Origin of the sequence: Streptomyces rapamycinicus NRRL 5491 (assembly GCF_024298965.1) — a bacterium.
Classification (GTDB): domain Bacteria; phylum Actinomycetota; class Actinomycetes; order Streptomycetales; family Streptomycetaceae; genus Streptomyces; species Streptomyces rapamycinicus.
The window spans coordinates 3430029-3660714 of record NZ_CP085193.1; the positions used below are offsets into that span (position 1 = coordinate 3430029).

Sequence of the window (230686 nt, forward strand, 5' to 3'; positions counted from 1 at the left end):
TGACCCCGCCGCAGGTCAGGCCGACCGCGAAGGCGTCCTCGTCGGAGTAGCCGAAGGTCTCCCGCACGCTCTCGCCGGTGCTCAGCGCCTCCTGGCACAGCTCGTACACCGCGCCCTCGACACAGCCGCCGGACACACTGCCGACCGCCGTGCCCTCCGCGTCCACGGCGAGGGCGGCGCCGGGCAGGCGGGGTGCGCTGCCGCCCACGGAGACCACGGTGGCGACGGCGAAGTCCCGGCCCTCCGCGCACCAGCGGTGCAGCTCGGCGGCGATGTCCAGCATGGTGATCAGCTCCTCGGACGGCCATGTACAGGCCGCCTATATTCGCGTCAACGCGCCGGGCCCGCGAAATCTGCCCTCAGCCGCCGGTCAGATGTTCCGGGCGGACGGGCACCCGCCTCAGGGGGAGGCCCGTGGCGGCGCGGATGGCGGCGACGACGGCCGGGGTGGAGGAGAGCGTGGGCGCCTCGCCGACGCCGCGCAGCCCGTACGGGGCGTTGTCGTCGGCCAGCTCCAGCACCTCCACCGGCATGGCCGGGGTGTCCAGGATGGTGGGGATCAGATAGTCCGTGAACGACGGGTTGCGCACCCGCGCCCCGTCCCGCGAGACGACGATCTCCTCCATCACGGCGAGCCCGAGCCCCTGCGTCGAACCGCCGTGGATCTGCCCGACCACCGACAGCGGATTGATCGCCTTGCCCACGTCCTGCGCGGCCGCCAGCTCCACCACCTTGACCAGGCCCAGCTCGGTGTCGACCTCGACGACCGCGCGGTGGGCGCAGAAGGAGTACTGCACATGGCCGAAGCCCTGTCCGGTGCGCAGATCGAACGGCTCGGTCGGCCGGTGCCGGAACTCCCGCTCCAGGTCGATCGCCTCCTCGCCGAGGATCCCGGCGAGGTCGCCGATCACCTCGCCGCCGTCGGTGACCACCTTGCCGTCCTCCAGCCGCAGCCGGTCGGGCTCCGCCCACGCGGGGCGGGAGGCGCCGAACCGCTCGCGGCCGCGCCGCAGCACCTCCGCCCGGACCGCCTCGCAGGCGTGCTTGACGGCGCCGCCCGTCATATACGTCTGGCGGGAGGCGGAGGTGGAGCCCGCCGAGCCGACCCGGGTGTCGGCCGGGTGGAGGGTGACCCGGTCGACGCCCAGCTCGGTGCGGGCGATCTGGGCGTGCACGGTGACCCCGCCCTGGCCGACCTCGGCCATCGCGGTGTGCACCAGGGCGACCGGCTCGCCACCGATCACTTCCAGCCGGATCCGGGCCGTGGAGTAGTCGTCGAAGCCCTCGGAGAAGCCGACGTTCTTGATGCCGACCGCATAGCCCACCCCGCGCACCACGGCCTCGCCGTGGGTGGTGTTGGACAGCCCGCCCGGCAGGGCCCGTACGTCCACCGGGCCGCCCGCCGCCTCCCAGGCGCGCCCGGGCGGCATCGGCAGCGCCTTGACGCGGCGCAGCAGCTCGGCGACCGGGGCCGGGGAGTCGACCAGCTGCCCGGTGGGCATGGTGGCGCCCTGCGACATGGCGTTGCGCTGCCGGAACTCCACCGGGTCCAGGCCGAGTTCGGCCGCCACCGCGTCCATCTGCGCCTCGTAGGCGAAGCACGCCTGGACGGCGCCGAAGCCGCGCATCGCACCGCAGGGCGGGTTGTTGGAGTAGAGGGCGATGGCCTCGACGTCCACGTTCTCCACGACGTAGGGGCCGATGGACAGGGAGGCGGCGTTGCCGACCACCGCCGGGGAGGAGGAGGCGTACGCGCCGCCGTCCAGGACGATGCGGCACTGGACGTAGAGCAGCATGCCGTCGCGGGTCGCGCCGTGCTCGTAGGTGAGCTTGGCGGGGTGGCGGTGGACATGGCCGAAGAAGGACTCGTACCGGTTGTAGACGATCTTCACGGGCCGTCCGGTGCGCAGCGCCAGCAGACAGGCGTGGGCCTGCATGGACAGGTCCTCGCGAGCGCCGAACGCCCCGCCGACGCCGGACAGCGTCAGCCGCACCTTGTCGGCGGGCAGCCCGAGGACGGGGGCGAGCTGGTCGCGGTCCACGTGCAGCCACTGGGTGGCGATGTAGAGGTCCACCCCGCCGTCCTCGGCGGGCACCGCGAGCCCCGACTCCGGGCCGAGGAACGCCTGGTCCTGCATGCCCACCTCGTAGTCCCGGCGGACCACCACATCGGCGCGGGCCCGGGCGGCGGCTACATCGCCGCGCCGGACCGGCTGGCGGTGCACGATGTTCGGATGCGGGACGTGGGACGCGTGGTGGTCCCGGCGGCCGGGGTGGAGCAGCGGGGCGTCCGGCGCGGTGGCGGTGGCCTCGTCCACGACCAGCGGCAGCTCCTCGTACTCCACCTTGATCCGGGCGGCGGCGCGGCGGGCGGTCTCGGGGTGGTCGGCGGCGACGATCGCGACGGGCTCGCCGTGGAAGCGGACCCGGTCCTTGGCGAGTACGGGCTGGTCGTGGATCTCCAGGCCGTAGTGGGTCCCGGCGGGCAGGTCGTCATGCGTCATGACGGCGCACACCCCGGGCAGGGCGAGCGCCCCGGCGGTGTCGATGGACCGGATCGCGGCGTGGGCGCAGGGGCTGCGGAGGGTGAAGCCCCACAGCATGTCCTCGTGCCACAGATCCGAGGAGTACGCGAACTCGCCGGTCACCTTGAGGGTGCCGTCCGGGCGCAGGGTGGACTCGCCGACGGTCCCCCGGGTGGCGCCGGTGGCCTGGGTGAGGGTGGCGGGGGCGCGGTCGGCTGCCATGGTCAGACCGCCTCCCCGGTGCGGGCGGCCGCGAGCCGGACCGCGTCGAGGATCTTCTCGTAGCCGGTGCAGCGGCAGAGGTTGCCGGAGAGCGCCTCGCGGATGTCGGCGTCGGAGGGGTCGGGATTGCGCTCCAGCAGCTCATCGGCGGCCACCAGCAGCCCGGGGGTGCAGAAGCCGCACTGGACGGCGCCCGCGTCGATGAACGCCTGCTGGACCGGGGCCAGCGGGGCGACCTGCCCGGGGCGGGTCGGCTCGGGCTGCCGCGGCGTCCCAGGCGTCTCCGGGTGACCCTCCTCGGGCTCACCGGGGCGGACGGTTCCAGCCGCTTCGCCGGACCGCTGCCGGGCGTGGTCCGCGAGCCCCTCGACGGTGACCACCTCGCGGCCCTCGGCCTGCCCCGCCGCCACCAGGCACGCGCATACCGGCACCCCGTCAAGACGGACCGTGCAGGAACCGCATTCGCCCTGCTCACAGGCGTTCTTCGAACCGGGAAGCCCCAGCCGCTCGCGCAGCACGTACAGCAGGGACTCGCCCTCCCAGACGTCATCGGCCTCGTACGGCCGCCCGTTGACCCTCATGTTCACGCGCACTGTGCGGTCCTCCCCTCTCCCTCGCGATACGCCTCCCAGGTCCAGCCGAGCGTGCGGCGCGCCATGACCCCCACCGCGTGGCGGCGGTAGGCGGCGGTGCCGCGTACGTCGTCGATCGGGCGGCAGGCCCCGGCGCACAGCTCGGCGAAGCGCCGGACGGCCGACGGGTCGAGGGGCGCGCCGCTGTCCCAGAAGCCGCCCTCGTCCAGCGCCGCGCCCAGGAACTCCTCGGCCTCCCGGGCCCGTACGGGCGTGGGCGCGGCCGATCCGATGCCGGTGCGCACGGTGCGGGTGCGCGGATGGAGCGCGACGGCGAAGGCGCAGACCGCGATCACCATGGCGTTCCGCGTGCCGACCTTGGAGAACTGCTGCGGACCGTCCGCTCGTCGGATGTGCACCGCCCGGATCAGCTCATCGGGCTCCAGGGCGTGGCGCTTGACCCCGGTGAAGAACTCCTCGACCGGGATCCGCCGGGTGCCGCGCACCGACGCCACCTCCACCTCGGCCCCGGCCGCCAGCAGCGCGGGATGGGCGTCCCCGGCGGGCGAGGCGGCGCCGAGGTTGCCGCCGACGGTGCCGCGGTTGCGGATCTGCGGTGAGCCGACGGTGTGCGCGGCGAGCGCGAGGCCCGGCAGCTCGGTCCGGAGCTCGTCGATGATCCGGCTGTACGGGACGCCCGCGCCCAGCCGGACCGTACGGTCGGTGCTCTCCCATTCGGCCAGTTCGGCGACGCGGGTCAGATCGAGCAGATACTCGGGCCGCCGGTGATCGAAGTTGATCTCGACCATCACATCGGTGCCGCCCGCGATGGGCACGGCGGTGGGGTGCTCGGCCTTCGCGGCGAGCGCCTCCTCCCAGCCGGCGGGGCGCAGGAAGTCCATGGGTCTCTCTTCTCGAATCGTCGGCGTCGTCGGGAGGGGCTCCCCTCCAAGAACTGTGCACACGGCTCAACGCCAGTAGACCGAGGTGTGGGCCACCTGGTGCAGTCACCAAAGACATGAAGCAATTGGCTGGCCAGGGGGCAGGTCTTGTAGATTCGAACGAACGGCGGGGGCCGAAAACCTCGCGGTATTCGACCGGCAACACGGAACAAGATCGGCTGGCATCACATGCGGCTGCGCGCACTGCTGGAGAACGACACCCTGGGGCTGCGTCTGCTCGGCGGCGAGGACGAGCTCGACCGTACCGTGCGCGGCGTGATGACCACCGATCTGCGCGACCCCAGCCGCTATCTCTCGGGGGGCGAGCTGGTGCTGACCGGGCTCGCCTGGTGGCATGAGCCGGAGGACTCCGAGCGGTTCGTCCGCATCCTCGCGGCGGCCGGAGTGGCGGGTCTCGCGGCGGGCGAGGCGGAGCTGGGAGCCGTGCCCGAGGATCTGGTGCTGGCCTGTGGCCGCCATCGGCTGCCGCTGTTCTCCGTGGTCGAGGCCGTCGCGTTCGCCACGATCACCGAGCATGTGGTGCGCCGGGTCTCCGGTGAGCGGGCCGGGGATCTGGCCGCGGTCGTGGACCGGCACCGCCGGATGATGACGTCCGGGCCCGCGGGCGGCGGCCCCGAGGTCGTCCTGGACCTGCTCCGCTCCGACCTGGACCTGACCGCGTGGGTGCTCTCCCCCACCGGCCGCCGGATCGCGGGCCCGACCGCCGCCGGAGCCGCCGCGGAACCGCCCGCCGCGGTCCGCGCCCAGCTGGCGGGCGAGCAACTGGCCGCCCGCCGCGACGGGCGGCGCGGCCCGCACCGGCTGACCGCCGCCGACGGCATGACGTACTCCCTCTTCCCCATCCGCAGCGGTGACCCCGGCGACGACGTGCGCGAGACCGTGCTGTCCGACTGGGTGCTGGTGGTCGGCGCGGACGCCGACGAATGGCCGGAGGGGCGGCTGGATCTGCTCGACGGGGTCACCCAGCTGATCGCGGTCGAGCGCGACCGGCGGAACGCCTCCCGCACGGTGCGGCGCAGGCTCGCCCAGGAGGTGCTGGAGCTGGTCCAGTCGGGCGCGCCGCCCGCCGAGATCGCGGCCCGGCTGCGGGTGGCCGCCCCGGTGCTGCTGCCGGGCCTCGGCACGGCGCCGCACTGGCAGGTGGTGGTGGCCCGGGTGGAGTGGGGCGTCACGGCGGAGCGGGAGTACGGCGCGGACGGCGGGACGCGGCTGGGCGACGCGGGGAAGGGCGCATACGGCGGGGCGCGGGGCGGCGGGGACGCCGGGGCGCAGCTGGGTGGCGCGCGGAAGGGCGCGGACGGCGGGGCGCGGAAGAGCTCCGCTGCCGGGGCGCGGGAGGGCGCCGTGCGAGGCGGCGCCGCATGGGACGGGAGCGCGCGGGACCGGGGCGCGCGGGAAGGCTCCGCGCCGGGCGGCAGGGGCGTCCCCGGCGGCGGCCAGGTGGCCCAGTCGCTGCTGGAGGAGATCCTGGTCGACCCGTACGCGACCGGGCCGGAGCCCTCGGACCGGATCGCCGTGGCGCACACCGGCGACGAGGCGGTGGCGCTCGTCCCCCTCCCGGCGCTCGTAGGCGGCCCGTCGGACGGCGCCACGGACCGCCCGGAGACGGCGGAGGCGCAGGCCGACGAGCTGCTCGCCACCGTCCGGGAGCCGCTCTCCCGGGGCCTGGACGGCGACGGCCGGCTGACCCTCGGCGTCAGCGCCGCCGTGCACTCCGCCGACGGGCTGCGCGGCGCCCTGGAGGAGGCCCGGCACGCCCGGCGCGTGGCCGCCGCGCGCCCCGGGCGGGTGTGCGCGGCCGGGCATCAGGAGCTGGCCTCGCACGTACTGCTGCTCCCCTTCGTCCCGGACGATGTGCGGCGCGCCTTCACCGCCCGGCTGCTGGATCCGCTGCGCGAGTACGACCGGCGCCACCGGGCCGAGCTGATCCCGACCCTGGAGGCGTTCCTGGACTGCGACGGCTCCTGGACGCGCTGCGCCGCCCGGCTCCATCTGCACGTCAACACGCTGCGCTACCGGGTCGGCCGGATCGAGCAGCTGACCGGGCGCGAGCTGTCGCGCCTGGAGGACAAGCTGGACTTCTTCCTCGCGCTGCGCATGAGCTGACGCGGCCCCGGGGGCGCCTGCGAAGGCACTCGCGGAGGACTCTGCGAAGGCGCCCGCGGAAGCGTCTGCGAAGGCGCCCGCGGAAGCGTCTGCGAAGGCGCCCGCGGAAGCGTCTGCGAAGGCGCCCGCGGAGGCGCCCGGAGCGCGCCTCCGTGCCCCACCGCGACATCACCCTTGCCAGGGGTTTGTGAATTCATTCACACCAACCTCTTGGCCGGGCGCGCGCATTCGTGCTGAGATTCGCCCACGGCTTCCGGCTCGATGGCGCGCTTGGGGAGGGCAATGTGGCGGACACCGCCATGTCACCACCTGGATCGTCAGGTTCCCATTCCGAGGTAAGAACGGGGCGCGGGCTCGACCCGCTCGTGGACGACCCACTCGACACGGCGGTATGGCGGCTGCGCTCGCGCGGCTGCTGGAAGGACGCCGCCGAGCTGCTCACCCCACGGGCGGCGGACGACGCCTCGGCCGCGCTCAAGCGCAGCGTCGTCCTCACCGAACGGTGCATGTACACCTCCACCGGCTGGGACGCGGCCGAGGACGCCCTGCGGGCGGCGGAGGCGCTCGCGCTCACCGACACCGAGCGCGGCGCGACCGCGTGCGAGCGCGGCTATCTGGCGTACGCGTCCACGCTGCTCGGGGTGCGGGACCGGGCCGACGAGGCGCGGACCGCGCTCGGCCGCGCCGCCGCGCTGCTCTCACCGGGCTCCCCGATCCGGCCGCTGCTGGACTTCCGGCGCGGGCTGATCTCCCAGCACCTCGCCCACAACCCGACCGGCGCGCTGGCCGCCTTCCAGCGCGCCCACGCGGGCGCGGCGGCCCACGGCGACACCTTGCTGCGCTCGTTCACCTGGCGCCATCTGGCCGCCATGGCGGAGGCGGACGGCGATCTGCCCGACGCACGGCACGGCTTCGCGGAGTCGCTGCGGATCCGTGAGGAGCTGGGCTACCTGGTCGGCATCGCCCCGGCCCTGGCCGCCCTGGCCGACGTGGAACCCGACCCGGACGAGGCCGCCCGCCTGCGCACCGAGGCCGGCCGCCTGGTCCGTCTCCTGGGCGGCGTCCCCGTCTGGCTCGCGGAACAGCTGTCCACGGAGGAGACCGCCGACTGACCCGGCCGGGGGTGTGGGACGTATCGATTTGCGGCTCCGCCGCGTGGCAAGGGCTTCGCCCCTGGACCCCGGGGTCTGGGGCGGAGCCGCCCTGGACCCCGGGGTCTGGGGCGGAGCCCCACCTAACAGCCCCTCCAGGGGGCACCTCCCAGCGGTAGCTGGGGGAGTTTGAGGAGCGGGGTCTGGGGCGGAGCCCCAGTTTCGGGAAGGGGCGGGGCGGGGAAGAGCCCGCCGCAGGCGCCAAGACCCGCCGGACGCCCCCTACCAGCCCCCAGTCCCCGGCCCCCAGCCCTCAGACCGTCGGGGCGAAGTGGGCCCTGGTGAGGGATTCGACGGTGTCGAGGTCGCGGGCGGCCAGGGCGTCGAGGAGGGCCATGTGCTCCTTCGCGTCGGCGACGAGGTCGGCGGTGCGGGTGACGCGGCCGCAGGCCAGGGGCCACTGGGCGCGACGGTGCAGATCGTCGGTGACGATCACGAGCTGCTGGTTTCCGGCCAAGCCGAGCACCGTCTGGTGGAAGGTGCGGTCCGACTCCAGGTAGGCGGCCCGGTCGCCCCTTACGGCGGCCGCCGCCGTCGCCTCGGCGAAGGGCCGCAGCCCGGCCCAGCGCTCGGGCGCGATCGCCTCCGCCAGGCTGAGCATCACCGGGACCTCCAGCAGTGCCCGCACCTCCGCGAGCTCGGCCAGCTCGCGCTCGCTGCGGCGGGCGACCCGGAAGCCCCGGTTGGGCACCACCTCGACGGCGCCCTCGCCCGCGAGCTGCTGCATGGCCTCCCGTACGGGGGTGGGAGAGACGCCGAAGCGCTCGGCGAGCACCGGCGCGGAGTACACCTCGCCCGGGGTCAGCTCGCCGCCGGCCAGCGCGTCCCGCAGGGCGTCCAGGATCTGGCCGCGCACCGAGTGCCGGCGCGGTGACCTGCGTGCCGCGGGCGCGCCACAGGAGGGCAGCGGCTCCATCGCCGCCTGTGCTTCGGACTGCTCCACTCCGGTCCTCCTGACATTCCATCGAAACGATATGCGGAGGCCGCCCCCGGGCAAAGCCCGTAAACATCATTTAAGGTCGCAGTAACGTTGCGCCTCGTACACGGACCGTAGCTCAATCGGCAAGCCGATCGGTCGGATTACCCGCGATCGGGTTCCGTGAATAGAATCAAGCCGCTTGCACAGCGCGAGTGTTCGGATCGCATCGCACCTATTCGCGTGTCCCCCCGCCCACTTGGCGGCCTCTTGTCCCAAAACCGCTCGAGGCCCGGCAGGACTCCGCCAGGATGTCGCGCGCGGTAGGCCGTACTGCGGCCAGAACTTCATGGAAGCCAATCAAGGGGCACCGGATGAGACTGACCGACATATCGCTGGTTCTGCCAGTCGTCGTGGCGCTCGCCGGCGTCGTGGGGGCGGCGGTTGTCCTCGCGCGCGGCCGACGGAAGAAGGACGAGAGCGTCATCACCGACTCCTGGGAGCGCAGCGAGGAACGTCGGCGCCGTAAGGAGGCCATCTACGGGATGGCCGCCTACATTCTGCTGTTCTGCTGCGCCGGGGTGGCCGCCGCGCTCTCCTTCCAGGGCCTGGTGGGCTTCGGGCGGGAGAACCTGGCGCTGACCAACGGCTGGGAGTACCTGGTGCCGTTCGGGCTCGACGGCGCGGCGATGTTCTGCTCGGTGCTGGCGGTGCGGGAGGCCAGCCACGGTGACGCCGCGCTCGGCTCGCGCATGCTGGTGTGGCTGTTCGCGGGCGCCGCGGCCTGGTTCAACTGGGTGCACGCGCCGCGCGGCATGGGCCACGCGGGCGCCCCGCAGTTCTTCGCGGGCATGTCGCTCTCGGCGGCGGTCCTCTTCGACCGGGCCCTGAAGCAGACCCGCCGGGCCGCGCTGCGCGAGCAGGGCCTGGTGCCCCGGCCGCTGCCGCAGATCCGCGTCGTCCGCTGGATACGCGCTCCGCGCGAGACCTTCGCCGCGTGGTCGCTGATGCTGCTCGAGGGCGTGCGGACGCTGGACGAGGCCGTCGAGGAGGTCCGCGAGGACCGGCGCGAGAAGGAGCAGAACCGCTCCCGCCGCCGCGACCAGGAGAAGCTGGACCGGGCCCGGATCCGGGCGATCAACCGGCAGCACCGGATGTGGGGCCGCCGCGGCGGCCGTCAGGTGGAGGTCACCGCCGCCACCCCGCCGCCCGCGCAGCTCAGTTCGGAGCCTGCCATAGGCGAGAAGGTGCTGGAGACCGCCGGGGCCCCGGAGCAGGCCCAGCTGGGCGCCGCCTCCACCCGGCCCGCCCTGCGCTCCGCGGGCGGCGCCGAGTCCGCGACCGGCGACCTGGGCCATGAGCGGGACAAGGACCGCGACCGGGATTTCAGCTTCGGCTTCGGTGAGAAGGACAAGGGCGCCGAGGCCGACCGTTCCCACACCATCGACCTCACGGCCGAGGACGACACCCTCACCCTCCCGCGGCTGGACTCCCTCGAGGAGAAGCTGGCGCAGATCGAGCGCGCCTTCGGCTGAGCGGGGCTGAGGCGGCGGCCGGGGCGGGGGCACGGATCCCCGCCCGCCGCCCGGCGGGTCCGTACCGCGCAGGGCGCCGACGCGCCACGACGTCAGGCACCGGCACATGCCACACGTCAGGCACCGGCACACGCCACACGTCGTGCGCCGACGCGTCACAACGTCCGCGCCACGCGTCGATGGAACGCGGCTACGGAACGCCCTCGGCTTCGAGTTCGAACCACAGGACCTTGCCCACCCCGTGCGCCCGCACGCCCCAGGCGTCCGCGAGCGTATGCACCAGCAGCAGTCCGCGCCCGGATGTGCTGTCCTCGGCGGGCCGGTCGCGCAGCGTCGGGTGCCGGGACACGAAGTCCCGCACCTCCACCCGTAATCGCCCGGTGACGCGCGCGCCCGGCCCGTCCCCCATCGAGGCCGTGACCTGCGCACCACGGTCGGTGTGCACCAGCGCGTTGGTCACCAGCTCGCTGGTGATCAGCTCGGCCAGATCGGCCCGGCCGGGCCCGCCCCAGTGCCGCAGCATCTCGCGCAGCTCCGCGCGGACCCGCGCCACCGCCGCGAGATCGTCGTGCGCCAATCGCTTGGTCAGGACCGGGCCACGTTCCACCGGAACACCCTCCGGAACGGCCTCCGCAGCCTTCGGCCCCGCATTCGGCCGACCGCCCCCTTGCCCCCGGCCCGGCCGTACAGGCTGACGCTTCATCCTCCCCCGCCCCGGCCGCCCCCTGACGGCGGCCAGCGTCGAATGTCGTCGAACACGCTCACGGAAATGCATGCCCGCGTGTTGCCCCCCACACACCGAGGGAACTGTTGGGAGTGATCCGCTGAGTGATCCCCCGAGCTCGAGCCGAGGAGCCGTGATGCACGACGACCGACCACTGGTGGAGGGGCGCCTGGACCGCGCGCTGCGCCAGTTCATCAGGCCCGCCCAGTACCCGGCCCGGGTGCCGCTCACCCTCTCCGCGTGGCGCACCCCCGGTGAGCCGGTGCCGGTCGCGGAGGCGCTGGCGGGCACCTACGAGCCGTTCACCACCGGCACGGACTGGGGCAGTCCGTGGTCCACCTGGTGGTTCCGGCTGGAGGGCGCGGTGCCCGAGGGCTGGGCCGGGCGGCGGGTGGAGGCCGTCATCGACCCGGGCTTCACCGACGACGCCCCGGGGTTCCAGGCCGAGGGGCTGGTGTACGACGCGGAGGGCGTGCCGATCAAGGGCATCCATCCGCGCAACCGCCACATCCCCGTAGCCGCCCCCGCGGCCGGTGGCGAGCCCGTACGGCTGCTGCTGGAGGCCGCCGCCAACCCGTCCGTACTGCGCGACGGCTTCGTTCCGACCCGGCTCGGCGATGTGCTGACCGCCGGGGACGAGCCGCTGTACCGTTTCGCCTCGGCCGAGCTGGCCGTCCTCGACGAAACCGTCTGGCATCTGGTCCTGGACATCGAGGTGCTCTCGGAGCTGATGCACGAGCTGCCGGAGGACCGGCCGCGCCGCCATGAGATCCTGCGCGCCCTGGAGAACGCGCTGGACGCGCTCGACCTCCATGACGTCCCCGGCACCGCGGCCGCCGCCCGCGCCGAGCTGACCGACGCGCTCGGTCGTCCCGCGCACTCCAGCGCGCACCGGGTCTCGGCGGCCGGACACGCCCATATCGACTCGGCGTGGCTGTGGCCGCTGCGCGAGACGGTGCGCAAGGCGTCCCGCACCTTCGCCAATGTCACCGCGCTCGCGGGCGAGTACCCGGAGCTGGTCTTCGCCTGCTCACAGGCGCAGCAGTACGCCTGGGTCAAGGAGCACCAGCCGCATATCTGGGAGCGGATCAAGAAGGCGGTGGCGGACGGCAACTGGGCGCCGGTGGGCTCGATGTGGGTCGAGTCGGACGCCAATATGCCCGGCGGTGAGGCGCTGGCCCGGCAGATCGTGCACGGCAAGCGGTTCTTCCTGGAGGAGCTGGGGGTGGACACCGAGGAGATCTGGCTGCCGGACTCCTTCGGCTACACGGCCGCCTTCCCGCAGCTCGCCAAGTTGGCGGGGGTGCGGTGGTTCCTCACCCAGAAGCTGTCGTGGAACCAGGCCAACAAGATGCCGCACCACACCTTCTGGTGGGAGGGCATCGACGGCACCCGGGTCTTCACCCACTTCCCGCCGGTGGACACCTACAACGCCCGGTTCAGCGCCGCCGAACTCGCCCACGCCGAGAAGAACTTCGCCGACAAGGGGCTGGCCACGCGCTCGCTGGTGCCCTTCGGCTACGGCGACGGCGGTGGCGGCCCGACCCGCGAGATGCTGGAGAAGGCGCGCCGGCTCGGCTCCCTGGAGGGCTCGCCGACCGTCGAGATCCAGCCACCTTCGGCGTTCTTCACCGAGGCCGAGCGGGAGTACGGGGCCAAGGCGCCGGTGTGGTCGGGCGAACTGTATCTGGAGCTGCACCGGGCCACGTACACCACCCAGGCCAAGACCAAGCAGGGCAACCGGCGCGGCGAGCATCTGCTGCGGGAGGCCGAGCTGTGGGCCACGGCCGCCGCGCTGCACACGCCCGGCTACGCCTATCCGTACGACGAGCTGGACCGGATCTGGAAAACGGTGCTGCTGCACCAGTTCCACGACATCCTGCCCGGCTCGTCGATCGCCTGGGTGCACCGCGAGGCGCGGGACACCTACGAGATGGTGTTCGCCGAGCTGGAGGAGATCATCGCGGGGGCGGTGGCCGCGCTGGGCGGCGACGGGCCCGCCGTGCTCAACGCCTCGCCGTACGAGCGCGAGGAGATCGCCGTCCTGGACGCGCGGACGGCGGCCGCCCTGCCGTCCGGGGCCCCGGTCCAGCCGCTGGGCGAGGGCCGTACGGCGGTCGCGGTGCGGGTCGCCGGGCTGGGCGCGGCACCCCTGGGGACCGCCCCGCAGGCACCCGCCGCCGCCAGCGGCGCACCCCATGGGGCACCGCCGGTGACCGCCCTGAGCGACGGCCAGACCATCGTCCTGGACAACGACCGGCTGCGGGTGACCATCGACGCCGAGGGGCTGCTCACCTCGGTGCTGGACCTGGACGCGAGCCGTGAGGTGCTGGCCCCCGGCGCCCGCGGCAACCTCCTCCAGCTCCACCCCGACCACCCCAACCACTGGGACGCCTGGGACATCGACCGGCACTACCTCCGCAGCCACACCGATCTGACCGACGCCGAATCCGTGGAGCTGATCGAGTCCGGTCCGCTGCGCGCCACGGTCCGGGTCATACGGTCCTTCGGCGCCTCCCGCATCACCCAGGAGCTGACGCTGGCCGCGGGCAACCGCCGCCTCGACATCGCCACGGAGGTGGACTGGCAGGAGTCGGAGAAGGTCCTCAAGGCGGCGTTCCCGCTGGACATCCACGCCAAGGTGTCCACCTCGGAGATCCAGTTCGGCCATGTGGACCGCGCCACCCACACCAACACCAGCTGGGACGCTGCCCGGTTCGAGATCTGCGCCCACCGCTGGCTGCGGGTCGCCGAACCGGGGTACGGGGCGGCGGTGCTCAACGACTCCACGTACGGCCACGATGTGACCCGTACGGCGCACGACGGGGGCGCGGGCACGGACCCGGACACGGGCGGGGGCGCGGACACGGGCGGGGACGCGGGCGAGGTGCTGGGCACCACCGTGCGGCTGACCCTGCTGCGCGCCCCGCACAGCCCCGACCCGGAGACCGACCTGGGCGTCCACCGCTTCCGCTACGCCCTGCTGCCGGGCGCGGGCGTCGCCGAGGCGGTCGCGGAGGGGCTCGCCCTCAACCTGCCGCTGCGCACCCTCCCCGCCGGACCGGCCGAGCGGGCGCCGCTGGTGTCGGTGGACAACCCCGCGATCACGGTCGAGTCGGTCAAGCTCGCGGAGGACCGCAGCGGCGATGTGGTGGTGCGGCTGTACGAGTCCCAGGGCGGCCGGGCGGCGGGCACGCTGGTCACCGGCTTCCCGGTGCTCGGGGCCGAGGTGACGGACCTGCTGGAGCGCCCGCTGCACGAGGCGGCCACGGGCCCGGGCGGGCTGACCCTGGCACTGCGCCCGCATCAGATCCTCACGCTGCGGTTGCGGCCGGTGAGGTGAGTGGCTGAGGCCTGACGGCTACACGACGGGCGGTCGTCCGGAGCGAGTCAGCTCGACGACCGTCCGCCAGCTCATGGGTGCCCGCGTGCCGTGGCCGCCGCGCAGCCCTTCGCGTAGCCCGCTCAGGGAAGCGCGGAGGGCCGCGCGGTCGCGGAACCGCCACAGGGTCAGGGCGAGCCAGGTGGTGAGGTTGAGGGGAATGAGAACCCGGGGGAGGTTCCGCCGGGCGAGCCAGACGCGGTTACGGGCGTTGAGTCGGTAAAAGGTGGCATGCCTGGCCGGGTTGGTAGCCGGATGGTGAACGGTCACGGCGGGCAGGTAGCGGCCGGTGTAGCCGCGGTTCCACAGCCGCCAGGCCAGATCGATGCCTTCGTGGAAGAGGAAGAAGTGACCGGGCCATCCCCCGGCTGCCTTGAAGGCGGAGCGGCGGATGAGCACGACACCTTCGGCCATGACGGTCACGGTGCCTGCCCGAGTGGGGTCGGAGGCCCGCAGACGCGGCACCCAGCGGCGCTGCGTGACACCGCTGTCGGGGTCGGTGATACGTGGCTGTACGTAGGCGAGCCGGGCGTCGTTGTCGAGTTCGGCGGCGAGCTTGGCCAGCGCCTCGGTGGACGGGAGGACCGCGTCGTTGTCGAAGAAGAACAGGTAGTCGCACTCGTCGGTGACGGCGGCGGCGCCGACGTTGCGCCCCTCGGGGATACCGACGTTCTCGGGCAGTTCGACGGTGCGCACGTCGGCGGGGACCTGGGCAGGGCGGCAGCCGTTGCCGACGACCACCACGTCGAGATCGACGCCCTGCTGAGCCAGCAGGGAGGCCATGGCCCGAGGGAACTCCTCGGGCCGGTCGTTCATGGTCAGCACCACCGCGCCGACCTTGGGGCGCGGGGCGCCAGCGGTCACAGAAGGGTCCTCACTGCCTATGAGCCACCCCGCGTTCGGGTGGTCGTCATCGAGTCGTCACTGTCTGCTCGCATAGCCTACTGGCCCCGGTGGGGTGCCGTGGACGCAGCGAGCAGGGCACTGAAGGCGGCGGGGAGAGCGGCGCGGAGGGCCCGTTGAGTGGTCTGAGTGTCGTGGGGGCGCCGGTTGACGAGCGTGTCGGCGACGGCGAAGACAGCCGCTGCGTGGACCGCGCGGTACGCGGCGACGGCGAAGACGGCGGCGGCTTCCATGTCGGCGGTAAGCACCCCGGAGGCACCGTATTGGGCGACTTCGGCTTCCGTCTCCCGGTAGGGAGCGTCGGTGGTCCATGTGGGTCCGCTGCGGGCCGGGACCCGGGTGGCGCGGATGGTGCGAACCAGGTGGTCGGTGAGATCCGGCGAGGGCCGGATGGAGGCTGTCGGAGGGAGGTAGTGCCGGGACACGCCCTCGTCGCGGAGGGCTTCCCGGCAGACCACGAGAGTCCCCGGGAGCAGGTCGGGACTGAGCGCGGCAGCGGTCCCGACGGTGATGAAGCGGGTGGCGCCGAGCGTGATGAGTTGTTCGAGGACCAGAGCGGCAGCCGGGGCGCCAACGCCGAAACCGCCACAGAGCCCGAACGCGTGGCCGTGGTGGTCGAACATGCGAAGGTCGCCGCGAATCCACTCGTTGAGCAGGCGTGGGCGGTAGCACCTGTCGGCGTACTCCATGACATGGGCCTGGTAGACGATGACGATGCCGGCAAAGTGTTTGAGCGTGGCGCCGGGGTGCCGGGCCCGCACTCGGGCGGCGTGCTCGGCCGGATCCGGCACGGCCGGAAGCTCGTGCTTACCGGGGTGGAGAGGGAAAGCTGTCGGGCTCACTGGGCTTCCCTGGTCGTGAGGACGTTGGTGAGCAGCTGTTCGGCGTGGCGGTCGACGTGGTCGAGAATGTGCCAGGGGAGCACGGCGTCGTCCATGTGCCGCAGATGCCGGTCGTAGTCGAGGCCGTGGCGGGTCATGGCCTCGGCGAGCTGGGCTTTGGTGAGGGTCTTCAGGTCAGTGCCTGAGTCGTAGAGGTCTTCGAGGACGTGACCGACGCGGCGGTCCCCACGCGAGCAGACGACTTCCAGGCGCATGCGGCTGGTCTCGCCGTACACCACACGGTATTACCGCTCGAAGTCCTCGTTCCCGACCAGACTGCGCAGTCGGTCGCTGATCTGATCGCCGTATGCCTGCACCACGTCAGGGTCAGCCATGCGCAGACGCTGGGTCGGCGTGCCGGGCTTGGGCATGAACTGGTGCAGCTTGATGATCACGCTGCCGTCCGGGCGGCCGAGGAGCCGACGAATGCGATGGGCGTAATCGGCAATAGCGAGCCGGTCGTCTTCGCGTTCGCCAGGAGCCCCGATGATGAAGTACAGCATGACCGTATTGATGTTCCGGTTGGCGCCACACAGCTCGATGGCCTTGTCGACGCGTTCGGGTGTCTGCGTCTTGCCGTAGAGGGCCACAAGGTCGGGGGCGGCCCACTCGGGTGCGATGGTGATGATGCCGCGCGCTTGGGAGAGGTTCAACTCGGTGAACAAGTGTCCGAAGTCGCCGAGTTCGGCCACGGCGTTCAGATAGTCGGAGCTGATCTCATCGGCCCGGATCGAGCCGATGATCGTGGTGACCTTGTCCCCCTCGGCGGCGGCGCGGTCGGCGTAGGCGCGGATGTGCTCCAGCAATTCACGGCGGTGCTTGTACTGGGTAAAGGTCGGCGCGCTGATGATGATGGTTCGGACCTTGAGCTGTTCCAGGTGGTCGATGTAGTCGGTGAGCATGCCGAGCGGGGCCTGCCGGAACGGGGGAATGCCGAGGTTGCAGAACGCGCAGCTGTGTCGGCAGCCGACAACCGGATGTATACCTGCGGCGGTGCCGTCGGTGATCGGGTAGGTGAAGTGCGCATCATGCAGCTCCGCGAGAGTGAGGTACTGGGCTTGCACGTGTCCCGGGATTGCCCGTGTCCTGGAGGTGATGCCGCTGATGCCGCCACCAGGCAGGAATGTGGGCTCGTACAGGGACGGCACATACAGGCCAGGGACGCGGGCGAGCTGCTCCAGCAGATGTGCCCGCTCAGTCGGCTCGCTGTCATGGGCGTGGACGATGCGCAGCAGTTTGGGCAAGGAACGCTCGGCTTCGCCAAGTGCGATGACATCGACGTAGTCGGCCATCGGCTCAGGGTTCGCCAGGCCCATGTTCCCGCCGACGACGAGGGGATGCACACCGGACTTCCGCTCCACAGCACGGCGTGGGATCCCTGCCAGGTCCAGTAGGCGCAGGGCACTGTGGAGATCTCCGGAGTTGACCATGGACAGGCCCACCACATCGGCTTCGCTGACCGGCAGCGGGGATTCGACGCTGCGGTAAGGCTCGCCATCGGATGTGGTGAGCCGGTTCCCGTCATGGACGAGGCAGTCGTACTGGAGGGCGCGCTCGGCCACAGCGGGGATACCCGGGCTGCGGTTGACCAGGTCGTACAGGCCCATCGGTCCGCCGCACATCAGGCTGTAGGCGTGGCTGAAGGGGAAGAGGAACACCATCCGCAACAGCTCGTTCGGGTTCTTGGACGGGTACGGGCCGGAAAGTTGCGTTTCCCGCTCGTGGATGGCGTCGATCTCCTTGCTCAGTAGTGTCATGGAGATCTCCTCTCAGTGGGATGTGCAGTGGGTGCGGGCGGTGTGCACGGTCGCCTGGCGGATGGCGTCGCAGATGGCTGTCTCGTCGGCTTCGCTCATGCGGGGGTGCAAGCAGGGGCACAGCAGCCGGGCCGTGAGCCGTTCCGCACGGGGGCAGCGATGTGCGCCGATGTGGTCACGGATGAGGCGGTGCCCGAGGTAGGTCGGCGGGTCGCTGATGATGCTGCCGACCCCGTATCGGTCGGCCAGGGTATTCATGAACTGGTCGCGGCCCTCACCGGCCCAGGCGACGGGCACGAGCAGGTTGTGCCGGTAGTACAGGTGCATGCGTCCGTTGAAGGTCGGGGGCAGCGTCAGCTCCTCGACGTCGGCCAACTGCCGGGTGCGCTGGTGGGCACGGCGGATACGCGCGTGGTTCATCTCGTCAAGACGGGAGAGCTGGACCAGGCCCACTGCGGCCTGGGCCTTGGTCATCATCTGGTTGGTGCCCCAGTGCTCCCGACCGCCGTAGGTGCGGAGCCAGCGCAGCCGATCTGCCAGCGCGGAGTCGTTGGTGGTGACCATGCCGCCCTGCCCCAAGGTGGTCATCAGCTTCTTCGACTCGAAGCTGAAGACTGTGGCCCAGCCCTCGGCGCCCACGACGGCGCCTAACGGGGTACGGCCGCCACAGGCGCGCGCCGCATCCACGATCACGACCGGCGGCCCATGGACCGGGTGAGGATGCCGGTCGGCGAGATCTAGAAAGGGCCGCAGGTCAGCAACGGCGCCGTTCCAGTGCGTGACCACGATCGCCCGCGTCCGCGATGTGATGACGCGTTCGGTATCGGCCGGGTCCAGGTTGAGAGTGATCGGATCCGGCTCGGCGAGGACCAGGTGCCCGCCCTGGCCAATGACAGCGATGTGCGGGCCGACGAAGTTGATCGCACAGGAGATCACCTCATCCCCAGGCTCGAGGCCAAGGAAGTGCAAGTCCATCTCGAGCGCGGTACCGCCGGAGTTGAACGCCACGGCGTGGTCGGCGCCGGTATGAGCGCTGAAGGCGTCCTCGAAGCGCTGGGTGTACGGGGCGGATTTCCACCCCATGCGCCAGTCGGCGGCATCGTCCAACGCGAACTCGACGGCCGTGCGCTCGGCGGCCGTATACCAACCGCCCATGGCCGGCTCGACTGGCCAGCGTAGGCCGGCAGTGGAACGGGGGACGGTGGTGGGATTGGTGGGCATTCGTTGCGTCTCCCGGTCGTCAGAGCAGATGGCGGCGAGTGCGGTTCTCATACGCGGTGATTGCGTCGACCTTCGCGGCAGTCGTGGAGGTGGCCTCAAACCGGTAGGTCAGCCATTCGGCCGCCAGTCGGCGCGCAGCTGCGAGGCCGATGACGCCCTGGCCGAGAGCGAGGATCTGGGCATTGTTGGACTCCACGGAGGCCCGCACGGAAAGTGAGTCATGGGCGGTGACAGCGCGAATGCCCGTGACCTTGTTTGCGGCGATGGCCATGCCGAGGCCGGTATGGCACACCAGGAGCGCCCGGTCGACAATGCCCTCGACCACCAGGCGCGCCGCCTCGCAGGCGATGACCGGGTAGGCGGCGGCGCCGGGGTGGTCCCCGCTGGTGTTGATGACAGAGGTAACGCGTGCGTTTTGGCGCAAGTCGTCGCGGAGGACGCTCATGTACTGTCGGCCGGCTCTGTCGGCTCCGATCGCCACACGGAGGCCGGGCGGCATGTTCCTATCACTCATGGGTTCTCCTGCGTCCGGGGTGTCGGGTGTAGCCGGTGTGAGCGCGACGCGTCCGGCCGGATGCCCCTGACCTCACTCTCGGGGAAGCCGACTGACGTCCAGAGTCCGTCGGCCGGACGCGGCGCCGTCACATCAGAGTGATCCGCTCGCATTGCCGCAGGTAGTGAGAGGTGTCTGCCCTCCATGGGCGGTGCGGCCGCCTGCAGCGGGCGTCCAGCCCGCCCCCTACGGGGCGGTTTGATCGCGTGCCAAGGCAGGCAGGCAATCGTTGGACAGTACTGACGGCTTATCCGACGTCGCTCTGTGTCTGTGGGGGAGGAAAACGGTGGGATCTGAGGCGAGGCAGAAGTCGAAAGCGGTCCACGACGTCTCTTGCGGGAAGGCACTCCGCGAACGGGCCCTGGGCCGGGCGGGCTCCCCCGACCCCGTGCCGCCGACCCTGATGACGACGATCTCTGCGGAGATCGAGGCCCACTGTGGCCACCGCCTCCTCAAGTGCCGCCGCCTGGCGAAGGGATGGACAGTCGCCCGAGCTGTCGCCGCCGCCCACCAACTCGTCGAAACCAGAGGGCTCGCCAAAGTCGGTTTGTCCGAGCGTTCATGGAAGGACTGGGAGGCGGGTGTCCTGCCCAGCCCCGACTACCAAGACCTGCTGTGCCGTCTCTTCGCCACGAGCCCCGTCCAATTGGGCTTCGCCCGCGACTACTCACCGACCGCAGCGGATGGGACCAGCCCCCTTGGGAGCGGAAACGGCCTGGATGGAACACTGCTCGAAGGTAAAGCGGCGAGCACGAGCGCGGGCTCGCGGACCCTAATGGAGGTGGAGCCAACGAAGCGTCGCGACGCGGTGAAACTTGCCGGACTGGCTATGGCCGCCCCGGTTGCCGCAGCACAGATTCTGGAGCAGGCCGCCACCGAAGCCATGGAGTTCACCCGGCAGGCGGAGGCCACCTCTCTCGGCTCGGGAACCCTGGACCACCTCGACCTCGCGATCACCGAGTTCAACCGCGCCTACTCGATCAAGCCGCCCCGGGCCGTCTTCGACGCGGTGATGGACTACCGGCGAAAGGTCGACCGCCTGATGAAGGCCCCCCACACCCACCGTCAGGAACGCGAACTGCTGACGTTCGCCGGGTGGCTGTCCGAGCTCTTAGCATGGCTCGCCCACGATCTAGGAGACGCCCGCACCGGTCTGGCTTTCGCCACCGACGCGTTGGTCCACGGCCAGGAGGCCGGACACGGTCAGCTGTGCGCATGGGCAATGGATGCCGCCGCCTCCATCAACCTGTACGAGCGCCATCCCCACAAGGCCCGCCTCGCGGTCGCCAAGGGCCTCGCTGAGGCCTCGGCCAGACATCCGCTGACAGTGCGGCTGCATGCCCAAGCCGCTCGCGCCGCCGCAGCCGACGGCGACGCAGAAGGCTTCACCACCGCCTTCCATGCTGCCGAAGACGCCCATCGGTCCCTACCGACCTGCGCACCTCGCCGATTCGGCATGGACGTGATGCCACTGGCGGATTACGCGCTCACCTCGTATCCGGCGACCTCCTTCATCTGGCTCGGCCAAGCCGAGGAGGCCCGCCAACACGCCGAACGCGCACTGGCTACCTACAAGGCGGCCCCGAAGGCGTCCCGGTCTCCAAGTCGGGAGGCCATCGCCCGTATCGACTTGGCCATGGCCCATGCCCTGTCCGGCGCCCCCGAGGACGCCGTCGCCCTCGGGCACCAGGCCCTCGACTCCACCCGCGTGGTCGATTCCGTCCGGCACCGGGCCAGCGACCTCACCTCCTTCCTAACCCGCCGCTTTCCCCGCCGACCCGAGGTCGAGGGCCTGCGCGACCGCCTCGCCGCCCTCGACGCGAACGCTCGCCGAGCTCTGCCAGCAGCAGGCCCAGATGCATGAACACGGAGGAGACCCAGGTGACCGACGACCAGCAGCCCGTCGAGCACTCCCTCACCATCCGCAAGCCCTACTACGACCTGATCGCCAGCGGCAATAAGACCATCGAGGTCCGCGTCGGCTACCCCAAGATCCGCAAGATCACCACAGGGGACACCCTGCGGATCACCTGCGGCGACGACACCCTGATCACCCGCGTCACCGCCGTACGGCAGTACGAGTCGTTCTCCGCGATGCTGGACGCCGAGGACCCCGGCGCGATCGGCGGACCGGACATGGCCCACGACGAACTCATGGCCGCGATCCGCGACATCTATCCCCGCGAGAAGGAAGCACTCGGCGTCTTCGCCCTCCATCTCGCCCTCGTGGAAACCAGCGGCTGAGCCGCGCACCGCTGGGCCCGAGGGCACGGGGCCTCGTCGGACGTCAGGGGCGCGGTACGTTCCGGAGGTTTGAGCGGGCCATCTGGAGCATCTTGCCGACGCCCCCGTCCAGCACCATCCTGCTGGCCGAGAGCGCGAAGCCGGTCACCATCTCCGCCTTGATCTTGGGCGGGATGGACAGCGCGTTGGGGTCCGTGACGATGTCCAGCAGCGCGGGCCCCTTGTGGTGCAGTGCGGCGCGCAGCGCGGACCGCAGGCGCTTGGGCTTCTCCACCCGCTCGCCGTACACCCCGGCGGCGCGGGCGATCTGCGCGAAGTCGGGGTTGTGGTAGCCCGTGCCGTGCGCGGGCAGGCCCGAGACCAGCATCTCCAGCTCGACCATGCCCAGCGCGGAGTTGTTGAACAGGATCACCTTCACCGGCAGGTCGTACTGGACGAGGGTGAGGAAGTCGCCCATCAGCATGGTGAATCCGCCGTCGCCGGACATCGAGATCACCTGGCGGCGGCGGTCCATGAACTGGGCGCCGATCGCCTGCGGCAGCGCGTTCGCCATCGAGCCGTGGGTGAAGGAGCCGATCATCCGGCGGCGGCCGTTGGGGGACAGATAGCGCGCGGCCCATACGTTGCACATCCCGGTGTCCACGGTGAAGATCGCGTCATCGGCGGCCTCCTCGTCCAGCACCGACGCCACGAACTCCGGATGGATCGGAATGTGCTTGTCGACCCGGCGGGTGTACGCCTTGACCACGCCCTCCAGCGCGTCGGCGTGCTTCTTCAGCATGCGGTCGAGGAAGCGGCGGTCCGTCTTGGGGTGCACCTTCGGCGTCAGACAGCTCAGCGTCTCCCGGACGTCGCCCCAGACGGCGAGGTCCAGCTTGGAGCGGCGGCCGAGGTGTTCGGCGCGGACGTCCACCTGCACGGTCCGCACATCGGAGGGCAGGAAGGCGCCGTACGGGAAGTCGGTGCCGAGCAGGATCAGCAGATCGCATTCGTGGGTGGCCTCGTACGCGGCGCCGTAGCCCAGCAGACCGCTCATCCCCACGTCATAGGGATTGTTGTATTGAATCCACTCCTTGCCGCGCAGGGCGTGCCCCACCGGCGCCTTCAGCAGTTCGGCGAAGGCCATCACCTCCTCGTGCGCCCCGGCGCAGCCCCGGCCGCAGAAGAGCGTCACCCGCTCCGCCTCGTTGACCATGCGGGCGAACCGGTCGATCTCCGCGTCGCCCGGGCGCACGGTGGGCCGGGACGTCACCAGGGCGTGCTCCTCGGCGCGCTCGGGCGCCGGGCGGGCGGCGATGTCACCGGGGAGTGCCACCACGCTCACCCCGCTGCGGCCGATCGCGTGCTGCACGGCGGTCTGCAGGACGCGGGGCATCTGCTGGGGGTGGGAGATCAGCTCGCAGTAGTGGCTGCACTCCTGGAACAGCCGCTCGGGATGGGTCTCCTGGAAGTAGCTGGTGCCGATCTCGCTGCTGGGGATGTGCGAGGCGAGCGCGATGACCGGGGCCATGGAGCGGTGGGCGTCGTAGAGCCCGTTGATCAGATGGACGTGCCCGGGGCCGCAGGAGCCCGCGCAGGCGGCGAGGGACCCGGTGAGCTGCGCCTCGGCACCGGCGGCGAAGGCGGCGGTCTCCTCGTGCCGCACCTGGATCCAGTCGATCGCGGCGTTCCGGCGGACCGCGTCCACCACGGGGTTGAGGCTGTCCCCGACCACGCCGTACAGCCGCCGCACACCGGCGCGCACCAGGATGTCCACGTATTGCTCCGCCACGGTCTGCTTGGCCATCGCGCGCCCTCATCCCTTTCATCCCGGGTCGATGGGGTGGGTGACGGTCGTCCGCCACCTTGCACCTTTCGTCCATCAACCCATGGACGGCGCGCCTACGCCTCCCAGACGGCGGCCGCCGTACGGTCGTCGGCGTAGCCCTTCACCCCGGTCTGGGCGTCGGCGAGGAACGCGGCGAGACCCGGCGCCTCCGCGGTGTCCCAGCGTTCGGCCAGGCGATCGGCGAGGGCCGCCTCGCCGCGCATGGGGCCGGCGAGGCCCGCGCTGCACAGCAGCAGGGTGTCGCCCGGCCGGGCGACGGAGGCGCGGAACCGGAAGGGCCCGTGGACGGGCTCGGACTCGGGCGGCGGCGCGGGGTCGGGGCCGGGGTCCTGGCCGGAGCCGGGGTCTTGGCCGGAGCCGGGGTCTTGGCCGGAGCCGGGGTCTTGGCCCGGCCGCCGGACGGGCGGGCGACCACTCCCATAGCCGATGACGGGCCCACCGACGGTGTCCCGCTCGCCCCCGTCCGGTTCCAGGTCCTGCCAGACGCCGTCCCGCAGCCGGAAGAGCCCACCGTCGCCGACGCCGAAGAACACCCGCGTACGGCAGGCCGGATGCGCCGGGAGCAGGAGGCAGCGCACCGACGCGGTGTGGTCGGCGGGGGCGAGGCCGCGTACGGTCGCGCCGGCGCGCAGCCGCCCGTAGGCACGGTCGGTGAGCCGGTGCAGCCCGGAGCTGAGGGCGCCGCGGTTGGCGGTGTGGATGTCCTCCGTCAACCGGGCCTGATTGCCGCCGACCGACCCGGCGATCCACTCGCACAACTCACGCGCCACCCGATGCGCCCCCGGGGCCGCCCGCCGCCCACTCGCCACGGCCACCAGGAGAAGGGCGCTGTCCCCGGTCCCGAACCGCACCGCGAGCAGCGCGTCCCGCCGCGACTCGCCCCGGTAGCGGGCCGCGTCCCCGCGCAACGACGCGGCCCGAAGCGTCAGCGTGCCGTACCGGGCGCCCTCCAAGACGGTGTCGGGCACCACGTCCCGGAGATCCTCCGGATCGGTGACGGGAAGCGTGGTCGGCTCGGTCTCGTACGTGGGCGGCTCGGCCCCGACGTACGAGGCCGCCGCGGCCCGCCAGGGCCGCGCCGGATCGACCCGCAACGCCGCCTCCGGCGGAGGCGGCACCCCGGCCCCACGCGGCCCCGAGGACAGCGAGGGCGGCCCGGCCACCCCGGCACGCCTGGGCGGAGCGGGCGGGGCGGTGCGCCGGGGCGCGCCCGAGGGGCCGGTGCGCCCGGGTGCACCCGCGGGGCCGGGACGTCCCGGCTCGGCACCGGACCCCGCGCGCCCCTGGGAAAGCGGGGCCGCGCCGGGCTCCGCGTTGTCGCCCGCCGAGGGCGATGCGCGGTCCTGGGCGGGCAGTGTGGCACCGGGCTCCGCGTCGGCGGGAGATCGCCACCCCTGCGGGCCACCTCCGGCGTCGGAGCCCGGGGCGGCACCGCCCGGTTCCCCCGTCCGCGGCCCCCAGGGGGCTCCCGCGGCCGGTCCCTGATTTCCGGCGTCCTCGTCGCCGGCCAGCGTTCGGGAGGCCGAATCGAACCGGTCGTCCACGGAGTCGGAGGCCGCCGCGGGCCCCGCGTCGGCACGACGTGGGTCGTACAACTCGCCCCACCAGTCGTCCTCATGACGGCGTCCGTCGCCCTGCTGGCTCATCCCCACATTGTCCACAGGGAGGCTCCACGGGAACACCACGCGATGACCGGCCCGAGGCCCGCCCAAGATCCGCTCAAGCGAACCCGGGAGCGCTCACCCGTTGGGCCCTGGAGCCGGGCCCTGCGAGCGGCCCGCCCCCGGAGCCCGGGGCGGGGCGGGGCGCCGGAGACGAGCCGCTGCTCGCCCCGGCGTCAGCCGTGAACGCGGCCGGAGGGCAAACCCGAGGAGCGGGGGGTGGGACCCGGCGAGCCGAGGCCGGATGGCCGGAGCCGGACGGCCAGGGGCCGGGCGCCCGGGGCCGGAGCCAGGGCCAGGGCCGGGCCCGAGGCCACCAGGCGGCCCCCGCCCGATCAACCCCGCCCGCGCCCTCACCCCCTGTACGCCTCCAGCAGCCGCAGCCAGATCTCACTGATCGTGGGGAACGACGGCACCGCGTGCCAGAGGCGGTCGATGGGGACCTCGCCCGCTACCGCCACCGTCGCCGAGTGGAGCAGTTCGCTGACCCCGGGGCCCACGAAGGTGACGCCGATCAGGTGGCCCCGGTCCAGGTCGACGACCATGCGGGCGCGGCCGCGGTAGCCGTCCGCGTAGAGGACCGCGCCCTCGACCTGGCCCATGTCGTAGTCGACGACGCGGATGCTGCGGCCCTCGGACTCGGCCTGTTCCGCGGTCAGCCCGACCGCGGCGACCTCCGGGTCGGTGAAGACGACCTGCGGTACGGCCGCCTCGTCCGCGGTCGTCGCGTACTCGCCCCAGCGGCTCGTGTCCAGCCGCTCGACGCCCCGCGCGCGTGCCCCGATCGCCGCGCCCGCGATGCGCGCCTGGTACTTGCCCTGGTGGGTGAGGAGCGCCCGGTGGTTGACGTCGCCCGCCGCGTACAGCCAGCCGTCGGGGACGTCCGTCACGCGGCAGGTCTCGTTGACCGTCAGCCAGCCGCCCGGTTCGAGCCCCACCGTCTCGAGGCCCACTTCCGCGGTGTGCGGGGCGCGCCCGGTGGCGAAGAGCACCTCGTCCGCCTCGAGCCGTTCCCCGCTCTCCAGGGTCACCGTGACCGGCCCCTCCGCCCCGCCCGGCCGGGCGAGCCCCTTCACCGACGTACCGGTGCGGATCTCGGCCCCGGCCTCCCTCAGCGTCTCGGCGACCAGCTCGCCCGCGAACGGCTCGATCCGGTTCAGCAGCCCGGAGCCGCGCACCAGCACGGTGACGCGCGAGCCGAGGCCGCACCAGGCGGTGGCCATCTCGGCAGCCACCACACCACCACCCACGATGATCAGCCGGTCCGGCACCGTGCCGGAGCTGGTGGCCTCCCGGCTGGTCCAGGGCCGGGCCTCGGCGATCCCGGGCATGTCGGGCAGCGCGGCCCGGGTGCCGGTGCAGACGGCCACCGCGTGGCGGGCGGTGAGGGTCCGCTCCTCGCCGCCGGATCCGTCCGGCGGCGTCACCGCGACCCGCCGCGGCCCGACCAGCCGCCCATGGCCGCGCACCAGGTCGATCCCGGCCGACTCCAGCCAGGTGAGCGCACCGTCGTCCTTCCAGTTGCCGACCTGCTTGTCGCGGTGGGCGAAGACATCGGCCGCCGCCAGCGGCCCCCCGACCGCCTCCCGCACCCCCGGCACCTGGCGTGCCTCGGCCCGCGCGAGCACCGGGCGCAGCAGCGCCTTACTGGGGACGCAGGCCCAGTACGAACACTCACCACCGACCAGCTCCCGCTCCACGATCACCGTGGAGAGCCCGGCGGCGCGGGTCCGGTCGGCCAGATTCTCACCGACCGGGCCCGCGCCCAGCACGATGACGTCGTACTCGTCCGTGGCCTGGTTCATCGCAACCCGCTCTCTCGCTCGTATCACCGTCGCGGGGCCTCCGGGGGGCCTCGCAGGGTCATCGTGGCGTCGAGTTACCGCGCACAGCCACCCCAATCGGCGTTTCGGCCGAGCGCTCCCGGCATCCCGGGGCCTCGGTCCTGCGTACGGGGCGCGGCCGCGCGACAGTGATCGCATGACTGTTTTCAGCGAACCCGAGGCCGGCTACCTCAGATCGCAGCGGCTCGGCCGGCTGGCCACCGTGGACGCGCACGGCCAGCCGCAGGCGAACCCGGTGGCGTTCTTCCTCAACGAGGACGGCACGGTCGACATCGGCGGCTACGCCATGGGCGGGACGAAGAAGTGGCGCAACACCGGGACGAATCCGAAGGTGGCGCTGGTCGTCGACAGCCTGGTGAGCGAGCAGCCGTGGCTGGTGTGCGGGGTGGAGATCCGGCGAGGCGGAGCGGCGCACGGGGCGGCATGACCTCGGCGCCCAGCTGAGCGACGAGGTCATCCGGATCCATCCGCGCTGGGTGTACAGCTGGGGCCTGGAGGACGTGCCCGGGGCCAAGACCCGGAGCGTGAGCTGACCTGGGCCGGTCCCGGGCGCACCGCTACCGCTTCAGCACCGCTACCGCTGCCGCTTCGGCCCCCGCTTGCGTTCCATCATGTGGCGGCCGAGCGCCTGCCGCTGCTTCCAGTCCCGCCGCAGCTCGGCCCGCAGCCGCGCGTCCGTACGGGCCGCGAGCCGCTCGTTCTCGCGGAGCAGCTTGCGGTAGCTCTCCAGCCGCCGCTCCGGCAGCGAGCCGTCGTCGATCGCGGCGAGCACCGCGCACCCCGGCTCGGCCTGGTGGGCGCAGTCGGGGAAGCGGCACCGCTCGGCGAGCTCCTCGATCTCGGCGAACGCCTGTGCGACACCGCCCTCGGCGTCCCACAGCCCCACCCCGCGCAGCCCCGGGGTGTCGATCAGCACCCCGCCCGAGGGCAGGGGCAGCAGATCGCGGGTGGTCGTGGTGTGCCGCCCCTTGCCGTCGCTGTCGCGGATCGCCCGTACGTCCTGGACGGCCTCGCCCACCAGCGCGTTCGCGAGCGTGGACTTGCCCGCGCCGGACTGGCCGAGCAGCACGGCGGTGCCGGAGGCGAGCAGGGCGCCGAGCTCCTCCAGCCCGTCCCCCGTCGCGGAGCTCACCGCGAGCACCCGTACACCGGGCGCCGCCGTCTCGGTGTCGGACACCAGATGGGCGAGGGTGTCCGGGTCGGGCACCAGATCGGCCTTGGTGAGGACGAGCAGCGGCTGGGCGCCGCTCTCCCAGGCGAGCGCGGTGAACCGCTCCACCCGGCCCAGGTCGAGCTCGGCGGCGAGGGAGACGGCGATGACGGCGTGGTCGACGTTGGCCGCCAGCACCTGACCGTCCGAACGCTTGGAGGAGGTGGACCGTACGAGGGCGGTACGGCGCGGCAGCAGCGTACGCACGTAACGCGGATCGCCCTCGGCGTCCACGGTGGCCCAGTCGCCGGTGCACACGATCCGCAGCGGATCGCGCGGCGTCACCAATTCGGTGTCGGCCCGTGCCAGGCCGCTCGGGGTGACGAGATCGCACTGGCCACGGTCCACCCGGAGCACCCGGCCGGGCACCAGGCCCTGTGCGGCGTACGGGGCGAACGTCTCCGCCCAGCCGTCGTCCCAGCCATAGGCGGCGAGGGAGTACGGAGACGCGGAGCCGGAGGAGCCAGACGAGTGAGAGGAACCAGAAGAGGCAGAAGAGCCGGTGGAAGTGTTGAACACGGAGGAGGAAACCCTTCGAAGGGCGGCCTCCGAAGAGGTGTCAGCCGGAGGCCGCGGGGGTGGAAATGAGGAACTCCTGAACGCGAGCGGCGCTCGCCACCGAGACCGTCATCAATGTCCTCACCTCCTGTTTTCCTCAACGCGCGGCAACACGGACCAACACGGCCCGCACGGAACGGAGAAACCGTAGCCCATCCCCGCACGGGACGCCATCCATTTTTCTTTCGTTGAAAGCGAAGGGCCGCCGTCAACCGCCCTGTGACCAGGGGAACATGACCCCGAACAGCGGCTCCCGAACATGCTTGCGCACCCGCCGGACGCTGAGGTACCTTCGCGGCAGTTGATCTTTGTTTTCACGCGCGATAAACGGGTCAGGTCACCAGGTCACGGGGGAGTGTACCTAGTTGTCCACAGTCGCCGATTTGCCATGGCATCACGATGTCCATGATTCGGTAGCGGTCATCGGTTTCTCTTGTCGTTTACCAGGAGCCCGGACGCCCGAGGAATTCTGGCGTCTGCTCAGCGACGGCGCGGACGCGGTCACTTCCGTACCGGAAGATCGATGGACTCCGCGGCAATCCGACGGCGGGTCCGGGGCCCGACCCGAAGCCGAAGCTGGGATCGAATTCGGCGCCTTCCTCGACGCGGTGGACCACTTCGACGCCGGCTTCTTCGGCATATCGCCGCGCGAGGCCGCCGCCATGGACCCCCAGCAGCGGCTGATGCTCGAACTGGGCTGGGAATCCCTGGAGGACGCGGGCCTCACACCGGCCCGGCTCGCCCAGGGGCGGACCGGGGTGTTCGTCGGCGCCGTCAACGACGACTACGCCACGCTGCTGCGGCGCCACGGCGGCGACTCCGCGGTCACCCATCACACCCTGACCGGCCTGCAGCGCGGCATGATCGCCAACCGGCTCTCCTATCTGCTGGGCACCCGCGGCCCCAGCATGGTGGTGGACTCCGGCCAGTCGTCCTCGCTGGTCGCCGTGCACACCGCCTGCCAGAGCCTGCGCAACGGCGAATGCGACACCGCGCTCGCCGGCGGCGTCCACCTCAACCTCGCGTACGACGGCGCGCTGAGCGCCGCACGGTTCGGCGGGCTCTCCCCCGACGGCACGTGCTACACCTTCGACTCCCGGGCCAACGGCTTCGTCCGCGGCGAGGGCGGCGGTCTGGTGCTGCTCAAACCCCTCGCCCGCGCGCTCGCCGACGGCGACCGGATCCACGGGGTGCTGCGCGGCGGCGCGGTCAACAACGACGGCGGCGGTGACAGTCTCACCACCCCCAGCCGGACCGCCCAGGCGGAGGTGTTGCGCCGCGCGTACGCCGTGGCCGGGGTCGCCCCCGACGAGGTGCAGTACGTCGAACTGCACGGCACCGGCACGCCCGTCGGCGACCCCATCGAGGCGGCGGCGCTGGCCGAGGCGATCGGCGCGGCGCGGACGAAGGACCGGCCGCTGCTGGTGGGGTCCGCCAAGACGAACGTGGGCCATCTGGAAGGGGCCGCGGGGATCACCGGCCTGATCAAGGTCCTGCTCGCCCTGAAGGCGGCGCACCTCCCGCCCAGCCTCAACTTCCGCTCGCCCAACCTCGCGATTCCGCTGGAGGAGTGGAATCTGCGGGTGCAGACCGAGTTGTCGGCGTGGCCGCGCCCGGATGCGCCGCTGATCGCCGGGGTGTCCTCCTTCGGCGTCGGCGGGACCAACGCCCATGTCGTCGTGGAGCGGGCTCCAGCGGTCTCACTCGCCGAGGGTGCGGCCGAAGGCGTCGCGGAGGCCTGGGGTGGTGACGTACTGCCGTGGGTGATCTCGGGCCGGACGCCGGACGGGGTGCGGGCGCAGGCGGCCCGGTTGCGGTCGTTCGCGGCGGGCGGCTCCGCGGACGGATCGGCAGGTGGTTCCGCGGACCATTCGGCGGACGGCGACGTCTCCCCCGCCGACATCGGATGGTCGCTCGCCGAGCACCGGACGGCCCTGGAGCACCGTGCCGTGGTGGTGGCCGCGGACCGCGACGGGTTCCTGGCCGGGCTGGACGCGCTGGCCTCCGGTGAGCCGTCCGCCCATGTGGTCAATGGGGCCGCCGGCGAGTCGGCCGCGGGTCCGGTGTTCGTCTTTCCGGGGCAGGGCTCGCAGTGGGCGGGCATGGCCGCCGAACTGCTCGACGCCTCGCCCGTGTTCGCCGAATCCATCGGCCGCTGCGCCCGGGCCCTGGCCCCGCACACCGACTGGGACCTCCTCGGCGTACTGCGGGACACCGAGGACGGCGCCGCGCTGGACCGCGCGGAGGTGCTGCAGCCCGCGCTCTGGGCCGTGATGGTCTCGCTGGCGCGGGTGTGGCGTTCGCTCGGCGTCGTCCCGTCGGCCGTCGTGGGCCACTCGCAGGGTGAGATCGCGGCCGCGTGCGTGGCCGGAGCGCTGTCGCTGGAGGACGGTGCCCGGCTGATCGCCGTACGCAGCCGGATCGCGGGGGCCCTGATCGGCCGGGGCGGTCTCGCGTCCATCGGCGCGTCGGAGGAGCGGGCGGCCGAGCTGCTCGCGGACCGGGCCGACGTATGGATCGCCGCGGTCAACGGACCGGGCGCGACGGTGGTCGGGGGCAGCCCGGAGGGGCTGGCCGAGGTCACGGCCAGGGCGGCGGCCGCCGGGCTGCGCCACCGCCGGGTGGCCACCGCGTACGCCTCGCACACCCCTCATGTCGAGGCGATCCGCGAGGAGTTCCTGCGGCTCGCGGCGCCGGTCGCCCCGCGCGCCGGGGACGTGCCGATGTACTCGACCGTCACCACCGCCCCCATCGCGGGCGAGGCGCTGGACGCCGAGTACTGGTACCGCAACCTCCGCGAACAGGTCCGCTTCCACGACACCGTCCAGAACCTGATCGCGGACGGCAACTCCCTCTTCCTGGAGAGCAGTTCGCACCCGGTACTCATCACCGCCGTCCAGGACACGGGCGGTCTCGCCGTCGGCACCCTGCGCCGGGGCGAGGGCGGCACGCGGCGGGTGCTGCTCTCGCTGGCCGAGCTGTGGGTGCACGGGGCCGCCCCCGACTGGGGAAAGGTGTTCGCCGGGACCGGCGCCCGCCGGGCCGCGCTGCCCGGCCGTGTCTTCCAGCGGCGGCGCCACTGGTTCGACGCCGTGGCGTCTCCGGCGGCCACGGATATCGCGCCGGGGGCCGCGAGCCCGGATGTGGTTCATCAGGTGCGGGCCCAGGCCGCGGCCGTCCTCGGGCATACGACGGTGGCCGAGCTCGACACCGGACGGACCTTCAAGGATCTCGGCTTCGACTCGATCTCGCTCAGCGATCTGTGCAACCGCGTCAACGCCGCGCTGGGCACCCGCCTCTCCCCCGCCGCGCTCTTCAGCCATCCGACCCCGGCGCGGCTGGCGGAACACCTCGCCGCCGGTGGCCTTTCCCCCACACCCGCGGCGGTGGCCGCCCCCGCCGACGAGCCGATCGCCATCATCGCGATGAGCTGCCGTCTCCCCGGCGGGGTGCACTCCCCCGAGGATCTGTGGCGGCTGGTGGCGGACGGACGGGACGCCATCTCACCGTTCCCGGACGACCGCGGCTGGGACCTGGAGCGGCTGCACGGCACCGAGAGCACCGGCAGCAGCTTCGCCCGGAGCGGCGGATTCATCGACGGGGCCACGGACTTCGACGCCCGCCTCTTCGGCATCTCCCCGCGCGAGGCCCTGGCGATGGACCCCCAGCAGCGGCTGCTGCTGGAGACCTCCTGGGAGCTGCTGGAGCGCGCGGGCATCGCGCCCGACGCGCTGCGCGCCACCCGTACCGGTGTGTTCGTCGGCACCATGGACCAGGAGTACGGGCCACGGCTGCACGAGGCGCCGGAGGCGGTGGACGGCTATCTCCTCACCGGCAAGACCGCCAGTGTGGCCTCCGGCCGTATCGCCTATCAGCTCGGGCTCACCGGGCCCGCCATCACCCTGGACACCGCCTGCTCATCATCGCTGGTGGCCCTGCATCTGGCGGTGCAGTCGCTGCGCCGGGGAGAGTCCTCGCTGGCCCTGGCCGGTGGGGTGACCGTCCTCAACACCCCCGGAATCTTCACCGAGTTCAGCCGTCAGGGCGGGCTGGCCCGCGACGGCCGGTGCAAGGCGTTCGCGGCCGGGGCCGATGGCACCGGAATGGCGGAGGGCGTCGGCATGCTCCTGGTGGAGCGGCTGTCCGACGCCCGCCGCAACGGCCATCGGGTGCTCGGCGTGATCCGGGGCACGGCGGTCAACCAGGACGGCGCCTCCAACGGGCTCACCGCGCCCAACGGCCTCTCCCAGGAGCAGGTGGTCCGGCAGGCGCTGGCGGACGCCGGGCTGTCGGCGTCCGACGTGGATCTGATCGAGGCGCACGGCACGGGAACGGCGCTCGGCGATCCGATCGAGGCGCAGGCGCTGCTCGCCACGTACGGCCGGGACCGGCCCGCCGAACGCCCCGCGCTGCTGGGGTCGGTGAAGTCCAACATCGGCCACACCCAGGCGGCGGCCGGAGTCGCGGGCGTCATCAAGGCGATCATGGCGATGCGCCATGGTGTCGTCCCCGCCACGCTGCATGTGGACGAGCCGACCCCGCACGTGGACTGGGGGTCCGGTGGTGTGGAGCTGGTGACGGAGGAGCGCCCGTGGCCGGAGGCCGGACGGGCGCGGCGGGCCGGAGTCTCGTCGTTCGGCATCAGCGGGACCAACGCCCATGTGGTCCTGGAGCAGGCCCCATCGGCCCCCGTCCCCGTCCCCGTTCCCGTTCCCGCCCCCTCCCGCGTCCCTCGCCCCGCCAATCCGCTCGTCGAGGCGGAGGGTGTGCTGCCGTGGGTGGTGTCGGGCCGTTCGCCCGCCGCGCTGCGGGCGCAGGCCGCCCGGTTGGGTGCGTTCGCCGCCGCTGCCACCTCCTCCGACGCCACGCCATCGGACATCGCGTGGGCGCTGGCGACACAGCGGGCCGCCATGGAACATCGTGCGGTGGTGGTGGCCGCCGACCGGGACACCTTCCTGGCCGGGCTGGACGCGATCGCCACCGGAGAGCCCTCCGCTCATGTGGTGGCTGGGGTGGCCGCCGGGTCGGCCGCCGGTCCAGTGTTCGTCTTTCCGGGACAGGGTTCGCAGTGGGTCGGCATGGCCGCCGAACTGCTCGACACCTCACCCGAGTTCGCCGAATCCATCGACCGCTGCGCCCAAGCTCTCGCTCCGCATATCGACTGGGATCTGCTCGATGTGCTGCGGGCGACCGGGGATGAGGCGGCGCTGGAACGGGTGGACATCGTCCAGCCCGCCCTCTGGGCCGTCATGGTGTCCCTGGCCCAGGTGTGGCGTTCGCTCGGTATCGAGCCCTCCGCCGTCATCGGCCACTCCCAGGGCGAGATCGCAGCCGCGTGCGTAGCCGGAGCGCTGACCTTGGAAGACGGCGCACGGCTCGTGGCGCTGCGCAGCCGCCTCATCGCCCAGGAACTGGCCGGACACGGCGGCATGGCCTCCCTCACCGCCCCCGCCGACCAGGCGCGCGAGCTGCTGACCGGCCGCGACGACGTCTGGATCGCCACTGTCAACGGCCCGACCTCCACCGTCGTCGCCGGGAGCCCCGCCGCGCTCACCGACGTCATGGCGCAAGCGGAAACCACCGGGATCCGGGCCCGTGCGATCGCCGTCGACTACGCGTCCCACACCCCGCACGTCGACCGCATCCGGGAACAGCTCCTTGAGCTCGCCGCGCCCATCACTCCCCAAGCCGGGCATGTGCCCATGTACTCCACCGTCACCGCCGCCCCCATCGACGGCGAGACCCTCGACGCCGAGTACTGGTACCGCAACCTCCGCGAACAGGTCCGCTTCCACGACACGCTGCGGACTTCGCTGGCCAACGGCCACACCCTCTACCTGGAGGCCAGCCCCCACCCCGTCCTCACCACCGCCGTCGAGGAAACCGGCCACGCCGCCGACCAGCGCATCCTCGCCACCGGCACTCTCCGCCGTGACCAGGGTGGCGTCCGGCAGTACCTCGGCGCCCTCGCCACCCTGTGGGCCCATGGTGTGGCCCCCGACTGGGCGGCGGTGTTCGCACCCGGCGGCGACACACCCGTCGATCTGCCCACCTACGCCTTCCAGCGCGAGCGCTACTGGCTCGCGCCCGTCGGCCCCGGCTCCGCCGTACGGGTCGACCTGCCGTCCGCCACCGTGGCGGCCGAAGGACCCGAGGGGCTTGAGGCGCTTGAGGGGCTCGGCGGCTTCGCACGCCGGGTGGCCGACGCGGCCGAGGGCGCGCCCCGGCTACGGGTGGTGCTGGACCAGGTGTGCCGCCACGCGGCGGCCGTGCTGGGGCTGTCGTCGGTGGACGAGGTGGAGACGCGGAAGGTCTTCCGGGACCTCGGCTTCGACTCGCTGACCGCCGTGGAGCTGCGGAACCGGCTGGCCGCGGCGACGGGTGTGGCGCTCGCGCCATCCGTCGTCTTCGACTATCCGACGCCCCTGACACTGGCCCAGCATCTGCTGGACCGGATCACGGGCGGGGACACCGCCGGAGCGGACCCGTACGCGCCGGGCGCCGTCGTACCGGTAGTGCCCGGGGCGACCGCCCTGGACGAGCCGATCGCGATCGTGGCCACGAGCTGCCGTTTCCCCGCGGGCGTACGGTCGCCCGAGGATCTGTGGCGGCTGCTGCTGTCCGACCAGGACACCCTCTCCGCGTTCCCGGCGGACCGCGGCTGGGATCTCGACGCGCTCCGCCACCCCGACCCCGCACGCCCCGGCAGCAGCTATGTCCACCAAGGCGGATTCCTCCTGGACGCCGCCGACTTCGATGCCGACTTCTTCGGCATCTCGCCGCGCGAGGCGATGGCGATGGACCCCCAGCAGCGGCTGCTGCTCGAGACCTCCTGGGAGGCGCTGGAACACGCGGGCATCGACCCGCTGTCGCTGCGCGGCAGCCGAACCGGGGTGTTCATCGGCCTCGTACCGCACGGCTACGGCGGTGAGGGCGCCGACACCGAGGGGTCCGAGGGCTACCTCTTCACCGGGGCGGCGGGAAGCGTGGCATCCGGCCGGATCGCCTACGGCTTCGGGCTGACCGGACCGGCCGTCACGGTGGACACGGCGTGTTCGTCCTCACTGGTGGCACTGCATCTCGCCGTACAGGCACTGCGCAACGGCGACTGCGGGATGGCCCTCGTGGGCGGCGTCTCGGTGATCTCCACACCGGGTGTGTTCACCGAGTTCAGCCATCAGCGCGGGCTCGCCCCCGACGGCCGCTGCAAGCCCTTCGCGGCGGCGGCGGACGGCACCGCGTGGGCGGAGGGCGTGGGTGTGCTGCTGGTCGAACGGCTGTCGGAGGCCCGCCGCAACGGCCACCAGGTGCTCGCCGTCATCCGTGGCACGGCGGTCAACCAGGACGGCGCCTCCAACGGCCTCACCGCGCCCAATGGACCATCCCAACAGGCCGTCATCCGGCAAGCGTTGGCGAACGCACGTCTCACGCCGTCCGATATCGATGTGATCGAGGCGCACGGAACCGGTACGGCGCTGGGCGACCCCATCGAGGCACAGGCGCTGCTCGCCACGTACGGCCAGGGCCGATCCGCCGAACACCCCGCGCTGCTGGGCTCGATGAAGGCCCACGTCGGCCACACCGGCGCGGCGGCCGGGGTCGCGGGCATCGTCAAGATGGTGCTGGCCCTGCGCAACGGCGTCGTTCCCCGCACCCCGCATGTGGACGAGCCGACGCCGCAGGTGGACTGGGGCTCCGGCGCGGTGCGGCTGGTGACGGAGACTATGAGCTGGCCCGACGCGGAACGGGCACGCCGCGCGGCGGTGTCGTCGTTCGGGGTCAGCGGCACCAACGCCCATGTGATTCTGGAAGCGGCCCCGACGGCGGACCCCACGTCCCAGGACACGCCCACGGAGGGCGCGCTGCCGTGGGTGATCTCGGCGCGTTCGGAGGCCGCGCTACGGGCCCAGGCAGCGCAGTTGCGCGCGTTCGTGGCCACGAGCGATCGGCATCTCGCCGACATTGGCTCGACGCTGGCACTGCGCCGGGCCGCGCTGGAGCACCGCGCGGTGGTGGTGGCCGCCGACCGGGACGACTTCCTGGCCGGGCTGGACGCGATCGCCACCGGAGAGCCCTCCGCTCATGTGGTGGCTGGGGTGGCCGCCGGGTCGGCCGCCGGTCCAGTGTTCGTCTTTCCGGGACAGGGTTCGCAGTGGGTCGGCATGGCCGCCGAACTGCTCGACACCTCACCCGAGTTCGCCGAATCCATCGACCGCTGCGCCCAAGCTCTCGCTCCGCATATCGACTGGGATCTGCTCGATGTGCTGCGGGCGACCGGGGATGAGGCGGCGCTGGAACGGGTGGACATCGTCCAGCCCGCCCTCTGGGCCGTCATGGTGTCCCTGGCCCAGGTGTGGCGTTCGCTCGGTATCGAGCCCTCCGCCGTCATCGGCCACTCCCAGGGCGAGATCGCAGCCGCGTGCGTAGCCGGAGCGCTGACCTTGGAAGACGGCGCACGGCTCGTGGCGCTGCGCAGCCGCCTCATCGCCCAGGAACTGGCCGGACACGGCGGCATGGCCTCCCTCACCGCCCCCGCCGACCAGGCGCGCGAGCTGCTGACCGGCCGCGACGACGTCTGGATCGCCACTGTCAACGGCCCGACCTCCACCGTCGTCGCCGGGAGCCCCGCCGCGCTCACCGACGTCATGGCGCAAGCGGAAACCACCGGGATCCGGGCCCGTGCGATCGCCGTCGACTACGCGTCCCACACCCCGCACGTCGACCGCATCCGGGAACAGCTCCTTGAGCTCGCCGCGCCCATCACCCCCCGCGCCGGTGACGTCCCCCTGTACTCCACCGTCACCGCCGCCCCCATCGACGGCGAGACCCTCGACGCCGAGTACTGGTACCGCAACCTCCGCGAACAGGTCCGCTTCCACGACACGCTGCGGACTTCGCTGGCCAACGGCCACACCCTCTACCTGGAGGCCAGCCCCCACCCCGTCCTCACCACCGCCGTCCAAGAGACCAACGCCCACGCCATCCCCACCCTCCGCCGCGACCACGGCGGCATCCAGCAACTCCTCACCACCCTCGCCACCCTCTGGACCCACGGCCTCACCCCCAACTGGCCCGCAGTCCTCACCCCCAACAACCCCACCCCCGCCAGCCTCCCCACCTACCCCTTCCAACGCCACCGCTACTGGCTGGACACCGCGACCCCGGGCCGACACCGCGCCAACGCGACGACGGGCCCGGATCCGCACACCGGTTTCTGGGAAGCCGTGGAGCGCGAGGACCTGGAAGGGCTGGCTCGGACCCTGCGGCTGGGGGAATCCCAGGCGGAGTTGACGACCCTGCTGCCCGCGCTGTCGGCGTGGCATCGACGGCAGAGCGCGGCGTCCACGATGGACGCGTGGCGGTATCGCGAGGGCTGGCGGCCGCTGCCCGACACCGCCTCATCCGCGCTGTCCGGCACCTGGCTCGTCGTCCTGGCACCCGACCAGAAGGGCGATGCGCTGTACGAGGCGATCGCCACGGCCCTGGACCGGCACGGGGCCACGGTGGAAACGGTGGTCGTGGCGCCCGACGATCCGCGCCGCTGGGCAGACACCCTCGCCGCCCTCACCGCACACACCACGGCGCACGCCACCGCGCCCGTCGTCGGCGTGCTCTCGCTGCTCGCCCGCGACGAGGCCGCCGGGCTGCACCGCACGCTGCGGCTGGTCCAAGGACTGGAGGCAGTGGGGCTGTTCGCGCCGCTGTGGTGCGTCACCCAGGGCGCGGTGTCGGTCGGCGACCACGATCCGCTGACCGGCCCGGCGCAGGCGCTGGTGTGGGGTCTGGGCCGAGTGGCGGCGCAGGAACTCGCCACCCGCTGGGGCGGGTTGGTGGATCTGCCCCAGGAGCTGGACGAACGGGCGACGGTCCGGCTGTGTGCCGTACTGGCCGCCGGTGGCCACGAGGACCAGGTCGCGGTCCGCGCCACCGGGATCCTCGGGCGCCGGGTCGTCAGGGCGCCACGCCTCGGCGATGTTCTCGATGACGGCTGGTCCCCCGGCCCTGGCACGGTTCTGATCACCGGTGGCACCGGCGCCCTCGGCAGCCAGGTGGCCCGTCGGCTCGCGGCCCGTGGCGCCGAGCATCTGCTGCTCGTCAGCCGTCGCGGGGACACCGCGCCGGGAGCGGACGAGCTGGTGGCCGAGGTGACCGCCTCGGGAGCCAAGGCGACCGTGGCGGCCTGCGATGTCGGGGACGCGGACGCGCTCCGCGCGCTTCTGGCGTCGATTCCGCCCGCGTACCCCCTGACCTCGGTGTTCCACACGGCGGCCGTCCTGGACGACGCCGCCATCACCTCCCTCACCCCCGAGCAGGTGGACCGTGTGCTGCGGGTGAAGGCGGATGCGGCGTGGCGGCTGCACGAGCTGACCCGGGACCTGGAGCTGTCCGCGTTCGTGCTGTTCTCCTCCCTGGCGGGCACCGTGGGCATGGTCGGTCAGGGCAACTACGCGCCCGCCAACGCCTATATGGATGCCCTTGCTCGCCACCGCCGCTCCCGGGGGCTGGTGGCCACCTCCGTGGCCTGGGGCTCCTGGGCGCAGGGCGGGATGGCCGAACGGGACGCGGTGACCGAGCTGCGGCTGCGCCATGGCGTACCGCTGCTGCCGCCGGAGTCGGCACTCCTCGCGCTGGAGGCCGCGCTGGCGGACGGCGAAACGGCCCTGGTGATCGCCGACATCGACTGGGACCGCTTCGCCCACGCCTACACCGCCGCCCGCCCCAGCCATCTGCTCGATGAGATCTCCGAGGCCCGGCGGGCGCTCGGCGCGGTCGAGGATGCCGGGGGCGGGGCCCCGGGCGGAGGTACGGGCGATACGGCGGCGGCCCTGCGCGACCGGCTCGCCGACGCGAAGCCCGAGGAGCGCGAACGGCGGCTCCTCGAAGCCGTACGCGGCCAGGTGGCCGCGGTCCTCGGCCATGGCTCGGCCGAGGCCGTGGGCACCAGGCGGCCGTTCCTGGAGCTCGGCCTGGACTCGGTCACGGCGGTGGAGCTGCGCAACCGGCTCGGGAGCGTCACGGGCCTCCAACTGCCCGCCACCGTGATCTTCGACTTTCCGACCGTGGCCGAGCTCGTCGACTATCTGTCCGCACAGCTCTTCAGCGGTATCGGCGCCGACCCGGACGGCACCGGTCAAGCCACCACGGGTGACGGCACCGCCGAACTCGACGGCCTGGAACGGCTGTTGGTGTCGCTGCCGAGCGACGCCCCCGCCCGTTCCGAGATCGCCGACCGGCTGCGCCGGCTGCTCCGGTCCGCCATGGACGCCATGGACGTCGTAGGCACCGTGGACACCGCCGAGGAGCCGGTGACGTCCGACGATCTCGAAGCGGCCACCAACGACGAGCTCTTCGACTACATCGAGAAGGAGTTCGGGATCTCCTGATCCCCCTCCGCCCGCCCCGCTGACCAGCCGGTCTGTCCGCCATACCCACCTCCCACCGCCGACTCTTCGCATGGAGCCCCGACATGGACGATGTGCACAAGCTCCGCCACTATCTGACCCGGGTCACCGCGGAGCTCAAGGAGACGCGGGCGCAACTGCGGGTGGCGGAGTCGGCGGCCGCCGAGCCGGTGGCGATCGTCGGGATGAGCTGCCGCTACCCCGGCGGAGTGGCCTCGCCCGAGGCGCTGTGGGAGCTCGTCGAAGGCGGCGGGGACGCCATTTCCGGGCTCCCGGTCGACCGTGGCTGGGATCTGGCGGGGCTGGTCGACCCGGACGGCGAACGGCCGGGCACCTCGTACACCGCCGAGGGCGGATTCCTGCACACCGCAGGCGAGTTCGATGCCGACTTCTTCGGCATCTCCCCACGCGAGGCGCTTGCGATGGACCCCCAGCAGCGACTGCTGCTGGAGACGTCCTGGGAGCTGTTCGAGCGAGCGGGCATCGATCCGGTGTCGCTGCGCTCCAGCCGGACCGGGGTGTTCATCGGCGCCAGCTTCCACGACTACGGCAGCAGGCTGCCCGCGATCCCGGAGGAGGTCGAGGGCCATGCCATGACCGGTGTCGCGGGCAGTGTCGTCTCCGGGCGCATCGCCTACACCTTCGGGCTGACCGGCCCGGCCCTCACCGTGGACACGGCGTGTTCGTCCTCGCTGGTGGCGATGCATCTGGGAGTACGGGCGCTGCGCAACGGCGAATGCGGGATGGCGGTCGTCGGCGGTGTCGCCGTGATGTCCACGCCGGATCTGTTCACCGAGTTCAGCAGGCAGCGGGGGCTGGCCCGGGACGGCCGGTGCAAGGCGTTCTCCGCCGCCGCGGACGGCATGGGCGCGGCCGAGGGCGTGGGGCTGCTGCTGGTGGAACGGCTGTCCGACGCCCGCCGCAACGGCCACCAGGTGCTCGGCGTGATCCGTGGCACCGCGGTCAACCAGGACGGCGCCTCCAACGGCCTCACCGCGCCCAACGGCCCCGCCCAGCGGCGAGTGATCCAGGACGCGCTGGCCGACGCGGGCGTGGCCTCGTCCGAGGTCGATGTGATCGAGGCGCACGGGACCGGTACGGCGCTGGGCGACCCCATCGAGGCGCAGGCGCTGCTCGCCACGTACGGCCGGGACCGGCCCGCCGAACGCCCCGCGCTGCTGGGGTCGGTGAAGTCCAACATCGGCCACACCCAGGCCGCGGCGGGCGTGGCCGGTGTGATCAAGATGGTCATGGCGATGCGCCATGACGTCGTACCGCGCACCCTGCATGTGAACGAGCCGACGCCGCATGTGGACTGGGCCTCCGGTGCGGTGGAGCTGGTGACGGAGAACGCGCCCTGGCCCGAGGCGGAACGGGCACGCCGCGCGGCGGTGTCGTCGTTCGGGGTCAGCGGCACCAACGCTCACGTGATCCTCGAAGCGGCCCCGACGGCCGACACCACACCCGAATCCGCACCCACGGAGGGTCTGCTGCCGTGGGTGATCTCGGCACGCTCCGAGACCGCGCTACGAGCGCAGGCAGCGCAGTTGCTGACGTTCGCGGCCACGAGTGACCGGCACCTCGCCGACATCGGCTGGACGCTCGCACACCACCGGGCCGCGCTCGAACACCGCGCGGTGGTCGTGGCCGCCGACCGGGACACCTTCCTCGCCGGGCTGGACACGGTTGCCACCGGCGAGCCCGCCGCCCATGTGGTCAGCGGTGTCGCCCCGGAAGAACCGCCGTCCGGCGCGGTCTTCGTCTTTCCGGGGCAGGGGTCGCAATGGGTCGGTATGGCCGCCGAACTGCTCGATTCCTCAGCGGTGTTCGCCGAATCCATCGACCGGTGTGCCCAGGTCCTCGCCCCGCACATCGAGTGGGATCTCCTCGACGTCCTGCGCGAGACCTCGGACGAAAGCGCACTGGAACGGGTGGATGTCGTCCAGCCCGCCCTCTGGGCCGTGATGGTGTCCCTGGCCGAGGCGTGGCGTTCGTTCGGCATCGAGCCCTCCGCCGTCATCGGCCACTCACAAGGTGAGATCGCCGCCGCATGCGTCGCCGGTGTGCTCTCCCTCGAAGACGGCGCACGGCTCGTGGCGCTGCGCAGCCGCCTCATCGCCCAGGAGCTGGCCGGACACGGCGGCATGGTCTCCCTCGCCACCTCCGCCGACCGGGCGCGCGAGCTGCTGACCGGCCGCGACGACGTCTGGATCGCCGCCGTCAACGGGCCCACCTCCACCGTCGTCGCCGGAACCCCCACCGGACTCGCCGAGGTGACCGCCGCAGCCGGGAACGCCGGACTGCGCACCCGCACCATCCCGGTCGACTACGCGTCCCACACACCCCACGTCGACCGCATCCGGGAACCGCTCCTCCAACTCGCCGCGCCCATCACTCCCCGCCCCGGCGACATCCCCCTGTACTCCACCGTTACCGCCACCCGCATCGACGGCGAGACCCTCGACGCCGAGTACTGGTACCGCAACCTCCGCGAACCCGTCCGCTTCCACGACACCGTCCACACCCTCCACGCCGACGGCCACACCCTCTGCCTCGAAACCAGCCCCCACCCCGTCCTCACCACCGCCATCCAAGAGACCAACGCCCACGCCATCCCCACCCTCCGCCGCGACCACGGCGGCATCCAGCAACTCCTCATCTCCCTCGCCACCCTCTGGACCCACGGCCTCACCCCCAACTGGCCCGCGATCCTCACCCCCAACAACCCCACCCCCACCAACCTCCCCACCTACCCCTTCCAACGCCACCACTACTGGCTCTCGGCGGCCGAACGGGTCGGGGATCTTGCGGGCGCGGGGCTGTCCGTGGTGGGGCATCCGCTGGTGGCGGCCGGGGTGAGCATGGCCGAGGGCGGCGGGTACGTGTTCACGGGCCGGATCTCCACCCGTACGCAGCCATGGCTGGCCGACCACATGGTGCTGGACCGGGCCCTGGTGCCGGGCGCGGCCCTGCTGGAGCTCGTGCTGGGGGCCGGGCAGCACGTGGGCGCAGAACAGCTGGACGAGCTCGTTCTGCACACCCCGCTGACCGTGCCGTCCGACGACACCGCCCTCGACATCCAGCTGGGCGTCGACGCGGCTGACGAGCGGGGCGCGTACGCCGTACGGCTGCACTCCCGGCCGCACCGCCCGGAGCAGGACGACGATCCGGCGGACTGGGTGTGTCATGCCACGGGGACGCTGACGGCGTCCAGGTCGTCGCCCGGCGACGCGGACATGGACGCGGACATGGACACGGACATGGACGCGGACGGGGGGCCGGGGGCCGAGGCCCAGTGGCCGCCCGCCGGCGCGGAGCCGGTGGACATCGACGCGTTCTACGAGCGGCTGGCGGAGCACGGCTATGGCTACGGCCCGGTGTTCCAGGGTGTGCGTGCCGTATGGCGCCGGGGCGAGGAGATGTTCGCCGAGGTGCGGCTGCCGGAGTCGGCCGCCGGTGACGCCGACCGGTTCGGTGTGCATCCGGCGCTGGTGGACGCGGCGTCGCAGACGCGTCTTGTGGGGCTCCTGGAGGGCGAGGCGGAGCGGCTGATGCCGCTGTCGTTCTCCGGGGCGCGGTTGCACGCCACGGGCGCGACCGTCGCCCGGGTGCGGACAGCGCCCACGGGGCCGGGCGGGATCTCGGTGCGCATGACGGACCTCGCCGGGCTGCCGATCCTCACCGTCGACGAGGTGGTCTCGCGGCCCCTGACGGCCGACGCGCTGACGGCCGCCAGCGGGACGGCCCCGGACGCGCTCTTCGAGGTCACGTGGACGCCGCTGCCCCTCCGGCCGTCCGAGGCCACGGAGCCCATCGCGGTGCTCGGCACCGCCCTGCCCGACGTCCCCGGCGCCCCCGTCCACGCGGATGTGGCCGCGCTCCTCGCCGCCGTACGCACCGGCACACAGCTGCCCCCGCTGGTGGTGCTCCCCGCTCTCCCGGCACAAGCCCCGGACGGTGTCGCCGACGTGCCCGCCACCAGCCGCAAGCGCCTGGCGGTCGTACTGGCGACCGTACGCGAATGGCTGAGCCATCCCGAACTCGACGGCGCCCGGCTCGCGTTGGTGACCCGCGGCGCGGTGGCGGCTTTCCCGGGTGAGCGGGCCGGCCTGGCGCTGGCCGGGGTGCGGGGGCTGTGGCGTTCGGTGTGCTCGGAGCACCCGGGCCGGTTCGCACAGGTGGATCTGGATGGTGCTCCCGAGTCCGCCGCGGCGCTGGCCGCCGCCCTCGCCACCGGTGAGCCCGAGCTCGTGGTGCGCGCCGGAGCGGTGTCCGTGCCACGGCTGGGCCGGGTCTCGCCGTCGGACGCCGGAATACTGGCGGTCCCCGAGGGGGCCTGGAGCCTGGACCTGGACACCGGGGGCACCGTGGAGGGGCTGCGGCTGGTGCCCGCTCCGGGTGCCGAGGAGCCCCTGGCCCCGGGTCAGGTGCGGATCGCGGTACGCGCCACGGGCGTCAACTTCCGTGATGTCCTCGCCTCGTTGGGCGTCGTACCCAGCTCCGGGCCCAGCGGTGAGGCGCTCTTCGCGGCCGAGGGCGCCGGTGTGGTGCTGGAGGTCGGCCCCGGTGTCGACGGCCTCGCGGTGGGCGACCGGGTGATGGGGCTGGTGTCGGGCGCGTATGCGGGCCCCGTGGCGGTGGCCGACGCCCGGATGGTCGTGCGGATGCCCCCCGGCTGGACGTTTCCGCAGGCGGCATCCGTGCCCGCCGCGTTCCTGACCGCCTACTACGCCCTGGTCGAGCTGGCCCGGGTGCGGGCGGGCGAGTCGGTTCTGGTGCACGCCGCCGCGGGTGGCGTGGGGATGGCGGCGGTACGGCTGGCGCGCCATCTCGGGGCCGAGGTGTACACCACCGCGAGCGAGCCGAAGTGGCCCGTGGTGCGGGGCATGGGCGTTCCGGCCGAGCGGGTGGCGTCGTCGCGCACCCTGGAGTTCGCGGACCGCTTCCGGGCCGCGACCGATGGCCGGGGCGTCGATGTCGTACTGAACTGCCTGGCCGGGGAGTTCATCGACGCCTCGCTGACGCTGCTGCCGCGCGGCGGCCGGTTCATCGAGATGGGCAAGACGGACGTCCGGGACGCCGATGAGGTGGCCGCGCGCCGACCGGGCGTCGGCTACCGGGCGTTCGACCTCGCCGAGGCCGGGGCGGAGCGGCTGGGCGCGATGCTGGGCCATCTCGCCGAGCTGTTCGAGGCGGGTGTGCTGGCGTCACTGCCGGTGACGGCGTGGGACACCCGCCGGGCGCGGGAGGCGTTCCGCCATGTCAGCCAGGCGCGCCACACCGGAAAGGTGGTGCTCACCCCTCCCCGGGACGCGATCGACGGCACCGTGCTGATCACCGGTGGCACGGGGGTCATCGGTTCGGCGGTGGCCCGGCATCTGGTCACCCGCCATGGCGTCACGGACCTCGTCCTCGTCGGCCGCCGGGGCCCGGACGCCTCCGGAGCACGCGAACTCGCCGCCGATCTGGTCGAGTTGGGCGCCAGGGCCCGGGTGGTGGCGTGTGATGTCTCCGACCGGACGGCGCTGAGCGCGCTGCTGGACGGCCTGCCGGGGCTGCGCGGTGTGGTGCACGCGGCCGGGGCGCTGGACGACGGTGTGGTCTCCGCGCTGACCCCCGAGCGGCTGGACACCGTACTGCGCCCCAAGGCGGACGCGGCCTGGTATCTGCACGAGCTGACCCGGGACCGGGATCTGGCGCTGTTCGCGCTCTTCTCCTCCGCCGCCGGGGTGCTGGGCTCGGCGGGCCAGGGCAACTACGCGGCCGCCAACGCGTTTCTGGACGCCCTCGCCCGGCACCGCCGCGACCAGGGCCTGCCCGCACACGCACTCGCCTGGGGCCTGTGGGGCGAACGCGGCACGATGACCGGTGGCCTGGGCGCCACCGCCCTCGACCGGATGCGCCGCCAGGGCGTCCGGCCGCTCTCCACCGGCCAGGGGCTGGCGCTCTTCGACGCGGCCATACGGGCGCCCCGCGCGCTCAGCGTTCCGGTACGGCTGGACGTGGCCGCCCTGCGCCGCCACGGCGAGCCCGCGCCGCTGCTGCGCGGACTGGTCCGTACGACGACGGTCCGGCGCGGCGCGGCCAACACGGCCACGGGCGGCGGCGGGCTGCGGCACCGCCTGGCCGCGCTGCCCCCGGCGGACCGCGAGCGCACACTGGGCGACCTCGTACGGGCCCAGGCCGCCGTGGTGCTCGGGCATGCGGGCGGTGACGCGGTGGCCGGGGACCGTTCCTTCAGGGACCTGGGTTTCGACTCGCTGACCGCCGTGGAGCTGCGCAACCGGCTCGGCACGGCCACCGGGCTGCGGCTTCCGGTGACCACCGTCTTCGACCATCCGACCCCGGCCGCGCTGGTGGCCGAGCTGCTGCGGCTCCTGGCACCGGACGGCGAAGCCACCGCCGCCCGGCCCGCCGTCCCCGTATCGGCCCATGCGGCCACGACAGCCGATGACGACGACCCGATCGCGATCGTCGGGATGAGCTGCCGCTTCCCCGGCGGGCTGCGTTCGCCCGAGGAGCTGTGGCGGCTGCTCGCCGAAGGGCGGGACGCCATCGGACCCTTCCCCGACGACCGCGGCTGGCACGCCGAGCTGGGCCGCCCCGGCGCGCCCGGGACCCATGTGCCGGCCGGTGGCTTCCTCTACGACGCGGCCGACTTCGACGCCGAGTTCTTCGGCGTCTCGCCCCGTGAGGCGCTGGCCACGGACCCCCAGCAGCGGCTGCTGCTGGAGACCACCTGGGAGGCGTTCGAACACGCGGGCATCGACCCCACCGCGCTGCGCGCCACCCCGACCGGGATCTTCGCGGGGCTGATCTACAACGACTACGCCACGCGCTTCCCCGAGCAGCTGGCCGACGGCTTCGAGGGCTATCTCGGCAACGGCAGCGCGGGCAGCGTGGCCACCGGCCGGGTGGCCTACACCCTCGGGCTCGAGGGCCCGGCCATCACCGTGGACACCGCGTGCTCCTCGTCCCTGGTGGCGCTGCACCTGGCCGCGCAGGCGGTACGGCAGGGCGAATGCGGCCTCGCGGTGGCCGGTGGGGTGACGGTCATGTCGACCCCGCGGCCGATCGTCGAGTTCAGCAGGGTCGGCGGGCTCGCCCCCGACGGGCGCTCCAAGGCGTTCGCCGCCGAGGCCGACGGGATGGGCTTCGCCGAGGGCGTCGGCATGCTGGTCGTCGAGCGGCTGTCCGACGCCCGCCGCCACGGCCACCGGGTGCTGGCGCTCCTCCGGGGCTCCGCGCTCAACCAGGACGGCGCCTCCAACGGCCTCACCGCGCCCAGCGGTCCGGCCCAACAGCGCGTCATCCGGCAGGCGTTGGCGAACGCGGGCCTCACGGCGGCCGATGTGGACGTGGTCGAGGCGCATGGCACGGGGACGTCGCTCGGCGACCCGATCGAGGCGCGGGCCCTGCTCGCCACGTACGGCCGGGACCGGCCCGCCGACCGGCCGGTGGTGCTGGGCTCGGTGAAGTCCAACCTCGGCCACACCCAGGCCGCGGCCGGGGTCGCGGGGGTCATCAAGATGGTGCTGGCCCTGCGTCACGGCGTCGTACCCCGCACCCTGCACGCCGAACACCCCACCGATCGGGTGGAGTGGACGGCCGGTGCGCTGCGGCTGGCCACGGAGAACCGGGACTGGCCGTCGGCCGATGCGCCTCGGCGCGGCGCGGTGTCGTCGTTCGGGATCAGCGGCACCAATGCCCATGTGATCCTGGAGGAGGCGCCGGACACCGCCACTCCCGCTGAGCCGACGCCGGTGGCGGTGCCGTGGGTGCTCTCGGCGAAGAGCGCCGACAGCCTGCGCGACCAGGCCCGCAGGCTGCGGGAGCGGCTGGCCGCCGAACCGGATCTGGCGCCCGTCGACGTGGCCCGCTCACTGCTGTCCCGGGCCGTCTTCGACCGGCGCGCCGTGGTGATCGGCCGCACCCGGGAGGACTTCCTGGACCGGCTGGCGGCGCTCGGCCGCGATGAACCGGCCACCGGTGTGGTGCGGGGGGGGTCCGCCGACGAATCCCTCTCCGCCGACCGGTCGGGACCGGTCTTCGTGTTCCCCGGGCAGGGCTCGCAGTGGACCGGGATGGCGGCCGAACTCCTCGACGCGTCAACGGAGTTCGCCGAGTCCTTCGACGCCTGCGCCCGAGCGCTGGCCCCGTATGTCCAGTGGTCGCCGCTCGATGTGGTGCGCGGACTCCCCGGCGCGCCGTCGCTGGACCGCGTCGATGTGGTGCAGCCGGTGCTCTGGGCCGTCATGGTGTCCCTGGCGCGGGTGTGGCGGTCCCATGGGGTCGAGCCCGCCGCGGTGGTGGGGCATTCCCAGGGCGAGTTGGCGGCGGCGTGTGTCGCGGGGGTGCTCTCGCTGGACGACGCCGCCCGTGTCGTCGCGCTGCGCGGCGAGCTGATCGGAAGCGAACTGGCGGGCCGTGGCGGCATGGTCTCGCTGCCCGCGCCGGTGGACGAGGCCGGGAAGCTGGTGGCGCCCTGGGGCGAGCGGATCTGCGTGGCCACCGTGAACGGGCCCGGCTCGACCGTGGTCGCCGGGGACGCGGCGGCGCTGGACGAGCTGATGGCGGCGTGTGAACGGGACGGGGTGCGGGCGCGCCGCATCCCGGTGGACTACGCCTCGCACACCCCACAGGTCGAACGGATCCGGGAGCGGCTGCTGGAACTGGCCGCGCCCATCACGCCCCGCCCCGGCGAGGTGCCCATGTACTCGACGGTGACCGGCGCCCTCCTCGACGGCGCGAGCGCCGGCGCGGAGTACTGGTACCGGAACCTCCGCGAGACCGTGCGGTTCGATCACGCGACCCGCGCCCTGGCCGGCGCCGGGCACACGGTGTTCATCGAGGTGAGCCCGCACCCGGTACTGATCCCCGGGATCGAACAGACGGTCGAATGGATGCCGCGGGGCACCTCGACAGCCGTGGTGGTGGGTACGCTGCGGCGGGACGAGGGCGGCCGGGAGCGGCTGCTCACGGCGCTCGCGGAATTGTTCGTGGCCGGTGGCGCGGTGGCGTGGGCGACCGCGTTCGCAGGCGGGCGGCCGGTGGATCTGCCGACGTACGCGTTCCGCGCGCGGCGGTACTGGCTGGACGCGCCCGAGCACACCGGGGACGTGGGCGGCGCCGGGCTCACGGCGGTGGGCCATCCGCTGCTGGCGGGGGCGGTGGCCCCGGCCGGGAGCGACACGGTGCTGTTCACCGCGCGCCTGTCGCAGACCACTCACCGCTGGCTCGCCGACCACGCGGTGCTGGGCGGCGTGGTGCTGCCCGGCAGTGTGTTCCTCGACTGGGCGCTGTACGCGGGACGTACGGTCGGCTGCCCACAGCTGCCCGAACTCACCCTCCAAGAGCCGTTGTTCCTGCCCGCCACCGAGGCGGCCCACGTCCAGATCCAGGTGGGCGAGCCCGATGACGAGGGCCGTCGGGAACTCACCGTGCACTCCCGCCGCGAGTCGGCGGCCGAGGACACGGCGGCGGGGTGGACCTGCCATGTGCGGGCCGTCGTGGCACCGGACCCGGCGGGCCCGGACGACGGTCGGGAAGCCGGTGGCACGGCCGCGTTCGCCGAGATGGCGGCCGTCTGGCCGCCGCCCGGCGCCCGCGCCGTCGATCTGACGGGCTTCTACGACCGGCTGGCGTCCGACGGCTTCGACTACGGCCCGGCCTTCCGCGGTCTGCGGTCGGCCTGGCGGCGCGGCCGGGAGGTCTTCGCGGAGGTGGCCCTCACCGAGGGGGAGGGCGGCGGACCCGTGGACGGCTTCGCGCTGCACCCCGCGCTGCTCGACACCGCCCTGCACGCCATCGGCCTCGGCGGGTTCTTCGACGAGACGGAGTCGGCGGGCACACCGATCCGGATGCCGTTCTCCTGGACCGGTGTCCGGCCGCACTCCGCCCCGGACACCGCCCCGCCCGCCACCGTACGGGTGCGGCTGGCCGCCGTCGGCCCGGATGCCATCGGCGTCCATCTCACGGGCGGCGACGGCCAACCACTCGCACACATCGCCGAGTTGACGCTGCGGCCGGTGTCCGCGGACCGGTTGCGGGCGACCGCGGAGGAGCGTGCGGCCCGCCCCGTACGGCGCGAACGGCCGGGTCCCCGGCCACAGGACACCGCCGCCGCCCAGCGCGTCCTGGCCGCCGCGCCCGAGGACCGGGAGCGGCTGCTGGCGGACCTCGTCCGGGAACAGCTGCGCGCGGTGCTCCACCACGAGGCGGGCGCCGGGATCGGCCCGGACACCGAGTTCCTGGCGCTCGGCATGGACTCGGTGCGCGGGATCGATCTGCGCGACCGGCTCGCCACACTGCTCGGGCTCCGGCTGTCGGCCACGGCGACGTTCGAGCACTCGACCGTGGACCGGCTCGCCGGGCACCTGGCCACGCTGGTGGGCAGCCGGGCGAGCGTGCCCGTGGCGGAGGAGTCCCAGGAGCGGACCGCACCCGAAACAGCGCCCGGGACCGCGACGGACGCCTCCGTGACGGACGCCTCCGCGACGGACGCCTCCGCGACGGACGCCTCCGCGACGGACGGCTCCGCGACGGACGCCGCCGCGCCGCCGCCGTCCGCCATCGAGCTGGAGCTGGCGAAGGCCACCGCGGCCCCGGAGTCGGACCCCTACGACAGCCTCACCACCCTCTACCACCAGGCGTACGCCAGCGGCCGGGCCCAGTCGGTGGGCATGGCGCTCATCCAGGCCGCGGGCCGGCTCCGGCCGTCCTTCACCGCCGAGGACGCCGCCGACCACATCCTCCCGCCGGTGAAGATGGCGAGTGGCGACGGCACCCGGGCCACGCTGGTGTGTCTGCCCGCCATCACCGCCACCGCCGGGCCGATCCAGTACGGGATGATGGCACAGATGTTCGAGAGCAGGCGGGATGTCCTGTCGCTGGTCAACCCCGGTTATCTCGAAGGCGAGTTGGTGGCCGACAGCTTCGACGCCCTGATCGAACTGCACCTCCATCAGCTGCGCGCGGCCCTCGGCACCGAGCGCTACGTCCTGGTCGGCCACTCCATGGGCGGGCTGCTCGCCTACGCCCTGGCGGAGCGGGCCGAGCGGGCGGGGCTGCCGCCCGGCGCGGTCGTGCTGCTCGACACCTTCGAGGCCACCCACCAGTTCTCCGAGAAGACCCACATCGCGCTGAACGAGGGCCTGGACTCCCGGGAGCAACTGCTCGGCGACTTCGCGCTGACCGGCGCGAAGCTGTCGGCGAGCGGGCGCTACAACGCGCTGCTGATGGAGGAGTGCGCCCTGCGGCCCGCCCAGAGCCCGACGTTCTTCCTGAGCGCGGCCGAGCCCATGCCCCACCAGGACGAGGGGTTCGAGGGCGACGCGTGGCGCGCGGCCTGGCCCTTCCCGCACACCGCCCGGGCCACCCCGGGAGACCACTTCACGATCATGGAGCACCACCTCCCCGAGACCACCGAGGCCATCGAGAACTGGCTCACCGAACGCGGTCTGTGACCGCCTGAGGGTTGTCCGACAGATCGTGACGCCTGTGGCGGGCCGCGCGGCGGACACCCCGTAAACCTGCCTCCTGAACCCGCCCCGCCGTCGAAAGGACTTACGCCACCATGACCCTGCCCGCCTTCGAAAGGCTCGTCCCGCCCGGTACGGACATCGTCTCCGACCCGTACCAGCTCTACGCCATGCTGCGGGAGCAGGGGCCCGTCCACCGGGTGCCCAGCCACGGCACGGACGACGTCTGGCTGATCGTGGGCCATGAGGAGGCCCGCGCCGCCCTCACGGACCCCCGGATGAGCAATGACATCCGCCACTCCTCCTCGTGGCAGGACGACGGGGGCAACGCCATCGGCCTGAACATGCTCCAGACCGATCCGCCGGACCACACCCGGCTGCGGAAGCTGGTGGCGCGGGAGTTCACCGCCCGCCGGATCGAGGCGCTGCGGCCGCGCATCCGGCAGATCGCCGATGAGCTGCTGGACGCCATGCTGCCGCTCGGCCGGGCCGATCTCGTGGAGTCGTTCGCCATGCCGCTGCCGATGGCGGTGATCTGCGAACTGCTCGGCGTACCGGCGGCCGACCGGGCCGACTTCCGCGGCTGGTCCAGCGAGATCGTCTTCCCCAGTGGCCCGGAGGCCGCGGGCGCCGCCGTGGCCGCCATGACCGGCTATCTGGCCCGGCTCATCGAGACCAAGCGGGAGGCGGAGAGCGACGATCTGCTGTCCGCCCTGGTCCGCACGATGGACGAGGACGGCGACCGGCTCTCGTCCGAGGAAATGCTCGGCATGGCCTTCCTGCTGCTGGTCGCCGGGCATGAGACAACCGTCAACCTGCTCTCCAACGGCACCTGTGCGCTGCTGCGCGCCCCCGAGCAATTGGCCGCCCTCCGGGCCGACCACACGCTGCTGGACGCCGCCGTCGAGGAGATGCTGCGCTTCGACGGCCCGTCGCAGTCCACGGCGCACCGCTTCACCACCGAACCCGTGGAGATCGCGGACACCAAGATCCCCGCGGGTGAGCCGGTCCTGGTGCTGCTCGGTTCGGCCAACCGCGACCCGCGGCGCTTCGCCGACCCCGACCGCTTCGACATCCACCGGGACGCCCGGGGCCATCTGGGCTTCAGCCACGGCGTCCACCACTGTCTGGGCGCGCCGCTGGCCCGGCTGGAGGCCACGATCGCGCTACGGGCGCTGCTGGAGCGGTGCCCGGACCTGGCCCTGGACACCGACCCGGACACCCTCGCCTGGCGCCCCAGCATGATGCGCGGCCTCCTGCGGCTGCCGGTGCGGTTCACCCCTGCGGGGTAGGCGGGGCAGGGCGGGTAGCCCGCGGCGCGCTCAGCGCACCGGATGGTCGTCGTCCGCCGCGGTGTCGTCCCTGGCCGCGGCGTCGTCCTGGGCGGCGGTGTCCCCGGCGGCGGCGCTGTCCGTGGCGCCGCCGTCCGCGCCGTCCGCCGCGGACCGTACCTCCGGACGCCTCGGCCCCTGCCGGGGCGTCCGGGGCTCCCCGGCCGCCTTCCCCGAGGGCGGTGTCCCCGTGGGCGGTGTCCCCGTGGGCGGTGTCCCCGTGGGCCGCGCCTCCCCCGAAGGCTGTGCCGTCCCCGGGGGCTGATCGGCGGGCCGATCGGCGGGCTTCCCGGCCTTCCCGGCGGCCTTCTCCCCCGGCTTCTCCCCCGCCTCGCGCTTCGTGTGCAGCCGGGAGCGTATGTCGCCGTGCGGCAGGAACTGGGCCCAGCGCTCGGGGAACTCCGACGGCGGGGTGATCTCCGCCGCGCCGTCGTCCGCCGTGCGCTGCTCCTTCGCCCGCAGCCGGGCCGTCTCCTCCCGGGCGCGGGCGGCGCGCTCGGCGCGCCCGGCGGCCGTGGCCACCGAGGGCCAGACCCGGTCGATCGCGGCGTTGACCGCCGCCCCGACCAGCACCGCGAAGGCGGACACCCCGATCCACAGCAGCACCGCGACGGGGGCGGCCAGCGAGCCGTAGATCGTCGGGCCCTCGACCGTATGCACCAGGTAGATCCGTAGCAGGAAGCTGCCCAGCACCCATATCGCGAGGGCCACCAGTGCCCCGGGAATGTCCTCCGGCCAGGGCGAGCGCACCGGTACGGACACGTGGTAGAGCGTGGTGAGGAAGGCGATGGAGAGCACGATCACCACCGGCCAGTACAGGACCGGTACGAGGTCCCCGCTGGACGGCAGCAGGTCCACCACCGCCTCCGGCCCGATCACCATCAGCGGCAGCGCCACCGCCCCGACCACGAGCGCCACCAGGTAGAGCAGGAAGGACAGCAGACGGGTCCTGACGATCCCGCGCTTCCCCTCCAGCCCGTACATGATCGTGATGGTGTCCACGAACACGTTCACCGCGCGGGAGCCGGACCACAGAGCGATGGCGAAGCCCAGCGAGATCACATCGGGGCGCCCGCCCTTGATCACATCGTCCAGCAGCGGCCGGGCGATCTCCTTGACGCCCCGGTCGGACAGCACGGTCGCGGAGGCGTCGAGGATGTTCTGCCGGATGGTGGCCACCGTGTCGGTGCTGGTCCAGGCGTCGAAGTAGCCGAGCAGTCCGATCAGGGCGAGCAGCAGGGGCGGCAGCGACAGCAGGGTGAAGAAGGCCGCTTCGGCGGCGAGCCCGGTGACCCGGTACTCCATACAGGAATTGATGGTGTCCTTCAGCAGCAGCCAGGCCATCCTGCGCTTGGACACATTGCGGTACAGGGCGCGGGCCTTGCGGAGCCGGCCGGACGGCTTCGATGTTTCTTCTGCTGGCTGCACCTTCTCACCGTATCGGGGGCTCTCACCGCCGCTCATCCGGTGACCAGGCTGAATCCGCGCAAAAGGTCGCCGCACGGGCATTGGCGGAGGGGATGCCGCGCCGACTCGGCACCACCCTCCGCCCGCCGGGCCCACTGTCCGTGCCGGGTACAGCCATGCGCAAAGGTTGCGCCGCGTTGCAGTCGCCCGGACGGGCGTGGACCGTCGAGGACGGCGGCAGCACGATCCCAGCCCTCCGTGCCGGGCGAGCGGCTCACCGGGGGCCGATGGGCCGCGCGGATGTTCCAGTCCGGGTCCAGCGCCTGCTCCCGGGTGCCGCCCAGCCTGCGCAGCGTGCCGTCGTACAGCTGGCAGACGCCCCAGTTCCGGGTGGCGTTGGAGTTGGGCAGCGCATAGAGGGGATCGAGGTACGAGGCGACGGGGGTGCGGGGGTGGGGTTGGGTTGGCCGGCTCGGTCGGGTGCGGGTTTCGTCTCGCGCCTTCGGCGCATTTGAGCAGCGGCGGCGGGGGTGGGGGCGCGGCGCCGTCGCCGGGTGCCGGGCCGGTGGGCGCCGGCGCCGGTGGCGGCATCCGCGCCTGGAAGCTGGGCCGATGCCGGACTGACGGCCCCTCCGGGTACCCGTCGAAAGAACGCTTGATCTGAAGCAACTAATTTGTCAAACGTTTTCGGAAGGAGTACCCCAACCCCTCTCGCTGTCCGGCGCTGCCCCCAGCCCCCGGGCGCGGGTGCCGCCACCGGCGGCCACACCCACCGGCCCGGCGCCCGGCGACGCGGCGCGCGCCCCACCCGGCTGCCCCGCTGCTCAAGTGCGCCGAAGGCGCGAGACGAAACCCGCACCCGACCGAGCCGAGAAGCCCATCCCGCCTGAACCCAGACCCGATAAAACACGTCCGGGTCCTGGTCCTGGTCCTGGTTTTGGTCCTGGTCCTGAGCAGTGCGCAGGGGCTCCGGCTCGGCTTCCGGCTCCGGTTCCGCGGCCACGCCGGGCCCCGCTCCGCCCCCGTCTCGGCATCCGGCCCACCCGCCGTCCCAACCCGTGAGACATCCTCCGCGGCGGACCCGGCGGCCCCGGCCCGGCCCACCGATACCGCGGCCGGCGCCCGCGGAACGGCCCGCTTGTGCTCCGCATCGGCCAGAACCCACCGCCGATGCAGCTCCAGCAGTTCCTCGCCGTCGGCCCCGCACACCTTGCCGAACCGCGCGAGCACCTCGTAGTCGCCGGGCACGCTCGCCCCCGAGCAGTAGCGGTGCAGCGCCGACGCGCTCACCCCGCCGCACGCCGCCAGCGCCGCGTACCTGCGGTTCGTCCTTCCCCTGAGCTCGCGCAGCAGCTCCGCGAACTCCTCCACGTCCCCCTTCCCGGACACCCCGACCCCGCCCTCCCCGCTTGAGCGATACCCGTCAAGGCGAGTCAACGGCGTCCATGGTTATCTGTCCACCATGACCATCACCGTGACCACCTGGCACCTGGAGCAGACCGCTCCTTCCGATCTCAGCCCGGCGCAGGAGCCGCCCGCCACGGCCGGGGTCCGGATCGCCCGGGCCGAGGTGCCGAGCCCCGAGTTCAGCCACTTCCTCTTCACGGCGGTGGGCTCGGATGTGTCGTGGACCGACCGGCTGGTGTGGTCACGGGAGGCCTGGGAGGAGCATCTGCACCGGCCCGGAGTGGAGACCTGGGTGGCGTACGAGCGCGGGACCCCGGCCGGGTACATCGAGCTGGAGGGCCAGGACGAGGGCGTGGTGGAGATCGTGTACTTCGGTCTGCTGCCCGCATTCCGGGGCCGCCGCATCGGCGGGCATCTGCTGACCTGGGGGACCTCCCGCGCCTGGGACATGGCCGACCGCTGGCCGGACCGGGTGCCGACCAAGCGGGTGTGGCTGCACACCTGCAGCAAGGACGGGCCGTACGCGCTGGACAACTACCGTCGCCGGGGCTTCCGGGTGTTCGACGTCAAGACGGCGGACGAGGAGTGACCAACACCACAGCGTCTTGCATTTCGAGACAGATTCGTCCGCATAATGGATAAAGGTGGACTCGTCAGAGACCACCATGCGACGCTTCCATCATGTCTCGAGCTGGAATTGCCTTGGTGAGTCGACGCCACGTCGACCTCGGCCGCATGTCCAGCGCGATCTGTCCGGCGGGCTGACCCGCACTTCGACTGGGCCGTCAGCAAGGCCCCGGGCAGCACCACCGCATCTTCCGCACGCCCCCGACGACGTGGGCGGGCGCGCACTCCTCGACACTCCCCGTCGCATTCGCACCGGTCACCGCCGTACACCCCTGCCCGCCTGCGCATGCGCAGGTCAGACGGTGCGCGCTGACGTACTACTCGCCGCACCAGAGTCGCATCGAAGGACATACACCGCCATGGCTGCCACCCCGGAACGCGCAAGCGCTACGCCCCGCCGCAAGGCCGGACGCCACCGCGGCGAAGGCCAGTGGGCCGCGGGGCACTTCACCCCCCTCAACGGCAACGAGCAGACCAAGAAGGACGATGACGGTCTCAATGTGCGGACACGCATTGAGACGATCTACGCCCACCGCGGCTTCGACTCCATCGACGGCGCCGATCTGCGCGGCCGGATGCGCTGGTGGGGTCTGTACACCCAGCGCAAGCCCGGGATCGACGGCGGCAAGACCGCGATCCTGGAGCCGGAGGAGCTGGACGACGAGTACTTCATGATGCGGGTCCGGGTGGACGGCGGCCGGCTGACCACCGAGCAGCTGCGGGTCGTCGGCGAGATCTCGGAGGAATTCGCGCGCGGCACCGCGGACATCACCGACCGGCAGAACATCCAGTACCACTGGATCCGGATCGAGGACGTGCCCGAGATCTGGAAGCGGCTGGAGGCCGTCGGGCTGTCCACCACCGAGGCGTGCGGGGACACCCCGCGTGTGATCATCGGCTCGCCGGTGGCGGGGATCGCCGAGGACGAGATCATCGACGGCACCTCCGCCATCGAGGAGATCCACCAGCGCTACATCGGCAGCAAGGAGTTCTCCAACCTGCCGCGGAAGTTCAAGACCGCGGTCTCCGGCTCGCCGGTGCTCGACGTGGTGCACGAGATCAACGACGTCGCGTTCGTCGGCGTCCGCCACCCCGAGCACGGCCCCGGCTTCGACCTGTGGGTCGGCGGCGGTCTTTCCACCAACCCCAAGATCGGCGTCCGGCTCGGCGCCTGGGTCCCGCTGGAGGAGGTCCCGGAGGTCTGGGCCGGGGTCGTCTCCATCTTCCGCGACTACGGCTACCGGCGGCTGCGCACCCGCGCCCGGCTGAAGTTCCTGGTCGCCGACTGGGGCACGGAGAAGTTCCGCCAGGTGCTGGAGGACGAGTACCTGAAGCGTCCGCTGTCCGACGGCCCGGCGCCCGAGCAGCCCGTCCAGCAGTGGCGTGACCACATCGGCGTCCACCGCCAGCAGGACGGCCGCTACTACGTGGGCTTCGCGCCGCGCGTCGGGCGGGTGGACGGCGCCACCCTCACCAAGATCGCCGACCTGGCCGAGGCACATGGCTCCGGGCGGCTGACCACCACCGTCGAGCAGAAGATGATCGTGCTCGATGTGACCGAGGACCAGGTGGAGTCGCTGGTCGCCGGGCTGGAGGCGCTGGACCTCCGGGTCAAGCCGTCCACGTTCCGGCGCGGCACGATGGCCTGCACCGGTATCGAGTTCTGCAAGCTGGCGATCGTCGAGACCAAGGCGCGCGGCTCCTGGCTCATCGATGAGCTGGAGCGCCGGCTGCCCGAGTTCAACGAGCCGATCACCATCAACCTCAACGGCTGCCCCAACGCCTGCGCCCGGATCCAGGTGGCGGACATCGGTCTCAAGGGGCAGCTGGTCATGGACGACAACGGCCAGCAGGTCGAGGGCTACCAGGTGCACCTGGGCGGCGCCCTGGGCCTGGAGCCGGGCTTCGGCCGCAAGGTGCGTGGGCTGAAGGTCACCGCCGCCGAGCTCCCCGACTACGTGGAGCGGCTGCTGCGCCGCTTCCAGGAGGAGCGCGAGGACGGCGAGCGCTTCGCCACCTGGGCGGCCAGGGCCAAGGAGGAGGCCCTCACATGACCGAGCGCTTCGGGACTGAGCGGGAGGCCCTCACATGACCGAGCGTGCCGCGCCGTTCTACTGCCCTTACTGCGGGGACGAGGATCTGCGTCCCTCGGAGGAGGGCCATGGCGCGTGGGAATGCGCGTCCTGCAACCGCGCGTTCCGCCTGTCGTTCCTCGGGCTGCTGGCCAAGGGCCTGCGGCGCGACCCGATCGATGAAGGGGGCACGGCGATATGACGACCCGGCTTGAGGACACCGATCTCGAAGGGCTCGCCGAGAAGGCGGGCCACGAGCTCGAGGACGCCCCGGCGCTGGACATCCTGCGCTGGGCGGCGGACACCTTCGGATCGCGTTTCTGCGTCACCTCCTCGATGGAGGACGCGGTGGTGGCGCACCTCGCCTCCCGCGCCTTCCCCGGTGTCGACGTGGTCTTCCTCGACACCGGCTACCACTTCCCCGAGACCATCGGCACCCGGGACGCGGTGGCGGCCGTGATGGACGTCAACGTCATCACCCTGACCCCGCGCCAGACGGTGGCCGAGCAGGACGCCGAGTACGGCCCCCGGCTGCACGACCGCGACCCCGACCTGTGCTGCGCCCTGCGGAAGGTCCAGCCGCTCGAGGAGGGGCTGCGGGAGTACGACGCCTGGGCCACGGGCCTGCGCCGGGACGAATCGCCAACTCGCGCCGGTACCCCGGTCGTTGGCTGGGACGCCCGGCGCCGTAAGGTGAAGATCTCGCCGATCGCCCGCTGGACGCAAGCGGATGTCGAGGCCTATGTCGCCGAGCACGGCGTGCTGACCAACCCCCTGCTGATGGACGGCTATCCGTCGATAGGCTGCGCGCCCTGCACCCGTCGGGTTCTGGAGGGCGAGGACAACCGGTCCGGCCGCTGGGCGGGGAGCAACAAGACCGAATGCGGGCTGCACGGCTGATGGCTGTCGACCAGGAGAACGAGATGAGCGCCCCCACGACCACCGGTGCCACGGTGTGGCTGACCGGTCTGCCGAGCGCGGGAAAGACCACGATCGCATATGCGCTGGCCGAGCGGCTGCGCGGCGAGGGCCGCCGGGTGGAGGTGCTCGACGGGGACGAGATCCGCGAGTTCCTCTCCTCGGGTCTTGGGTTCTCCCGCGAGGACCGGCACACCAACGTCCAGCGGATCGGCTTCGTGGCCGAGCTGCTGGCCTCCCACGGGGTCACGGTGCTGGTGCCGGTCATCGCGCCGTACGGGGACAGCCGCGAGGCGGTGCGCAAGCGCCACCAGCGCGAGGGCACCCCGTATCTGGAGATCCACGTGGCCACGCCCGTGGAGGTGTGCTCCGAGCGGGACGTCAAGGGGCTGTACGCGAAGCAGGCGGCCGGCGAGCTTTCGGGTCTGACCGGTGTGGATGACCCCTACGAGGCCCCTGCCGACCCGGATCTGCGCATCGAAACCCACAGGAACAGCGTGCAGGAGTCGGCGGCCGAGGTGCGGTTGCTGTTGAGTGAAAGGGGACTGCTGTGAGCCACGCACGCGCGGCCACCGCGTCACGGGCCATGGCGCTCCCCGCATCCGGGTGCCGATCCATGGCGATCCCCGCCGATATGACGGGAAGCTACTACCGCAGCCGAGCGAACGAAAGGGGCGCGGCATGACGACCGTGACGGCGATCAACGCGGGCGAGGGCGCGGGCCTGTACGCGCTCGCGCACCTGGACGCGTTGGAGTCCGAGGCGGTGCACATCTTCCGCGAGGTGGCGGGCGAGTTCGAGCGGCCGGTGATCCTGTTCTCCGGCGGCAAGGACTCCATCGTCATGCTGCACCTCGCGCTCAAGGCGTTCGCCCCGGCGACGGTCCCGTTCTCGCTGCTCCACGTGGACACCGGGCACAACTTCCCCGAGGTCATCGCCTATCGGGACGCCACCGTCGCCCGGCACGGGCTGCGGCTGCACGTGGCCTCGGTCCAGGAGTTCATCGACGACGGCCGGCTGCGCGAGCGCCCGGACGGCACCCGCAATCCGCTGCAGACCGTGCCGCTGCTGGACGCCATCGAGAAGAACCGCTTCGACGCGGTCTTCGGCGGTGGCCGCCGGGACGAGGAGAAGGCCCGCGCCAAGGAGCGGGTGTTCTCCCTCCGGGACGAGTTCGGCGGCTGGGACCCGCGGCGGCAGCGCCCCGAGCTGTGGCAGCTCTACAACGGCCGCCACTCCCCCGGTGAGCACGTCCGGGTCTTCCCGCTGTCCAACTGGACCGAGCTGGACGTGTGGCAGTACATCGCCCGGGAGAAGATCGACCTGCCGCAGATCTACTACGCGCACGAGCGCGAGGTCTTCCGGCGCGGTGGCATGTGGCTGGCGCCGGGTGACTGGGGCGGTGCGAAGGACGGCGAGACCGTGGAGCGGCGCATGGTGCGCTACCGCACCGTGGGCGACATGTCCTGCACCGGTGCCGTGGAGTCGGACTCGGTGAGCATCGAGCAGGTCATCGATGAGATAGCCGCCTCCCGGCTGACCGAGCGGGGGGCGACCCGCGCCGACGACAAGCTGTCGGAGGCCGCGATGGAGGACCGCAAGCGCGAGGGGTACTTCTAACCATGACGAGCGATCTGACGTCCGGGGAGCAGGCCGCGGCGGCCGCCGTGGAGCGGTCCGCGGCCACCTCACAGCTGCGGTTCGCCACCGCGGGCTCGGTGGACGACGGCAAGTCCACGCTGGTCGGGCGGCTGCTGCACGACTCCAAGTCGGTGCTGGCCGATCAGCTGGAGGCCGTGGAGCACGCCTCGCGCAGCCGTGGCCAGGAGGCGCCGGACCTGGCACTGCTGACGGACGGGCTGCGGGCGGAGCGGGAGCAGGGCATCACCATCGATGTCGCCTACCGCTACTTCGCCACGCCGAAGCGGCGGTTCATCCTCGCCGACACCCCCGGCCATGTGCAGTACACCCGCAACATGGTCACCGGCGCCTCCACCGCCGAGCTCGCGGTCGTCCTGGTGGACGCGCGCAACGGCGTGGTGGAGCAGACCCGGCGGCACGCCGCGGTCGCCGCCCTGCTGCGGGTCCCGCATGTGGTCCTCGCCGTCAACAAGATGGACCTGGTGGACTACGCGGAGCCGGTCTTCGCGGCCATCGCCGAGGAGTTCACGACCTACGCGGCCTCGCTGGGCGTCCCGGAGATCACGGCCATCCCGATCTCGGCGCTGGCCGGGGACAACGTGGTGACCGCGTCGGCGAACATGGACTGGTACGGCGGCCCGACCGTGCTGGAGCACCTGGAGACCGTGCCGGTGGGCACCGACCCGTCCCAGGATCCGGCGCGTTTCCCGGTGCAGTACGTGATCCGTCCGCAGACCGCCGAGCACCCCGACTACCGCGGCTACGCGGGCCAGATCGCCTCCGGTGTGCTGCGGGTCGGCGACGCCGTCACCGTGCTGCCGTCCGGCCGGACGTCCGCCATCACCGGGATCGACGCGCTGGGCACGATGGTGGACGTGGCGTGGGCGCCGCAGTCGGTGACCCTCACCCTCGCCGACGACCTGGACATCTCGCGCGGGGATCTGCTCGCGCCGAGCGACCACGCGCCCGAGACCACCAGGGACGTCGAGGCCACCGTCTGCCATCTGCACGACCGTCCGCTGCGCGTGGGCGACCGGGTGCTGCTCAAGCACACCACCCGCACGGTGAAGGCGATCATCAAGGACATCCCGTCGCGGCTGACGCTGGCCGATCTCTCGCACCACCCGGCACCGGGTGAGCTGGCCGCCAATGACATCGGCCGGGTAGTGCTGCGCACGTCCGAGCCGCTGGCGCTGGACGCGTACGACGCCTCCCGCCGCACCGGCTCCTTCCTGCTGCTCGACCCGGCCGACGGCAGCACGCTCACCGCCGGAATGGCGGGCGACTCCTTCGCGGCACCGGCCAAGGGCGCCGAGGCCGCGCGGGACGACGAGGGATGGGACTTCTGACGATGGCCGGTGAGGTGTTCTCGACATTCGCCAAGGAGGGCGGCCGCGTGGGCAGCGGGGCGCTCGGCAGCGGGCAGGGCGGGGTCGGACGATGTGTGCGCTGATGCCGCAGTCCGCACCCGTCCACCAGCACCGTCGCCGAAAGCCGTCTGAACTGCCGGGCGTCCTCTGACGCCGCCCCGGCCCGTCGAGAGGAACACCCCCGTGTCGTCTGCCGTCCGCCTCATAGCTCCGCGACCAGCCACGCATCCCCGCCGCCGCACCCGGATCCTGGCGGCGGCGGCCGTCCTCCCCCTGCTGATGGGCACGCTGGGCGCCTGCGGCTACGGCTCGGAGAAGAAGAACGACGACACGGGATCCTCAGCGGTCCCCGCGGCCGGCGGTGCGAAGGTCGACGGTCTGGACAAGGTGAAGGTCGGCTACTTCGCCAACCTCACCCATGCCACCGCCCTGGTGGGGCTGCGCAAGGGCGGCCCGATCCAGCAGGAGCTCAAGGGCACGAAGGTCTCGCCGTACGTCTTCAACGCCGGACCGTCGGAGATCGAGGCGCTCAACGCGGGCTCCATCGACATGGGCTGGATCGGCCCGTCGCCGTCCATCAACGGCTATGTGAAGTCCCACGGCTCCAACCTCAAGATCATCTCTGGTTCGGTCTCGGGCGGTGTCAAGCTCGTGGTCAACCCGAAGAAGATCAAGACGCTCGACGACGTCAAGGGCAAGAAGATCGCCACCCCGCAGCTGGGCAACACCCAGGACGTGGCGTTCCTCAACTGGGTCAAGAGCAAGGGCTGGAAGGTCGACGCCCAGAGCGGCAAGGGCGATGTGTCGGTGGTCCGCAGCGACAACAAGGTCACCCCGGACGCGTACAAGTCCGGTGCCATCGACGGCGCGTGGGTGCCCGAGCCGACCGCGTCCAAGCTGGTCGCCGACGGTGGCAAGGTGCTGCTGGACGAGTCCTCGCTGTGGCCGGACAAGAAGTTCGTGATCACCAACCTGATCGTGAAGCAGTCGTTCCTCGCGGAGCATCCGAAGGTCGTCGAGGCCGTGCTGCGCGGCTCGGTGAAGACCAACGCCTTCATCAAGGCCAACCCCGAGCAGGCGAAGAACGCGGCCAACGCGGCGCTCGAGGAAGAGACCGGCAAGCCGCTGCCCGCCGATGTGATCGACCCGGCGTGGAAGTCCATCCAGGTCACCGACGACCCCCTGGCCTCGACGCTGAACACCGAGGCCGACCACGCGGTCCAGGCGGGGCTTCTGGAGAAGCCCGATCTCAAGGGGATCTACGACCTGGGCCCGCTGAACAAGGTCCTCAAGGCCGAGGGCAAGCCGGCGGTCTCCGCCGCGGGCCTCGGCAGCCAGTAGCCGCCCGTCCGTCCCGTACGCACCGTACGCATGTACACGCATGTACGCATCCATCAGGAGGTGACCGGATGTCCCCGGCGCTGACCACCGAGAAGGACGACCGGGCGAGCACCGCGACGGCGGGCTCCCCCGGCCCCGCCGACGCCACCGGATCCGTCTCGATCGCCCATGTCCACAAGGCCTTCGGCCGTCCCGGGGCGGCCCAGCCCGTGCTCGAGGACATCAACCTCCAGGTGCGGCCCGGCGAGTTCGTCTGCATCCTGGGGGCCTCCGGCTGCGGTAAGTCCACGCTGCTCAATCTGATCGCCGACCTGGACAAGCCGACCTCGGGTGCCATCGAGGTCCCCGGCGGCCGGCCGGCCCTGATGTTCCAGGAGCACGCCCTGTTCCCGTGGCTGACCGCGGGGAAGAACATCGAGCTGGCGCTGCGGCTGCGCGGTGTGCCGCGCGCCGACCGCAGGCCGCGGGCCGAGCGGCTGCTGGAACTGGTGCGGCTCAGCGGCGCCTACGGCAAGCGGGTGCACGAGCTCTCCGGCGGGATGCGGCAGCGCGTGGCGCTGGCCCGCGCGCTGGCGCAGGACTCCAGCGTGCTGCTGATGGACGAGCCGTTCGCCGCGCTCGACGCCATCACCCGCGATGTGCTGCACGAGGAGCTGACCCGGATCTGGAGCGAGACCGGCGTCTCGGTGCTGTTCGTGACCCACAACGTCCGCGAGGCCGTCCGGCTGGCCGAGCGCGTGGTGCTGCTGTCCTCCCGGCCGGGGCGGGTCGTCCGCGAGTGGACGGTGGACATTCCGCAGCCGCGCCGCATCGAGGACGCGGCCGTCGCCGACCTGTCCGTTGAGATCACCGAAGAACTGCGTGGGGAGATCCGCCGCCATGGCCAGCAGTAAGACCACCCGCGGCACCGCGGCCGAGGAAGCCGACGGCGGGAAGCAGCCCGTCGAGAAGTCCACGGCCAAGTCGGGTCCGGGGCAGGACCTGGCGGGCCTGGAGGCCGGTCTGGACGCCCTGGACGCGGTGCAGACCAAGCGGGTCTCACCGGCCGAGGTGCTGGTCCAGAAGGTGCTGCCGCCCATCGTGGCCGTCGCCTTCGTACTGGCCCTGTGGAAGGTGCTCGTCGTCGCGAAGGTCACCCCCGACTACAAGCTCCCCGACCCGGGGCTGGTCTGGGACTCGCTGCGCCAGCTGTGGCTCCAGGGCGAACTGCTCGACATCATCTGGACCAGCGTCTCGCGCGGTCTGTTCGGCTTCCTCATCGCGCTGGCGATCGCGACCCCGCTGGGTCTGGTCGTCGCCCGGGTGAAGTTCATCCGGGCCGGTCTCGGCCCGATCCTGTCCGGGCTGCAATCGCTGCCGTCGGTCGCCTGGGTGCCGCCCGCGGTGATCTGGCTGGGCCTGAACGACCAGATGATGTACACCGTCATCCTGCTGGGCGCGGTCCCCTCCATCGCCAACGGGCTGGTGGCCGGGATCGACCAGGTGCCCCCGCTGTTCCTCCGCGCCGGACGCACCCTCGGCGCCCGCGGCCTGGTCAGCGCCCGGCACATCCTGCTGCCCGCCGCGCTGCCCGGTTACGTCGCCGGGCTCAAGCAGGGCTGGGCCTTCTCCTGGCGCTCGCTGATGGCCGCGGAGATCATCGCCAAGTCCCCGGACCTGGGCCTGGGGCTTGGCCAGTACCTGGAGAACCAGCGCAACAACTCCGATATGGCCGGGGTGCTCCTCGGCATCCTCCTGATCCTCGTCGTCGGCATCGCCATCGAACTGCTGATCTTCGCCCCGATCGAGCGCCGGGTGCTGCGCAGCCGCGGCCTGCTGGCGAGCACCCACTGAACGAAGAGCGCTGAACGAAGAGCGCTGAACGAAGACCACTGAGCGGAAAGCCACCGAACGGAAGGCCACGGAAAGCCATCACCATGTCTGCCCCGACCCTGCTGATCATCGCCCACGGCAGCCGCGACCCCCGCCATGCGGCGACCGTCGACGCGCTGCGCGCGCGGGTGCGGTCGCTGCGGCCGGGGCTGCGGGTGGAGGCGGCGTTCCTGGAGTTCAACGCGCCGCGCGTACCGCAGGTGCTGGCCCGGCTCGCCGCGGCGGACGCCACCGAGGTGATCGCCCTCCCGCTGCTGCTGACCCGCGCCTTCCACGCGAAGACCGACATCCCGGCGGTGCTGCGCGAGGCCACGGCCCGCCACCCCCGCCTCGCCGTCCGCCAGGCCGATGTCCTGGGCCCGTCCCCGCTGCTCGTGGACGCCCTGGAACGCCGCCTGTACGAGGCGGGGCTGCGCCCCGCCCACCGCTCCTCGACCGGGGTCGTCCTGGCCTCGGCGGGGTCCACCGACCCGGAGGCGATCGCGGTGATCGCTGAAATCGCGCGGGAGTGGCGGCACACCGGATGGTGCGCCGTGCGACCCGCGTTCGCCTCCGCCTCTCTTCCCCGTACCGAGGACGCCGTCCGCGCCCTGCGCGCGGAGGGCGTCCCCCGGGTGGCCGTGGCCCCCTACGTCATCGCCCCCGGCCGCCTCCCCGACCGCATCGCCCACGGTGCCGAAACCGCGGGCGCCGACCTCCTGGCCCCCGTCCTGGGCCCCGCCCCGGAACTGGCCCGCCTCCTGCTGACCCGCTACGACGAGGCCCGCACGGCGCCCCCGGCCCTGCTGACGGCCTGACACGGACGACTCACCGCCGGGACGAACGCGCGCATCGCCGACGATGAGCACACGCCGGATCCGCGCGACCGCTCAGCTTCCCAGCGCGGAGGACTCCTCCTCGCGGGCCTTCGTGTAGCGGTTTTCCGGTACCGGGAGGCCCAGGTTGCCGCGGAGGGTGGAGGCCTCGTACTCGGTGCGGACGATGCCGCGTTCCTGGAGGATCGGAACGACCTCCTCGCGGAAGCGCCGCCACTGGTCGGGGTGGCCGATGGGGTAGTTGAAGCCATCGAGGGCGCGGCCCTCGAACCACTCCTGAAGCCGGTTGGCCACCGTTTCCGGCGATCCCGCGAACGGGGTCGGGCGCGGGCTCGAGATGAACTCCACGGTCTGGCGGAGCGTCCAGCCCTTTTCCTTCGCCTTGCCGGCGATCTTCTCGGCGTTGGTACGGAAGCCGCGCTCCGCGTGGTCGAGGGCCTGTTGCGGGAACGGGGCGTCCAGGTCGTACTGGCGGAAGTCGTGCCAGCCGAACGGGCGGCCGAGTCCCGCCAGGGATCGGTCGAAGTCCCGGTCCCTGGTATGGGTCTCGTGCTCGATCTCCCTGGCCTGGTCGTCCGTGTCGCCGACGAATACCGAGGTACCGGGCATGACGACGATGTGCCGCGGATCGCGGCCCTTCTTCGCCGCCCGGGTCTTGATGTCGTTGTAGAACGCCTGGCCCGCCTCGATGGACGAGGCGTTGGTGAAGATGGCCTCGCCGATCGTGGCGCCGAGGTCACGGCCCTGCTCGGAGTCGCCTGCCTGGAAGATGACCGGCTGGCCCTGCGGGGAACGGGAGACGTTCAGCGGGCCGGCGACCTGGAAGTGCTCGCCCTTGTGGTTCAGGGCGTGCTGCCTGGCCGGGTCGAGGAAGGTGCGCGTGGCACGGTCGCGCGGGAACGCGTCCTGCTCGTAGGAGTCCCACAGTCCCTGGGCGACCTGGACGAACTCCAGGCCCCTGGCGTAGCGGGTGTCGTAGTCGTAGTGCTCGTCGCGGGAGAAATTGCCCGCGGCGCCCGCGTCGCCGGTGGTGACCACGTTCCAGCCGGACCGGCCGCCGGAGATGAGCTCCAGGGAGGCGAGGCGGCGGGCGGTGTTGAACGGGTCGTTGTAGGAGGTGGTCACGGTGGCGACCAGACCCAGGTGGCTGGTGCTCACCGCCAGGGCCGACAGCAGCGTCAGCGGTTCAAGGCGGTTGAGGTAGTGCGGCGCCGAGTCCGCGGTGATGAACAGACCGTCGACGAGGAAGATCAGGTCGAACTTGGCCTCCTCGGCCTGGCGGGCCTGCTCGACGTACCAGTTGACGCTGACGCTGGCATCGACCGGAATGTCCTCGTCGAGCCAGAGGTGGGGCTGGCCGGGGCCGCCGGCGCCCATCGTGATCGCGCCCAGCCTGAGCTGCCGCTTCTCGCCCATGCCGCCACTCCCGCGTCTTCTTGTGACTGCTGCTTGCCTGGCCTGTCGTGAGGCGCTCAGCTTAGCGGTTACGCAAATTGGAGTGTGCTCATGGCCGGAGATGCGAACGTGCGTCCCGCCGGCAGTCGTTCAGGCGGTCCGGGGTGGCGGCGAACAGTGGGGAGCCGGGCCGGTCGGCCCCGGCCAGGACGAGGCCGGCACCGAGGTCGAGCGGTAACACAGCCCCATCCTGAAGAGTGTTCAGACGGGCGGCGTCACAATTGGGTGCCGCCACCGTCCACCGCGAGTTCGGCGCCGGTCGTGTAGGTCGCGTCGAAGGCGAAGAAAATGGCAGCGCGCGCGACCTCCTCCGGATTCCCCATACGCCCCATCGGAATCCGGGCGGCGAAATCCGCCGCCATCTCATCCGCCACCTCTACGGGCAGTTTCCTGTACAGAATTCCTGTGTCGATCGGCCCCGGGCTCACCGCGTTGACACGTACGCCACGCGGCAGCAGTTCGCGAGCCCAGGTTCGCGCCATCGACCGGAGGGCCGCTTTGCTCGCCGCGTAGGCACCATGGTCCGGATAACCCAGCACGTTCAGGACCGAGGTGGTCAGCACCACGCCGCTGCCCTCGGCAAGCAGCGGAAGCAGCCGCTGCAAGGTGAAGTAGGGCCCCTTGGTGTTGGCCGCGAAGACGGCGTCGTACGTCTGCTCGGTCGTCGCCTCGAGCGACTCCGAGTCGGCGATGCCCGCATTCAGGAACACCGCGTCCAGTTGACCGAACGCCTCCTCGACCTTCCCCGCCAAGTCATCGATGTCGGCCATTGAGGCGGCGTCGCTGCCAACCGCGACCAGCCCCTCTTCCCTCGCCGCTTCGAGCGCGGCTTCCTTGCGCCCCGTGACCATCACCTGAGCACCCTCGGCCGCCAGCAGACGTGCGATCGACAGACCGATTCCGCTGCTGCCACCGGTGATGAGGGCGCGCTTTCCGTTGTACTTTTCCATGCCCCGATTCAAATCCCGGACCGGCGACGGCGTCCAAGACCTGATCCGCAACCCGTCATGCGCACATTGCATATTGGTACGCTCGGAGCGTGCGCGTTCCCGGATCGGACCTCGACCTGCGGCTTGTCGGCTACTTCACGGTCGTCGCGGAGCACGCCAACTTCAGCCGCGCCGCCGCGGTGCTGCACGTCGCGCAGCCGTCCCTGAGCCGCCAGATCCAGCGCCTCGAGGAACATCTGGGCGTGCGCCTCTTCGACCGCACCCCACAGGGCAGCCGGCTCACGGAAGCCGGTCGCGCCTTTCTGCCGCAGGCCCAGGCGCTGCTCCAAGCGGCCCACCAAGCCGAGCTCACCGCCCGCGAAGGCGTCACCCCGCGCGAGTTCACCATCGGGTACGTCGAGGACCTGGTCATCACTCACGCCGTACGCCGGCTGCGGCATCGGCACCCCACGGCCCGCATCCGCACCCGCCACCTGGAGTGGAACGACGCCCACGCCCTCACCGACCGCCGCGTGGACGCCCTTGTCGCCCGCGCCCCGCTGCCCTTCGCCACCGACCGCTTGCGCCTCACCGATCTGTGGACCGAGCCACGGGTTCTGGTCGTCTCCACGGACCACCGGCTGGCCGGAAAGGAATCGGTGACCGTCGGCGACCTCAGCGAGGAAGTTCTGCCGCAATGCCCGAGCGCGGTCCCGCAATGGAGCGATTTCGCCCGCCTGGAGCCGCGCCCGGACGGCGTTCCGGCCCGCAGCGCGCCGATCGACTACGAATCGTTCGAGGACAAGCTCGACCTTGTGGCCGAGGAGCGGACGGTATTGATTCTGGCCGCCGGCGACCGGCGGCCCCAACTACGCCCCGGCCTGACCACCGTGCCCATCGAGGGCATCGACCCGGTCCGTGTCGTCCTGGCGACCCGCTCGGCCGAGGCCAACCCCCTGATCGACGATTTCCTGAACGCCTGGTCATCCGGCACACCCGCGCCTCGGGGCCGTTGAGCGGGGCGTCGAGGGCACGGTGCCCGGCCGGTCTCGCTCAAAGCCGCGCCTACCAGGGCACTTCCCCGTTTTCGTCCTGGAAGGTTCCCGTCGGGCCGTCCGCGTCGAGAGTCGCCAACCGCACGACGACCCCGGCACTCACCTCAGGCGCCCTTCCGATTCCGAATGCCGCGGTCAGGTCGGTCGCGGTGGTGCCGGGCTCGACCGCGTTGAACTTGATGCCCGGCTGGGACTTGGCGTACTGGACCGTGAGCATCGTGGCCGCGGACTTGGAGGCGGAGTAGAGCGCCAACGGCAAGCCGAACTCCGGCCGGTCCGGATTGGTCACCGCCCAGAACGACCCGGCGCTGCTCGAAACGGTGACCACGGTCGGGTTCGAGGACTTGCGCAGCAGCGGAAGTGCCGCCTCCGTGACGCGCACGATTCCCACCGCGTTGGTGTCGAAGGCCCGGAGAGCCGTGGGGCCGTCGGTGGCTCCGTCCCCCAGGATGCCCGCGTTGTTCACCAGGACGTCGAGCCGGCCCTCGGCCGAGTCGATCGTCGCCAGCGCGTTGTTCACCGACGCGTCGTCGACCACGTCGAGCTGCACGAATCGCGCGCCGAGCGCTGCCGCCGCCTTCTCGCCCCGCTCGGCATCGCGTGCGCCGAGGTAGACGACGTGGCCCAGCGCCAGAAGCTGTTTGGCCGTCTCGAAGCCGATTCCCTTGTTGGCCCCGGTGATCAGTGTGATGGTCATGCGCGTCCAATCGAATGTGGCCCGAGTGGGCCGTTGGTGGTGTTCGGGCACCGTGCGGCCACCGCTCACGGGAGGAGCAGCAGTTTCCCGGTGCTCCTGCGCGACTCGATGTCCGCGTGGGCCCTTGCCGCCTCCGCCAGCGGGTACCGACCGCCGATCCGGACGACCAGTTCGCCTCGCTCGACGAGCCCGAACAGCTCCGCCGTGTGCGCCTTGAGCTCCTCGGGTGTGCGGATGTGGTCCTCGGTCACGGGGTAGGTGAGGCGGGTACTGCGGGGGATGTCGTTCATCGCGATGGTCGGCACGTCCCCGATCAGCGGCCCGTAGAACACCAGCGTGCCGTGCGTGCGCAGTACCCGCAGCGATGCGGCGAACGTGGTCGCGCCCGCACCGTCGAACACCACATGCACACCCTCGCCGCCGGTCAGCTCGCGCACCGGCTCGACGAACGCGTCACCGGTGGAGACCAGGACGTGGTCGGCGCCCGCGTCGGTGGCGGTCCCGGCCTTCTCCGGCCGCGACACCAGACCGATCACGGTGCCGCCGCGGGCCTTGATGATCTGGGTGAGCATCATCCCGACCCCGCCGGCGGCCGCGTGCACGAGCGCGACGTCACCCGGCCGCACCGGGTGGGACACGGTGGCGAAGTGGTGCGCGGACAGACCGTGCACGATCAGCCCCGCGGCCGTCTCGTCGTCGATGGCATCGGGCACCGGGACGACACCGCTCGCCGGGAGCACGATCTGCTCGGCGTAGCTGCCGTGGCTATTGGTCAGCCACGCGACACGATCACCTGCGGTGAACCCGTGCACGCCTTCGCCCGTCTCCGCCACCTCACCCGCGCCTTCCAATCCCGGCACCTCGGCCATGGCCTGTCCGCGGATGGCGGTGTCGATGAAGTTCACACCCGCCACGCGGATGTCCACCAGAACTTCTCCCGGGCCCGGACGAGGTGCCGGCCGCTCCCGCAGCCGCAGCACCTCCGGTCCCCCTGCTTCGTTGATGACTATCGCTTTCATGCGGCCGAAGGTAGGCTCCAAAAAATGTACCCACAAGTACACTTTGGCCGGTGACGACCATGAGGAAAGGCGCCGCGACCCGCCTGCGCATTGTCGAAGCCGCCGCGGACGAGATCCGGGAACGCGGCACGAACGCCACCACGCTCGATGACGTGTGCCGGCGCAGCGGCACCGGCAAGGGGCAGATGTTCTACTACTTCCCGGGAGGCCGGGAACAGCTTCTTCTCGCGGTCGCCGAACTCGAAGCCGAGCGAGTCTTCGAGGACCAGCAGCCGTACCTGAACGAACTCACCTCGCGCGCGGCTTGGGAGGCGTGGCGCGACCTGATCGTCGAGCGCTACCGCGACCAGGGGCTGTACTGCCCGCTCGGGGTGCTGATCGCCGACGTGGGCCGGTACAGCCCGGCCGCGCAGGCCGTGTCGGCGCAACTGGTGCGGCGGTGGCAGGAGTGCGTCCGAGCCGGTATCGAGGCCACGCAAGCGGCCGGCGAGGCCAACCCGTCACTCGACGCCGACCGCACGGCCGCGGCTGTGATCGCCACCGTCCAAGGCGGTGTCACGGTCCTGCTCTCCACCGGCTCCGCGGATCATCTGGAGGCCGGGCTGAACCTCTGCCTGGACCACCTGCTGTCGTAGACCATTGCGCTCAAGCAGCCTCGGCGTGGTCGAAAGTGGCGCCTCCCGACCGGCTGAGCCACACCAGCCTCGCCGTCACGCCGTCCTCACCGCCGCCTCGCGTGAACCATCGAAGCGCCCGCTCCGGCGAGTTGAGGACCATCTGTCCGGTGCCGTCGGCCGTGGTCACGTGGACGGGCCCCTCGTGGAAGGCCCCCCCACGCCGCGACGCACCCGTCTTTCAGCCCGGGCCGCACCTCGCATTCCTGCACGACGGCGAAGATTCTGGGCGCGAGGGCGAGGACGAGTTCGCAGAGTTCCTTGTCGAAGAGTTCTGGGGAGTGCGGTGTCTCCATCTGGGCCTCCACGGGCGCAGTAGGCTTCGGCTGCCGCTCACCGCTGCGTGATGAGCGCATCACGTAAAGTACGCCACAAAGTTGTGGTCGCCACAACTTTGTGGCGCGCATTGGGGGCCGACAGAGCTACAGAACGAACGCCTGTCGGATTATCGAGAAGCCGGAGGCGACGGGCATGGCGGTGAGAAGTCAACCCACGGCACGCCAGGTGCGTTTGGGGATCGAACTGCGCAAGATGCGTGAAGCGGCGGGCTTGACCGGCCGAGAGGCAGCCGAGCGGGTCGGAACAACCTCGGCCCAGATGAGCCATGTGGAAGCGGGACGGACGGGCGTCAGCGAGGAACGGCTGCGCGGAATGGCAACGCATTACGCATGCCTCGACGACGCACTGATCGACGAGTTGGTCACCATGGCCGCGGAGCGCGACAAGGGGTGGTGGGAGGAGTACCGGGGAACCCTCGCGCACGCGGCCCTGGATCTCGCCGAACTAGAGCATCGATCTCGTCGTTTGCGCACGTTCCAGGGTGTCTACATCCCCGGGCTTCTCCAGGTGGAGAACTACACGCGTGCTCTCATGGCCTACGGGGTTCCCCAGCCGTCGCCACGCCAATTGGACGCGCTGGTCGCGTTCCGTATGCGACGGCGGGAAGTCCTCGACAGCGGAGCGTCTCCCGCGTATGAGGCAGTCGTTCATGAAGCCGCGCTGCGGACACTCGTCGCCGACCGGGACGTCGCACGACAACAACTTGCCTTCATGCTTGAACAAGGCGAGCGCCCCGGGGTCGCCGTACGGGTTGTCCCGTTCGACGCGGAAGGATTCGGCGGCGCCGGGACGCCCGTGCTCTACGCATACGGCTCTGTACCGAGGCTGGACACCGTACACATCGATGTGCCGCACGGCCCTATCCTGCTGGACGCGGAGTCGCAGCTCGCGCGGTATCGCGTATTTCTCGACAAGGCCCTGGCGTTCTCCTTGTCGCCGGACAAATCTCAGGACTTCATCCACACCATCATGCGGCAATTGTGAAGGGCAGGATCATGGAAAAGCCGATGACCTGGCGGAAGTCGTCGTTCTCAGGGCCCGGCGAGACCAACGACTGCGTTGAACTCGCGGCCGCGGGCGGTGAGATACGGATTCGGGAAAGCGACATCCCCGCCGACATCCTCACCACCACACCGGGCCGGCTCAGAACCTTCATACGCGCCGTCAAGGCGGGGGCGCTGGACCACCTCGGGCGGTAGCCACGAGACCGGCGCGGCATCGTCACATGCGTCGGGTGAAGTCCATATGCCAGTTGGTGATCCAGGTCCGCCCGTCGTCGACGGAAAACGCCTGCTCCCAGTGGGCGCGGTCGGCGGTGACGCCGGACCAGATGAAACGCGCCCGGACCTTGCGGCCGTCGTGCTCGTCGTCGCCGTGGAAGACGCCGGTGCCGTCCGCACCGAAACTGCCGGTGACGGGTGGGAAGAGGGTGCCGGTGCGCTTGCTGGCCCAGTACAGCGACCACTGCGCGGTCGCCGGGTTGAACAGCCGCAGCGTCAGCCCGGAAAAACCCTTCGTCGGGAACTCGATCTCGTCGAAGCTGGCGGCGCCGTCGAAATGAGCGGAGGCGCGGGTGATACCGGGGAACTCCTCCCAGCGGTCGTCGCCCTCGATGGGGTCCAGGAAGTCCTTGCGCCAGCGGTTGGCGACGTCGTAGGTGCCGGTGAAGAACGCGAAGTCGTTGTTCGTCATGCCGCAGACGCTAAGACCGCTTCCCTGACATCCTTTGTCAGGGGACCGACGTAGGTTTGCGGCCGTGCGTGCCAGCCGACTCCCCTCGCTTCTGCTCCTGCTGAAAAACCGTGGCCGGATGACCGCTGTCGAGCTGGCGGCGGAGCTTGAGGTGTCCGTGCGCACGGTGTACCGGGATGTGCAGGCTCTGATCGCGGCGGGCGTGCCGCTCTATGGCGAGGCGGGCCACGCGGGCGGCTATGCCCTGTTGGACGGCTACCGCACGCGGTTGACCGGGCTGACCGCGGACGACTCGGAAGGCACGCCAAGATACTCACACCGCAAAGCGCCCTACACCCACAGAACTAATGAAAACCTCAGTAGGGCGTGTATCGAAAGTGGTCATGGCTACTTGACGATCCCCCGACTCTGGCTGGTGGGCCTCTGCTCCCGCTTTCCGCCCGCCCGCCCGCCCTCCGTCTCTGCGTGACATCTCGACGGGCTTGGTCTCGTTCCTAGGGGGGTCAGGCGTCCACTGCGGACGTTGCCATAGTGGCGTCATGGCGATATTTGAGAAAGCTCGGGTAGAGGTCTACGACGAGCTGTGGGGTGTGGATCGCGGTGAGTACACAGAGTTCGGACGCACCCTTGCAGTGTGGGGGCGTACCGCCTCTGGCGCATGGCTCACTCGGGGTGACGCGCGATGTTCGTTCACTGAAGACCACGTCGACGTCCTGGTGGAGAGCGATGGCTCCGTGTTCGTCAGTGACGAGGGGCGGCAACAGGTGTGCGATCGGCTCGCCGAAGCGTTCCCGGACGCCGACATCCATTACTACTCCGCTGACGATGGGGAGGACGATGGAGAACTCGACGTGGCAGGGACAGCCCCAATCTTTGAGGTGGAGTTCGCCGTGGGAAGGCTCCAGACGGACTGAAGCGTTTTCGAATGTGCTGGTCACAGCCACTCGTTGATGGCTGCTACGAGGGCGGTAGCCTCGTAGCGGACCGAGAGCCTGTCGTATCTCGTGGCCACGGCCCGGTGCCTATTGAGGCGATTGATGCCGCACTCGACCGCGTGCCGAGCCTTGTAGTCCTCTGGGTCGAATTTCGGGGGACGGCCGCCGCGCGAGCGCCCAAGGCTGTGGTCGTCGGGTTCGGTGGCGACACCGCCGGGTGGCTCCTTCTGCAGTTCCCCCTTTCCCTCGCTCCGGCGGCGTGCTGGTGGGCCCGGCAGATGGTGGAGTCGATGTTGAGGTCCCAAGTGATGAGGCCCTCGTGAAGTTCACACCGAGGTTCCGCGCCGCGCTGCCCACCGGGCCCGGGACCCAGGTGGTGCTCGACGCCGACGGCCGCGTGGTCTCCACCGGCCCGCGCGGCGGCACGGTCCCGGCCGGGGGCGCCGTGCTCCAGGGCATCGGCGCCGCGTCCGTCTGGCTGACGGCCCACGCCCGGCGGGGCGAGCGGATCGCGGTGGAGGAGGCCGTCCGGGACACCGCCGGCCGCCGGGTCCGGCTCGACGCCGACGACAGCATCGTCAGCGCCGCCCCCACCCTGGTGAAGGACGGCCGCATCGCCATCGACGCCGCCGCCGAGGGCACCCTCGACCCGGAGCACCTCTCCTTCGGCTACGCCTGGTCGAACGTCCGGCAGCCCCGCACGATGGCCGGGCTCGACAAGCGGGGCCGGCTCATCCTGGCCACGGTGGACGGCCGGCAGCCCGGCGTGAGCGAGGGCTTCACCCTGGAGGAGGCCGCCCGCTCCATGCGCCCCCTGGGCGCCGTCCAGGCCCTCAACCTGGACGGCGGCGGCTCCACCGCCATGGCCGTGAATGGCCGTCTCGCCAACGTCACCTCCGACGCGACGGGCGAACGCGCGGTGGGCGACACGGTCCAGGTGGTGCCGTAGCGGGACGCGCCCCCGTCATCGCTCAGTGTTCGCCTCACTCCTGTGCGTGATATTCGCATCTTATGGCCGCCGCCTCACGACTCGGGCTGGAAGTGTCGGCGGGTGTCAGAGCTGCGTGCCATGCTGGAGCCAAGGAACACACGAGGAGGCGGTGGTGACGATCATGAGCGTCGCTGAGACGCGAATCGATGATCACGAAGGCCCCTGGACGGTCGAGGACGTCCTTGCACTCCCGGAGCATCCGGCACGCGCCCGCTTCGAAGTCGTGGACGGTGTCCTCATGATGTCTCCCGCCCCCAGCCTGGCCCATCAAACCGTGGCCTACGAGCTGCACAAACAGCTCGAGGACTCCTTGGAGAGGTCTGGCGCGCCGTTCGTGGCAGCCGAGACGGTGAATGTGAGGACCGAATCCAGGTTGTTCATCCCGGATATCGCGGTCATGGACCACTCCGCCGTCGAATGGGACACGCTGATCGTGCCACTGGAGGCGATGGTCCTGCTGGTGGAGATCGTGTCCCCGCGCAATCAGTCGATGGACCGCATCCTTAAGCCCGCACTCTACGCTCAGGCGAAGGTGCCCGCCTACTGGCGGGTCGAGCTCCAACCCGACCTGCATGTAGTGGCGCATGAGCTGGCGACGGACACCTACCGCGAGGTCGCCACCATCACGGGCAAGCAGGCCGTGGAGGTCGCTGGAGAGTTCACCGTCGACCTCGATGTTCCCGCGCTGCGCGGCAGGTTGGCCCGCGGGGGTCGGCCCTAGCCCTCCGGGTAGAAGACGAAGAGTGTGCAGCCCGTGGTGGTCTGGGGGATGTGGGAGGAGCCCGCGGGGGCGTGGATGAAGGTGCCGGCGGGGTAGTCGTGGGCGCCGTCGTTGAAGGTGCCGGAGACCACGAAGACCTCCTCGGGGCCCGGTTCATGGACGTCCACGCCCTCCCACGAGGTGCCGGGGTCCATCTCCAAGACGTGCGCCTTCGCGCCGTTGTCACCGGTCCACAGGGGGCGCAGGCGGATGCCCGGGAAGAGCTCCTTCACCGGGGCGTTCTCGACCGCCGCGGCCACATATCCGTCCGTGAGGTTCATGTCGTTCAGCGTGGCACGGGGGGTGTGAGCGCCCAAGGGCGCAGCCGGTTGGTCTCGCCACCCGGCTGCGCCCCTTGGGTCGATATGTCGATATCGCTTCAGCCGTTGGGACTTACTCGACGACCTTCAGCAGCTTGTTCGGCGTGCCCTCGCCCGGGTTGGAGATCTTGTCGGCGGTGGCGCCGTCCGTCAGCCCCTTCGCCACGTCGGCCGGCTTGGCGTCCTGGTGGCCGCTGAGGTAGACGGCGGCGGCGCCCACGACGTGCGGGGTGGCCATCGACGTGCCGGAGATGGTGTTGGTGGCGTCGTCGCCGGTGTTCCAGTCGGAGGTGATGTCCGAGCCGGGGGCGTAGATGTCCACCACGTCACCGTAGTTGGAGAAGTCGGACTGCTCGTCCTGGTCGGTGCTGGAGGCGACCGTGATCGCGTCCTTCACCCGGGCGGGAGAGCTCTGGCTGGCGTCGGCGGACTCGTTGCCCGCCGCCACGCCGAAGGTGACACCGGAGTCGATGGCCTTCTGCACGGCCGCGTCGAGGGCCTCGTCGGGGGTGCCGCCCAGGCTCATGTTGGCGACGGACGGGCCCTCGTGGTTCTCGGTGACCCAGTCGATGCCCGCGACGACCTGCTCGGTGGTGCCGGAGCCCTGGTCGTCCAGCACGCGCACCGCGACGATCTTGGCCTTCTTGGCGACGCCGTGCTCGGCACCGGCGATGGTGCCGGCCACGTGGGTGCCGTGGCCGTTGCCGTCGTCGGCGCTGTCGTCGTTGTCGACCGCGTCGAAGCCGGACGTGGCGCGGTCCTCGAAGTCCTTGTGGCTGGTGCGGACACCGGTGTCGATGACGTACGCGGTGACACCCTCACCCGCGCTGTCGGGGTAGGTGTACTTCTTGTCGCCCTGGGTGTCTTCCTGGTCGATCCGGTCCAGGCCCCACGACGGCGGGTTCTCCTGGGTGCCCTTGATGGTGTAGCGGTGGTTCTGGACCACCTTGGCGACCGACGGGTCGGCGGCCAGCCGCTTGGCCTCGGTGTCGGACAGCCCGTTGGCCGAGAAGCCGTTGATGGCGGAGTCGTAGCTGCGGCGCAGCTTGCCACCGTACTGCTCGGCGAGGTCCTTGCCCTCCGAGGCGGCCTTGATGCTCTTGCCGCCCTTGAGCATGACGATGTAGCTGCCGTCGACGGCGTTCTTCGCCTGGGTGCCGTAGACGGTGCCCTCGGCGGGCTGGGCGGTGGTGGCGCCGGCCGGAACGGCCACGAAGACACCGGCGGTGACGGCGGTCGCGGCGGCTATGGCCAGACCGAGTCGACGCGCGTTGCGCTGCTTGTGAACTGCCATGACGAGGGTTCCTCCTCGTGCGGTTGTGGGGGGAATCCGCACCCCGGATCGCGTCCGATCCCTCAAGTGCGGCAGATCCGGAGTGGGTTGGGGCCACTCCGGTTCTGACAAAACCCTGACTGATGAGTACGGGTCAATTCAAGATCCCCACCGATGTGTGACATAGGCAACGTTCTACGCATCGACCCCGCGCCGACCTTGGCGTCAACGCCCTTTGTGTGTAAGGGGCCCGCATCAGGGAGGGTAGGGCTGTCCCCCCTTCTTCGGTTGGAGGGAACCACCGGACGGTTCACCGGTCAGCAGGATGGGTCGCCCCGGCGCCACGGCCTAGCGTCGTCAACGAGTGGCGGGGACAGTCCGCCACCAGGGCAAAAGGGGATGTCGTGGCGGACACAGGCCGCTTGGAGAGGCCGCGCGGGATAGCGGCACGCGCGGGCAGTTGGAGCGCCCGTCACCGGTGGGCGGCGGTCGGGAGCTGGGTGCTGCTGGTCATCCTCGCCCTGGCCGTCGGCTCGATGACGGGCCGGGTCGATGTGACGGACAGCGAGCAGGTTCCCGGCGAGTCCGGGCGCGTCTCGAAGATTCTCGACGAGGCGGGCATTGACGATGCGGCCGGGGAAACCGTACTGATCCAGGCGAAGGGCGGCGGGCTCACCGCGGACGACCCGGCCTTCCGCAAGGCGGTCGACGCGGTGATGGCCGGCGTACGCGACACCGGCCAGGTGACCGCCCCGCGCTCCCCGTACGAGACGAAGACCATCTCCGCCGACCGGCGCTCCGCCCTGGTGCAGTTCGAGATGCGCGGCGACGCGGAGAAGGCTGCCGACCACATCCAGCCGGTGCTGGACGCGGTGGACAAGGCGCAGAACAGCCACCAGGACCTGCGGATCGAGGAGTTCGGCGACGCCAGCGGCCAGAAGGCGTTCGACGAAGCGTTCGGCGACGACTTCACCCAGGCCGAGTACTCCGCGCTGCCGGTGGCGCTCGGGATCCTGCTGATCGTCTTCGGTGCGCTGGTGGCCGCGCTGCTGCCGGTGCTGCTCGCGATGACCGCGTTCCTGGCCACCACCGGTCTGGTGGCGGTGGTCAGCCACTGGGTGCACATGAGCGACACCGCCAACTCCGTGATGCTGCTGGTGGGCCTGGCCGTCGGCGTCGACTACTGCCTGTTCTACCTGCGCCGGGAGCGCGAGGAGCGCGCCGCGGGACGGGACGCGCAGACCGCGCTGCGGGTGGCGGCGGCCACCTCCGGCCGCGCCATCCTGGTCTCCGGCGTCACGGTGATCGTGGCGATGGCGGGCATGCTCTTCACCGGTATCGCGGAGTTCAAGGCGATGGGGCTCGCCACGCTGATGGTGGTGGCGGTGGCGATGGTCGGCTCGGTGACGGTGCTGCCCGCGCTGCTCTCGCTGCTCGGTGAGCGGGTGGAGAAGGGCCGGTTGCCGTTCCTGGGCCGCGCCAAGCGGCGCGGCGGCACCGAGAGCCGCATCTGGCGCGCCGTCCTCCGCCCGGTGCTGCGCCGCCCCAAGCTGTCGCTGGCCCTCGCCGGTGGCGCGCTGATCGCGCTGGCCGTCCCCGCCGTGGGGATGAACACCGCGAACCTCACCATGGACCAGGAGTTCGGTGACCGGCTGCCGGTCGTGAACGCGTACAACCACATCGACGAGGCGTTCCCGGGCGGCTCCGACCCGGCCAGGGTCGTGGTGAAGGCGGACGACATCGACGCGGCGCCGGTGCGCGACGCCCTCGCCCGCTTCCGTACCGAGGCCGTGGCGAAGGGCGCATCCAAGGGCCCGGTCGAGGTGACGGTCCACCACGAGCAGAACCTGGCCGTGATGGAGGTCCCGCTGATCGGTGGCTCGGACGAGGGCAAGGCCGAGAAGAGCCTGGACGTGCTGCGGAACGAGGTGCGCCCGGCAACCCTCGGCGCGGTGGCCGGGGTGGACGCCCCCATCGGCGGTTCGACCGCCTCCTCCAAGGACTTCAACGACAAGCTCGGCTCGGCCGTCGCCCCGGTCTTCGCCTTCGTGGTGGTCTTCGCCTTCCTGCTGATGCTGATGTCCTTCCGGTCGCTCACCATCGCCGTGACCTCCATCGTGCTCAACCTGCTGTCGGTGGGCGCCGCGTACGGCATCCTCACCGCGGTCTTCCAGCACGGCTGGGGCGCGGGGCTGGTCGGTGCGGAGGGCGTGGGCGCGATCGTGTCCTGGCTGCCGCTGTTCCTCTTCGTAATCCTGTTCGGGCTGAGCATGGACTACCACGTCTTCGTGGTCTCCCGGATCCGCGAGGCGCGCCTGGCGGGCCGCACCACCAAGGACGCGGTGGTGCACGGCGTGGTGACGACGGCGGGCGTGGTCACCAGCGCCGCCGTCATCATGGTCGCGGTCTTCTCCATCTTCGGCACGCTGTCGATGCAGTCCATGAAGCAGATGGGCGTGGGCCTCGCGGCCGCGGTCCTCATCGACGCCACCGTCATCCGCGGGGTGCTCCTCCCGGCCGCGATGTCGCTGCTGGGCGAGCGCAACTGGTACCTGCCGAAGTGGCTGGGCTGGCTCCCGGACCTCGCCCACGACGAGCCCGTCCCGGTCCAGCGGCCCGGCACCCTGGTGGGCGCTTCCCCGGTGCCGGAAACGGACGGACGGCCCCGGCACGCGAAGGTCTGACGGCCACGTCCGGCACACCCTGACACCCCTCAACCGGTCACACGGCCCTCGGGCCGTGTGACCGGTTCGGTGTTCCGGGGTGGGGGCGTCGGGTGCGGTGGAGGGGGCGGAAAAGGCGTTGCGGGGTGTCCCCGCAGTTCCCTACGGTGCGGGGATACGGCGGAGATCCGCATACGCGTCCTTTCGCGTACGCGCGCACGGGAGGAGTACACCGATGGGCGGAAGTCCCGGCATCGGCGTGTTCACCCGCATCACCCGCGGCTGTGCCGGGGTGGCGTGTGCGTGCGCCTTTCCTATGCCTGCCCGCCGCCCGCGGCGCGGCCCCGGTGCCCTGGCCGGCCCGGACGCGCCCGGTGTCTCTTCGAGTCTGTGAACGGTTCGCGCTCGAGGTGGTTCCTCTCCACCTGAGCGGCTGACCCGCCAGACCTCCCATCGGTCTCTCACCGTGAGCTGATCTCACCCATCCACGCGCCCTCGGCCAGGGCCCCCGCCAGTCCAGGAATCACTCGTTCCGGGACGGGCGGCAGGGCCCGTTCCGCGCTGCTGCCGCCCGCCCGGCTCCGAAAGGACCGTGGCCGTGGCCCGCAATCGACGCCATCCCCATGCCCCACGCGGTGGCGAACCGCGCCGCAACACCGAAGCGCCCCGCACCGAAGCGCCCCGCGCGGACCCGCGCCGTTCCGAACGCGACCGCGCGAGGCGTGCGTACGGGCAGAACTTCCTCATCGACCCGGGCGCCGTCGCCCGCGTCGTACGCGCCGCCCGCCCCGGGCCCGGCGATCTCCTGGTGGAGGTCGGCGCGGGCAAGGGGGCGCTCACCGAGGCGCTGGCCCCGTGCTGCCGTGAGCTGATCAGCTATGAGATCGACCGGCATCTGATCCCGGGGCTGCGGGAGCGGCTCGCCCGCTGTCCGCGGGTCCGCATCGTGCACCAGGACTTCCTCGAGGCGGCGCCGCCACCCGAGCCGTTCGCCCTCGTCGGCAACGTGCCCTACGCCCGTACCGCCGAGATCGTCGCCTGGGCGCTGCGGGCGGTGCCCAGACTGACCTCGGCGACGCTGCTCACCCAGGCGGAGTACGCCCGTAAGCGCACCGGGGACTACGGGCGCTGGTCCCTGCTGACCGTACGGTCGTGGCCGGAGGTCGAGTGGCGGCTGTGCGGGCGGGTGGCGCGGGCCGCCTTCCGGCCGGTGCCCGCGGTGGACGGCGGGATCCTGCGGCTGACCCGGCGGCCGCGGCCGCTGCTCACCGACCCGGTGGCCCGGTCCGTCTACGCGGACCTGGTCGAGCTGGGCTTCACCGGGGTCGGCGGCTCGCTCCACGCGTCACTGCGCCGGGTCTGCCCCGCCCGCGCGCTCGACCGGGCGTTCCGGGCGGCCGGGCTGGGGCGGGACGTCGTGGTGGCGTATGTGACGCCGGAGCAGTGGCTGGTCCTCGCTCAGGAGCTGACCGAGGTGGCGGCCGGAATGCGCTCTTCGGCTGCTTCGAAGGAGTTGATGGTGCGGGTGAAGTCCCGGGTGGACAGCAGGAACTTGTAGATGATGGCCAGCTCGAAGACGAGCAGCAGCACACCCGATACGACGGTCGTCGCCACCACCGCGTCGATGGCCGGGCCGATGATGAACACGCCCATCTGGAACTCGATACCGCTGATGAGATGAGCGCGGATGCGGTGGCGCTGCAGGAAGTTCCGGCACCGGACCCACCACGGGAAGCGGCGCCGGAACTCCTGGTGCAGATCGACGACGGCGGGGCGGCGCGGGGCCGGTACCGGGGCCGAAACCGGGGTGGCCGTGGATTCCAGGGTCGCCGTGGCCTCCAGGGTCGCCGTGGCCTCCAGGGCCGCCGTGGCCTCCAGGGCCGCCACCGGCTCCAGAGGAGCAACGGGCTCCAAGGGAGCCACCGTGTCGTGGTCCGTCTCCAGATCGGCCTTGGGGTTCTCCCGCAGCAGGTCCTCCATGAAGGCCAGTTCGGCCTGGTTCTCGGCCTTGCGGGCCGCCCGCATCCGGGCCTTGATCTGCTTGCGCATCCCATGCCGGATCTTGAAGATCTCCAGCGAGTCGATGTAGCGCAGCGCGTCCAGGAAGGTGACGGCCAGCGCCAGCCACAGATACAGGACGTCATCCGTGCGCGTGTACTGACCTGCCATCAGGGCGACCGAGCACACCAGCACCCGGATCCGGTCGAAGACGAAGTCCAGCCAGGCCCCGAAGACCGAGCCGGTGCCGGTCAGCCGGGCCAGCTTGCCGTCCATGCAGTCGAAGATGAAGCTCACGTGGTAGAGCACGGCCCCGAGCAGCAGCCATCTCCAGTCGCCCTGAGCGAAGCACGCGGCGGAGCCGAGGCCCACCAGGAACGCACCCCAGGTGAGCTGGTTGGGGGTGGCCCGGGTGTACTTGGCGATCCAGCGGACCAGCGGTGTGGCCACCGGGTCCACGAGCATGACGGTCCACCACGCGTCTCGCTTCTTCTCGGTGATCCGGCGGACCTCGGCGAGCGGCGGTATGTCTCGGGGCATGGTCAATCTTTCTGGCGTTAGACATGAGTTCACCTGAAGGTAAGAAGCCGTTAAGGGAAAGGACAAGGTCGAGCAAGGGCAACCTTTGCCAGGGGGTAATGGTCTGCTTGGAGGACCGGGTCCATGGCAGGACCAGGTGCGTCGGCGGCGCAGCGGGTCCTACCGCTGGTAGCGGGCGAGCACCAGGTTCCCGTCGTCGACGAGCCGCTCGCGCAGCTCCCCCATTCCGATTGCCCCGCTGTAGTACTCCTGCAGCGCCGGAGTGGCCACTTTGTCCTTCCACTCCGGGTAGCCGCGCACCGTCTGCGCGGGCGCCGGGCGCAGCTGTCCGGCCAGGGCGGTGCCGGTGGCCCAGCCGTGGCGGCGGGTGCGCAGGGCGGGGTCCCGGAGCGCGGTCCGGCCCGTGGGGAGCATCCAGTCGCCCCGGGCGAGCCGCACCATATGCGGCGGGCGCAGGAAGAAGTCGATGAAGCGGGCGGCCTCCCGCTGGTACGGGCTGTCGGCGGCGATGGACAGCGTCTGCGGGCTGACCCCCTGCCGCTGGTCGACGCCGGGCCCGGCCGGGGACGGCAGTACGGTCCAGGCGAACCCCTTGGGCGCCTGCTGCACGATCTGCTGGCGGTAGGAGAAGCCGAGCGGGACCATCGCGTACTTCCCGCCGAAGAAGCCGGGGAGCGTGTCGGAGCCGCCCATGCCGAGGGTGGTCCGCGCGGCGGTGCGGTCGCCGCCCAACTGGTCGTGGATGACGCGGGGCACCCGCTGGTCGGCGGCGCCGAACCGGACCGTGACCTTGCCGTCCGTGCCCCGGTGGAAGACCTTGCCGCCGGTGGAGAGCGAGAGGTTGAGGGTCGCGGAGACCGGCTCCTTGAGCGGCCAGGCCACGCCGTACGCCCCGTCCCGGGTCAGGTCTTCGGCCGCGTCCTCGAACTCGGCCCAGCTCCAGGGCCGTTCGGCGGTGGGGATCCGCACCCGGGCCCGCTCCAGCAGCGCGCGGTTGGCGATCAGCACGCGCGGCTCCTGGAGGAACGGCACACCGTGGACGCCGCCGCCGAAGGTGGCGGTCTGCCAAGTCCGGGGCGGGATATCGTCCTTGAGCCGCCGGGGCAGCAGATCGGTGAGATCGGCGAGATAGCCTCCGTAGGCGAAGTCGGCGAGGTCGTCGGTGGCGTCATGGATGATGTCTGGCGCCTCGCCGCCCTCGAAGGAGGTGAGCAGCTGGTCGTGGACGCCGTCCCAGCTGCCCTGGACATATTCGACCCGGATGTCGGGATGGGCCGCGTTCCACTCCCCCACCAGCTGCTTGTTGGCCGCCACCGATTCCCGCTGCCAGGCCAGGGACTGGAAGCGCAGGGTGATCCGGCCGCCGGTCGCCCGCCGCCGCTCGGGCGCGCAGCCGGACAGCAGCGCCCCGGTGGCGGACGCGGCCAGCAGCGTTCGGCGGCGCATCAGTGCTTCACCGCCCCGGCCAGGGTGCCGCTGGTGATCCGGCGCTGGATGAGCGCGAACAGCACGAGCGAGGGCAGCGTCGCCAGCAGTGAGGCGGCGGCGAGCGGACCGAGGTCGGCGACGCCCTCGGTTCCGATGAAGTGGGTGAGGATGATCGGCATCGTCTGTTTCCGCGGGGATTTGAGCAGGACGAGCGCGAAGAAGAACTCGTTCCAGGCGGTGATGAACGCGAAGAGGGCGGTGGCCACGATGCCGGGGGTCAGCAGCGGCATGGTGACGGAGATCAGCACCCGCAGTCTGCCCGCGCCGTCCACGGCCGCGGCCTCCTCCAGCTCGCGCGGTACGGCCCGTGCGTACCCGGCCAGCATCCACAGGGCGAACGGCAGGGACCACACTACGTACACCATGATCAACCCGGAGCGGGAGTCGATCAGGCGGACCTCCTTGAGCACCAGGAACAGCGGAATGATCACCAGGACGAAGGGGAACGCCTGGCTGACCACGATCCAGCCGGTGGCCGCCCGGGACAGCGCGGAGCGGTGGTGGCGGGCCATCACATAGGCCATCGGGGTGGCGATGACGACGGTGATGACCGCGGCGGCGAGGGAGGCGATCAGGCTGTTGCCCGCGGACCGCAGCAGCGGCTGCTCCTCGAACGCCTGACGGAAGTTGTCGAGGGTGGGGTGGTCGGGGATCCAGCCGGGGTGGAGGCTCGCCAGCTCGCGCGGCGGTTTGAACGCGGTGGAGACCAGCCACAGCAGGGGAAAGGCGAGGAAGACCAGATAGCCGAGCAGGGCGAGGTACTGGCCGGTGCGGGCGGCGCGGCGCCTGGCGGTGGGGCCTCGACGCACGGGCCTGGGGCTGGGACTGGGACTCGGGCCGGGGCTGGGGTGGGGGCGGGGGTTGGAGCTGCGCATGGTGCTGGGGCGGGGGCTCATGCCTCGTCGTCTCCCTTCAGCCGGGCCACGAGATGGACGGCCAGCAGGATGGAGACCACCGCCACCAGCACACAGCCCATCGCCGCCGCATAGCCGAACTGGCCGTAGCGGAAGGCCTCTTCATAGGCGAAGAGCATCGGCAGCCGGGTGCGGCCACCCGGCCCGCCGCCCGTCAGGACGTAGACCAGCGCGAACGAGTTGACGTTCCAGATGAAGCTGAGCGCGCTGATGGCGAGGGCGATGGGCCTGATGGCGGGCCAGGTGACGGTGCGGAAGCGGCGCCAGGCACCGGCGCCGTCCATGGCCGCGGCCTCGTGCAGTTCGCGCGGCACATTCGAGAGCCCGGCCAGCAGGGTGACCGTGACCTGCGGAAGCCGTGCCCAGATGCCGACCACGACGACGGCGGGCAGGGCGGTGGACAAGCTGCCGAGCCAGTCGCGGTGGGTGCCCAGCGTCTCGTTGAGCACCCCCGCGTCGGGGTGGTAGACCAGCCGCCACATGATGCCGACCACGACCTCCGGCATCGCCCAGGGGACGATCGCGAGCGCCCGTGACAGCCAGCGGAACCGCAGGTCCTGGTGGAGCAGCAGCGCGAGGCCGAGCGCGAGCAGGAACTGCGGTACGGAGACGGCCACCGCCCACACCAGGCCGATCCGGAACGACTCCCAGAAGAGGGTGTCGCGCAGCAGGTCCTGGAAGTTGAGCAGCCCGATCCACTGGGTGGGGTCGGTACGGCCCGCCTGTGAGTCGGTGAAGGCCAGCGCGATCCCGTAGAGGAGCGGGCCGACGCTGAGGAGGAGGATCGGGATCAGCGCGGGCAGGACCAGGAACCACGCCCCCTGGGCAGTGCCCTGACGGCGCGTCATGCGACCACCCGGGCCCTTGGCCGAACCCCGGCCCTTGGCGGAGCCCGGGTCCGAGCGCGCCGGGTCGGCGGTCACGGGTATCACGGCAGGGCCCCCTTCAGACGCGGTGGGAGGGCGGTCCGGGAGGGAGAGCCCACGTCATCGTGCGGAGGGCGGACGGTGCAGTCAAGCGGTTCTACCTGCGACAGTCGATGCGGCAGCCGGTACGGCGGTCGGTACGGCGCACGGACGTCGATGCGGACGGCGATGGGGCTGTCGATGCGGCCGTCTGTACGACGGGGGCGCGCGGCTCGATGCGAGAGACTTGGCCGTCGGCAGGGAGAAGTCGGCGACGAGGACTCGGCGAGGAGGAGGGGCACCCGGTGGCGGAGGTCGCGTTCACGGAGGAGCGGGCGCGGGCGGTGCTCTCGGCCGCGCTGCCGCCCTACCGGGCCGGTACGGCGGAGGCCCGGCTGCTGGCCCTCGGTGAGAACGCCGTCTTCGCCGTCGACAGCCTCTCGCTGGTGGTCCGGATCAGCCGCGACCTGGAAGTGTGGGACCGGGCCGCCCGGGAGCTGAGGATCGCCGACTGGCTGGCCCGGGAGGGGCTGCCCGCGGTCCGCCCCGACCGGCGCTTCGGCCCCGAGCAGCCGCTTCCGTTCGCCGACCATCTCGTCACGTACTGGCAGCGGCTTCCCGACCCGGTACGCCCCGCCGGGGCGCGCGATCTCGCGGAGCTGCTGCGGATGGTGCACGCCCTGCCCGACCCGCCCGGCGACCCGGCGCCGCTTCCGCTGCCGCGCCGCGATCTGCTGGGCGGGGTCGAGCGCTGGCTGCGGCTGGCCGGGGACGCGATCGACCCGGCGGACGCGGCGTATCTGCGCGCCCGCCGGGACGACTTCGCGGCCGCCGTCGAGGAGCTGACCCCGCGCCTCGCCCCCGGCCCGATCCACGGCGACGCGCTGCCGCGCAATGTGCACATCGGCCCGGACGGCCCGGTGCTGGTGGACCTGGAGACCTTCTCGCACGATCTGCGCGAGCACGATCTGGTGGTGATGGCCCTGTCCCGGGACCGCTATGGGCTCGGCGCGGCGGAGTACGACGCGTTCGTGGCGGAGTACGGCTGGGACGTACGCGAGTGGCCCGGCTGCGCGGTGCTGCGGGGCGCACGCGAGACCGCCAGCTGCGCCTGGGTCTCCCAGCACGCCCCGGGCAACCCGGCGGCCCGCGCCGAGTTCGCCCGCCGCATCGCCTCCCTGCGGGAGGGCGACACGGCGGTGCGCTGGCACACGTTCTGAACGAAACGCGGCGCCAACGCGCATGGGCGGGAGACCGTCCGCGCGGAGGACGGGCACCGCGCGCGGACGGGCGGGCCGACCGGCGCGCCGTGCGGTATTCGCTCAGGCGCGCCATCCCGGGTCGCGGCCGCTCAAGGCGATCGCGCGGTCCAGCGGCGGCGCGTCGGCCGGGACGGGGATCATGGGGCCGAACAGCTCCTTCGGGCGCTCCTCGTCCGGGACCGCCGCCAGCCATTCGATGATGGTCTCGACGCTGCGGGGATCGCAGTCGTAGGGCTGGCCGGTGGCGCGGGCGAGATCCCAGCCGTGGATCACCAGCTCGTCCAGCGCCACGATGCCCATCATCTGGGCCGGCATGGTGACGCCACCGGCCTCCGTGGTGCCCAGCCAGGCGGACGGCTCGCGCCAGGCCACGGCCAGCGCGTCCAGGCGGCGCGGCAGCTCCTGCCGCCAGTCGGGGTCCAGCCGGTCGGCCGACCCCTGACCGGGGGCGGGGCCCGCCTCGGCCGTGGTCTTCTCGGCGGCCTGGCGCATGGCGAGGGCGAGCCCCATGAAGTGGTCGAGCAGATCCGCGACGGAGTAGGCGCCACACGGTGTGGGCGCGCTGAGCTGCTCGTCCGTGACGCCGCCGAGCAGCGCCGTCACCCGCCGCGCTGTGGGTCCGAAATCGATCATGGTGGTCTGTTCGTCGGTCACGGTCGTCTTCTCCTCGCTCGAGTCCGTGGTCCGTCCCCCTTACCCGTACGGACCGGCCGGCCGCCGGAAACTCATCGGTGCGGCACGCCCCGATATCCGCCCGGCGGCCCGGCGGGCCGCTACCCCACCACGGCCCCCGCCTCCCGCAGCGGCCAGCCGCCGTCCACGACCGCGTCCGGGGTGCCCTTGCGGCGCAGCCAGGACTGGAAGTCGGCCGCCCAGTGCGCGTACCACCCCACCTGCTTGCGGTGGAGGTCCCACAGCTCGAGCCCGGCGACCTCGCCGTACCGCTCGGCGAGGGCGCAGGCGACCCGCACCGCCGCCAGCGCGTCCGCACCGGCGTCATGGGCGCGGTCGTGCACCACCCCGTACTCCCCGCAGACCGCCTCCAGCGTGCGCTTGCCCTTGCGATAGCGGTCGACGGCGCGATCTATCGTGTACGGATCCACGACGGGGCCGGTCTCCGCGCCCTCCAGCCGCTCGCTCAGCGGGCGCAGCCCGTGCCGCCCCAACTCGGCGGCGAGCAGGCTGAGATCGAACGCCTTATCCACGCACGACCGTGTCTCACGGTCTCCCTCGTCGTTGATCAGCCAGGGGGTGCGATCAGATGGAGATCTTCTTCACCGACCCGGGAGCGCTGGAAGCGGCCGGGGTCACCGACGCGCAGAGGGCACTGGAAAGGTACGGCTTGCATGCCAGTGCGCCGTTCATCCTCAGTGATGACGGCAGCTACGACGTGCATCTGAACCGCTTCCTGTGGTCCTTGCCGACCCTCGGGGTGAGGTCGGCGAACTCCTGGCGGGCGTACGCGCTCGATCTACTGACCTGGGGACGGTTCCTCCACGAACATCGCGACAAGACCGTCTGGCAAGCCGACCGTGACGACATCACGGCTTTCCACCGGGCACGGCGTGTGGCGCCCGACCCCACACAAGTCGTCTCGGCAGCCACCTGGAACCGGGGCATCGCGGCCTTGGACAAGTTCTACAGCTGGGCTGCGGACGAAGGCTTGGTCACGCGGACGCCGTTCAGGTACTACGAGAGTTCACGGCGCGCAGACTTCGGCGGACAAGTACTCGTCCGCAACAACCGCGCGGTGGAGAAGGCTGCCAGACGCGGCAACGTCAAGTTCCTCTCTGTGCCCCGATATACGGCCTTCCGCGATGTCGGGCTGCGTGGTCTACGGCCGTCGGGGGTATCCGATCCTTCCTTTCGGGGCCGGAACGCGGAACGCAACGTCGTCCTGGCGGAGCTACTGGTCACCACCGGCCTACGCATTGAGGAGGCCGCCTCGCTGTGCTGGCCGGAGCTTCCCGCCCCGGATCCCCAGGGCGGAAGGAAGAGCGTGCCGTTCGACCTGGCGCCGCCGACCGCCAAGCGGGACAAGGGTCGGAGGATCCTGCTGCCGAATCGGATCGTCTCAGCCGTGGCCGACTACATGGAGATCGAGCGCTCCTTGGTGCTGGACCGTTGGCGCGCCCGAGGCTGCCCTCTGCCTGCCGGTGCGGTGCTGGGAAGCCACGCCGACCACCGGGGCGTACGAATGCCCACGAAGGACGGCCGACTGCGCAGGGTACCCTGGTCACGCGTTCCCCCATCGATCCGGTCACGGCTATTCCTCGTGGACGAGCAGGACCGTCCTCTTGGGCCCGCTTGTGTGTGGCTCGGCCAAGAAGCACGTCCGGTATCTCTGTCCGCCTGGGAGTCCGTCTTCGTACGCGCCTCGGAGAGGTGCCGAACCAACGGGATCGATGTCGCTGCCACGCCTCATGTGCTGAGGCACACCTTCGCCGTTCATCTGCTCTCGGCTCTGATCCATGAGCAGATCGGCTCGGTGGACAGGCGTGAAATGGCCGACGGCGTGTACCGCCGGATCGTCGGGGATCCACTCGACCACCTGCGCCGGCTACTGGGGCACTCCTCGATCACGACGACGTACATCTATCTCGACTGCACGGACCAGGCGCAGTCCTTGATCGACAGTGCGGTGCATGCGTGGACCTCCGAGGTCGCGGCAACAGCGGCTCAGGTCTCTGAAGAGGTGCAACGTCCCCTGGCCCAGGTACGGGAGGTGAACTCGTGGTAGGGCGAAGGCGGCGTCGGGCCCGGGTGCACGTGCCTGTACTGGAGATTGCTGATCCGGCCGCCACAACGCTGGGGCCGCTGAAGATCGAGGTCACCTTCCCGGACAACCGAGCGGCCGTCGTGGACTGGACCCGGGAGCCTCAGCAGCGGCTGTTGCGGGCACTGGCCGCGGAACTGGCGGCGTCGTGTGCCGTGGGCCAGGGCACAGGATCGCCGTACACCCTGCGGAATCGCGCTCGCTCGTGCCGGGAATGGGCACGCTGGATCGCTTCGACGGAGGACGTGGACCTACGCGTGAGTGACCTCCTTCCCAGCCATCTCGACAGGTTTGAGGACCATCTGCGCGAAAGGCATCCGGAGTCGTCGAGAACTCCGTACGCGCGTATCGCCGACATCGTCTGGATCTTGCGGCGTCTCAGCGACACCCACGGCGGCTTCTCGCCCGCCCTGGTCCGGCGGCTCGCCTACATCTCCGCAGGCCCGGTCGGCTCCTACACGCCTCGCGATGCCTATTCGCCCCATGTAGTGGAGCAGTTGAAGGCTGCCGCGCGCTCCGATGTCGATCGTGCCATCCGGCGATTGACGGTGGAGGGGCCGTCGCTCCTTTCACGGGGACAAGACCCTCGGGTAGCAGGATGGGCCTCCGATGCCAATGTGGTGTGGGAGATCCATCAGAAGCGGGGGCAGTTCACGCGCCAAGAACTGGCCGACCAGGTCGGTCAGACCGTGGCTGACGAGCATTCTCCTGGTCGCCTCGCGCCTCTGCTCTACCCGACCACTCGTGACCTGTTCGCTCTGCTCCTTCTGTTCTGCCTGGAAAGCGGCATGGAAGTGGAGGCAGCCAGGGAGCTGACGGCTGGGTGCCTCAAGAACCCGAACCGTGGCTACGTTCAGGTTGAGTACCTCAAACGTCGTCGTCATGGGCAGGAGTGGAACACGATCCGGGTCAGGGACGGTTCGTCCCACTCACCCGGTGGGCTGTTGCGACTGGCTCTTCGGCTCACGGCCTCAGTCAGGGAGATCACCGGCTCGCCCGCCCTGTGGCAGTTCCGGACGAAGGAAGGCAGCCTGACCACCGGTCTCAGTGCAAGTGCGGTGACGTACCTGGCAAAAGCCTTTGTCTACAGGCATGGCATCAGTGACGCGGGGCAACCCGTCGAACTGCGCATGTCCCGACTGCGGAAGACCTACAAAGCCGCCGTGTACAAGGTCACCGGAGGGAGGATGTCGGCCTTCGTTCAGGGACACTCACCCGACATCGCCGCCGCGCACTACGCGGACATCCCCTCGCTGCGCGATCTCCATGAACAGGCTGTGGCAGACGGCTTGCACGACGCGCTGAACGAGGCGCGTTCTCCCTCGGTCCTGACGCCGGAGGCGGAAGAACGTCTCCTGCAACGCCCCGCAGAAGCACCGGAGTTACTCGGAGTCTCGCCGACAGAAGCAGGGTCACTGCTGTCGGGTGAGTCCGATCTGTGGCTGTCGTCCTGCCGTGACTTCTTCGACTCACCGTTCGGTGTCAAGGGCAAGGCGTGCCCCGTATCGTTCTTCGGCTGTCTCGGCTGCGGAAACGCTGTCATCACCCGGAGGAAGCTGCCCGCCATCCTGGCATTCCTCAACCACATCGAGGGCGAGCGAGCCAAGATGCCGGAAGCCGAGTGGGCAGAGCGGTTCGGCGGGGCCCGCCAGCAGATCCTGCGACTGGTCCTGCCGAAGTTCAGCGAAAGCGACGTCCTCAGTGCCCAGGCCGTAGCCGAGTCCGCCGATCCCCTCCTCTTCCTTCCCTCCATCCTGTTCGGAGGTCATTGATGCCCGCACAGCCACTTCCGCTCGGGCCCGGCACCGCCGCACGCCCCTCCGACACCACACCCGTAATGTCCGGACGCCCTCTGGTCGGCGCCCCTTCCGTCATGCCGCGGTTCGCGGATGACGTCTGGAACCTCGGCGTAGCCGGTTTTGCCGGAAACAGGTACCCCAGCGAGTTCCTGATCGACTTCAAGTCCCTCCGCCTCTCCGTGCGACGCGAAGCCGCACGCGAGTTCCTCTTCTGGAGGCTCAACACCCGTCCGGTCCGTGGACCCCTACCGTCCATCTCGACCGTGGCCTCCGAGTGGTGGAATCTGCGGTGCTTCTTCCGGTTCCTCGACACCGAACACGGAGGCCTACGCCTGGACGCGGTCACGCAACCGGTTCTCGACGCCTACCTCGCCCACTGCCGGGGCGAGGGCCTGCTGACGAGCGGTCTGCGCCAGCGACTCCAGGTACTTCCCCGTCTGCACCTCGCCGCACCGGCCCTCACCACCGATGCGTTGATCGTCAGCCCGTGGAACGGGCGCCCCCTCACCCGAGTCATCGGTACCGATCCAAGGCGCGAGCGCGAAAACACGACCCCCCGCATCCCACCGAAGGTGATCGGCCCACTGGTGCAGGCAGCGCTGTTCTACGTCCGCACGGTGGCAGAGGACATCATCAACGCACGTGTTGAGCTCGCGGAACTGGAAACTGCTGTCGAAGACATCCACGGCCTTTCCATCCATCGGCTTGAGCGCTATCTCGACGGCCTCGCCCATGAGGGACGAGGGGTCCCCGCAGTGGACGAGTTCGGGCGGCAAGCGCGCCTGGCCGGTTCGCCCGCCTACACGTACGTCATGCGGAAATCCGGAGCCGGGCCGGCAGTCGCAGGAGGCCTCTACGACAAGCGCATCGATCAAGCACTGGAGCGGCTGGGACCCGAGCCCGGCGGCATGGACACACCCATCACGCCACACCCGCAGACCGGCCTTCCCTGGCGCGCCAGGTTCAGCCCCGCCGCGGTGCCCTACGAGGAACGGCTCCTGAGAACCGCGTGTTACATCCTCGTCGCCTACCTGTCCGGCATGCGCGACTCGGAGGTGAAGGAGCTCCGAGACGGCTGCCACTACACCGAGCGGAGCGCGGACGGCGTCGTCGTCCGGCACAAGGTCCGTTCGCGTCTCGTCAAGGGCGGGCGTGGTGTGGCGGAGAACTGGGTGGTCATCGAGCCTGTCGCCGAAGCCATCGCTGTCCTTGAACGTCTGCCCCACCGTGAGGCGCTGTTCTGCCGTCCTGTAAGCCGTGACCGGTATTCAACGGTCACGGCCAACCGAATGAACGAGAACCTCAACGCGTTCAGAGCACACTGCACGCACATCGGTTTCCCTGTGCCCGACGTGGACGGGGAGCCGTGGAACCTCACCACCCGCCAGTTCCGCAGAACCGTGGCTTGGCACATCGCCCACCGCCCCTACGGCACGGTCGCGGGAATGATCCAGTACAAGCATCTCTCCGTGGCTATGTTCGAGGGATACGCCGGGACCTCAGCCTCGGGTTTCCGCGCAGAGGTCGCCGCCGAGGAGGCTCTGGCACGGCTGGCCGACGTCGTGGAGCGCTACGAGGACTTCAAAGCTGGTGTTCGCTCCTCCTCGCCTGGCGGCGCGCGAACCGACAACGAGTTCGGGCGCGTGCAGGAAGAACTCCAGGACTTCCCGGGCCGAGTGGTCGACGAGCGTCGCCTTCACGCCATGCTCAAGACGTCGGCCCGCACCCTGCACGTCGGGACGCTGAACGACTGCTACTACCAGCCCGAGACCGCCCTCTGCCGAACTGCCGGCGGCCCGGACCAGCCCATGCTCAACAACTGCCGTCCCGATCGTTGCGGGAATTCGACCATCACGACCCGCCACCGCCCAGGGTGGGAAGCCGCGCGTGGGGACACCGAGCGAGCCCTCGCCTTCGTCGGGCTCTCCGACCTCCAGCGCACGGCTCTGCGGCAGCACCTGCACGACATCAACAAGGTGATCGAAGGCGTCGACCATGCCAACAACTGAACGCATCGAGACTGCCCTCCGTGCAGCCGGTGAGCGCCTGCTCAGAGGAGAACCCATGCGTAGTGACGGTTCGCTCACCGTCGCCTCCCTGGCAGCCGAAGCCGGCGTCAGCAGGGCCAGCGCGTACCGCTGCCCCGAGGTCGTGGACAAGTTCCGAAACCTCGTAGCCGAACGAGAATATGCAGCCGCACTCCCGGCATCCCTCCGGCAGGAGGTCCAGTCTCTGAAGGCGGCCGAACGTGAGCTTCGCCAGGAGCACGCGCGCGAGGTGCGGGAGCTCCGGTCCTCAATCAACGTCCTCGCACAGCAGGTCCAATTCCTCACAGTTGAGAACCAACGCCTCTCTCAAGCCCCAAGCCACCATGACCGGGTGACCCGCATCGACCGACGTTAGTCCGGCTCTCGCAGACCGCCGGACACTCTTCTCGCAGCGCCAACGACAGGCCACAGCAGACCCCAGTGCCGAGCGAGGGTGGCGCAGAGTGGCCGTTGTAAAGGAACCTTTCTAAAGGTACCTTTACAACGTGTCGAACAGTCAGAAGGACGAGCCAACCCGGGCCCGCACGACCCGGCTCACCGACCCCCGCGCCCTGCGCGCCTACGCCCATCCCACCCGCATGCGCCTGGTCGGCCTGCTCCGCACCGAAGGCCCCTTCACCGCGACCCGCGCGGCCGAGCTCATCGGCGAATCCGTCGCCAGTTGCTCGTACCACCTGCGGATGCTCGCCAAGTACGGGCTGGTCGAGGTCGCACCGGGTGGTCAGGGCCGCGAGAAACCCTGGCGGGCCACAACGCGCTTCACCCAGTGGCCCAACTACTCCGAAGATCCTGCCGTCGCGGAGGCCAGCAGGGCACTGGAAACGGCGGTCGCCGAGCGCTACTTCGAGCTGATGACCCGCGCCATCGAAGAGCGCCACGATCTGCCACGCGAGTGGCAGGAGGCCGAGCACATCGGCGACCAGGTTCTCTACCTGACGGCGGGAGAACTCGCCGACCTCGCCGAAAAACTCGACGGTCTGCTGCGCCCGTACGAGGACCGGCAGGGCGACCCGGCCGCCCGCCCCCAAGGCGTGCGGCTTGTCCAGATCATCCGGGCCGCCTTTCCCTTGCCGCAACGGCTCGCAGGCAACGAGGAGACTTCCACCCCGCCGGACAGCGCGGGCGGCCCGCGATGACGACCTCGGGCCGCTTATCCGCGGCCGTCCCCGACCTACTGCGCAAGCGCTCCTTTCGCCGTTACTGGACCGGCCAGAGCATCTCCCTGGTCGGCGACCAGATATCCCAGATCGCCCTCCCTCTCGTCGCCGTCCTCGCCCTCCACGCCGACGCCGCCCAGATGGGCTGGCTCGCCACGGCCCAGCTGATGCCAGCCCTGCTGCTCTCTCTGCCCGCAGGCGCCTGGGCCGACAGCAGAGCGCATCGCCGTCGCGTAATGATCGTCACGGACCTCGCGCGGGCCCTGCTCATCGCGTCGGTTCCCATCGCGTACGCCCTGGACGCACTCACCTTCACGCAGCTCTACGCGGTCGCCTTGGGGATCGGCGCGCTGACCGTCCTCTTCGACGTCTGCAACACCATCCTGTTCGTCTCGCTCATCCCCGCCGAGCGCTATATCGAGGGCAACTCCCTCGTCAACGGAAGCCGGGCCATGTCGTTCGTTGCGGGTCCCAGTGTCGGCGGTCTCCTCGTCCAGTTGTTCACCGCGCCGCTCGCGCTCCTCGCTGACGCGGTGACCTATCTGGCCTCCGCCTGCTGTCTGGCCCGCATAACCCCCGCCGAACCGTCGGCCGCGCCTCCCTCGAAAGGGCACTTCACCGCAGGCCTGCGGTGGATCCTCCGCTCGCGCGTCATGCGCGCCACGTTCGCCGGATCCGCCACGGTTCAGTTCTTCAATTTCATTTTTCACACGCTCTTCGTGCTCTACGCCACTACCGAACTCGGCCTGAGCGCAGGCGTGCTGGGATCGGTCCTCGGAGTCGGCGCGATCGGCGGGCTGATCGGTGCCGCCCTCACCGGCCGTCTCGTGCGCCACGTCGGCGTCGGGCCCACCGTCATCGTCGGCTTCGCAGCCTTCCCGGTCCCGCTACTGCTCGTACCCCTCGCAGACGGCCCGGAGCCCCTCGTCCTCAGCCTCCTCTTCCTCGCCGAATTCGGCTCGTGCGTGGGCGCGATGATTGTCGACATCTCGCTGGGCTCACTCCAGACAGCCCTGATCCCCCACTCCCTGCGTGCCCGCGTCAATGGGGCCTACCGCACCCTCACCCACGGCATGCGCCCGCTGGGCGCGCTCGCGGGAGGAGCACTCGGCACGGCTATCGGGCTACGTCCGACCCTGTGGATCGCAACGGCCGGGGCCGTGATGTGCCTGGTCTGGGTACTGCCTTCGCCGGTACCACGTATCCGCGAGTTGCCCGATACTCCGCTGGAGCCAGCACACGGCGCACCATCGCCATCCGCCTCCTCGCCCTCGTCCGGCTAGCCTCGCGTCAGAGGACCTATTTCCTCGCGGCTGAACGGGACGATCGGCCATGCCGGCTCGACGTAGGCAGTCACATCCGAGGTACGACGCAGATACCTCTGGAGAGAGACAGCCTGCTCGGCCGCCGCACGAACCTGTAGATCGTGCAGCTCCGCAGGCCCCAGCGTTCCTATGACCGAATGCTTGATGCCCATGGATCGCGCCGCACGCGCTGCGGCCACCGCATCCGCAACAGCGTTGTGCGCGTCGTTGAGCGGCACACCGTAGTGCTCGCAGAGCGCCTGGAGATTCCGTGACCCCTTCCTGTATTGGTCCACGTGCTTGTCCAGGACCAAAGGGTCGATGACAGGCGATGTCCCTCCACGCAACCGCTTGACCAACGGCTCTATGCCATGGCGTCGGCACTCACGGTCGAGGAGCGAGAGGTCGTACCGCGCGTTCATCACCACCAGCGGAGTCCCCGAGTTCAGCACTTCAGCGACAGCCGATGTGATTTCGTCGATCGCGGGAGCCGCCGCAACCCCGTGCCTGCGGGCGTGTTCCGTGGAGATGCCATGGATGGCCGAAGCCTGCCGCGGGATGGTCACCCCCGGGTCGAGCAGCCATGTCCGAGCCTCCGGTGGTCGTTCATCCGCGTCCACAGCCACGACGGCAGCGGTGACGATCCGGTCGGTCTCGATGTCGGTTCCCGTGGTCTCCAAGTCGAAGGCCACCAACGTCCCGCTGGTCCAGCTCATCACAGGACACCACCCACCAGACCACCCTGAAACACCTGAGACGTACTCGAAGTGCGTGGATAAAACGCCGCGTTGTACGCCACCACCGGGGCGCCGGCCCGCCAGTGGGTCACCAGCACCTCGGCGACCTCCTCGACCACCTCGCGCCCGGGCCTGCCGTCCGCCGCCGCCCGCTCACCGGTGATCCCGTGCACCGCCACGGCGTCCTCGGGGATGGGCACTTGGGGGTCGGCCAGCCATTCGCGGCGCCCGACCGGCTCCCCGCCCCTCACCTCGACCACGGCCGCCGTCACGATCCGTGCCGTGCGCGGATCGGTGCCCGTCGTCTCCAGGTCGAATCCGATCAGCAGCCCCCTGTGCCAGCCCATGGCCGCCCCTCCCTTTGTCGTACTTCCCCCATGTGTGCACCACCTTCCCATGCACCACTGACAACGGCCGGTGCGCCGGACCGAGTCCTCAGACGTCTGAGGACTCTGTGTTAGAGTCCCCGCCGTCCTCGGATGATCGATCAGGGAGAGGCGGCGCGGTGGCGGCGCGGACGGCACTCTTGCGGCACGGACCCGTGGTGCCACGGGTCGAGAGCGCCCTGCGCGCGATGCTCACCGAGGGCCGCTGGCTCCCCGGTGAGCGGTTGCCCAACGAGGTGGCGCTCGCCGCCGAACTGGGCGTCGGCCGCTCCTCGGTGCGGGAGGCCGTACGCCTGCTGGCCCATGACGGGCTGGTCGAGGTGCGCCACGGCTCGGGCACCTACGCCGCGCGGCCCCCGGCTCCCGGCGGGGAGGGCGATATGCGGCGGCTGCTGCGCCGGGCCCGGCTGCGCGAGGTGTACGAGGTGCGCCGCGCCCTCGAGGTCGAGGCCGCCCGGCTGGCCGCCGGGCGCATCCGCCCCGAGGACATCGGGCGGCTGCGGGACCATCTCGCACTGCGCGAGGAGCGGGCCGGAGGCGATCCGGCCACCTTCGTGGACGCCGATCTGGCCTTCCACCGGACCGTGGTGGAAATGTCCGGGAACGCCGTGCTGCTCGGCCTGTTCACCTCCGTCCTGCCGGTGCTGCGCGAGGCACTGGTGGAGATGGTCGGCCACGAGCCCGCCCTGCCCGATGTGTCGTGCGCCCACGCCGAACTGCTGGACGGGCTGGCGCGCGGGGACGCCGACACCGCGATCGCGGCCACGGTCTCCCACCTCGAGGCCGTCATGGAACTCTTCGACGGCGACGGCGACGGCGACGGCGACGGCGACGGCGACGGCGACACAAGCGAACTCGGAAGCGACAACAGCGAAAAGGAGGTGGCGGCCCCGTGACCGCCCCGGCCGTCCCCGTACTCAGGCTGCGCGAGGTGGATGTGGTGCGCGACGGCACCCCGCTGCTGCGCTCGATCTCGCTCACCGTCCACCAGGGCGAGCACTGGGCGCTGCTCGGCTCCAACGGCGCGGGCAAGTCCACCCTGCTCAGCCTGGCGGGCGCGCTGGTGCACCCCACACGCGGCACGGTGGAGGTCCTCGGCCGCACGCTGGGGCGGGTGGATCTGCGGGAGCTGCGGTCGTTCGTGGGGCATGTGGATCCCCGGCATCCGCTGCGCTCCCCGCTGCGGGTGCGGGACGTGGTGCTCACCGGGCTGACCAACACCGTGGAGCCGGTCCCCCGCCACCGCCCCAGCCCCGATCAGCGCGACCGGGCCGACCGGCTGCTGACCACCCTGGGCATGGGCGGGAAGCTGGACGCGCGCTGGCCGACCCTGTCGCAGGGCCAGCGCGGCCGGGTGCTGATCGCCCGGGCGCTGATGCCCCTCCCCCGGCTGCTGCTGCTCGACGAACCGGCCACCGGTCTGGATCTGGCCGCCCGTGAGCAGCTGCTGGAGAGCCTGGACACCCTGCGCCGGGACCACCCCGGACTGGCCACGGTCCTGGTCACCCACCACCTGGAGGAGCTGCCCGCCAGCACCACCCACGCCATGCTGCTGCGCACCGGGGAGTGCCTGGCGTCCGGCGCGGTGGACGAGGTGGTGACCACGGACCACATCACCAAGTGCTTCGACTACCCGGTGCACATCAGCCGCACCGACGGCCGATGGGCCGCCCGGGCCCTGCGCCCGCCGTACCAGGGCAGCGGCTCCTAAGGGTCAGGACACCGGCCGGGAGTCCGCCCAGACGCTCTCGAACTCCTCGCGGTAGGTGCCGAAGAGCCCGCCCTCACCCTCCTCGGCCGCCCCCTCGCGGACGACCTCGCGGCCCCGTCCGCCGCCGCGCAGCACCAGGACCGGGGCCTCCATGCCCCGGGCCTTGCGCAGATACGACTGGACGACGGCGAGGCCGTCCGCGCCGTCGCCGTTGACCAGGTAGGCGGTGAAGCGGGGTGTCTCGTCGAAGACATGGATCTCGAACGCGTCCGGGTCCCGCAGCCGGGCCCGCACCCGCCGCATATGGAGGATGTTCATCTCCACCGAGCGGCTCATCTCGCCCTTCTTCAGGCCGAGCTCGCGCTCCCGCCGCCGCACCGCGCTGCTCGCCGGGTTGAGGAAGAGCAGCCGGGCCCGGCAGCCGGATTCGGCCAGCCGGACCAGCCGGCGGCCCGAGTAGTTCTGGACCAGGAGGTTGAGCCCGATGCCGACGGCGTCGAGGCGGCGGGCGCTGCCGAAGAGGTCCTCGGCGGGCAGCTGGCGCTGGAGCCGCACCCGGTCGGAATGGACGCCCACGACGTCGGCGTAGCGGTCGCCTACGAGGTCCTCGACGGCGTCGATGGGCAGCCGGTCGGCGGAGGGGGAGCCGGTACCGCTGCCGAGGATCTCCAGCAGCCGGGCGGAGGCCCGCTCGGCCTGGGCGAGGACCGTCTCGGACAGGGCGCGGTTGCGGGAGACCACATTGCGGGAGACCTCCAGCTCGTCCAGGGCCAGCTCCACCTCACGGCGGTCGTCGAGGTACGGCTCGAAGCACGGCCAGTGCTGGACGAGGAGCTCCCGCAGCTGCGGCAGGGTCAGGAAGCTGACGACATTGTCGTCGGCCGGGTCGAGCAGATAGCCCTTGCGCCGGCTGACCTCCCGTACGGCGACCGCGCGCTGCACCCACTCCTGCCCGGCGGGGCCGGCGGCGGCGATGACCCAGTCCTCGCCGTGGACCGGTTCGTAGATGGGCCGCAGCACGGCGCTGACGACGGCGCGCAGCCGCTGTTCCACGAGGTTGAGCCAGATATAGGCCCGCCCGGCCCGGCGTGCGCGTGTGCGCACCTCGCTCCAGGCTTCGGCGCCCCAGTCCAGTTCCGCTCCGATCTCCATCGGCCGCACCACGGACACCGCGCCGGGAGGTGCGTCGGTGGAGCCGTCACCCCCGGGACCTCCGTCACCGGGGGGCAGCTCCAGCCCGCCCGAGCTCACCTGTGCACCGCCTTCCGCCCCCGTCCAACGATCACCGCAGACTACTGCGCTGGCGGGGGCGGTGCGACACTCAGGTCCTGCCTATCAGGTCAACGTTCCTCTTCTGTATGGCCGTTGTGTCCGGACAGTGCAGGCGGCGTGAGGGGATTCATAGCGGTGACGTCCCGCGGGGACAGCTGGAAGCCCTGCCAGTGCAGCGGCATCGGCTCCTGGTCCTCATCCCGGGCGATGTGATGGAACCCGATGTTGACCCACACGATGGGGTGCTTGAGGGTCTGCCCGTTGACCCACTTGTCGACGCTCTTACCGGCACCGGCGCCGCAATTGCGCAGATTGTTGCTGGCGAACTGCTCACACTTGTTGTACTCGGTGAAGTAGACGTCGTGTTTGGTGAAACTACGCCCCTGGTACTTGGTGGTGTGGCCGGGAACGATCTCGTAGCTGCGCGGATGGCCGTCCTTGTTCTTGCCCGCCGCGCTGACCACGCGCCACCACCGCGCCGCCGCCGCGTCGCCCGCCAGCTCCTTGGTGACCTTGGTGCGGGTGGTCTTGGTCTTCGGGATCCGCCCGGAGGCCGCGGTGGTCTTGGAGTCGTACTGCTCGACCTTGCTCTTGGGCGAGCCGTCCAGCCCGAAGTTCAGCCGCCAGAAGACGTTGTGCGCGTGGCTGGTGGCGTAGTCCTTGGCGCCCTTGCCGATGGGCCAGCCGCGGCCGTCGCCCGCGTCGTAGTCCATCGGGGAGAGCGTGCCGGTGGCGCCGACCTGCATGGTCATGGTGCCGTCACCGGCGAACCGCCACTCGGTGATGTACTCGTACCAGCCGACCTGGTTGACGGTGTAGAGCAGCAGGTCCTTGCCCTGGAGCTGGTAGACCTTGTTCTCGCTGCCCGCCCCGAAGCCGCCCTCGCCCATGCGGTAGGCGTGGCCGCGGGCCCGGGTGGTGGCGCACAGGCCCTTCACATTCGGGTGGTCGGGGTCCCAGGCGTCGGGCACCCGCACGGTCTTGATGGTGCCGCCGGGGCACTCGGCCGGATCCAGCTGCTGCAGCCCCTGGGCGAAGTCCTGCCCGGTGAGGTCGTCGTACTCATTGCTGCCGTCGTCGTAGGGCACATGGATCTGGCCCAGCTTCGCCGAGGTCAGCACCTTGATCGGGGCGCTTTCGCCCTTGGGCTGGTACGAGACGTCGTCGAGCACGAGACCGGCCTTGCTCTCGTAGTGCCAGCACATCCGCCAGACGGTGCCGCCGTCGAGCTTCTGCTCGATTCTGTACGGGGCGCTGCAATCCGCCGCGGCAGCGGTCCGCGGGGCCGCCTGGGCGCTGCCGACCGGCCCGGCGGCGATCGCCACGGTGCCGAGCAGCGCCGAGGCGCCGATGGCCGCCGCGACCCGGGCACGGGCGCGGCGGAGCCTGCTGTCAGGCATGGGGAGACTCCTGTAATGAAGCGTCGAGGGGTTGCGAAGCGCCGGTATGCCGGGCGCTTCGGCCGTCACCCGCCGGCCGTCAGGCGAGCTTGGAGACCTTGTGGGCGCTCAGGTCGACCACCATCTGCCGGGCGTCGATCCAGGGACCGTTCACCACCCGGGTGAACAGCCGTACGCAGCGGTGCTTGCCGCAGTCCTGGACCGAGGCCGGACCGGGGTTGCTGCCCTCGCCCGCGCGGTAGACGAAGCCGGTGACGGTCAGCTGGTCCGGTCGGGTCAGCGCCTTGCCGGTGGCGTCCTTGAAGTCCTTCTTCAGCCCCTCGCCCAGCTGGTCGGCCATCAGCAGCCGCGCGGCCTCCATCACCTCGTCGCGGTTGGGCGGCGGCTGCACCCCGCGCTGGGTGTCGGTGCCGGTGACCTTGCCGTTGCCGAGGTCGACCGTCTTGGTGACGTAGGTGTCGTCCTTGTAGTCGTAGTACGTCACCTCGGCGCGGCGCGGCGGGTCGGCGGCCCCCACCTCTTCGGGGCTCAGCTCCGCGAGGTCGGTGGAGAGCCGCTCGGGGCCCTTGGCGCCCTTGACGTCCTCGCTGCTCATACGGAAGTCGCGCCCGGCCGCGAGGCTCTGGGCGCGCTTCATCTCGTCGTCGGTCAGCGGATCGCGGCCGCTGCCGGTCTTGCCCTGCTCGGGCGCCTCTTCCACCACTCCGGGCTGCTGCCGGGCCGCCTGGCCCTGCTCCGCCGAGGAGCTCTGCGGTCCCCCACCCGAGCCCTCCTCGCCGGACGCGCTCCCCGGGAGCGTCACCCCGACCATGACCGCCGTGGCGGTGATCGCCACGGCCGCGCCGGCCACCACCTTGCCCAGGTGGCGGTGCATCATCTTGCGCACATCCTCCCCCATTCCCCCCTGTCGTCTTATCGGAGTGCATAGCGGGATACGCGTATGCCTCCGGGTCACCCGGTAGGACGAACCGATATGGCCGTAGGTTGCCTCACTTTTGAGGAAGTTCCGCCGAAAGAGCGGATGCCTCCGGCCAGTTGGGAAAGGATGCAGGGTCGGTCATGTTCCGTCCGGTGCCTGGGGTACTCGCGGCCCCCGGAGAAGAAGTGGAAGAGTCGACGTATGCAGGTCTGGCCGGGACAGGCTTATCCCCTTGGCGCCACCTACGACGGCGCCGGAACCAACTTCGCGGTGTTCTCCGAGGCCGCTGTCCGCATCGAGCTGTGCCTCCTGCACGACGACGGCTCGGAGACGGCGGTCGAGCTGCGGGAGTCCGACGCGTTCGTGCGCCACGCCTATCTGCCGGGGATCATGCCGGGGCAGCGCTACGGCTTCCGGGCCCATGGCCCGTACGAACCGGAACTCGGCCACCGCTGCAATTCCGCCAAGCTCCTGCTGGATCCGTACGCCAAGGCGATCAGCGGGCGGATCGACTGGGGCGAGGAGGTCTACGGCTACCACTTCGGGCGGCCCGACAAGCGCAATGACCTCGACTCCGCCCCGCACACCATGGCGTCGGTCGTGGTCAATCCGTACTTCGACTGGGGCGACGACCGTCCGCCGCGCACCGACTACCACCGCATGGTCATCTACGAGGCGCATGTCAAGGGGCTGACCATGCGCCATCCCCGGCTGCCGGAGGAGCTGCGCGGGACCTACGCGGCGCTCGCCCATCCGGCGATCATCGAACACCTGACCGAGCTGGGCGTGACCACGCTGGAACTGATGCCCGTACACCAGTTCGTCCACGACCACCGGCTGACCGACGAGGGGCTGACCAACTACTGGGGCTACAACACCATCGGCTTCTTCGCCCCGCACAACGCCTACGCCTCCTGGGGCGACCGGGGCCAGCAGGTGCTGGAGTTCAAATCGGCCGTCCGGGCGCTGCACCAGGCGGGCATCGAGGTCATCCTGGACGTGGTCTACAACCACACGGCCGAGGGCAACCACCTGGGCCCCACGCTCTCCTTCCGGGGCCTGGACAACGCCTCGTACTACCGGCTGACCGAGGACCGCCGGTACTACATGGACACCACCGGCACCGGGAACTCCCTGCTGATGCGGTCCCCGCACGTGCTCCAGCTGATCATGGACTCGCTGCGCTACTGGGTGACCGAGATGCATGTGGACGGCTTCCGCTTCGATCTGGCGGCGACGCTGGCCCGGCAGTTCCACGAGGTGGACCGGCTGTCGTCGTTCTTCGACCTGGTCCAGCAGGATCCGGTGGTGAGCCAGGTGAAGCTGATCGCCGAGCCCTGGGACGTCGGCGAGGGCGGCTATCAGGTCGGCAACTTCCCGCCCCTGTGGACCGAATGGAACGGCAAGTTCCGGGATACCGTGCGGGACCTGTGGCGCGGTGAGCCGAGGACGCTGGCCGAGTTCGCCTCCCGGCTGACCGGCTCCTCCGACCTCTACCAGGGCGACGGGCGGCGCCCGCTGGCCTCGGTCAACTTCGTCACCTGCCATGACGGCTTCACCCTGCGCGACCTGGTGAGCTACGACGAGAAGCACAACGAGGCCAACGGCGAGTCCAACCAGGACGGCGAGAGCTACAACCGGTCCTGGAACTGCGGCGTCGAGGGCGAGACCGACGACCCGGCGGTGCGGACGCTGCGCCAGCGCCAGATGCGCAACTTCATCGCCACCCTGATGCTCTCCCAGGGCGTGCCGATGCTCAGCCACGGCGATGAGTTCGGCCGCACCCAGGGCGGCAACAACAACGCGTACTGCCAGGACAACGAGGTGTCCTGGGTGCGCTGGCCGGATCACGCCAAGGGGCAGGACGGCGAGGGGGAGGACCGCTCGGCGCTGGAACTGCTGCGCTTCGCCCGCTCACTGGTGTGGCTGCGCCGCGACCACCCCGTCTTCCGGCGCCGCCGCTTTTTCCACGGACGGCCGGTGGAGGGCACCCATGACGAGCTGTCGGACATCGCCTGGTTCACCCATGAGGGAGAGGAGATGACCCCGCGCGACTGGCAGGCGGCGCACGCCAAGTCCCTCGCGGTCTTCCTCAACGGCAGCGCGATCTCCGAACCGGGGGCGCGCGGTGAACGGATCACCGACGACTCGTTCCTGCTGCTGTTCAACGCCCACCACGAGCCACTGGACTTCGTCGTGCCCATCGACCACGGCAAGCAGTGGCAGCTCATCGTGGACACGGCGGTACCGGAGGGCGTGGAGCCGGGCAGCGGCTCGAAAGTGGCGGCGGGCGACCGCCTGACCCTGGTGGACCGCAGCCTGATGGTGCTGCAACGGCCGGCCTAGGGGCTGGTGTCCGCTTATAGGTCCGGGGCCCGCCTGGGCCGAGGGGCGCGGCCGGCGGTCTGCGCGAGCCGCGAGGGCAGTATCACCGCGGCGTACCAGACCAGGGCCACGCACACGAACCCCGTCGCCCCGGAGGTCAGTGACCGTGTGAGGGAGTCGTCCCGTGCGCCGCAGACGAGGGCGAGGGCCGCCGACAGAGCCAGGACGACGGCGGGCAGCGCACGGGGGATCGGCATGACATCTGGTGCGGCGGCGCGCGGCAGCAGCGGCACCAGCCAGGTCGCGAGGGCGGAGCAGGTGCAGGCGATCAGGGTGGCCCCGAGCACGTCGCTGGGCCGGTGGCCGCCCATGGTGGCGGAGACGGAGGCGGTGCAGGCGAGCCACAGCACACCGATCGCGGCGACGTAGGGGCGGATGCGGGGAGCGACGACGAGGACGGCGGCGAGGGTCAGCGCGGCGGGGACGGTCGCGTGCCCGCTGGGGAAGCCCTGGAATACGAGATTCTCGGGGGCGTTCACCAGGTCGGGGCGGGGCAGGACCTTGTGAAGCACCTCGCCGCCCCCGGCGGTGAGAACGACGATCGCGAGCGCCGCGCACCCCCGCCACCAGTACCGTCCCACCAGGGCGAGGACCACGAGGACGGCCAGACCCACCATCAGAGTGGGCTCGGCGCTCTGTCCCATCGGCGGCATAGGCGTCGAGTCCAACTCCGATCCCGACAAGGGGTAGAACCACGCATCCAGCGAGCCGGCCTCCGAACTGTTGAAGATCCCGTTCTCGGCCCGCTGTCCGACCGGGGTGTAGACGGCGAACAGGTACATCGCCAGGAGTCCAAGGGCGTACAGCAGAGGCGGCATCCACGGCCGTTTTGTACTCGAAGGGCCGGATACGTTTGTACTCGAAGGGCCGGATACGGCGCGGACTTCCGGGGTCTGGCCGGAGGTGTCCGGGCGGTGTGCGGGCAGGGTCGAGCCGTCGTGTTGAGTCATCGCTTTCCTTCTTCGTGTGCCTCGTGCCCGGTGCTGGTCCGCTATCCGGCGAGCGAATGGTCCTGCCTGCGCTGAGCGGCGATCGCCAGAGCCGGAAGAGGTGCGATCAGGAGGACGAGGACCACCAGCGTCGGCAGGGAATTCATGAACCCGTCCGGCCGGGCGACGATCGCCTGCGTACGGATGAACGCGACGGCCGCGACGGGAATCAGCCACCGGCGGTCGCCGGTGGCGGCCGTCGCCGCCCACGCGGCGATCAACGCGGCGACTTCGAGGGTGAACAGGCCGCGCTGGAAGGCCGGACTGACAGCGGTCAGCTGGAGGCTCCCGGCCACGAACATGGCGAGCACCACGGGCACCAGCCAGCGGAACGAATGACGCCGCAGCCGGCCAGTACGACAGACCGCCAGCACGGCGCACGCGATGCACAGCGTCACCGACAGCGCCAGGTCATGGGCCGTGATCGGGGAGCCCAGCCCGTAATAGCCCAGCCCGTACTTGCCTTCGTGGCCGAAGAGGGTGGAGCTGCGGAAAGTGGCACCGGCGTAGACCATCGCCGCCGCGGCCGGCAGCGCGATCCACGCCTTGCCGCGCCCCAGGGCGACCAGGCAGACCAGCGGCAGCAGCCCGTAGGGCAGCAGCCGCGTCTTCGTACCGGGCCCTTCCGCCCACGGGTACCAGCCGGAGAAGTGGAACGCGATGGCCTGCTGGCCGGGATCGATGTGCAGGGTCCAGTGCCATACGTCCTGGAGGTACGGCACGAGTGCCAACACGGCGAGGGCGAGGGCCGCCAGATGAACGCCGTCCAGCCACCACGGCCGTGCCGTGTCGTCCACGACGGCACGGGCGCGGGCCCCCAACCCGCCGCGCACCAACGGCACGATCTCCCGTGGCGGAGGCCAGGCGCGGCCGGGATACGCCTCGGCCAGACAGGCCAGCAACTCGTCTCCCTGCCGGGAACGGTAGGACGCGGGGTAGGCCGCGAGCAGGAGACGGTTCATGCCTCCGCCACCCCACGATTCCGTGAGCGTCCGATGACGAAAGCCGCCGCCTGCTGCATCCGCAGCGCCTCCTGGCCGAGCAACTCGGTGCCGTCCTCGGTCAGCCGGTAGTACCGCCGCGCCCGCCCGTCCACCATCTCCTCGTGGTCGGCGGCCACCAGACCGGCCCGTTCCATCCGCTCCAGCGCGCCGTAGAGCGTGCCGACGGCGATCCGGAGCCGCCCGTCAGTGGCCGTCTCTGCGGCCTTGATGATGCCGTAGCCGTGCAACGGCCCGTCCATGAGCGCGGCGAGGATGAAGAACTGCGGCTCTGTCAGAGACGGATTCTTTCGCGTCATGCATCGAGAATATATCGAGGCTCGATATATATCCGCAAGAGGTGCCGGGCGGCCCGGGCGTCGCCCGCACTCGAGCAGCCGCTTCCCACTCCTCCAACGACCCCATCGTCCCGTTGACGCCTTCACCCCGAAGGGTCATCGAAACCCTCAGGTAGATGTCCTTTTTGTGGTGGGGCGCGTCGGGTGGGTACGTACGTTCATATGACGGCTGACCCCGGCACACCCACCGCCACCTATCGCCTCCAGCTCCAGCCCGCCTTCCCCTTCGCGGCGGCGGAGCGAGCGGTGCCGTATCTGGCCTCGCTCGGCGTCTCCCATCTGCATCTGTCCCCCGTGCTGGAGGCGGTGCCCGGCTCCACCCACGGCTATGACGTGGTGGACCACTCCGCCGTCCGGGCCGAACTGGGCGGCGAGGAGGGGCTGCGCACACTCGCCCGGACGGCGCGGGCGCACGGCCTCGGGCTGATCGTCGACATCGTGCCGAACCATATGGCCGCCCCCGCCCCCGAGCGGCTCAACGCCCCGCTGTGGGAGGTGCTGCGGGAGGGCCCGGAGTCGCCGTACGCGCGGTGGTTCGACATCGACTGGCGGGCCCACGGCGGCAAGGTGCTGCTGCCGGTGCTCGGCGGTCCGCTCGGCGAGGAGTGGAACCGGCTGCGGGTCGAGAACGGGACGCTGCGCTACTACGACCACGCCTTCCCGCTGCGTCCCGGCACCGAGGGGCTGCCGCTCGCCGAGCTGCTGGACGCCCAGTGGTACCGGCTCGGCTGGTGGCGGCTGGCCCGCACCGAGCTCAACTACCGGCGGTTCTTCACCATCTCCGAGCTGATCGCGGTGCGGGTGGAGGACCCGGAGGTGTTCGCGGCGACCCATGCCACGCTGCTGGAGCTGGTGCGGGACGGGGTCGTGGAGGGGCTGCGGATCGACCATCCGGACGGGCTCGCCGACCCGGAGGGGTATCTGCGGCGGCTGGACGGGGCGGTGCGGGCGGCGACGGGAGAGGGGGAAGGCGGAGGCGGGCGGCGAGCCGTGCCGGAGGGCGGGGGCGGCCTGGGGAACACGCCAGAAGGCGGGGGCGGGCGGCGCATCGCGCCAGAAGGCAGTGGCGAGCGGCGCATCGCGCCAGAAGGCAGTGGCGAGCGGCGCATCGCGCCAGAAGGCAGTGGCGAGCGGCGCATCGCGCCAGAAGGCAGTGGCGAGCGGCGCATCGCGCCAGAAGGCAGTGGCGAGCGGCGGATCGCGCCAGAAGGCGGCGGCCGTTGGGGCGCACCAGACGGCGACATCGGCCGGTGGACAGCGTCCGAAGGCGGCGGCGCCCGCTGGACCGTCGTCGAGAAGATCCTCGCCCGGGACGAGCGGCTGCCCGCCACCTGGCCGGTCGCCGGGACCACCGGCTATGACGCGCTGCACCACCTCGACGGGCTCTTCGTCGACCCGGACGGTCTGGAGAAGCTGACCGCCCTCTACCGCGCCTTCGCCGCTCCCCCGGCCGACCTGGGCGGCGACTGGGCCGCCACGGTCCGCCGCGCCGCCCATGAGGTGGTCACGCATGAGCTGGCCGCCGAGGTGGAACGGCTGACCCGCACCGCATCCCGCATCTGCGCGGCCGACCCCCGGCTGCGCGACCACGCGCCCTGGGCGCTGCGCACGGCGATCCGGGAGCTGCTGGTGCGGCTGCCGGTCTACCGTCCGTACGCCGCCGGGGGCGGCCCGCCCGCGACGGACGCCGACGCGGTGATGCTGCGCTCGGCGGCGGCGGGCGCCCGGGAGGCGTTCACGGTGGCGCAGGAGGCCCAGGCGGTGCGGGTGGTGCGGGACGCGGCGCTGGGCGGGCTCGGGGACGGTCCGGACGTACGCGACTTCTGCGCCCGCTTCGCCCAGACGGCGGCCGCGCTGCGTGCCAAGTCGGTCGAGGACACCGCCTTCTACCGCTACGCCCCGCTGCTGTCGGCCGCCGAGGTGGGCGGCGATCCGGGGCGGCCGGCCGTGGCCCCGGAGGAGTTCCACGCCTTCGCGGCCCGGCTGCTGCGCGACTGGCCCGCCACCGGCACGGTGCTCTCCACGCATGACACCAAGCGCAGTGCCGACGCCCGGGCCCGGCTCGCGGCGCTCACCGAATGCCCTGGCTGGTGGGGGCGGACGGTGGAGGAGCTGGCACGCTCGGCCCCCGCTCCCGATCCCCATCTGGCCTGGACGGCCTGGCAGACCGCGCTCGCGCTGGGCCACGGGGACGCCGAACGGCTGGTCCCGGCCGTGCTCAAGGCGGTGCGCGAGGCGGGGCTGCGGACGACGTGGACGGAGCGGAACGCGGCATACGAGGCGAAGGTGACCGCCTTCCTGGAGGCCGGGCCCTGCGCGGCGGACCCGTCGGCGTGGGCCGCGATCGGCGCCGAACTCGACGGTCCGGCGCGGGCCAACGCGCTCGGCGCCGCCCTGCTCCAGCTCACCATGCCGGGCGTTCCCGACCTCTATATGGGCACCGAACACGTCTATAAGGCCCTGGTCGACCCGGACAACCGCCGCCCGCCCGAGCTGGGCGGCGAACCGGCGGACGGCCCGTCGGCCGAAAAGCTGCTGCTCACCCGGGCGGCACTGAACCTGCGCCGAGAGCATCCGGAGTGGTTCGGCCCCGGGAGTACGTATACGCCGCTGCTCGCCTCCGGTACTTCCGCCGAGCACTGCGTGGCCTTCTTAAGGACGAACAACGACACGGACGGCACGCACGGCGGCGCCGTCACCGTGGTCACCCGGCTGTCGCGGCGGCTGGCGGAGGCGGGCGGCTGGGGCACCACCCGGCTGCCGCTGCCACCGGGCCGCTGGCGGGACCTGCTGACCGGGCGGACCGCCGAGGGCCCGGCGGCGCTGGACGAGCTGCTGTCCCGGCTTCCGGTGGCGCTGCTGGTCCGGATCTGACGGGCCACCGGAGCGGCCCGTCCGGGCCCACCGGAACGGTCCGTCCACCACTCTGCCTGACGGCTCGCCAGAAAGCCTGCGGCCTTCACGTCCTGAAGCATTTACAGCTGCCCCGGGGCGCGCTACGTTCACCAAGAAATTGGGAGCGCTCCCACGCCGACGGTTCCTGACCCGTTCACGTCGAAGGGAAAGCACGCGCAATGCCTCGACGATCACTGGCACTCGCCTCATCCGCACGCCCTCCGGGCGGCTCCCGCGCGCGCAGGTCCGTACTCCTGGTCCTGCTCGCGGTCCTGCCCGCCCTGGGCCTTGTCTTCTTCTCCGGCGGCAGCGCCTCCGCACACGGCGCACCGATGGCGCCGGGCAGCCGCACCTATCTCTGCTGGAAGTACAGCCTGTCCTCGACCGGTGAGGTCAAGCCGACCAACCCGGCGTGCAAGGCCGCGTACGACAAGAGCGGTGCGACGCCGTTCTACAACTGGTTCGCGGTGCTCCGCTCGGACGGCGCGGGCCGCACCAAGGGGTTCATCCCGGACGGCAAGCTGTGCAGCGGCGCGGCCACCGTCTATGACTTCTCCGGCTTCGACCTGGGCAGCAAGGACTGGCCGGTGACCCATCTGACGTCCGGCAAGTCGATGCAGTTCTCGTACAACGCCTGGGCCGCGCACCCGGGGTCGTTCCGCAGCTATGTCACCAAGAGCCCGATCGACCCGACCAAGCCGCTCACCTGGAACGACCTGGAGGACCAGCCGTTCAACACGGTGACGGACCCGCCGCTGTCCGGTCAGGTCGGCACGGTGGACGGCAAGTACACCTGGACGGCCAATCTGCCCTCCGGCAAGAGCGGACGCCACATCATCTACACCGTGTGGACCCGCTCGGACAGCCAGGAGACCTTCTACAGCTGCTCCGACGTGGTCTTCGACGGCGGCAACGGCGAGGTGACGGTCCCGGGCGCAAGCAGCGGTGGCGGTGGCAGCGATCCCACGGACCCGCCGGGCAACCCGCCGACGGCCTCCTGTGCCGCCACCCAGAAGGTGACCAGCACCTGGAACGGCGGCTACCAGGCCGAGGTGACGGTCTCCAACTCCGGTGCCACGCCCATCTCCTCGTGGATGGTCGACTGGACGGTGCCGTCCGGGCAGCGGATCGACAGCGTCTGGAACGGCAAGCTGAGCACCACCGGTTCCTCGGCATCGGTCACCAACTCCGACTGGAACGGTTCACTGGCCACCGGGGCGTCGACGACCTTCGGCTATACCGCTGGTGGCGGCTCTCCGGACACAACGGCCGCGCCGATCTGCATGGTGCACTAGTCTGCGTCTCACACCGGTCCACGCAGGTGCTCCGACCCGCTCATTGATCTGTCAGGTGCACCTCATCCCGCGCGCCGGTCTGCCGCTCCTTCCCCCTCGCGGGCGGCAGACCGGCCCCGCCCGGGAAATATCGCGTGGACACGGAGACATCGGGGCCCCTAGAGTGCGAGCACGCCCTTGATCAAGGAAGGAGGCGAGAGCAATGGACATCACGACGTTTCCGCGCTCCCGCCCCCTGTCCACCGGGCGTACCCGCGTCTGATCACACATCGTTCGATCAGGCATCCGACCGGGAGCGCAGCACTCTCCTGGAAGGAATTCCATGACCGATCTGGTCATCCGTCCCCTCACCGAGGGCGACGCCCATCTGTTCCATGACCTACAGGTCCCCTCGCTCGTCGGCCGGGGCACCCTCGGCCACACCTATGCCACCGTCGGCCAGGGCGGCGAGTACCGCCCCGACTGGACCTGGGTGGCACTGCGCGAGGGGCGGGTAGTGGCCCGCGCCGCGTGGTGGGCCGGGCCGGAGGACTCCGCGCCCGTCGCGCTGGACTGGTTCGACTTCGCCGAGGGCGAGGCCGACGCCGCCGCCGAACTGCTGCGCACCGCACCGCTGCGCACCGAGTACACCCTGCTGGCCCCGCCCGGCTGGCGCGATCAGCCCAAGGTGCGGGCCGCCGCCCAGGCCCGTATCGACGCCGCCGTGGCGGGCGGGCTCACCCCGCTGGTCGAGCGCTACCGCTATGAGTGGACGCCGGATTGCGGACTGCCCGAGCGCCCGGGGCGGCTGGAGTTCCGGCCGGAGCCCGATGACGCGGCGATCGAGGACGCGCTGCGCCGCATCATGCCGGACACGCTCGACGCGCACGACCGGCGCGCCATCGCCCGGGGAGGTGTCGATGCCGCGGTGCGGGAGCTCATGGACATCCTCACCTGGTTCCCGTCGCCGCGCGAGTGGTGGCAGCTGGCCTGGACGCCCGGAGGGGAGCTGGTCGGCATCCAGGTGCCCGCGCGCAATCCGGGCGGGCTCTGCGTGGGCTACATAGGGGTCGTCGCCGAGCAGCGCGGCCACGGCTACGCGTACGACCTGCTCGTGGAGTGCACCCACGATCTGGTGGAGCAGGGGGCCACGAAGATCGCGGCGGCGACGGACCAGCCCAACCTCCCCATGGCCGCGCACTTCGCCAGGGCGGGGTATCCCATCACCCAGGAGCGCATCGACCTCGTCTGACCGCTGTCGCCCTGCTGCGCCGTCGGCGCCGCGTCCCGCAGCATGGTCGAGGACCGTAGCCAGGTCGAGGTGAGGAGACGCCAGTGCTGTTCGAGGTGTGGGCGCCGCACGCCGAGCGGGTCGGGCTCCATGTGGACGGGCGGGACCGCCCCATGGAGCCCGACCCGGGCCGCGCCGGGTGGTGGCGGGCCGAGGCCGGGGCCGGGCCCGGCACGCGGTACGGTTTCGCGCTCGACGACGGCCCGCCGCTCCCCGATCCGCGCTCCCGCCGCCAGCCGGACGGCCCGGAGGGGCTGAGCGCGGTGGTCGACCACTCCCGCTTCCGCTGGGAGCGGGAGTGGTTCGGGCGGCCACTGCCGGGCGCGGTCCTCTACGAGCTGCACATCGGCACCTTCACCCATGAGGGCACCTTCGACGCGGCGGCCGAACAGCTGCCGCACCTGGCCGAGTTGGGCATCACCCATGTGCAGCTGATGCCCGTCTGCCCGTTCCCCGGGACCCACGGCTGGGGTTACGACGGGGTGGCGCCCTGGGCGGTGCACGAGCCGTACGGCGGGCCGGAGGGGCTGGCGCGCTTCGTGGACGCCGCACACGGGCACGGCCTCGGCGTGGTCCTCGATGTGGTCCACAACCATCTGGGCCCCTCCGGGAACCACCTCCCGGCCTTCGGCCCGTACTTCACCGAAACCCACCACACCCCCTGGGGCGCGGCGGTCAACCTCGACGCGCCCGGCTCCGACGAGGTGCGCGCGTACTTCCTCGGCAGCGCGCTCGCCTGGCTGCGCGACTTCCGGCTGGACGGGCTGCGGCTGGACGCGGTGCACGCGCTGCGCGACACCCGGGCCCGGCACTTCCTGGCCGAGCTGTCGGCCGCCGTGGACGCGCTGGCCGCCCGCACCGGCCGTCCGCTGTTCCTCATCGGCGAGTCGGACCTCAACGATCCGCGCACCACCCTCCCGCGCGAGGCGGGCGGCCACGGTCTGCACGCACAGTGGAACGACGACTTCCATCACGCCCTGCACACATTCCTCACCGGTGAGCGGCAGGGCTACTACGCCGACTTCGCCGCCGAGGGGCCCGGGGCCCTGGTCAAGACGCTGATGGGCGGCTTCTTCCACGACGGCACCCATTCGGCGTTCCGGGGCCGCCGCCACGGCAGTCCGCTGAACACCCACACCACCCCCGCGCACCGGCTGCTCGGCTACGCCCAGACCCATGACCAGGTGGGCAACCGCGCGGTCGGCGACCGGCTCTCCGCCCGGCTCTCCCCCGGGCTGCTGGCCTGCGCGGCGGCCGTGGTGCTGTGCGCGCCCTTCACCCCGATGCTCTTCATGGGCGAGGAGTGGGGCGCCCGCACGCCCTGGCAGTACTTCACCGACCACCAGGATCCGGAGCTGGCCGAGGCGGTGCGGTCCGGCCGCCGCCGGGAATTCGCCGCCCACGGCTGGGCGGCGGGGGACGTGCCCGACCCCCAGGACCCGGCCACCCGGCTGCGGTCCTGCCTCGACTGGCGGGAACCGGAGCGGGAGCCGCACCGGGCGCTGCTCGACTGGTACCGCCGGTTGATCGCGCTGCGCCGCGCCGAACCGGCCCTGACCGACCCGACCTGGTCGTACACGGGCCTGTCCTCCGGTTCGGACGGCTGCTTCAGCTTTCAGCGCGGCCCGCTGCGGGTCCTGCTCAACCCGGGCGACCGGCCGGTCAAGACCTGGCTCGGGCCCCGGACCGGCGAGGTCACCGAGGTGGTGGCCGCCTGGCGGCGGATCGAGCTGCCGGGCCCGGACGGCATGCTGAGACTGCCGCCCGAGACCGCCGCCGTGCTGCGCTGCGGCTCACGATAGGGAGCGCGAGGCTCAGCTCTCCTCGGGGCTCAGCCGCAGCGAGATGGAGTTGATGCAGTACCGCTGGTCGGTCGGGGTGGGGTAGCCCTCGCCCGAGAAGACATGGCCGAGATGCGAACCACAGCGGGTGCACCGCACCTCGGTGCGGACCATGCCGTGCGAGCGGTCCTCGATCAGTTCGACGGCCGAGCTGTCCGCCGGGTCGTAGAACGACGGCCAGCCACAGTGGCTCTCGAACTTCGTCTCCGAGCGGAACAGCTCCGCCCCGCACGCCCGGCACGAGTAGACGCCGACCGTCTTGGAATCGGTGTACTCACCAGTGAAGGCACGCTCGGTGCCGGCCTCCCGCAGCACGTGGTACTCCTGCGGAGTCAGCTCCGCTCGCCACTGCTCCTCCGGCTTGTCGATCTCGTACGCCATGGGGACGGACCTCCTCAGTTCTCCGGGCTCTGCAGACGGGCGAGGATCTCCGGACCGAGGTCCGTCACATCGCCGGCGCCCATGGTGAGAACAAGGTCACCGGGCTTCGCCATTCCGGCGATCAGCTCGGGCACCGCGTTCCGGTCGTGCTCGGCGGTCACATCCGCCCCGTGGCGGGCCGCGGCGTCGATGATCAGAGCGCTGGTGACGCCGGGTACCGGGTCCTCCCGGGCGGGGTAGATGTCCAGGACCACGGAGGCGTCGGCGAGCGCGAGCGCCTCGCCCATCTCGGTGCCCAGCTCCTGGGTGCGGCTGAACAGATGCGGCTGGAAGACCACCAGCACCCGGCCCTCCCCGGCGCCGCCGCGGATCGCCTCGAGGTCCGCGGCGATCTCGGTGGGGTGGTGGGCGTAGGAGTCGATCACCTGCACCCCGGCCGCGGTGCCCTTGAGCTGGAGCCGCCGCTTGACGCCCGTGTACGAGGCGAGGGCGGGGGCCAGTTCGGCGGCCGGGACGTCGAGGGCGGCGCCCGCGGTGAGGGCGGCCACGGCGTTGAGCGCGTAGTGGCGGCCGGGGACGGAGACGGTGAAGGTGAGCTCCGCACCGCCCAGGGACTCCGCGAGCCGGACGGTGACCTCGCTGGTCAGCCCGTGCGCCTCGATGGCCAGGACTCGCACGTCCGCGCCCGCGTCCGCGCCGTAGGTGAGCACCCGCAGGCCGTCGCGCCCGCCGACCCGGGCGGTCAGCTCACGGGCGCCGGGGTGGTCGGCGGAGACCACCAGGGTGCCGCCGGGCCGGACCCGGCCGACGAAGGTCTGATACGACTCGTAGATCTCGTCCATCGAGGCGTAGTTGGCGTGGTGGTCGAGCTCCACATTGAGGATGATCGCCACCTCGGGCGCGTACTTGTGGAAGCTGCGGTCGCTCTCGTCGGCCTCGGCGACGAAGATCTCGCCCTCGCCGTGGAGGGCGCTGGAGCCGGGGGCGTCCAGATCGCCGCCGATGACGTACGACGGGTCCAGGCCGAGGGTGCGCAGCGAGACGGCCAGCATCGAGGTCGTGGTCGTCTTGCCGTGGGTGCCCGCGACGGCGATCGGCCGGGAGCCGTCCATCAGCGCGGCGAGCGCGTCGGAGCGGTGCACCACCGGGATGCCGCGCTCCCGCGCCGTGACCAGCTCCAGGTTGTCGTCGCGGATGGCGCTGGAGACGACGACGCTGGTGGCGTCGTCTGCGAGGTTCCCGGCGGAGTGGCCGATGTGCACCGTCGCGCCGAGCTCACGCAGCGCCCCGACGATCGGCGAGTCCTTGGTGTCGCTGCCCGAGACCCGCGCCCCGCGCATGGCGAGGACCTTCGCCACGCCCGACATCCCGGCGCCGCCGATGCCGATGAAGTGCGGTCGATCCAGCGTGTCGGAGGCGGTGCCGGCCGGTGCCATGTACGGGTCTCCCCTGGTTCGCGGTGTGTGCTGTCGGCCCGATTCTCGCACCCCCGGCGGCCCGCCCCGCCGATGGCCGGACGGGGCCGAGGTCGGGGTCGGGGCTCGACCGATGGCCACCGGGGCCAGGGCCGGGACCGGGACTGAGCCGATGGCCGCCCGGACCGGGGCCGGGGCCGGGGCTCAGCCGCCGGCCGAGGGCTGGTCCTCGTCCACCGCGTGCGCGAAGAGCTTCAACACCGGAACCCCCACCTTGTGGCGCGCCCGCGAGGCCCAGTCCCGGTGGAAGAACTCCTCCACGAAGTGCGGGGCGGTGAGCACGATCACCTCATCGGCCCGGGTCTCCTCCACCACCCCGCGCAGCACCTCCAGCGGACGGCGCTGGACGACATGGCCCCGGGCCCGGCTCCCGGCCGCCTCGAGCGCCGCCACCGAGTGGGTCAGCGCCTGCTCGGCGGGGGCCAGCGCCTCCTTGCCCTCCGGCTCGTCCCCCTCCTGGGCGGCCTGTTCCAGCTCGCCGAGGGCGATGTCGTCGATCGCGCGCAGCAGCCGGTCCTTGCTGCCCCGGGGCTGCATCAGGACGACGAAGGAGACCGGATCATCGCCGTGCAGGGTGGTGACGAATTCAACGTCGGCGGGGGTCAGGGGCTTCTCAATCATCAATACGCTCGTGAACACGGCGGATGCCCTTCTCCTTCGCGATCCCATTCGCGGGTTTACAGACGTTTTTATGAGTTATTGGTAAATCCGACGGTAGCGGGTGAAAAGAAACCCGGCTTCCTCCAGAACGGAAGCGAGAGTGAAGCGTTCCGGTTCCCCCAGTACGGGGCCGTTCATGATCCGCTTCGCGTCCCCCGCGGTGGCCAGGGGGGCCACCGCCAGACACAGCTCGTCCAGCACCCCGGCCGCCGCGAACTCCGCCAGCAGCGTGGGGCCGCCCTCGGTGAGCAGCCGGGTGTTGCCGAGTTCCGCGAGCGCGGCCACGATCGCCGCCGCGTCCACCCGCCCGGACGGCCCGGCCCCGGCGAAGACCACCTCGGCCCCCGCCGTACGGGCCGCTTCGATCCGCTCCTCCGCGGCCGTCGCGCCCGTGATCACGATCGTCGGGACCAGCGGCTCGGTGAACAGCGGCTGCGCGAAGTCCAGGTCCAGGCTCGCGCTCACGACGGCGATCGCGGGCGCGGGCGGCTGGCCGAGCGCCGCCCGCCGCTCGGCGAACGCCTCCCGGGCGCGTGCCGGGCGGTAGCCCTCGCGGCGCACGGTCTCCGCGCCCACGACGACGGCGTCGGCGAGCCCGCGCAGCACCCCGAAGATCCGCATGTCCGCGTCGGAGGACAGGGCCTTCGACCGGCCGTCGTGATGGGCCGCACCGTCCAGCGAGGACACCATGTTGGCCCGCAGCCAGGCGCCGGAGGGGCCGTGCGGCGGCTCCGGGTACGCATAGGCGTCGGCCAGTTCGCCGAGGGCCCATTCGCGGTCCGCGGCGGGCGTTTCGGCAGGTGCGGGGACAGGCACGGGGAACAGGCGTCGCATAGGCCGCAGTGTGACATGCCTCCCTCTCGGACAGTGGCCGGGTGAAGAGCGACTACCCTGGACATCCGTGTCTGCACCAACCACCGCATCCGGCTCGGCAGGCCGCATAGCCGCCGAAGCCAACGAAGCCCCCGCAGCCCTCACCGCCCGTGCGCCGCAGGTTCCGGCGGAGCGTCTGGTCGCCGAGATGGTGCCGCCGCCCCGCTTCGCCACCGTGAGCTTCGACAACTACATCACCGACCCCGGCCAGCCCAGCCAGGCCGAGGCGGTCGAGGCGCTGAGAGCCTTCGCCGCACGGCTCGGTGACGGCGCGGACGCGAAGGGCGGGCGCCGCAGGCACTGGTTCCGCCGGGCGGCCAAGCCCGCCGCGAGCGGCGGCCCGCGCGGGATGTACCTCGACGGCGGCTACGGCGTCGGCAAAACCCATCTGCTGGCCTCCCTGTGGCACGCCACCCCGGCCGCCCCCGAGCTGAAGGCGTTCGGCACCTTCGTGGAGCTGACGAACCTGGTCGGCGCGCTCGGCTTCCAGCAGACCGTGAAGACCCTGAGCGGGCACCGGCTGCTGTGCATCGACGAGTTCGAGCTGGACGACCCGGGCGACACCGTCCTGGTCTCCACGCTGCTGGGCAAGCTGGTCGAGGCGGGCGTGGCACTCGCCGCGACGTCCAACACGCTGCCCGGCAAGCTGGGCGAGGGCCGGTTCGCCGCGGCCGACTTCCTGCGCGAGATACAGGGGCTGTCCGCCCGCTTCCGTACGCTGCGCATCGACGGCGAGGACTACCGCCACCGCGGTCTGCCCGCGGCCCCGGCCCCGCACTCCGACGAGACGGTCACCCGGGCCGCGCACCACGTCCCCGGCGCCTCCCTGGACGACTTCCCCGCCCTGCTTGACCACCTGTCCCGGGTGCACCCCAGCCGCTACGGCGCGATGTGCGACGGCGTCCAGGCCGTCTGCCTGACCGGGGTCGCCCCGGTGCCCGACCAGTCCACCGCGCTGCGGCTGGTGGTGCTGGCGGACCGGCTCTACGACCGCGAGGTGCCGGTGCTGGCCTCCGGGATGCCGTTCGACCGGCTCTTCAGCGAGGAAATGCTGAGCGGCGGCTACCGGAAGAAGTACTTCCGGGCGATATCCCGGCTCACCGCCCTCGCCCGCGACGCGAAGGGGCTGGCCGACGCGTCGTACGCACGCTGATCGGGATCGGACAGTTCTCGCGCATCGCTGATCGAATGGTTCCCGCGCGCCCGCGCGCGTGATACACACATCCGGTCATCTTCTCTGTCCGCCAGCAGGGAGTTACCGCATGTCAGCGACACGACGTCAGCTTCTCGGCCGCACCGGCGCGCTGGGGGCCGCCATCGCCTTCACCGGCAGCGTCTCCGAGCTCTTCGCCGGAACGGCCGCGGCCGCCGAACCGGATTCCCCACCACTCGGCCGGGGTGGCTACGGCCCCCTGGTCCCCGACCCAGACGGACTGCTCGACCTCCCGGAGGGGTTCCGCTACCGGGTGCTCTCGCGCGAGGGCGACGAACTCCGCTCCGGCGAGGGCAAGGTCCCCAGCCACTGCGACGGCATGGCCGCCTTCCCGGGCCGCGCCGGCGGCCACCGCGGCCGTACGCATCTGGTCCGCAACCATGAGAACCGTCCGGACGCCGCGATCCGCGTCCCGGCCGTGAACGGCCTCACCTACGACCCGATGGGCCTGGGCGGCTGTACCGCGCTGGAGCTCGACTCCGGCAACCGCGTACTGTCCGAGCGGGTGGCCATCGCGGGCACCGCGGTCAACTGCGCGGGCGGCCCCACCCCCTGGCACACCTGGCTGACCTGCGAGGAGACCGAGGACCGGGCCGGTACGAACGGCTACACCAAGGACCACGGCTTCATCTTCGAGGTCGACCCCCACGATCCGCGCCGCACCGGCGCCGTGCCCCTCACCGCCATGGGCCGCTTCCAGCACGAGGCCATCGCGGTCGATCCGCGCAGCGGCGTCGTCTACGAGACCGAGGACGCCTTCGAGAAGCCCTTCGGGCTCTTCTACCGCTTCCGGCCGAAGAAGCCGCTCGGCGGCATCGGCTCGCTGCGCGCGGGCGGGGAGCTACAGGCGCTGCGGGTGCCGGGGGTGCCCGATCTGTCCACCATCCAGGAGCCGGGCACCACCTTCGACCGCGTCGAGTGGGTGGACGTCCCCGACCCGCTCGCCCGCGAAACCCCCATCCGCTTCCAGGACTTCGGCCCCGGAGGCATCACCCACGCCCAGAAGCTGGAGGGGTGCTACTGGGGCGGTACGTCGGTCTACTTCGTCTCCAGCTTCGCCAAGAGCGCGGACGGCTCGGCGGCCGACCACTTCGGCCAGATCTGGCGCTACGACCCCGACCGGAGGCGCCTCACGCTGGTGATCGTCTTCGGCCCCGAGACGGATGTCCAGCTCCCCGGCGAGTCCCCCGACAACATCACGCTCGCGCCCAGCGGCGGCCTGATGGTCTGCGAGGACGGCAACGGCGCACAGCATGTCTTCGGGGTGACCCGGCGCGGCGAGGTCTACGCGATGGCCCGGGGGCAGCAGAACATCGGCACCCCGGAGGAGCCGGAGTGGGGTGAGTTCGCGGGCGTCACCTTCGCGCCGGACCGCCGCACGATGTACGTGAACTGCTACACCCCGGGCACGACGTTCGCCGTGACGGGCCCCTGGCGTCGCTAGCGCCTGTGTCCGGACAGCGCCGCCAAGCAGATCGGCAGACGTTCGGCTGCGCCCCGAAGGGGCGCGGGGCTGTGTCGATATGCGGCTCCGCCGCGTGGGCGCGATCAGCCACGACCGCGCCGCAGACGATCGACGGCAGGTCAGGGCACTTCCAGCGAGCGCTCAGCCGGAGCACGCCGCGCGCTGGGCCTCCTGCCATTCGCAGACGGGGCACAGCGTCGCTCCGGGGCGCGCGGCGGGGTACTCGGTGGGCTCGCCGCACCGCACGCAGTCGGCGTACGGCGGGCCCTCGGGAAGGTCCGTACGGTCGTCCATGACCCGCAACCCTACGACCGGCGGGAGCTCAGCGCGCAGGCCAGCGCGGTCGCCCCGGCGGCGGCCGCGCCGGTCAGGGCCAGGGGCAGCAGGGGCATCGGCACGGTGCCGCTGTGCGAGCCGTCGACCAGCCCCGACACGGCCGCGTTCGCGGGCGAGGCACCGGCCACCGACACCAGCAGCGCGGCGAGCAGCGTGGCCGGGATCGCCCAGCCTGGGCGGCGCAGCAGCGGCCGGTTGCACAGCGCGCCGACGGCCGTGCCGAGCAGGGCGCAGGCGACCGCGGTGAGCAGCCCGGAGACGGTCGCCTCGGGTACGGGGATCGCGTGCAGGTGGTCCGCGGTGTACGGATCGCTGACCGCCGCGACGAACAGCGTCCCGGCGGTGCCGAGCACCAGCGCCGCGCCCAGCGCGGTCAGCACCGAGGCGAGGTGCACCCGGCCGGGCCCCACCGCCGCCGAGGCGCAGTCGCGGGCCGCGGCGGGCTCCTGGGTGACGCACACCCGCACCAGCCAGGCGGCGACGGGCAGCAGCGCGGCGGCGGCGTAGCCGAGCGAGTCGAGGATCGGCTGCCCGGTCTGCACCCCGATCCCCAGGAACGCCCCGTAGAGCAGCAGCGGCGGCAGCCAGCGGTGCGAGCGGGCCAGCAGGGCCGCCTGATAGCGCAGCAGCGCGGTCATGCCTTCTCCTCCGCCCCGTGGGCGGGCTCCTGGGTGTCGTTGTCTTCGAGGGTCGTCACCGCGCGGATGTGCCAGGGCGGGTCGGCGGTCAGGAGGGTGCGGAGCAAGGAATCGGAGTCGGCGGTGCCGACCTCGACCGTCAGCCGTACGCCCCGCCCCGCCGGACCGTCGGCCCCGCTCCCGTCCGCGGGCGCGGGACCGTGCTCACGCACCACCGCGCCCGCCAGCCCGGGCAGCCCGGCCCCCGGCCGTCCCTCGGCCTCCACCCGCACCCGCGGCCCGGCACCGGGCCCGTCCTGCGCCGCCGACGGCCGGACCGTGCCGTCCACCGGCTCCAGCCGGGTCTCGGCGACGCGCAGGACGCGGTCCGGGGCCCCGGCCAGGCGGCGTGGGTCGTGGTCGACGAAGACGACCGCGCCGCCGTCGGCGACGCGCTCGGCGACCGCCGTGTCCAGCACCCGCCGTGCGGCCTGGTCGAGGCCGGTCCACGCCTCGTCCAGGACCAGCAGGCCGGGGGCGGCCAGCAGCGCCTGTGCCACGGCGACCTTCTGGCTGGTGCCCTTGGACAGTTCGGCGAGCGGGGTGCCCGCGTAGCCGTCCGCGCCGAATCGCTCCAGCCACTCCCCCGCCCCGCGCGCCGCCGCGGCCCGGGACAGCCCGTGGATCCGGCCCAGGTGGGTGAGGTAGCCGAGGGCGGAGAAGGGCAGCTCGGCCGGGAACCGCTCGGGGACGTAGGCGGTGGGCGGGCGGCCGGTGATCCGGCCCGCGCTGGGGGCGTCGATCCCGGCGAGCAGCCGCAGCAGCGTGGACTTGCCGCTGCCGTTGCGCCCCTGGACACGGGTCAGCGAACCCGGCGGCACCTCAAGATCGACGCCCCGCAGCACCCAGGGTCCGCCCAGGCCGTAGCGGCGGCCGACTCCTCGCAGTCTCATGCCGGTTGAGCATAGGCGCGCCCCTCGGCACAGGGAGGCCCTCGGCACGCGGAGGCCCCGGGTCCGGTCCGGCGGAATCGTCGCGGTCCCGCGACGCCTGGCACGGCCCCTCCGGGCACAGGCGCGAAGATCCCGGACAGGGTCTGCCGACGGTCCTGGCACACTTGGCGCGTGACCAGCACCGACGCCGACACCGAGACCGGCACCGAGACCGGCGCCCGGACAACCGCTCACCAGGGCACCGGATCCGCCGCCCGCAGCAGCCCCTTCCGGCACGCAGAGATCGACCGGGACGCCGCGCCGCAGTTCGTCCTGCCCCTGGTGGTCCGGATCGAGAAGACCGCGCCCCCGGCCCGTACGGACGCCCTGGAGACGGCGGCGCGCGCGGTGCTGGTGCTGCTGTCGGACGAGCGGGCGACGGCCGACGACGGCGAATGGGCCCAGGCCGTACGGGACTGGCAGGACGCCCGGATCCGCAAGGTCGTACGGCGGGCGCGCGGCGCGGAGTGGCGGCGCGCGGCCGGGCTGCCGGGCATCACGGTCACGGGCCGGGCGCCCGACCACCCATACCCGGCCGAGGGCGTAAACGGGGACGAGCACGAGGACGGGCACGGGGACGGGTCTTTGCCGACGGCCGCCGAGGTGCGGGTGTTCCCGCCGGTGCCGCTGGACGGCTGGCCCAAGGAGCTGGCCAAGCTCCAGGTCTCCGGCACCGACCTGGACGACCCCGAGCCGCCGCCCGCCCCCGACCCCACCGGTCCGGTGCTGTGGCTGAGCCCCCATGTGGAGATGTCGGCGGGCAAGGCGATGGCCCAGGCCGGGCACGGCGCCCAGCTGGCCTGGTGGGAGCTGGACGACGCGGCGCGGGCGGCCTGGCGCGAGGCCGGGTTCCCGCTGGCGGTGCGTACGGCCTCGTCCGAGCGGTGGGACGAGCTCACCGCGAGCGGCCTGCCGGTGGTGCGCGACGCGGGGTTCACCGAGATCGCGCCGGGGTCCTGCACGGTGGTCGCGGACCACCCGGCGCTGCGGCGGCGCTGAGGCCGCCCGCGGCGCCGGGGGCCTGGAAGCCCGGGGACAGGCTCCAGGAGCCCAGGGCCGGACGGGGCCCCCGGGCTCCCCTCCGCACCCGGGGGAGCTATCCCTTGCGGCGACGGATCGCCCGGGTGACGACCGGCGGGAGCACATCGGCGGCGAACCGCCGGACCGCGGTGGGGCGGCGCGCCGCGGGTGCGGACGCCGGTGCGGTGGACGCGGAGCGCGGCTCGGGAGCCGGGTCGCGCGGCTCATGGGCGAAGCGGGAGGTGGGCGGGGCCGGGTTCGCGGGCTTCCCCGAGAACCGCAGCACCCTGCGGCCCGCGATCTCCTGCACGCTGGTGTGCATCCCCTTGCGCCACTCCTCGTCCGCGAGCATCTCGTCCTGGATCGGCTCCGGGTCGCCCCAGGTGCCGTAGAGCTTCTGTGTGGACAGGCAGATGGGCCGCAGGCCGCGGGTGAACACCGCCTCCCAGGTCGCGGCGGCCACGCCGGGGGTGTGCTCGGAGCGGAAGTCGTCGAGGACGACGAGGCCGTCGGGCACCAGCGTGTCGTGCGCGGTGTCGATGTCGCCCGCCACGTGCTCGTATAGGTGCGAGGCGTCCACGTGGATGAAGCGGCAGGTGTCCGCGCCGACGTGGTCGGGGACGACGGAGGTGGGGCCCTGGATGACGTTCGGCAGCTCGTCCCAGAAGGCCAGGTAGTTCTGCTCGAAGGCAGTGCGGGTCAGGGTGGAGTACGACTTGCGCGCCTCCGCCGCGTTCTTCTCGTCCGGCGCCTCGGCGTCGAAGAGATCACAGATCGTGAACCGCTCGTTCGCCCGCAGATAGGTGGCGGTGAAGATGGCGCTCTTGCCCAGGTAGGCACCCATCTCCATCAGGTCCCCGTGCTGGCCGAGGCGCTCCTGGCGGCTCAGAAAGCGGTCGAACAGCACTTGGTCGAGGCTGGGGAACCATCCCTTGACGTCATTGAGGCAGCGGGGACGCTGGGCCGCGGGGGCGGTGGTGACCGTCATGTGGCTCTCTGTTCGTCGATGGCGGCGGTCTTGAGAGACGTGTCCGGTTGAACGTGTCCGTTTGAACGTGTCCGGGAGCCCCAGGAAGACAGGCCTCGGGGAAGCGGGGTCCCAGGGGACGCGAGGGCGCCACGGTCGCAGTGAAAGGCAACGCGGGGCAGTCCCCCTTGTGACCATTCTGTGACCGCACCTCCTCCGGAAGGTCTTACGGAGCGGTGACGGAACGGCGCGGGGGCGGGCCCGGGCGCCCGCTCGGGCCTAGCGTCGCCCCCATGCGCGTACTGGTCACCGGAGGTGCGGGCTTCATCGGCTCGCACATCGTCACCGCCCTCGTCGAGCACGGCCATGAGCCGGTCGTCCTCGACGCCCTACTTCCCGCGGCTCATCCGACGGCCTCCCATCCGGCTCCGCCATCCGTGGACGGGGAGTGGATCCACGCCGATGTGCGGGACCGGGAGGCGGTCCTCGCGGCGCTGCGCGGAGTGGACGCCGTATGCCACCAGGCGGCGATGGTCGGTCTCGGCAAGGACTTCGCGGACGCCCCGGCCTATGTGGGCTGCAACGACCTGGGCACGGCGGTGCTGCTCGCGGCGATGGCCGAGCGCGGGGTGCGCGAACTGGTCCTGGCCGGGTCGATGGTCGTCTACGGCGAGGGGCGCTACGACTGCCGCCGCCACGGCCGGGTCCGCCCCGGCCCGCGCGCCGAGGCGGATCTCGCGGCGGGCCGCTTCGACCCCCTCTGCCCCGAGTGCGGCACCCCGCTGCGGCCCGGTCTGGTGGGGGAGGACGCACCGGCCGATCCCCGCAATGTGTACGCGACGACGAAGCTGGCCCAGGAACACCTGGCGGCGGCGTGGGCCCGGTCGGTGGACGGCCGCGCGGTGTCGCTTCGCTACCACAATGTGTACGGGCCGGGGATGCCGCGCGACACCCCCTACGCGGGCGTCGCCTCATTCTTCCGCTCGGCCCTGGCGCGCGGCGAGGCGCCCACGGTCTTCGAGGACGGGGGCCAGCGCCGGGACTTCGTCCATGTCCGCGACGTGGCCGCCGCCAATGTCGCCGCCCTGGAAGTGGCGCCGGAGGTGGTGGCCCCGGCCGCGCTGACCGCGTACAACACCGGCAGCGACGACCCCCACACGGTGGGCGAGATGGCCACGGCCCTGGCCACGGCGTTCGGCGGCCCCGCGCCCGTGGTGACGGGCGGCTACCGGCTGGGCGACGTCCGGCACATCACCGCGTCATCGCGCCGGATCCGAGAGCAGTTGGGCTGGCGCCCGGCGGTCTCGTTCCACGAGGGCATGACCGAGTTCGCCCGCGCCCCGCAACGCGCGGGGGTGTGAGGGAGGGGTGTGAGGGGAGCGGGGCCGCTCAGGACGTGACGGCGGCGGGGAGGCGGACCTCGAAGCGGCAGCCGCCGTCGACGTTGCGCACCGCCGCCTGGCCGTCGTGGGCCTCGACGATGCCACGGACGATGGCCAGGCCCAGACCGGCGCCCGCCGGGGGTGTGCGGGCGTCGCTGCCGCGCCAGCCGGTGTCGAAGACGCGCGGAAGATCCTCCTCCGGGATCCCTCCGCAGCCGTCGGTGACCGACAGCACGACCGTGTCCGCGTCGCGCTCGGCGGACACCGCGACCGTGCCGTCCGCCGGGGTGCGGCGGACCGCGTTGACGAGGAGGTTCCCGAGCACACGGGTCATCTCCTTGCCGTCGACCTCCACCGGGACCGGGTCCACCCGGTCGCCGATCAACTGGACGCCCAGCTCACGGGCGAGCGGATCGACCCCGGCGAGGGCGTCGCCGACCAGGTCGTAGACGGAGATCCGGGTGGGGGCGAGGGAGAGCGCCCCGGCATGGATGCGGGAGAGCTCGAAAAGGTCGCCGACCATCGTGTTCAGCCGCTCCACCTCGGTACGTATCCGGCGGAGGTAGCGGTCCGGATCCGGGGCCACCCCGTCCTCCAGCGCCTCGGACATCGCGCGCAGCCCCGCCAGCGGGGTGCGCAGATCGTGGGAGATCCAGGCGACCAGCTCCCGGCGGGAGGACTCCAGGGCGCGCTCACGCTCGCGGGAGGCGGCCAGCTTGGCGCTGGTGGCGGCCAGTTCACGGCCGAGCGCGGCGAGTTCGGCGGTGGCCTGGCCGTCGGGGGCGGCGAAGCTCCCGCCGTCCCCGAAGGAGCGGGCGGCGAGGGCCAGCGCGTTGCTGCGCGCCACCACCCAGCGGCCCAGCAGCAACGCGGTGGCCAGGGACACCACGGCGGCCATGGCACAGACGGTCGTGACCACCGTCAGATCGTGCGGGGACAGGAACATCGCCCAGGCGACCGCCAGCGTCCCGGTGAGCATCGCCGTGACCGCGACGGCGGCGACGACGGCGAGCGACACCGCGACCGAACGGCCGCGCACCAGCCGCAGCGCCAACGCGCCCAGCAGACCGGCCGCCGCCGCGCCGAGGAAGGCGAACACCGCCATAAGGACCACATCACGCATCGGAGCCCGGCCCCCGTCCCTCGTCCCGCGGGGCGTCGAAGCGGTAGCCGATGCCCCATACGGTCTGGATGAGCCGGGGCGCGGCGGGATCGTCCTCGACCTTTCCGCGCAACCGCCGCACATGGACGGTGACGGTGGACAGATCGCCGAAGTCCCAGCCCCACACCTCGCGCATCAGCTCCTCGCGGGTGAAGGCCACCCCGGGGTGGCGCAGCAGAAAGGCCAGCAGATCGAACTCGCGCACGGTCAGGGCGAGCTCCCGGCCGTCCCGGGCGGCGCGCCGGGCCAGCGGGTCGAGGGTGATCCCGGCGCGGTGGGTCACCTCGCCCGGGTCGGGGCTCGGTCCGGGTCCGGGGCCGGAGCCGGACGAGCCCGGGGCCCGCGGACCGGCCCGGCCGCGGCGCAGCACCGACTCCACGCGCAGCACCAGCTCCCGGGGGCTGAACGGCTTGGTGACGTAATCGTCCGCGCCGATCTCGAGGCCGAGGATCCGGTCCTCCTCGTCGCCGCGCGCGGTGAGCATGATGACCGGCACCGGGCCCTCGTCCCGGAGCGCGCGGCACACCTCCAGCCCGTCCATGCCGGGCAGCATCAGGTCGAGGACGACCAGGTCCGGCCGGCGGGCGGCGGCGCGGGCGAGCGCCCCGGGGCCGTCGGCGGCCCGGTCCACGGCGAAGCCGGCCCGGCCGAGGTACCCGGCGACGACCTCGGCCACGGTCGGGTCGTCGTCGACGACGAGCACGCGGGTGGGAGAGGGGTTCTGCTGCATGCCCCACAGCGTGACACCGGGGGCGGCACCAGGGGGCGCCGGGAGGCCGCTGCCTGGCCGACGTCCGTGTTTCGTAAGAACCTGAAGCCGGAAATGTCGTTTTCTCCTTCGTAGTGTGGTGCGGGTGACGAACTCGACCACCCCCTGTGCGGACGTCGTCCTGCCGTGTCTGGACGAGGCCGCCGCCCTGCCCTGGGTGCTGGCCCGCATCCCCGACGGCTGGCGCGCCATCGTCGTCGACAACGGCTCCACGGACGGCTCGGCCACCATCGCCCGCGCCCACGGCGCCACCGTCGTCCACGAACCCCGCCGTGGCTTCGGCGCCGCCTGCCACACCGGGCTCCTCGCCGCCGAGGCCGACATCGTGTGCTTCTGCGACTGCGACGCCTCGCTCGACCCCGGGCTGCTGACCGCCTTCGTGCGGACCGTGGCGGCGGGCGACGCCGACCTCGTGCTGGGCCGGCGACGCCCCCAGGAGCGGGGGGCCTGGCCGGTGCACGCCCGGCTCGGCAACCTCGCGCTGACCCGCATGCTGCGCCGGCGCACCGGCCTCACGCTGGGCGACCTGGGCCCGCTGCGGGCCGCCCGGCGCGAACCGCTGCTCGCCCTCGGCCTCACCGACCGCCGCAGCGGCTACCCGCTGCAGATGGTCGTGCGAGCCGCCGACGCCGGATGGCGGATCGAGGAGCGCGCGGTGCCGTATCGGCCGCGCACCGGGAAGTCGAAGGTCACCGGCACCTGGCGGGGCACCTGGCATGCGGTGCGCGATATGCGCGCCGTGCTGCGCCAGCCGCCGGAGGCCCACGGCCTGGCCACCCCCACGAGGGCCGCGCGGTGAACGCCGCGCCACACGAGGGTGCCCACGCGAACGGGACGACACTGCTCATCATCGCCAAGGAGCCGGTGCCCGGACGGGTGAAGACCAGGCTCACTCCCCCGTACACCCCCGCCGAGGCCGCCCTGCTCGCCGAGGCGTCCCTCGCCGACACCCTGCACGCCGCGCTCGCCATGCCCGCCCTGCGCCGGGTGCTGGTGCTCGATGGCCGACCCGGGCCGTGGCTGCCGCCGGGATTCGAGGTGGTGGGGCAGTGTGACGGTGGTCTGGACGAACGACTCGCCGCGGCCTTCGCCGCCTGCCGGGGCGCCACCCTGCTGATCGGCATGGACACCCCGCAGGTCACCCCCGCGCTCCTCGCCCCCGCGCTCAGCCCGGGGAGTTGGCACGACTGCGACGCCTGGTTCGGCCCGGCCGCCGACGGTGGCTTCTGGGCCTTGGGCCTGGCGGAACCGGACCCCGAACTGCTGCGGGGCGTGCCGATGTCCACCGCCACCACCGGTGCCGCCCAGCGGCGCCGGCTGACGGACGCGGGGCTGCGGGTGCGCGACCTGCCGGTGCTGCGCGACGTGGACACGGCCGAGGACGCCGTATCGGTGGCGTCCGACGCCCCGGGCGGGCGGTTCGCCCGGACCCTCGCCCGTCTGTCGTCCCGGACCACCACCCGATGAGCACGGCCGAGACGGTGCGCGACGGATCGGTGCGCGAGGGGTCCGTACACGACGGATCGGTGCGCGAGGGATCCGTACACGATGTGTCTGTGCGCGATGGAGCGGTGCACGATGGAGCGGTGCACGAGCGGACGCCCGCTCGCCGCGCGGCCGCACCCTGGCACGCCGATCCCTATGTCCGAGCGCTCCACGCGGGCCGAGGGCCGCTGTTCCTGCGCCGGGCCGACGGCTGGATGCTGCCCTTGGACGTCGAACGCTGGTGTGCGGACGCCGACGCGGCCGACCGCACCGTGCTGCGGCGCTGCCGGGGCCCGATACTCGACATCGGCTGCGGACCCGGCCGTCTGGTGGCCGCGCTGGCTCTGCACGGCCACCCCTGTCTGGGCATCGACGTCAGCCAGGCCGCGGTCGCCCGTACGGTCCGCGCGGGCGGGCCCGCGCTGTGCCGCTCGGTCTTCGAACCGCTGCCCGGCGAGGGACGCTGGGGCACGGCGCTGCTGATCGACGGCAATATCGGCATCGGCGGCGATCCGCGTGCCCTGCTGGCGCGCGTCGCCCAGCTCATGGCCCCCGACGGGCTGCTGATCGTGGAGGCCGCCGCGGCGGATGTGGACGAGCGGGTGCGGGTGCGGGTGGACGACGGCCGGGGCGATGTGGGAACGGCCTTCCCCTGGGCCCGCGTCGGCGTCCGGGCGCTGCTGCGGCACGCACACGCGGTGGGCTGGAGCCCGGTCGAGCAGTGGACCGCGCGGGACCGAGGCTTCGTATCGCTGCGCCGCACACCGCCCCTGCCCCGGTCCGGCACGGAGCGCTGAGCCGTGCCCGGATCGCCGCGCCGCCTGCTGCGGCCCGGCCGACTCGCCCGGTGGACCGGCCGGGCGCCCGATCAGGCGTCCCGGCCACACTCCGACCCGGGCCACTCCGTCCCCGGCCACTCCGTCCCGGGCCCTCGGCCATCGGCCCGCGATCGCCCCGCACCACCGCCCGACGGCGCGGACGAGCCCCGTCCACCTGAGCGCCCCACCCCGCCCGCGCGGGTACGGACCACGGCGCCCGCGCGCCCCACCCCGCCCGCGCGGGTGCAGACCACGGCGCCCGCGCGGGCCACCCCGCCAACGCGGGGGCGGACCGCCCGCCGCTGGATCACCCCGCTCGCTCTGGCCACGCTGCTCGGCTCGCTCACCGCCGTCCTCACCCTCACCTTCCACAGGGACGACTTCCACACCGCGCCCGGCGCGCTGTCCCGCTGGTACGCCATCGCCTGGGCGCTGTTCGCCGCGGCCGCCTGGACCGTCCGCCGCCTGGGCGCCCGTCAGGCCGCGGTGTTCGTGCTCGTGGGCAGCGCGGCGGTCGCCGCCACGGGTCTGCTCGCCCCGCCGCGCACCAGCACCGACGCCTACCGCTACGCCTGGGACGGACGCGTGCAGGCCGCGGGCATATCTCCCTATGACCACGCGCCCGAGGACCCCGCGCTCGCTTCGCTGCGCGACCGCTGGCTCTTCCCGCAGGGCTCCGCCTGCCATGGCCCCGACCGCGCCCCGGTCCGCCCCGCACCCGAACATCCCACGCCCGAACATCCCACGCCCGAACGCCCCACGCCCGGCGCCGTCCCGCACGCCGATCCGGAGCCCGATCACCCGCCAAGCGCCGCCGCCGAGCCGCAGTGCACGCGCCTGAACCGCCCCTCGGTCCATACGATTTATCCTCCCGCCGCAGAGGGCTATTTCTTGCTTGTACACCGCTCGGCGCCGTCAGGTTCCACCCTCCTCCCCCTCCAGACCGGCGGCGCGCTGCTGTCCGTCGCCACCACCGCCGTGCTGCTCGTCGCGGCACGGCGCCGCCGCGATCCGCGCCTCGCGACCGCCCGCGCCGCGCTCTGGGCCTGGTGCCCGGCCGTACCGGTGGAGGCGGTGAACAACGCGCATGTCGACGCGCTGGGGGTGCTGTTGACCGTCGCGGGCCTCGTCGTCGTCCCCCGCCGCCGCGCCCTCGGCGGGGCGCTGCTCGGCGCGGCGACCGCGGCCAAGCTGCTGCCCGCCGTGGCCCTGCCCGGCGCGCTCTCCGGCGTCCTCGCCACGGGCACCGGCGTCTTCGCCACGAGCACCGGCAGCCCCGCCTCACCGGCCAGGCGGACCCGCCGGGCCGCGGCCGTCGTGCTGCCCGCCACCGCCGCCGTCGCGCTCGGCTACCTCCCGTACGTCCTGCTCTCGCGCTCCTCCGTCCTCGGCTATCTCACCGGCTATGTGGCGGAGGAGGGCTATGAGACGGGCTCCACCGCCGCCGACGACAAGAACCGCTACGCGCTGCTGCGCCTGCTCCACCCCGACCCGGAGGCCTGGGCCCTCCCCGTGATCGCCGCCGTCCTGCTCGTGGTCGTGGTCCGGGTGCTGCTGCGCGGCGATCCCCAACGGCCCTGGGGCGGCGCGCTGGTGGTGACCGGGGCCGCGTTCCTGCTGATGACGCCCGGCTACCCCTGGTACGCACTGCTGGTGGTGGCGCTGGTGGCCCTCGACGGGCGCTGGGAGTGGCTCGGCCTGCCGCTCGCGGGAGTCGCCCAGTATGTGACGGCCCGTGCGGTGGACGACGGCGCGTGGGTCGGGACGCTGGGGTACGCGGTCGCCGCTGCGGCGGTCATGGCCGGCTGGGCCCTGCGGGCCCGACGGGCCGTTTCCGCTCCCCGGCCGAAGCGGCCGAAGCGGCCGAACCCGTCCCCGCGGCCTACGCCTCCCCACCCCGAGCCCCCGGGCGACGCCGCCACCCCCGGATCGCCGCCCGGATCACCAGCCACAGGGCCGAGGCCCCGAAGAGCACAGCGGTGATCAGCAGCCAGCGCGGCCAGAAGACGTCGGCGCTCAGCCCGGTCGCGTTCTCATAGCGGCGCTCCTGCCGCCCGAGGATCAGCGGGAACCACACCAGCAGCAGCACACCGGAGACGAAGGCGGGCACCCGCACATAGTTGGTCCACGCATGGTTGGTCCCCCGCGCCGGGGCCGGGAGCACGGCCGCCACCGCACGGTCGGCGAGCGCGTACAGCGGAAGCAGCACGAGGTCATGGAGGACGGCGGCGCCGACGAACCACAGCGCGATCCCGAACCAGTCGCCGCTCAGCAGCCTGAGCCCGGCGTAGCCGGTCAGCGCGAAGGAGCACAGCAGCAGCACCAGCCGCAGCGGCGACTCCCCGTCCAGCCGCCGCAGCCCAGCACGGCTCCGCCCGAGGAACCTCACACCGTACCCCCGAAGTCCGAGGTACCTCACGCCATCCCCCCGAAGTCCGGGAATCCTCACGCCGTCCCCCCGAACGTCAGCCGCCCGACCCACTTGGTGTTGTGCACACCCGGGGCCCCGGGCACGATCACCCTCGCCGGATAGCCGTGGTCCGGCGACAGATCCGCGCCGTTGACCTTCAGCGCCAGCAGCGAGCGCGGGTCGCGGACCTGGTGCTCGCTCAGCACGACGCTGCGGAAGGAGCCGTGCCGCTGCACCGACTCCACCAGGACCCTGGGCGGCCGGTCGGCATGCCCCACCAGCGCGGCGAGGTCCGCCAGCCGTACCCCCTCCCACCGCTGGTCGGCCGTGGACCACCCCTCCACGCAGGCGATGGGCAGCGCCGCGCCGTGGTTCTCCAGCCGCAGCAGCCGCTCCCGGGTGAGGACGGTCTCGTGGCCCGCCGCGCCGCGCACCACCAGCCGCCAGTCGGGCCCGATGTCGCGGGCGCGGATGCCGACGGCCACGGTGGTCTTGTTGATCTGGAAGCCGTTCGGCCCCCGGCCCGGCTCGCGCCCGTGCGGGGCGAGCAGCGCGCTCGTGCGCAGCGGGCCGCCGATGCTCTGACCGGCCGTCACCACCAGCAGCGCGAAGGAGCCGGTGCCGACCATGGCGAGCGCGCCCCGCCGCGACATGGTCGGCGCGGCGGGCCGCGGGCTGACCAGGCCGGTCTCGTCGGGCGGCTCCGGCCGGGTGTCGGAGGTGCGGGTGCGCAGCTCGGCCCGCAGCTCGCGGCTCCGCAGCGTCCGCACCATGAGCGGGAGCCGCAGCGCCACATGGACCACGAGGGCTCCCATGAAGATCCACGCCCCGTAGAAGTGCAGCGGGTAGAAGGAGCCGGGGAAGATGTAGTCCAGCTGGACGTTGAGCACGCCGGTGGCGAACTCGAACAGTCCCCCGCCGACCAGCAGGAGCAGCGAGAGCCGCTCCAGCGCGTGCCCCAGGGACCGCACCGGCGGCCAGGCGAACAGCTTGGGGATGACCGACCACAGCTTGGCCAGCAGCACGGGGACGAGCACGACCCCGAGCGTGACGTGCACCCCCTGGGTGACGCGGTAGAGCCAGGAGGGGTCGGTCGGCCAGGAGAAGAGGTAGAAGCCCAGCAGCCCCTTGTCCGGTGTCTTGTCGTTGACCGGGGACAGATCGGGGTTGTAGGCGGCGTACGACAGCAGTCCGGTCACGAAGAGCACGGGGATGCCGAAGAGCAGGACCAGGCCGAAGACGGACGTCAGCCAGGGGCCGCGCAGCGGGCTGCGCCACAGGGCGCGGCGATCACGTTCGGTGCGGGGAGGGTGGCTCATGGCATGACCGTAGGACCGCCGCACCGCCTCCAGTCGCCTTGAGCCCATGACGAAACGGTGACGTCACGGGCCCTGGCGGGAAGATCTGACGGTCCGGTGACGGCGCGCGGCGCGGCGGCCCGGTGGCGGGCTCGGCGACGTAGCGTGACGTCGTGAAGCTCCCTCTCCGCAACGGCGTCGACATCCAGCCCGTCCAGGACGACACGCGGACCGGCCGTCGCCGTGACGTGCTCGCCGCCGCTGCCGCCGTCGCGCTCTTCGCCGTCGCCGCCGTCGTCGGCACCCTGATCCAGCGGGCCGATCACTCCCTGTACGTCGACTGGGCGCCGCTGTACGCCGACTGGCTGCCCCATGTGGGCGCCGGTACGCCCCTCGCCCTGGCCGTCGCCGCGGCGGTCGTCCTCCACGGCCACCGGCTCGCGGCGCGGCTGCCGTGGCGGGGGCTGCTGGGGGCCGTCTGGGCGGCGGCCATGGCCTGGATCTGGTCGCTGGCACTGGTCGACGGATGGCGGCGCGGGGTGGCGGAGCGGCTCACGGCGCGCCATGAGTATCTGCGCGGCATCGACCGGTTCCAGGACATCGGCGCGGCCCTGCGCGGCTTCACCGGCCATATCCTGCTCACTCAGCCCGACCACTGGCCCGCCCATATCGCGGGCCATCCGCCGGGCGCCGTGCTCACCTTCGTGGGCCTGGACCGGCTGGGCCTGGGCGGCGGCGGCTGGGCGGGGGCCTTCTGTATCACCGTGGGCGGCTCGGCGGCGGTGGCGGTCCTGGTCACGCTGCGCGCCCTGGGGCAGGAGCGGGCGGCGCGTACGGCCGCCCCGTTCCTGGTCCTGGCGCCCGGGGCGGTCTGGGTGGGCGCCTCGGCCGACGGCTACTTCGCGGCCGTCGCGGCCTGGGGGCTCGCGCTGCTGGCGCTCGCGGCGACGCGTACGGTCCGGGCGCCCGGGGCGGTCGCGCTGGGCGCCGGGCTGCTGCTGGGGCTGACGGCCTATCTCTCGTACGGGCTGACGCTGCTGGCACTGCCCGCCGCCGCCGTACTGCTGCTGGCCCGCACCGCGCGGCCACTGCCCTTCGCGCTGACCGGGGTGGCGGTGGTGGCGGGGGCGTTCACGCTGGCCGGGTTCCGGTGGTGGGAGGGGTACTCCCTGCTGGTCGAGCGCTACTACCAGGGCGTGGCCTCCGATCGCCCGTACGCGTACTGGGTCTGGGCCAATCTGGCCGTCGCGTCGGTGGTCGCCGGTCCCGCCTGTGTCGCGGGCGCGCGGCGGATGGTGTCGGCGGTGCCCGACGCCGCCCGTCGGCTGCGCCCGGGCAGGCCGGTCGGCCCGGACGGGCTCGTCGTGCTGACCTTCGCCGCGCTGCTCGCGCTCGTCGTGGCCGATCTGTCCGGGATGAGCAAGGCCGAGACGGAGCGGATCTGGCTTCCCTTCCTCGTGTGGCTGCTGCCCACCACCGCGCTGCTGCCCGTCTGTGATCGCCGCCGATGGCTCCTGGTCCAGGCCTGCCTCTCACTGCTCGTCAATCACCTGCTTTTGACCGGTTGGTGAGGATGACCGATGTGAAGGGCACGTGATACTTCTGTGATACTGAGGGGGACGTACATCTGTACTGTTGCCAGGGGGCGGGACCCGTGAAGGCGCTGAAGATCGTGAAAGCGTTGAAGGCTTTAAGCGCGAGGAACGCCTATGGCGTGGCCGCGCCCATAGGCGCGCTGACGGCCGTGGCCGTCGTGGTGGCGCTGCTGATAGCCCTGACCTCGCCGGGGGACGCGGGGGGCGCGCAGGACGGGAACCTCCCCGCGGCCGCGGCGTCCCCCAAGTCGGACCGGGTCCCCAAGGAGCCCAAGAAGGAAGACGAGTACGCCCATTGGGACGGCAAGACCAAGGTGCTCGGGGACGGCTCGACGTCCTACACCGGACCGCAGCCGCATCAGCTCAAGCCCGAGAAGCTCAAACCCGGTGAGAAGCCGCCTCAGTTCGTGATCTTCTCCTGGGACGGCGCGCTGGAGAACGACGACCATCTCTTCTCCCGCTTCCGCGAGGTGGCCAAGGAGACCAACGCCACCATGACGTTCTTCCTGAGCGGCATGTATCTGCTGCCCAAGTCGAAGAGCGACCTCTATCGGCCGCCCCAGCACAAGCCGGGCTCGGCCGCCATATCCTTCCCCACCGACGAGCACATCAGGGAGACCCTGGAGCAGTTGCGCGGGGCCTGGCTGGACGGCAATGAGATCGGCTCCCACTTCAACGGCCACTTCTGCGGCGCCAAGGGCGGGGAGGACTGGTCCACCGAGGAGTGGAAGAGCGAAACGGAGCAGGCGTATTCGTTTGTGAAGCAGTGGAAGACGAACACCGGCTTCACCGACATCAAACCGCTGCCGTTCGACTATGACGTGGAGCTGGTGGGCGGGCGCGCGCCGTGCCTGGAGGGCCAGAAGACGCTGATTCCGGCGATCAAATCCCTCGGCTGGCGCTATGACGCGAGCTCCCCGGGCGACTTCCAGCTCTGGCCGTCCAAGATCGATGGCATCTGGAACTTCCCGCTGCAGCTGGTGCCGTACCCGGAGAGCGAGAAGCAGGTCCTCTCGATGGACTTCAACTTCCTCTTCAACCAGTCCGGTGACAGCACCGAGGGCGATCCGGGGAAATACGCGGAGTGGGAGCGGCTGACCCGCCAGGGATATCTGAACGGATTCGAGCGGGTCTACAACGGCAGCCGGGCGCCGCTGTTCATCGGCAATCACTTCGAGACCTGGAACGGCGGCATCTATATGCAGGCCATCGAGGACGTGATGAGGAGCGTCTGCCGCCGCGACGGAGTGCGGTGCGTGTCGTTCAAGCAGCTCGCCGACTGGCTGGACGCCCAGGACCCGAAGGTGCTCTCGAAGCTGCGGATGCTGGACCCGGCGGAATCGCCGGACTGGTCCACGTACACCAAGACCAAGTAAGCGGTCCCGTTGCGGGGCCCATTCCGCCGGTGCGGCTCATGCCGGGGCGGCTCATGCCGCGATAGCTCATTCCGCCGCCCCGTCCGTCATATAGCTCTTCCAGATGTCCATGGGGTAGGTGTCGCCCGAAGTATCGGCGCCTCCCCCGCCCATTCCCTTCAGCGGCATCAGCTCCTGCGACTTGGGGTCCACCCGGGACAGCGAGACCGCCGTCGAAAGCTTCTTGGTGTACCCGACGAACCAGGCGGAGGTGCCGTCCTGCGCCGTGCCGCCCTTACCGGCCACCTCGCCACCACCCACGGCGGCCTCGCGCGCCGAACCGTCCGGGCTCTGGACCGCGCCGCGCAGCGCGTCGTCCACCTGCGCCGCGACCGCCGCGCTGAAGGCGCGCTTGGCGCCGTCCTTGCGCAGCTCGAGCTTTTCCCCGCCGTGGGTGAGCCCGCTCACCGAGTACGGCGCGTAGTGCGTGCCTTCGGCCGCGAACGTCCCGTAGGCGCTGGCCATACGGATCGAGCTGGGGGTCGCGGTGCCGAGCGAGAACGCTGGCACCCGCGCGCCGAAGCTGCTCGGCAGCAGCCCCGCGTCGATGGACGCCTGCCGGACCCGGTCCAGGCCGACGTCCATGCCCAGCTGGATCATCGGGGTGTTGATGGACCGCACGATCGCCTGGCGCAGCGAGACCTGCCCATAGGAGGCGTCGTCGTCATTGGTGGCCCGCACGATCTTGCCGCCGCGGTCCCAGTACGGGCCCTCGGGCGTATGCACCGCGATCTTGTTGTCGCCGTCGTAGAGCGTGGAGGGCGTCACGGGCGTCCGCGCGCCGTTGCGCTCCAGCAGGACGCCGTCGCGCAGCGCCGCGGCGTAGACGAAGGGGGTGAAGGAGGTGCCGGCCGGGACGGTGGAGGCGTTCGCGTCGTTGAATCCCTGCTCCAGATAGCCGGGGCCGCCGTACAGGGCGCGTATGGCGCCTCCCGGGGCCACCGAGGCCGCGCCTATGCGCACATGGCGGTCCTCGGGGCGCTGCTCGGGGTCGAGGTCGTCCCGGGTGTTCTTCACCGCCTTGGCGAGCGCCTGGACCTTCGGCTTCTCGAAGGTGGTGTGGATCTGATAGCCGCCCAGGTCGAAATCGGCGTCGGATATGTCGGTGTGGGAGCTGATATACGCCTTGGCCGTCTCCACCAGATAGCCGACCTGGCCGGTGAGCCCCACCGGCCTGGGCTGTGCCTTGGGCTCGGGGAACGTCGTATAGCGCGCCCGCTCGGACTTGGACAGCTTCCCGATGTCCACCATCCGGTCCAGCACCCACTTCCAGCGGTCGACGGCCCGCTTGTGGTTCTTCGCGCTGAGCGTCGGATCGAAGGTCCCGGCGCCCTTGAGCAGCGAGGCGAGCAACGCGCCCTCGCTCGCGTTGAGTTCCGAGACGTCCTTGCCGTAGTACGCGTACGCCGCCCGCTGAATGCCGTAACTGCCGCGCCCGAACCAGCTGGTGTTCAGATAGCGCTGGAGGATCTCCCGCTTGCTCATCCGGTCGTCCAGCTTGATGGCCATGAACATCTCGGTGAGCTTGCGGGAGAAGGTCTGACGCTGATTCAGATAGGCGTTCTTCACATACTGCTGGGTGATGGTCGAGCCGCCCTGTGTCTCACCGCCCGTCACCATCCGCGTCACCGCGCGCATCAGCCCGCTCGGGGACACTCCGCTGTCGGTGTAGAAACTGGCGTTCTCGGCGGCCAGCACCGCCCACTGGACGTCGTCCGGCACCTTGTCCAGCGGCACTTCCTGCCGGTTGACCGGGCCGGTGCGGGCCATCTCGGTGCCGTCGGCCCAGTAGTAGACGTTGTCCTGCTGGGTGGCGAAGTCGTTGAGGTTCTTCGGGATGTCGGTCTGCAGATACAGAAAGCTCAGCAGACCGGTCAGACTGCCGAGGCAGAACAGGAACAGCAGGGATATCTGACGCCACGACGGCAGCCATCGCGTCACACCGCGCCGCCCCGCCCGGGGATAGTCCAGCCGGATCCGCGCGGCCGCCCAGCGGCGCAGCCGCATCCCCCGGCTCCTCGAGGGCGGCTTACGGCGGTGCTTGCGGTGCTTCCCCATGGCGTTGTCGCTGCTGCCCAGCACGTGTTTCCCCCACGCTCGCTCCGCGCGCGGGCGCGGCACAAAGGTGTGATCTTCCATCCCCCCAGACCAGACCGATCCTATTTTCCCTTCCGAACGTCTGTCGCCACAGGGCCCTAAATTTTTGTAACAGTGACCATATTCAGGGACTCCACCCACCCGGTGACCTTTCGCACCGCCCGGCCCGCCACCCCCGAGGGCGTCCCCGCCGTGACACTCCGAAGCTCAAATGAACCTCTGAACCATGCGGCCGGGGGGTTCGTCCTCCCTGTATGGGGTCATCACCCCGACACGCGAGAACACACCGCGGGGGACGCGGTACGGAACGAGGAGGGGGAGCCATGGTGCGCCTCGGTACCGGAATCGGCTGGCGACCGGAGATCGCCGACGACATCGCGCGGCTGCCCGGCATCGACTGGGTGGAGGTGGTGGCGGAGAACATCTGCCCCGACCATGTGCCGGACGCGCTCCGGCGGCTGCGCGAGCGCGGGACCACGGTGGTCCCGCACGGGGTGTCGCTCGGCCTCGGGGGAGCCGAACGGCCCGACCCCGGCCGCCTCCGGGCGCTGGCCGAGCGGGCCGAGGCGCTGGGCTCGCCGCTGATCACCGAGCACATCGCGTTCGTCAGGGCCGGGGGGCCGCTGACCGCGTCACCGGTCCTCGAGGCCGGGCATCTGCTGCCGGTGCCGCGGACCCGTGACGCGCTGGACGTGCTGTGCGAGAACGTGCGCATCGCGCAGGACGCGCTGCCGGTGCCGCTCGCGGTGGAGAACATCGCGGCGCTGATCTCCTGGCCCGGCGAGGAGATGACCGAGGGCCAGTTCCTGGCCGAGCTCGTGGAGCGCACGGGGGTGCGGCTGCTCATCGACGTGGCCAATCTGCACACCAACCACGTCAACCGGGGCGAGGACCCGGCCAAGGCGCTGGACGAGCTGCCCACGTCGGCGATCGCCTACGTCCATGTGGCGGGCGGGGTGGAACGGGACGGGGTGTGGCACGACAGCCACGCCCATCCGGTGACCCAGCCGGTGCTCGACGTGCTCGCCGAGCTGTGCGCCCGTACGACGCCGCCCGGGGTGCTGCTGGAGCGCGACGAGGACTTCCCGGCGGCCGAGGAGCTCGCGGGCGAGCTGGACGCGATCCGCGCGGTGACGGCGGCGGGGGCCGGAGCGGGAGCCGAGGACGGGGGCGGGGCCGAGGACGGGGGCGGGGCCGTCGAGGCTTCGGCGCGGGCGTCCGCCGCGCCCGGCGCTCCCGTGCCGGACGCCGTCCGGGAGCGGCTGGCGCTCGCCCAGGCCGCGCTGCTGTCCGCGCTGGTCGGCGGCACCCCACCGCCCGAGGGCTTCGACCGGCGGCGGCTGCGGGTGCAGAGCGCGGCGCTGACCGCCAAGCGGGCGTCCGTGATCGCCAAGGTGGCGCCTGAACTGCCCGAGATCCTGGGCACCGGCTACCGTCCGGCGTTCGCCCGGTACGCCGACGGCCGCGCGATGACCGGCGGCTACCGCCGCGACGCGATGTCGTTCGCCGAACATCTGCTGGCGGACGGCCGGCCCGACGACGCGGCCGCCCGGCGCCGGCTGACGCTGTGGTGGCAGGAGCGGTCCGGGCCCGCGCCCCTGCCGTCCCATCCGGCGGCGCGGCTGGCCCGCCGGGTCCGGCTCGCGCTGAGCGGGGGGCGGTGAGCGGCATGGGCGCGATCGTGACCCTGGTCTACCTGGCGGTCGCCGTGTCGTCGGTGATGCTCATCTCCGGAACGGTCCGGGCCCGGCGCAGGGAGGTCTCGGAGCCGGTGTACGCCCGGGCACACGACCTGCTGGAGGTCGCGTTCCTGGCGGGCGGGCCGGGGCGGGTGGCGGACACCGTGATCAGCACGATGTACGCGGACGGGCGGCTGGCGATCGGCGACCCCGGCGTGGTCTCGGTACGGCAGCCGGTCGCGCGCGGCCCGGTCGAGGAGGAGCTGCTGCGGCTGTGCGCCATCTCCCCGCACGGCGGCCTGAAGTGGCTGCGCCGGGAGCTGATGCGCAGTCCGGTGGTGCAGTCGATCGGCGACCAGCTGGCGGGGCGCGGGCTGATGGTACGGCCGGACGCCCTCCGGTTCTGGCGGGGCGTGGCGCGGACGCAGATCGGGCTGTGCGCGACGGGGGTGTTTCTGGCCGCCCTGATCAGCATCGGCTCCGTCGCCGACAGCGGGCCTCCGCTGATCTTGTTGATCGCCCCCGCGCTGTTCACCGGCTTCCTCATCGGCGGAATCTGCGCCGGTGCGGGCAAGCGCAGGCTGACCGCCACCGGGCAGCGGACGCTGGCGACGTACCGGAGGGAGTCGGGGATCGGCGTACGGCGCGCCCGGTCCGTCGGCCATCCGGCGACGGTCCCCCTGGCGGTCGTCGTCGCGCTGACCGGTGCTGCCGCCCTGACGGACGATCCGCTGCTGCGGGCCCAACTGCTGGACGCGCAAAGGGTGCCCGCCGCTTCGGGGTCGTCGACCGACTCGGGGTCGTCGGGGCCCTCGGACTCCGGCGGCGGATCGTGGTGCGGAGGTGGAGGCGGCGGCGGAGGCGGATCCGGCTGCGGAGGCTCCTCGTGCGGCGGCTCGTCCTGCGGCGGAGGCGGCGGCGGTTCGGGCTGCGGCGGGGGCGGCGGCTGCGGTGGTGGTGGTGGGGGCGGCGGCTGCGGGGGCGGCGGCTGAAGCATCGATCTGCGGCTCCGTCGCGTGGCAAGGGCTTCGCCCCAGGACCCCGGCGCTCGACGAGCCGAGTCGCCACCGCGAACACCTGCACCGGCGGGCTGATCACGGTCGGCGCTCCCACGCGGCGGACGGCTGTGTCCAACGCCCCTGGACGGACAGCCGTGGGCGGACGCCCGCACACATCCGGGTCGTCCGGCCGGGGTCCGGGGCGGAGCCCCAGTTGAGCGAAGGGGCGGGAGGGGAGCGGCCCGCCGCGGGCGGCGCGATCCGTCGGACCCCCCTCGCGGGCCCGCACGGAGCGATCCGCATGCGCGCGAGTCGTTCATATCGTGAAAACTGTGGCGCGGTGGTGGCCGGGTCGAGTAGAAACTCGGCCATGTTGTGGGTCCTCTTCCTGCTCGTCGCGTGGGGCGCGGCGGTCGTCAGCTGCACGCGGCTGTGCCTGGCGGCGGTGGCCGCCGCTCAGCCGATGGAGCCCGAGCCGGGGGCGGACGGGAAGGGCCTGAGCCTGTACGAGGCGGCGTTCCTGTCCGGCGGGCCGCAGCGGGTGGGGGATCTGACCCTCGTCACGATGTACCGGGAGCGGCGGCTGCTGCTCGCGCACACCGGCTGGGTCACCGTGGTGGATCCGGACGGGCGGGACGAGCTGGAGCGGGCCGTGATCAGCGCGATAGGGCCGGAGGGGCAGGCCCCGGTGCGACCGGTGCGGGTCGCGCTCGTCACGGCCGCCCCGGTGCGGGCGCTGGGCGACCGGCTGGTGGCGGCGGGGCTCGCGGTGCCCGCCTCGGCCCGTACGAATGTGGCGGTCGCGGTGCGGCATGTGCGGGCGGCCTGCCTGCTGGTGCTGGTGACGGCGGCCGCCGCGCTGCTGCTGGTGCCGCCCGCGGACGGGCGCGGTCCGGTTGCCGCGTGGTTCGTGCTGCCGCTGCTGCTGACGGCGAGCTGTCTGCTGATCGCCCGGGTCGAGGCGCATCCGTACTCACGGTGGGCCTCCCCCGCCGGTCAGCGGCTGCTGGGCCGGATCGACGTGCCGCCGCGACGAAACCTCGCCCAACGCTCCGGCGCCGACGCGGACGGCGCTGACGACGACGGCGACCTGCTCACCGCGCTCGCCGTGCACGGCACCGCCGCCCTTCCCGACCCGGCGCTGCGCGCGGCCCTGAAGACGCATTGGGGTCATTGACCCCGACACCGCGGCCCGGTGCTTTACATGGTCGTCCGGCGCGCCAAATATCCCTTTCATCGCGTTCATCGCGCGATGCACGAAGGGACGGCCAGTGAGAGCAGCAGCGCTGTACGGCATCCTCGGGCCGCTGTCCCTGTCGCTGGCCATGAGCGCGCTGCTCGCGGCGCCCGCCACCGGCCGCCCGCTCGCCGCGCCCACCGCGCCCACCGCCCCCACCGCCACGATCCCCGCAACGCCCACCGCGTCCACCAGGTCCACCGCGGCCCCGGCCGGTGCGGCGGGCGCGCCCTCCGCGACCCGTTCGGCCCCCGCCGCCACCGCCGCCCCCGTCGCCCCCACCTGGACCACCTGGTCCGCCCCACCCGCCTCGGCCGCCCCGGCCGCCGCCCCGCCCGGCGACGCGGCCGCGACCCGTGGCGTGGCGTTCGCCGCCCGGCGCGCGGCACAGCGCGGTACCGCCTTCCACCGCTGCCCCCGCGCCGAGGCGCTGGCCGCCCCCATCACCTGCGGAAAGGTCTCCGTACCGCTCGACTACGCCCATCCCCGCGGCAAGCACATCTCCCTCACCGTCAGCCGGATCCGGGCCACCGGCCCCAAGGCCCGGCGTCAGGGCGCGCTGATCTACAACCCCGGCGGGCCGGGCGCCTCCAGCATGGCGTTTCCCGAGTACGCGGCCGAGGACGCCTTCCGCCGGGTGGCCGCCGCCTACGACTTCGTCGGCTACGCCCCACGGGGTGTGGGCCGCTCCGCCCCGCTGTCCTGCCAGCGGCCGTCGGCCTACGCCAAGGCGCCGACCAGCTCCCCGCCCCACCCCACCGCCGCCTTCAAACGGCGGCTGGTGGCGCGGGCGCGCGCCTACGTACGGGGCTGTGTGCGCCGCTCGGGCCGCGCGCTCGCGCACTACACCACGCTGAACAACGCCCGCGACCTGGAAGTGCTGCGCGCCGCGCTGGGCCAGCGGCGGCTCACCTTCGTCGGCGCCTCGTACGGCACGTACTACGGGGCCGTCTACGCCACGCTCTTCCCGGGGCGGGTGCGCCGGATGGTCTTCGACAGCGTGGTCAACCCAGCCCCCGGGCGGATCTGGTACCGCGACAACCTCGACCAGTCGCTGGCCTTCGAGCGGCGCTGGCGGGACTGGCGCCGCTGGGTCGCCCGGCACCACGCCGTCTACCACCTGGGCGCCACCGCGGACCGGGTGCTCGCCTCGTACCACACGGCGCGGCGCCGGCTGGCGCGGAAGCCGGCGGGCGGGGTCGTCGGCACCGCGCAACTCCAGAGCGCGTTCCTGAGGACCGGCTACAACGACGCCTACTGGGATCCTGCCGCCCGGGCGCTGGCCGCGTATCTGCGCGGCGACCCCGAGCCGCTGGCCGAACTCGCCGCGCCCGATCCGGCGGAGGCAGCCGACGACGAGAACGGCAACGCCGTCTACACCGCCGTGGAGTGCAACGACGCGCCCTGGCCGCGCGCCTGGGCCACCTGGGACCGCGACAACACCGCCCTCGCCCGCCGCGCGCCCTTCGAGACCTGGGACAACGTGGCGATGAACCTGCCGTGCGCCTTCTGGCCGCTGAAGCCCGGCCGCCCCCTCGACGTGGGGAACCTGGAGGCCGTGGGCCCCCGCCCCCGGACCGGGCGCGTCGCGCTGCCGCCGGTGCTGCTGCTGTCAGCGGAGCGGGACGCGGCCACGCCGTACACGGGGGCGAAGGAGCTGTGGCACCGGCTGCCCGGCTCCTCGCTGGTGACCGAGCGGAAGGCGGGGACGCATGGTCTGTGGGGCGGTCCGAACGACTGCGTCAACCGCCATGTGGACACCTATCTGCTGACCGGGAAGACCCCGGGCCGGTCCGCCTTCTGCGCCCCGCGCCCGGAGCCCGCACCGCTGCCGGAACCGGCCCCGCTGCCCGAATCGGGCAAGCAACCGGCCGCGATCCCGGGGACGCCGTAGGAGGGCGCCAGGGCCGGTACGGGACGACGTGAGGCCGTCCTGATCGCCGGATTGTGACGCCTGCGGCGGGCTGTTCCCCACCCCGCCCCTTCCCGAAACTGGGGCTCCGCCCCAGACCCCGGTCCGACGACCCGGATGTGCGCGGTCATCCGCCGCGTCGCAGGCGAGGAAACCGGCGTCCGAGGTCCAGGCGCGGAGCCCCTGGTGATGGGAAGGAGCGGGGAGGAAGACCCGCCGGATGCCCCGTAAGGGGGCGTCAGGCCAGGCCGGCGACGAGTTCGGAGACCGCCCTGCGCCGGCCGGTGTAGAACGGCACTTCCTCGCGTACGTGCCGGCGCGCCTCGGAGCCCCGCAGATGGCGCATCAGGTCGACGATCCGGTGCAGCTCGTCCGCCTCGAAGGCCAGGATCCACTCGTAGTCGCCGAGCGAGAAGGACGCCACCGTGTTGGCGCGCACGTCGGGGTAGCCGCGGGCCATCTTGCCGTGGTCCGCGAGCATCCTGCGGCGGTCCTCGTCGGGCAGCAGGTACCAGTCGTAGGAGCGGACGAACGGGTACACGCTCACGTACTCGCGCGCGTTCTCGTCCGCGAGGAACGCCGGGATGTGGGACTTGTTGAACTCGGCCGGGCGGTGCAGCGCCATGTTGGACCACACCGGCTCCAGGTGCCGTCCCAGCCGGGTGCGGCGGAAGAGGTTGTACGCCTCCTGGAGGGCGTCGGAGGTCTCCGAGTGCCACCAGATCATGACGTCCGCGTCGGCGCGCAGCCCGGACACGTCGTAGGTGCCGCGCACGGTGACGTCCTTGGCGGCGAGCTGGGAGAAGAGCTCCTCGACCTCGTCGGCGTAGCCGGTGCGGTCCTCCGGCAGCACATCGCGCAGCCGGAACACCGACCACAGGGTGTAGCGGATGACCTCGTTGAGGTCCTTGGCCTTCTTACCGGCGTTGGGAGTCTTCTCAGGTGCAGCAGTCATGGCCCTATTCTCGCTCTCCGGCTCCGGCGCCCGGCTCCAGGGGGCCCGCCAGGGCGCCCAGCAGCTCATCGGCCGCCTTACGGGCGCTGCCGACGCACGCGGGGATGCCCACCCCGTCGTAGAGGGCGCCGCACACCGCAAGCCCCGGCACCTTGGCGACCTCGGCGCGGATGCGGGCGACCCGGTCGAGATGGCCCACCGGGTACTGGGGCAGTCCGCCGTCCCAGCGGTCCACGCGGCTCGCGACGGGCTTCGCCGCCAGGCCGACGGCCTCACCGAGATCGCCGAGCGACATCCTTACCAGATCGGCGTCGTCCCGCTTCAGATCCGCCTCGTCGTCAAACCGCCCGATCGAGGTACGCAGCACGAAGAGATCGGGACCGGCGTCGCGCAGCCAGCCCCACTTGCGGCTGGAGAACGTGGCCGCCTTGATCGTCCGGCCGTCGACCGGCGGCACCAGGAAGCCGCTGCCCTCGGCGAGCGAGACCATATCGGTGCGCCGGAAGGCCATGGTGATCAGCGCCATCGAGGCGTAGTCCACGGTGGCCAGCTCGGCGGAGGCGGCCGGGGCCCCGGCGGCCAGCAGCCGCGCGGCGGCGGGCGCGGGCACCGCCAGCACCACGGCGTCGGCCGCCACCACCGGCGGGCCGTCCGCACCGTCCACGCCGTTCGTGCCGTCCGTACCCTTCGCGCCGCCCGTACCGCCCGTACCGCCCGCACCGCCCGCGCCGTCCACCACGACCGTCCAGCCGTCGGCCGTGCGCCGCAGCTCCCGTACCGGCGCCCCGGTGCGGATCTCGCCGCCCGCGGCCCGTACGGCGTCGGCGACCGCGAGCGGCAGCCGCCCGATCCCGCCGTCGATGCCCATGAACACCGGGCCGTCCTGCCGCCGCGCGGAGCGCTCGGCCAGCTCCCGGACGCCTTCGGTCAGCGGGCGGCCGGATTGCGCCACCTCGAAGAGGGTGGGGACCGACGCGCGCATCGAGGTGCGGTACACATCGCCCGCGTACACCCCGCCCAACAGCGGTTCCACCAGCCGGTCCACGACCTCGCGGCCGAGCCGCTCCGCCAGATACCCGCCGAGCGCCACGTCCTCGCCCACCGGTGTGGGCGGCAGCTCGCGGTCGCGGGCGATCCTGGCCAGTCCCTCCTCCGAGATCACGCCGGACGCGGCCAGCGGCTCCAGATCGCCGGGGACGCCCATCACATGTCCCTTGGGCATCGGGCGCAGCCCGCCGCGCGTCCAGAGGGAGGCGGTCGCGGTCGCGGGCGGCTGCAGCCGGTCGCCGAGGCCCACGGCGCGCGCCAGCTCGACCGCCTCCGGGCGGCGGGCGAGCATCGACTCGGCGCCCAGGTCGACCGGTACGCCCTCGATCTCGCCCGAGCACAGCTTGCCGCCGAGCCGCCCCGACGCCTCCAGGACCGTCACCCGCGCCCCGCCGTCCAGCAGCCGGTGGGCCGCCGCGAGGCCCGCGATTCCGCCGCCGATGACCACGACATGGCCGGTGCGCCCCGCCCCCGGAGTGTTCGCCGCTCTCATGCCCCCACTCTCTCACCCGCCCCCAGGGCATGATGCGCCGAGGCCGTGGCCAGGTCGGCCTCGATACGGGCCGCGGTGGCGCGCAGTGCCGGGAGGAGTTCGCCGCGGGCGCTGTCGGCGGTGCCGCGGCCTGCGTGGGTCGCCACGTTGAGCGCGGCCACCACACGTCCGCGCGCGTCCCTCACGGGCACGGCGAGCGACCGCAGCCCCTCCTCCAGCTCCTGGTCGACCAGGGCGTGCCCCTCCGCCGCCGCGCGCTCCACGACGCGCGCCAGTTCGGCCGCGCCGGTCACGGTGTGCCGGGTCAGCGGCTCCGGCCGCACCCCGGCGAGGTGGGCGGCGCGGGCGTCGGCGTCCAGGCCCGCGAGCAGCACCCGGCCCATGGAGGTCGCGTAGGCGGGGAAGCGGGTGCCGATGGTGATGTTGACGCTCATGATGCGGACGGTGGGGACGCGCGCGATGTAGCGGATGTCGCCGCCGTCGAGGACGGCCAGGGACGCCGACTCATGGACGGTGCGGACCAGTTCGCGCATGTGCGGCTGGGCGATGTCGGTGAAGCCGAGCTCCGCCAGGGGGGCGTAGCCGAGCTCCAGCACGCGCGGCAGCGGCCGGAAGGTCCGGCCGTCGGCCTCCGCGTACCCCAGCTCGACCAGGGTGAGCAGCGAGCGCCGGGCGGTGGCCCGCGCCAGCCCGGTGGCCTCCGCGACGGCGCTGAGCGTCATCCCCCCGCCCCGGCCGCCGCCCGGCCCGGCGCCGACGAGGCCGTACGTCATGCTCCCGGTGGCGCCGGACGCGCCGCGCGCCGCGTCCTCCACCGCGCGGGCCTCGCCCTGGCCCGGGCCCAGCGCCCCACCGGGAGCCGCCCCACCGGGAGCCGCCCCACCGGGAGCCGCCCCGCCCAGGGCCCGCAGCACGGCCAGTCCGCGCGCGAGGGACTGCAGGAAGCCCGCTCCCAGCTCCCGCTTGGCCATCCGCGCGGGGTCCTCGCCCAGTGCCGTGCCGGAGTCCCCCGTACCCGAAGCGACCGAAACAGCTGAAACAGCCGAAGCACCTGAAACAGCCGAAGCCCCCGAGACAGCCGAGGCAACCGAGGCAGCCAGCCGTGGCCGACGAGCCGTCAATGCCGCCTCCATCGCCGGGAGTTCCGCACCCAGCGGCCCCAGCACCGCAGCCCGCAGCGAGTCCACGTCATGGCGGCTGGTGTGGCTGACCACGTTGACCGCGCAGACGATACGGCCCGAGGCGTCCCGCACCGGAACTGAAACCGCCACCAGGCCCGGTTCGATCAGCTGGTCGTCGATGGCCCAGCCGTCCCGGGCGGCCTCCTTGACGCGGGCCTCGAAGGCCTCGCCGGACGCGGGCCGGTGGCGGGGCGGGACGGCCGGGAACGCGGTGTCCAGGGGGTCCTCGGCGCGGCGCGCGTGCCAGGCGGCCCAGTCGGCCCCGGACCACTCGGCGGCGAAGAGCGCGCCGGGCGAGCAGCGCTCGGCGGGGAGCAGATCGCCGATCCGGAAGGCGAGGGACATGGTGCGGCGGCGGGTGACCTGGACGACGAAGCGCACCCCGACGCCGTCGGGGACGGCGACCGAGACCGACTCGTCGAGCCCGTCCGCGAGCCGCTCGGCGAACGGGCCGAGCGCGGCGGGCAGTCCGCTCGCGGCCAGATACGCGTTGCCCAGCTCCATCAGCCGGACCGCCAGGCCGATGTCGCGGCCGTCGAGCGTGATGTAACCGAGCTGTTCGAGCGTGCCCACGACGCGGTCGACCACGGACCGGGCGAGCCCCGTGCCGCGCACGAGATCACCGGGCCGGACGGTGGTCCGTCCCTCGTGCGCGGCCAGCCGGGTCAGCTCGCGCAGCACGGCGAGGCCGCGCTCGAGAGGCCCGACGGGGCCATTGACAGGTGGTGGCACCGGGCTGAAACTCATCACCAGCCGATTATGAACGAAGTTTCACTCAGCGAACAAGTGGCGAAGGCGAAACGGGCCGCATGGATCACCACAGCGACACGGACCACCACAGCAAGGGGACGATGTGATGCGCACGACCGTCGGCATCATCGGCGGCGGACCCGCCGGGCTGCTGCTCGCCCGGCTGCTGCACCGCGCCGGGATCGACTGCGTGGTGCTGGAGAGCCGGGACCGGGCGTATGTCGAGCGGCGGCAGCGGGCCGGGATCCTGGAGCAGGGCACCGTGGATGTGCTGCGGGAGTGCGGCGCCGGCGGGCGGCTGGACCGCGAGGGGCTGCCGCACCAGGGCATCGAGCTGCGCTTCGAGGGCCGCGGCCACCGCGTGGACTTCCCCTCCGCCACCGGCGGCAAGTCGGTGATGGTCTACGCCCAGACCGAGATCGTCAAAGATCTGATCGCGCTCCAGCTGGCGGAGCCGGGCGGTCCCCCGCTGCTGTTCGAGGCCGAGGCGCTGGCCATCGAGAAGCCGGACTCCGCCGCGCCCGTCATCCGCTTCCGCCACGAGGGCCGCGAACAGACCCTGAGCTGCGACTACGTGGCGGGCTGCGACGGCTTCCACGGCATCGCCCGGCGCGCGATCCCCGCCGAGCGGGTGCGCGCCTTCGAGCACACCTACCCCTACTCCTGGCTCGGAGTGCTGGCCGACGTGGCGCCGTCCTGCGACGAGCTGATCTACGCCCGCCACCGGCGCGGCTTCGCCCTGCACAGCATGCGCTCCGCCCATGTCTCCCGGCTCTACCTCCAGGTTCCGGGCGGCACCGACCCCGGCGACTGGTCCCATGAGCGGATCTGGGACGAGCTGTCGGCCCGCTTCGCGCTCGACGGGGACTGGACGCTGGAGCGCGGCCCGATCACCGCCACCTCCGTCACCCCGATGCGCAGCTTCGTCCAGGAGCCGATGCGCCACGGCCGGCTCTTCCTGGCGGGCGACGCGGCGCACATCGTGCCGCCCACCGGCGCCAAGGGGCTCAACCTGGCGGTCACCGATGTGATCACGATGGCCCGGGCCCTGATCCACCACCAGGAGACCGGCTCGTCCGAGCTGCTGGACGGCTACTCGCGGACCTGTCTGCGCCGGGTCTGGCAGGCCGAGCGGTTCTCGTACTTCATGACGGACACGCTCCACCGCCGCCCGGACGAGACCCCGTTCGAGGACCGGGAGCGGATCGCGCGGCTGGAGCGGATCGCCTCCTCCCCCACCGCCTCCGCCGAGCTCGCCGAGAACTACGTCGGCCTCCCGCTGTCATGACCGCCTCCGGTCCCCTCATCCCCATCAGCCCGCCGGGCACCCGCGCCAGCGACGGCCGGGACGGCGGCCGCTCGGTCGCGGGCCGGATGCTGGCGGTCCTCGACGCGTTCGACGCCTCGCACCGCTCGCTGTCCCTCACCGCCCTCGCCCGGCGCGCCGGGCTGCCGCTGGCCACCGCGCACCGGCTGGTCGCCTCGCTCACCCGCTGGGGCGCCCTGGAGCGCGACGCCACCGGGGCGTACCACATCGGGCTGCGGCTGTGGGAGGTGGCGACGCTCTCCCCGCGCGGGGTCGGGGTGCGCGAGGCGGCCCTGCCGTTCATGGAGGACCTGTACGAGGCCACCCACGAGAACGTCCAGCTCGCCGTGCGGGACGGCCTGGAGGTGGTCTATGTCGAGCTGATCTCGGGTCACTCGGCGGTCCAGGTGCGCACCCGGGTCGGCAGCCGCTGGCCGCTGCACGCCACCGGCGTCGGTCTCGTGCTGCTCGCGTACGGGCCGCCACGGCTGTACGAGCGGGTGTGCACCCGCCCGCTGCGCCGCTACACCGAGATGACGATCCAGGACCCGCACCGGCTGCGGACCACCCTGGCCGAGGTGCGGCGCACCGGGATCGCGGTCAGCGACCGGCAGATCACCATGGACGGGCTGTCCATCGCCGCCCCGGTGCGCGGGCCGGGCGGGGAGGTGGTGGCCGCGCTGTCGGTGGTGGTGCCGGCCGCGGAGGGGCGGGCCCCGGGGCTGATCCCGGCCGTACGGGTCGCCGCGCACGGCATCTCACGTACCCTCGCCGCCGCCCTGGGGCAAGACCCCGTCGCGGAGGCTTCCGGTCGGTGAAAGACCCGCCAACGCGCCTTGCCGCGCCCGATGTCCGGCCACATTCTGTGTGGCACCGGCCAAGCCGCCGAGCCGATACACGCCCAGGCCCGAGAGGGGACATGGAGACATGCCCGAAGTGACCGCAGAGCCCACCGCGCAGGGCCGGGAGGCGCCCCGCGGCGGCTGGCAGCCTTATCACACTCTGTGGGCCATGCTGCTGGGCGGCTGGCTCTTCTCGTACGCCGACCGCACCATCACCGGCCCGGTCGTCACCTGGCTGATCGAACACGACCACGGCATGCTGGGCTCCGCCAGCCATCCGCATGCGCTCGGCGGTCTGATCGGCAGCCTCTTCTTCGCGGGCTACATGCTCACCCAGTTCCCCGGCGGCTATCTCGGCGACCGCTTCGGGCACCGCACGATGCTCGCGGTCTCGCTGCTGTGGGCGGGGGTCGCGACGCTGGCCAGCGGCATGATGAGCGGGCTGATCGCCTTCGTGGTGCTGCGGGTGCTGACCGGGCTCGGCGAGGGCGTCTTCTACTCCAACGACCGCTCGCTGATCGCCCAGCGGACCCCGCCCGCGAAGGCCGGTCTCGGCATGGGCGTGGCCATCACCGGGCTGTCCATCGGGCTGACGGTCGCGACCATCAGCGCGCCATACCTGATCGACTGGGGCGGGGAGGTGTTCGGCGAGGAGGACGCCTGGCGGATGCCGTTCCTGGTGCTGGGCGCCGCGACGCTCGCGTTCGGCTGGGCCACGGCGGTCTATATGCGCCGCATCGGCGGCCCGCTCAAGGCCACCGGCTCCACGCTGCGGCTGCTGGGGATCTCGGCGGTGCTGTGCGCCGCGGTCATGGCGGTCTATCTGATCGCCGACGGGGCGGGGATGCCGAGCTGGGGCGTGGCCATCCTCGAGTGCGTGCTGGCGTTCGTGCTCATCGGGGCGATCTTCGCCCGGCGCAGCAGCCGACTGGGCGCGGTCTCGCGGAACCGCAATGTGCTGCTGCTCAGCTTCGCCTTCATCGCGGTCATGTGGAATCTGTGGTTCTTCAGCTTCTGGTCGGTGTCGATCGTCGCGGACGCCGCCCACAGCTCGTTCCAGAACGCCGCCCTGGTGGCCACCTTCAACGCGGGCGCGGGCATCCTCGGCTTCCCGGCCGGGGGCATGCTCTCGGACCGGGCGAAGGCCCGGGGGTGGGGGCGGCGGCCGCTGCTGATCGCGTTCACCGTGGTCCAGGGGGTGCTGGTGCTGGTGTTCGCCGCGTATCTGCAGACCCATGAGAAGCCCTCCCTCTGGGTGATGTCCATCCTGCTCTTCGTCTCCAGCCTGTTCTTCAACGCGCTCCAGCCGATGGCACACGCGCTGCTGAACGACGTGGTGGACGCGACCGAACGCGGCGCGGCCTTCGGGCTGTTCAACCTGGTCGGGGAGATCGGCGCGGTGATCAGCCCGGCGCTCAGCGGCAGCCTCTTCGACCACTACGGCAGCTGGACGAACGCGGTCTACATCGACGGCGCGCTGATGCTCGTCAGCGCCGTGCTCTACATGCTGATCCGGGAGCAGACCTCGCGCGCTTAACTTGGTGCCCTATAGCCGGACATCCAGTGGCGGAGGGGCATACATGACGGCGGCACGACGCATGGTGGTCATCGGAGGCGACGCGGCGGGCATGTCCGCCGCGTCGCGGGCGCGCAGGCTCAAGAGCCGGGGCGAGCTGGAGATCCTCGCCTTCGAACGCGGCCAGTTCACCTCGTACTCCGCCTGCGGCATCCCGTACTGGGTCGGCGGGCTGGTGAACGGCCCCGACGAACTGGTCGCCCGGACGCCCGAGACCCACCGGGGCCGCGGGATCGACGTACGGACCCACACCGAGGTCGTCGAGATCGACCTCGCCGGGCAGCGGGTCCTGGCGCGGGACCTCGATCCGCGCGGCGAGGGCGAGCAGTGGTACGGCTTCGACGACCTGGTCATCGCGACCGGCGCCCGGCCGCGCCGCCCCGGGATGCCCGGGATCGACGCCCCCGGCGTCCACGGGGTGCAGACCCTGGACGACGGGCGGGCGCTGCTGGAGTCCCTGGAGGCCACCCCGGCCGAGCGGGCGGTGGTGATCGGCGCCGGGTACATCGGGGTGGAGATGGCCGAGGCGCTCATGCAGCGCGGCTCCCGGGTGACCGTCCTGGAACGCGGTGAGCAGCCGATGTCCACGCTCGACCCCGACATGGGACGGCTGGTGCGCGACGCGATGTCGGGGCTCGGCATCGACACCGTGACCGGCGCGGAGGTCGCCGAGGTGGTCACGGGCGAGGACGGCCGGGTGCGGGCGGTGGCCACCAAGATGAGCGAATACCCCGCCGATCTGGTGGTCCTGGGCCTCGGGGTGGCCCCGGAGACCGGGCTCGCCCAGGAGGCGGGGCTTCCGGTGGGCGAATACGGCGGGCTGCTGACCGATCAGGCCATGCGGGTGCGCGGTTACGACAACATCTGGGCGGGCGGCGACTGTGTCGAGGTCCTCGACCTGGTCTCCGGCCGCACCCGGCACATTCCGCTGGGCACCCACGCCAACAAGCACGGGCAGGTCATCGGCTCCAATGTGGGCGGCGACTACGCGACCTTCCCCGGCGTCGTCGGCACGGCCGTCAGCAAGGTCTGCGATCTGGAGATCGCCCGCACCGGACTGCTGGAAGCCGAAGCGGCCGCCGTGGGCCTCCAGTTCGAGGCGGTCACGATCGAGGCGACCAGCCGCGCCGGGTACTACCCGGAGACCCGGCCGATGACGGTGAAGATGCTCGCCGAACGACGCACGGGACGGCTGCTCGGCACACAGATCGTCGGCCGCGAGGGCGCGGGCAAACGGGTGGACGTCGCGGCGGTCGCGCTGACCGCCGGAATGACGGTGGAACAGATGACCGCCCTGGACCTGGGCTACGCCCCGCCGTTCTCCCCGGTGTGGGACCCGGTACTGGTGGCAGCCCGCAAGGCGGCGGCGACGGTAAGGGCAACGGAACGCCGCTGAGCACGGGGCACACCCTTACGGGTATCCGGCGGACGCCACGTAGCAGGGGCTTCGCCCCGGGCCACCGGGGGTTGGGGCGAAGCCCCGGGCCCCGGTGGGGGGCAGAGCCCCGGCGGGGGTCTGGGGCGGAGTCCCCGTGAGGGCCGAGGGCGGAGCCCCCGTGACGGCCGGGAGCGGAGCCCCCGCGGGGGCCCGGGGCGAAGCCCCAGTGGGGGGTCTGGGGCGAAGCCTCGGCGGGGGCCAGGGACGAAGCCCCGGCGGGGGGTCTGGGGCGAAGCCCCGGCAGGGGTCTGGGGCGAAGCCCCGGCAGGGGTCTGGGGCGAAGCCCCGGCAGGGGTCTGGGGCGAAGCCCCGGCAGGGGTCTGGGGCGAAGCCCCGGCAGGGGTCTGGGGCGGAGCCCCAGTTGTGGGGAGGGGCGGGGAGGGGAGCAGACCGCCGCAGGCGGCGAGTCCCGTGGGCCCCCGCGCCGCCGCTCAGTGCGCGCCGTCGATGATCCGCAACGCCCGCCGGACCCGCTCGGCCACATGGCGGGGGCAGCCCCACGCCTCGGGATCGAAGGGCGGCTCGGGCGTGTCGTACTCCCCGGGTGCGTACAGATGGTTGAGATGGGCGCCGTAAGGGTCCTCGTGGAAGCCGAAGTGACGGCGGCCCGCCAGTTCGGCCAGCACCTCCCAGGGGTGCGCGTCCCCGTGCGGGCAGGACCCGGCCGCCGGGCCGGTCCGCACCGCGCCGAGGATCGCCCGCAGATCCCGGTGGACGGCCTCGGGCGGGGCCTCCTCGCCCGAGGTCACCGACCAGCAGGCCACCAGCAGCAGCGCCAGCCGCTCGCGCGGATCGGCCGGGCCCGCCGCGAACCGCCGCGCGGCCCACAGCCCGGCGTCCTCCGCGGCCTGCCCGTCGCGGCAGCGGAACCGCACGGCGTGGGTGAGCCGTTCGATGTCGAGGCGTCCGTCGGGGCGTAGCAGAACTTCGTCAAGGTGGGCGGTGTCCCGGCGGCCGAAGAGCCGCTCACGGCCGGTGCGCAGATGGTCCAGCGCCTCGCGGGCGATCGCGGCGAGGAAGGCCGGGCACAGCCACGCCTCCAGCGGCGCCGTCTCCAGTTCCTCCCGGTGCCAGTGGCGGTAGACGCCCCGGCCGCCGGGGCTGAGCAGATGGATGCCCACGGTGGCCTGCTCCGCGGTGTCGCGGCCGACCTCGGGGTGCTCGCCCTGACCGTGCGCGCAGGAGGCGTCGCCGAGGCCGGGCAGCACCGCTTCCAGGGCGTCGACCATGGTGTCCAGAACCCGCCGGTCGCGGATCCGGCCGCTGGCGGCGTACCAGCAGGCGGCGTGCAGGACGACCACGAGCCCGGCGCGGTGGTAGCCCAGGGGGTTGGCGACCAGGTTCCTGGCGTAGGCGGACAGCTCCTGGGCGGGGTCCACCGCCGCGCTCGGGTAGTCCCAGACGATCGAGCGCAGATCCTCGGCGCGGCGCGCGTCGCGGACCGGGAGCCGGGGCGGGATGCCGCCCACGCTGCCGGGGGCGATGATGTCGATGGCGACCCGCGCGTACCCGGCGATGTCGCGCGGGCACAGCCACTGCTCCTTGGTGGCGTCGTCCTCCCAGTCGGGGTCCTGGTCCTCGGCCAACCCGTTGGTGAGCAGCGGCAGATCGTCCACGAAGTGGTCGATCCGGTCGTCCAGATCGCTCTCGTACGGATGCGTCCGGTGGGCGCAGGGGGCTTCGCGCAGCCGCCGGTCGGTGGTGTGGAGGGCCTCCAGGGCCGCCGCCGCGACGTCCTTACGGGAGAACCGGCCGATGTGCGCGGCCATCATGACCAGCCCGAGCGTCCAGGCGTACGCCTCCTCGCCCGCGGGATCGGCCGCCAGCCGCCTGGCACAGTCCAGTACGACCCGGTCCGCGTCCCCGCCGTCGGTCTCGTGGAGGATGCCGTGCCAGTCGTCGACGAAGTGGACACACTCCGGCGACTCCTGCGGGGCTGACAGCGCGGTGGCGGGCATGTCGGTCATGCCCCTCACGACGCCACGGGAGGCACGCGGGTTCCCGCTTGGTTCAGACCTTCACAGAAGGTGCGCGTGATGCGCTCTGTGTGTGCACATACTCGACGAGTCGGGTGAGCGCGTCCGGATCGGTGCTGGGCAGCACGCCGTGGCCGAGGTTGAAGATGTGCCCCTCCAGCCCCCGGGCCGCCTCCAGCACCTCGTCCGCCTTGGCCTCGACGGCCGCACGCGGGGCGAAGAGCACGGCGGGGTCGAGATTGCCCTGGAGCGCCTTGCCGGGGCCGACCCGCCGGGCGGCCTCGTCCAGCGGCACCCGCCAGTCGACGCCGACGACGTCCGCGCCCGCCTCGCCGAGCAGCCCGAGCAACTCACCGGTGCCCACGCCGTAGTGGATGCGCGGCACGCCGTATCCGGCGACGGCGGCGAAGACCTTCGAGGACGCGGGCAGCACGCTGCGGCGGTAGTCGGCGGGGGCCAGGGCGCCCGCCCAGGAGTCGAAGAGCTGGACGGCCGACGCGCCCGCCTCGATCTGGACCTTGAGGAAGGCGGTGGCGATGTCGGCGAGCCGGTCCAGCAGCGCGGCCCAGAACGCCGGGTCGCCGTACATGAGCGCCTTGGTGTGCTCGTGGTTGCGCGAGGGGCCGCCCTCGATCAGATAGCTGGCGAGCGTGAAGGGGGCGCCCGCGAAGCCGACGAGCGGGGTCGCGCCGAGTTCGCCGACGAGCGCCCCGATGGCCTCGGTGACGTACTTCACATCGTCCGGATCGAGCGGACGCAGCCGCTCCAGATCGGCGCGGGTGCGGATCGGCCGCTCGACGACCGGTCCGACTCCGGGCTTGATGTCGAGGTCGATGCCGATGGCCATGAGCGGCACGACGATGTCGCTGTAGAAGACGGCCGCGTCCACCCGGTGGCGGCGCACCGGCTGGAGCGTGATCTCGGTGACCAGGTCGGGCCGTGTGCAGGAGTCGAGCATCGCGATGCCCTCGCGCAGCTTGCGGTACTCCGGAAGCGAGCGCCCGGCCTGCCGCATGAACCACACAGGTGTATGGGACACCGGCTCCCGGCGGCAGGCCCGCAGAAAGGCCGAATCGGCTGTGGCACCGGCCGCGGAAAGGCCGGTCTGCTGCTGACCCGGGGGCCGCTCGTTGGCGCTCATGCCCCAGATTTTCGCACGGGCCGAACGAGTGACCCGCCAACCCGGGTGTTCCTCCCCGGTTAGGGCCCTCAGTGCGCCTAGTCTTCCGGGCATGGCAGCGGTTCAAGGACACCTCTCGAACGGTGCTGACGGCCCTGACGGCACGGACGCGGGCGGTGAGGACACTCCTCCCGCCTTCCGGCATGCCGTCACCGCGCTCCGCGGTGTGCGGGTGCGGCCCGAGGTGGAGCTCGATCCGACCCCACCCCCGCGTCGGCTCGCACCCTACTCGTACGCGCTGGAGGCGGTGGTCACCGGCGCGGCCGGCGATGACGAGGAGCTGGCCGAGGGGCGGCTGATCCTGCTGCACGACCCGGCCGGGCACGACGCCTGGCGCGGCACCTTCCGCCTCGTCACGCTGGTCCACGCGGACCTGGAGCCGGAGATCGCGGCGGATCCGCTGCTGCCCGAGGTGTGCTGGTCCTGGCTCACCGGCGCGCTGGAGGCGCGCGGGCTGCCCTACGGGGAGCCCAGCGGCACGGTCACCCGGGCGAGCTCGCACTTCTTCGGCGCGATGGGCGAGCGGGAGCCGTCCACCCGGATCGAGATCCGCGCCTCCTGGACCCCGTCCGACCACCCGTCCCCCGAACCGGCCCACCCCGGCCCACGCCGCCCGGAGCCGACGGGAGAGGGCGCCGCCGAACGGCTGGGCGTGCCGGACACCGCGGGACACCTGGCCGCGTGGTGCGACCTCCTGTGCCAGATCGCGGGCCTGCCTCCGGCGGGGGCCACGGAGGCGGGGGTCGTCTCACTGCCGCAGCGGAGGGGCCCTCAGGCGCGCTGAACTTCAGGATGTTCGGGATGTTCGAAAAAAGGCGCTGAACTTCCGGATGTCCTGAAAAAGATCGAGCACGATCGATCAGTCGTCCTAATTGCCCGAATTGTTACTCACCAAATCGTGATCATTCTCTAAAGCCCGGCCGCATCGGTGCCGAAGGACGTGGTGACCCGTCCCACCACTTCCCCAGGAGGACCTGGTGTCTGTTCTCCTCGAGCAACCGTCCAGCCTGGTCGCCTACCGCCCGAACAAACCGACGGCCATGGTGGTCGTTGCCGACCCCCGCGTTCGTTCCACCGTCACCCGCCACCTCTGGGCCCTCGGGGTGCGCGACGTCATCGAGGCGTCGTCCATCGCGGAGGCCCGTCCCCGCATCGGGAATCCACGCGACATCTGCGTGGCCGATGTCCACCTCCCCGACGGCTCCGGCCTCACGCTGCTGTCCGAGACCCGCGCCGCGGGCTGGCCCAACGGGCTGGCCCTGTCCGCCGCCGATGACATCGGCGCCGTACGGAACGCACTGGCCGGCGGCGTCAAGGGCTATGTCGTCACCGGCACCCGCACCAACCTCGGCATCCCGGGCCGCCCCGGCGCCGCCCCGCTCGGCGCCGCCGCCCGGATGCACCGCCGCCCGCCGGGCACCCCCGGCCACCCGGGTGGCTACCGGGAGCTGTCGGGCCGCGAGGTCGAGGTGCTGAGGCTGGTTGCGGAGGGCCAGTCCAACAAGGCCATCGGCGTCTCGATGGGCCTGTCCGCGCTCACCGTCAAGAGTCACCTCGCCCGGATCGCCCGCAAGCTGGGCACCGGAGACCGGGCGGGAATGGTCGCGGTCGCGCTACGGACCGGAATCATCCACTGACCCGTACCGCCCGCCCGGCCGCCACGCCGCCGCCCACCACCCCCCGCGCCCGTCGACGGAACGTTCCGTCGACGGGCGCCCTGCGTACTCCCCGCACACAGCTACCCTTGACAGGTGACCGACGCCCAAGAGACCGCAGCAGAGACGACACTGCGAACCACCGGGGGCGCTCCTCCGGACGACCTCCCCCCGGCGCCGGTCCCCTTGCTGGAGCCGCGCGAGGGCATCCCGCCCGTCACCGCCGACGCGGACACGCTGGCCGAGGTCATCGCGACCTTCGCCGCGGGCCACGGCCCGGTGGCCGTCGATGCCGAGCGCGCCTCCGGCTACCGCTACGGACAGCGGGCCTATCTGGTCCAGCTGCGCCGGGCCGGAGCGGGGACCGCACTGATCGACCCCGTCGGCTGCCCCGACCTCTCGGGTCTGGGCGCCGCGATCGCCGACGCCGAATGGGTCCTGCACGCCGCGACCCAGGATCTGCCCTGTCTGCGGGACATAGGCATGGTCCCGGCCCGGATCTTCGACACCGAACTCGCGGGCCGGCTGGCCGGGTTCGCCCGGGTGGGGCTCGGCGCCATGGTCGAGAACATCCTCGGATACGCCCTGGAGAAGGGTCACTCCGCCGTGGACTGGTCCACCCGCCCGCTGCCCGAGCCCTGGCTGCACTACGCCGCGCTCGACGTCGAGCTGCTGGTGGACCTGCGCAACGCGCTGGAGGACGAGCTGGAGCGGCAGGAGAAGCTGGAGTGGGCGCACCAGGAGTTCGCGGCCATCGCCGCGGCCCCGCCCGCCCCGCCGCGCAAGGACCCCTGGCGGCGTACGTCGGGGATGCACAAGGTCCGGCGGCGCCGGCAGATGGCCGTGGTGCGCGAGCTGTGGACGGCCCGGGACCGGATCGCCCAGCGCCGCGATGTCTCACCGGGCAAGGTGCTCGGCGACGCGGCCATCGTCGAGGCCGCGCTGGCCCTGCCGGGAGACGTCCGGGCGCTGACCGCGCTGAACGGTTTCGGCCACCGGATGAACCGGCGCCAGCTGGAACAGTGGCAGGCCGCGGTGGACCGGGCGCGGGCGCTGCCGGAGGCCGACCTCCCCCAGCCGGGCCAGCCGGTGGCCGGTCCGCCCCCGCCGCGGGCGTGGGCCGACAAGGACCCGGCGGCCGCGGCGCGGCTCTCCGCGGCGCGTGCGGCCGTCACCCAGCTGGCCGAACAGCTGAATCTTCCGCAGGAGAACCTGATCGCCCCGGACACCGTCCGGCGGCTGTGCTGGGAGCCGCCCGCCGAGCCGACGACGGATGCGATCGCGTCCGTTCTCGCAGGTCACGGTGCCCGCCCCTGGCAGATCGACCAGGTGACCCCGGTGCTGACAGCCGCCTTGCTGACGCCCCCCGCGTGATGTGACGCGCGTGGACCGGCGGCCCCGCCGCCGGTCCACGGCTGTGACCTTCAACCCTCCGGCGGTGGGGACTGGGCAGCTTGGTTACTCATAAGTAGCATGAGGGTGTGACGGCGCGCCCCCGGCGTGCCCGCAGCAGTGCCATCCCGCACCTGGAGGAGAGCCAACGTGCCTCGTACCGCTAGGGACGTCGTCTTCGTCGACGGCGTCCGGACCCCATTCGGCAAGGCGGGCCCGAAGGGCATCTACCACGAGACCCGCGCCGACGACCTGGTCGTCAAGTGCATCCGGGAGCTGCTGCGCCGCAACCCGGATCTGCCGCCGGAGCGCATCGACGAGGTGGCCATCGCCGCGACGACGCAGATCGGCGACCAGGGCCTGACCATCGGCCGCACCGCGGGCATCCTGGCCGGACTGCCCCAGTCCGTCCCCGGCTACGCCATCGACCGGATGTGTGCCGGTGCGATGACGGCCGTGACCACCACCGCGGGATCCATCGCCTTCGGCGCCTACGACGCCGTGGTCGCGGGCGGTGTCGAGCACATGGGCCGCCACCCCATGGGCGAGGCGGTCGACCCCAACCCGCGCTTCGTCTCGGAGAAGCTGGTCGACGAGTCGGCCCTGTTCATGGGCATGACGGCGGAGAACCTCCACGACCGGCTGCCGCACATCTCCAAGCGGCGCGCCGACGAGTTCGCGGTGCGCAGCCAGGAGAAGGCCGCCAAGGCGTACGCCAACGGCAAGATCCAGCAGGACCTGGTGCCGATCTCGGTGCGCCGCACCTCCCCCGAGGGCGGGGAGCTGGGCTGGGGCCTGGCCACCGCCGACGAGCCGATGCGCCCGGGCACCACGCTGGAGAACCTGGCCACGCTGAAGACCCCGTTCCGCCCGCACGGCCGGGTCACCGCCGGTAACTCCGCGGGGCTCAACGACGGCGCCACCGCCTCGCTGATCGCCTCCGAGGACTTCGCCCGGGAGCTCGGCCTGCCGGTCAGGATGCGCCTGGTCTCGTTCGCCTTCGCGGGTGTCGAGCCCGAGGTGATGGGCTACGGCCCGGTCCCGGCCACCAAGAAGGCCCTGGCGAAGGCCGGTCTGTCCATCGAGGACATCGGCCTGTTCGAGATCAACGAGGCGTTCGCCGTCCAGGTCCTGTCGTTCCTGGACCACTACGGCATCGCGGACGACGACGAGCGCGTCAACCAGTACGGTGGCGCGATCGCCTACGGCCATCCGCTGGCCTCCTCCGGTGTCCGCCTGATGACGCAGCTGGCACGGCAGTTCGAGGAGCGCCCCGAGGTCCGCTACGGCATCACCACGATGTGCATCGGCTTCGGCATGGGTGGCACCGTGATCTGGGAGAACCCGCACTTCGAGGGGAACAAGTGACCAACACCGCAGAGCTTCTCAAGGGAGCGGCAGAGCTCTTCCCGGGCGAGGTCGTGACACAGGCGCACGTCCGCCACCTCGATCTCCCCCAGGGCGCGGGCCGCTTCGCGCTCATCACGCTGGACAACGGCCTGGACCACACCAAGCCCACCACCTTCGGCCCGGCCTCGCTCGCCAACCTCAACACGGCGATCGACCAGGTCGAGAAGGAGGCCGCGGACGGCGAGATCACCGGTGTCGGCATCACCGGCAAGCCGTTCATCTTCGCCGTCGGCGCCGACCTCAAGGGCGTGGAGCTGCTGAAGCGCCACGAGGACGCGCTGGCCATCGGCAAGGGCGGCCATGACGTCTTCAAGCGGCTGTCCGCACTCGCCGTGCCCACCTTCGCGTACTACAACGGCGCGGCCATGGGCGGCGGGGTCGAGGTCGGGCTGCACTGCGCCTACCGCACCGTCTCCGCGGCGCTGCCCGCCTTCTCGCTGCCCGAGGTGTTCCTCGGCCTGGTGCCCGGCTGGGGCGGCTGCACCCTGCTGCCGAACCTGATCGGCGCCGACCGCGCGGTCTCCGTCATCATCGAGAACTCGCTCAACCAGAACAAGCAGCTCAAGGGCGAGCAGGTCTACGAGCTCGGGATCGCCGACGCGATCTTCGAAGGCGCGGACTTCCTCGAGCAGTCGCTGATCTGGACCGCCGCCGTCCTCAAGGGCGAGATCGAGGTCGTACGGCCCGAGATCGACCGCGGCGACGCCTGGCACGAGGCCGTGGTGCGCGGCCGCGCCATCGCCGACGGCAAGGTGCACGGGGCGGCCCCGGCCGCCTATCGCGCGCTGGAGATCATCGACGCCGCGCGCAACGGCGACCTCGCCCTGGGCTACGAGGCCGAGGAGAAGGCGCTCGCCGACCTCATCATGGGCAGCGAGCTGCGCAGCGGCATCTACGCCTTCAACCTGGTGCAGAAGCGCGGCAAGCGCCCGGCCGGCGCGCCGGACAAGTCGCTGGCACGCCCGGTCTCCAAGGTGGGCGTCGTGGGCGCGGGCCTGATGGCCTCGCAGCTGGCGCTGCTGTTCGCGCGGCGTCTCGAGGTGCCGGTCGTACTGACCGACATCGACCAGGCGCGGATCGACAAGGGCGTGGAGTACGTCCACGGCGAGATCGACAAGCTGCTGCTCAAGGGCCGGATCAACCAGGACAGGGCCAACCGCCTCAAGGCCGCGGTGACCGGTTCTCTCGACAAGGCCGCCGCCTTCTCCGACGCCGACTTCGTCATCGAGGCCGTCTTCGAGGAGATGGGCGTCAAGCAGCAGGTGTTCGCCGAGGTCGAGGCGGTCGTGCCGGAGCACGCCATCCTCGCCACCAACACCTCCTCGCTGTCGGTGTCCGAGATGGCGTCCCAGCTCAAGCACCCCGAGCGGGTCGTGGGCTTCCACTTCTTCAACCCGGTCGCGATCCTGCCGCTGCTGGAGATCGTCCGCGGTGCGAAGACCGATGACGCGTCGCTGGCCACGGCGTTCGGCGTGGCCAAGAAGCTGAAGAAGACGGCCGTCCTGGTCAAGGACGCCCCGGCGTTCGTGGTCAACCGGATCCTGACCCGCTTCATGGGCGAGATCCAGAACGTGATCGACGAGGGCACCCCGGTGGACGTCGCCGAGCGCGCCATCGAGCCGCTGGGCCTGCCGATGTCCCCGCTGGTGCTGCTGGAGCTGGTCGGCCCGGCGATCGGCCTGCATGTCTCCGAGACCCTGCACGGCGCGTTCCCGGACCGCTTCACGGTCTCGGAGAACCTCAAGCGCGTGGTCGAGGCGGGCAAGCGCGGCTTCTACGTCCACGACTCCGGCAAGCCGGAGCTGGACCCGGAGGTCGCCGCGCTGCTCCAGCAGGGCGACACCGTACTCACCGAGGAGCAGGTGCGCGCCCGGGTGCTGGACGCGGTCGCGCAGGAAATCGGGCTGATGCTCGAAGAGGACGTCGTCGCCGAGGCGCAGGACATCGACCTGTGCCTGATCACCGGCGCGGGCTGGCCCTTCCACCTGGGCGGCATCACGCCGTACCTGGACCGCGAGGGCGTCTCGGACCGGGTGAACGGAAAGACGTTCCTGGCGCGGGGCGTGGCGAGCGTTCCCGCGTAGCGTCGGCGGCGCATGGCGTACCCGGGTGCCGGGCGGGCGAAGGCCCGTCCGGCACTTGGGCGTTCCGGGACCCGCCCCACCGGCGCCGCCGCCCCGCCCCACCGGCGGCGGCGCCCGCGCGCCCCGGCGGAGGGCGCCCCGCCCGCACCACCCGCGCCATACGCCGCGGCCGGAGCACCGCCCGGCGCCGAACACCCGCCACGCCTATCCGGGGCGGATCACGCCCGGTCGGGTCACGCCAGGGGCGGGGCACTCCTGACGGTCGGGTCACTCCCGGGGCGGGGCACTCCCACCGGTCGAATCACGCCAGGGCCGGGCACTCCCGCCGATCGGATCACGCCCAGGGCGGCGGGAAACCGATCGGGTCCGCCTTCTGCGGGTGCCGGGCCGCCGCGTCGAACGGGCCCTCAGCGGCGCTGTGGCGCCGCTCAGCCGCTTCCCACGCGGGTCCAGGCCCGGAGTGCCAGCCCGCGCTCGTCGGTCTTCTGACGGGCCACCAGGAGCTTTCCGTCCAGCGCCAGCGCGGCCAGCACCACCCGGCCCTGGGCGTCCAGCGCCAGCGCCGGGGTGTGGGCGCCCTGCTCGCCCGAGGGCGTCCACCACACCCCCGCCGCCTCGTCCTCGCAAGGGTGGGCGGCGACGGCCAGCCCACCGGCCGCGGGATCCTGGTGGGCCAGGACGGTGCAGTCGTGACCGTCCACCATGGCGCGCACCGCGGCGACCGGGCCGGTGCCCGTGGCCCCGCCCAGCGGCGCGGGGGCCGGGGCGTCCGGCCGCCAGGCCATGACCTCACCACTGCGGGCGTCACGCCAGTAGTGGGTGAGGGTGCCGGGGCTGCTCTCCACCATGGACGCCGAATCCGGCCGGGCGTCGGCGGGGACGTCCTCACCCCGCTTGGGAGCGGCGCCGGGCGTGGGCTGGTACCAGCGCAGCGCGGCGCCCTTCCCGGCCGGTGCGAGCAGTTCGAGACGGCCGTCGGCGGTCGCGGCCGCCGACATGCCGCCCAGTACGTGCGCGCCCTTCCAATCGGTCCAGCGCTCCCACGTGCCCTTGGGGTCCTGCCGCCGCGCGCTCACCCCGCCCCCGGCGTTGCGCACGAAGACGCGGAGGGCGCCGGAGGAGTCCACCGCCGCGGCCGGCGGGCCGGTCCGCTCGGCCTTGCGGGCGTCCCTAGGATGCGGGGTGCCCAGTGAGTGCCACGCCGTCAGCGGGCGGCCGGACTGGAACTGGGTGGCGTGGACGATGTCCACGTGCGCCGGTTCGCCGGCGCCGCCGCCCGGCCGGTGCCGAAGCCCCACCAGATGGGCGTAGCCCTCGGGGCTCTGAACGATGGTCAGCCCGGCCAGGCGGCCGGACACCTCGATCAACCACGGCCCCGACCACTCCGCCCCTCCGGGGCGGTCCTCGGTCCAGCGGGCGACACCGCCCGTCACCGGTGCGTAGGCCGTGAGCCTGCCGTCCTTGCCGCGGAGCAACCGCAACGCCATGGCCCGCTGCCAACCCTTCCCCGAGCCCTTCCACCTGATCGAACGATGTCCATAGTAATTTGCCTGGACTATGGATGGGGTTGTGGTCGTGGACGCCGCCAATGTGGTCGGCTCGGTTCCGGATGGCTGGTGGCGTGACCGGCGCGGCGCCGCCGAACGGCTCCGCGACCGGCTGGCCGCCCTCGCCGGGGCCGGGCTCCCCGGCCGCCCGGGCGTGCCCGGCTGGGCCACCGAACCTCCGGTGGACATCGTGATGGTGGTCGAGGGCGCGGCGCGGGGCGTCGAGCCGGTGGCAGGCGTACGGGTGGAGAGCGCGCCGGGCAGCGGCGACGACCACATCGTGGCCGTCGTGGCGGCCCGTGAGGAGGGCCGCCCCTGCCTGGTGGTGACGGCGGACCAGGGGCTGCGGGCGCGGGTCACGGCGCTGGGCGCGGAAACGACGGGCCCCCGCTCGGTCCGCCCGAACGACTCGGCGTCCTAGGCCCTGGCCCTGTCAGGGCCCAGGAGATATCGGATGGATCGCGCCGCCTGCGGCGGGCCGTTCCCCGCCCCTTCCCTTAACTGGGGCTCCGCCCCAGACCCCGGCCACGTCGCAGGTGCCCCGGTCGGCACCCCGGCCGGTGAACTCACCGCGGCGACGGTCCGCCCCTGTCCCCCGGCCGGACGGCCCGAATGTACGCGGCCATCCGCCCGGTCATCCGCCGCGCCAACCTGCCGACCACGACCAGCCCACCGGTGAAGGCGTTCACGCCCTCGCCGCCACCGCGAACGGCGCGCGCCCTGGCCCCGGCGCAGTGGCCGGCCGCTCGACCACCGCTTCGCAGGCTGCGCGGTCGGGACACTGGCGCGGCGAGAGCCCGCTCCTCGCCCCGGGGTCCAGGGGCGGAGCCCCTGGTGGCGGGAAGGGGCGGGGAGGGGACAGATCCGCGGGCCCCAGATCCGCGGGCCCCCTACCCCGTACGCGTTCCCGCCTCGCTCACCCGGCTGTGGCGGCGCCCGTAGAGGAAGTAGACGAGGAGGCCGATGACCATCCACACCCCGAACCGCACCCAGGTCTCGGCGGGCAGATTGAGCATCAGCCACAGGGACGCGGCCACCGAGAGGATCGGCAGTACCGGGACCCAGGGCGTGCGGAAGGCGCGGGGCAGATCGGGCCGGGTGCGGCGGAGGATGATGACGCCCAGCGCGACCACGACGAAGGCGAAGAGCGTGCCGATGTTCACCAGGGCGGCCAGCTCGGAGATGGAGGTGAACCCGGCGACCACGGCGATGACCACGCCCAGCACGATCGTCGAGCGGTACGGCGTGCCGAAGCGCGGATGCACCCGGGAGAAGACCCGGGGCAGCAGCCCGTCGCGGCTCATCGCGAAGAACACCCGGCTCTGGCCGAGCAGCAGGATCATGGACACGGTGGTGAGTCCGACGGCGGCGCCGAAGCTGATGAGACCCGCGTAGAACGGATGGCCGGTCGCCTTGAAGGCGTCGGCGAGCGGGGCGTCCACCGACAGCTTGGTGTACTTCTGCATGCCGGTGACCACGATGGACACCGCGACGTACAGCACCGTGCAGATGAGCAGCGAGCCCAGGATGCCGCGGGGCATGTCGCGCTGTGGATTCCGGGTCTCCTCCGCCGCGGTCGCCACGATGTCGAAGCCGATGAAGGCGAAGAAGACCACGGCGGCGCCGGTGAAGATGCCCTGGACGCCGAAGGTCGTCGGTTCGTAACCGAACATCAGCTGGATCAGCGGGGCCTTCAGCCCGGAGCCGGAGACCGAGCCCCGGGCCTCGGGGATGAAGGGGTGGTAGTTCTCCGGGTGGATGAAGAAGGCGCCCGCGATGATGACGAGCAGCACCACGACCACCTTGATCGCGACCACCGCGGAGGTGACCCGCGCGGACAGCTTCATGCCGAAGACGAGGATCGCGGTGATCGCCAGGACGAGCAGGAAGGCCAGCAGGTCGAAGGAGAAGCCGTGCGCGGCCTCGGGCCCGGACAGGGCGTCGGGCAGATGCCATCCGGCGTTGTCCAGCAGTGAGCGGATGTACCCCGACCAGCCCACCGAGACCACGGCGCAGGCCAGCGCGAACTCCAGCACCAGGTCCCAGCCGATGATCCAGGCGGGCAGTTCGCCGAGCGAGGCGTACGAGAAGGTGTACGCGGATCCCGCGACCGGGACCGTCGAGGCGAACTCGGCGTAGCACAGCGCGGCCAGGGCGCAGGCGATACCGGCGGCCACGAAGGACAGCGCGGTGGCGGGCCCCGCCTGCTCCTTGGCGACCGAGCCGGTGAGCACGAAGATGCCGGTGCCGATGATGACGCCGACGCCGAAGACCGTGAGGTCCAGGACGGACAGGGACCGGGTGAGGGCGTGGTCGGGCTCCTCGGTGTCCTGGATGGACTGCTCGATGCTCTTCGTCCGCAGGTAACGCGGCCGGACTCTGCCTCCGGTGCCTCCGCCTGGTTCCGATACGTTCACCGGTGCCACCTCCACGCCTGCCGTGCGGTTCATGCTTCTGGTTACCGATCGGCGGAGAGGTATGCACGCTCGGGGCCGGCCCCGATTCACCCGATGGGGGCGGGCGGCGCCACGCACGCTGGGCCGGTCGGAGCAGGAAGCGCTCCGGCCGGCCCAGGCGGAAGGGGGTGGGGTGACTCAGTCGCGCACCGGTTCGGCCGTCGCCGGCCGGGTCATGTCGGCGCCCTGGGAGCCGGCGTCCGCGGACTCGTGTCCGTAGCGGCCGCCGATCCTGGAGACCAGCCCGGTGACCTGCCGGGCGATGTCCGGTGCGGTCAGCCCGATCTCCGCCATGACCTCCTTACGGGAGGCGTGGTCGAGGAAGCGGGGCGGGATGCCGAAGTTGCGCACCGGCATGTCGAAGCCGCCGTCGCGCAGCGCCTGGGCGACAGCCGCGCCGACACCGCCGACCCGGATGTTGTCCTCGACGACGACCACGACGCGGTGGAGGTCGGCGAGCACGGGCAGCTCCTCGTCCACCGGCTTGACCCAGCGGGGGTCGACCACAGTGGTCGAAATGCCCTGCTTGTCCAGGAGGTCGGCAATCTCCAGGCACATCGGGGCGAGCGCGCCGACCGAGACCAGCAGTACGTCGGGGGCGTCCCCCGCGGACTCGGCGGGCTCCCGCAGTACGTCCATGCCGCCGATCCGGCCGACGGCCGCGACCGCCGGGCCCACCGCGCCCTTGGAGTAGCGCACCACGGTCGGCGCGTCCTCCACCGCCACGGCCTCGCGCAGCTGGGCGCGGACCTGGTCGGCGTCGCGCGGGGCGGCGATCCGCAGACCGGGGACCACCTGGAGAAGCGACATGTCCCACATGCCGTTGTGCGAGGCCCCGTCGGTGCCGGTGATACCGGCGCGGTCCAGGACGAAGGTGACCCCGCATTTGTGCAGTGCCACATCCATCAGGACCTGGTCGAAGGCGCGGTTGAGGAAGGTGGCGTAGACCGCGAAGACCGGGTGGACGCCGCCGGTGGCCAGGCCCGCCGCCGAGACGGCCGCGTGCTGCTCGGCGATGCCCACGTCGTAGACCCGGTCCGGGAAGCGCTTGGCGAACTCGGTGAGCCCCACCGGGTGCAGCATGGCCGCGGTGATCGCGACGATGTCCTCGCGCTCCTCGCCGAGCTTGACCATCTCCTCGCCGAAGACCGAGGTCCAGTCGGCGCCGGAGGCCGAGATCGGCAGCCCGGTGTCCGGGTGGATCTTGCCGACGGCGTGGAAGCGGTCCGCCTCGTCCTGGAGGGCGGGCTGGTAGCCGCGGCCCTTCTCGGTGAGGCAGTGCACGATGACCGGGCCGCCGAAACGCTTCGCCCGCTGCAGCGCCGACTCCAGCGCCTCCATGTCATGGCCGTCGATCGGGCCGACGTACTTCAGCCCCAGGTCCTCGAACATGCCCTGCGGGGTGATGAAGTCCTTCAGCCCCTTCTTGGCCCCGTGCAGCGTCTCGTACAGCGGCCTGCCGACGACCGGGGTGCGCTCCAGCAGGTCCTTGCCGCGGGCCAGGAAGCGCTCGTAGCCGTCGGTGGTGCGCAGGGTGGCGAGGTGGTTGGCCAGGCCGCCGATGGTCGGGCCGTAGGAGCGCTCGTTGTCGTTGACGACGATGACCAGCGGGCGGTTCTTGGCGGCGGCGATGTTGTTGAGCGCCTCCCAGGCCATACCGCCGGTCAGCGCCCCGTCGCCGATCACGGCGACCACATGGTCCTGCTTGCCCAGCAGCTCGTTGGCCTTGGCGAGGCCCTCGGCCCAGCCGAGGACGGTCGAGGCGTGGCTGTTCTCGATGACGTCGTGCTCGGACTCGGCGCGCGAGGGATAGCCGGACAAACCGCCCTTGCTCTTGAGCTTGGAGAAGTCCTGGCGGCCGGTGAGCAGCTTGTGCACGTAGGACTGATGGCCGGTGTCCAGCAGCACCTTGTCCCGGGGCGAGTCGAAGACCCGGTGCAGGGCGATGGTCAGCTCCACCACGCCGAGATTGGGGCCGAGATGGCCACCGGTCTTGGAGACGGCGTCGACGAGGAAGGAGCGGATCTCCGCGGCCAGCTGGTCCAGCTCCTCCGGAGTGAGCCGGTCCAGATCGCGCGGTCCCGTGATGCGGGTCAGCAGCACCCGTGCCTCCTTGCTTCGAGCGTCTCCATGGAGCTTGCCGTCCGCCCGAGTCTAATGTTCCGCCCTCCGGCGCAGACCTCCCCCCATGCGATCTCCGTCACGCGTGTTCTTTTCAGACAGCTGCCCGGTGCCTTCCGTGCAGGCACCGGGCAGCCGGGTGAGCGGATGAGGCGTCCGGGGTCAGCCGCGACCCGCGGACCGCTGTGTCCTGCGCGACACCGAGTCGATGACGACGGCGGCCAGCAGCACCCCACCGGTGATCATGTACTGGACGGAGTTCGCGACGCCCAGCAGGTTCATCCCGGACGAGATGGAGCCGATGACCAGCATGCCGAGCAGCGCCGACCAGACCGAGCCCCGGCCACCGAAGAGACTGGTGCCACCGATGACCGCGGCCGCGATGGCCTCCATCAGCAGGTTGCCGGTACCGGCCTGCTGGCTGGCGGAGCCGATCCGGGAGGCGATCATGATGCCGCCGCACGCGGCCATCAGCCCGGCCAGCGAGTAGACCGAGATCCGGATGGCGACGACGTTGATGCCCGCGCGGCGGGCGGCCTCGACGCTGCCGCCCAGGGCGATCACCTTGCGCCCGTAGGAGGTGCGGCGGACCACGAAGTCCAGGATCACCAGGACCGCAACGAAGATCACCAGGGCGAGGGGCAGACCCTTGTACTCGTTGAGCCGCCAGGCCGCGGCGAAGACGATCAACGCGAGCACGCCCGTACGGACCAGGATCTCGCTCAGCGGCCGCGAGGGTACGCCGACCGCCTTACGGCGCCTGCTGTCCAGGAACTGGGCGAGGAAGAAGCCCGCCGTCGCCACCGTGGCCGCCCCGTACGCGGCGATGAGCTGGCTGAAGTAGTGCGCGGTGAGATCGCGCACGAAGCTGTCGTCCGCGATGCTGATGGTGCCGGTGGTGCCGAGCACCTGGAGCATCAGACCGTTCCAGGCCAGCAGACCGGCCAGGGTCACCACGAAGGCCGGTACGCCGATCTTGGCGAAGAAGAAGCCGTGCACCGCGCCGAGGAGCGCGCCGCTGGCGAGCGCCGCGATCACCGCGATCCCCTCGGGCACCCCGTGGTTGACGTTGAGCACCGCCAGGGTCGCCGCGGCCAGACCGCTGACCGAGCCGACGGACAGGTCGATCTCACCGAGCAGCAGCACGAAGACGATCCCGACCGAGATCATGCCGGTGCCGCCGAGCAGGATCGAGAGGTCGGAGAGGTTCTTGGGCGAGAGGAAGGCACTGTCCTTCGCCTGGAAGACCGCCCAGATGATGGCGATGCCGACGATGACCGGGACCACGCCCAGATCACCGCTGCGCATCTTGCGGCCGAACTCCGTCAGATAGCCCTTGAAGCCCTCCTGACGGACCAGCAGCCGGGGGTCGACGACGGTTACCGCGTCCTTGGCGACGGGGTTGGCGTCGGCCGGGCCGCTCGCCTTGTTGGCGCCGTTCGACGGGCCGCCGTTGGTCTTGTCGACGTTCGTGGTCACTTCGCGACCTCCCCGCTGCGCGCCTTGCGGCGGGTCACGGCGTTGTCCGTGGCGCCGGTGATGGCGGAAATGATCTCTTCCTGAGAGGTGGTCTTCACATCGAAGATGCCGTTGTTGCGGCCCAGCCGCAGCACCGCGACCCGGTCCGCGACGGCCTTCACGTCGGCCATGTTGTGGCTGATGAGGATGACGGCGAGGTCGCGGTCGCGCAGCCGCTCGACCAGGTCGAGGACCTGCGCGGTCTGCTCGACGCCGAGGGCGGCGGTCGGCTCGTCCAGGATCACCAGCTTGGGCTCGCCGAGCATCGAACGGGCGATGGCGACGGTCTGCCGCTGGCCGCCCGAGAGCGAGGCGATCGGGATCCGCACACTGGGGATGCGGATCGACAGGGTCTGGAGCAACTCACGGGAGCGCCGCTCCATTTCGACCTCGTCGAGCACTCCGGCGCGCAGGATCTCGCGGCCGAGGAAGAGATTGCCGACGACGTCGATGTTGTCGCAGAGGGCGAGGTCCTGGTAGACGGTCGCGATGCCCAGCTCCTGGGCGTCGTGCGGCCGGCTGACCTGGACGGGCTTGCCCTGCCACTCGACGACGCCTTCGTCGGCGGGGCCGACTCCGGCAATGCTCTTGACGAGGGTCGACTTGCCGGCGCCGTTGTCGCCCACCAGGGCGACGACTTCACCGGCGTGGACCTCCAGATGGATGTCGGTGAGCGCCTGGACGGCGCCGAACCGCTTGGAGATCCCGCGCAACGCCAACACGGGTCCGTTCGGCACGATGGCCATCTCCGTTCCGGGCAGGGTGGTCCCTGCTGCGTGACGGAGGGGAGAGCGCGCTCTCCCCTCGGATGGGGGGGGTGAGTCAGGGGGGCGGGCCGTCCGTGGGTACGGACGGCCCTGCTCCGTCTATGGGCCGGAGACCGGCCGTCAGTTCAGACCGGCCTCTGCGCACGCCGCCTTGAACTTGGCGGTGCAGATCTGGGCGACCGTGTAGTTCCCGTCCTTGACGACGGTGTCCTTGATGTTCTTCTTGGTCAGCGAGATCGGGGTGATCAGGGTCGCCGGGATGTCCTTGGTGGTCGGGCTGTCGACCGTGTTGGACTCGTTGACCTTCTCGCCGCGGCCGAGCGCGATGGCCATCTCCGCGGCGGCCGCGGCCTCGTCCAGGTAGGACTTGTAGACGCTCATGTACTGCTCGCCGGTGACGACCCGGCGCACACCCTCGAGTTCGGCGTCCTGGCCGGTGACCGGGGGCAGCGGGTTGAAGCCGCCGCTCTTGAGCGCGGTGATCGCGCCACCGGCCATGCTGTCGTTGGCCGAGTAGACGCCGACGATGTTCTTCTTGCCGAGCGAGGAGATGGCGCCCGTCATGGCCTCGTTGGCCTTGTCCGCGAGCCAGCGGTCGATGTCGTACGACTTGCCGACGTCCACCTTGCCCTTGAGGACGGACATCGCGCCCTTCTTGAACATGGCGGCGTTGGGGTCGGCCTCCCAGCCGTTGAGCATGACGATCTTGCCGCTCTTGGCCTTGTCCCCCAGCGCCTCGAGCAGCGCCTTGCCCTGGACCTTGCCGACCGTCTCGTTGTCGAACGAGGTGTACGCGGAGACCGGGCCCTCGGCCAGCCGGTCGTAGGCGACGACCGGGATACCGTCCTCGTCGGCCTTCTTGACCGAGCTGGCGATGGACTTGGAGTCCACCGAGTCGAGGATGATCGCGTCGACCTTCTTGGTGATCATCGAGTCGACCTGCTGCTGCTGAACCGAGGGGTCGGACTTGGCGTTGACGTACAGGATGTTGCAGTCCGCGCAGAGCGCCTTGAGCTTCTTGGTGATGTATGGCCGGTCGAAGTTCTCGTATCTGGCCGTCTGGTCCTCGGGCAGCAGCAGCCCGATCGTGAGCGGACCGGTCTTCTTCTTCTCGTCCTTCTTGTCGCTGTCGGCTTCCTTCGCCGAGCCACAGGCGGCGAGGGCTACCGTCATCGACATGACAGAAGCGGCAAGAGCGACGCGACGCATCGTTGCGTTCATTTAGGGCTGACCTCCCTGACGAGGCCGCGTCATTGCGGCCGAGGTGGCTGGAAGTCAACTCGGCCGCCCGCATGGCGTCAAGAAGTAAATCCTTAACGAGATGGCAACGGTGCCATTCGTTATCTGAGTGAACGCAGCCGGACAGGCCGGATAGACGGAGCGTGACCGGACAAAGACTCTCAAGGCAAGCCCCACGGCCCAACAGCCCCCGCCCGGCCGGGGATATGACACAGGCTCTCAGGTGAGGGCCGGCGCCCCCGCCGAGAGCGCGCCGTCCAGCAGCGTCGAATCGCCCATCTCGCTGAGCACCAGCGCGAGCGCGCCCAGCACCTCGGCCCGGCCGCCGAGCGCCCCCGGCATCACCGACAGCTGATGGGCCGCGCTCGGGATCGCGTACCGCGCGACCGACTCCCGGATCGGGCCCAGCACCAGCTCCCCCGCCTCGGCGAGCTGACCGCCGAGCACCATCCGGCTCGGGTTGATCAGATTGCAGAGGTTGGCCACCCCGCTGCCGATGTGCCGGCCGACGTCCCCGATCACCCGCCGGCAGCCCGGGTCGCCCTCGCGGGCGAGCTGCACCATGCGCTCCACGGTGAGGTCCGCCCCATGGCTGGAATGCAGCAGCGGCAGCACATAGCGGGCCGCGGCGAAGGTCTCCAGACAGCCGCGGTTGCCGCAGCGGCACACCGGGCCGGACTCGTCCAGGGTGATGTGGCCGATCTCGCCCGCCGTGCCGCCGGGGCCGCGGTAGATCTTCCCGCTGATCACCAGCCCGGCGCCGACACCGTCGGCCACCTTGATGTACGCGAGGTCGCCGACCCCGCGGCCGGAACCCCAGACCAGCTCGCCGAGCGCGCCGAGGTTGGCGTCGTTGTCCACGTGCACCGGCACCCCGAGCCGCTGGGCCAGGTCGTCGCGCGGATTGGTGCCCGCCCAGCCCGGCAGGATCGCGGTCGAGCCCAGCGTGCCGGTCTCCACGTCGATCGGCGCGGGCACGCCGAGCCCGACGCCGACCACCTTGTCCTGGCTCAGCCCGCTGGCCGTGATCAACCTGCTGACCAGCTGCTCGGCCCGGTCCAGGCCCTGTGCGGAGGAGGCGTCCACATCCAGCGGCTCGGCCTCCTCGGCCAGCACCTGATGGGCGAGGTTGCCGATGGCGACGCGCAGATGCGTATGGCCGAAATCCACCCCTACGACGATGCCCGCGTCGCCGCTGAGCGAGACGCTGCGCGCCCGGCGGCCGCCCGCCGAGGTGGGCGTGACCTCGACCGTTCCGCCGTCCTTGAGCTCGCGCACGATGTTGGAGACGGTGGCGGCGGACAGCCCGGTGGACCGGGCGATCTCCGCCTGGGTCAGCGAGCCCGCCATCCGCACCGCACGGACCACCCGCTCGAGATTGGCCCGGTGCAGCGACGACTGCGATCCCGGAGTCTCCACGCCCATCCACTCCCGCCTTCGCGGGCGGCACGACGGCCGCTCCGCCCGACCGGACCGCAGCAGTGAGGCCCGGCTGTGTCTCCAACATGTGAACTCTAAGCTGAGCCGCCACGGTTGTCCCACGTCAAGCCCCCGACGGCCGCGGGACCGCTCGCGGTACCCTTCGCCGCCCACGGCGGCACGGCCCCGTCCTTTCCGCGGAACGGAAAGGACGGGGCCGTGAAAGGCCCTCTGCGATGTCCCCCTATTTGAGTGCGCCCGCGGTCAGACCCGCCTGGACCTGCCGCTGGAAGAGGATATAGACGCCGAGTACGGGAAGCATCGCGAGCACCAGACCGGCGAAAAGCGCTGACCAGTCGCCCTTGTACTGCTGGCTGGCCGCGAGCTGCACCAGACCCTGGGTGAGCACCCGCTTGTCCTCATCGGTGTTGAGCACCGTGGGCAGCATGTACTGATTCCACTGCCCGAGGAAGTTGAAGATCCCCACGCTGATCAGCCCGGGCTTCGCCATCGGCAGCATGACCTGGAAGAACGTCCTGGTATGGGACGCCCCGTCGATCAAGGCCGCCTCGGCTACCGAGGACGGCAGCGTCTTGAAGAACGAGGTGAGGAAGAAGACCGTGAACGGCAGCGAATAGGCGATATAGACCAGAATGAGCCCATGAAAGGTGTTGAGCAGGCTCATGTTCTTCATCACGAAGAACAGCGGCACCAGCGCCAGGATGATCGGAAAACTCATCCCGCCGACGAACATGAAATAGATGAACCGCTTTCCCGGGAATTCGAAGCGGGCCAGGATGTACGCCGCCATCGAGCCCAGCAGCATCGTCCCGATCAGGGAGCAGCCCACCACCAGGATCGTATTGAGGAAGAAGTCGCCGATGTTCGACTTGCTCCAGGCCCTGCTCCAGTTGTCGAAGTGCAGGGCCGAGGGCAGCCCCCAGGGCGAGGTGAAGATCTGCTTGTCGGTCTTGAGGGAGCTCATCACCGCCCACAGCAGCGGCAGCGTGACCAGGAGCCCCCAGACCACCAGGATGCCGTGCGAGAAGACGTTGAGGATCTTGCCCTCACTGCCGATCCGGCCCTCGGGGGTGAATCCCGGCGGCTGCTTGGCGACGGGCCCGGTGGCCGGTGCCTCGTCCTCCTTGGTGACGCCCGGGAGCTCCGAGGGCGCTGCGTGCGAGGTCACTGTGGTACCCCCAGATCGGCGGTCGGGCGGCGGTGGCCGGGTGCGGTCGGTGTGATCGGCATCAGTACTCCAGCCGTTCGCGCCGGCCGAGCCTGGTCACGATCACCGCGAAGATCAGGGTGACGATGAGCATCGCGACGCCGATCGTGGTGGCCCGTCCGGCCTGCCCGTCGTGGAAGGTCTTGGTGTAGACGTAGTAGCCCATGACCTGGGTGGAGTCGGCGGGGCCGCCCGGCCCCACGGTCATGATCTGCACCACGGCGAACGCGTCGAGCGCGATGATGCCCATATAGATCCAGCCGGTCTGGACCGTGTCCCACAGCAGCGGCAGGGTGATCTTGAAGAAGGTCTTGATCCGGTTGGCCCCGTCGAGCAGCGCCGCCTCGTAGAAGTCCCTCGGGATGGAGCTCATCCCGGCGGAGAAGAGGACGACGTAGAAGCCGACGTTGCTCCAGACCATCACCGCCATCAGGCACCACAGCGCCAGCTTCGGATCGGCCAGCCACTGCTGCTGGAGCGAATCCAGACCGACTCCGTCGAGGAAGGAGTTGATCGCGCCGTTGCGCGGGTTGTAGGTGAACTGGAACAGCAGGGCGACGATCGCGATCGACAGCACCTGCGGGAAGAAATAGATCACCTTGTACAGGCCCGACCCGCGCACCCCGGAGACCGCCGCGTTCTTGCGGCCCCGGCCTCCCACATTGAGCATGAAGGCGAAGAAGAGCCCGAGGCCGAGCGTCACCAGCGGCACCACCAGCAGCAGCACGACGTTGTGCCCGACCGCTTTCCAGAAGAGGTCGTCGTGCAGCAGCCAGTCGTAGTTCTTGAACCCGACCATCTTGAAGTCGGAGCTCAGCCCCGTCCAGTCCGTGAAGGAGTAGTAGACGGCCTGGACGAACGGCGAGATCACGAAGACCGCGTAAAGGATCACCGGCAGGGCCAGGAACCCCGCGATGAACCGGTACTTCCCATGCTGCATTTCTACCGACCTCGGTCTTCCCCTACGGATAATGCCGCCGGCGACGCGTGGAGCCGCATCAGACGTGCTTGTACTTCTTGACGGCGTCGTCCTTGGCCGTGTCATCGGCGAACTTCTGGCACTTCTTGATCGTCTCGGCGGGGGTCATCCGGCCGGCCATCATCTCGCCGAGCGCGCCGACGCCGATCTGCTGCTTCTGCAGCGTCACGTACCAGTCCTGCATCCGCGGGTTGACCACGTTCTTGCCCGCCTTGGTCAGCGCCTCCTGCGCCGACGCCAGGCCCGGCGGCAGGCTGAGCCCTTCGGTGCCGCCGTTGAGGGAGGAGAGCGAGGAGACCTGCTTGATGAAGTTCTTGGTGGACTTCTCACCGAGCATGATCCGCAGCAGCTCCATGCCGCCCTCGGGGTTCTTCGCCGACTTCGGGACGATGAAGGGCTCACCGCCGGAGGCCCACAGGGTGCCGAACGGCAGCTTGTCGCTCTTGTCCAGGCTGGAGGGCGCGGCCACCGCCATCTGGAAGTCCTTCGGGGTGGTCTTCTTCGCCTCGTTCTCCACCCAGGAGCCGTTCGGGATGAACAGCGCCTTGCCCTGGTTCCACGCGGTCTGGGACTCGATGTGGGTGAGGCCCGGGGTGCCCTTGAGGATGTAGCCCTTCTTGTAGAGCTCGTAGTACGCCTCGAAGGCGGCCTTGACGGCCGGGTGCTTCCAGGCGTTCGGCTCCAGGTTGTCGATCGAGTCCAGGACGTCCCGGCCGCCGATCTTGGCGATGAAGGGGTAGAGGCTGAACGGCAGGTAGTAGGGGTACTTGCCGGGGTAGGTCCAGCCCGCGATGCCCTTCTTCTTGGCCTTCTCGCAGACCTTGAGCATGTCGTCCCAGGTCTCGGGGTACTCCACGTCGAGCTTGGCGAGGTTGCTCTTGGAGTACCAGACGCCGTAGACGGTGTAGGCGTAGTAGAGGATCCACACCGGCTTGCCGTCGAACTGGCCCATCTCCACGACACCGGGGCGCAGCGTCTCGCGCACCGTCTTCTTCGGGTCGTCGAGGGAGGGCGCGTCCAGCAGCGGGGTGAGGTCGGTCAGCTGGTTCTTCGCGACCAGCGTGCCCATGTCCATCTGCTCGGCGCCGGAGTTGTCGACGAGGTCCGGCGGGGTGCCGCCGTTGAAGCGCGGCTGGAGCACGGTCTGGATCTTCTGGGTGGCGGCGTGCTTGACCTTGCCCTTGGTCTTCGGGAAGGCCGCGGCGTACTCCGCCTCGGCGTCCTTGGCGTACTGCTGGCCGAAGCCGCCGTCGAAGATGACGACGTCGAGCGCGGCGCTCTCATTGACCGCGAGCGGGTTCTTGGCGCTCTTCTTGCCCTTGTCGACCTTCTTGGAGTCGTCGTCACCGCCACTGGCACAGGCGGACAGCGCGCTCATCGCCGGCACGGTGATCAATCCGAGCGCCGCCGAGCGCTTGATCAGATCGCGACGGCCGACATCTGAGGTGGATCCCATGCTCAAGTCCTCGCCTTCGTCAGGACTCAGGCGGTGTAACGGTCTCCCGTACATACTCGCCTCCGGCGAGGGGCCCGACACCGCGGGTCAGTTGAAGCGTCAAGCGGAGTATTGCTGGGTGTACGCCGGGGAGAGCGGATGACCCGCCGAGGCCCTCCGATATGGGCCGTGGTGCGGCCTTCCCCCTGGGGCGACAGGTATAGTCCACTGGGCCTCATATGGGCAAGATCGAGAGGTCATCGGGTACCAGTCTTTCCCGAGTTGAGACCTGCCCGACATACCGTAAGGGGAGACATGCCGCGCGGCACGCCGCCGTGCGCGCTCCCCGAAAGGCGGTTCCCGTGTCCCGGAAGCAGCTCACCCTCGCCACCAGCATTGTCGTGACCGCGACACTCGCGGCCACCGCGGGGTGTGGCTCCGGCAGAGGGGGCTCGTCCGCCGGGGACAGCAAGGGCGGCGCGGCGATCGGCAAGGGCATGGCCCAGCTGCCGGTGGAGCCCACCCAGGCGCCGACCGAGGAGCCCACCGACGACCCGTATGACGAGCCGTCGGACTCCCCCACCGGCGGCTCCGGCCTGATCACCCCGGACGCCAAGATGGGCACCTGCGGATGGGGTTCGAACGGCAAGCCCTACGCCAATGTGAAGATCAGCAACTCCGGCTCCAGCACGGCCTACTACTCGCTGCTGGTCGGCTTCGTGGACAGCTCCGGTGAGGTCGTGACCACCGGAGTGGAGTCCGACGCGTCCGTGGCGGGCGGCTCCGAGAAGACCATCAAGGTCACCGGGGTCAAGGCGGACAGCTCCCACACCGCGAAGAAGTGCCGGCTGTCGCTGGCCACCAAGTCCGACGACGGGGGCTGACGACACGCCAGGAACAACCCCGAGGGGCGCATGGAATCGCCCCCATGGACGCGGGCCGTACCACCGACAGGGGTACGGCCCGCGGCGTACCACCCGCCGCACGGGCGCCCATTGAGCGCTGTCCGCAACCTTGACACCACCCTCCCCCTGCCTCCCTACTTATCTCTGCCCGACCCAGTGGACAACGTTGTCAGACTCGTTGAGAGGCTGAGTATGCGACAGAGACGACCCCAGAGACGATGGCGTGGGATCGGACGGTCGGCCGCCCTGGTGGCGGCCGTCCTGCTGGCGGTGACGGCCCAGGGCGGTGCGGTCGCCGCCCCCGCCGGCCCGGACTCCGCGCACCACGCCGACCGCACCTTCGCCTCGTCCTTCGAGTCGGGCGATCCCCAGCCCGACTGGCGGAACACGGTCGAGACCGGCCCCGACGGCAAGAAGAAGGCGTCGGGAGTCGACGGCGGCTACTCCTCCGGGATCCCCGGCAATGTCACCGACAAGGTCACCGAGGTCCGCGCGAGCGACGAGAACACCGACGGCGGGGAGATCAAGGAGAACCTCGTCGACGGCGAGGTCACCAGCAAGTGGCTGGCCTTCGACACCACCGCCTGGCTCGAGTTCGACCTGAGCGAGCCGGTGAAGGCCGTCCGCTACGCCCTCACCTCCGCCAACGACGCCCCCGGCCGGGACCCGAAGGACTGGACCCTCAAGGGCTCGGCCAACGGCTCCGACTGGACGACGCTCGACACCCGTAAGGACGAGACGTTCTCCTCGCGCCAGCAGACGCGAGAGTTCTCCTTCGACAGTTCCACGGCTTATCAGCACTTCCGGCTGGAGATCACCCGCAACGCCGGGGACGACATCGTCCAGCTCGCGGAGGTGCAGTTCGCGAACGGCGACACCACTCCGCCCGCGGCCTCCGACATGCAGTCCCAGATCGACCGCGGCCCGACCGGCTCCCCCACCGCCAAGGCCAACGCGGGCTTCACCGGCACCCGCGCCCTGCGCTACGCGGGCACCCACAAGCCGGATGGCCGGGCATACTCGTACAACAAGGTCTTCGACGTCGACACGGCCGTCACCCGGGACACCCAGCTGTCCTACCGGATCTTCCCGTCGATGACCGAGACGGACCTGAACTACCCGGCCACCCATGTCTCCGTCGACCTGGCCTTCACCGACGGCACCTACCTCAGCGAACTGCCCGGCGCGGTCGACCAGCACGGCGCGCGGATGAGCCCGCAGGGCCAGGCCGACTCCAAGACGCTCTACGTCAACCAGTGGAACCACAAGGAGTCGCGGATCGGCGCGGTCGCCGCGGGCAAGACGGTCGACCGGATCCTCGTGGCCTACGACTCCCCCAAGGGCCCCGCGCAGTTCCGCGGCTGGGTGGACGACATCGCGATCGCCCCCAAGGCGCCCGAGAAGCCGCTGGCGCACCTGTCGGACTACGCGCTGACCACCCGCGGCACCAACTCCAGCGGCAGCTTCTCGCGCGGCAACAACTTCCCGGCCACCGCCGTCCCCAATGGCTTCAACTTCTGGACGCCGGTGACCAACGCGGGCTCCACCGACTGGCTCTACCAGTACGCCCGCGCCAACAACGCCGACAACCTCCCCACCATCCAGTCGTTCAGCGCCAGCCATGAGCCCAGCCCCTGGATGGGCGACCGGCAGACCTTCCAGGTCATGCCGTCCGGGGCGAGCGACACCCCCGACGCCGGGCGCACCGCCCGCGCGCTCCCCTTCCGCCATGAGAAGGAGACCGCCCGCCCCTACTACTACGGGGTGACCTTCGAGAACGGCCTCACCGCCGAGATGGCGCCCACCGATCACGCGGCGGCCATGCGCTTCACCTATCCGGGCGAGGACGCGAGCGTCATCTTCGACAACGTCAACAACAACGGCGGGCTGACCCTCGACGCCGAGCACGGCGTCGTCACCGGCTACTCCGACGTCAAGAGCGGACTGTCCACCGGCGCCAGCCGGCTGTTCGTCTACGGCGTCTTCGACACCCCGGTGAGCGCGAGCGGCAAGCTGGAAGGAGGCGGCGGCAAGGATGTCACCGGCTACTTCCGCTTCAAGCCGGGGAAGGACCGCACGGTCACCCTCCGGCTCGCCACCTCGCTGATCGGCGTCGACCAGGCGAAGGCCAACCTCGACCGGGAGCTGCCCGCGTCGCGGTCGTTCGGCCAGGTCAAGCGGGCCGCCCAGGCGGAGTGGGACAAGATCCTGGGCCGGGTCGAGGTCGAGGGCGCGGACCGCGGCCAGCTCACCTCGCTCTACTCCAGCCTCTACCGGCTGTACCTCTATCCCAATTCCGCTTTCGAGAACACCGGGACGGCGGCGAAGCCCCGCGACCAGTACGCGAGCGCCTTTTCGCCGGCCGCCGGGGAGAACACCCCGACCCATACCGGCGCGAAGATCGTCGACGGCAAGGTGTACGTCAACAACGGCTTCTGGGACACCTACCGCACCACCTGGCCCGCCTACTCCCTGCTCACCCCGAAGCGGGCGGGCACGATGGTCGACGGCTTCGTGCAGCAGTACAAGGACGGCGGCTGGATATCCCGCTGGTCCTCACCGGGCTACGCCGATCTGATGACCGGCACCAGCTCGGACGTGGCCTTCGCCGACGCGTATCTGAAGGGTGTGCGGTTCGACGCCGAGGCCGCGTACGAGGCCGCGCTGAAGAACGCCACCGCCGTGCCACCCACGTCGGGCGTCGGCCGGAAGGGCATGGCCAGCTCGCCCTTCCTCGGCTACACCAGCACCGAGACCCATGAGGGGCTGTCCTGGGCGCTGGAGGGCTATCTCAACGACTTCGGCCTGGCCAACATGGGCAAGGCGCTCTACGCGAAGACGAAGAAGATCCGCTACAAGGAGGAGTCCGAGTACTTCCTGCACCGTGCGCAGGGCTATGTCTCGCTCTTCGACGACAAGGCGGGCTTCTTCCAGGGCAAGGACGCCAATGGAAAGTGGCGCGTGCCCTCCGACAAGTACGACCCCCGGATCTGGGGCTACGACTACACCGAGACCAACGGCTGGGGCTACGCCTTCACCGCGCCCCAGGACAGCCGGGGCCTGGCCAACCTCTACGGCGGCCGCGCCGGTCTGGCGAAGAAGCTGGACACCTACTTCTCCACCCCGGAGACCGCCTCGCCGGAGTTCGCCGGTTCCTACGGCGGCGTCATCCACGAGATGACCGAGGCGCGGGACGTCCGCATGGGCATGTACGGCCACAGCAACCAGGTCGCCCACCACGTGGCGTACATGTACGACGCGGCGGGCCAGCCGTGGAAGACCCAGGAGAAGGTGCGCGAGGTGCTCTCCCGCCTCTACACCGGCAGCGAGATCGGCCAGGGCTACCACGGCGACGAGGACAACGGCGAGCAGTCCGCCTGGTACCTCTTCAGCTCGCTGGGCTTCTATCCGCTGGTGATGGGCGGCTCGGAGTACGCGGTCGGATCGCCGCAGTTCACCAAGGCCACGGTGCATCTGGAGAACGGCCGCGACCTCGTCGTCAAGGCCCCGCGCAACAGCGCGCGGAACGTGTACGTCCAGAGTCTGAAGGTCAACGGCAAGGCGTGGAACTCCACCGCGCTGCCGCATGACCTGATCGCCCGCGGCGGCACGCTGGAGTTCGCCATGGGCGCCAAGCCGTCCTCCTGGGGCACCGGCGCGAACGCCGCGCCGTCCTCCATCACCAAGGACGACAAGGTGCCCACCCCGCGCCACGACCTGACGGTGCCGAGCGGCGGTACGGCGCTGCTGGACAACACCTCGGGCACCGAGGCGGCCTTCGAGTCGGTGGACCTGCCGGTCACGAAGCCGGGCCGCGCGGTGCAGTACACCCTGACCTCGTCGGACCGCGGCAAGGCCCCGACGGGATGGGTGCTCCAGGGCTCTCCGGACGGCGAGAAGTGGCGGGACCTGGACCGCAGGTCGGGCGAGTCCTTCAGCTGGGACAAACAGACCCGCGTCTTCTCGGTCAAGAACCCCGGCGTCTATGAGCACTACCGCCTGGTGCCGGACGGCAAGGCGACCCTGGCGGAGGTGGAACTGCTGAGCTGAAGTGAGCTGAGCTGCGCGATGCGATGAGACATGCGGGCCGTGGCCACGCCTTCGGGCGGCCACGGCCCGCGTGCTGACATGGTGCGGCGGCGTGGCCGTCGACCGCGCGCCGCCGGGCGCGCCGGGCGCGAGGCGGCCCGGCCATCTACCCCGCCGTCTCGCGCCTTCGGCGCATTTGAGCATGGGCGGCGGGGGGGGGGGGGGCGCGGGCCTCGCCGCCGGGCGCCGGGCCGGGTGGGGTGGGCACCGGTGGCGGCAACGGTGCTCTGAGGCTGGGCCCGGTGCCGGAGTGGGGGCATGATCCCGTTTGGTGCGACGCCGGACCGTGTGTGGGGGCCTTGGGGCGGTCTGACGTCGCGCTCGCGTCTCCGGGTACCCCCTCCGAAAACGCTTGATCTGAAGCAACTACTACATCAAGCATTTCCAGAAGGCATCCCCAACCCTCGCAGTCCGGCACCGGGCCCGGCCGCCGGGCACAAATGCCGCCACGGCCCCCGCACCTCACCGGCCCCTCGGCCGGCGACGCGCGCCGTGGCCCGCGCCCAGCTTCAACACCTCATCGAGATGAGTGAGCGCGACAACGTCGCGATCGTGGTGGTCCCGTTCGGCGTGGGGCCGCTCCATGGTTCCGGTCACCCCATCGACTACTTCGGCGGCTCGGTCCCCCAACTCGACACTGTGGAGCTCGACACGGATCACGCCACGGTGCTACTCGACTCGGAAGCCCACCTCGTGAAGTATCGAAGCGTGCTGGATCGTCTTGAGAGCTACGCACTCAAGCCAGCAGCTTCCCGGGACCTCGTTTACCACATCGCGCAGCACATCTGAGAGGAAACCAACGTGGCCACCCGTGACTGGCAAAAGTCCTCGTACAGCCAGGAGGGATCAGCCTGCCTCTACGTCGCCGTCCCCGCTCCCCACACCGTCAGACTCCGGGAGAGCGACGAGCCGGACGTCATCCTCACCACCACCCCCGCCACTCTCGGCACCTTCATACACGCGGCGAAGGCAGGCACGCTCGACCGCCTCATCGAGAGCCAGTAGTGGGCCAGGTCATCGCGGTGAGGGCGTGGTGGAGGGGTGGCGTCGCTCAGTGGGCGGCCACGCCAGCGGGCGCCGATGCGTTGACCCCGACCATCGCCGCCGTGGCGAAGTCGCGGTCGTGCAGGGTGTCACGGAAGCGGATGCGGCCATACTCCGGTGTGAACGCGTTGCCCGTGATCTTGGCGGCGAGTCCGAGCTGACGATAGATCTCCATCGAGCGCATGTTGACCAGCCGGGGCTGCTCACCTCGGATCCATCGGGGCACTCGGTCCCTCAATCTGCCGCACCCGGTGACCGGGGGCAACGCCAGCGCGTCGGCGTACACCCGAACGCGCTGCTTGTCGCGGTGAGCACCAGTCTCGAGAGCGCACGCGCTCGGGCGTCCCCCTCCCGGCCCGCGCGACGCTAACCGTCGACGAACAGGTCCTCCACTCGGGAAGCGGTCACGGCTCGGTCCAGCCAGGCATCGAGGAGGTCCAGATCCTTGCATGCCTCGATGCGCTCACGCGTCTCGGGAGTGGCCTCAAGCCCCCGAAGGCTGAGCACGCGCAGAACATTTTTCGCACCTTTCGCAGCCTGGCCCTCAGCCTGGCCCTCTGCCCGAGCCTCGGCGAAGGCGCGCTGGGCGTGTTCGGAGCGGAAGAAGTTCAGCAGCGCAGACATCAGGTCTCTCCAGATTTCCCGTGCCGGGGTGTCTCCGAGACCTCGGTGAGGTCCGGGCTGACGACAAACGCCCTGTCCGGCTCAGGAAAGGGGACCCCAAGCAGTTTCCGGAGCGCTCGGACGACGGCCCCGGTGTCCTCCTGGAAAATGCGGTGGAGGGCCTCGTGTGAAGAACTGACCATGCGTCGAAATCTAGTGAGGTGAGGGCAAGTGCCGGTGGCACTTGCCCTCGCTTCACTCGATCGGGTGTGGCGGGCTCAGCCGCGGGCGACCGCGAAGACGTGGAGATCCGCGTTGTCGGGCAGGGTGACGCTCTTGACCGTCTTGCCCTCGGGGGCCCGGAACGCCTTCGTGGCGAAGATGTAGGCGTCGACCACGTCCTTGTCGCCGCCGCTGATGTTTCGGTACGGGGTCCTGGCGAGGGTCACGTTGCCGTACTGGACCGTTCCGCCGCCGCCTCCCACCGTCCAGTCGGTGAAGGCCAGCTCCGTGGTGTCCGAGCTCCCGTCGGTATAGGTGACCTTGGCGGTGGCCTTCTGGTTGCCGTTGACGGCGCTGCCGATGAAGGACAGGCCGGTGGACGCGGGCAGGGCGATGGTCTGGCCGGTGGCGGAGGCGTTGTCGGGGCGGCCGGACGGGGAGGCGGGCCAGGTGTAGTCCAGGCCCTGGGTGGTCCCCTTGGCGCCCGGCTCGAGACCGGCGGCGGCGAGGGCCTGGCGGGAGTAGCTCCAGCCGCCGCCGTCGTAGTCGCCCTCGTCGTGCTCGCCCGCGTCCTCGGTCGCGCCGACGTTGTTGTACGCGGCGAGCAGCGAGCCGGGGGCGGCCACGGTCAGGGTGATCGGCTGGACGACCTCGGTGCCCTCGCTGGTCACCGTCACCTTCGCGTCGTAGAACCCCTCGGCCGTGTCCTTCCCCGCGCGCAGCGCGATCTCCGCCGTGCCCTCCGGGCCCACCGTCCCGGAGGCGGGTGAGGCGGTGATCCCGTCGGGGGCGTCGGTGGTGAAGCGCACCTCGGGGCGGTCGCCCTCGCTGACCGGGACGGCGGCCACCTTCACGGTCAGGCTGTCGCCCGGGGCGAGCGTGCCCGTGGTCGGGCCCACCCCGATCTGGTACGGCTGCTCGCCCTCGCGGAAGGAGGGCGGGGCGTCGGACGGGGCGGAGCCCCAGGCGCGGTCGGGGGCGTCGGACAGGGTGTAGTCCAGCGTTCCGCCGTGCCGTACGAAGGACTCCGGCAGCCAGGGGCGGTCGCTCGCCCGCCCGTTCACCTTCAGCGCCTGGACGTACGGCGCGCCGGGCGCGGCCTGCGGGGCGCGGATGGAGATGTCCCGGCCGCCGCGGTCGATCTCGATCCGCGGGAAGAGGGGCGAGGCCAGGACCAGTTCGGCGCGTGAGGGCACCTGCGGATACATGCCGAGGGCCGAGAAGACGTACCACGACGACATCTCGCCGAGGTCGTCGTTGCCGGGGATGCCGTCGGACTTCGTGGTCCACAGCTGGCGCATCGCGGCGCGCACGGTCTCCTGTGTCTTGTACGGCTGTCCGGCGTAGGCGTACAGATAGGGGACGTTGATCGACGGCTCGTTGTCCAGCTCGGACTTCTCGCCGCCCGCCCCCGTGAGCGCCCAGCCCCCGTCGGCGTCGTGGAAGAAGGCGTCCAGCCGCTTCACCGCGGCGTCCTTACCGCCCATGGCGGCGAAGAGACCGGCGGGGTTGTGCGGGACCATCCAGGTGTACTGGGCGCTGGTGCCCTCGACGAAGCCGTTGCCGGTGGCCGGGGTGAAGCCGGTGACCCAGCTGCCGTCTGCCTTACGGTTGGCGGCATAGCCGCCGGTCTCCGGGTCGGCTGCGGCGTTGAAGTTGTTCTGCCACCACTGGGCGCGGCGCGCGAAGGTCTCGGCGGTGTCCTTACGGCCCGCGGCCCGCGCCAGCTGGGAGAGGGCGAAGTCCGCGCCGGACATCTCCAGGGTCTCGGCCGCGCCGCCCCAGGCGTTGGAGACGGACGGCATGTAGTGCAGCTTCAGGTACTTGTCGAGGGAGGGCCGCTGGCCGACCGACATGATGGGCTTGCCCGCCGGGCTGCGGTCCTTCTCGGTCGGCTCGGTGGCCGCCTTGACGAGCGAGTCGAGGGCGGCGTCGAGGTCGTAGTCGTCGCCGCCGAAGGCCCGGATCCCGGCGAGGGCGGCGGCCGACGGGTCGCCGTTCATCACATGCGTCCCCGAGGCGCCCTGGAGCCAGCGGTCCCAGACGCCGCCGTTCTGCTGGGCTAGGTTCAGCAGGGACTGGGCGATGTCGGAGCCCTTGTCCGGCTCCAGCAGGGTGAGCAGCTGGAGCTGGGAGCGGTAGACGTCCCAGCCGGAGAACGTGCCGTACTGGGCGCGGTGGCCCCGGCTCACCCGGTGCACCTCACCGTCGCTGCCCCGGTAGCGGCCGTCGGTGTCGCTGATGACGTTGGGGTGCAGCAGCGAGTGGTAGAGCGCGGTGTAGAAGGTGGTGCGGTCCGGGTCCGCGCCGCCGCCGACCCGGATGGCCGACAGCTGCCGCCGCCAGGCGTCGTACGCGGCGCTCCGCACCTGGTCGAAGCCGCGCCGCGGCGGGTTCTCGGCGGCGAGGTTGGCCCGGGTGCCCTGGTCGCTGACGTAGCTGATGCCGACCTTGACGCCCACCCGGCGGGTGCCCGGGGCGAATTGGAGATAGCCGCCGGAGCCCTTACCGGCCACCGGGCGGCCGTCGCCGCCATAGCCGCCGGAGCCGCCCTCGGCGCTGGTCGTGCCGGGCCGCAGGGTGCCGTCCCGCCAGGTGCCCTGGGCGGTGAACGGGGTGTCGAACGTGGCGGTGAAGTGCAGCGTGTAGTAGCTGCGGCGCCCCTCGGGGTCGAGATAGCCGCAGAAGTTCCCGCTGGTGACCGAGCCGGAGACGGTGCGGTGCGCCGGGTCGATGGTGAGGTCGGCGGCCGAGCTGCCGACCTCGGAGGAGGAGGTGCGGATCAGCAGGGAGGCGGTCTTGTCCGCGGGGTAGGTGAAGCGGGCCGAGCCGGTGCGGGCGGTGGCGGTCAGCTCCGCACCGGCGCCGGAGGCGAGGGAGACCTTGTAGCGGCCGGGTTCGGCGGTCTCGTCGGAGTGCCTGAAGTCGGAGGCGTAGACCTGGTCCTTGGTGTCGGCGGCGGGTGACGAGGTGACCTCGCCAACGTGGGGGAAGAAGGGGATGTCGCCCGCGCCGCCCGCGCAGCCGGTGCCGGACATATGGGTGAGGCTGAAGCCGCGGACGCGGGTGGCGTCGTAGTGGTAGCCGCCGGGCGCGGCGGTGCGGGTGGCGTCGCCGCGGGTGTTCTCCGGGCTCCACGACAGCATGCCGAAGGGCGCGACGGCACCGGGGAAGGTGTTGCCGCCGGCCGAGCTGCCGATGAGCGGATCGACGTACGCCGCCGGGTCCTTGACCAGCGTCGGCGGCGGGGCGGCCGACGCGGGCGCGGTGGCCGCGGTGGCGAGGAGCCCCGCGGTCAGGGCCGCGGCCGCCAGGGCGGCCAGGGGTTTTGAGGGCATTGCGGTCCCACCTTGTTCGGAAGGGCCGCGATCGCCGGGTCGAGCAAGCCGTGGGGACCGTACCGCACGGGGGCCGTCGGCCGTAAGGGTGCGGTGACGGTCTTGACAGGGGCACCTGGTTGGCGGCGTACTGATCGTTGCAGTCAGTCTGACAACGTTGTCGCTTTCGCCGGTCGAGCAAGCCGCTACCGCGTACCGACAATCGCTCATCGGACGCGCCATCATGGGCGCATGATCCTCCGCCAGCTACGTGACACCGACGAGGACGCCGAGGCGGCATGGGAGGTGGTGGCCGCCGCCTTCGGGGACTCCGCCGCCCTCGCGGGCAAGGACGGCTGGCCGCCGGGGTACGTGGCCGAGGTCCATGAGCGGAACCGCCATCTCGCCCGCACCGACCCGGGCGGCTGCTGGCTCGCCCTGGACGAGACCGGGATGCCGCTCGGCGTGACGCTGTCGGCCCGGCGCGAGGGCACCTGGGGGCTGTCGATGTTCGCGGTGCTGCCGCGGGCCCAGCGGCAGGGCGTGGGCCGGGAGTTGCTGGCCGCGGCGCTGCTGTACGGACGGGGATGTCTGCGCGGCATCATCTGCGGATCGGAGGACGCGCGCGCGGCCGGCACCTACCGGCGCGCCGGGTTCGCGCTGCATCCGGCGATGCGGCTGCGCGGCACGGTCGGACCGGAGACCAAGGAGCGGCTGTCCCCGCCGGACGGCGCGGTGCACGAGGGGGTGGCCCGCCACCGGGACCTGCTGGACTCGGTGGACCGCCGCACCCGGGGCGGCGCGCACGGCCCCGACCACGAACTGCGCCTCACCCAGCGGCGGTTGCTGGTGGTGGACGACCTCGCGGGCAGCGGCTACTGCTACGTCGGCGAGGACGGCAAGGTCGAGATGCTGGCCGCGACCTCGCGGCGGCTGGCGAAGCGGCTGCTGACCGCCGCGCTGCTGTGCCTCCCGGAGGGCACCGACGCCAGGGTCGCGGGGCTGACGGCCGAGCAGCAGTGGGCGGTGGACGTGGGGATCGAGGCCGGGCTCGAGCTGTCCACCGGCGGCTATGTGTGTCTGCGGGGGATGCCGCCGCCGATGCCGTACATCCCTTCGGGGACGTTCCTCTGACCGCGGCGTCACCTGGTACGCGGACGGGCCGCACCCCCGGGCGGGGGTGCGGCCCGTCGTCGCCGCCGTGAGCCGCTGAGCCGCGCTTACTTGCGGATCAGCGAGCGCAGCACGTACTGCATGATGCCGCCGTTGCGGTAGTAGTCCGCCTCGCCGGGGGTGTCGATGCGCACCTTGGCGTCGAACTCCACAGTCGGCCCGTCAGCGGCTCCGCCGCGGGCGGCCCTGACCTTGACCGCCTCCGGGATGCCGCCCTCGTTGAGCGCGGTGACGCCGGTGATGTCGAAGGTCTCCTCGCCGGTCAGGCCCAGCGACTGCGCCGAGGCGCCCTCGGGGAACTGGAGCGGCAGGACGCCCATGCCGATGAGGTTCGAGCGGTGGATGCGCTCGTACGACTCGGCGATGACGGCCTTGACGCCGAGCAGCGCGGTGCCCTTGGCGGCCCAGTCGCGGGACGAGCCGGAGCCGTACTCCTTGCCCGCCAGGATGACCAGCGGGACGCCGGCCGCCTGGTAGTTCTGCGAGGCGTCGTAGATGAAGGAGACCGGGCCGTCCGCCTGCGTGAAGTCGCGGGTGAAGCCGCCCTCGGTGCCGGGCGCGATCTGGTTGCGCAGCCGGATGTTGGCGAAGGTGCCGCGGATCATGACCTCGTGGTTGCCCCGGCGGGAGCCGTAGGAGTTGAAGTCACGCCGCTCGACACCGTGCTCGGTGAGGTACTTACCGGCCGGGGTGTCGGCCTTGATCGCACCGGCCGGGGAGATGTGGTCGGTGGTGACCGAGTCGCCCAGCTTGGCGAGCACGCGGGCGCCGGTGACGTCCTCGACCGGGCTCGTCTCCATGGTCATGCCCTCGAAGTACGGGGGCTTGCGCACATAGGTGGACTCGGCGTCCCACTCGAAGGTGTTGCCGGTCGGGATCGGCAGCGCCTGCCACTGGGCGTCACCGGCGAAGACGTCCTGGTAGGACTTGTTGAACATGTCCTCGCCGATGGCGTTGGCCACGACCTCGTTGACCTCGGCCTCGGTCGGCCAGATGTCCGCGAGGAAGACCGGCTTGCCCTCCTGGTCGGTGCCCAGCGCGTCCGTGGTGATGTTCACCTTCATCGAACCGGCGATGGCGTACGCGACGACCAGCGGCGGGGACGCCAGGTAGTTCATCTTGACGTCGGGGTTGATCCGGCCCTCGAAGTTCCGGTTGCCGGAGAGCACCGAGGTGACGGCCAGGTCTGCCTCGTTGACGGCCTTGGAGACCTCGTCCGGCAGCGGGCCGGAGTTGCCGATGCAGGTGGTGCAGCCGTAGCCGACGAGGTTGAAGCCGACCTTGTCGAGGTAGGGGGTCAGGCCCGCCTTGTCGAAGTAGTCGGTGACGACCTTCGAGCCCGGGGCCAGGGTGGTCTTGACCCACGGCTTGCGGGTCAGGCCCTTCTCGACCGCCTTCTTGGCCACCAGCGCGGCGGCGACCATGACGTAGGGGTTCGAGGTGTTGGTGCAGGAGGTGATCGCGGCGACGGTGACGGCGCCGTGGTCGATCTCGTACGTCGAACCGTCGGGGGCGGTGACCAGGGTCGGCTTAGTCGGCACGCCGTTGGAGACGGCCGGGGCGTCGGAGGCCGGGAAGGACTCCTTGCCCGCCTCGTCCTCCTCCGCGTCGGGGACGTAGTTGCGGACGTCCTGGGCGAACTGCTGCGCCGCCTCGGCGAGCACGATGCGGTCCTGCGGGCGCTTGGGGCCGGCGATCGACGGGACGACCGTCGCCAGGTCGAGCTCCAGCTTCTCGGAGAAGTCCGGCTCGGCGGCCGGGTCCAGCCAGAGGCCCTGCTCCTTGGCGTACGCCTCGACGAGCGCGACCTGCTGCTCGGAGCGGCCGGTGAGCCGCAGGTAGTTCAGGGTCTCGTCGTCGATCGGGAAGATCGCGGCGGTGGAGCCGAACTCCGGCGACATGTTGCCGATGGTGGCGCGGTTGGCGAGGCTCGTGGCCGCCACACCCTCGCCATAGAACTCGACGAACTTGCCGACGACACCGTGCTTGCGCAGCATCTCGGTGATGGTCAGCACGAGGTCGGTGGCGGTGGTGCCGGGCTTCAGCTCACCCGTCAGCTTGAAGCCGACGACGCGCGGGATCAGCATGGAGACCGGCTGGCCCAGCATCGCGGCCTCGGCCTCGATGCCGCCGACGCCCCAGCCGAGCACACCGAGGCCGTTGACCATGGTGGTGTGGGAGTCGGTGCCGACCAGGGTGTCCGGGTACGCCTGGCCGCCCCGGACCATGACGGTGCGGGCCAGGTGCTCGATGTTGACCTGGTGGACGATGCCGGTGCCGGGCGGGACGACCTTGAACTCGTCGAAGGCGGTCTGGCCCCAGCGCAGGAACTGGTAGCGCTCCTTGTTGCGGCCGTACTCCAGCTCCACGTTCTGGGTGAAGGCCTCCGGGGTGCCGAAGCGGTCGGCGATCACGGAGTGGTCGATGACCAGCTCGGCCGGGGCCAGCGGGTTGATCTTCGCCGGGTCGCCGCCGAGCTCCTTGACGGCCTCACGCATGGTGGCGAGGTCGACCACGCAGGGCACACCCGTGAAGTCCTGCATGATCACGCGGGCCGGCGTGAACTGGATCTCCTGGCTGGGCTGGGCCTGCGAGTCCCAGCCGCCCAGCGCGCGGATGTGGTCGGCGGTGATGTTCGCGCCGTCCTCGGTACGGAGCAGGTTCTCCAGCAGCACCTTGAGGCTGTAAGGGAGCCGGGCCGACCCCTCGACCTTGTCCAGCCTGAAGATCTCGTACGATTCGTCGCCCACCTGCAGGGTGCTGCGGGCGTCGAAGCTGTTCGCCGACACGACAGTCTCCTTCATGCATGATTTCGCGCGTACCACCGCAATGCTGCCGTCACATGCCCGCGCCGATCCGCTAAGGTATGGCTAAGTTAGGTAAGCCTTACCGGCACGGGGCGGCGATGCGCCTTCCAGCAGATATCTCGATGTCGAGATAACTCTAGTACATCGCCCCCGCGCGGTCATGCGCTGCCCGGGCGCGAGTGCGGTCCGGACATCGGTGTTCACCCGCATTCACTCGTCTTCACTGGTAAGGGTGATCGCCGACTGAGCCACCTCCGCCACCGCGATACTGCTGGCATGGACCCGCATCTGCTCCGCACGTTCATCTCCGTGGCCCGCTGCGGATCCTTCTCCGACGCCGCCCACGAGCTGGGCTTCACCCCCGCGGCGGTCTCCGAGCACATCGCGTCCCTGGAAGCGGATCTGCGGACGTCGCTGCTGACCCGGCGGCCGGTCATGCTCACCAGCGCGGGCGCCCGGCTGCTGGAACACGCCGGTCCGCTGCTGCTCCGTCTGGACGCGGCACGGGCCGACGTCGAGCGGCTGTCGGGGTCGGGCGCCGCCCGGCTGGTCGTGGGGGCCTCGCCACTGGCGATGACCCCGAGAATCGCCACGGCCCTGGACCGGGTGCGCCAGGCGCATCCGGCCACCAAAGCCTCCCTGCGGATCCTCGGCCGCCGGGAGATCCCGGCCGCGGTGGCGTCCGGAACCCTGGACCTGGGGCTGATCGACGGCCCGGCCACCCCCGCCGACGCCCTGCCGCTGCCCGAGGTGGGCGCGCTCACCGCGGTCACGGTCGCGGAGGCCCCACTGGTGGTCGCCCTGCCCACCGGCCACCCCCTGACCCGCCGCCTCGGCCTGCGGCTGGCCGACCTCGCCGACGCCCACTGGCTGGACGCCCCGGACGCCGCCATGCCGCTCGAGCAGCTGCGCGCGGTCAGCCGGACCGACGGCTTCCGCGCCTCGCTGACGTACGAGGGCACCGACGTCCGCGGCCTCCTCACCCTCACCGCCGCCGGCCACGGCCTGGCCCTCCTCCCCCACCCCGCCACCAAGGGCACCCCCGGCATCGTCACCGCCCCCTTGATCGCCCCCCGCCTCCTCCACCGCACCGAACTCCTCCACGGCCCCGCGGTCGACGGCCCGGCCCGGACGCTGGCGGCGGTGATGACTGGGGACCGCCACCGGTACGGGTGATCCCGGGGCCGGATCCGCGCACGCCGCGTATCGGCCGCGATAGACCTCGCGTACCGACACCCGGTGGAGGACCGATGAGCACACGACCACCCTCGTACCCGGCCGACGATCCCGAGACCGCCCTCAAGTACGCGGTCCAGCGCATCCGGGGCTTCGACCGCGTACAGGTCATCGAGGGGTTCATAGAACCGCTGTCGCCTGCTTGGGACCACGAGAGCACGATCGCGAAGGTCCGGGAGCGCATCGCGCCCAAGGTGAACGCCCTGGGCTGCATGGCGGGATCAGGCGACCTGGACCTCCCCGGCACCCCCAACTGGTTTGTGCCGGACCTCGCCATCGTCCCCCGGGAGCTCGCCAAAGACGCCGGAGCCCTGCTCCCCGACCAGACCCTCCTGATCGTCGAGGTGACCTCCGACTCGAACGGAGACACCGACCGTGTCGTCAAGCGGCGCCGCTACGCGGAGTACGGCGCCCCGCTGTATCTGCTGGTCGACCGGCAGGAGCGCACGTGCACGCTCTACTCGGCTCCCGGCAACCTCGGCTACACCAAGGTGGACGGCCCCCACCCCTTCGGCACCCCGCTCCCGCTCCCGGAGCCGTTCGACCTCGAGCTGGACACCTCCGAGTTCTGAATTCCGATGGGCCTCAGCCGCCCGCGAGGCGGGTTCTGACCAGGGTCAGGACCTCCTCGTCGGAGAGGCCCAGGGCGCGGGCCTGGTCCACCAGGCCCTGGACGCCCTCCAGGAGCCGGGCGCGGGCCGTGGGCTGGTCGCCGGTGACGACCGCGCCGCGGCCCCGGCGCAGTTCGATCAGGCCCTCCTCGCGGAGCCGTTGGTAGCCGCGCAGAACCGTGTGGACGTTGACGCCGAGGGATTCGCCGAGCGCCCGGGCGGCGGGGAGGCGTTCGCCGGGGCGTACGGTGCCGTCGGCGATCGCGCCGCGTACGGAGGCGGCGATCTGGTCGGCCAGCGGGACCGCGGAGCCGGGGTCGACGCGGAAGAGCATCTCAGCCGCGCTCCCCCGCCGCGGGGCGGTCGCGCTCGTTCAGGTCGCGCTCGATCAGGGTGTTGAGCAGCGCGGCTGCGGTGGCGGCGTCGTCCACCGTCACCGCGAACTCCCGGCCCTTGGCGAGCGTCAGGAACAGCGCGTCGCCGGAGCGGAACACCAGCGCGCTGCCGCCGCCACGGATCCGGTAGCCCCAGCCGCCGAGGCTCAGCGCGGTGGCCTCGCGGCTGGTGGCCCGCTCGATCCGGTCCAGCGGTATCCGCATCCGGGGCCGCGGCGCGAACCATGAGGCGACGGCGAGGCCACGGCGGTCGACGGTCACCCGGCAGCGGGCCAGTGCCGCGGAGACCAGCCCGATGACGATCAGCCACGCCCCCGTCCCCGAGCCCACGGCGATCAGCACGGCGCCCGGCAGCGTGGCCCCCGCCCCCACGGCGATCAGCACGGGCGATCCGACGGTGCGCGTCCAGGTGGCCACCTCGCCCTTGGCCAGCGGCAGCCGGGGCACGGCGGCCCCCTTCCCGGGGCCGGTCCCGGACGCCGCGTCCCGGCTCGCGAGCAGCCAGCCCAGCGCGCCCATGACGGCCGCGACGGCGAGGGCGATGCCCAGTTGCCACAGGGGCTGGGAGACCCGGGAGGCGCGGGCGGCGTCGGCGTTGGCGAAGAGCAGGGCGGTGAAGGCGTAGCCCAGCAGGCCGGACATGCCGTAGCCGAGGGTGACCGCGAACCGCTGGGCGCTGAGGCCCTTGGTCAGGCGGAGGGTGGGTACGAGGGTGAGGAGGCCGGAGCCGAGGAGGACGGCGGTGACCACCGAGAGGAACGCACCCGTACCGGTGAATCCGTTGGCCTTCCCGTCCGGGCCGAAATGCGTGGCGAGCGGGTCGGGCAGCCGGTCGCACAGCCCGGCGAAAGTCGCCACGACCACGGCCCACGCCAGCACGAAGGGCAGTGCGACGACCAGCGCGCGCCGTCGGACAGGACGCATATGGACCCCCTCACTTCACCGTGCGTTTCTCCAGTTGTTCGCATACTAATAGAACAATTCCCGAGCGGAGAGCCGTTACTCCTTCCGCTCCTCACGTCGCGTGCGCATCTCATATGTGAGATAGCCTCCTCTCCATGACTGACGACTACCTCTCACGTATCGGCAAGCTCATCCGTGACGCCCGTCAACACCGGGGCTGGACCCAGTCCCAGCTCGCGGAGGCCCTCGGCACAAGCCAGAGCGCGGTCAACCGCATTGAGCGGGGAAACCAGAACATCAGTCTTGAGATGATCGCCAGGATCGGCGAGGCCCTGGACAGCGAGATCGTCTCCCTCGGCTATGCGGGCCCGATGCACCTCCGGGTGGTCGGCGGCCGCCGGCTGTCCGGGGCCATCGACGTCAAGACGAGCAAGAACGCGTGTGTGGCGCTGCTGTGCGCCACGCTCCTCAACGCGGGCCGTACGACACTGCGGAGGGTCGCCAGGATCGAGGAGGTCTACCGCATCCTCGAGGTCCTGGGCAGCATCGGCGTCCGCACCCGCTGGATCAACGACGGCGCCGATCTGGAGATCGTGCCGCCGGCCGAGCTGGATCTCGAGTCCATGGACACCGAGGCCGCGCGCCGGACGCGCAGCGTCATCATGTTCCTCGGCCCGCTGCTGCACCGGATGGACCGCTTCCGGATTCCCTACGCGGGCGGTTGCGACCTCGGCACCCGCACCGTGCAGCCGCATATGACCGCCCTGCGCCACTTCGGCCTCGAAGTGACCGCCACCGACGGGATGTACCACTCCCACGTCGACCGCTCGGTCGCCCCCACCCGCGCCATCGTGCTGACCGAACGCGGCGACACCGTCACCGAGAACGCGCTGCTGGCGGCCGCCCGGCACGACGGCGTCACGGTGATCCGCAACGCCTCGTCCAACTACATGGTCCAGGATCTCTGCTTCTTCCTGGAGGAGTTGGGCGTCAAGGTCGAGGGCGTGGGCACCACGACGCTGACCGTCCACGGCGTGGCCCGCATCGACCGCGATGTCGACTACTCCCCCTCCGAGGACCCGGTCGAGGCGATGAGCCTGCTGGCCGCCGCCGTCATCACCGAGTCGGAGCTGACGATCCGCCGGGTGCCGGTGGAGTTCCTGGAGATCGAGCTGGCCGTCCTGGAGGAGATGGGGCTGGACCACGAGCGCGGCCGGGAGTACGCGGCGGACAACGGCCGCACCCGGCTGGTCGATCTGACCGTCCGCCCGTCCAAGCTGCAGGCCCCCATCGACAAGATCCACCCGATGCCGTTCCCCGGCGTCAACATCGACAACGTGCCCTTCTTCGCGGCGATCGCGGCCGTCGCCCAGGGCTCGACGCTGATCCACGACTGGGTCTACGACAACCGCGCGATCTACCTCACCGAGCTCAACCGCCTCGGTGCCCACGTCAAACTCCTCGACCCGCACCGCGTCCTGGTCGAGGGCCCCACCCGCTGGCGCTCCGCCGAGATGATGTGCCCGCCCGCCCTGCGCCCCGCCGTGGTCGTGCTGCTGGCGATGATGGCCGCGCCGGGCACCTCCGTACTGCGCAACGTGTACGTCATCAACCGCGGCTACGAGGATCTCGCGGAGCGGCTGAACTCGATCGGCGCCCAGATCGAGACCTTCCGCGACATCTGACCAGCGGCAGCAGATCGCGCGTCGGGACAGCACCGGCCCGGTGCGCCACCGGCGCGCGGGATGCTGTTGGCCCCGGCGGGCGGCAACCGGGTGCGGCCGTCCCCGCCTACTCGGAAATCGATTGAGTGCCGCGGCGCAGGGCATCGTGGGCAAGGCTCATTCGCCATTCGATCAAGTAGGTCAGTGGTGCGGTTCCGACCTGCTTCTTGAAGGACGCGGCGAATACCGAGCGCGACATGCAGCTGATACCGGCGAGCTCTTTGAGTGTCCAATGGTGTGCCACGTCCGCGTGCATGGCGCGAAGTGCGGCACCGATGCCGTCGTCGTTGAGTGCCCCCGGCCAGCCAGTGGGCCGGCCGGCTTGGTCGGCGTGGGCGCGCAGCATATGGACGAACAGGATCTGTGCGAGATGGTCCAGGATCAGGGAGCCGCCGACGGCGGTGATCTCGGTTTCGGCGACCATCAGTTCACTCAGGTGCGCGAGCAGCCTGCCTCGGGGATCCGCGGCATGGACGTGCACGAGCGGCGGCAGAACATCGATCAGGATTGAGGCGTTCAGGTCGTCGAACGAGAAGTGCCCACCGCACAGGTATGTGTCTTCCTCGTCCTCGGGTCCGATACGCACGGCGCCGTTCACAGCGCAAACGGCGCTTGTCACAGGCGCCAATAAGGCGCATCGGATTCGAGACCGCACGTCAACTCGCGCAGCAGGGCTTCACGGTCTCGCTGGGGTGCCGCCATCAAGGGCGCGGTGAAGCCGCGGCAAAGGAACTCGCCCAGGACGGAGACGTTCGTTTTGTCAGCCTCGACGTGACCGACGCAGAAAGCGTCAGGGCCGCCGCGGTGCACATCTACGGGGCTCTGCGCGTCACGCAGGAATTCTTGCCGCTCGTGCGGAAGGCGCAGGCCGGACGCATCGTGAATGTGAGCAGCACGGTGGGGTCGATCGCCGCACTCGTATCGCCGGGCACCCCGCTGACGCAGTTTCCGGCCTTCGCCTACCCCGCGTCGAAGGAGATCTCGACCGAACACCTGAGCTCAGGGGCGGTCGCTGAGGCTGGCGGCCACCGCCGCCAGCCGGTCCATCCCATGAGCCACGCCAAGCCGCTCGACGACGATCACCTCCGGATCGGTTCCGCCCCGGTGTCGTGCGGCATGTCCCGCCCGGCCTCGGAGCGACGGGGGGCTGTTTAAATAAATTAGGAATAATTCTTGACAGGGTTTCGGCCGCGGGCCACAGTCTTCGCCGTGACGCCGACGACGCCCTGTCCGAGGGCGGCCGCGTCATGTCTCCTTCCTGCTTCCCAACCCTCAGGAGAGGCACGTGACTTCACCCCCGCCCGCGCGGAGACCCCGCCACCGCACGCTCACCCGCGGCGCCGTCGCGACCGCGACCGCCGTGGTCCTGGCGACGGCCGCGGGCCCCACGGCCACGGCCGCGCCCGCCGTGGACCAGGGCGCACCCGCCGTGGCCCAAGGCGCACCCGCCGTGGACCAGGGGGCGCCCGACTACTACGACAGCGGGCTCGCCCCGACGCCCTACATGGGCTGGAACACCTACTACGGACTGGGAGCGCCCACCGAGAAGGAGGTGCGCTCGGTCGCCGACCGGCTCGTCAGCAGCGGGCTGCGCGACAGCGGTTACGACATCGTGTGGCTGGACGGCGGCTGGCAGGCCGACGACCCGCGTGACGCGCGGGGGCGGCTGGCGGCTCATCCGGACCGCTTCCCCTCCGGTATCCCGGCCCTCGTCTCCTATCTGCACCAGCGCGGTCTGCGGGCCGGTATCTACACCGACGCCGGCACCTACGACGGCGGCAAGAGCTGCGGCCTCGGCAGCCGTGGCCACTACACCGAGGACGCGCGACAGTTCGCGGACTGGAAGATCGACGCGATCAAGGTCGACTTCCTGTGCGGCATCGGCGAGAAGCTCGATCCGGGCCCGGCCTTCAAGGAGTTCGGCGACGCGGTCGCGAAGTCCGGACGCCGGATGCTGCTGAACCTGTGCAATCCGCTCACCGACGACTGGGGGCTGCCGCACACGCCCGAGCAGGACGCGCACAACGCCTTCGTCTACGGCCCGACGACCGCGGACTCCTGGCGCACCGGCACCGATATCGCCTGGGGCACCCCGAGCCCCGGCCAGTGGCCCAATGTGCTGCGCAACATGGACGCCAACGCCTGGCACCCCGAGGCGCAGGGGCCCGGTCACTACAACGACCCCGACTACCTCATCCCCATGCGCCGCATGGCCGACGGCTCGCTGGAACTGACGGAGGAGGAGTCCACCACGCAGTTGGTGATGTGGGCCGAGATGGGCTCCCCGCTCGTCATCGGCTCCGACCCCCGCACCCTGTCCGATTCGATGCTCCGGACGCTGCGCAACCCGGAGATCGTCGCCGTCGACCAGGACCCGCTGGCCGTCCAGGGCGTGCGGGTGGCCACCGACTCCGTCGGCGACGTCTACAGCAAGCCCCTCTCGGGCCCCGGACGGCGCGCCGTCGTCCTGCTCAACCGCTCGGACCGGCCCGCCGAGCGCACGGTGGCCTTCTCCGACGTGGCGCTGGGCGGCCCGGTCACGGTCCGCGACCTGCGCGCACGCACCGGCCGCGGGACGCACACCGGTTCGTACACGGTCGAGGTGCCGGCGCACGGCACCGCGTTCCTCACGCTCACCGGCGAGGACGCCCTCCCCGGCGCGGACCTGGACCGGCAGACCTCGGCGAGCCCGGCCGTCGTACGCGACGGCGACACGCTGACCACCTTCTTCCGCGGACCGGGCGGCACCCTCGTCCAGCACACGGACGACGGCGGCGACGGCGGGCCGCGGACGAAGGATCTCGGCGGCCCGGCACACGGGCGGATCCTCGGCCAGCCCGCCGCCCACGCCTCGGCGGGCGGGCGGATCGACGTCTTCGTACGGGGCGCCGGCTCCCGGGCGTACCGGCGGGTCTTCGCGCACGGGCGCTGGGGCGGCTGGCAGGACCTCGGCGGGAGGCTGACCGACGCACCCTCGGTGGCGTTCACCGACGGGACGCACTGGACGCTGACCGCGCGCGGCGCCGACGGGCGGATCACGCTACGGGGGCCGTCGACCGGCTGGTCGTCGCTCGGCGCGCCGGGCGACCGGCCGACGTACGGCAGGCCGTCGGCGGTCGTGGACGCGCGGGGGCGGATCCATGTGGCCGTCCGGACCTCGGCGGACGAGGTGTGGACGCGGTCGCGCGACGCCTCCGGGCCGTGGTCGGAGTGGAGTTCGCTCGGCGGGACGGTGAGCGGCAGCCCGACGCTGGTCGCCGTGGGCGACGCGGTGGTGCTGTACGCGCGGGCGGGTGACTACACGCTCTGGCAGCGGCGGTACGGACACGGCGGCTGGCAGGGGTGGACCGAGCGGCAGGAGTTCCCCAGCGCCGCGTTCGACGGTGCGCTCGGGGCGGTCGCGGGTCCGGACGGCGCGGTCGACGCCGTGTACCGCGGGGTCGACGGCTCCGTACACCGAACCCAGTTCAAATAAATTAGGAATTAATATTGACGTGGTGCGAGCGCCACGCGAACCTGGATCCGCCGCGAGCGCGCCCCGGGCCCGTCAGCGGGGCCGGGGCCCGCCGAGTGGATCCACAAGGAGCACTTCATGAGATACGCACACCCCAGCCGACGGCTGTTCCTCGCGGGCCTCGGCGCCGCCGGGACCACGGCGCTGCTCAGCGGCTGTGTCACCTCCGGCTCCTCCGGCAAGAGCTCCTCCGGGGGCGGAGCGGTGACCTTCCAGTCCAACCTGTCCGCGCCGCAGGCGAAGGCGGCGATGGAGGACCTCGTCGCCGCCTACGGCAAGGAGGGCTCCGGGCGCGCCACCCTCAACACCGTCGCCGCCGAGACCTTCCGCACCCAGCTGCCCACCTATCTGACCTCCGCCAACCCGCCCGATGTGTACACCTGGTACCCGGGCTCGGTGGCGGACGCGTACGCGCGCAAGAACCTGCTGCTCGACCTCGGCGAGGTGTGGACCTCCTCGCCCGACCTCAAGCGCTACTCCAAGGCGCTGACCACCCAGTGCACCTCGGCCGCCGGAAGGAAGGTCTTCGTGCCCAGCACCTACTACTGGTGGGGCATGTTCTACCGGAAGTCCCACTTCGCCAAGTGGGGTGTGCGCGAGCCCAAGAGCTGGGACGACTTCCTCGACCTGTGCGACAAGCTGAAGGCCAAGGGCGTGACGCCGATCGGCCTCGGCGCCGGCAGCAACACCCCGTGGGTGGCCTCCGCCTGGTTCGACTACCTCAACATCCGCATCAACGGCGCCGACTACCACCGCCGGCTCCTGGCCGGAAAGCAGCGCTTCGACGACCCCGAGGTGCGCAAGGTCTTCGACCGCTGGCAGGAGGCGCTCCCCTACTTCGACCCCGACGGCACCGCCCTCGCCTTCCAGGACGCCACGACCGCCCTGCTCGCCGGGCGGACCGGCATGATGCTCATCGGCACCTTCTTCGCCGACGCCGCGCCCAAGGGCGCCCTGGACGACATCGACTTCTTCCGCTTCCCGGTCATCGACCCCAAGGTCCCGCTCGCCGAGGAGGCGCCCACGGACGGCTACTTCGCCAGCGCCCGCACCGGACGCCGCGACGGGGTCTTCGACCTGCTGCGCTACCTCGCCACCGCCGAGGCACAGGAGATCTACATCAAGGGCTCGTCGGGCACCGTCCTGCCCTGCCACCCCGACGCCGAGGACGCCGGGACCGCGCTCGTGAAGAAGGGCCGCAAGCACGTCGAGGAGGCGGCCGAGATAACCCAGTTCTTCAACCGCGACTCGAGCGACGCGCTCCAGCCCACCGCGGACACCGCGCTGACCAAGTTCCTCGCCAAGCCGAAGAGCATCGGCTCGATCCTCACCGACTGGCAGCGCGACGCCGAGAAGATCTGGAAGGCGTGACGTGGCCGTCCTCACCGCGTCCGAGCGCACCTCCCCGGCCCCGTCCCCGCCCCGCGGCAGGTGGGCCCGGGGGGCCCGGCGCACGCCGCCGCTGGTGCTCGCCTTCCTCCTCGTCCCGCTGCTCGCCGAGTCCCTGTGGGTGTTCTGGCCCGCGTTCCAGGGCTTCTACCTCGCCCTGAACAAGTGGGACGGGGTGTCGGCGCCCGAGTTCGTCGGCCTGGGCAACTTCGCCGAGATGGCCCACGACGAGGTCTTCCGCACCGCGGCCGTCGACACCGTGCTGTGGCTGGTGGTGTTCGGCGGCCTGTCCGCGCTCCTCGGCCTCGGCGCCGCGCTGCTCCTCCAGCAGGAGCGCCGGGGCGTGGGCTTCTACCGCGCCGCCCTGTTCCTGCCCGTCGTGTTCTCCCTGGTGGCCACCGCCCTCGTCTGGCAGGCCATCTACCAGCCCGACGGCGTCCTCAACCGGCTCCTGGAGTCGGTCGGCCTGGACAGCCTGCGCCACGCCTGGCTCGCCGACCAGGACACCGCCCTCTACGCGGTCATCGTGCCCGCGCTGTGGCGGCAGGTCGGCTATGTGATGGTGCTGTACCTGGCCGGGCTCAAGGGCATCGACCCGGCGCTGTACGAGGCGGCCAAGGTGGACGGCGCCGGACGGTGGCAGCGCTTCCGGCATGTGACGCTGCCCCAGCTGCGCAGCGTCAACGCCGTCGTCCTGTCCGTGATCATCATCGACTCGCTGCGCTCCTTCGACGTCGTATGGTCCCTGACCCGGGGCGGCCCCTACCACTCGTCCGAACTGCTGAGCACCTACATGTACTCCACCGCCTTCCAGTCCCTGCGCCTCGGCTACGGCTCCGCCCTGGCCGTCGTGATCTTCGTGCTGGCCTTCGGCGTCATCGCCTCCTACCTCGTCCGCGCCTTCCGGGAGGCCGACTGATGACGGCACTTCGCAGCTCCGCGGCCCTGCGCCGGCGCCGCGCGGCCACCGCCGGCTTCCACCTCGGGGCCGGGGCGCTCGCCGTGCTGTGGCTGCTGCCCATCGCCCTGGTCGTGGTGACGAGCCTGCGCACCTTCGACGACATCTCCGCCCACGGTCTTGGCAGCTGGCCCCGCTCCTTCACCCTCGGCAACTTCCCAAAGGCGTGGAGCGACGGCGGCCAGCAGCGCGCCCTGATCAACAGCCTGATCGTGACCGTCCCGTGCGTACTGGTGACCCTGGCCCTGGCCGCCATGGCCGCGTTCGCCCTCAGCCGCTACGAGGTGCCCTTCCGCCGCTCCCTGCTGCTGCTGATGCTCGGCGGCAACCTGCTTCCGCCGCAGATCCTGCTCATCCCGGTGTCCAAGCTGAGCGAGCTGATGGGCGTCTACGACACCCTGCCCGCCCTCATCGGCGTGCAGATCGGCTTCGGCGTCGGCTTCTACGTCTTCGTCCTGTACGGCTTCATGCGGGCGATTCCGGTCGAGATCCAGCAGGCCGCCGTCGTCGACGGCGCCGGTCCCTGGCAGATCTTCTGGCGGATCATCCTGCCGCTCAGCCGCCCGGCGCTCGCCGCGCTCAGCGCCCTGTCCTTCACCTGGATCTTCAACGATCTGCTGTGGGCCATCACCGTGCTGCGCAGCGACACCAAGATGCCCATCACCGCCGCCCTCATCGGACTCCAGGGCCAGTTCGTGTCGATGTGGAACGTGATCGCCGCCGGGTCCGTCATCGCCGCGGCACCCACCGTGGCCGTCTTCCTCCGGTTCCAGCGCCACTTCGTGGCCGGTCTCAACCTCGGAGCGGTGAAGTGACGCCGAACCAGCGCTGGACGCTGCGCACCGACCGGACCAGCTACACGGTGCGGCTGTCCCCGGACGGCCCCTGGGCCGAGCTCGACGCCTGGGGCCCGCTCGGCGTCGAGACCGGCCCGTCCGCGCTGGACTGGTCGCACCGCACCCACTTCATCACCCCCGCCGACGCGGCGCCCGCCGAGTACCTGCCGTACGGGCTGCGGCCGTTCACCGGCGCCGAGCTGGTGGCCGCACGACCGGGCACGGACCGCGGCGTGTGGTGGGACTTCGAGGGGGCCACGGAGGAGGCGGGGAGCCTGCGGCTCGCCTTCACCGACGAGGTGCTCGGCCTGCGCACGGTCCTCTGCTACGCCACGGTGCCGGGCACCGATGTCATCCACCGGTGGACCGAGCTCAGCCGCACGGGCGACGGGGAGCTGTGGCTGGAGCGTTTCGACTCGGCCGCCGTGAACGTCCCCGTCACCGCGGGAGCCCGGCTGACGTATCTGGCCGGTCAGTGGTCGCAGGAGTTCCAGCGCACCCAACTCACCCTGTCCAGGGGCACGTTCACCATGGGCAGCCGCCAGGGCGTGCCCGGACACGCCTACGCGCCCTGGCTCGCGGTCCAGGACGCGGCGGGCCCGGGCGACGCCCCCGCCTATGGCCTGGCCCTGGAGTGGCCCGGCAACTGGCACCTCACCGCGGAGGCCGAACCCGGCGGCGCGGTGCGGATACGCGCGGGCCGCGTACCGCACGAGGGCCGGGTGCGCCTGACGCCCGGCGACACCCTCACCACGCCACGGCTCGCCTGCGCCTTCAGCGCCGAGGGCCTTGACGGGCTGTCCCGCGTCTGGCACCGCTACGAGCGCCGGCTGACCGGCGAGCGGCTGCACCGCCCCCGCAAGGTCCTCTACAACTCCTGGGAGGCCACCGCGTTCGACGTCGACGCGGCGGGGCAGCTGGAGCTGGCGAAGGCGGCGGCGGACATCGGGGCCGAGCTGTTCGTGGTCGACGACGGATGGTTCACCGGCCGCGCCGACGACACCGGCGGCCTGGGCGACTGGTACCCCGACCCGGTGGCGTTCCCGCAGGGCTTCGGCCGGTTCGTGGCGGACGTCCGTGCCCTGGGCCTCGACTTCGGCCTGTGGATCGAGCCGGAGGCCGTCAGCCCCGGCAGCGCGCTGTACGCCGAGCACCCGGACTGGGTGTACCGGATCGACGGCCGTCCGGCCCGGCTGGTGCGCCACCAGCTCCTGCTCGACCTGGGCCGGACCGATGTCCAGGACTTCGTCATCGCCACCCTGGACCGGCTGCTGACCGGCCATGACATCAGCTACCTCAAGTGGGACATGAACCGGCCGCCGACCGAGCGCGGCCGCCCCGGCGCCGGTCCCGCCGACCACCTCGACCTGGACGCCCAGCACGTCGCGGGCTATCTGCGCGTCCTGGACCGGCTGCGCACCGCCCACCCCCGGGTCACCGTCGAGGGGTGCGCGGGCGGCGGCGCACGCGTCGACCACGCGACGATCGCCCGCACCGACGTCGTCTGGCCCAGCGACAACACCGCGCCGCTCGACCGGCTGGCCGTCCAGTACGGCTTCCTGCACGCCCACGCCCCGCATGTGATGAGCTCCTGGGTCACCGACGCCCCCGGCGTCTTCGACCCCCGTCCGCGCAGCCTCGCCTTCCGCTTCGTCACCGCCATGTGCGGAGTCCTGGGCATCGGCGCCGACCTGCGCCGCTGGGACGCCGGGCGGCGCGCCGAGGCCGCCCGCTGGATCGCCCGCTACAAGGAGGTGCGCGATGTCGTCCACCTCGGCGAGGCCCGGCTCCTGGGCAGCCCGCTGGACGCCACCTGCGGGGTGCAGTACGACGGACCCGACGGACGCACCGTCGTCGCCGCGCTCGGCACCGGCCGCCTGGACGGCGCCCCGCTCGTCCCGGGACGTCCGGCCCGGCTCCGGCTGCGCGGCGTCGACCCGGCCGCCCGCTACCGGGACGCCGCGTCGGCGACCACCTACAGCGGCGCCCATCTGCTCCACTACGGGCTGCCGTTCGCCTGGAGCGCCGAGCACGACGCGGAACTGGTGGTCCTGACCCGGCAGTAGAGCCCCCGCCCCCCCCCCCGGCCCCGCCCTCGCCCCCGCCCGAAGTCCAGCGAAGGAGCCCGACCCCCGATGGAACAGCCCCGCCGCCACGGTGACCGCTTCACCGACCGCACGGCCGTGGTCACCGGAGCCGCCTCCGGCATCGGCGCCGCCACCGCCGAACGCCTCGCCCAGGAGGGCGCCGCCGTCGTGCTCGCCGACATCGCCGAGGAGCGCGGCACGGCGGTCGCCGAGCGGATCGGCGAGGGCGGCGGCCGCGCCCGCTTCGTGACCGCCGACGTCTCCACGGAGGAGGGCTGGCGGCGGATCGCGGCCGCCGCCCGCGGCTTCGGGCCCGTCGACGTGCTGGTCAGCAACGCCTACACCGTCGACGTCACCCCCGCCCATGAAACGTCCCTGGATTCCTGGCAGCGGCAGCTCGCCGTCAACCTCACCGGCGCCTTCCTCGGCTTCCGGGCCGTCCTGGACGATCTGCGCGCCCGCCGCGGGGCCGTCGTCCTGACCTCGTCCGTCCACGCCCACAAGGGCATCCCCGGCCATCCCGCCTACGCGGCCTCCAAGGGGGCGCTGCTGTCCCTGTGCGGGCAGCTCGCCGTCGAGTACGGACCCGAGGTGCGGGTCAACGCGGTGCTGCCCGGCCCGATCCTGACGGCGGCCTGGGACCGGGTCTCCCCCGAGGACCGCGCGCGCAGCGTCGCCGAAACCGCGGCCGGGCGGTTCGGCACCCCCGAGGAGGTGGCCGCGGCCATCGCCTTCCTCGGCTCCCATGAGTCCTCGTACATCACCGGTGCGAGTCTTCTCGTGGACGGCGGCTGGAGCGTCGTCAAGTCCTCCGCATGACCACCGCGATCAGCTCGCACCAGAAAGGCAGTACGACATGACGCCCTACGCCCGCCGCGGCGTGCACGGCCAGACCGTGGAGGCCCTCGCCCGCCGCGTCCTGAGCGGCGACCTCCCCGAGGGATCCACCCTGGACCTGGTCGCCCTGCAGAGCGAACTGGATGTCAGCCTCACCGCCCTGCGCGAGTCGCTGAAGGTCCTGGCCGCCAAGGGGATGGTCGACGCCCGTCAGAAGCGCGGCACCTTCGTACGGAGCCGCTCGGACTGGAACCTGCTCGACGCCGACGTCCTGCGCTGGCAGTTCGAGAGCGACCGCACCACCGACGCCGACAGCGCGCTGCTGCGCAACCTCGCCGAGGTGCGCGGCATCATCGAACCCGCGGCCGTACGGCTGGCCGCCGAGCGGCGCACCGACGCCGACCTCGCCGCCCTGGACGCCGCCGTGGACGCGATGGGGCAGGACGGCTCCGACGCCGCCCACGCGGTGGAGGCCGACCTCGCCTTCCACCGCGCGCTGCTCGCCGCCACCCACAACGAGCTGCTCGAACGCATGGAGATGGTGATCGAGTCGGGCCTCGCCTACCGCGATCGCATCGTGCACAGCTCCCCGCACAGCGAGGATCCGGTCCCCGCCCACCGGGCCGTCCTGGACGCCGTACGCGACCGGGACCCGCGGGCCGCCGAGGCCGCCATGCGGGCCCTGCTCGACCAGGCCGGTCGCGACCTGGACCGGATCGGCGGCTCCCCCGAGATCGGCGGCTCCCCCGACATCGGCGACTCCCCCGGCATCGGCGACTCCTCCGACGACACGGAAAGGCCCACCCGCCAGTGAAGATCACCCGTATCGAGACCTTCCTCGTGCCGCCGCGCTGGCTGTTCTGCCGCGTCGAGACCGACGACGGCGTGGTCGGCTGGGGCGAGCCCGTCGTCGAGGGGCGCGCCGAGGTGGTCCGCGCGGCCGTCGACGTCCTGGCCGGCTATCTGATCGGCCAGGATCCGCTGCGCATCCAGGACCACTGGCAGGTGCTCACCAAGGGCGGCTTCTACCGCGGCGGACCCGTGCTGTCCAGCGCCGTCGCCGGTCTCGACCAGGCCCTGTGGGACATCGCGGGCAAGACCTACGGCGCCCCCGTGCACGCCCTGCTGGGCGGCCCGGTGCGCGACCGCGTCCGGGTGTACGCCTGGGTCGGCGGCGACGAGCCCGCCGAGCTGTCCGAGCAGATAGCCGCGCAGGTCGAGGCGGGCTTCACGGCGGTGAAGATGAACGGCGCCGGGGCGACCTCCCCGATGCCCACCGCGGCCGAGACCGCCGCGGTCGTGGACCGTGTGGCCGCCGCCCGGGAGGCGCTCGGCCCGGACCGCGACGTGGCCGTCGACTTCCACGGCCGTTTCACCGCCGCCGCGGCCCGCCGCGTCCTGCCCGAACTGGCCGCCTTCCACCCGCTGTTCGTGGAGGAGCCCGTCGTCCCCGAGCACGGCCATCTGCTCCCCGGCCTGGTCGCCGCGAGCCCGGTGCCCCTCGCCACCGGTGAACGGCTGTACGGGCGTACGGAGTTCCTGCCGGTCCTCGCCGCGGGCATCGCCGTCGCACAGCCCGACCTGTCCCACGCGGGCGGCATCTCCGAGGTGCACCGCATCGCCTCGCTGGCCGAGACCTACGGCGCCCAGCTCGCCCCGCACTGCCCGCTCGGCCCCATCGCGCTGGCGGCCAGCCTCCAGGTCGCGTTCGCGACGCCGAACTTCCTGATCCAGGAGCAGAGCCGCGGCATCCACTACAACAAGGACGCCGACCTGCTGTCCTACCTCGTCGACCCCGAGCCGTTCCGATTCGTGGCCGGTCACGCCCCGCGCGGCGACGCCCCCGGCCTCGGCATCACCATCGACGAGGCGGCCGTACGCGCGGCCGACCGCACCGGGCACGCCTGGCGCAACCCGGTCTGGAGGCACCCCGACGGCTCCTTCGCGGAGTGGTGACGGCGTGCTGGAGATCGTCACCGACCCGGCGCACGGCGGCCGCTGGACCTCGCTCCGCGCGGACGGACACGAATGGCTGTGGCACCGCCCGGCGCCGGAGCGGGAGCGGGTGTCGCCCGGGGACGCCTTCGTGGACGCGGGCGGCCTGGAGGAGTGCGTCCCCACCGTCCGCGGCACCCCCGACCACGGCGACGCCTGGTCGCGCCCGTGGCGGCGCGAGGGGGACGCGGACACCGTGCGCTGCGACCGGTTCGCGCTGACGCGCGCGATCCGCGGTACGGCCGACGGCGCCGAGGCCGACTACGTCCTCCGCGCCGATCCGGGCTTCCGCTTCATCTGGGCCGCCCACGCCCTGCTCGACCTGACCCCGCGCGCGACCCTGCGGCTGCGCGAGGGGGCGAGCGCCCGGCTCTTCCCGGAGGCCGCGCCGCTGCTGGACCGGCCCTGGCCGGCCGGGGCGCCGTGGGTGGAAGGCGACTGGCCCGCGCCGCTGGGCCCGGCCCTCGACCGGTTCGGACCGGACGACGGCACCGCGGTCGGCGCGGTCGTGGACACCCCGCGCGCATGCGTCCACGACGGCGCGCGGTGCCTGGCCCTCGCGCTCGAGGCCGACGGACAGCCGCTGTCCGTCGCCGTGTGGCGCAACCTCGGCGGCTTCCCCGCCGAGCACCCGTACCGCAGCACAGGGGTCGAGCCGATGCTCGGCCGCGCCTTCGACCTCGCCGACGCGGGTCCCGGCGACGCCGCGCTGGTCCCCGCCTCGGGCGAGGTCCGCTGGCGGCTCACGCTCACCGCGACCTGCCACTGCCCCTGAACCCGCCCCACGCCATGAGGAGTTCCGTCCGTGGACCTGCGAGCCGCCCTGGCCGCCCATCGGCTGGTCGCCATCGTGCGCGGCAGCGACCCCGAGGCCGCGCTGCGCACCGTACTGACCCTGGCCGATGAAGGCATCGAACTGATCGAGGTGTCGCTGACCGGCGAGGACGCCCTGACCGTCATCGAGCGGGCCCGCGAGGCCCTCGGCCCCGGCCGTCCGCTCGGCGCGGGCACCGTGCTCACCGCCGACGACGCCCGCGCCGTCCACCGGGCGGGCGCCGACTTCGCCGTCACCCCCGGTCTGGGCGAGGGGATGTCCACCGCGCGCGAACTGGGCCTCCCGGTGCTGGCCGGGGTCATGACGCCGACCGAGGTCATCGCGGCACGCGCGCTCGGCGCCGAGGGGCTGAAGATCTTCCCGGCCGCCCAGGCGGGCGGACCCGGCTATCTCAAGGCGCTGCGGGGGCCCTTCCCGCACGAGGTGTTCGTACCGGTCGGCGGCGTCGACGAGGCCGCGGCCCGCGCCTACCTCGCCGCCGGGGCGACCGCGGTCGGCATCGGCTCGCCCCTCGTCGGCGACGCCGCCGACGGCGGCAGCGCGGACGCCCTGCGCGCCCGCGCCCGCGCCTTCCGCACCGCGGTCCGGGAGGCCACCCCGTGATCGAGGACCCGCGCCCCATCCGCCCCATCCACCCCACCCGCCCCGACCGGCTCGGCCTGGGCGAGGGCATCCGCTGGACCGGCGAGGCGCTGGTACTCGTCGACATCCTGGAAGGCCGTCTGCTGACGGCCCCCCAGGAGCCCACCGCGCCCCTGGAGACGCTGGCCGAGCTGCCCGTCCCGCTGGGCGCGGTGGCGCCCGTGGCGGCCCGGCCCGGCACCTGGATCGCCGCCGCGGGCACCGGAATCTGCCTGCTCGGCCCCGGCTCCGCCACCACCTGGCTGGCGCGGCCCGAGGCGGACGGTCGCCCCGCCCGGCGCATGAACGACGGAACCGCCGACCCGTCCGGCAGGTTCTGGGCGGGCAGCATGGCCTACGACGCCGACGAGGACGCGGGCTCCCTCTACCGGGTGGACCACGACGGCACGGTGGTGCGGGTGCTGGCGGACATCACCGTTCCGAACGGGCCCGCGTTCACCGCCGACGGACGCGCCATGTATCTGGCCGACAGCGCCCGCGGTCTCGTCCGCCGTTACCCGGTCGACCCGGCGGATGGCACGCTCGGCTCGCCGACCACGTATCTCACGGTCGACGACGGCAGCCCGGACGGGATGGCCGTCGACGACGAGGGCGCGGTGTGGATGGCCGTCTGGGGGACGGGGACGGTACGCCGTCACCTGCCGGACGGCACGCTGGAACGCACCGTGCGGCTGCCCGCGAGCCAGCCCGCCGGGGTGTGTCTCCAGGGCGACGTACTGCACATCACGACGGCCACGGTGGGCCTCACGGCACCGGGCCCGTACGACGGCGCCCTGTTCTCGGTCCGGGTGGCAGTGCCGGGGCCACCGGCGGCGGAGTACCGCCCGGCGGCCGGGCCGATCGGGGGCCCGGTATGAACGGGCCGCATGCCGCGGGCGCCGGCCGAGCGCGCCCACCCGCGCCGAGCGCGGTGGCCGGTGACGGTGAGATGGCGCGGGCGGCCGTGTCACGGTCTGGCGATGGAGCGGCACGTCCGGCCGCGCCGAATACGGTGACCGGTGGCGACGAAGCAGCGCATGCGGTCACGTCAACGTCTGGCGATGAGACGGCGCGTCCGGCCCCGCCGGGTGCGGTGTGCGGTGGCGGTGGGGCGGCACGGGGGGCCGTGTCGCGGGCGGGCGCCGGGCGGCCGGTCGCCGGCGGCGAGGCATCGCCGACCGCCGCGTCCTGGCCTCCCGCCGACGGCACCGTGGTCTGCGTCGGCGAGACGATGGCCGCGCTCGCCCCCGAACCGCCCGCGTCCCTGGACACCGGCGAGAGCCTGCGGCTGTCCGTGGCGGGCGCGGAGTCCAACGTGGCGATGTACCTCGCTGACCTGGGCGTGTCCGCCGTCTGGCTATCGGCCCTCGGCGACGACCCGTTCGGCCGACGGGTGCGTACCGCCGTCGCCGCCGCGAACGTCGACGTCTCGGGCGTACGGTCCGACCCGCACCGGCCGACCGGCCTGCTGGTGAAGGACCCCGGCCCCACGGGCACCCGCGTCCACTACTACCGGCGCGGGTCGGCGGCCTCGGCGCTGGGACCCGAGCTCCTGGACGATCCACGACTCGGGTCGGCGGCGCTCGTGCACCTCACGGGCGTGACACCCGCGCTCTCCCCGTCCTGCGGCGCCCTGGTGGAACGGGCGCTCGCGACCCCTCCGGCCGACCGGACCCACGCCATCAGCTTCGACGTCAACCACCGCCCCGCGCTGTGGCCGGACGGCACGGCCGCCACGGTCCTGCGCGCCCTGGCCGACCGCGCCGACATCGTCTTCGTCGGCCTCGACGAGGCACAGCACCTGTGGGGCGCGGACCTCGACGCGGGCGGCGTACGCGAGCTGCTGCCGCGTCCGCGTCTGCTCGTCGTCAAGGACGGCGGGCGGGCGGCGACCGCCTTCGGCGACGGGCCGGAGGTCACGGTGCCGGCCCCGCGCGCGGAGGTGGTGGAGCCGGTCGGCGCCGGGGACGCCTTCGCCGCCGGTTTCCTGGCCGGGCTGCTGCGCGGCGGGGCGCTGACCTCGGCGCTGCGACTCGGCCACATCACGGCCGGGTCCGCGCTCAGGGTGACCGGGGATCACGGCCCGCTGCCGGACGCCGCCACGGTCGAGCGGCTGCTCGGGCTCACCGAACGGGCGTGGGCGGCGCGCGCCTGAAGCCCTCGCTGGAGCCGTCCCTGGAACCCTCACTTGAGCCGTCGCGGAAGCCCTCACCGAAGCCGCCGCTGAAGCCGTCACGCGCCGCGTGCGGAGCCTCTCGCCGGACTACCTACGCCGCCCATTTGCCTCGTATGGCGTGAATGCGCCTTTCAGTCCCTAGGTCCCGCCAAGTGTGGCCCACAGCCCCTTCCGGAACTATCGTCCGCTTCATACCGTCAAGGGCTGCGCTACTCCGCTTCACGCCGACCGACTGGACGCCTTCCGTGCCCGATCCCTCCCACGCCGCCACCTGGCGCTTCGCCCTGCCGCACACGACGGCCGCCGTACCGCTGGCGCGTGCGCTGATCCGGAACACCCTGGCCGACATCGGGGCGCCCGTGGACGGCGACACGGCGGAGCTGCTGACGGCCGAGCTGGTGGCCAACGCGGTGCGGCACACGACCGGCGACGAGCCGATAGAGCTGGTGGTGGAGCTGGTGCCGACCGGGGGCTGGCAGGTCGAGGTGCACGACCAGGACCCGAATCCGCCCGGCGGGCTGGACTCGCTGGGGCGCCCCGAGGGGCCCAGGAGACCCGAAGGCCTCGCCGAGGGCGGACGCGGTCTGCTGCTGATCCGGACCCTCAGCGCCGACGCGGGCTACCGGCCGACCCCCTACGGCAAGGCCGTCTGGTTCGTCCTCCCGCCCACGGAGGACTGAGCGCCGCCCACCGGCGGCCGAGGGCCGCCGTCGAGCGCTACCGGGCGCCGAGCGTCGCGACCAGCACCGCCTTGATCGTGTGCATCCGGTTCTCCGCCTCGTCGAAGACGACGGAGTGCTCGGACTCGAAGACCTCGTCGGTGACCTCGAGCTCGGTCAGTCCGTGCCGCTCGTGGATCTCCCGGCCGACGTCGGTGCCCAGGTCGTGGAAGGCCGGCAGGCAGTGCAGGAACTTCACGGCGTCGTTGCCCGTGGCGCGCAGTACATCCATCGTCACCGCGTACGGCCCGAGCAGCGCTATCCGCTCGTCCCAGACCTCCTTGGGCTCGCCCATGGACACCCACACATCGGTGGCGACGAAGTCCGCGCCGCGCACGCCCTCCTCGACGTTCTCGGTGAGCGAGATCCGGGCGCCGGAGGCGGTGGCGAGCTGTCGCGCCAGCTCCACGATGGTGTTGTCGGGCCACAGCAGACTGGGCGCCACGATGCGGACGTCCATGCCCAGCAGGGCGCCGGTGACGAGGTAGGAGTTGCCCATGTTGTACCGGGCGTCACCGAGGTAGGCGTAGGCGACCTGATCCAGCGGCTTGTCGCTGTGCTCGGTCATGGTCAGCACATCGGCGAGCATCTGGGTGGGGTGCCACTCGTCGGTGAGGCCGTTGTAGACGGGCACCCCGGCGTGGGCGGCGAGCTCCTCGACGACGCCCTGGCCGTGGCCCCGGTACTCGATCGCGTCGTACATCCGGCCGAGCACCCGCGCCGTGTCCTTGACCGACTCCTTGTGACCGATCTGCGAGCCGACCGGATCGAGATAGGTCGTGGAGGCGCCCTGGTCGGCGGCCGCGACCTCGAAGGCGCAGCGGGTACGGGTGGAGGTCTTCTCGAAGACCAGGGCGATGTTCTTGCCCCGCAGCCGTCGCTCCTCGGTGCCCGCGCGCTTGGCCGCCTTCAGCTCGGCGGCGAGCTCGATCAGGCGGCGGAACTCGTCGGCGGTGAAGTCCAGCTCCTTGAGGAAGTGGCGGCCGGTGAGGTCAATCGCCATAAGGGTGGCTCCTAGGTCACGGCGAACACGTGGCGGATCAGCGGCTACGGCGGGGTGCCGCGGCCCGGAACCATGGAAGCATATACGACGCTCTGCATATATGCGGAGACGGGTAGGTGAATCCCGACCCTACGGCCCGAAGGTGAACCCTGGCCCCACGACTTGAGGGTGAATGCTGGCCCTGCGGCTCAAGGCGAAACTTCGGCCCTACGACTCGAGGCGAAACTTCGGCGGCCCTACGGCTCCACCGGGTCCCGCTCGACCGGGCAGCTCATGCACCGCGGCCCGCCCCGGCCCCTGCCCAGCTCGCTGCCCGGGATGTCGATGACCTCGATCCCGCACTTGCGCAGATAGGTGTTGGTCGTCGCGTTCCGCTCGTAGGCGACCACCACGCCCGGCTCGACCGCGAGCACGTTGCAGCCGTCGTCCCACTGCTCGCGCTCGGCGGCGTGGACATCCTGGGTCGCGGTGAGCACGCGGATGGAGTCCAGGCCGAGGGCCGCGGCTATCGCGCGGTGCATATGCTCCGGCGGATGGTCGGTGACCTTGAGTTCCTGGCTGCCCGCGCCCGGCTCGATGGTGTACGAGCGGAGCATCCCCAGCCCCGCGTACTGGGTGAAGGTGTCCCCGTCCACCATGGTCATCACGGTGTCCAGGTGCATGAAGGCCCGCCCCTTGGGCATGTCGAGCGCCACGATCGTCCGGGCCGAACCGGCCTCGAAGAGCCGGTGGGCGATCATCTCCACCGCCTGCGGGGTGGTCCGCTCGCTCATCCCGATCAGCACCGCGCCCTTGCCGAGCACCAGCACATCGCCGCCCTCGATGGTGGAGGGGTACGCGGCCTGGCCCTCCGACCAGACGTGGAAGTCCTCCTTCGCGAAGAGCGGGTGATGGCGGTAGACGGCCTCGTAGTGCACCGTCTCGTGCCAGCGGGCGGGCCAGCGCATCGCGTTGATCGACACCCCGTCGTACACCCACGCCGAGGCGTCCCGGGTGAAGAGGTGGTTCGGCAGCGGATTGACCAGGAAGTCATCGGGTTCCATGGCGTGGAAGCGGACGGAGATCGGCTCCGGGTACCGCTGCAGATACTCCCGCTTGGTCATGCCGCCGATCAGCGCCTCGGTCAGCTCCGGAGCGGTCAGCTCGTCGAAGGCGGCACGCAGATGATCGGTGGCCAGCGGCCCGTACTCCTTCTCGTCGAAGACCCGGTCCAGCACCAGCGCCCGCGCGTCCGGCAGGGTCAGGCTCTCGGTGAGCAGGTCCCCGAAGAGATGCACCTCGACCCCGCGGTCCCGCAGCACATCGGCGAAGCCGTCGTGCTCCTGGCGGGCACGGCGCACCCACAGGACGTCGTCGAAGAGCAGGGCGTCCTTGTTGGTGGGTGTGAGCCGCTTGAGCTCCAGGTCGGGGCGGTGCAGTATGACGCGGCGCAGCCGCCCGGCCTCGGAGTCGACATGGAATCCCATGACCCCATCTTCGCCGCTCACGGCCCATTGTGAACGCTCCGCGCCACGGAACTCTCGATCTCCCGCGCGAGCCGCCACCGGCGGAGTGGTGGGGAAACGCGCGCGCCGCGCGGGAACCGCCACCGTGGTCCGCCACGGGCGGTGAGCGGGTGCCGGTCGGTCCCCGTTGGCCCCGCCCCGGGGCGGGAAGCTGCCAGGGGTCCGGTGAGCCGGGCGGCGAGGATGCGCGCGCCGCGCGGGAGGCGCACGCGGCCCGCCGCGGGCGGGAAGCAGGCGTCTTCCGGTCGCCCACCATGGTTCCCCCGCGAGAGCGGGAGACCGCCGACAGCCCGGTGCGCCGGGCGGCGGGAACACGCGCGCCGGACGGGAAGCGCCGTCGCGGCCCGCCGGCCGGCCCCGGCAGAGGGCGGGACCCGCGTCGGCCCCGGCAGAGGGCGGGGTCCGGGTCCGCGTCGGCGGGGGCCGGTCTACGTCGGGCGGTCAGCCGGCCGCGAGCACCACGATCAGCACCAGCGCCACCGCGATGAACCCCAGCAGGGCGGAGACCCACAGCTGGCCGGGCTTCAGATCGATCCGGCTGCCGTCGTCGGCGCCCCCGCGCCGCCAACGCCGCCGCGCCGTGCGCCGGGCGGCGCGGGCCGCCGCCTCCCGGTGCTCCCGGGATTCCTCGGCCACGCCACCGAACAGCGCCTTCCAGCCCTTCTCGCCGAACCCGGTGCTCTGCCGGGTGCCGACGATCCGGCGCACCACCTCGCGGCCCGCGCCGTCCCCGGCCGTCCACAGGCCGGGCAGGACGCAGGCCATCAGCTCCGGCACGGCGCCGCGCCGCGCGTACGGGCGGACCAGCCCCTCGTACAGCATCAGCGCGTTGCGCACCCGCAGCCTGCGGTCGGGGTCCGGGGCCGGGCCGCCCGCGCCGCCCGGGGCGCGGTGCGGCGGGTCGAGATAGAGCTGGGCGAGCAGCACCTTCTCGCAGACCGCGTCCGCCAGCTCCGGGCCGCGCTCGGGCGCGCGGCGCACCAGCTCGACCACGACGCGGGTGGCCCGCTCGGCGGGCAGCCCCTCGTCGAGCGCGCTCAGCAGCAGGCCGTCGTCGGCCTCCCGCAGCGCCGCGGACAGGGCGTCCCCGCCGTGGCGCAGCGCCTCGCGCAGCGCCCGCGCCCCGGTGACCGAGATCCGGCGCGCCCCCGCGCTCGCCGGCCTCTCGTGGGCGTGGTCGTGGGTGGCCTCGTTTGTGGTCTCGTTCGTGGTCTCCGTGCCCGTCGGGTCATCTGTCTCTTTCACCATCGACGTTCTCCTCACAGTGCCTCCAGCACCTCCCGTATCCGCGTGGCCGCCCCGGCGTCGAGCGGCTCGTCGCCGTCCTGCGCCAGCCGGGGCAGGAAGTCGCACAACACGGCCAGCTGCCGCTCGTCCCCCGCCGCCCGCCGGATCCAGCCGACCAGCGCGTCCTCGGCCGCCCCGGCCGATCTGGCCCAGGTCAGCGCGGCCCGGAGCAGCTCGGCCAGCCGTGGCCCGTACTCCGGATGGGCCGCGAGCAGCGCCGTGGCCAGCGGCCAGGCGGCGTACGGCTCCAGCTCGGGCACCTCGCCCAGCCCCCACAGATGCGAGGTGCGGGTGGTGACCGCGCGCAACGTCGCGAGCAGCGCCAGGTCCCGGCGGGCCCGCCGGGTGTCGCGCAGCCAGTGGGTGAGCGCGACCAGTACGGTCTCCGGCTCGGCTCCGGCCAGCAGCCGCACCACGCTGTGGGAGGTGGTGCGGCCGTTGTCGGCGCGGGCGAGCCGGCCGAGTTCCTCCAGGGACGCCGCGACCGAGCCCGCCGCCAGCCCGTAGCCGTGGGCGAGCGCGGCGGTCTCGCGCTCCCCCTCGTCGTCGCCGCGCGCCCATGCGTGCAGCAGCCCGTTCACGGCGGGGCGCACATCCGGGGCGCGGGATGCCTCGGCGAGCGCGGTGGCCGCGGCCATCCGCCGCACCGGGCTGTCGGTGCGGGCCAGCGGCAGCGCCAGCTCGACCAGGCCGTAGAGGTAGTCGCGGGCGCACAGCACGCCCGCCGCGACCGCCGCGCGCACCCACACCTGGGGGCGCGGGTCGTCGCACAGCCCGCGCAGCCAACGGGCCATCGGGCCGCGGAGGTTGTGGTGGGCGTCCCAGGACTCGTGGAGTACGGCGGGCGCCAGCCGCCGCCCCTCGAACCACACCGCGCGCACGGGCACCGAGGCGTCCCCGAGGTCCTCCACCCCCTCGCCGTGGACCGCGCGCGCCGTGGCGAGGCAGGCCCCGGGGCGGGCGGAGAACAGCGGGCGGCCGGGCGCGTACTGCGGATCGAGCGTGACGGCCAGTTCCCAGGCCAGCAGCTCGGCGGCCTCCGCCGTGACACTGTGCGCGGAGCCGTCGAATACGGCGAGCGCGATCCGCAGCGCGGCGGCGCGCAGCGCGGGCAGCGCGGCGGGCAGGGTGCCGGGGTGCCCGGCCTCCAGGAACCACTCCCGGGCCTGGTGCGGGGCGAACGACCGGCAGTGCTCCAGCAGTCGCTCGTCGGACAGCCTGCCCTCGGCGTGCGCGGCCAGATGCCCGGCCAGCCGGGCGGCCTCGCCGGGCCGTGGCTCGTCCAGGCCGAGCGCCTCGGTCAGCTCGGGGCGCCGGGCGGTGGCGCGGGCCGTCTCCAGCAGTCCGGCGGGGCGGTCGGCGAGCAGTTCGGTGAGATGGCGGTCGAGGACGTCGGCGGCGGCCGGGGGACGGTACGCCATGGCGTGGCGGCGGCCGCGCAGCAGCCGGTCGGCGACCGGACCGCCCGCGACCAGCACCACGCAGAACGCCTCGTGTTCGGCGAAGTGGGCGCGCAGCCGGTCCAGCAGGGGCTCGGCCATGGATTCGCACGTGGATTCGGCCGTGGATTCGGCCTGGCCGGCGGGGAGTTCGAGGAGATAGCCGTGGCCTCGCTCGATCTTCTCCACGCCCTTCGCCACGCCGGACGCCCCGTCCGGGCCGGCGTATCCGAGCCGGGAGACCCCGCCGCCGGTCAGTTCGGCCAGCTCGGCGAGGAGGGCGAGCCCGGTCCAGACGCGGCCGGTGCCGGGTTCGCCGCACAGCGCCACCAGGTGGGTACGGCGCAGATGGTCGCGCATCGCGGCGTGCCCGGGGGCGGCCCGGTGGAGCCGGCGCAGCCGGGCCAGCTCCTCGCGCGGCACCGGGCCTTCGGGCAGGGGGTACGGTGCCGGATCGGCGCACAGCCGGGCGGGGCCGTAGGCGATGTGCAGATGGGCGCGGGCCTCGCGCGCCGCACGGGCGCCGCCCGGCTGGCCCGCCCCGTCCAGCGGGTCGCCCTGGGGGATGTCCAGCCGTCGTCCCCGCGACTGTGCCGGGGCGCTCGCCTCTTCCGGTGTGCTCAGGTCTTCCGGTGCGCTCATCGCCCGCCGTCCTTCATGCCGTGGCCCCCGTCTCGCGATGTGGTGGTGACGGGGTGCCGGTCAATGCCGGAAGCGGGCGGCGGGGCTCGTCCCCCTGCCCACCCCGCCGCCCTTCTCCGGTGCGGGGCGCTCGGGCCTTGTCCGGCAGACCGTCACCGGACAGCGGCCGGGCCGTGCGCACCCCCGTCGCTCACGGTCCCGCGCCCTGTGCCAACTCCAGGGTCGCCGGGGGACGGCGGGACGGCTGTAGCCGTTTACACAGTCGCGTCAAAACGCGGGGGAGCGCGCGCCCGCGCTCAATCGCGGTTGCTCGCTCAATCGCGGACGCGAGCTCAATCGCGGGGACGCGCTCAATCGCGGAGACGCGCTCAATCGCGGAGACGGCTCAGTCGCGGTTGCTCGCTCAATCGCGGGGGCGCGCCGGGATCTGCTCCCCCGTCGCACGGCCCTCGGCCAGCAGCCGCAGCAGTCCGATGTCCATCACCTCGAACCGGCGCGAGGCGGTCCGGACCACGCCCTGGCCGCGCAGCAGCCGCAGCGCCTTGGCGACGGCCTCCCGGGTCGAGCCCACGGCGGCCGCGATGTCGTGCTGGGGCATCTGGAGATCGATGGTGATGGTGCCGTCGGCGCCGGAGAGGCCGGTGCGCTCGGCGAGTTCGACGAGCCGGGCCGCCAGCCGCTGCAGCACCTTCTCGGAGGCGAGTGACCGCCGCTCCCCGTCGGAGCTGCGCAGCCGGGAGCTGAACTGACGCATGATCAGTACGGTCGCGACGGGACGCGCGGCCAGATACGCCCGGAACCGGTCGCCGGAGACCGCCACCGCCTCCATCCGGCCGAGCGCGGTGACGGTGGCGCTGCGCGAGCCGTGGTCCACCGCGGCCTGGTCGCCCACGACCTCGCCCGCCCCGCGCAGCGCCAGGATCAGCCGCACCCCGCGCTCGGTCTCCACCGAGACGGTGGCCCAGCCGAAGGTGATCGCCACGACGAAGGTCGTACGGTCGTGCTCGCGCAGCACGACCTCGCCGGGGGCGTAGGCGCGGGGGGTGCCGAGGGCGAGCAGCGCGCGGCGGTCCTCGGCGGGGAGCGCGTGCAGGAAGGGCCGTCCGTCCTCGAAGAGGCTCATCCGCCCTCCCCGCTCAGCTCGTCGTCGTCATTGCCTGCGGAGAATCCAGGGACCGCTCAGCACGCTAGGCAGGTGGCACGGGCACGTCAATGGTGCCGTATCGGGTCCGTGCCGGATCCACGGCTCTCACCGGGGTCGGCACCCATCTCCCCGTTCTCGGTACGAACGCGTGTGCGCAAGGCCGCGCCCGCGACGGCCGCGAATGCGGCGGTCACGGCCGTGCAGACCCACCCGGCGCGCAGCGCGTCAAGACCCGGCCGTGCGACGCCACCGGTGATCACGACCAGCGCCGCGACGCCCAGGGCCGAGCCGCCCTGCCGGGACATCATCAGCACCCCCGAGCCGAGGGAGAGCTGACGGGCCGGAAGCAGTCCGGCGGCCGCGAACATCACCGGCTGGTAGAGCCCCGCCCCGAGCCCGGTGAGCACCAGGCCGGGCATGAACCCCACGGCGTAGTGCGCACCGTCGCCGCCCGCGAGGCCGGCTACAACCGTGGGTCCACCGGCTCCGACTCCAGTGCGAGCACCGCGAAGACCGCCTCGTGGACGCGCCACAGGGGCTCGCCCTCCGCAAGCCGGTCCAGGGCCTCCAGGCCGAGCGCGTACTCGCGCAGGGCGAGTGAGCGCTTGTGGCCCAGGTGGCGCTCCCGCAGCCGGGCGAGGTTCTCCGGGCGGGTGTACTCCGGGCCGTAGATGATGCGCAGATACTCGCGGCCCCGGCACTTCACGCCCGGCTGGACCAGCCGGCCGTCGCCCTTGCGGACGAAGCCCTGGAGCGGCTTGACCACCATGCCCTCGCCGCCCGCGGCCGTCAGGTCCAGCCACCACCGGACCCCTTCGGCGACCGACGCCTCGTCCTCGGTGTCGACGACCAGCCGACGGGTGGGGGTCAGCAGCCGGGCGCCGTCGGCGGCCGGCTTCTCCGCCTCGATCATCCGGTCGATCAGGGCGAGCTGCTGATCGTGCGGAAGCGCGGTGGCGAGGTTGCGGCCCTGGACGGCCAGGATCTGGAACGGCGCCATCCGGATGCCGTCCAACCCGTCGACCGGCCAGCAGTAGCGCCGATAGGCGTCGGTGAACGCGGCCGCGTCCGACGCCCGGTCACGCTGCTTGGCGAGCAGCGCGGATACCTCGACACCGCGCGCCTCCGCGCCCTCCAACGCCGCGAGGACGCCGGGGAAGACGGCGCGCGAGGCGGCGCCCACCGCCGCGTACTGGTGGCGCAGCAGCCCCTCCGCCTTGAGCGACCACGGCATCAACTCGGCGTCCAGCAGCAGCCAGTCGGTGTCCAGCTCCTGCCACAGCCCGGCGCGGTCGAGACAGTCGCCCAGCCCGCGCAGCACGGTCTCCGTGAGCTGGGCGTCGTCGAAGAACGGCCGTCCGGTACGGGTGTGGATCGCGCCGGAGACGCCGTCCGGCGTGCCGAAGCGCTCCCGCGCGATGTCCGCGTCACGGCACACCAGCGCCACCGCACGCGAGCCCATGTGCTTCTCCTCACAGATCACCTGGCGCACCCCGTCCGCGCGGTAGGCGGCGAACGCCTCCGCGGGGTGCTCGAGGAAGCCGCCGTCGGCGGCTCCGCCGCCGGTGCCCTCCCTGGAGGTGGCGGTCGGCGCCATGGTGGGCGGGAGATAGCCGAGCAGCCGGGGGTCGACCGCGAAACGGCTCATGACCTCCAGCGCCGCCGCCGCGTTCTCCTCCTTGACCGCGATCCGGCCCATGTGGCGGGTCTCGACGATCCGGCGGCCCCGCACATCGCCCAGGTCGAGCGGGCGCCCGTCGGCGCCTCCGGGGGCCTCGGTGGTGAGCGGTTTGACCGGTTCGTACCAGACCCGCTCGGCCGGAACGTCCACCAGTTCGCGCTCCGGCCAGCGCAGCCCGGTCATCCGGCCGCCGAAGACACATCCGGTGTCCAGGCAGATGGTGTTGTTGAGCCAGGAGGCGCGAGGGGTGGGGGTGTGGCCGTAGACGACGGCGGCGCGGCCGCGGTAGTCCTCGGCCCACGGATAGCGAACGGGCAGGCCGAACTCATCGGTCTCCCCCGTCGTCTCCCCGTACAGCGCGTGCGAGCGGACCCGGCCGGAGGTGCGGCCGTGGTACTTCTCGGGCAGCCCGGCGTGGCACACCACCAGCGCCCCGCCGTCCAGTACGTAGTGGCTGACCAGCGACTCGATGAAGTCCCGCACCCGGTCGACGAAGGCCGGGTCCGCACGGTGCTCCCGGTCCAGCTGCTCCACGGTCTCGGCGAGGCCATGGGTGACCCGGACCTTGCGGCCCTTGAGGTAGCGGGCGAGCTTGTTCTCGTGGTTGCCGGGCACGCACAGGGCCGCGCCGGAGGCGACCATGCCCATCACCAGGCGCAGCACTCCGGGGCTGTCGGGGCCGCGGTCGACGAGGTCGCCGACGAAGACCGCCGTACGGCCCTCGGGGTGGGCGGCGTCGACCGGGCGGCCGAGGTCGTCGCGGCGCAGGGCGTAGCCCAGCTTGCCCAGCAGCGTCTCCAGCTCGGAGCGGCAGCCGTGGATGTCGCCGATGATGTCGAACGGGCCGGTGAGATGGCGCAGATCGTTGTAGCGGCGCTCGGTCGCGACCTCCACGGCCTCGACCTCCTCGGCGCCGCGCAGGACATGCACCTTGCGGAACCCCTCGCGCTCCAGGGACTTCAGCGAGCGGCGCAGCTCACGGCGCTGGCGGGGGATGACATGGTCGGGCATTCCGGCGCGGTCGGGACGCCGGGCGTTGCGCCGGGCGCACTCGCCCTCGGGGACGTCGAGGACGATCGCGACGGGCAGGACGTCGTGCTCGCGCGCGAGATTGATCAGGCTGCGGCGGGACTCGCTGCGGACGTTGGTGGCGTCGACGACGGTCAGCCGTCCGGCGGCCAGCCGCTTGCCCGCGATGTAGTGGAGCACGTCGAAGGCGTCGGGGGTGGCGCTCTGGTCGTTCTCGTCGTCGGCGACCAGGCCGCGGCAGACGTCGGAGGAGACGATCTGGGTGGGCGGGAAGTGGCGCCGGGCGAAGGTGGACTTGCCGGAGCCGGTGGTGCCGACGAGCACCACGAGGGACAGGTCGGGCACGCCGATGGTGCGCTTCTCCTCGGTCATGCTGCTGCCTCCTTCGTCGTGGCCGTCGTGGCCGTCGTGGCCGTCGTGGCCGTATCGGTCGTGTGGTCACCGCCGATACGGAAGAGCGCCAGCTGGGTGGGCGGGCCGACCTCGGGGTCCTCGGGGCCGACGGGGTGGAACTCCACCGCGTAGCCGTGCCGTTCGGCGACCTCGCCCGCCCAGGTCCGGAACTCCTCGCGCGTCCACTCGAAGCGGTGGTCGCCGTGGCGCATCCGCCCGGCGGGCAGCGTCTCCCAGCGCACGTTGTACTCCACGTTGGGCGTGGTCACCACGACGGCCTTGGGCCGTGCGGCGCCGAACACCACTTGCTCCAGGGCGGGCAGCCGGGGCGGATCCACATGCTCGATCACCTCGCTGAGCACCGCCGCGTCATATCCGGCGAGCCGGGAGTCGGTGTAGGTGAGCGCGCCCTGGGTCAGCTTCAGCCGCGCCGACTGCCGCTCGGCCGCGCCCGTGTCGAAGCCGGGGCGGTCCAGCCGCAGCCTCCGCGCCGCCTCGTTGAGCGCGCGCATCGACACATCGACGCCCACGATCTCGGTGAACCGCGCCTCCTTCAGCAACGCGCCCAGCAACTGGCCCTGGCCGCAGCCGAGATCGAGCACCCGGGCCGCGCCGACCCCGCGCAGGGCGTGGAGTATCGCCTCCCGCCGCCGGACCGCCAGTGGCACCGGCCGCTCCTCGGAACCCTCCTCGCTCTCGTCCTCCTCCATCAGCCCGGCCGCCGCCGGTTCGCCGACGGCGTTGTCGATCTCCTCCACGGCGGTGTCGTCGGCCTCGGCGAGCCGCGCCAGCTCCAGCCGCTCCAGCGCGCTGCGCGTCAGCGACCAGCGCCGGGCCAGATAGCGGTTGGTGATCAGCCGCTGCTCGGGGTGGCTCTCCAGCCAGCCCTCACCGGAGCGGAGCAGCTTGTCGACCTCGTCCGGGGCGACCCAGTAGTGCTTGGCGTCATCGAGCACGGGCAGCAGCACATACAGCTGGCGCAGGGCGTCGGCCAGCCGCGGCTCGCCCTCCAGCACCAGCCGTACGTACCGCGAGTCGCCCCATGCCGGGAACTCCTCGTCCAGCACCACCGGCTCGGCCGTCACCGCCCAGCCCAGCGGCGCGAAGAGCCGCTCGACCAGGGCCGCACCGCCGCGCGCTGGCAGCGCGGGCACCTCGATCCGCAGCGGCAGCGCCCGCTCCGGCAGCTCGGGCCGGGCCTTGCACTGGCCCCGCAGAGCGCTGGAGAAGACCGCGCTCAGCGCGACCGCCAGCAGGGAGGAGGCGGCGTACGGGCGGTCGTTGACGTACTGGGCGAGCGCGGAGTCGGGGGCGCCGCCCCGGCCCTTGCCGCGGCCCCGTCGCACCAGCGCCACGGGGTCCACTTCCAACAGCAGCGCCGCGGTGCAGCGTTCGGCGGTCGCCTCGGGGTAGAGGACATGCGCGGTGCCGTAGGAGGTCGAGAACCGCTGCGCCTTGTCGGGATGCTTGTGCAGCAGAAACCCGAGGTCGGTCGCGGGGCGCTCGGCGGTGCCGGTGGTGGTTATCGTCAAGAACACCCGTCCGAGTATCGCCTGGCGGTCCTCCCTCACCTAATGGTTTCTCACCGGGGAAGCCGCTCGGCACCTACGGGGTGCCCGGCGGATCTGTCCCCTCCCCACCCCTTCCCGGTACCAGGGGCCCCGCCCCTGGCTCCGAGTCGGGGGCGGAGCCCCACCACGCGGCGGAGCCCCATCACGCGCCGCGCCGCGCATCGATGCCGCGGGGAGGGGCGGAGCCCCAGTTGCGGGGTCGGGGGCGGAGCCCCAGTTGCGGGAAGGGGCGGGTAGGGGAAAGCAGCCCGCCGCAGGCGTCCCGCCCCGCCGGACACCTCCTAAGCGCCCCTCACCACCGCCGCCAGCTCCGCGATCCGCTCCGCGCCCACCCGGCAGCAGCCGCCGATGAGCCGCGCCCCCGCGTCCCGCCATGCCTTCACCCGCCCCGGGTCGAACGTCGCCCGGCCGCGCCAGCTCCGTGCCGTGGCATCCCACTCCTCTCCGCTGTTCGGATACACCACCACCGGCTTGCCGGTGATGTCGGCCGCGATCTCCACGGCCCGGTCCGCGTCACCCGGCGCACAGCAGTTGACGCCGACCGCGATCACCTGGTCGACCCCCGCGGCCAGGGCGAACGCGTCCCTCAGCGGCTGTCCGGCCCGGGTGGTCTCTCCCGCGATGCTGTAGGAGAGCCATACCGGCACCCCGCATCCCTCGACGGCGCTCAGCATCGCCGCGGCCTCGTCCGCGTCCGGCACCGTCTCCAGCGCCAGCGCGTCGGGACCGGCCGCGGCCAGGGCCTCGATCCTCGGCCGGTGGAACCGCGCCAACTCGGCCACGCTCAGCCCGTACCGCCCGCGGTACTCGCTGCCGTCCGCCAGCATCGCCCCGTAAGGGCCGACGGAGGCGGCGACCCACACCGGCTCCGCGCCCCGCTCATCCGCGGCCGTCCGTCCGGCGGCCGCCCGCTCGGCCCCCGCGCGCGCCAGCTCGACACTGCGCCGCAGCAGCGCCGTGGCCTCCTCGCGGCCCACGCCCCGGTGGGCGAACCCCTCGTAGGTGGCCTGATAGCTGCCCGTGATGAGCACCCGTGCGCCCGCCCGCGCGTAGGCGGTGTGGGCCGCCTCGAGCTGCCCCGGGTCGTCGGCCAGCAGCCGGGCCGACCACAGCTCGTCGGAGAGATCGCAGCCCTGTGCCTCCAGTTGGTTGGACAGACCGCCGTCGAGGACGAGCGGCCCGCGCTCCAGCGCGGCGGCCAGGGAGGTGGGGGTTACGGACATCACGGGTGCTCCTGGTGGTGCGCTCAGCCCAGCTGGGCCTGGACCTGCGAGGAAATCAGCTCCAGATGGTCGAGGTCGCTCAGGTCCAGCATCTGGAGGTAGAGCCGGGAGGCGCCCGCCTCCGCATAGCGGCCGATCTTCTCGACGACCTCGGCCGGGGAGCCCGCCAGGCCGTTCTCCTTCAGCTCCTCGACCTTCCGGCCGATCGCCGCGGCCCGCCGGGCGACCTCGGCGTCGTCCTTGCCCACGCACGCCACCAGCGCGGTGGAGTACACCAGGTCGTCGCCCTCGCGGCCGACGGCCTCGGCCGCCTCCCGCACCCGGCCGAACTGGCGCTCGCTGTCCTCGGGCGAGGCGAACGGCATATTGAACTCGTCCGCGTACCGCGCGGCCAGCCGCGGGGTGCGGGTGGCCCCCTGGCCGCCGATCAGCACCGGCACCTTGCTCTGCGCGGGCTTGGGCAGCCCCGGGGAGTCCACCAGCTGGTAGTGGGCACCGTCATGGCCGAAGGTCTCGCCGACCGGGGTCTGCCACAGCCCGGTGACGATGGCCAGCTGCTCCTCCAGCCGGGCGAACTTCTCCTTGGGGAAGGGGATCCCATAGGCCCGGTGCTCCTCCTCGAACCAGCCCGCGCCCAGGCCAAGCTCGACTCGTCCACCCGACATCTGGTCGACCTGCGCGACCTGGATCGCCAGCACACCGGGCAGCCGGAAGGTGGCGGCGGTCATCAGGGTGCCCAGCCGGATCCGCCGGGTCTCGCGGGCCAGCCCGGCCAGGGTGATCCAGGCGTCGGTGGGGCCGGGGAGGCCGTCCACGTCTCCCATGTGGAGGTAGTGGTCGGACCGGAAGAAGGCGTCGAATCCGAGGTCCTCGGTGGCCTTGGCGACGGTGAGCAGCGTGTCGTAGGTCGCCCCCTGCTGGGGCTCGGTGAAGATGCGAAGATCCATGGCACCCATCCTGCCTCGTCACGCGGCACCACCCCACTCCCCACCCCACTCGCGGAAGGTGAGGTGCCTGAGCATGCCGTGCACCCGGTCCCGGGCCTCGTCCGCCGCGTCGATCGCCTCCACGCACTGCCAGTACAGCGCCTCCTCCTCGGTATTGGAGGCGACCCCGACCAGCGCGAAGCCCGCCTCCGCCAGCAGCTCTCCCAGCGCCAGCAGCACCTCCCTCGGATCGCGCACCTCCGAGAGCTGGGCGGCCCGTAAACCGCCGCCGCGCAATGTGGGGTGGTGCAGCGCCGGGTGGAACAGGGCGCCGCGCGCTCGCCCGCCCGCCTCGCACAGACCGCGCGCCTCCGCTCGCGCGGCCGCCGGGCCACTCACCACGAAATATCCGCCGACCGCTTCGGCCAGCGCTTGAACCTGCCAGGCTTCGGCCACGATGTCGTGCACGCTCCCGGCCTTCGCCAGGGCATGCCGGGTGACACCGATCAGCCGCATCGCGTCCATTCCCCGCACCCCTCTCAACGGACTTCCGAGCCCGTCACTCCTCCACTACCCAGAGTGATGACTAACAGGCCGAAAAGCTAGGGGAATTCAGGAATCTGTTGACAACAGTTGCGGTGTGGATAACTTCTTCACTACTTAGAGTGACGAATCAGGGGGCCGGAGCCCCGCGAGTCACCGGAGATCACGGTTCACCGCCACAGCCCCCGTTCACTGCCATAGCCGCCTGTTCACCGTGAGATCACCCATTCACCGCCAAAGCCCCCGTTCGCGGTCGGCGCGCCCCTCATTCGCGGTCAGCGCGCCCCGTTCACCGGAAACCGCACCTCGTTCCGGTCGATCTTCGCGGAGAGCGCCGCGAGCGCGTCGATCCCCAGCACCTCGCAGAACTGGAGCAGATACGCCAGCACATCCGCGACCTCGTCCTCGACCCGGCCTGCCCTCCCCTCCTCCTCCATCACCCGTGCCGACTGCTCGGGCGTCAGCCACTGGAAGATCTCCACCAGCTCCGACACCTCGACGCTCAGCGCCGCCGCGAGGTTCTTGGGGGTGTGGTACTGCTGCCAGTCGCGCGCCGCCGCGAAGGCGGCCAGTCTGCGCTGCAGCGCCGCCACATCCAGGCCATCGGTTCGTCGCTCGCTCTCATCGGACTCGCTCACGCCCCAGGTTTACCACCGTGACGGGGGCGTCCCCGACCGCCCCCGTCACGTCCCCCACCGTCCCCACGAGCCGGATGTGCCCCCGTGCGCACATCCGGGCCGCCACCCCCAGGAGCTCCCGCGCCTGCCGCCGGTCCAGACACCGGTCGAAACCGTCGGCCAGCACGGTCAGCACCTGCCGCGCGGGGAGCACATCGGCCGCCGGGTCCATGGCCAGCACACCGGGCCCGGTCAGCAGCACCAGCGCGAGCGCGAGATACCGCAACTCGCCGTCGCCGAGGCGCTCCACGGGCATCGCGCCGAGCTCCCCCTGCTCGACCAGGGCCCGCACCACCCCGTCCGCGCGCCCCTCCGTGACCAGCCCCTCGACCGGCCCGGCACACCCCGCCCGGACCGCCGCGACCAGCGCCGCGTGCCGCGTACCGCACTCCCGGCTGGTCCGCCGCAGCACCGCCGCCAGGTTCTCGCAGCCGCCGCGCAGCCGCCCGTCCCTCGGCGGCGCCGGCGCCCGCATCCGGTCCGGCCGCGGATCGCAGGGGAAGACCG

At 72.0% G+C, this 230686-nt stretch carries 176 protein-coding genes and 4 pseudogenes (2 of these 180 only partly in view); 92 read left to right on the forward strand and 88 right to left on the reverse strand.

The genetic code is table 11. From position 1 onward, the window contains the following. The 4 genes from LIV37_RS13835 to LIV37_RS13850 all read right to left on the reverse strand — a co-directional run. A protein-coding gene (locus LIV37_RS13835; protein WP_020867742.1) for an XdhC family protein crosses the window boundary here: on the reverse strand, positions 1-283 show its 5' portion. It extends 869 nt beyond the left edge of the window; the window shows 283 of its 1152 coding nt (coding positions 1-283); it begins with the start codon at positions 281-283; its stop codon lies off the left edge, out of view. A gap of 76 nt (positions 284-359) precedes the next feature. Beyond that, positions 360-2747: a xanthine dehydrogenase subunit D gene (gene pucD / locus LIV37_RS13840; RefSeq protein ID WP_020867743.1), complete on the reverse strand. Its 2388-nt coding sequence runs from the start codon at positions 2745-2747 to the stop codon at positions 360-362. 2 nt (positions 2748-2749) lie between these two features. Further along, on the reverse strand, positions 2750-3340 hold the full coding sequence (locus tag LIV37_RS13845; RefSeq protein WP_020867744.1) for a (2Fe-2S)-binding protein: 591 nt from the start codon (positions 3338-3340) through the stop codon (positions 2750-2752). Then, entirely contained in the window at positions 3331-4221 is an 891-nt protein-coding gene (locus LIV37_RS13850) for an FAD binding domain-containing protein (RefSeq protein WP_020867745.1), read from the reverse strand. Before LIV37_RS13850 ends, LIV37_RS13845 begins: the two co-directional genes overlap by 10 nt. A gap of 228 nt (positions 4222-4449) precedes the next feature. Between LIV37_RS13850 and LIV37_RS13855 the strand changes: the two genes are divergently transcribed. Together LIV37_RS13855 and LIV37_RS13860 are read left to right on the forward strand one after the other, a co-directional pair. Beyond that, positions 4450-6387, forward strand: a complete 1938-nt coding sequence (locus LIV37_RS13855; protein ID WP_121825496.1) for a PucR family transcriptional regulator ligand-binding domain-containing protein — start codon at positions 4450-4452, stop codon at positions 6385-6387. Positions 6388-6686: 299 nt separating this feature from the next. Beyond that, positions 6687-7499 carry a hypothetical protein gene (locus LIV37_RS13860; RefSeq protein ID WP_214663441.1) on the forward strand — a complete coding sequence of 271 codons (813 nt, stop codon included), beginning with the start codon at positions 6687-6689 and terminating at the stop codon, positions 7497-7499. Positions 7500-7791: 292 nt separating this feature from the next. On the opposite strand, the gene LIV37_RS13865 is transcribed toward LIV37_RS13860, so the two are convergent. Further along, the gene (locus LIV37_RS13865) at positions 7792-8454 is read right to left on the reverse strand and encodes a GntR family transcriptional regulator (protein ID WP_214663442.1); all 663 of its coding nucleotides are present in this window, start codon (positions 8452-8454) and stop codon (positions 7792-7794) included. Positions 8455-8828: 374 nt separating this feature from the next. Here LIV37_RS13865 and LIV37_RS13870 point away from each other — a divergent pair, with 374 nt between their 5' ends. Beyond that, positions 8829-9989 carry a DUF2637 domain-containing protein gene (locus LIV37_RS13870; RefSeq protein WP_020867750.1) on the forward strand — a complete coding sequence of 387 codons (1161 nt, stop codon included), beginning with the start codon at positions 8829-8831 and terminating at the stop codon, positions 9987-9989. Positions 9990-10179: 190 nt separating this feature from the next. Here LIV37_RS13870 and LIV37_RS13875 read toward each other — a convergent pair whose 3' ends face one another. Then, on the reverse strand, positions 10180-10596 hold the full coding sequence (locus tag LIV37_RS13875; protein ID WP_020867751.1) for an ATP-binding protein: 417 nt from the start codon (positions 10594-10596) through the stop codon (positions 10180-10182). A gap of 253 nt (positions 10597-10849) precedes the next feature. On the opposite strand from LIV37_RS13875, the gene LIV37_RS13880 reads away from it, so the two are divergent. Next, entirely contained in the window at positions 10850-14056 is a 3207-nt protein-coding gene (locus LIV37_RS13880) for an alpha-mannosidase (protein ID WP_020867752.1), read from the forward strand. A gap of 18 nt (positions 14057-14074) precedes the next feature. Here LIV37_RS13880 and LIV37_RS13885 read toward each other — a convergent pair whose 3' ends face one another. The 6 genes from LIV37_RS13885 to LIV37_RS13910 form a co-directional block, all read right to left on the reverse strand. Next, the gene (locus LIV37_RS13885) at positions 14075-14959 is read right to left on the reverse strand and encodes a glycosyltransferase family 2 protein (protein ID WP_020867753.1); all 885 of its coding nucleotides are present in this window, start codon (positions 14957-14959) and stop codon (positions 14075-14077) included. 77 nt (positions 14960-15036) lie between these two features. Continuing rightward, positions 15037-15840 (reverse strand): nucleoside phosphorylase, encoded by an 804-nt coding sequence (locus LIV37_RS13890; RefSeq protein WP_121825495.1) that lies wholly within the window; start codon positions 15838-15840, stop codon positions 15037-15039. Continuing rightward, positions 15837-16094: a hypothetical protein gene (locus LIV37_RS13895; protein ID WP_243146342.1), complete on the reverse strand. Its 258-nt coding sequence runs from the start codon at positions 16092-16094 to the stop codon at positions 15837-15839. The genes LIV37_RS13890 and LIV37_RS13895 overlap by 4 nt, the downstream gene beginning before the upstream one ends. Before the next feature lie 30 nt (positions 16095-16124). Further along, positions 16125-17540, reverse strand: coding sequence for a B12-binding domain-containing radical SAM protein (locus tag LIV37_RS13900; RefSeq protein WP_243146341.1), 1416 nt, complete (start codon positions 17538-17540; stop codon positions 16125-16127). 108 nt (positions 17541-17648) lie between these two features. Continuing rightward, a complete protein-coding gene (locus LIV37_RS13905) occupies positions 17649-18857 on the reverse strand; it encodes a DegT/DnrJ/EryC1/StrS family aminotransferase (RefSeq protein WP_121825494.1) in 1209 nt (402 codons plus the stop codon). Between the two features lie 19 nt (positions 18858-18876). Continuing rightward, positions 18877-19371, reverse strand: coding sequence for an RpiB/LacA/LacB family sugar-phosphate isomerase (locus tag LIV37_RS13910; protein WP_274596684.1), 495 nt, complete (start codon positions 19369-19371; stop codon positions 18877-18879). A 427-nt stretch (positions 19372-19798) separates the two neighbouring features. Between LIV37_RS13910 and LIV37_RS13915 the strand changes: the two genes are divergently transcribed. Both LIV37_RS13915 and LIV37_RS13920 read left to right on the forward strand, forming a co-directional pair. Continuing rightward, positions 19799-21274 (forward strand): NsdA family TPR-like regulatory protein, encoded by a 1476-nt coding sequence (locus LIV37_RS13915; protein ID WP_243146340.1) that lies wholly within the window; start codon positions 19799-19801, stop codon positions 21272-21274. Beyond that, positions 21271-21654 (forward strand): ASCH domain-containing protein, encoded by a 384-nt coding sequence (locus LIV37_RS13920; protein ID WP_020867760.1) that lies wholly within the window; start codon positions 21271-21273, stop codon positions 21652-21654. Before LIV37_RS13915 ends, LIV37_RS13920 begins: the two co-directional genes overlap by 4 nt. A gap of 43 nt (positions 21655-21697) precedes the next feature. Here the strand turns inward: LIV37_RS13920 and LIV37_RS13925 are convergent, their stop codons facing one another. The 3 genes from LIV37_RS13925 to LIV37_RS13935 all read right to left on the reverse strand — a co-directional run bounded on the left by LIV37_RS13925 (position 21698) and on the right by LIV37_RS13935 (position 26948). Further along, entirely contained in the window at positions 21698-23440 is a 1743-nt protein-coding gene (locus tag LIV37_RS13925) for a pyruvate dehydrogenase (RefSeq protein WP_020867761.1), read from the reverse strand. A 95-nt stretch (positions 23441-23535) separates the two neighbouring features. After that, on the reverse strand, positions 23536-25128 hold the full coding sequence (locus LIV37_RS13930) for a protein phosphatase 2C domain-containing protein (protein ID WP_121826057.1): 1593 nt from the start codon (positions 25126-25128) through the stop codon (positions 23536-23538). A gap of 368 nt (positions 25129-25496) precedes the next feature. Beyond that, entirely contained in the window at positions 25497-26948 is a 1452-nt protein-coding gene (locus tag LIV37_RS13935) for a dihydrolipoyl dehydrogenase family protein (protein ID WP_020867762.1), read from the reverse strand. Between the two features lie 175 nt (positions 26949-27123). On the opposite strand from LIV37_RS13935, the pseudogene LIV37_RS13940 reads away from it, so the two are divergent. Next, positions 27124-27520: pseudogene (locus LIV37_RS13940) on the forward strand (PPOX class F420-dependent oxidoreductase). Between the two features lie 41 nt (positions 27521-27561). Here the strand turns inward: LIV37_RS13940 and rsgA are convergent. Next, the gene (gene rsgA / locus LIV37_RS13945; protein ID WP_121825493.1) at positions 27562-28716 is read right to left on the reverse strand and encodes a ribosome small subunit-dependent GTPase A; all 1155 of its coding nucleotides are present in this window, start codon (positions 28714-28716) and stop codon (positions 27562-27564) included. Between the two features lie 422 nt (positions 28717-29138). On the opposite strand from rsgA, the gene LIV37_RS13950 reads away from it, so the two are divergent. The 3 genes from LIV37_RS13950 to LIV37_RS13960 all read left to right on the forward strand — a co-directional run bounded on the left by LIV37_RS13950 (position 29139) and on the right by LIV37_RS13960 (position 52929). Continuing rightward, a complete protein-coding gene (locus LIV37_RS13950) occupies positions 29139-40139 on the forward strand; it encodes a type I polyketide synthase (RefSeq protein WP_167525885.1) in 11001 nt (3666 codons plus the stop codon). Positions 40140-40231: 92 nt separating this feature from the next. After that, positions 40232-51622 carry an SDR family NAD(P)-dependent oxidoreductase gene (locus LIV37_RS13955; protein ID WP_420834386.1) on the forward strand — a complete coding sequence of 3797 codons (11391 nt, stop codon included), beginning with the start codon at positions 40232-40234 and terminating at the stop codon, positions 51620-51622. A 110-nt stretch (positions 51623-51732) separates the two neighbouring features. Next, the gene (locus tag LIV37_RS13960) at positions 51733-52929 is read left to right on the forward strand and encodes a cytochrome P450 family protein (RefSeq protein WP_020867766.1); all 1197 of its coding nucleotides are present in this window, start codon (positions 51733-51735) and stop codon (positions 52927-52929) included. 30 nt (positions 52930-52959) lie between these two features. Here the strand turns inward: LIV37_RS13960 and LIV37_RS13965 are convergent, their stop codons facing one another. Both LIV37_RS13965 and LIV37_RS13970 read right to left on the reverse strand, forming a co-directional pair. Beyond that, on the reverse strand, positions 52960-54432 hold the full coding sequence (locus tag LIV37_RS13965; protein ID WP_309471147.1) for a YihY/virulence factor BrkB family protein: 1473 nt from the start codon (positions 54430-54432) through the stop codon (positions 52960-52962). Positions 54433-55044: 612 nt separating this feature from the next. Then, the gene (locus LIV37_RS13970) at positions 55045-55764 is read right to left on the reverse strand and encodes a helix-turn-helix domain-containing protein (RefSeq protein WP_020867769.1); all 720 of its coding nucleotides are present in this window, start codon (positions 55762-55764) and stop codon (positions 55045-55047) included. A 73-nt stretch (positions 55765-55837) separates the two neighbouring features. Between LIV37_RS13970 and LIV37_RS13975 the strand changes: the two genes are divergently transcribed. The 12 genes from LIV37_RS13975 (at position 55838) to LIV37_RS14030 (ending at position 66420) form a co-directional block, all read left to right on the forward strand. Beyond that, positions 55838-56371: a GNAT family N-acetyltransferase gene (locus LIV37_RS13975; RefSeq protein WP_020867770.1), complete on the forward strand. Its 534-nt coding sequence runs from the start codon at positions 55838-55840 to the stop codon at positions 56369-56371. A 92-nt stretch (positions 56372-56463) separates the two neighbouring features. After that, entirely contained in the window at positions 56464-56547 is an 84-nt protein-coding gene (locus tag LIV37_RS52055; RefSeq protein WP_309471194.1) for a putative leader peptide, read from the forward strand. A gap of 221 nt (positions 56548-56768) precedes the next feature. Further along, positions 56769-58463 carry a nitrite/sulfite reductase gene (locus tag LIV37_RS13980; RefSeq protein ID WP_020867771.1) on the forward strand — a complete coding sequence of 565 codons (1695 nt, stop codon included), beginning with the start codon at positions 56769-56771 and terminating at the stop codon, positions 58461-58463. A 34-nt stretch (positions 58464-58497) separates the two neighbouring features. Then, positions 58498-58683, forward strand: coding sequence for a hypothetical protein (locus tag LIV37_RS13985; RefSeq protein WP_020867772.1), 186 nt, complete (start codon positions 58498-58500; stop codon positions 58681-58683). After that, a complete protein-coding gene (locus LIV37_RS13990; RefSeq protein ID WP_020867773.1) occupies positions 58680-59381 on the forward strand; it encodes a phosphoadenylyl-sulfate reductase in 702 nt (233 codons plus the stop codon). Before LIV37_RS13985 ends, LIV37_RS13990 begins: the two co-directional genes overlap by 4 nt. Then, positions 59363-59953, forward strand: coding sequence for an adenylyl-sulfate kinase (cysC, locus tag LIV37_RS13995; protein WP_185057964.1), 591 nt, complete (start codon positions 59363-59365; stop codon positions 59951-59953). Before LIV37_RS13990 ends, cysC begins: the two co-directional genes overlap by 19 nt. Before the next feature lie 127 nt (positions 59954-60080). Further along, positions 60081-61019, forward strand: a complete 939-nt coding sequence (gene cysD, locus LIV37_RS14000) for a sulfate adenylyltransferase subunit CysD (RefSeq protein ID WP_020867775.1) — start codon at positions 60081-60083, stop codon at positions 61017-61019. 2 nt (positions 61020-61021) lie between these two features. Beyond that, positions 61022-62389 (forward strand): sulfate adenylyltransferase subunit 1, encoded by a 1368-nt coding sequence (locus tag LIV37_RS14005; protein WP_020867776.1) that lies wholly within the window; start codon positions 61022-61024, stop codon positions 62387-62389. A 204-nt stretch (positions 62390-62593) separates the two neighbouring features. Beyond that, positions 62594-63751: an aliphatic sulfonate ABC transporter substrate-binding protein gene (locus tag LIV37_RS14015; RefSeq protein ID WP_121825491.1), complete on the forward strand. Its 1158-nt coding sequence runs from the start codon at positions 62594-62596 to the stop codon at positions 63749-63751. 68 nt (positions 63752-63819) lie between these two features. After that, positions 63820-64644: an ABC transporter ATP-binding protein gene (locus tag LIV37_RS14020; RefSeq protein ID WP_020867778.1), complete on the forward strand. Its 825-nt coding sequence runs from the start codon at positions 63820-63822 to the stop codon at positions 64642-64644. Beyond that, complete coding sequence (locus tag LIV37_RS14025) at positions 64631-65584, forward strand: ABC transporter permease (RefSeq protein ID WP_020867779.1); 954 nt, start codon at positions 64631-64633, stop codon at positions 65582-65584. Before LIV37_RS14020 ends, LIV37_RS14025 begins: the two co-directional genes overlap by 14 nt. Before the next feature lie 83 nt (positions 65585-65667). Further along, positions 65668-66420, forward strand: coding sequence for a sirohydrochlorin chelatase (locus LIV37_RS14030; protein ID WP_020867780.1), 753 nt, complete (start codon positions 65668-65670; stop codon positions 66418-66420). 72 nt (positions 66421-66492) lie between these two features. On the opposite strand, the gene LIV37_RS14035 is transcribed toward LIV37_RS14030, so the two are convergent. Then, the gene (locus tag LIV37_RS14035; protein WP_020867781.1) at positions 66493-67854 is read right to left on the reverse strand and encodes an LLM class flavin-dependent oxidoreductase; all 1362 of its coding nucleotides are present in this window, start codon (positions 67852-67854) and stop codon (positions 66493-66495) included. 254 nt (positions 67855-68108) lie between these two features. Further along, entirely contained in the window at positions 68109-68843 is a 735-nt protein-coding gene (locus LIV37_RS14040; RefSeq protein ID WP_020867783.1) for an SDR family oxidoreductase, read from the reverse strand. 89 nt (positions 68844-68932) lie between these two features. Between LIV37_RS14040 and LIV37_RS14045 the strand changes: the two genes are divergently transcribed. Beyond that, positions 68933-69838: a LysR family transcriptional regulator gene (locus LIV37_RS14045; RefSeq protein WP_020867784.1), complete on the forward strand. Its 906-nt coding sequence runs from the start codon at positions 68933-68935 to the stop codon at positions 69836-69838. 49 nt (positions 69839-69887) lie between these two features. Here the strand turns inward: LIV37_RS14045 and LIV37_RS14050 are convergent, their stop codons facing one another. Next, positions 69888-70574 carry an SDR family NAD(P)-dependent oxidoreductase gene (locus LIV37_RS14050; protein ID WP_020867785.1) on the reverse strand — a complete coding sequence of 229 codons (687 nt, stop codon included), beginning with the start codon at positions 70572-70574 and terminating at the stop codon, positions 69888-69890. A 65-nt stretch (positions 70575-70639) separates the two neighbouring features. Continuing rightward, positions 70640-71593: a quinone oxidoreductase family protein gene (locus tag LIV37_RS14055; RefSeq protein WP_121825490.1), complete on the reverse strand. Its 954-nt coding sequence runs from the start codon at positions 71591-71593 to the stop codon at positions 70640-70642. 59 nt (positions 71594-71652) lie between these two features. On the opposite strand from LIV37_RS14055, the gene LIV37_RS14060 reads away from it, so the two are divergent. Then, positions 71653-72228 carry a TetR/AcrR family transcriptional regulator gene (locus LIV37_RS14060; RefSeq protein ID WP_121825489.1) on the forward strand — a complete coding sequence of 192 codons (576 nt, stop codon included), beginning with the start codon at positions 71653-71655 and terminating at the stop codon, positions 72226-72228. A gap of 10 nt (positions 72229-72238) precedes the next feature. On the opposite strand, the gene LIV37_RS14065 is transcribed toward LIV37_RS14060, so the two are convergent. Further along, positions 72239-72397 carry a hypothetical protein gene (locus LIV37_RS14065; protein WP_020867788.1) on the reverse strand — a complete coding sequence of 53 codons (159 nt, stop codon included), beginning with the start codon at positions 72395-72397 and terminating at the stop codon, positions 72239-72241. A gap of 341 nt (positions 72398-72738) precedes the next feature. Between LIV37_RS14065 and LIV37_RS14070 the strand changes: the two genes are divergently transcribed. Together LIV37_RS14070 and LIV37_RS14075 are read left to right on the forward strand one after the other, a co-directional pair. Next, complete coding sequence (locus LIV37_RS14070; RefSeq protein ID WP_020867790.1) at positions 72739-73590, forward strand: helix-turn-helix domain-containing protein; 852 nt, start codon at positions 72739-72741, stop codon at positions 73588-73590. A 23-nt stretch (positions 73591-73613) separates the two neighbouring features. Beyond that, positions 73614-73805 (forward strand): DUF397 domain-containing protein, encoded by a 192-nt coding sequence (locus LIV37_RS14075; protein WP_020867791.1) that lies wholly within the window; start codon positions 73614-73616, stop codon positions 73803-73805. 22 nt (positions 73806-73827) lie between these two features. On the opposite strand, the gene LIV37_RS14080 is transcribed toward LIV37_RS14075, so the two are convergent. Continuing rightward, positions 73828-74298, reverse strand: a complete 471-nt coding sequence (locus tag LIV37_RS14080) for a hypothetical protein (RefSeq protein WP_020867792.1) — start codon at positions 74296-74298, stop codon at positions 73828-73830. Positions 74299-74362: 64 nt separating this feature from the next. Between LIV37_RS14080 and LIV37_RS14085 the strand changes: the two are divergent. From LIV37_RS14085 to LIV37_RS14105, 4 genes and pseudogenes are all read left to right on the forward strand, one after another. Continuing rightward, positions 74363-74596 (forward strand): annotated as a pseudogene (locus LIV37_RS14085) (helix-turn-helix transcriptional regulator); the annotation flags it as partial. 241 nt (positions 74597-74837) lie between these two features. Next, a complete protein-coding gene (locus tag LIV37_RS14090; RefSeq protein ID WP_020867793.1) occupies positions 74838-75212 on the forward strand; it encodes a hypothetical protein in 375 nt (124 codons plus the stop codon). A 340-nt stretch (positions 75213-75552) separates the two neighbouring features. Beyond that, on the forward strand, positions 75553-76182 hold the full coding sequence (locus LIV37_RS14100) for a phosphodiester glycosidase family protein (RefSeq protein ID WP_020867795.1): 630 nt from the start codon (positions 75553-75555) through the stop codon (positions 76180-76182). A 151-nt stretch (positions 76183-76333) separates the two neighbouring features. After that, positions 76334-76945, forward strand: a complete 612-nt coding sequence (locus tag LIV37_RS14105; RefSeq protein ID WP_158634910.1) for a Uma2 family endonuclease — start codon at positions 76334-76336, stop codon at positions 76943-76945. Here LIV37_RS14105 and LIV37_RS14110 read toward each other — a convergent pair. Both LIV37_RS14110 and LIV37_RS14115 read right to left on the reverse strand, forming a co-directional pair. After that, the gene (locus LIV37_RS14110) at positions 76942-77265 is read right to left on the reverse strand and encodes a cupin domain-containing protein (RefSeq protein ID WP_020867797.1); all 324 of its coding nucleotides are present in this window, start codon (positions 77263-77265) and stop codon (positions 76942-76944) included. The genes LIV37_RS14105 and LIV37_RS14110 overlap by 4 nt on opposite strands. A 112-nt stretch (positions 77266-77377) precedes the next feature. Continuing rightward, positions 77378-78598, reverse strand: coding sequence for a S8 family peptidase (locus LIV37_RS14115; protein ID WP_020867798.1), 1221 nt, complete (start codon positions 78596-78598; stop codon positions 77378-77380). Between the two features lie 383 nt (positions 78599-78981). Between LIV37_RS14115 and LIV37_RS14120 the strand changes: the two genes are divergently transcribed. Both LIV37_RS14120 and erm read left to right on the forward strand, forming a co-directional pair. Then, on the forward strand, positions 78982-81261 hold the full coding sequence (locus LIV37_RS14120; RefSeq protein ID WP_121825487.1) for an MMPL family transporter: 2280 nt from the start codon (positions 78982-78984) through the stop codon (positions 81259-81261). A 724-nt stretch (positions 81262-81985) separates the two neighbouring features. Then, positions 81986-82798: an ErmE/ErmH/ErmO/ErmR family 23S rRNA (adenine(2058)-N(6))-methyltransferase gene (gene erm, locus LIV37_RS14125; protein WP_243146450.1), complete on the forward strand. Its 813-nt coding sequence runs from the start codon at positions 81986-81988 to the stop codon at positions 82796-82798. Here the strand turns inward: erm and LIV37_RS14130 are convergent. From LIV37_RS14130 to LIV37_RS14145, 4 genes are all read right to left on the reverse strand, one after another. After that, positions 82699-83778: a CDP-alcohol phosphatidyltransferase family protein gene (locus tag LIV37_RS14130; RefSeq protein ID WP_020867801.1), complete on the reverse strand. Its 1080-nt coding sequence runs from the start codon at positions 83776-83778 to the stop codon at positions 82699-82701. The genes erm and LIV37_RS14130 overlap by 100 nt on opposite strands. Positions 83779-83937: 159 nt before the next feature. After that, positions 83938-85224, reverse strand: a complete 1287-nt coding sequence (locus LIV37_RS14135; RefSeq protein WP_020867802.1) for an ABC transporter substrate-binding protein — start codon at positions 85222-85224, stop codon at positions 83938-83940. Beyond that, on the reverse strand, positions 85224-86075 hold the full coding sequence (locus LIV37_RS14140) for a carbohydrate ABC transporter permease (protein ID WP_020867803.1): 852 nt from the start codon (positions 86073-86075) through the stop codon (positions 85224-85226). Before LIV37_RS14140 ends, LIV37_RS14135 begins: the two co-directional genes overlap by 1 nt. Before the next feature lie 83 nt (positions 86076-86158). Further along, complete coding sequence (locus tag LIV37_RS14145) at positions 86159-87028, reverse strand: carbohydrate ABC transporter permease (RefSeq protein ID WP_121826051.1); 870 nt, start codon at positions 87026-87028, stop codon at positions 86159-86161. 362 nt (positions 87029-87390) lie between these two features. Between LIV37_RS14145 and LIV37_RS14150 the strand changes: the two genes are divergently transcribed. Then, on the forward strand, positions 87391-88305 hold the full coding sequence (locus tag LIV37_RS14150) for a phosphotransferase enzyme family protein (protein ID WP_020867805.1): 915 nt from the start codon (positions 87391-87393) through the stop codon (positions 88303-88305). 102 nt (positions 88306-88407) lie between these two features. On the opposite strand, the gene LIV37_RS14155 is transcribed toward LIV37_RS14150, so the two are convergent. Then, complete coding sequence (locus LIV37_RS14155) at positions 88408-89001, reverse strand: TIGR03086 family metal-binding protein (RefSeq protein WP_020867806.1); 594 nt, start codon at positions 88999-89001, stop codon at positions 88408-88410. 119 nt (positions 89002-89120) lie between these two features. Then, positions 89121-89543: pseudogene (locus LIV37_RS14160) on the reverse strand (3'-5' exonuclease family protein); the annotation flags it as partial. Positions 89544-89608: 65 nt separating this feature from the next. Between LIV37_RS14160 and LIV37_RS14165 the strand changes: the two are divergent. The 6 genes from LIV37_RS14165 to LIV37_RS14190 all read left to right on the forward strand — a co-directional run bounded on the left by LIV37_RS14165 (position 89609) and on the right by LIV37_RS14190 (position 97410). Then, positions 89609-91087: a tyrosine-type recombinase/integrase gene (locus LIV37_RS14165; RefSeq protein WP_020867808.1), complete on the forward strand. Its 1479-nt coding sequence runs from the start codon at positions 89609-89611 to the stop codon at positions 91085-91087. 29 nt (positions 91088-91116) lie between these two features. Beyond that, the gene (locus tag LIV37_RS14170; RefSeq protein WP_148717847.1) at positions 91117-92895 is read left to right on the forward strand and encodes a hypothetical protein; all 1779 of its coding nucleotides are present in this window, start codon (positions 91117-91119) and stop codon (positions 92893-92895) included. Positions 92896-92960: 65 nt separating this feature from the next. Further along, entirely contained in the window at positions 92961-94931 is a 1971-nt protein-coding gene (locus LIV37_RS14175; protein ID WP_148717846.1) for a site-specific integrase, read from the forward strand. Positions 94932-94986: 55 nt separating this feature from the next. After that, positions 94987-95325: a hypothetical protein gene (locus LIV37_RS14180; RefSeq protein WP_020867811.1), complete on the forward strand. Its 339-nt coding sequence runs from the start codon at positions 94987-94989 to the stop codon at positions 95323-95325. Between the two features lie 130 nt (positions 95326-95455). Further along, positions 95456-96106 (forward strand): winged helix-turn-helix domain-containing protein, encoded by a 651-nt coding sequence (locus LIV37_RS14185; RefSeq protein WP_020867812.1) that lies wholly within the window; start codon positions 95456-95458, stop codon positions 96104-96106. Then, on the forward strand, positions 96103-97410 hold the full coding sequence (locus tag LIV37_RS14190) for an MFS transporter (RefSeq protein WP_020867813.1): 1308 nt from the start codon (positions 96103-96105) through the stop codon (positions 97408-97410). The genes LIV37_RS14185 and LIV37_RS14190 overlap by 4 nt, the downstream gene beginning before the upstream one ends. Here LIV37_RS14190 and LIV37_RS14195 read toward each other — a convergent pair. Together LIV37_RS14195 and LIV37_RS14200 are read right to left on the reverse strand one after the other, a co-directional pair. Next, a complete protein-coding gene (locus LIV37_RS14195) occupies positions 97407-98147 on the reverse strand; it encodes an exonuclease domain-containing protein (RefSeq protein ID WP_020867814.1) in 741 nt (246 codons plus the stop codon). The genes LIV37_RS14190 and LIV37_RS14195 overlap by 4 nt on opposite strands. A gap of 62 nt (positions 98148-98209) precedes the next feature. Next, positions 98210-98515: pseudogene (locus tag LIV37_RS14200) on the reverse strand (exonuclease domain-containing protein); the annotation flags it as partial. Between the two features lie 179 nt (positions 98516-98694). Here LIV37_RS14200 and LIV37_RS14205 point away from each other — a divergent pair. Further along, positions 98695-99450 carry a FadR/GntR family transcriptional regulator gene (locus LIV37_RS14205; protein ID WP_243146337.1) on the forward strand — a complete coding sequence of 252 codons (756 nt, stop codon included), beginning with the start codon at positions 98695-98697 and terminating at the stop codon, positions 99448-99450. Then, on the forward strand, positions 99447-100265 hold the full coding sequence (locus LIV37_RS14210) for an ABC transporter ATP-binding protein (RefSeq protein WP_020867817.1): 819 nt from the start codon (positions 99447-99449) through the stop codon (positions 100263-100265). Before LIV37_RS14205 ends, LIV37_RS14210 begins: the two co-directional genes overlap by 4 nt. Before the next feature lie 3 nt (positions 100266-100268). Here the strand turns inward: LIV37_RS14210 and LIV37_RS14215 are convergent, their stop codons facing one another. The 3 genes from LIV37_RS14215 to LIV37_RS14225 all read right to left on the reverse strand — a co-directional run bounded on the left by LIV37_RS14215 (position 100269) and on the right by LIV37_RS14225 (position 103814). Beyond that, positions 100269-101516, reverse strand: a complete 1248-nt coding sequence (locus LIV37_RS14215) for an SAV2148 family HEPN domain-containing protein (RefSeq protein WP_020867818.1) — start codon at positions 101514-101516, stop codon at positions 100269-100271. 89 nt (positions 101517-101605) lie between these two features. After that, positions 101606-102937 (reverse strand): copper amine oxidase, encoded by a 1332-nt coding sequence (locus tag LIV37_RS14220; RefSeq protein WP_020867819.1) that lies wholly within the window; start codon positions 102935-102937, stop codon positions 101606-101608. A gap of 79 nt (positions 102938-103016) precedes the next feature. Further along, the gene (locus tag LIV37_RS14225; RefSeq protein WP_185057965.1) at positions 103017-103814 is read right to left on the reverse strand and encodes a Tat pathway signal sequence domain protein; all 798 of its coding nucleotides are present in this window, start codon (positions 103812-103814) and stop codon (positions 103017-103019) included. 243 nt (positions 103815-104057) lie between these two features. On the opposite strand from LIV37_RS14225, the gene glgX reads away from it, so the two are divergent. Next, on the forward strand, positions 104058-106202 hold the full coding sequence (glgX, locus tag LIV37_RS14230) for a glycogen debranching protein GlgX (protein ID WP_020867821.1): 2145 nt from the start codon (positions 104058-104060) through the stop codon (positions 106200-106202). Between the two features lie 14 nt (positions 106203-106216). On the opposite strand, the gene LIV37_RS14235 is transcribed toward glgX, so the two are convergent. The 3 genes from LIV37_RS14235 to LIV37_RS14245 all read right to left on the reverse strand — a co-directional run bounded on the left by LIV37_RS14235 (position 106217) and on the right by LIV37_RS14245 (position 108530). Further along, on the reverse strand, positions 106217-107059 hold the full coding sequence (locus tag LIV37_RS14235) for a phosphatase PAP2 family protein (RefSeq protein ID WP_020867822.1): 843 nt from the start codon (positions 107057-107059) through the stop codon (positions 106217-106219). Positions 107060-107232: 173 nt separating this feature from the next. Beyond that, entirely contained in the window at positions 107233-108192 is a 960-nt protein-coding gene (locus LIV37_RS14240) for a hypothetical protein (protein ID WP_020867823.1), read from the reverse strand. Beyond that, the gene (locus LIV37_RS14245) at positions 108189-108530 is read right to left on the reverse strand and encodes a PadR family transcriptional regulator (RefSeq protein WP_020867824.1); all 342 of its coding nucleotides are present in this window, start codon (positions 108528-108530) and stop codon (positions 108189-108191) included. The genes LIV37_RS14240 and LIV37_RS14245 overlap by 4 nt, the downstream gene beginning before the upstream one ends. A 201-nt stretch (positions 108531-108731) precedes the next feature. Here LIV37_RS14245 and LIV37_RS14250 point away from each other — a divergent pair, with 201 nt between their 5' ends. The 4 genes from LIV37_RS14250 (at position 108732) to treZ (ending at position 115831) form a co-directional block, all read left to right on the forward strand. After that, positions 108732-111443 carry an alpha-amylase family glycosyl hydrolase gene (locus tag LIV37_RS14250; protein WP_020867825.1) on the forward strand — a complete coding sequence of 904 codons (2712 nt, stop codon included), beginning with the start codon at positions 108732-108734 and terminating at the stop codon, positions 111441-111443. Positions 111444-111643: 200 nt separating this feature from the next. Then, a complete protein-coding gene (locus LIV37_RS14255) occupies positions 111644-112759 on the forward strand; it encodes a lytic polysaccharide monooxygenase (protein WP_020867826.1) in 1116 nt (371 codons plus the stop codon). A 322-nt stretch (positions 112760-113081) separates the two neighbouring features. Then, the gene (locus LIV37_RS14260; RefSeq protein ID WP_020867827.1) at positions 113082-113990 is read left to right on the forward strand and encodes a GNAT family N-acetyltransferase; all 909 of its coding nucleotides are present in this window, start codon (positions 113082-113084) and stop codon (positions 113988-113990) included. Between the two features lie 83 nt (positions 113991-114073). Next, a complete protein-coding gene (gene treZ / locus LIV37_RS14265) occupies positions 114074-115831 on the forward strand; it encodes a malto-oligosyltrehalose trehalohydrolase (RefSeq protein ID WP_020867828.1) in 1758 nt (585 codons plus the stop codon). A gap of 12 nt (positions 115832-115843) precedes the next feature. Here treZ and msrB read toward each other — a convergent pair whose 3' ends face one another. The 4 genes from msrB to LIV37_RS14285 all read right to left on the reverse strand — a co-directional run bounded on the left by msrB (position 115844) and on the right by LIV37_RS14285 (position 119220). After that, positions 115844-116251 carry a peptide-methionine (R)-S-oxide reductase MsrB gene (msrB, locus tag LIV37_RS14270; protein WP_020867829.1) on the reverse strand — a complete coding sequence of 136 codons (408 nt, stop codon included), beginning with the start codon at positions 116249-116251 and terminating at the stop codon, positions 115844-115846. Positions 116252-116265: 14 nt separating this feature from the next. Further along, positions 116266-117687, reverse strand: coding sequence for a UDP-N-acetylmuramate--L-alanine ligase (gene murC / locus LIV37_RS14275; protein WP_020867831.1), 1422 nt, complete (start codon positions 117685-117687; stop codon positions 116266-116268). Between the two features lie 183 nt (positions 117688-117870). Then, positions 117871-118347: a hypothetical protein gene (locus LIV37_RS14280; protein ID WP_020867832.1), complete on the reverse strand. Its 477-nt coding sequence runs from the start codon at positions 118345-118347 to the stop codon at positions 117871-117873. A 75-nt stretch (positions 118348-118422) separates the two neighbouring features. Beyond that, positions 118423-119220 (reverse strand): pyrimidine reductase family protein, encoded by a 798-nt coding sequence (locus tag LIV37_RS14285; RefSeq protein WP_020867833.1) that lies wholly within the window; start codon positions 119218-119220, stop codon positions 118423-118425. Positions 119221-119326: 106 nt separating this feature from the next. On the opposite strand from LIV37_RS14285, the gene zapE reads away from it, so the two are divergent. Next, complete coding sequence (gene zapE / locus LIV37_RS14290) at positions 119327-120412, forward strand: cell division protein ZapE (protein WP_121826048.1); 1086 nt, start codon at positions 119327-119329, stop codon at positions 120410-120412. A gap of 109 nt (positions 120413-120521) precedes the next feature. Next, entirely contained in the window at positions 120522-121916 is a 1395-nt protein-coding gene (locus tag LIV37_RS14295; protein ID WP_020867835.1) for an alkaline phosphatase PhoX, read from the forward strand. 162 nt (positions 121917-122078) lie between these two features. Here the strand turns inward: LIV37_RS14295 and LIV37_RS14300 are convergent, their stop codons facing one another. The 3 genes from LIV37_RS14300 to LIV37_RS14310 are packed head-to-tail and all read right to left on the reverse strand — an operon-like array spanning position 122079 to position 123843. Continuing rightward, complete coding sequence (locus LIV37_RS14300) at positions 122079-122231, reverse strand: hypothetical protein (RefSeq protein WP_020867836.1); 153 nt, start codon at positions 122229-122231, stop codon at positions 122079-122081. Between the two features lie 11 nt (positions 122232-122242). Continuing rightward, complete coding sequence (locus LIV37_RS14305) at positions 122243-122911, reverse strand: hypothetical protein (protein ID WP_020867837.1); 669 nt, start codon at positions 122909-122911, stop codon at positions 122243-122245. After that, positions 122908-123843 (reverse strand): ABC transporter ATP-binding protein, encoded by a 936-nt coding sequence (locus LIV37_RS14310; RefSeq protein WP_121825483.1) that lies wholly within the window; start codon positions 123841-123843, stop codon positions 122908-122910. Before LIV37_RS14310 ends, LIV37_RS14305 begins: the two co-directional genes overlap by 4 nt. 171 nt (positions 123844-124014) lie before the next feature. On the opposite strand from LIV37_RS14310, the gene LIV37_RS14315 reads away from it, so the two are divergent. Beyond that, positions 124015-124881 (forward strand): peptidyl-tRNA hydrolase, encoded by an 867-nt coding sequence (locus LIV37_RS14315; protein WP_020867840.1) that lies wholly within the window; start codon positions 124015-124017, stop codon positions 124879-124881. A gap of 97 nt (positions 124882-124978) precedes the next feature. On the opposite strand, the gene LIV37_RS14320 is transcribed toward LIV37_RS14315, so the two are convergent. Next, positions 124979-125890 carry a class I SAM-dependent methyltransferase gene (locus tag LIV37_RS14320; RefSeq protein ID WP_020867841.1) on the reverse strand — a complete coding sequence of 304 codons (912 nt, stop codon included), beginning with the start codon at positions 125888-125890 and terminating at the stop codon, positions 124979-124981. Between the two features lie 272 nt (positions 125891-126162). On the opposite strand from LIV37_RS14320, the gene LIV37_RS14325 reads away from it, so the two are divergent. Then, the gene (locus LIV37_RS14325) at positions 126163-127230 is read left to right on the forward strand and encodes an NAD-dependent epimerase/dehydratase family protein (protein WP_020867842.1); all 1068 of its coding nucleotides are present in this window, start codon (positions 126163-126165) and stop codon (positions 127228-127230) included. A gap of 28 nt (positions 127231-127258) precedes the next feature. Here the strand turns inward: LIV37_RS14325 and LIV37_RS14330 are convergent, their stop codons facing one another. Next, complete coding sequence (locus LIV37_RS14330) at positions 127259-128374, reverse strand: sensor histidine kinase (protein WP_121825482.1); 1116 nt, start codon at positions 128372-128374, stop codon at positions 127259-127261. Further along, positions 128367-129143, reverse strand: coding sequence for a response regulator transcription factor (locus LIV37_RS14335; protein ID WP_020867844.1), 777 nt, complete (start codon positions 129141-129143; stop codon positions 128367-128369). The genes LIV37_RS14330 and LIV37_RS14335 overlap by 8 nt, the downstream gene beginning before the upstream one ends. A gap of 115 nt (positions 129144-129258) precedes the next feature. Here LIV37_RS14335 and LIV37_RS14340 point away from each other — a divergent pair, with 115 nt between their 5' ends. The 4 genes from LIV37_RS14340 to LIV37_RS14355 are packed head-to-tail and all read left to right on the forward strand — an operon-like array spanning position 129259 to position 133468. Further along, positions 129259-129981, forward strand: coding sequence for a glycosyltransferase family 2 protein (locus LIV37_RS14340; RefSeq protein ID WP_121825481.1), 723 nt, complete (start codon positions 129259-129261; stop codon positions 129979-129981). Next, positions 129978-130649 carry a TIGR04282 family arsenosugar biosynthesis glycosyltransferase gene (locus tag LIV37_RS14345; RefSeq protein ID WP_020867846.1) on the forward strand — a complete coding sequence of 224 codons (672 nt, stop codon included), beginning with the start codon at positions 129978-129980 and terminating at the stop codon, positions 130647-130649. Before LIV37_RS14340 ends, LIV37_RS14345 begins: the two co-directional genes overlap by 4 nt. Continuing rightward, positions 130646-131464, forward strand: a complete 819-nt coding sequence (locus tag LIV37_RS14350; RefSeq protein WP_020867847.1) for a methyltransferase domain-containing protein — start codon at positions 130646-130648, stop codon at positions 131462-131464. The genes LIV37_RS14345 and LIV37_RS14350 overlap by 4 nt, the downstream gene beginning before the upstream one ends. A 3-nt stretch (positions 131465-131467) precedes the next feature. Then, positions 131468-133468, forward strand: coding sequence for a glycosyltransferase 87 family protein (locus tag LIV37_RS14355; protein WP_373920618.1), 2001 nt, complete (start codon positions 131468-131470; stop codon positions 133466-133468). On the opposite strand, the gene LIV37_RS14360 is transcribed toward LIV37_RS14355, so the two are convergent. Beyond that, complete coding sequence (locus tag LIV37_RS14360) at positions 133368-133874, reverse strand: hypothetical protein (protein WP_121825480.1); 507 nt, start codon at positions 133872-133874, stop codon at positions 133368-133370. The two genes, LIV37_RS14355 and LIV37_RS14360, sit on opposite strands and share 101 nt — an antisense overlap. 56 nt (positions 133875-133930) lie before the next feature. Beyond that, a complete protein-coding gene (locus LIV37_RS14365) occupies positions 133931-135214 on the reverse strand; it encodes a molybdopterin-dependent oxidoreductase (protein WP_020867849.1) in 1284 nt (427 codons plus the stop codon). A 152-nt stretch (positions 135215-135366) separates the two neighbouring features. Here LIV37_RS14365 and LIV37_RS14370 point away from each other — a divergent pair, with 152 nt between their 5' ends. Continuing rightward, complete coding sequence (locus LIV37_RS14370) at positions 135367-136764, forward strand: hypothetical protein (protein ID WP_020867850.1); 1398 nt, start codon at positions 135367-135369, stop codon at positions 136762-136764. Positions 136765-136907: 143 nt separating this feature from the next. Further along, on the forward strand, positions 136908-138164 hold the full coding sequence (locus LIV37_RS14375) for a polysaccharide deacetylase family protein (RefSeq protein ID WP_020867851.1): 1257 nt from the start codon (positions 136908-136910) through the stop codon (positions 138162-138164). Positions 138165-138230: 66 nt separating this feature from the next. Here the strand turns inward: LIV37_RS14375 and LIV37_RS14380 are convergent, their stop codons facing one another. After that, positions 138231-140210 carry a transglycosylase domain-containing protein gene (locus LIV37_RS14380; RefSeq protein ID WP_020867852.1) on the reverse strand — a complete coding sequence of 660 codons (1980 nt, stop codon included), beginning with the start codon at positions 140208-140210 and terminating at the stop codon, positions 138231-138233. A gap of 413 nt (positions 140211-140623) precedes the next feature. On the opposite strand from LIV37_RS14380, the gene LIV37_RS14385 reads away from it, so the two are divergent. From LIV37_RS14385 to LIV37_RS14400, 4 genes are all read left to right on the forward strand, one after another. Next, positions 140624-141964, forward strand: a complete 1341-nt coding sequence (locus tag LIV37_RS14385; RefSeq protein WP_020867853.1) for an MbnB/TglH/ChrH family RiPP precursor modification enzyme — start codon at positions 140624-140626, stop codon at positions 141962-141964. Positions 141965-141969: 5 nt separating this feature from the next. Next, positions 141970-142971 (forward strand): TIGR04222 domain-containing membrane protein, encoded by a 1002-nt coding sequence (locus tag LIV37_RS14390; RefSeq protein WP_121826044.1) that lies wholly within the window; start codon positions 141970-141972, stop codon positions 142969-142971. Positions 142972-143347: 376 nt separating this feature from the next. Beyond that, positions 143348-144154 (forward strand): TIGR04222 domain-containing membrane protein, encoded by an 807-nt coding sequence (locus tag LIV37_RS14395; protein ID WP_020867855.1) that lies wholly within the window; start codon positions 143348-143350, stop codon positions 144152-144154. Positions 144155-144248: 94 nt separating this feature from the next. Then, the gene (locus LIV37_RS14400; RefSeq protein WP_121825478.1) at positions 144249-146108 is read left to right on the forward strand and encodes an alpha/beta hydrolase; all 1860 of its coding nucleotides are present in this window, start codon (positions 144249-144251) and stop codon (positions 146106-146108) included. Positions 146109-146364: 256 nt separating this feature from the next. On the opposite strand, the gene hemQ is transcribed toward LIV37_RS14400, so the two are convergent. From hemQ to LIV37_RS14415, 3 genes are read right to left on the reverse strand one after another with little or no spacing between them, the layout of a single operon-like run. After that, positions 146365-147081, reverse strand: a complete 717-nt coding sequence (hemQ, locus tag LIV37_RS14405; RefSeq protein WP_020867857.1) for a hydrogen peroxide-dependent heme synthase — start codon at positions 147079-147081, stop codon at positions 146365-146367. 4 nt (positions 147082-147085) lie between these two features. Further along, the gene (gene hemG / locus LIV37_RS14410) at positions 147086-148621 is read right to left on the reverse strand and encodes a protoporphyrinogen oxidase (RefSeq protein WP_020867858.1); all 1536 of its coding nucleotides are present in this window, start codon (positions 148619-148621) and stop codon (positions 147086-147088) included. Next, positions 148618-150549 (reverse strand): IclR family transcriptional regulator domain-containing protein, encoded by a 1932-nt coding sequence (locus tag LIV37_RS14415; RefSeq protein WP_243146448.1) that lies wholly within the window; start codon positions 150547-150549, stop codon positions 148618-148620. The genes hemG and LIV37_RS14415 overlap by 4 nt, the downstream gene beginning before the upstream one ends. A 109-nt stretch (positions 150550-150658) precedes the next feature. Here LIV37_RS14415 and LIV37_RS14420 point away from each other — a divergent pair, with 109 nt between their 5' ends. The 4 genes from LIV37_RS14420 (at position 150659) to LIV37_RS14435 (ending at position 155672) form a co-directional block, all read left to right on the forward strand. Beyond that, complete coding sequence (locus LIV37_RS14420; protein WP_020867861.1) at positions 150659-151840, forward strand: 4-hydroxybenzoate 3-monooxygenase; 1182 nt, start codon at positions 150659-150661, stop codon at positions 151838-151840. Continuing rightward, positions 151837-152676 carry an IclR family transcriptional regulator gene (locus tag LIV37_RS14425; RefSeq protein WP_020867863.1) on the forward strand — a complete coding sequence of 280 codons (840 nt, stop codon included), beginning with the start codon at positions 151837-151839 and terminating at the stop codon, positions 152674-152676. The genes LIV37_RS14420 and LIV37_RS14425 overlap by 4 nt, the downstream gene beginning before the upstream one ends. Positions 152677-152785: 109 nt before the next feature. Then, positions 152786-154237 carry an MFS transporter gene (locus LIV37_RS14430; protein ID WP_020867864.1) on the forward strand — a complete coding sequence of 484 codons (1452 nt, stop codon included), beginning with the start codon at positions 152786-152788 and terminating at the stop codon, positions 154235-154237. A gap of 43 nt (positions 154238-154280) precedes the next feature. Next, complete coding sequence (locus LIV37_RS14435) at positions 154281-155672, forward strand: FAD-dependent oxidoreductase (RefSeq protein WP_121825477.1); 1392 nt, start codon at positions 154281-154283, stop codon at positions 155670-155672. Positions 155673-156145: 473 nt separating this feature from the next. Here LIV37_RS14435 and LIV37_RS14440 read toward each other — a convergent pair whose 3' ends face one another. Continuing rightward, entirely contained in the window at positions 156146-157681 is a 1536-nt protein-coding gene (locus tag LIV37_RS14440; RefSeq protein ID WP_020867867.1) for a hypothetical protein, read from the reverse strand. Positions 157682-157724: 43 nt separating this feature from the next. Continuing rightward, complete coding sequence (gene hemE / locus LIV37_RS14445) at positions 157725-158831, reverse strand: uroporphyrinogen decarboxylase (protein WP_121825476.1); 1107 nt, start codon at positions 158829-158831, stop codon at positions 157725-157727. A 91-nt stretch (positions 158832-158922) separates the two neighbouring features. On the opposite strand from hemE, the gene LIV37_RS14450 reads away from it, so the two are divergent. From LIV37_RS14450 to LIV37_RS14470, 5 genes are all read left to right on the forward strand, one after another. Continuing rightward, positions 158923-159654, forward strand: coding sequence for a DUF3000 domain-containing protein (locus tag LIV37_RS14450; protein ID WP_121825475.1), 732 nt, complete (start codon positions 158923-158925; stop codon positions 159652-159654). A gap of 193 nt (positions 159655-159847) precedes the next feature. Next, positions 159848-160507: a response regulator transcription factor gene (locus LIV37_RS14455; RefSeq protein WP_020867870.1), complete on the forward strand. Its 660-nt coding sequence runs from the start codon at positions 159848-159850 to the stop codon at positions 160505-160507. Positions 160508-160621: 114 nt separating this feature from the next. Next, positions 160622-161899 (forward strand): ribonuclease D, encoded by a 1278-nt coding sequence (locus tag LIV37_RS14460; RefSeq protein ID WP_121825474.1) that lies wholly within the window; start codon positions 160622-160624, stop codon positions 161897-161899. A 168-nt stretch (positions 161900-162067) separates the two neighbouring features. Beyond that, positions 162068-163285: a thiolase family protein gene (locus LIV37_RS14465; RefSeq protein ID WP_020867872.1), complete on the forward strand. Its 1218-nt coding sequence runs from the start codon at positions 162068-162070 to the stop codon at positions 163283-163285. Beyond that, complete coding sequence (locus LIV37_RS14470) at positions 163282-165411, forward strand: 3-hydroxyacyl-CoA dehydrogenase NAD-binding domain-containing protein (RefSeq protein ID WP_020867873.1); 2130 nt, start codon at positions 163282-163284, stop codon at positions 165409-165411. Before LIV37_RS14465 ends, LIV37_RS14470 begins: the two co-directional genes overlap by 4 nt. Before the next feature lie 428 nt (positions 165412-165839). Here LIV37_RS14470 and LIV37_RS14475 read toward each other — a convergent pair whose 3' ends face one another. Continuing rightward, positions 165840-166898: a PLL family lectin gene (locus LIV37_RS14475; RefSeq protein ID WP_020867874.1), complete on the reverse strand. Its 1059-nt coding sequence runs from the start codon at positions 166896-166898 to the stop codon at positions 165840-165842. A gap of 70 nt (positions 166899-166968) precedes the next feature. Between LIV37_RS14475 and LIV37_RS14480 the strand changes: the two genes are divergently transcribed. After that, the gene (locus tag LIV37_RS14480; protein WP_121825473.1) at positions 166969-167379 is read left to right on the forward strand and encodes a PIN domain-containing protein; all 411 of its coding nucleotides are present in this window, start codon (positions 166969-166971) and stop codon (positions 167377-167379) included. A gap of 469 nt (positions 167380-167848) precedes the next feature. Here the strand turns inward: LIV37_RS14480 and LIV37_RS14485 are convergent, their stop codons facing one another. The 9 genes from LIV37_RS14485 to ngcE all read right to left on the reverse strand — a co-directional run bounded on the left by LIV37_RS14485 (position 167849) and on the right by ngcE (position 180141). Next, positions 167849-169375, reverse strand: a complete 1527-nt coding sequence (locus LIV37_RS14485; RefSeq protein ID WP_373920620.1) for an amino acid permease — start codon at positions 169373-169375, stop codon at positions 167849-167851. 177 nt (positions 169376-169552) lie between these two features. Next, a complete protein-coding gene (gene dxs, locus LIV37_RS14490; protein WP_020867876.1) occupies positions 169553-171517 on the reverse strand; it encodes a 1-deoxy-D-xylulose-5-phosphate synthase in 1965 nt (654 codons plus the stop codon). Positions 171518-171697: 180 nt separating this feature from the next. Beyond that, positions 171698-173014, reverse strand: coding sequence for a sugar ABC transporter permease (locus tag LIV37_RS14495; protein ID WP_020867877.1), 1317 nt, complete (start codon positions 173012-173014; stop codon positions 171698-171700). Next, positions 173011-173799 (reverse strand): ATP-binding cassette domain-containing protein, encoded by a 789-nt coding sequence (locus LIV37_RS14500; protein WP_020867878.1) that lies wholly within the window; start codon positions 173797-173799, stop codon positions 173011-173013. Before LIV37_RS14500 ends, LIV37_RS14495 begins: the two co-directional genes overlap by 4 nt. A 141-nt stretch (positions 173800-173940) precedes the next feature. After that, positions 173941-175041: a substrate-binding domain-containing protein gene (locus LIV37_RS14505; protein ID WP_121825471.1), complete on the reverse strand. Its 1101-nt coding sequence runs from the start codon at positions 175039-175041 to the stop codon at positions 173941-173943. Positions 175042-175278: 237 nt separating this feature from the next. Then, positions 175279-176478, reverse strand: a complete 1200-nt coding sequence (locus tag LIV37_RS14510; protein ID WP_121826040.1) for an ROK family transcriptional regulator — start codon at positions 176476-176478, stop codon at positions 175279-175281. 244 nt (positions 176479-176722) lie between these two features. After that, positions 176723-177556: a carbohydrate ABC transporter permease gene (locus LIV37_RS14515; RefSeq protein ID WP_121826039.1), complete on the reverse strand. Its 834-nt coding sequence runs from the start codon at positions 177554-177556 to the stop codon at positions 176723-176725. Between the two features lie 172 nt (positions 177557-177728). Further along, complete coding sequence (locus LIV37_RS14520; RefSeq protein ID WP_020867882.1) at positions 177729-178646, reverse strand: carbohydrate ABC transporter permease; 918 nt, start codon at positions 178644-178646, stop codon at positions 177729-177731. Positions 178647-178704: 58 nt separating this feature from the next. Next, complete coding sequence (gene ngcE, locus LIV37_RS14525; RefSeq protein ID WP_020867883.1) at positions 178705-180141, reverse strand: N-acetylglucosamine/diacetylchitobiose ABC transporter substrate-binding protein; 1437 nt, start codon at positions 180139-180141, stop codon at positions 178705-178707. Positions 180142-180482: 341 nt separating this feature from the next. Here ngcE and LIV37_RS14530 point away from each other — a divergent pair, with 341 nt between their 5' ends. The 4 genes from LIV37_RS14530 (at position 180483) to LIV37_RS14545 (ending at position 186119) form a co-directional block, all read left to right on the forward strand. Beyond that, positions 180483-181004: a hypothetical protein gene (locus LIV37_RS14530; RefSeq protein WP_121825470.1), complete on the forward strand. Its 522-nt coding sequence runs from the start codon at positions 180483-180485 to the stop codon at positions 181002-181004. Between the two features lie 213 nt (positions 181005-181217). After that, the gene (locus tag LIV37_RS14535) at positions 181218-185075 is read left to right on the forward strand and encodes a GH92 family glycosyl hydrolase (protein ID WP_121825469.1); all 3858 of its coding nucleotides are present in this window, start codon (positions 181218-181220) and stop codon (positions 185073-185075) included. A 297-nt stretch (positions 185076-185372) separates the two neighbouring features. After that, the gene (locus tag LIV37_RS51755; RefSeq protein WP_274596683.1) at positions 185373-185903 is read left to right on the forward strand and encodes a Scr1 family TA system antitoxin-like transcriptional regulator; all 531 of its coding nucleotides are present in this window, start codon (positions 185373-185375) and stop codon (positions 185901-185903) included. A 12-nt stretch (positions 185904-185915) separates the two neighbouring features. Next, entirely contained in the window at positions 185916-186119 is a 204-nt protein-coding gene (locus LIV37_RS14545) for a DUF397 domain-containing protein (RefSeq protein WP_020867886.1), read from the forward strand. Positions 186120-186165: 46 nt separating this feature from the next. Here the strand turns inward: LIV37_RS14545 and LIV37_RS14550 are convergent, their stop codons facing one another. From LIV37_RS14550 to LIV37_RS14560, 3 genes are all read right to left on the reverse strand, one after another. Then, positions 186166-186333, reverse strand: coding sequence for a hypothetical protein (locus LIV37_RS14550; protein WP_185057966.1), 168 nt, complete (start codon positions 186331-186333; stop codon positions 186166-186168). A gap of 191 nt (positions 186334-186524) precedes the next feature. Further along, a complete protein-coding gene (locus LIV37_RS14555) occupies positions 186525-186782 on the reverse strand; it encodes a hypothetical protein (RefSeq protein ID WP_020867888.1) in 258 nt (85 codons plus the stop codon). Between the two features lie 257 nt (positions 186783-187039). Then, positions 187040-190321, reverse strand: coding sequence for a GH92 family glycosyl hydrolase (locus LIV37_RS14560; protein WP_020867889.1), 3282 nt, complete (start codon positions 190319-190321; stop codon positions 187040-187042). 231 nt (positions 190322-190552) lie between these two features. Between LIV37_RS14560 and LIV37_RS14565 the strand changes: the two genes are divergently transcribed. After that, positions 190553-191434 carry a GNAT family N-acetyltransferase gene (locus LIV37_RS14565; protein ID WP_020867890.1) on the forward strand — a complete coding sequence of 294 codons (882 nt, stop codon included), beginning with the start codon at positions 190553-190555 and terminating at the stop codon, positions 191432-191434. 86 nt (positions 191435-191520) lie between these two features. Here the strand turns inward: LIV37_RS14565 and acnA are convergent, their stop codons facing one another. After that, a complete protein-coding gene (gene acnA, locus LIV37_RS14570) occupies positions 191521-194262 on the reverse strand; it encodes an aconitate hydratase AcnA (protein WP_020867891.1) in 2742 nt (913 codons plus the stop codon). Positions 194263-194556: 294 nt separating this feature from the next. Between acnA and LIV37_RS14575 the strand changes: the two genes are divergently transcribed. Beyond that, the gene (locus tag LIV37_RS14575) at positions 194557-195456 is read left to right on the forward strand and encodes a LysR family transcriptional regulator (RefSeq protein ID WP_020867893.1); all 900 of its coding nucleotides are present in this window, start codon (positions 194557-194559) and stop codon (positions 195454-195456) included. Positions 195457-195530: 74 nt separating this feature from the next. After that, complete coding sequence (locus tag LIV37_RS14580) at positions 195531-196088, forward strand: Uma2 family endonuclease (RefSeq protein WP_020867894.1); 558 nt, start codon at positions 195531-195533, stop codon at positions 196086-196088. Positions 196089-196101: 13 nt separating this feature from the next. Here the strand turns inward: LIV37_RS14580 and LIV37_RS14585 are convergent, their stop codons facing one another. Further along, positions 196102-196461 carry a GntR family transcriptional regulator gene (locus LIV37_RS14585; RefSeq protein WP_020867895.1) on the reverse strand — a complete coding sequence of 120 codons (360 nt, stop codon included), beginning with the start codon at positions 196459-196461 and terminating at the stop codon, positions 196102-196104. Between the two features lies 1 nt (position 196462). Then, positions 196463-197446, reverse strand: a complete 984-nt coding sequence (locus LIV37_RS14590; protein WP_020867896.1) for a hypothetical protein — start codon at positions 197444-197446, stop codon at positions 196463-196465. Positions 197447-197580: 134 nt separating this feature from the next. Here LIV37_RS14590 and LIV37_RS14595 point away from each other — a divergent pair, with 134 nt between their 5' ends. Next, positions 197581-199110, forward strand: a complete 1530-nt coding sequence (locus LIV37_RS14595; protein WP_020867897.1) for a helix-turn-helix domain-containing protein — start codon at positions 197581-197583, stop codon at positions 199108-199110. A 106-nt stretch (positions 199111-199216) separates the two neighbouring features. On the opposite strand, the gene LIV37_RS14600 is transcribed toward LIV37_RS14595, so the two are convergent. Continuing rightward, complete coding sequence (locus tag LIV37_RS14600) at positions 199217-199747, reverse strand: AraC family transcriptional regulator (RefSeq protein ID WP_020867898.1); 531 nt, start codon at positions 199745-199747, stop codon at positions 199217-199219. Between the two features lie 14 nt (positions 199748-199761). Between LIV37_RS14600 and LIV37_RS14605 the strand changes: the two genes are divergently transcribed. The 14 genes from LIV37_RS14605 (at position 199762) to LIV37_RS14670 (ending at position 215077) form a co-directional block, all read left to right on the forward strand. Further along, positions 199762-200304 (forward strand): SDR family NAD(P)-dependent oxidoreductase, encoded by a 543-nt coding sequence (locus tag LIV37_RS14605; RefSeq protein ID WP_202979639.1) that lies wholly within the window; start codon positions 199762-199764, stop codon positions 200302-200304. Positions 200305-200434: 130 nt separating this feature from the next. Further along, positions 200435-202624: a DUF8189 domain-containing protein gene (locus tag LIV37_RS14610; RefSeq protein ID WP_020867900.1), complete on the forward strand. Its 2190-nt coding sequence runs from the start codon at positions 200435-200437 to the stop codon at positions 202622-202624. A gap of 117 nt (positions 202625-202741) precedes the next feature. Further along, complete coding sequence (locus tag LIV37_RS14615) at positions 202742-204034, forward strand: ABC transporter substrate-binding protein (RefSeq protein ID WP_020867901.1); 1293 nt, start codon at positions 202742-202744, stop codon at positions 204032-204034. Between the two features lies 1 nt (position 204035). Further along, positions 204036-204971 carry a carbohydrate ABC transporter permease gene (locus LIV37_RS14620; RefSeq protein WP_020867902.1) on the forward strand — a complete coding sequence of 312 codons (936 nt, stop codon included), beginning with the start codon at positions 204036-204038 and terminating at the stop codon, positions 204969-204971. Beyond that, the gene (locus tag LIV37_RS14625; RefSeq protein WP_020867903.1) at positions 204971-205825 is read left to right on the forward strand and encodes a carbohydrate ABC transporter permease; all 855 of its coding nucleotides are present in this window, start codon (positions 204971-204973) and stop codon (positions 205823-205825) included. Before LIV37_RS14620 ends, LIV37_RS14625 begins: the two co-directional genes overlap by 1 nt. Next, the gene (locus LIV37_RS14630) at positions 205822-207912 is read left to right on the forward strand and encodes an alpha-galactosidase (RefSeq protein ID WP_020867904.1); all 2091 of its coding nucleotides are present in this window, start codon (positions 205822-205824) and stop codon (positions 207910-207912) included. Before LIV37_RS14625 ends, LIV37_RS14630 begins: the two co-directional genes overlap by 4 nt. Positions 207913-207981: 69 nt before the next feature. Further along, on the forward strand, positions 207982-208752 hold the full coding sequence (locus LIV37_RS14635; protein WP_020867905.1) for an SDR family NAD(P)-dependent oxidoreductase: 771 nt from the start codon (positions 207982-207984) through the stop codon (positions 208750-208752). Between the two features lie 37 nt (positions 208753-208789). Next, positions 208790-209584, forward strand: a complete 795-nt coding sequence (locus LIV37_RS14640; RefSeq protein ID WP_020867906.1) for a FadR/GntR family transcriptional regulator — start codon at positions 208790-208792, stop codon at positions 209582-209584. Further along, positions 209581-210726, forward strand: coding sequence for a galactonate dehydratase (dgoD, locus tag LIV37_RS14645; RefSeq protein ID WP_020867907.1), 1146 nt, complete (start codon positions 209581-209583; stop codon positions 210724-210726). The genes LIV37_RS14640 and dgoD overlap by 4 nt, the downstream gene beginning before the upstream one ends. Before the next feature lie 4 nt (positions 210727-210730). After that, on the forward strand, positions 210731-211540 hold the full coding sequence (locus tag LIV37_RS14650; RefSeq protein ID WP_020867908.1) for a hypothetical protein: 810 nt from the start codon (positions 210731-210733) through the stop codon (positions 211538-211540). Between the two features lie 30 nt (positions 211541-211570). After that, positions 211571-212203, forward strand: coding sequence for a bifunctional 4-hydroxy-2-oxoglutarate aldolase/2-dehydro-3-deoxy-phosphogluconate aldolase (locus tag LIV37_RS14655; RefSeq protein WP_020867909.1), 633 nt, complete (start codon positions 211571-211573; stop codon positions 212201-212203). Continuing rightward, positions 212200-213099 (forward strand): SMP-30/gluconolactonase/LRE family protein, encoded by a 900-nt coding sequence (locus LIV37_RS14660; protein WP_020867910.1) that lies wholly within the window; start codon positions 212200-212202, stop codon positions 213097-213099. Before LIV37_RS14655 ends, LIV37_RS14660 begins: the two co-directional genes overlap by 4 nt. A 248-nt stretch (positions 213100-213347) precedes the next feature. Next, positions 213348-214376 (forward strand): sugar kinase, encoded by a 1029-nt coding sequence (locus LIV37_RS14665; RefSeq protein ID WP_020867911.1) that lies wholly within the window; start codon positions 213348-213350, stop codon positions 214374-214376. Between the two features lie 266 nt (positions 214377-214642). Further along, complete coding sequence (locus tag LIV37_RS14670; protein ID WP_020867912.1) at positions 214643-215077, forward strand: ATP-binding protein; 435 nt, start codon at positions 214643-214645, stop codon at positions 215075-215077. Positions 215078-215114: 37 nt separating this feature from the next. Here the strand turns inward: LIV37_RS14670 and argF are convergent, their stop codons facing one another. From argF to LIV37_RS14735, 13 genes are all read right to left on the reverse strand, one after another. Next, the gene (argF, locus tag LIV37_RS14675) at positions 215115-216119 is read right to left on the reverse strand and encodes an ornithine carbamoyltransferase (RefSeq protein ID WP_020867913.1); all 1005 of its coding nucleotides are present in this window, start codon (positions 216117-216119) and stop codon (positions 215115-215117) included. A 236-nt stretch (positions 216120-216355) separates the two neighbouring features. After that, positions 216356-217585: an arginine deiminase gene (locus LIV37_RS14680; RefSeq protein WP_020867914.1), complete on the reverse strand. Its 1230-nt coding sequence runs from the start codon at positions 217583-217585 to the stop codon at positions 216356-216358. A 480-nt stretch (positions 217586-218065) separates the two neighbouring features. Further along, on the reverse strand, positions 218066-218872 hold the full coding sequence (locus LIV37_RS14685; protein WP_121825467.1) for a hypothetical protein: 807 nt from the start codon (positions 218870-218872) through the stop codon (positions 218066-218068). An 11-nt stretch (positions 218873-218883) separates the two neighbouring features. Beyond that, positions 218884-220992, reverse strand: a complete 2109-nt coding sequence (locus LIV37_RS14690) for a hypothetical protein (protein ID WP_020867916.1) — start codon at positions 220990-220992, stop codon at positions 218884-218886. Positions 220993-221395: 403 nt separating this feature from the next. Next, positions 221396-222115, reverse strand: a complete 720-nt coding sequence (locus LIV37_RS14695; RefSeq protein ID WP_020867917.1) for a Crp/Fnr family transcriptional regulator — start codon at positions 222113-222115, stop codon at positions 221396-221398. Between the two features lie 86 nt (positions 222116-222201). Beyond that, positions 222202-222564 (reverse strand): hypothetical protein, encoded by a 363-nt coding sequence (locus tag LIV37_RS14700; protein WP_020867918.1) that lies wholly within the window; start codon positions 222562-222564, stop codon positions 222202-222204. A gap of 35 nt (positions 222565-222599) precedes the next feature. Continuing rightward, positions 222600-225218: a polynucleotide kinase-phosphatase gene (locus tag LIV37_RS14705; RefSeq protein WP_020867919.1), complete on the reverse strand. Its 2619-nt coding sequence runs from the start codon at positions 225216-225218 to the stop codon at positions 222600-222602. Then, complete coding sequence (locus LIV37_RS14710) at positions 225215-226777, reverse strand: 3' terminal RNA ribose 2'-O-methyltransferase Hen1 (RefSeq protein ID WP_121825466.1); 1563 nt, start codon at positions 226775-226777, stop codon at positions 225215-225217. The genes LIV37_RS14705 and LIV37_RS14710 overlap by 4 nt, the downstream gene beginning before the upstream one ends. Before the next feature lie 314 nt (positions 226778-227091). Then, complete coding sequence (mmuM, locus tag LIV37_RS14715; protein WP_020867921.1) at positions 227092-228033, reverse strand: homocysteine S-methyltransferase; 942 nt, start codon at positions 228031-228033, stop codon at positions 227092-227094. A 23-nt stretch (positions 228034-228056) separates the two neighbouring features. Continuing rightward, positions 228057-228980 (reverse strand): LLM class F420-dependent oxidoreductase, encoded by a 924-nt coding sequence (locus LIV37_RS14720; RefSeq protein ID WP_020867922.1) that lies wholly within the window; start codon positions 228978-228980, stop codon positions 228057-228059. Positions 228981-228998: 18 nt separating this feature from the next. Continuing rightward, positions 228999-229484: a DUF6099 family protein gene (locus LIV37_RS14725; RefSeq protein ID WP_020867923.1), complete on the reverse strand. Its 486-nt coding sequence runs from the start codon at positions 229482-229484 to the stop codon at positions 228999-229001. A gap of 293 nt (positions 229485-229777) precedes the next feature. Then, a complete protein-coding gene (locus LIV37_RS14730) occupies positions 229778-230140 on the reverse strand; it encodes a nucleotide pyrophosphohydrolase (RefSeq protein WP_121825465.1) in 363 nt (120 codons plus the stop codon). Beyond that, on the reverse strand, positions 230124-230686 hold the 3' portion of the coding sequence (locus LIV37_RS14735) for an AAA family ATPase (RefSeq protein WP_121826036.1). 595 nt of this gene lie beyond the right edge of the window; the window shows 563 of its 1158 coding nt (coding positions 596-1158); its start codon lies off the right edge, out of view; it ends in the stop codon at positions 230124-230126. The genes LIV37_RS14730 and LIV37_RS14735 overlap by 17 nt, the downstream gene beginning before the upstream one ends.

Excerpts from the sequence above, each read along its gene's own strand:
- pucD (WP_020867743.1), bottom strand. The coding sequence starts at position 2,747 with ATGGCAGCCGACCGCGCCCCCGCCACCCTCACCCAGGCCACCGGCGCC.
- LIV37_RS13850 (WP_020867745.1), bottom strand. The coding sequence starts at position 4,221 with ATGGACTTCCTGCGCCCCGCCGGCTGGGAGGAGGCGCTCGCCGCGAAG.
- LIV37_RS13855 (WP_121825496.1), top strand. The coding sequence starts at position 4,450 with ATGCGGCTGCGCGCACTGCTGGAGAACGACACCCTGGGGCTGCGTCTG.
- LIV37_RS13860 (WP_214663441.1), top strand. The coding sequence starts at position 6,687 with ATGTCACCACCTGGATCGTCAGGTTCCCATTCCGAGGTAAGAACGGGG.
- LIV37_RS13865 (WP_214663442.1), bottom strand. The coding sequence starts at position 8,454 with ATGGAGCCGCTGCCCTCCTGTGGCGCGCCCGCGGCACGCAGGTCACCG.
- LIV37_RS13870 (WP_020867750.1), top strand. The coding sequence starts at position 8,829 with ATGAGACTGACCGACATATCGCTGGTTCTGCCAGTCGTCGTGGCGCTC.
- LIV37_RS13880 (WP_020867752.1), top strand. The coding sequence starts at position 10,850 with ATGCACGACGACCGACCACTGGTGGAGGGGCGCCTGGACCGCGCGCTG.
- LIV37_RS13895 (WP_243146342.1), bottom strand. The coding sequence starts at position 16,094 with ATGCGCCTGGAAGTCGTCTGCTCGCGTGGGGACCGCCGCGTCGGTCAC.
- LIV37_RS13900 (WP_243146341.1), bottom strand. The coding sequence starts at position 17,540 with ATGGTGTTCCTCTTCCCCTTCAGCCACGCCTACAGCCTGATGTGCGGC.
- LIV37_RS13905 (WP_121825494.1), bottom strand. The coding sequence starts at position 18,857 with ATGCCCACCAATCCCACCACCGTCCCCCGTTCCACTGCCGGCCTACGC.
- LIV37_RS13910 (WP_274596684.1), bottom strand. The coding sequence starts at position 19,371 with ATGAGTGATAGGAACATGCCGCCCGGCCTCCGTGTGGCGATCGGAGCC.
- LIV37_RS13920 (WP_020867760.1), top strand. The coding sequence starts at position 21,271 with ATGAACACGGAGGAGACCCAGGTGACCGACGACCAGCAGCCCGTCGAG.
- LIV37_RS13925 (WP_020867761.1), bottom strand. The coding sequence starts at position 23,440 with ATGGCCAAGCAGACCGTGGCGGAGCAATACGTGGACATCCTGGTGCGC.
- LIV37_RS13930 (WP_121826057.1), bottom strand. The coding sequence starts at position 25,128 with ATGAGCCAGCAGGGCGACGGACGCCGTCATGAGGACGACTGGTGGGGC.
- LIV37_RS13935 (WP_020867762.1), bottom strand. The coding sequence starts at position 26,948 with ATGAACCAGGCCACGGACGAGTACGACGTCATCGTGCTGGGCGCGGGC.
- LIV37_RS13960 (WP_020867766.1), top strand. The coding sequence starts at position 51,733 with ATGACCCTGCCCGCCTTCGAAAGGCTCGTCCCGCCCGGTACGGACATC.
- LIV37_RS13965 (WP_309471147.1), bottom strand. The coding sequence starts at position 54,432 with ATGAGCGGCGGTGAGAGCCCCCGATACGGTGAGAAGGTGCAGCCAGCA.
- LIV37_RS13975 (WP_020867770.1), top strand. The coding sequence starts at position 55,838 with ATGACCATCACCGTGACCACCTGGCACCTGGAGCAGACCGCTCCTTCC.
- LIV37_RS52055 (WP_309471194.1), top strand. The coding sequence starts at position 56,464 with ATGTCTCGAGCTGGAATTGCCTTGGTGAGTCGACGCCACGTCGACCTC.
- LIV37_RS13980 (WP_020867771.1), top strand. The coding sequence starts at position 56,769 with ATGGCTGCCACCCCGGAACGCGCAAGCGCTACGCCCCGCCGCAAGGCC.
- LIV37_RS13985 (WP_020867772.1), top strand. The coding sequence starts at position 58,498 with ATGACCGAGCGTGCCGCGCCGTTCTACTGCCCTTACTGCGGGGACGAG.
- LIV37_RS13990 (WP_020867773.1), top strand. The coding sequence starts at position 58,680 with ATGACGACCCGGCTTGAGGACACCGATCTCGAAGGGCTCGCCGAGAAG.
- cysC (WP_185057964.1), top strand. The coding sequence starts at position 59,363 with ATGCGGGCTGCACGGCTGATGGCTGTCGACCAGGAGAACGAGATGAGC.
- cysD (WP_020867775.1), top strand. The coding sequence starts at position 60,081 with ATGACGACCGTGACGGCGATCAACGCGGGCGAGGGCGCGGGCCTGTAC.
- LIV37_RS14005 (WP_020867776.1), top strand. The coding sequence starts at position 61,022 with ATGACGAGCGATCTGACGTCCGGGGAGCAGGCCGCGGCGGCCGCCGTG.
- LIV37_RS14020 (WP_020867778.1), top strand. The coding sequence starts at position 63,820 with ATGTCCCCGGCGCTGACCACCGAGAAGGACGACCGGGCGAGCACCGCG.
- LIV37_RS14025 (WP_020867779.1), top strand. The coding sequence starts at position 64,631 with ATGGCCAGCAGTAAGACCACCCGCGGCACCGCGGCCGAGGAAGCCGAC.
- LIV37_RS14030 (WP_020867780.1), top strand. The coding sequence starts at position 65,668 with ATGTCTGCCCCGACCCTGCTGATCATCGCCCACGGCAGCCGCGACCCC.
- LIV37_RS14035 (WP_020867781.1), bottom strand. The coding sequence starts at position 67,854 with ATGGGCGAGAAGCGGCAGCTCAGGCTGGGCGCGATCACGATGGGCGCC.
- LIV37_RS14040 (WP_020867783.1), bottom strand. The coding sequence starts at position 68,843 with ATGGAAAAGTACAACGGAAAGCGCGCCCTCATCACCGGTGGCAGCAGC.
- LIV37_RS14050 (WP_020867785.1), bottom strand. The coding sequence starts at position 70,574 with ATGACCATCACACTGATCACCGGGGCCAACAAGGGAATCGGCTTCGAG.
- LIV37_RS14055 (WP_121825490.1), bottom strand. The coding sequence starts at position 71,593 with ATGAAAGCGATAGTCATCAACGAAGCAGGGGGACCGGAGGTGCTGCGG.
- LIV37_RS14060 (WP_121825489.1), top strand. The coding sequence starts at position 71,653 with ATGAGGAAAGGCGCCGCGACCCGCCTGCGCATTGTCGAAGCCGCCGCG.
- LIV37_RS14070 (WP_020867790.1), top strand. The coding sequence starts at position 72,739 with ATGGCGGTGAGAAGTCAACCCACGGCACGCCAGGTGCGTTTGGGGATC.
- LIV37_RS14075 (WP_020867791.1), top strand. The coding sequence starts at position 73,614 with ATGACCTGGCGGAAGTCGTCGTTCTCAGGGCCCGGCGAGACCAACGAC.
- LIV37_RS14080 (WP_020867792.1), bottom strand. The coding sequence starts at position 74,298 with ATGACGAACAACGACTTCGCGTTCTTCACCGGCACCTACGACGTCGCC.
- LIV37_RS14090 (WP_020867793.1), top strand. The coding sequence starts at position 74,838 with ATGGCGATATTTGAGAAAGCTCGGGTAGAGGTCTACGACGAGCTGTGG.
- LIV37_RS14110 (WP_020867797.1), bottom strand. The coding sequence starts at position 77,265 with ATGAACCTCACGGACGGATATGTGGCCGCGGCGGTCGAGAACGCCCCG.
- LIV37_RS14115 (WP_020867798.1), bottom strand. The coding sequence starts at position 78,598 with ATGGCAGTTCACAAGCAGCGCAACGCGCGTCGACTCGGTCTGGCCATA.
- LIV37_RS14130 (WP_020867801.1), bottom strand. The coding sequence starts at position 83,778 with ATGCCCCGAGACATACCGCCGCTCGCCGAGGTCCGCCGGATCACCGAG.
- LIV37_RS14135 (WP_020867802.1), bottom strand. The coding sequence starts at position 85,224 with ATGCGCCGCCGAACGCTGCTGGCCGCGTCCGCCACCGGGGCGCTGCTG.
- LIV37_RS14145 (WP_121826051.1), bottom strand. The coding sequence starts at position 87,028 with ATGACGCGCCGTCAGGGCACTGCCCAGGGGGCGTGGTTCCTGGTCCTG.
- LIV37_RS14165 (WP_020867808.1), top strand. The coding sequence starts at position 89,609 with ATGGAGATCTTCTTCACCGACCCGGGAGCGCTGGAAGCGGCCGGGGTC.
- LIV37_RS14175 (WP_148717846.1), top strand. The coding sequence starts at position 92,961 with ATGTCCGGACGCCCTCTGGTCGGCGCCCCTTCCGTCATGCCGCGGTTC.
- LIV37_RS14180 (WP_020867811.1), top strand. The coding sequence starts at position 94,987 with ATGCGTAGTGACGGTTCGCTCACCGTCGCCTCCCTGGCAGCCGAAGCC.
- LIV37_RS14190 (WP_020867813.1), top strand. The coding sequence starts at position 96,103 with ATGACGACCTCGGGCCGCTTATCCGCGGCCGTCCCCGACCTACTGCGC.
- LIV37_RS14195 (WP_020867814.1), bottom strand. The coding sequence starts at position 98,147 with ATGAGCTGGACCAGCGGGACGTTGGTGGCCTTCGACTTGGAGACCACG.
- LIV37_RS14220 (WP_020867819.1), bottom strand. The coding sequence starts at position 102,937 with ATGCCTGACAGCAGGCTCCGCCGCGCCCGTGCCCGGGTCGCGGCGGCC.
- LIV37_RS14225 (WP_185057965.1), bottom strand. The coding sequence starts at position 103,814 with ATGATGCACCGCCACCTGGGCAAGGTGGTGGCCGGCGCGGCCGTGGCG.
- glgX (WP_020867821.1), top strand. The coding sequence starts at position 104,058 with ATGCAGGTCTGGCCGGGACAGGCTTATCCCCTTGGCGCCACCTACGAC.
- LIV37_RS14235 (WP_020867822.1), bottom strand. The coding sequence starts at position 107,059 with ATGCCGCCTCTGCTGTACGCCCTTGGACTCCTGGCGATGTACCTGTTC.
- LIV37_RS14240 (WP_020867823.1), bottom strand. The coding sequence starts at position 108,192 with ATGAACCGTCTCCTGCTCGCGGCCTACCCCGCGTCCTACCGTTCCCGG.
- LIV37_RS14245 (WP_020867824.1), bottom strand. The coding sequence starts at position 108,530 with ATGACGCGAAAGAATCCGTCTCTGACAGAGCCGCAGTTCTTCATCCTC.
- LIV37_RS14250 (WP_020867825.1), top strand. The coding sequence starts at position 108,732 with ATGACGGCTGACCCCGGCACACCCACCGCCACCTATCGCCTCCAGCTC.
- LIV37_RS14255 (WP_020867826.1), top strand. The coding sequence starts at position 111,644 with ATGCCTCGACGATCACTGGCACTCGCCTCATCCGCACGCCCTCCGGGC.
- LIV37_RS14260 (WP_020867827.1), top strand. The coding sequence starts at position 113,082 with ATGACCGATCTGGTCATCCGTCCCCTCACCGAGGGCGACGCCCATCTG.
- msrB (WP_020867829.1), bottom strand. The coding sequence starts at position 116,251 with ATGGCGTACGAGATCGACAAGCCGGAGGAGCAGTGGCGAGCGGAGCTG.
- murC (WP_020867831.1), bottom strand. The coding sequence starts at position 117,687 with ATGGCACCGGCCGGCACCGCCTCCGACACGCTGGATCGACCGCACTTC.
- LIV37_RS14280 (WP_020867832.1), bottom strand. The coding sequence starts at position 118,347 with ATGATTGAGAAGCCCCTGACCCCCGCCGACGTTGAATTCGTCACCACC.
- LIV37_RS14285 (WP_020867833.1), bottom strand. The coding sequence starts at position 119,220 with ATGCGACGCCTGTTCCCCGTGCCTGTCCCCGCACCTGCCGAAACGCCC.
- LIV37_RS14295 (WP_020867835.1), top strand. The coding sequence starts at position 120,522 with ATGTCAGCGACACGACGTCAGCTTCTCGGCCGCACCGGCGCGCTGGGG.
- LIV37_RS14300 (WP_020867836.1), bottom strand. The coding sequence starts at position 122,231 with ATGGACGACCGTACGGACCTTCCCGAGGGCCCGCCGTACGCCGACTGC.
- LIV37_RS14305 (WP_020867837.1), bottom strand. The coding sequence starts at position 122,911 with ATGACCGCGCTGCTGCGCTATCAGGCGGCCCTGCTGGCCCGCTCGCAC.
- LIV37_RS14310 (WP_121825483.1), bottom strand. The coding sequence starts at position 123,843 with ATGAGACTGCGAGGAGTCGGCCGCCGCTACGGCCTGGGCGGACCCTGG.
- LIV37_RS14320 (WP_020867841.1), bottom strand. The coding sequence starts at position 125,890 with ATGACGGTCACCACCGCCCCCGCGGCCCAGCGTCCCCGCTGCCTCAAT.
- LIV37_RS14325 (WP_020867842.1), top strand. The coding sequence starts at position 126,163 with ATGCGCGTACTGGTCACCGGAGGTGCGGGCTTCATCGGCTCGCACATC.
- LIV37_RS14330 (WP_121825482.1), bottom strand. The coding sequence starts at position 128,374 with ATGCGTGATGTGGTCCTTATGGCGGTGTTCGCCTTCCTCGGCGCGGCG.
- LIV37_RS14335 (WP_020867844.1), bottom strand. The coding sequence starts at position 129,143 with ATGCAGCAGAACCCCTCTCCCACCCGCGTGCTCGTCGTCGACGACGAC.
- LIV37_RS14350 (WP_020867847.1), top strand. The coding sequence starts at position 130,646 with ATGAGCACGGCCGAGACGGTGCGCGACGGATCGGTGCGCGAGGGGTCC.
- LIV37_RS14365 (WP_020867849.1), bottom strand. The coding sequence starts at position 135,214 with ATGAGCCACCCTCCCCGCACCGAACGTGATCGCCGCGCCCTGTGGCGC.
- LIV37_RS14380 (WP_020867852.1), bottom strand. The coding sequence starts at position 140,210 with ATGCGGCTGCGCCGCTGGGCGGCCGCGCGGATCCGGCTGGACTATCCC.
- LIV37_RS14385 (WP_020867853.1), top strand. The coding sequence starts at position 140,624 with ATGGTGCGCCTCGGTACCGGAATCGGCTGGCGACCGGAGATCGCCGAC.
- LIV37_RS14390 (WP_121826044.1), top strand. The coding sequence starts at position 141,970 with ATGGGCGCGATCGTGACCCTGGTCTACCTGGCGGTCGCCGTGTCGTCG.
- LIV37_RS14395 (WP_020867855.1), top strand. The coding sequence starts at position 143,348 with ATGTTGTGGGTCCTCTTCCTGCTCGTCGCGTGGGGCGCGGCGGTCGTC.
- hemQ (WP_020867857.1), bottom strand. The coding sequence starts at position 147,081 with ATGACTGCTGCACCTGAGAAGACTCCCAACGCCGGTAAGAAGGCCAAG.
- hemG (WP_020867858.1), bottom strand. The coding sequence starts at position 148,621 with ATGAGAGCGGCGAACACTCCGGGGGCGGGGCGCACCGGCCATGTCGTG.
- LIV37_RS14415 (WP_243146448.1), bottom strand. The coding sequence starts at position 150,549 with ATGAGTTTCAGCCCGGTGCCACCACCTGTCAATGGCCCCGTCGGGCCT.
- LIV37_RS14420 (WP_020867861.1), top strand. The coding sequence starts at position 150,659 with ATGCGCACGACCGTCGGCATCATCGGCGGCGGACCCGCCGGGCTGCTG.
- LIV37_RS14425 (WP_020867863.1), top strand. The coding sequence starts at position 151,837 with ATGACCGCCTCCGGTCCCCTCATCCCCATCAGCCCGCCGGGCACCCGC.
- LIV37_RS14430 (WP_020867864.1), top strand. The coding sequence starts at position 152,786 with ATGCCCGAAGTGACCGCAGAGCCCACCGCGCAGGGCCGGGAGGCGCCC.
- LIV37_RS14435 (WP_121825477.1), top strand. The coding sequence starts at position 154,281 with ATGACGGCGGCACGACGCATGGTGGTCATCGGAGGCGACGCGGCGGGC.
- LIV37_RS14440 (WP_020867867.1), bottom strand. The coding sequence starts at position 157,681 with ATGACCGACATGCCCGCCACCGCGCTGTCAGCCCCGCAGGAGTCGCCG.
- hemE (WP_121825476.1), bottom strand. The coding sequence starts at position 158,831 with ATGAGCGCCAACGAGCGGCCCCCGGGTCAGCAGCAGACCGGCCTTTCC.
- LIV37_RS14450 (WP_121825475.1), top strand. The coding sequence starts at position 158,923 with ATGGCAGCGGTTCAAGGACACCTCTCGAACGGTGCTGACGGCCCTGAC.
- LIV37_RS14475 (WP_020867874.1), bottom strand. The coding sequence starts at position 166,898 with ATGGCGTTGCGGTTGCTCCGCGGCAAGGACGGCAGGCTCACGGCCTAC.
- LIV37_RS14480 (WP_121825473.1), top strand. The coding sequence starts at position 166,969 with ATGGATGGGGTTGTGGTCGTGGACGCCGCCAATGTGGTCGGCTCGGTT.
- LIV37_RS14500 (WP_020867878.1), bottom strand. The coding sequence starts at position 173,799 with ATGGCCATCGTGCCGAACGGACCCGTGTTGGCGTTGCGCGGGATCTCC.
- LIV37_RS14505 (WP_121825471.1), bottom strand. The coding sequence starts at position 175,041 with ATGAACGCAACGATGCGTCGCGTCGCTCTTGCCGCTTCTGTCATGTCG.
- LIV37_RS14520 (WP_020867882.1), bottom strand. The coding sequence starts at position 178,646 with ATGCAGCATGGGAAGTACCGGTTCATCGCGGGGTTCCTGGCCCTGCCG.
- ngcE (WP_020867883.1), bottom strand. The coding sequence starts at position 180,141 with ATGGGATCCACCTCAGATGTCGGCCGTCGCGATCTGATCAAGCGCTCG.
- LIV37_RS14535 (WP_121825469.1), top strand. The coding sequence starts at position 181,218 with ATGCGACAGAGACGACCCCAGAGACGATGGCGTGGGATCGGACGGTCG.
- LIV37_RS51755 (WP_274596683.1), top strand. The coding sequence starts at position 185,373 with ATGATCCCGTTTGGTGCGACGCCGGACCGTGTGTGGGGGCCTTGGGGC.
- LIV37_RS14550 (WP_185057966.1), bottom strand. The coding sequence starts at position 186,333 with ATGGAGATCTATCGTCAGCTCGGACTCGCCGCCAAGATCACGGGCAAC.
- LIV37_RS14555 (WP_020867888.1), bottom strand. The coding sequence starts at position 186,782 with ATGTCTGCGCTGCTGAACTTCTTCCGCTCCGAACACGCCCAGCGCGCC.
- LIV37_RS14560 (WP_020867889.1), bottom strand. The coding sequence starts at position 190,321 with ATGCCCTCAAAACCCCTGGCCGCCCTGGCGGCCGCGGCCCTGACCGCG.
- LIV37_RS14565 (WP_020867890.1), top strand. The coding sequence starts at position 190,553 with ATGATCCTCCGCCAGCTACGTGACACCGACGAGGACGCCGAGGCGGCA.
- LIV37_RS14575 (WP_020867893.1), top strand. The coding sequence starts at position 194,557 with ATGGACCCGCATCTGCTCCGCACGTTCATCTCCGTGGCCCGCTGCGGA.
- LIV37_RS14580 (WP_020867894.1), top strand. The coding sequence starts at position 195,531 with ATGAGCACACGACCACCCTCGTACCCGGCCGACGATCCCGAGACCGCC.
- LIV37_RS14585 (WP_020867895.1), bottom strand. The coding sequence starts at position 196,461 with ATGCTCTTCCGCGTCGACCCCGGCTCCGCGGTCCCGCTGGCCGACCAG.
- LIV37_RS14590 (WP_020867896.1), bottom strand. The coding sequence starts at position 197,446 with ATGCGTCCTGTCCGACGGCGCGCGCTGGTCGTCGCACTGCCCTTCGTG.
- LIV37_RS14595 (WP_020867897.1), top strand. The coding sequence starts at position 197,581 with ATGACTGACGACTACCTCTCACGTATCGGCAAGCTCATCCGTGACGCC.
- LIV37_RS14615 (WP_020867901.1), top strand. The coding sequence starts at position 202,742 with ATGAGATACGCACACCCCAGCCGACGGCTGTTCCTCGCGGGCCTCGGC.
- LIV37_RS14625 (WP_020867903.1), top strand. The coding sequence starts at position 204,971 with ATGACGGCACTTCGCAGCTCCGCGGCCCTGCGCCGGCGCCGCGCGGCC.
- LIV37_RS14635 (WP_020867905.1), top strand. The coding sequence starts at position 207,982 with ATGGAACAGCCCCGCCGCCACGGTGACCGCTTCACCGACCGCACGGCC.
- LIV37_RS14640 (WP_020867906.1), top strand. The coding sequence starts at position 208,790 with ATGACGCCCTACGCCCGCCGCGGCGTGCACGGCCAGACCGTGGAGGCC.
- argF (WP_020867913.1), bottom strand. The coding sequence starts at position 216,119 with ATGGCGATTGACCTCACCGGCCGCCACTTCCTCAAGGAGCTGGACTTC.
- LIV37_RS14680 (WP_020867914.1), bottom strand. The coding sequence starts at position 217,585 with ATGGGATTCCATGTCGACTCCGAGGCCGGGCGGCTGCGCCGCGTCATA.
- LIV37_RS14685 (WP_121825467.1), bottom strand. The coding sequence starts at position 218,872 with ATGGTGAAAGAGACAGATGACCCGACGGGCACGGAGACCACGAACGAG.
- LIV37_RS14690 (WP_020867916.1), bottom strand. The coding sequence starts at position 220,992 with ATGAGCGCACCGGAAGACCTGAGCACACCGGAAGAGGCGAGCGCCCCG.
- LIV37_RS14695 (WP_020867917.1), bottom strand. The coding sequence starts at position 222,115 with ATGAGCCTCTTCGAGGACGGACGGCCCTTCCTGCACGCGCTCCCCGCC.
- LIV37_RS14705 (WP_020867919.1), bottom strand. The coding sequence starts at position 225,218 with ATGACCGAGGAGAAGCGCACCATCGGCGTGCCCGACCTGTCCCTCGTG.
- mmuM (WP_020867921.1), bottom strand. The coding sequence starts at position 228,033 with ATGTCCGTAACCCCCACCTCCCTGGCCGCCGCGCTGGAGCGCGGGCCG.
- LIV37_RS14720 (WP_020867922.1), bottom strand. The coding sequence starts at position 228,980 with ATGGATCTTCGCATCTTCACCGAGCCCCAGCAGGGGGCGACCTACGAC.
- LIV37_RS14725 (WP_020867923.1), bottom strand. The coding sequence starts at position 229,484 with ATGGACGCGATGCGGCTGATCGGTGTCACCCGGCATGCCCTGGCGAAG.